186 protein-coding genes and 5 pseudogenes (1 of these 191 cut by a window edge) are annotated in these 230,686 nt (G+C 73.1%); 70 read left to right on the top strand and 121 right to left on the bottom strand.

Features of this window, described 5'->3' with window-relative positions; genetic code table 11:
* The first annotated feature begins 111 nt into the window (after positions 1 to 111).
* Positions 112 to 561 carry a GNAT family N-acetyltransferase gene (locus AB0M79_RS04460; RefSeq protein ID WP_364207745.1) on the top strand — a complete coding sequence of 150 codons (450 nt, stop codon included), beginning with the start codon at positions 112 to 114 and terminating at the stop codon, positions 559 to 561.
* A gap of 159 nt (positions 562 to 720) precedes the next feature.
* Here AB0M79_RS04460 and hemQ read toward each other — a convergent pair whose 3' ends face one another.
* Genes hemQ through hemE form a run of 3 tightly spaced genes read right to left on the bottom strand, consistent with a single transcriptional unit; the run spans position 721 to position 3,948 of the window.
* Entirely contained in the window at positions 721 to 1,425 is a 705-nt protein-coding gene (gene hemQ / locus AB0M79_RS04465; protein ID WP_364207747.1) for a hydrogen peroxide-dependent heme synthase, read from the bottom strand.
* Positions 1,422 to 2,849, bottom strand: coding sequence for a protoporphyrinogen oxidase (gene hemG / locus AB0M79_RS04470; RefSeq protein ID WP_364207749.1), 1,428 nt, complete (start codon positions 2,847 to 2,849; stop codon positions 1,422 to 1,424). The genes hemQ and hemG overlap by 4 nt, the downstream gene beginning before the upstream one ends.
* A 1-nt stretch (position 2,850) precedes the next feature.
* On the bottom strand, positions 2,851 to 3,948 hold the full coding sequence (gene hemE, locus AB0M79_RS04475) for a uroporphyrinogen decarboxylase (RefSeq protein ID WP_364208769.1): 1,098 nt from the start codon (positions 3,946 to 3,948) through the stop codon (positions 2,851 to 2,853).
* Between the two features lie 182 nt (positions 3,949 to 4,130).
* On the opposite strand from hemE, the gene AB0M79_RS04480 reads away from it, so the two are divergent.
* Positions 4,131 to 4,703, top strand: coding sequence for a DUF3000 domain-containing protein (locus tag AB0M79_RS04480; RefSeq protein ID WP_364207751.1), 573 nt, complete (start codon positions 4,131 to 4,133; stop codon positions 4,701 to 4,703).
* A gap of 43 nt (positions 4,704 to 4,746) precedes the next feature.
* Here AB0M79_RS04480 and AB0M79_RS04485 read toward each other — a convergent pair whose 3' ends face one another.
* Both AB0M79_RS04485 and AB0M79_RS04490 read right to left on the bottom strand, forming a co-directional pair.
* Positions 4,747 to 5,442, bottom strand: a complete 696-nt coding sequence (locus AB0M79_RS04485) for a hypothetical protein (protein WP_364207753.1) — start codon at positions 5,440 to 5,442, stop codon at positions 4,747 to 4,749.
* Between the two features lie 83 nt (positions 5,443 to 5,525).
* On the bottom strand, positions 5,526 to 6,638 hold the full coding sequence (locus tag AB0M79_RS04490) for a trypsin-like peptidase domain-containing protein (protein WP_364207755.1): 1,113 nt from the start codon (positions 6,636 to 6,638) through the stop codon (positions 5,526 to 5,528).
* Positions 6,639 to 6,917: 279 nt separating this feature from the next.
* Here AB0M79_RS04490 and AB0M79_RS04495 point away from each other — a divergent pair, with 279 nt between their 5' ends.
* On the top strand, positions 6,918 to 8,276 hold the full coding sequence (locus tag AB0M79_RS04495) for a ribonuclease D (protein ID WP_364207757.1): 1,359 nt from the start codon (positions 6,918 to 6,920) through the stop codon (positions 8,274 to 8,276).
* Positions 8,277 to 8,371: 95 nt separating this feature from the next.
* On the opposite strand, the gene galE is transcribed toward AB0M79_RS04495, so the two are convergent.
* Complete coding sequence (gene galE, locus AB0M79_RS04500; protein WP_364207759.1) at positions 8,372 to 9,376, bottom strand: UDP-glucose 4-epimerase GalE; 1,005 nt, start codon at positions 9,374 to 9,376, stop codon at positions 8,372 to 8,374.
* Positions 9,377 to 9,527: 151 nt separating this feature from the next.
* Between galE and AB0M79_RS04505 the strand changes: the two genes are divergently transcribed.
* From AB0M79_RS04505 to AB0M79_RS04515, 3 genes are all read left to right on the top strand, one after another.
* Positions 9,528 to 10,724, top strand: a complete 1,197-nt coding sequence (locus AB0M79_RS04505) for an acetyl-CoA C-acyltransferase (RefSeq protein WP_364207761.1) — start codon at positions 9,528 to 9,530, stop codon at positions 10,722 to 10,724.
* Positions 10,721 to 12,787 (top strand): 3-hydroxyacyl-CoA dehydrogenase NAD-binding domain-containing protein, encoded by a 2,067-nt coding sequence (locus AB0M79_RS04510; RefSeq protein WP_364207763.1) that lies wholly within the window; start codon positions 10,721 to 10,723, stop codon positions 12,785 to 12,787. Before AB0M79_RS04505 ends, AB0M79_RS04510 begins: the two co-directional genes overlap by 4 nt.
* Before the next feature lie 548 nt (positions 12,788 to 13,335).
* Entirely contained in the window at positions 13,336 to 14,385 is a 1,050-nt protein-coding gene (locus AB0M79_RS04515) for a ricin-type beta-trefoil lectin domain protein (protein WP_364207765.1), read from the top strand.
* Positions 14,386 to 14,475: 90 nt separating this feature from the next.
* Here AB0M79_RS04515 and AB0M79_RS04520 read toward each other — a convergent pair whose 3' ends face one another.
* The 3 genes from AB0M79_RS04520 to AB0M79_RS04530 all read right to left on the bottom strand — a co-directional run bounded on the left by AB0M79_RS04520 (position 14,476) and on the right by AB0M79_RS04530 (position 19,310).
* On the bottom strand, positions 14,476 to 16,959 hold the full coding sequence (locus AB0M79_RS04520; protein ID WP_364207767.1) for a M14 family metallopeptidase: 2,484 nt from the start codon (positions 16,957 to 16,959) through the stop codon (positions 14,476 to 14,478).
* Between the two features lie 355 nt (positions 16,960 to 17,314).
* Positions 17,315 to 18,541, bottom strand: coding sequence for a HAMP domain-containing sensor histidine kinase (locus AB0M79_RS04525; RefSeq protein ID WP_357536119.1), 1,227 nt, complete (start codon positions 18,539 to 18,541; stop codon positions 17,315 to 17,317).
* A gap of 97 nt (positions 18,542 to 18,638) precedes the next feature.
* A complete protein-coding gene (locus AB0M79_RS04530) occupies positions 18,639 to 19,310 on the bottom strand; it encodes a response regulator transcription factor (RefSeq protein ID WP_357536430.1) in 672 nt (223 codons plus the stop codon).
* A gap of 143 nt (positions 19,311 to 19,453) precedes the next feature.
* On the opposite strand from AB0M79_RS04530, the gene AB0M79_RS04535 reads away from it, so the two are divergent.
* Positions 19,454 to 20,812, top strand: coding sequence for a C39 family peptidase (locus AB0M79_RS04535; RefSeq protein WP_364207769.1), 1,359 nt, complete (start codon positions 19,454 to 19,456; stop codon positions 20,810 to 20,812).
* Between the two features lie 3 nt (positions 20,813 to 20,815).
* On the opposite strand, the gene AB0M79_RS04540 is transcribed toward AB0M79_RS04535, so the two are convergent.
* The 3 genes from AB0M79_RS04540 to AB0M79_RS04550 all read right to left on the bottom strand — a co-directional run bounded on the left by AB0M79_RS04540 (position 20,816) and on the right by AB0M79_RS04550 (position 26,586).
* Positions 20,816 to 22,477 carry a hypothetical protein gene (locus tag AB0M79_RS04540; RefSeq protein ID WP_364208772.1) on the bottom strand — a complete coding sequence of 554 codons (1,662 nt, stop codon included), beginning with the start codon at positions 22,475 to 22,477 and terminating at the stop codon, positions 20,816 to 20,818.
* A gap of 282 nt (positions 22,478 to 22,759) precedes the next feature.
* The gene (locus tag AB0M79_RS04545; protein WP_364207771.1) at positions 22,760 to 24,634 is read right to left on the bottom strand and encodes a hypothetical protein; all 1,875 of its coding nucleotides are present in this window, start codon (positions 24,632 to 24,634) and stop codon (positions 22,760 to 22,762) included.
* 80 nt (positions 24,635 to 24,714) lie between these two features.
* Positions 24,715 to 26,586: a hypothetical protein gene (locus tag AB0M79_RS04550; RefSeq protein ID WP_364207773.1), complete on the bottom strand. Its 1,872-nt coding sequence runs from the start codon at positions 26,584 to 26,586 to the stop codon at positions 24,715 to 24,717.
* Between the two features lie 212 nt (positions 26,587 to 26,798).
* On the opposite strand from AB0M79_RS04550, the gene AB0M79_RS04555 reads away from it, so the two are divergent.
* Positions 26,799 to 27,986, top strand: coding sequence for a hypothetical protein (locus AB0M79_RS04555; protein WP_364207775.1), 1,188 nt, complete (start codon positions 26,799 to 26,801; stop codon positions 27,984 to 27,986).
* 51 nt (positions 27,987 to 28,037) lie between these two features.
* On the opposite strand, the gene dxs is transcribed toward AB0M79_RS04555, so the two are convergent.
* Positions 28,038 to 29,990 (bottom strand): 1-deoxy-D-xylulose-5-phosphate synthase, encoded by a 1,953-nt coding sequence (gene dxs, locus AB0M79_RS04560; RefSeq protein WP_364207776.1) that lies wholly within the window; start codon positions 29,988 to 29,990, stop codon positions 28,038 to 28,040.
* Positions 29,991 to 30,210: 220 nt separating this feature from the next.
* On the opposite strand from dxs, the gene AB0M79_RS04565 reads away from it, so the two are divergent.
* Positions 30,211 to 30,429: a hypothetical protein gene (locus AB0M79_RS04565; protein ID WP_364207778.1), complete on the top strand. Its 219-nt coding sequence runs from the start codon at positions 30,211 to 30,213 to the stop codon at positions 30,427 to 30,429.
* Between the two features lie 175 nt (positions 30,430 to 30,604).
* Here the strand turns inward: AB0M79_RS04565 and AB0M79_RS04570 are convergent, their stop codons facing one another.
* From AB0M79_RS04570 to AB0M79_RS04580, 3 genes are all read right to left on the bottom strand, one after another.
* Positions 30,605 to 31,231 (bottom strand): PT domain-containing protein, encoded by a 627-nt coding sequence (locus tag AB0M79_RS04570; protein WP_364207780.1) that lies wholly within the window; start codon positions 31,229 to 31,231, stop codon positions 30,605 to 30,607.
* A 303-nt stretch (positions 31,232 to 31,534) separates the two neighbouring features.
* The gene (locus AB0M79_RS04575; protein ID WP_364207782.1) at positions 31,535 to 32,782 is read right to left on the bottom strand and encodes a TRAM domain-containing protein; all 1,248 of its coding nucleotides are present in this window, start codon (positions 32,780 to 32,782) and stop codon (positions 31,535 to 31,537) included.
* A 2-nt stretch (positions 32,783 to 32,784) separates the two neighbouring features.
* Complete coding sequence (locus AB0M79_RS04580; protein WP_364207784.1) at positions 32,785 to 34,866, bottom strand: APC family permease; 2,082 nt, start codon at positions 34,864 to 34,866, stop codon at positions 32,785 to 32,787.
* 179 nt (positions 34,867 to 35,045) lie between these two features.
* Here AB0M79_RS04580 and AB0M79_RS04585 point away from each other — a divergent pair, with 179 nt between their 5' ends.
* Both AB0M79_RS04585 and AB0M79_RS04590 read left to right on the top strand, forming a co-directional pair.
* Positions 35,046 to 35,708: a TrkA family potassium uptake protein gene (locus AB0M79_RS04585; RefSeq protein ID WP_364207786.1), complete on the top strand. Its 663-nt coding sequence runs from the start codon at positions 35,046 to 35,048 to the stop codon at positions 35,706 to 35,708.
* Entirely contained in the window at positions 35,705 to 36,400 is a 696-nt protein-coding gene (locus AB0M79_RS04590) for a TrkA family potassium uptake protein (protein WP_357536102.1), read from the top strand. The genes AB0M79_RS04585 and AB0M79_RS04590 overlap by 4 nt, the downstream gene beginning before the upstream one ends.
* 9 nt (positions 36,401 to 36,409) lie before the next feature.
* Here AB0M79_RS04590 and AB0M79_RS04595 read toward each other — a convergent pair whose 3' ends face one another.
* The 4 genes from AB0M79_RS04595 to dut form a co-directional block, all read right to left on the bottom strand.
* A complete protein-coding gene (locus tag AB0M79_RS04595) occupies positions 36,410 to 37,093 on the bottom strand; it encodes a DUF3159 domain-containing protein (RefSeq protein ID WP_364207788.1) in 684 nt (227 codons plus the stop codon).
* Between the two features lie 78 nt (positions 37,094 to 37,171).
* Entirely contained in the window at positions 37,172 to 37,549 is a 378-nt protein-coding gene (locus AB0M79_RS04600) for an OB-fold nucleic acid binding domain-containing protein (protein WP_357536098.1), read from the bottom strand.
* A 125-nt stretch (positions 37,550 to 37,674) separates the two neighbouring features.
* On the bottom strand, positions 37,675 to 38,442 hold the full coding sequence (locus AB0M79_RS04605) for a DUF3710 domain-containing protein (RefSeq protein ID WP_364207790.1): 768 nt from the start codon (positions 38,440 to 38,442) through the stop codon (positions 37,675 to 37,677).
* Entirely contained in the window at positions 38,439 to 38,912 is a 474-nt protein-coding gene (gene dut / locus AB0M79_RS04610) for a dUTP diphosphatase (protein ID WP_364208775.1), read from the bottom strand. The genes AB0M79_RS04605 and dut overlap by 4 nt, the downstream gene beginning before the upstream one ends.
* Before the next feature lie 181 nt (positions 38,913 to 39,093).
* Here dut and AB0M79_RS04615 point away from each other — a divergent pair, with 181 nt between their 5' ends.
* A complete protein-coding gene (locus AB0M79_RS04615; RefSeq protein WP_364208778.1) occupies positions 39,094 to 39,582 on the top strand; it encodes a DUF3093 domain-containing protein in 489 nt (162 codons plus the stop codon).
* Between the two features lie 10 nt (positions 39,583 to 39,592).
* Here AB0M79_RS04615 and AB0M79_RS04620 read toward each other — a convergent pair whose 3' ends face one another.
* Entirely contained in the window at positions 39,593 to 40,375 is a 783-nt protein-coding gene (locus AB0M79_RS04620) for a hypothetical protein (RefSeq protein ID WP_364208781.1), read from the bottom strand.
* Positions 40,376 to 40,674: 299 nt separating this feature from the next.
* Positions 40,675 to 40,971 carry a DUF4193 domain-containing protein gene (locus AB0M79_RS04625; RefSeq protein ID WP_121159124.1) on the bottom strand — a complete coding sequence of 99 codons (297 nt, stop codon included), beginning with the start codon at positions 40,969 to 40,971 and terminating at the stop codon, positions 40,675 to 40,677.
* Between the two features lie 405 nt (positions 40,972 to 41,376).
* Between AB0M79_RS04625 and AB0M79_RS04630 the strand changes: the two genes are divergently transcribed.
* On the top strand, positions 41,377 to 41,904 hold the full coding sequence (locus AB0M79_RS04630) for a LytR C-terminal domain-containing protein (RefSeq protein ID WP_357536420.1): 528 nt from the start codon (positions 41,377 to 41,379) through the stop codon (positions 41,902 to 41,904).
* 97 nt (positions 41,905 to 42,001) lie between these two features.
* On the opposite strand, the gene AB0M79_RS04635 is transcribed toward AB0M79_RS04630, so the two are convergent.
* Positions 42,002 to 42,823 (bottom strand): inositol monophosphatase family protein, encoded by an 822-nt coding sequence (locus AB0M79_RS04635; protein WP_364207792.1) that lies wholly within the window; start codon positions 42,821 to 42,823, stop codon positions 42,002 to 42,004.
* 261 nt (positions 42,824 to 43,084) lie between these two features.
* Between AB0M79_RS04635 and AB0M79_RS04640 the strand changes: the two genes are divergently transcribed.
* Complete coding sequence (locus AB0M79_RS04640; protein WP_364207794.1) at positions 43,085 to 44,716, top strand: RNA polymerase sigma factor; 1,632 nt, start codon at positions 43,085 to 43,087, stop codon at positions 44,714 to 44,716.
* A gap of 247 nt (positions 44,717 to 44,963) precedes the next feature.
* Positions 44,964 to 45,197 carry a hypothetical protein gene (locus tag AB0M79_RS04645; RefSeq protein WP_344141869.1) on the top strand — a complete coding sequence of 78 codons (234 nt, stop codon included), beginning with the start codon at positions 44,964 to 44,966 and terminating at the stop codon, positions 45,195 to 45,197.
* Positions 45,198 to 45,393: 196 nt separating this feature from the next.
* On the opposite strand, the gene AB0M79_RS04650 is transcribed toward AB0M79_RS04645, so the two are convergent.
* The 3 genes from AB0M79_RS04650 to AB0M79_RS04660 form a co-directional block, all read right to left on the bottom strand.
* Entirely contained in the window at positions 45,394 to 47,112 is a 1,719-nt protein-coding gene (locus AB0M79_RS04650) for a DEAD/DEAH box helicase family protein (RefSeq protein WP_364207796.1), read from the bottom strand.
* 294 nt (positions 47,113 to 47,406) lie between these two features.
* A complete protein-coding gene (locus AB0M79_RS04655) occupies positions 47,407 to 48,135 on the bottom strand; it encodes a trimeric intracellular cation channel family protein (protein WP_364207798.1) in 729 nt (242 codons plus the stop codon).
* Between the two features lie 31 nt (positions 48,136 to 48,166).
* Positions 48,167 to 48,385, bottom strand: coding sequence for a DUF3039 domain-containing protein (locus AB0M79_RS04660; RefSeq protein ID WP_364207800.1), 219 nt, complete (start codon positions 48,383 to 48,385; stop codon positions 48,167 to 48,169).
* Positions 48,386 to 48,525: 140 nt separating this feature from the next.
* Between AB0M79_RS04660 and AB0M79_RS04665 the strand changes: the two are divergent.
* Both AB0M79_RS04665 and AB0M79_RS04670 read left to right on the top strand, forming a co-directional pair.
* A pseudogene (locus AB0M79_RS04665) lies at positions 48,526 to 49,416 on the top strand (pseudouridine-5'-phosphate glycosidase); the annotation flags it as partial.
* Between the two features lie 92 nt (positions 49,417 to 49,508).
* Positions 49,509 to 50,477 (top strand): PfkB family carbohydrate kinase, encoded by a 969-nt coding sequence (locus AB0M79_RS04670; RefSeq protein WP_364207802.1) that lies wholly within the window; start codon positions 49,509 to 49,511, stop codon positions 50,475 to 50,477.
* A 70-nt stretch (positions 50,478 to 50,547) separates the two neighbouring features.
* Here the strand turns inward: AB0M79_RS04670 and AB0M79_RS04675 are convergent, their stop codons facing one another.
* Positions 50,548 to 50,901, bottom strand: a complete 354-nt coding sequence (locus AB0M79_RS04675) for a DUF3099 domain-containing protein (RefSeq protein ID WP_364207804.1) — start codon at positions 50,899 to 50,901, stop codon at positions 50,548 to 50,550.
* A 123-nt stretch (positions 50,902 to 51,024) separates the two neighbouring features.
* Here AB0M79_RS04675 and AB0M79_RS04680 point away from each other — a divergent pair, with 123 nt between their 5' ends.
* Both AB0M79_RS04680 and AB0M79_RS04685 read left to right on the top strand, forming a co-directional pair.
* Entirely contained in the window at positions 51,025 to 51,324 is a 300-nt protein-coding gene (locus AB0M79_RS04680) for a hypothetical protein (RefSeq protein ID WP_357536080.1), read from the top strand.
* A gap of 1 nt (position 51,325) precedes the next feature.
* Positions 51,326 to 51,637: a hypothetical protein gene (locus AB0M79_RS04685; RefSeq protein WP_357536078.1), complete on the top strand. Its 312-nt coding sequence runs from the start codon at positions 51,326 to 51,328 to the stop codon at positions 51,635 to 51,637.
* Between the two features lie 63 nt (positions 51,638 to 51,700).
* Here the strand turns inward: AB0M79_RS04685 and rfbB are convergent, their stop codons facing one another.
* The 3 genes from rfbB to AB0M79_RS04700 all read right to left on the bottom strand — a co-directional run bounded on the left by rfbB (position 51,701) and on the right by AB0M79_RS04700 (position 53,780).
* Complete coding sequence (gene rfbB, locus AB0M79_RS04690) at positions 51,701 to 52,696, bottom strand: dTDP-glucose 4,6-dehydratase (RefSeq protein WP_364207806.1); 996 nt, start codon at positions 52,694 to 52,696, stop codon at positions 51,701 to 51,703.
* Positions 52,697 to 52,826: 130 nt separating this feature from the next.
* Complete coding sequence (locus AB0M79_RS04695; protein WP_212816535.1) at positions 52,827 to 52,991, bottom strand: hypothetical protein; 165 nt, start codon at positions 52,989 to 52,991, stop codon at positions 52,827 to 52,829.
* Between the two features lie 48 nt (positions 52,992 to 53,039).
* Positions 53,040 to 53,780: an HhH-GPD-type base excision DNA repair protein gene (locus AB0M79_RS04700; protein ID WP_364207808.1), complete on the bottom strand. Its 741-nt coding sequence runs from the start codon at positions 53,778 to 53,780 to the stop codon at positions 53,040 to 53,042.
* Here AB0M79_RS04700 and AB0M79_RS04705 point away from each other — a divergent pair.
* The 5 genes from AB0M79_RS04705 to AB0M79_RS04725 all read left to right on the top strand — a co-directional run bounded on the left by AB0M79_RS04705 (position 53,779) and on the right by AB0M79_RS04725 (position 59,137).
* Positions 53,779 to 54,264 carry a BlaI/MecI/CopY family transcriptional regulator gene (locus tag AB0M79_RS04705; protein ID WP_364207810.1) on the top strand — a complete coding sequence of 162 codons (486 nt, stop codon included), beginning with the start codon at positions 53,779 to 53,781 and terminating at the stop codon, positions 54,262 to 54,264. The two genes, AB0M79_RS04700 and AB0M79_RS04705, sit on opposite strands and share 2 nt — an antisense overlap.
* Positions 54,261 to 55,160 carry a M48 family metalloprotease gene (locus AB0M79_RS04710; RefSeq protein ID WP_364207812.1) on the top strand — a complete coding sequence of 300 codons (900 nt, stop codon included), beginning with the start codon at positions 54,261 to 54,263 and terminating at the stop codon, positions 55,158 to 55,160. Before AB0M79_RS04705 ends, AB0M79_RS04710 begins: the two co-directional genes overlap by 4 nt.
* Before the next feature lie 109 nt (positions 55,161 to 55,269).
* On the top strand, positions 55,270 to 56,331 hold the full coding sequence (locus AB0M79_RS04715; RefSeq protein ID WP_357536071.1) for an iron ABC transporter substrate-binding protein: 1,062 nt from the start codon (positions 55,270 to 55,272) through the stop codon (positions 56,329 to 56,331).
* Between the two features lie 107 nt (positions 56,332 to 56,438).
* Positions 56,439 to 57,989, top strand: coding sequence for an iron ABC transporter permease (locus AB0M79_RS04720; protein WP_364207815.1), 1,551 nt, complete (start codon positions 56,439 to 56,441; stop codon positions 57,987 to 57,989).
* Positions 57,986 to 59,137 (top strand): ABC transporter ATP-binding protein, encoded by a 1,152-nt coding sequence (locus AB0M79_RS04725; RefSeq protein WP_364207817.1) that lies wholly within the window; start codon positions 57,986 to 57,988, stop codon positions 59,135 to 59,137. Before AB0M79_RS04720 ends, AB0M79_RS04725 begins: the two co-directional genes overlap by 4 nt.
* A gap of 279 nt (positions 59,138 to 59,416) precedes the next feature.
* On the opposite strand, the gene AB0M79_RS04730 is transcribed toward AB0M79_RS04725, so the two are convergent.
* From AB0M79_RS04730 to AB0M79_RS04755, 6 genes are all read right to left on the bottom strand, one after another.
* Positions 59,417 to 60,043: a response regulator transcription factor gene (locus tag AB0M79_RS04730; RefSeq protein WP_357536065.1), complete on the bottom strand. Its 627-nt coding sequence runs from the start codon at positions 60,041 to 60,043 to the stop codon at positions 59,417 to 59,419.
* 65 nt (positions 60,044 to 60,108) lie between these two features.
* Positions 60,109 to 61,317 carry a histidine kinase gene (locus AB0M79_RS04735; RefSeq protein ID WP_364207818.1) on the bottom strand — a complete coding sequence of 403 codons (1,209 nt, stop codon included), beginning with the start codon at positions 61,315 to 61,317 and terminating at the stop codon, positions 60,109 to 60,111.
* 118 nt (positions 61,318 to 61,435) lie between these two features.
* A complete protein-coding gene (locus AB0M79_RS04740; RefSeq protein ID WP_364207820.1) occupies positions 61,436 to 62,218 on the bottom strand; it encodes an ABC transporter permease in 783 nt (260 codons plus the stop codon).
* Positions 62,215 to 63,225 carry an ABC transporter ATP-binding protein gene (locus AB0M79_RS04745; RefSeq protein ID WP_364207822.1) on the bottom strand — a complete coding sequence of 337 codons (1,011 nt, stop codon included), beginning with the start codon at positions 63,223 to 63,225 and terminating at the stop codon, positions 62,215 to 62,217. Before AB0M79_RS04745 ends, AB0M79_RS04740 begins: the two co-directional genes overlap by 4 nt.
* A gap of 204 nt (positions 63,226 to 63,429) precedes the next feature.
* Complete coding sequence (locus tag AB0M79_RS04750; RefSeq protein ID WP_364207824.1) at positions 63,430 to 64,650, bottom strand: putative sulfate exporter family transporter; 1,221 nt, start codon at positions 64,648 to 64,650, stop codon at positions 63,430 to 63,432.
* Positions 64,650 to 64,799, bottom strand: a complete 150-nt coding sequence (locus AB0M79_RS04755) for a hypothetical protein (RefSeq protein WP_357536032.1) — start codon at positions 64,797 to 64,799, stop codon at positions 64,650 to 64,652. The genes AB0M79_RS04750 and AB0M79_RS04755 overlap by 1 nt, the downstream gene beginning before the upstream one ends.
* 245 nt (positions 64,800 to 65,044) lie before the next feature.
* Here AB0M79_RS04755 and AB0M79_RS04760 point away from each other — a divergent pair.
* Positions 65,045 to 66,544, top strand: a pseudogene (locus AB0M79_RS04760) (methyltransferase); the annotation flags it as partial.
* 74 nt (positions 66,545 to 66,618) lie between these two features.
* A complete protein-coding gene (dtd, locus tag AB0M79_RS04765; protein ID WP_364207826.1) occupies positions 66,619 to 67,041 on the top strand; it encodes a D-aminoacyl-tRNA deacylase in 423 nt (140 codons plus the stop codon).
* 103 nt (positions 67,042 to 67,144) lie between these two features.
* Here dtd and AB0M79_RS04770 read toward each other — a convergent pair whose 3' ends face one another.
* The gene (locus tag AB0M79_RS04770; protein WP_357536026.1) at positions 67,145 to 67,933 is read right to left on the bottom strand and encodes a sporulation protein; all 789 of its coding nucleotides are present in this window, start codon (positions 67,931 to 67,933) and stop codon (positions 67,145 to 67,147) included.
* Positions 67,934 to 68,230: 297 nt separating this feature from the next.
* Between AB0M79_RS04770 and sigB the strand changes: the two genes are divergently transcribed.
* Positions 68,231 to 69,253 carry an RNA polymerase sigma factor SigB gene (gene sigB / locus AB0M79_RS04775; RefSeq protein ID WP_364207828.1) on the top strand — a complete coding sequence of 341 codons (1,023 nt, stop codon included), beginning with the start codon at positions 68,231 to 68,233 and terminating at the stop codon, positions 69,251 to 69,253.
* A gap of 359 nt (positions 69,254 to 69,612) precedes the next feature.
* Here the strand turns inward: sigB and AB0M79_RS04780 are convergent, their stop codons facing one another.
* The 3 genes from AB0M79_RS04780 to AB0M79_RS04790 form a co-directional block, all read right to left on the bottom strand.
* Positions 69,613 to 72,210 (bottom strand): GNAT family N-acetyltransferase, encoded by a 2,598-nt coding sequence (locus AB0M79_RS04780; RefSeq protein ID WP_364207830.1) that lies wholly within the window; start codon positions 72,208 to 72,210, stop codon positions 69,613 to 69,615.
* 3 nt (positions 72,211 to 72,213) lie between these two features.
* Positions 72,214 to 73,431: an acetoin utilization protein AcuC gene (locus AB0M79_RS04785; protein ID WP_364207832.1), complete on the bottom strand. Its 1,218-nt coding sequence runs from the start codon at positions 73,429 to 73,431 to the stop codon at positions 72,214 to 72,216.
* 221 nt (positions 73,432 to 73,652) lie between these two features.
* Positions 73,653 to 74,492, bottom strand: coding sequence for a sulfurtransferase (locus AB0M79_RS04790; RefSeq protein WP_364208785.1), 840 nt, complete (start codon positions 74,490 to 74,492; stop codon positions 73,653 to 73,655).
* A 111-nt stretch (positions 74,493 to 74,603) separates the two neighbouring features.
* On the opposite strand from AB0M79_RS04790, the gene AB0M79_RS04795 reads away from it, so the two are divergent.
* Positions 74,604 to 75,296, top strand: coding sequence for a metal-dependent transcriptional regulator (locus AB0M79_RS04795; protein WP_357536016.1), 693 nt, complete (start codon positions 74,604 to 74,606; stop codon positions 75,294 to 75,296).
* A gap of 53 nt (positions 75,297 to 75,349) precedes the next feature.
* On the opposite strand, the gene AB0M79_RS04800 is transcribed toward AB0M79_RS04795, so the two are convergent.
* The 4 genes from AB0M79_RS04800 to AB0M79_RS04815 form a co-directional block, all read right to left on the bottom strand.
* Positions 75,350 to 75,913 (bottom strand): hypothetical protein, encoded by a 564-nt coding sequence (locus tag AB0M79_RS04800; protein WP_364207834.1) that lies wholly within the window; start codon positions 75,911 to 75,913, stop codon positions 75,350 to 75,352.
* Positions 75,914 to 76,014: 101 nt separating this feature from the next.
* A complete protein-coding gene (gene lhgO / locus AB0M79_RS04805) occupies positions 76,015 to 77,211 on the bottom strand; it encodes an L-2-hydroxyglutarate oxidase (RefSeq protein ID WP_364207836.1) in 1,197 nt (398 codons plus the stop codon).
* A gap of 9 nt (positions 77,212 to 77,220) precedes the next feature.
* On the bottom strand, positions 77,221 to 77,508 hold the full coding sequence (locus AB0M79_RS04810) for a DUF5522 domain-containing protein (protein WP_364207838.1): 288 nt from the start codon (positions 77,506 to 77,508) through the stop codon (positions 77,221 to 77,223).
* A gap of 76 nt (positions 77,509 to 77,584) precedes the next feature.
* Positions 77,585 to 78,451, bottom strand: a complete 867-nt coding sequence (locus tag AB0M79_RS04815) for a PP2C family protein-serine/threonine phosphatase (protein WP_357536008.1) — start codon at positions 78,449 to 78,451, stop codon at positions 77,585 to 77,587.
* Positions 78,452 to 78,684: 233 nt separating this feature from the next.
* Here AB0M79_RS04815 and AB0M79_RS04820 point away from each other — a divergent pair, with 233 nt between their 5' ends.
* Together AB0M79_RS04820 and AB0M79_RS04825 are read left to right on the top strand one after the other, a co-directional pair.
* A complete protein-coding gene (locus tag AB0M79_RS04820; protein WP_364207841.1) occupies positions 78,685 to 79,347 on the top strand; it encodes a TetR/AcrR family transcriptional regulator in 663 nt (220 codons plus the stop codon).
* 92 nt (positions 79,348 to 79,439) lie between these two features.
* On the top strand, positions 79,440 to 81,032 hold the full coding sequence (locus AB0M79_RS04825; RefSeq protein ID WP_364207843.1) for an MDR family MFS transporter: 1,593 nt from the start codon (positions 79,440 to 79,442) through the stop codon (positions 81,030 to 81,032).
* Positions 81,033 to 81,103: 71 nt separating this feature from the next.
* Here AB0M79_RS04825 and AB0M79_RS04830 read toward each other — a convergent pair whose 3' ends face one another.
* From AB0M79_RS04830 to AB0M79_RS04845, 4 genes are all read right to left on the bottom strand, one after another.
* Entirely contained in the window at positions 81,104 to 81,766 is a 663-nt protein-coding gene (locus AB0M79_RS04830; protein WP_364207845.1) for a class I SAM-dependent methyltransferase, read from the bottom strand.
* 164 nt (positions 81,767 to 81,930) lie between these two features.
* Entirely contained in the window at positions 81,931 to 84,801 is a 2,871-nt protein-coding gene (locus AB0M79_RS04835) for a vitamin B12-dependent ribonucleotide reductase (protein ID WP_364207847.1), read from the bottom strand.
* A gap of 54 nt (positions 84,802 to 84,855) precedes the next feature.
* Positions 84,856 to 85,371, bottom strand: coding sequence for a transcriptional regulator NrdR (gene nrdR, locus AB0M79_RS04840; protein WP_357535999.1), 516 nt, complete (start codon positions 85,369 to 85,371; stop codon positions 84,856 to 84,858).
* Positions 85,372 to 85,677: 306 nt separating this feature from the next.
* Entirely contained in the window at positions 85,678 to 85,884 is a 207-nt protein-coding gene (locus tag AB0M79_RS04845; RefSeq protein ID WP_364207849.1) for a hypothetical protein, read from the bottom strand.
* Between the two features lie 292 nt (positions 85,885 to 86,176).
* On the opposite strand from AB0M79_RS04845, the gene lexA reads away from it, so the two are divergent.
* Positions 86,177 to 86,965, top strand: coding sequence for a transcriptional repressor LexA (gene lexA / locus AB0M79_RS04850; protein ID WP_357535995.1), 789 nt, complete (start codon positions 86,177 to 86,179; stop codon positions 86,963 to 86,965).
* A gap of 52 nt (positions 86,966 to 87,017) precedes the next feature.
* Here the strand turns inward: lexA and AB0M79_RS04855 are convergent, their stop codons facing one another.
* On the bottom strand, positions 87,018 to 88,604 hold the full coding sequence (locus AB0M79_RS04855; protein WP_364207851.1) for a hypothetical protein: 1,587 nt from the start codon (positions 88,602 to 88,604) through the stop codon (positions 87,018 to 87,020).
* Between the two features lie 144 nt (positions 88,605 to 88,748).
* A complete protein-coding gene (gene hflX / locus AB0M79_RS04860; RefSeq protein WP_364207853.1) occupies positions 88,749 to 90,197 on the bottom strand; it encodes a GTPase HflX in 1,449 nt (482 codons plus the stop codon).
* Positions 90,198 to 90,458: 261 nt separating this feature from the next.
* On the opposite strand from hflX, the gene AB0M79_RS04865 reads away from it, so the two are divergent.
* Positions 90,459 to 91,931: an NAD-dependent malic enzyme gene (locus AB0M79_RS04865; protein WP_364207855.1), complete on the top strand. Its 1,473-nt coding sequence runs from the start codon at positions 90,459 to 90,461 to the stop codon at positions 91,929 to 91,931.
* A gap of 964 nt (positions 91,932 to 92,895) precedes the next feature.
* Here AB0M79_RS04865 and dapF read toward each other — a convergent pair.
* From dapF to AB0M79_RS04880, 3 genes are read right to left on the bottom strand one after another with little or no spacing between them, the layout of a single operon-like run.
* Positions 92,896 to 93,741, bottom strand: a complete 846-nt coding sequence (gene dapF / locus AB0M79_RS04870; protein WP_364207857.1) for a diaminopimelate epimerase — start codon at positions 93,739 to 93,741, stop codon at positions 92,896 to 92,898.
* A gap of 7 nt (positions 93,742 to 93,748) precedes the next feature.
* Positions 93,749 to 94,690 carry a tRNA (adenosine(37)-N6)-dimethylallyltransferase MiaA gene (gene miaA / locus AB0M79_RS04875; RefSeq protein ID WP_364207859.1) on the bottom strand — a complete coding sequence of 314 codons (942 nt, stop codon included), beginning with the start codon at positions 94,688 to 94,690 and terminating at the stop codon, positions 93,749 to 93,751.
* A complete protein-coding gene (locus AB0M79_RS04880) occupies positions 94,687 to 95,499 on the bottom strand; it encodes a class III extradiol dioxygenase subunit B-like domain-containing protein (RefSeq protein WP_364207861.1) in 813 nt (270 codons plus the stop codon). Before AB0M79_RS04880 ends, miaA begins: the two co-directional genes overlap by 4 nt.
* A gap of 177 nt (positions 95,500 to 95,676) precedes the next feature.
* Here AB0M79_RS04880 and AB0M79_RS04885 point away from each other — a divergent pair, with 177 nt between their 5' ends.
* Positions 95,677 to 96,885, top strand: coding sequence for a DUF349 domain-containing protein (locus tag AB0M79_RS04885; RefSeq protein WP_364207863.1), 1,209 nt, complete (start codon positions 95,677 to 95,679; stop codon positions 96,883 to 96,885).
* A gap of 60 nt (positions 96,886 to 96,945) precedes the next feature.
* Here the strand turns inward: AB0M79_RS04885 and miaB are convergent, their stop codons facing one another.
* Positions 96,946 to 98,442, bottom strand: a complete 1,497-nt coding sequence (miaB, locus tag AB0M79_RS04890; protein ID WP_364207865.1) for a tRNA (N6-isopentenyl adenosine(37)-C2)-methylthiotransferase MiaB — start codon at positions 98,440 to 98,442, stop codon at positions 96,946 to 96,948.
* A gap of 61 nt (positions 98,443 to 98,503) precedes the next feature.
* The gene (locus AB0M79_RS04895; RefSeq protein WP_357535979.1) at positions 98,504 to 99,004 is read right to left on the bottom strand and encodes a hypothetical protein; all 501 of its coding nucleotides are present in this window, start codon (positions 99,002 to 99,004) and stop codon (positions 98,504 to 98,506) included.
* Positions 99,005 to 99,151: 147 nt separating this feature from the next.
* Here AB0M79_RS04895 and AB0M79_RS04900 point away from each other — a divergent pair, with 147 nt between their 5' ends.
* The 4 genes from AB0M79_RS04900 to AB0M79_RS04915 all read left to right on the top strand — a co-directional run bounded on the left by AB0M79_RS04900 (position 99,152) and on the right by AB0M79_RS04915 (position 102,579).
* Positions 99,152 to 99,904 carry an amino acid ABC transporter ATP-binding protein gene (locus AB0M79_RS04900; RefSeq protein ID WP_364207868.1) on the top strand — a complete coding sequence of 251 codons (753 nt, stop codon included), beginning with the start codon at positions 99,152 to 99,154 and terminating at the stop codon, positions 99,902 to 99,904.
* Positions 99,905 to 99,968: 64 nt separating this feature from the next.
* Positions 99,969 to 100,856: a glutamate ABC transporter substrate-binding protein gene (locus AB0M79_RS04905; RefSeq protein WP_364207870.1), complete on the top strand. Its 888-nt coding sequence runs from the start codon at positions 99,969 to 99,971 to the stop codon at positions 100,854 to 100,856.
* Positions 100,857 to 100,900: 44 nt separating this feature from the next.
* Positions 100,901 to 101,611, top strand: a complete 711-nt coding sequence (locus tag AB0M79_RS04910) for an amino acid ABC transporter permease (protein WP_364207872.1) — start codon at positions 100,901 to 100,903, stop codon at positions 101,609 to 101,611.
* Positions 101,608 to 102,579 carry an amino acid ABC transporter permease gene (locus AB0M79_RS04915; RefSeq protein WP_364207874.1) on the top strand — a complete coding sequence of 324 codons (972 nt, stop codon included), beginning with the start codon at positions 101,608 to 101,610 and terminating at the stop codon, positions 102,577 to 102,579. Before AB0M79_RS04910 ends, AB0M79_RS04915 begins: the two co-directional genes overlap by 4 nt.
* A gap of 109 nt (positions 102,580 to 102,688) precedes the next feature.
* Here the strand turns inward: AB0M79_RS04915 and AB0M79_RS04920 are convergent, their stop codons facing one another.
* From AB0M79_RS04920 to AB0M79_RS04955, 8 genes are all read right to left on the bottom strand, one after another.
* Positions 102,689 to 103,333, bottom strand: a complete 645-nt coding sequence (locus AB0M79_RS04920) for a LysE family translocator (RefSeq protein ID WP_364207876.1) — start codon at positions 103,331 to 103,333, stop codon at positions 102,689 to 102,691.
* 88 nt (positions 103,334 to 103,421) lie between these two features.
* The gene (gene rny, locus AB0M79_RS04925) at positions 103,422 to 105,191 is read right to left on the bottom strand and encodes a ribonuclease Y (protein ID WP_364207878.1); all 1,770 of its coding nucleotides are present in this window, start codon (positions 105,189 to 105,191) and stop codon (positions 103,422 to 103,424) included.
* Between the two features lie 644 nt (positions 105,192 to 105,835).
* Positions 105,836 to 106,567, bottom strand: coding sequence for a regulatory protein RecX (locus AB0M79_RS04930; RefSeq protein WP_364207879.1), 732 nt, complete (start codon positions 106,565 to 106,567; stop codon positions 105,836 to 105,838).
* 23 nt (positions 106,568 to 106,590) lie between these two features.
* Positions 106,591 to 107,637, bottom strand: coding sequence for a recombinase RecA (gene recA, locus AB0M79_RS04935; RefSeq protein WP_212816493.1), 1,047 nt, complete (start codon positions 107,635 to 107,637; stop codon positions 106,591 to 106,593).
* Between the two features lie 180 nt (positions 107,638 to 107,817).
* A complete protein-coding gene (locus AB0M79_RS04940; protein WP_364207882.1) occupies positions 107,818 to 108,018 on the bottom strand; it encodes a DUF3046 domain-containing protein in 201 nt (66 codons plus the stop codon).
* A gap of 2 nt (positions 108,019 to 108,020) precedes the next feature.
* Positions 108,021 to 109,373 carry an MFS transporter gene (locus AB0M79_RS04945; protein ID WP_364207883.1) on the bottom strand — a complete coding sequence of 451 codons (1,353 nt, stop codon included), beginning with the start codon at positions 109,371 to 109,373 and terminating at the stop codon, positions 108,021 to 108,023.
* A gap of 160 nt (positions 109,374 to 109,533) precedes the next feature.
* The gene (locus tag AB0M79_RS04950) at positions 109,534 to 110,199 is read right to left on the bottom strand and encodes a UdgX family uracil-DNA binding protein (protein WP_364207885.1); all 666 of its coding nucleotides are present in this window, start codon (positions 110,197 to 110,199) and stop codon (positions 109,534 to 109,536) included.
* Between the two features lie 29 nt (positions 110,200 to 110,228).
* Complete coding sequence (locus tag AB0M79_RS04955) at positions 110,229 to 111,551, bottom strand: aminotransferase class I/II-fold pyridoxal phosphate-dependent enzyme (RefSeq protein WP_364207887.1); 1,323 nt, start codon at positions 111,549 to 111,551, stop codon at positions 110,229 to 110,231.
* Between the two features lie 52 nt (positions 111,552 to 111,603).
* Here AB0M79_RS04955 and AB0M79_RS04960 point away from each other — a divergent pair, with 52 nt between their 5' ends.
* Positions 111,604 to 112,854, top strand: a complete 1,251-nt coding sequence (locus tag AB0M79_RS04960; protein ID WP_364207889.1) for a bifunctional pyridoxamine 5'-phosphate oxidase family protein/GNAT family N-acetyltransferase — start codon at positions 111,604 to 111,606, stop codon at positions 112,852 to 112,854.
* A 10-nt stretch (positions 112,855 to 112,864) separates the two neighbouring features.
* The gene (leuE, locus tag AB0M79_RS04965) at positions 112,865 to 113,524 is read left to right on the top strand and encodes a leucine efflux protein LeuE (RefSeq protein WP_357535951.1); all 660 of its coding nucleotides are present in this window, start codon (positions 112,865 to 112,867) and stop codon (positions 113,522 to 113,524) included.
* A 161-nt stretch (positions 113,525 to 113,685) separates the two neighbouring features.
* Here the strand turns inward: leuE and AB0M79_RS04970 are convergent, their stop codons facing one another.
* From AB0M79_RS04970 to AB0M79_RS05025, 12 genes are all read right to left on the bottom strand, one after another.
* Positions 113,686 to 114,699, bottom strand: coding sequence for a sporulation protein (locus tag AB0M79_RS04970; protein WP_364207891.1), 1,014 nt, complete (start codon positions 114,697 to 114,699; stop codon positions 113,686 to 113,688).
* A gap of 11 nt (positions 114,700 to 114,710) precedes the next feature.
* Positions 114,711 to 115,775 carry a hemolysin family protein gene (locus AB0M79_RS04975; protein WP_364207893.1) on the bottom strand — a complete coding sequence of 355 codons (1,065 nt, stop codon included), beginning with the start codon at positions 115,773 to 115,775 and terminating at the stop codon, positions 114,711 to 114,713.
* Positions 115,776 to 115,901: 126 nt separating this feature from the next.
* Entirely contained in the window at positions 115,902 to 117,227 is a 1,326-nt protein-coding gene (locus AB0M79_RS04980; protein WP_364207895.1) for a hemolysin family protein, read from the bottom strand.
* A 191-nt stretch (positions 117,228 to 117,418) separates the two neighbouring features.
* Positions 117,419 to 117,805 (bottom strand): monovalent cation/H(+) antiporter subunit G, encoded by a 387-nt coding sequence (gene mnhG / locus AB0M79_RS04985; protein ID WP_357535944.1) that lies wholly within the window; start codon positions 117,803 to 117,805, stop codon positions 117,419 to 117,421.
* Positions 117,802 to 118,065, bottom strand: a complete 264-nt coding sequence (locus tag AB0M79_RS04990; protein ID WP_357535942.1) for a monovalent cation/H+ antiporter complex subunit F — start codon at positions 118,063 to 118,065, stop codon at positions 117,802 to 117,804. Before AB0M79_RS04990 ends, mnhG begins: the two co-directional genes overlap by 4 nt.
* Positions 118,062 to 118,814, bottom strand: coding sequence for a Na+/H+ antiporter subunit E (locus tag AB0M79_RS04995; protein ID WP_364207897.1), 753 nt, complete (start codon positions 118,812 to 118,814; stop codon positions 118,062 to 118,064). Before AB0M79_RS04995 ends, AB0M79_RS04990 begins: the two co-directional genes overlap by 4 nt.
* Positions 118,811 to 120,316 (bottom strand): Na+/H+ antiporter subunit D, encoded by a 1,506-nt coding sequence (locus tag AB0M79_RS05000; RefSeq protein WP_357535938.1) that lies wholly within the window; start codon positions 120,314 to 120,316, stop codon positions 118,811 to 118,813. The genes AB0M79_RS04995 and AB0M79_RS05000 overlap by 4 nt, the downstream gene beginning before the upstream one ends.
* 139 nt (positions 120,317 to 120,455) lie before the next feature.
* Positions 120,456 to 121,004, bottom strand: coding sequence for a Na(+)/H(+) antiporter subunit C (locus tag AB0M79_RS05005; protein WP_357535936.1), 549 nt, complete (start codon positions 121,002 to 121,004; stop codon positions 120,456 to 120,458).
* Positions 121,001 to 121,153: a hypothetical protein gene (locus AB0M79_RS05010; RefSeq protein ID WP_364207900.1), complete on the bottom strand. Its 153-nt coding sequence runs from the start codon at positions 121,151 to 121,153 to the stop codon at positions 121,001 to 121,003. The genes AB0M79_RS05005 and AB0M79_RS05010 overlap by 4 nt, the downstream gene beginning before the upstream one ends.
* Positions 121,150 to 123,972 (bottom strand): Na+/H+ antiporter subunit A, encoded by a 2,823-nt coding sequence (locus tag AB0M79_RS05015; RefSeq protein WP_364207902.1) that lies wholly within the window; start codon positions 123,970 to 123,972, stop codon positions 121,150 to 121,152. The genes AB0M79_RS05010 and AB0M79_RS05015 overlap by 4 nt, the downstream gene beginning before the upstream one ends.
* A 312-nt stretch (positions 123,973 to 124,284) precedes the next feature.
* Complete coding sequence (locus tag AB0M79_RS05020; protein WP_364207904.1) at positions 124,285 to 124,689, bottom strand: hypothetical protein; 405 nt, start codon at positions 124,687 to 124,689, stop codon at positions 124,285 to 124,287.
* 226 nt (positions 124,690 to 124,915) lie between these two features.
* The gene (locus tag AB0M79_RS05025; protein ID WP_364207906.1) at positions 124,916 to 125,275 is read right to left on the bottom strand and encodes a hypothetical protein; all 360 of its coding nucleotides are present in this window, start codon (positions 125,273 to 125,275) and stop codon (positions 124,916 to 124,918) included.
* Between the two features lie 226 nt (positions 125,276 to 125,501).
* On the opposite strand from AB0M79_RS05025, the gene AB0M79_RS05030 reads away from it, so the two are divergent.
* The 15 genes from AB0M79_RS05030 to AB0M79_RS05100 all read left to right on the top strand — a co-directional run bounded on the left by AB0M79_RS05030 (position 125,502) and on the right by AB0M79_RS05100 (position 155,934).
* Positions 125,502 to 130,079 (top strand): ATP-dependent helicase, encoded by a 4,578-nt coding sequence (locus AB0M79_RS05030; protein WP_364207908.1) that lies wholly within the window; start codon positions 125,502 to 125,504, stop codon positions 130,077 to 130,079.
* A gap of 106 nt (positions 130,080 to 130,185) precedes the next feature.
* Entirely contained in the window at positions 130,186 to 130,971 is a 786-nt protein-coding gene (locus AB0M79_RS05035; protein ID WP_364207910.1) for an SAM-dependent chlorinase/fluorinase, read from the top strand.
* A gap of 48 nt (positions 130,972 to 131,019) precedes the next feature.
* The gene (locus AB0M79_RS05040) at positions 131,020 to 131,259 is read left to right on the top strand and encodes a CPCC family cysteine-rich protein (protein WP_364207911.1); all 240 of its coding nucleotides are present in this window, start codon (positions 131,020 to 131,022) and stop codon (positions 131,257 to 131,259) included.
* Between the two features lie 247 nt (positions 131,260 to 131,506).
* A complete protein-coding gene (locus AB0M79_RS05045; protein WP_357536062.1) occupies positions 131,507 to 131,716 on the top strand; it encodes an MbtH family NRPS accessory protein in 210 nt (69 codons plus the stop codon).
* Positions 131,717 to 132,405: 689 nt separating this feature from the next.
* Entirely contained in the window at positions 132,406 to 138,426 is a 6,021-nt protein-coding gene (locus AB0M79_RS05050; protein ID WP_364207913.1) for an amino acid adenylation domain-containing protein, read from the top strand.
* Positions 138,423 to 141,713 carry an amino acid adenylation domain-containing protein gene (locus tag AB0M79_RS05055; RefSeq protein WP_364207915.1) on the top strand — a complete coding sequence of 1,097 codons (3,291 nt, stop codon included), beginning with the start codon at positions 138,423 to 138,425 and terminating at the stop codon, positions 141,711 to 141,713. Before AB0M79_RS05050 ends, AB0M79_RS05055 begins: the two co-directional genes overlap by 4 nt.
* Positions 141,710 to 143,089: an NAD(P)/FAD-dependent oxidoreductase gene (locus AB0M79_RS05060; RefSeq protein ID WP_364207917.1), complete on the top strand. Its 1,380-nt coding sequence runs from the start codon at positions 141,710 to 141,712 to the stop codon at positions 143,087 to 143,089. The genes AB0M79_RS05055 and AB0M79_RS05060 overlap by 4 nt, the downstream gene beginning before the upstream one ends.
* A gap of 5 nt (positions 143,090 to 143,094) precedes the next feature.
* Positions 143,095 to 143,841 (top strand): DUF6875 domain-containing protein, encoded by a 747-nt coding sequence (locus tag AB0M79_RS05065; protein ID WP_364207919.1) that lies wholly within the window; start codon positions 143,095 to 143,097, stop codon positions 143,839 to 143,841.
* Positions 143,838 to 147,140, top strand: a complete 3,303-nt coding sequence (locus AB0M79_RS05070; RefSeq protein WP_364207921.1) for an amino acid adenylation domain-containing protein — start codon at positions 143,838 to 143,840, stop codon at positions 147,138 to 147,140. The genes AB0M79_RS05065 and AB0M79_RS05070 overlap by 4 nt, the downstream gene beginning before the upstream one ends.
* Positions 147,141 to 147,225: 85 nt before the next feature.
* Positions 147,226 to 151,701 (top strand): amino acid adenylation domain-containing protein, encoded by a 4,476-nt coding sequence (locus AB0M79_RS05075; protein ID WP_364208789.1) that lies wholly within the window; start codon positions 147,226 to 147,228, stop codon positions 151,699 to 151,701.
* Positions 151,694 to 153,163, top strand: coding sequence for an MFS transporter (locus tag AB0M79_RS05080; RefSeq protein WP_364207923.1), 1,470 nt, complete (start codon positions 151,694 to 151,696; stop codon positions 153,161 to 153,163). Before AB0M79_RS05075 ends, AB0M79_RS05080 begins: the two co-directional genes overlap by 8 nt.
* A 26-nt stretch (positions 153,164 to 153,189) precedes the next feature.
* Positions 153,190 to 154,251 (top strand): methyltransferase, encoded by a 1,062-nt coding sequence (locus AB0M79_RS05085; RefSeq protein WP_364207925.1) that lies wholly within the window; start codon positions 153,190 to 153,192, stop codon positions 154,249 to 154,251.
* Positions 154,252 to 154,432: 181 nt separating this feature from the next.
* A complete protein-coding gene (locus AB0M79_RS05090; protein WP_364208792.1) occupies positions 154,433 to 154,678 on the top strand; it encodes a type II toxin-antitoxin system RelE/ParE family toxin in 246 nt (81 codons plus the stop codon).
* Positions 154,679 to 154,755: 77 nt separating this feature from the next.
* Entirely contained in the window at positions 154,756 to 155,070 is a 315-nt protein-coding gene (locus AB0M79_RS05095; protein WP_364207927.1) for a helix-turn-helix transcriptional regulator, read from the top strand.
* A 42-nt stretch (positions 155,071 to 155,112) separates the two neighbouring features.
* Positions 155,113 to 155,934: a DNA-formamidopyrimidine glycosylase family protein gene (locus tag AB0M79_RS05100; RefSeq protein ID WP_364207929.1), complete on the top strand. Its 822-nt coding sequence runs from the start codon at positions 155,113 to 155,115 to the stop codon at positions 155,932 to 155,934.
* Here the strand turns inward: AB0M79_RS05100 and AB0M79_RS05105 are convergent.
* The 12 genes and pseudogenes from AB0M79_RS05105 to AB0M79_RS05160 all read right to left on the bottom strand — a co-directional run bounded on the left by AB0M79_RS05105 (position 155,927) and on the right by AB0M79_RS05160 (position 175,379).
* A complete protein-coding gene (locus AB0M79_RS05105) occupies positions 155,927 to 156,163 on the bottom strand; it encodes a hypothetical protein (RefSeq protein ID WP_364207931.1) in 237 nt (78 codons plus the stop codon). The genes AB0M79_RS05100 and AB0M79_RS05105 overlap by 8 nt on opposite strands.
* Positions 156,164 to 156,291: 128 nt before the next feature.
* Positions 156,292 to 158,025, bottom strand: coding sequence for a BCCT family transporter (locus AB0M79_RS05110; RefSeq protein WP_364207932.1), 1,734 nt, complete (start codon positions 158,023 to 158,025; stop codon positions 156,292 to 156,294).
* A 164-nt stretch (positions 158,026 to 158,189) separates the two neighbouring features.
* On the bottom strand, positions 158,190 to 160,337 hold the full coding sequence (locus AB0M79_RS05115; protein ID WP_364207934.1) for a fibronectin type III domain-containing protein: 2,148 nt from the start codon (positions 160,335 to 160,337) through the stop codon (positions 158,190 to 158,192).
* 163 nt (positions 160,338 to 160,500) lie between these two features.
* Positions 160,501 to 161,031 carry a hypothetical protein gene (locus AB0M79_RS05120; RefSeq protein ID WP_364207936.1) on the bottom strand — a complete coding sequence of 177 codons (531 nt, stop codon included), beginning with the start codon at positions 161,029 to 161,031 and terminating at the stop codon, positions 160,501 to 160,503.
* A 215-nt stretch (positions 161,032 to 161,246) separates the two neighbouring features.
* Positions 161,247 to 167,063, bottom strand: coding sequence for a ThuA domain-containing protein (locus AB0M79_RS05125; RefSeq protein WP_364207938.1), 5,817 nt, complete (start codon positions 167,061 to 167,063; stop codon positions 161,247 to 161,249).
* Between the two features lie 313 nt (positions 167,064 to 167,376).
* Positions 167,377 to 168,162 (bottom strand): hypothetical protein, encoded by a 786-nt coding sequence (locus AB0M79_RS05130; RefSeq protein ID WP_357535893.1) that lies wholly within the window; start codon positions 168,160 to 168,162, stop codon positions 167,377 to 167,379.
* 28 nt (positions 168,163 to 168,190) lie between these two features.
* Positions 168,191 to 169,057, bottom strand: a complete 867-nt coding sequence (locus AB0M79_RS05135) for a PspA/IM30 family protein (protein ID WP_364207940.1) — start codon at positions 169,055 to 169,057, stop codon at positions 168,191 to 168,193.
* A gap of 231 nt (positions 169,058 to 169,288) precedes the next feature.
* Complete coding sequence (locus AB0M79_RS05140) at positions 169,289 to 169,846, bottom strand: helix-turn-helix transcriptional regulator (protein WP_364207942.1); 558 nt, start codon at positions 169,844 to 169,846, stop codon at positions 169,289 to 169,291.
* Between the two features lie 354 nt (positions 169,847 to 170,200).
* Positions 170,201 to 170,698 (bottom strand): annotated as a pseudogene (locus tag AB0M79_RS05145) (CinA family protein); the annotation flags it as partial.
* Positions 170,695 to 171,294, bottom strand: coding sequence for a CDP-diacylglycerol--glycerol-3-phosphate 3-phosphatidyltransferase (gene pgsA / locus AB0M79_RS05150; protein ID WP_357535888.1), 600 nt, complete (start codon positions 171,292 to 171,294; stop codon positions 170,695 to 170,697). The gene pgsA and the pseudogene AB0M79_RS05145, both read right to left, overlap by 4 nt.
* A gap of 52 nt (positions 171,295 to 171,346) precedes the next feature.
* Positions 171,347 to 172,813, bottom strand: coding sequence for a 30S ribosomal protein S12 methylthiotransferase RimO (gene rimO, locus AB0M79_RS05155; protein ID WP_364207944.1), 1,467 nt, complete (start codon positions 172,811 to 172,813; stop codon positions 171,347 to 171,349).
* Between the two features lie 55 nt (positions 172,814 to 172,868).
* Entirely contained in the window at positions 172,869 to 175,379 is a 2,511-nt protein-coding gene (locus AB0M79_RS05160) for a DNA translocase FtsK 4TM domain-containing protein (RefSeq protein ID WP_364207946.1), read from the bottom strand.
* 242 nt (positions 175,380 to 175,621) lie between these two features.
* Here AB0M79_RS05160 and AB0M79_RS05165 point away from each other — a divergent pair, with 242 nt between their 5' ends.
* From AB0M79_RS05165 to AB0M79_RS05175, 3 genes are read left to right on the top strand one after another with little or no spacing between them, the layout of a single operon-like run.
* Positions 175,622 to 176,092 (top strand): YbjN domain-containing protein, encoded by a 471-nt coding sequence (locus tag AB0M79_RS05165; RefSeq protein ID WP_364207948.1) that lies wholly within the window; start codon positions 175,622 to 175,624, stop codon positions 176,090 to 176,092.
* A gap of 15 nt (positions 176,093 to 176,107) precedes the next feature.
* Positions 176,108 to 177,940 (top strand): HSP90 family protein, encoded by a 1,833-nt coding sequence (locus AB0M79_RS05170; RefSeq protein WP_364207950.1) that lies wholly within the window; start codon positions 176,108 to 176,110, stop codon positions 177,938 to 177,940.
* Positions 177,937 to 179,511 carry a YbjN domain-containing protein gene (locus tag AB0M79_RS05175; RefSeq protein WP_364207952.1) on the top strand — a complete coding sequence of 525 codons (1,575 nt, stop codon included), beginning with the start codon at positions 177,937 to 177,939 and terminating at the stop codon, positions 179,509 to 179,511. Before AB0M79_RS05170 ends, AB0M79_RS05175 begins: the two co-directional genes overlap by 4 nt.
* A 310-nt stretch (positions 179,512 to 179,821) precedes the next feature.
* Here the strand turns inward: AB0M79_RS05175 and AB0M79_RS05180 are convergent, their stop codons facing one another.
* The 4 genes from AB0M79_RS05180 to thyX form a co-directional block, all read right to left on the bottom strand.
* On the bottom strand, positions 179,822 to 180,202 hold the full coding sequence (locus tag AB0M79_RS05180) for a DUF2784 domain-containing protein (RefSeq protein ID WP_364207954.1): 381 nt from the start codon (positions 180,200 to 180,202) through the stop codon (positions 179,822 to 179,824).
* 102 nt (positions 180,203 to 180,304) lie between these two features.
* Complete coding sequence (locus AB0M79_RS05185) at positions 180,305 to 181,993, bottom strand: ribonuclease J (RefSeq protein ID WP_364207956.1); 1,689 nt, start codon at positions 181,991 to 181,993, stop codon at positions 180,305 to 180,307.
* Positions 181,990 to 182,910: a 4-hydroxy-tetrahydrodipicolinate synthase gene (gene dapA / locus AB0M79_RS05190; protein ID WP_364207958.1), complete on the bottom strand. Its 921-nt coding sequence runs from the start codon at positions 182,908 to 182,910 to the stop codon at positions 181,990 to 181,992. The genes AB0M79_RS05185 and dapA overlap by 4 nt, the downstream gene beginning before the upstream one ends.
* Before the next feature lie 52 nt (positions 182,911 to 182,962).
* Positions 182,963 to 183,706, bottom strand: coding sequence for an FAD-dependent thymidylate synthase (thyX, locus tag AB0M79_RS05195; protein ID WP_364208795.1), 744 nt, complete (start codon positions 183,704 to 183,706; stop codon positions 182,963 to 182,965).
* 156 nt (positions 183,707 to 183,862) lie between these two features.
* Here thyX and AB0M79_RS05200 point away from each other — a divergent pair, with 156 nt between their 5' ends.
* Together AB0M79_RS05200 and AB0M79_RS05205 are read left to right on the top strand one after the other, a co-directional pair.
* Positions 183,863 to 184,354, top strand: coding sequence for a toxin-antitoxin system HicB family antitoxin (locus tag AB0M79_RS05200; RefSeq protein WP_364207960.1), 492 nt, complete (start codon positions 183,863 to 183,865; stop codon positions 184,352 to 184,354).
* A gap of 48 nt (positions 184,355 to 184,402) precedes the next feature.
* Positions 184,403 to 185,206 (top strand): DUF4097 family beta strand repeat-containing protein, encoded by an 804-nt coding sequence (locus AB0M79_RS05205; protein ID WP_364207962.1) that lies wholly within the window; start codon positions 184,403 to 184,405, stop codon positions 185,204 to 185,206.
* Positions 185,207 to 185,233: 27 nt separating this feature from the next.
* Here the strand turns inward: AB0M79_RS05205 and AB0M79_RS05210 are convergent, their stop codons facing one another.
* Together AB0M79_RS05210 and AB0M79_RS05215 are read right to left on the bottom strand one after the other, a co-directional pair.
* Positions 185,234 to 185,902: a DUF2752 domain-containing protein gene (locus AB0M79_RS05210; protein ID WP_364207964.1), complete on the bottom strand. Its 669-nt coding sequence runs from the start codon at positions 185,900 to 185,902 to the stop codon at positions 185,234 to 185,236.
* A 59-nt stretch (positions 185,903 to 185,961) separates the two neighbouring features.
* Positions 185,962 to 187,191 carry a crosslink repair DNA glycosylase YcaQ family protein gene (locus AB0M79_RS05215; RefSeq protein ID WP_364207966.1) on the bottom strand — a complete coding sequence of 410 codons (1,230 nt, stop codon included), beginning with the start codon at positions 187,189 to 187,191 and terminating at the stop codon, positions 185,962 to 185,964.
* Between the two features lie 94 nt (positions 187,192 to 187,285).
* Between AB0M79_RS05215 and AB0M79_RS05220 the strand changes: the two genes are divergently transcribed.
* The gene (locus AB0M79_RS05220; protein ID WP_364207968.1) at positions 187,286 to 187,840 is read left to right on the top strand and encodes a GNAT family N-acetyltransferase; all 555 of its coding nucleotides are present in this window, start codon (positions 187,286 to 187,288) and stop codon (positions 187,838 to 187,840) included.
* Here AB0M79_RS05220 and AB0M79_RS05225 read toward each other — a convergent pair.
* The gene (locus tag AB0M79_RS05225) at positions 187,733 to 189,004 is read right to left on the bottom strand and encodes a glycosyltransferase 87 family protein (protein WP_364207970.1); all 1,272 of its coding nucleotides are present in this window, start codon (positions 189,002 to 189,004) and stop codon (positions 187,733 to 187,735) included. The two genes, AB0M79_RS05220 and AB0M79_RS05225, sit on opposite strands and share 108 nt — an antisense overlap.
* A gap of 32 nt (positions 189,005 to 189,036) precedes the next feature.
* On the opposite strand from AB0M79_RS05225, the gene AB0M79_RS05230 reads away from it, so the two are divergent.
* Complete coding sequence (locus AB0M79_RS05230) at positions 189,037 to 189,681, top strand: GNAT family N-acetyltransferase (RefSeq protein ID WP_357535864.1); 645 nt, start codon at positions 189,037 to 189,039, stop codon at positions 189,679 to 189,681.
* A 6-nt stretch (positions 189,682 to 189,687) separates the two neighbouring features.
* Here AB0M79_RS05230 and AB0M79_RS05235 read toward each other — a convergent pair whose 3' ends face one another.
* From AB0M79_RS05235 to AB0M79_RS05250, 4 genes are all read right to left on the bottom strand, one after another.
* Positions 189,688 to 190,599: a carbohydrate ABC transporter permease gene (locus tag AB0M79_RS05235; protein WP_364207972.1), complete on the bottom strand. Its 912-nt coding sequence runs from the start codon at positions 190,597 to 190,599 to the stop codon at positions 189,688 to 189,690.
* Between the two features lies 1 nt (position 190,600).
* The gene (locus AB0M79_RS05240) at positions 190,601 to 191,701 is read right to left on the bottom strand and encodes a sugar ABC transporter permease (RefSeq protein WP_364207974.1); all 1,101 of its coding nucleotides are present in this window, start codon (positions 191,699 to 191,701) and stop codon (positions 190,601 to 190,603) included.
* Between the two features lie 66 nt (positions 191,702 to 191,767).
* On the bottom strand, positions 191,768 to 193,012 hold the full coding sequence (locus tag AB0M79_RS05245) for an extracellular solute-binding protein (RefSeq protein ID WP_364207976.1): 1,245 nt from the start codon (positions 193,010 to 193,012) through the stop codon (positions 191,768 to 191,770).
* Positions 193,013 to 193,038: 26 nt separating this feature from the next.
* On the bottom strand, positions 193,039 to 194,031 hold the full coding sequence (locus AB0M79_RS05250) for a substrate-binding domain-containing protein (RefSeq protein ID WP_364207978.1): 993 nt from the start codon (positions 194,029 to 194,031) through the stop codon (positions 193,039 to 193,041).
* 163 nt (positions 194,032 to 194,194) lie between these two features.
* On the opposite strand from AB0M79_RS05250, the gene AB0M79_RS05255 reads away from it, so the two are divergent.
* Entirely contained in the window at positions 194,195 to 196,297 is a 2,103-nt protein-coding gene (locus tag AB0M79_RS05255; RefSeq protein WP_364207980.1) for a glycogen debranching N-terminal domain-containing protein, read from the top strand.
* A 162-nt stretch (positions 196,298 to 196,459) separates the two neighbouring features.
* On the opposite strand, the gene dapB is transcribed toward AB0M79_RS05255, so the two are convergent.
* The 19 genes and pseudogenes from dapB to rimP form a co-directional block, all read right to left on the bottom strand.
* Positions 196,460 to 197,239 carry a 4-hydroxy-tetrahydrodipicolinate reductase gene (dapB, locus tag AB0M79_RS05260; RefSeq protein WP_364207982.1) on the bottom strand — a complete coding sequence of 260 codons (780 nt, stop codon included), beginning with the start codon at positions 197,237 to 197,239 and terminating at the stop codon, positions 196,460 to 196,462.
* Positions 197,240 to 197,290: 51 nt separating this feature from the next.
* Positions 197,291 to 198,565, bottom strand: a complete 1,275-nt coding sequence (locus tag AB0M79_RS05265; protein WP_364208798.1) for a pitrilysin family protein — start codon at positions 198,563 to 198,565, stop codon at positions 197,291 to 197,293.
* Between the two features lie 155 nt (positions 198,566 to 198,720).
* On the bottom strand, positions 198,721 to 201,093 hold the full coding sequence (locus AB0M79_RS05270; protein WP_364207984.1) for a polyribonucleotide nucleotidyltransferase: 2,373 nt from the start codon (positions 201,091 to 201,093) through the stop codon (positions 198,721 to 198,723).
* 313 nt (positions 201,094 to 201,406) lie between these two features.
* On the bottom strand, positions 201,407 to 201,676 hold the full coding sequence (gene rpsO / locus AB0M79_RS05275) for a 30S ribosomal protein S15 (protein WP_364207986.1): 270 nt from the start codon (positions 201,674 to 201,676) through the stop codon (positions 201,407 to 201,409).
* Positions 201,677 to 201,852: 176 nt separating this feature from the next.
* Positions 201,853 to 202,782, bottom strand: coding sequence for a bifunctional riboflavin kinase/FAD synthetase (locus AB0M79_RS05280; RefSeq protein ID WP_357535847.1), 930 nt, complete (start codon positions 202,780 to 202,782; stop codon positions 201,853 to 201,855).
* A 43-nt stretch (positions 202,783 to 202,825) separates the two neighbouring features.
* Positions 202,826 to 203,710 (bottom strand): tRNA pseudouridine(55) synthase TruB, encoded by an 885-nt coding sequence (gene truB, locus AB0M79_RS05285; protein ID WP_364207988.1) that lies wholly within the window; start codon positions 203,708 to 203,710, stop codon positions 202,826 to 202,828.
* Positions 203,711 to 203,901: 191 nt separating this feature from the next.
* Positions 203,902 to 205,230 carry an MATE family efflux transporter gene (locus AB0M79_RS05290; RefSeq protein WP_364207990.1) on the bottom strand — a complete coding sequence of 443 codons (1,329 nt, stop codon included), beginning with the start codon at positions 205,228 to 205,230 and terminating at the stop codon, positions 203,902 to 203,904.
* A gap of 50 nt (positions 205,231 to 205,280) precedes the next feature.
* Positions 205,281 to 205,808: an adenylate kinase gene (locus tag AB0M79_RS05295; RefSeq protein ID WP_364207992.1), complete on the bottom strand. Its 528-nt coding sequence runs from the start codon at positions 205,806 to 205,808 to the stop codon at positions 205,281 to 205,283.
* Positions 205,809 to 206,318: 510 nt separating this feature from the next.
* Positions 206,319 to 206,537, bottom strand: coding sequence for a DUF6186 family protein (locus AB0M79_RS05300; protein WP_364207994.1), 219 nt, complete (start codon positions 206,535 to 206,537; stop codon positions 206,319 to 206,321).
* Entirely contained in the window at positions 206,534 to 206,941 is a 408-nt protein-coding gene (locus AB0M79_RS05305; RefSeq protein WP_357535837.1) for a hypothetical protein, read from the bottom strand. The genes AB0M79_RS05300 and AB0M79_RS05305 overlap by 4 nt, the downstream gene beginning before the upstream one ends.
* A 42-nt stretch (positions 206,942 to 206,983) precedes the next feature.
* Entirely contained in the window at positions 206,984 to 208,036 is a 1,053-nt protein-coding gene (locus AB0M79_RS05310) for a bifunctional oligoribonuclease/PAP phosphatase NrnA (RefSeq protein WP_364208801.1), read from the bottom strand.
* Between the two features lie 32 nt (positions 208,037 to 208,068).
* Positions 208,069 to 208,569 carry a 30S ribosome-binding factor RbfA gene (rbfA, locus tag AB0M79_RS05315; RefSeq protein WP_364207996.1) on the bottom strand — a complete coding sequence of 167 codons (501 nt, stop codon included), beginning with the start codon at positions 208,567 to 208,569 and terminating at the stop codon, positions 208,069 to 208,071.
* Between the two features lie 192 nt (positions 208,570 to 208,761).
* Positions 208,762 to 209,055: a DUF503 domain-containing protein gene (locus AB0M79_RS05320; RefSeq protein WP_357535835.1), complete on the bottom strand. Its 294-nt coding sequence runs from the start codon at positions 209,053 to 209,055 to the stop codon at positions 208,762 to 208,764.
* Positions 209,056 to 209,105: 50 nt separating this feature from the next.
* Complete coding sequence (locus AB0M79_RS05325) at positions 209,106 to 210,143, bottom strand: SAM-dependent methyltransferase (protein ID WP_364207998.1); 1,038 nt, start codon at positions 210,141 to 210,143, stop codon at positions 209,106 to 209,108.
* Between the two features lie 97 nt (positions 210,144 to 210,240).
* Positions 210,241 to 212,973 carry a translation initiation factor IF-2 gene (infB, locus tag AB0M79_RS05330; protein WP_364208804.1) on the bottom strand — a complete coding sequence of 911 codons (2,733 nt, stop codon included), beginning with the start codon at positions 212,971 to 212,973 and terminating at the stop codon, positions 210,241 to 210,243.
* Positions 212,962 to 213,216 (bottom strand): annotated as a pseudogene (locus tag AB0M79_RS05335) (translation initiation factor IF-2 N-terminal domain-containing protein); the annotation flags it as partial. The gene infB and the pseudogene AB0M79_RS05335, both read right to left, overlap by 12 nt.
* A gap of 93 nt (positions 213,217 to 213,309) precedes the next feature.
* Positions 213,310 to 213,641: pseudogene (locus tag AB0M79_RS05340) on the bottom strand (YlxR family protein).
* 14 nt (positions 213,642 to 213,655) lie between these two features.
* Positions 213,656 to 214,699: a transcription termination factor NusA gene (gene nusA, locus AB0M79_RS05345; RefSeq protein WP_357535830.1), complete on the bottom strand. Its 1,044-nt coding sequence runs from the start codon at positions 214,697 to 214,699 to the stop codon at positions 213,656 to 213,658.
* Positions 214,696 to 215,349 (bottom strand): ribosome maturation factor RimP, encoded by a 654-nt coding sequence (rimP, locus tag AB0M79_RS05350; protein WP_364208000.1) that lies wholly within the window; start codon positions 215,347 to 215,349, stop codon positions 214,696 to 214,698. The genes nusA and rimP overlap by 4 nt, the downstream gene beginning before the upstream one ends.
* Positions 215,350 to 215,617: 268 nt before the next feature.
* On the opposite strand from rimP, the gene AB0M79_RS05355 reads away from it, so the two are divergent.
* The 7 genes from AB0M79_RS05355 to AB0M79_RS05385 all read left to right on the top strand — a co-directional run bounded on the left by AB0M79_RS05355 (position 215,618) and on the right by AB0M79_RS05385 (position 222,174).
* A complete protein-coding gene (locus AB0M79_RS05355) occupies positions 215,618 to 216,061 on the top strand; it encodes a hypothetical protein (RefSeq protein WP_364208807.1) in 444 nt (147 codons plus the stop codon).
* 93 nt (positions 216,062 to 216,154) lie between these two features.
* Entirely contained in the window at positions 216,155 to 216,577 is a 423-nt protein-coding gene (locus AB0M79_RS05360) for a ferritin-like domain-containing protein (RefSeq protein WP_364208002.1), read from the top strand.
* Positions 216,578 to 216,679: 102 nt separating this feature from the next.
* Positions 216,680 to 217,306: a PadR family transcriptional regulator gene (locus AB0M79_RS05365; RefSeq protein ID WP_364208004.1), complete on the top strand. Its 627-nt coding sequence runs from the start codon at positions 216,680 to 216,682 to the stop codon at positions 217,304 to 217,306.
* Entirely contained in the window at positions 217,303 to 218,019 is a 717-nt protein-coding gene (locus tag AB0M79_RS05370) for an ABC transporter ATP-binding protein (RefSeq protein WP_357535823.1), read from the top strand. The genes AB0M79_RS05365 and AB0M79_RS05370 overlap by 4 nt, the downstream gene beginning before the upstream one ends.
* Entirely contained in the window at positions 218,016 to 220,706 is a 2,691-nt protein-coding gene (locus AB0M79_RS05375; protein ID WP_364208006.1) for an FtsX-like permease family protein, read from the top strand. Before AB0M79_RS05370 ends, AB0M79_RS05375 begins: the two co-directional genes overlap by 4 nt.
* 50 nt (positions 220,707 to 220,756) lie before the next feature.
* A complete protein-coding gene (locus AB0M79_RS05380; protein ID WP_364208008.1) occupies positions 220,757 to 221,224 on the top strand; it encodes a nitroreductase/quinone reductase family protein in 468 nt (155 codons plus the stop codon).
* A gap of 236 nt (positions 221,225 to 221,460) precedes the next feature.
* Positions 221,461 to 222,174, top strand: a complete 714-nt coding sequence (locus AB0M79_RS05385; RefSeq protein WP_364208010.1) for a nucleotidyltransferase domain-containing protein — start codon at positions 221,461 to 221,463, stop codon at positions 222,172 to 222,174.
* An 18-nt stretch (positions 222,175 to 222,192) separates the two neighbouring features.
* Here the strand turns inward: AB0M79_RS05385 and map are convergent, their stop codons facing one another.
* Entirely contained in the window at positions 222,193 to 223,050 is an 858-nt protein-coding gene (gene map / locus AB0M79_RS05390) for a type I methionyl aminopeptidase (protein WP_364208012.1), read from the bottom strand.
* A 118-nt stretch (positions 223,051 to 223,168) separates the two neighbouring features.
* Here map and AB0M79_RS05395 point away from each other — a divergent pair, with 118 nt between their 5' ends.
* A complete protein-coding gene (locus AB0M79_RS05395; protein ID WP_357535815.1) occupies positions 223,169 to 223,480 on the top strand; it encodes an STAS domain-containing protein in 312 nt (103 codons plus the stop codon).
* A gap of 30 nt (positions 223,481 to 223,510) precedes the next feature.
* Here AB0M79_RS05395 and AB0M79_RS05400 read toward each other — a convergent pair whose 3' ends face one another.
* The 3 genes from AB0M79_RS05400 to AB0M79_RS05410 all read right to left on the bottom strand — a co-directional run.
* Entirely contained in the window at positions 223,511 to 227,260 is a 3,750-nt protein-coding gene (locus AB0M79_RS05400) for a SpoIIE family protein phosphatase (protein ID WP_364208014.1), read from the bottom strand.
* A gap of 125 nt (positions 227,261 to 227,385) precedes the next feature.
* Complete coding sequence (locus tag AB0M79_RS05405; protein WP_364208016.1) at positions 227,386 to 227,937, bottom strand: pyridoxamine 5'-phosphate oxidase family protein; 552 nt, start codon at positions 227,935 to 227,937, stop codon at positions 227,386 to 227,388.
* 163 nt (positions 227,938 to 228,100) lie between these two features.
* Positions 228,101 to 230,686 carry the 3' portion of a hypothetical protein gene (locus AB0M79_RS05410; protein WP_364208018.1) on the bottom strand. Its footprint extends 504 nt past the window's final position, so the window shows 2,586 of its 3,090 coding nt (coding positions 505–3,090); its start codon lies off the right edge, out of view; its stop codon occupies positions 228,101 to 228,103.

Raw genomic sequence — 230,686 nt, forward strand, 5'->3', positions numbered from 1 at the left:
CAGCAGACGATCATGGTGCGGCCGGCGACAGCCAGACGCCGCACCGGCCCCGGCCCGCGCCGGCGCCCACCGGCCGGCGGGAGCCGGCGCGGGCGTGCCTACGATCGCGGAATGCAGCCGCAGACGACCGAGACGCGCGTGGCGTCCTTCGCCGACCTGGACACCCGTACCCTCCACGACCTGCTGCGCCTGCGGATCGACGTGTTCGTGGTCGAGCAGGAGTGCGCGTATCCCGAGATCGACGGGCGGGACACCGAACCCGGCACCCGGCACCTGTGGCTGGCCCGGGCCGGCACCCCCGTCGCGTACCTGCGGATCCTCGCCGACCCGGACGGTGTCGAGCGGATCGGCCGGGTCCTGGTCGCCCGCGCGGCCCGGGGCGACGGCCTCGCCGGCCGGCTCATGACCGAGGCGCTGCGGGTGGTCGGCAACCGGCCGTCGGTGCTCGACGCGCAGGCCCACCTGGCCGGCTTCTACGCCCGCTTCGGCTACACCCCGACCGGCCCCGAGTACGTCGAGGACGGCATCCCTCACATCCCCATGCGCCGCGACCCCCGGTAGACCGAGACCGGAGTCGCGAGTCGACCGAGCGCCGCCGCACCGTCTGGAGCCCGAGGACATGCGGCGAAGCCGTCATGCCCGCAGGGTGAAGACGGCGCATTCAGGCGGCGCGAAGCGGAGCGAGCCAGCCGAGCCGAAGGCGAGGCCAGCCAACTCAGCTCACGGCAGGGCGGTGACGAGTTCGGCCACGGAACGCCGGCGGCCGGTGTAGAAAGGGATCTCCTCGCGCACGTGCCGGCGGGCCGTCGACGCCCGCAGGTCACGCATCAGGTCGACGATGCGGTGCAGCTCGTCGGCCTCGAAGGCCAGCATCCACTCGTAGTCGCCGAGGCCGAACGACGGGACGGTGTTGGCGCGTACGTCCGGGTAGGGGCGGGCCATCCGGCCGTGTTCGGCCAGCATCTCGCGGCGCTCGGCGTCGGGGAGCAGATACCACTCGTACGAGCGGACGAACGGGTAGACGCACACGTAGGCGCGGGCCTCCTCGCCGGCGAGGAACGCGGGTACGTGGCTCTTGTTGAACTCGGCCGGCCGGTGCAGCGCCATCTGCGACCACACCGGGGTCAGCGCGCGGCCGAGGGCGGTGCGGCGCAGCAGGCCGTACGCCTCCTGGAGCGCGTCCGGCGAGCCGGAGTGCCACCAGACCATGATGTCGGCGTCGGCGCGCAGGCCGGAGACGTCGTAGGTGCCGCGTACGGTGACGTCCTTGGCGGCGAGGCCGTCGACGAGCGACTCGACCTCGGCGGTGACGCCGTCGCGCAGGGCGGGCAGTTGACCGCTGTACCGGAACACCGACCACATGGTGTAGCGGATGGTCGCGTTGATCTCGCGGAGCCGCGCGGCGTTGGTCTGCTCGCTGGTCATGCCGACCTTCCTTCCAGGGACTTGATGATCTCTTCGGCCGCCGTCTCGCCGGAGCGGACGCAGACCGGGATGCCGACCCCGTCGTAGCCGGCGCCGGCCAGGGCGAGGGTGGGGTGGGTGGCGCGCAGCCGGGTCCGGGCCGCCGCGATCCGGTCCAGGTGGCCGGGGGCGTACTGCGGCAGGGCGCCGCCCCACCGCTGGACCCGGCTGTCGACCGGGGCCGGTACGGCCGCCCGCAGCACGGTGGACAGGTCCCGGTGTACGGCGGCGACCAGTTCGTCGTCGGGGCGCTGGAGCAGGTGTTCGTCGCCGTGCCGGCCGACCGAGGCGCGGACGACCGCGAGCCCGTCGGCGCGGCGCTGGTGGGCCCACTTGGTGGTGAAGAAGGTGGCCGCCTTGATCAGGGTGCCCTCGGTGGCCGGTACGAGGAAGCCGGACAGGTCGGGCAGTGGCGGGTCGGGCAGGGCGAGGCTGACCAGGGCCACGCTCGCGTAGTCGAGTATGCCGACGAGGCGGGCCGCGTGGGCGTCGACGGCGGCGAGCAGCCGGGCGGCGGGCCGGGCCGGCAGGGCGAGCACGACCGCGTCGACGTCGACGGTCTCCGGGGCGGGGGTGGGGCCGACGACGAGCCGCCACCCGTTCGGGGTCGGGGCGAGTTCGCGTACGGTCGCGTCGAGCCGCAGTTCGGCGCCGCTGTGCGCGGCGGCGGCGGCGACCAGGGTGCCGAGCCCGGTGTCGACGGTGCCGAAGACCGGGGCGCCGGTCGGTCGGGGGGCGGCCGCCTGCGCGGCGCGTACGGCGCCGACCAGGGTGCCCTCGTGGCGGGCGGCGCGGGCCAGGCCGGGCATGGTGGCGGCGAGCGACAGGGTGTCGGCCCGGCCGGCGTAGACGCCGCCGAGCATCGGGTCGACGATCCGGTCGACGACCTCGTCGCCGAGCCGCCGTCGGACCAGGGCGCCGACGGCGACGTCCTCGTCGGGGTCGAGCAGCGGGCGGCCGGCGTCGTGGTCGAGGTCGGCGGCCGGGTGGGCGATCCCGGCGACGGCGGCCAGGTCGCCGGGTACGCCGATCAGGGTGCCCTTCGGCATCGGCCGCAACCGCCCGCCGACGGCGATGGCGGCCTGCCCGACCGCCGGATGGGTGATCCGGTCGGCCAGCCCGAGCCGGCGGGCCAGGGCGACGGCGGCGGAGTCGCCCCCGGCGGGATCGCGCATCAGGAACGTCTCGGCGCCGGCCTCGGTGGCCGATCCGGCGAGCTCGCCGGTTCGCAGCTTGCCGCCGAGCGCGCCGGACCGTTCGAAGACGGTGATCCGGGTGTCGCGGGGGGCGCGGTCGCGCAGCCGTACGGCGGCGGCCAGTCCGGCGATGCCGCCGCCGACGACCGCGACGTGCCAGCCGCGTCCGTCGCCTCCCGGTGTGCCCATGTCAGCGGGCGGATGCCTGGTGCACCAGGTCGACGACCCGGGTGAGCACGTCGGGGTCGGTCTCGGGCAGCACGCCGTGGCCGAGGTTGAAGACGTGGCCGGGGGCGGCCCGCCCCTCGGCGAGGATCCGCCGGACCTCGGTCTCGACGACCGGCCACGGCGCGAAGAGCACGCACGGGTCGAGGTTGCCCTGTACGGCCTTGTCGGCGCCGATCCGGCCGGTGGCGACGTCGAGCGGGGTGCGCCAGTCGACGCCGACCACGTCGGCGCCGGCCTCGGCCATCGCGGGCAGCAGTTCGGCGGTGCCGACGCCGAAGTGGATGCGGGGTACGCCGGCGTCGGCGAGCCCGCCGAGGACCCGGGTGGAGTGCGGCTGGACGTAGGTGCGGTAGTCGGCGGCGGACAGCGCGCCGGCCCAGGAGTCGAAGAGCTGCACGGCGCGGACGCCGGCGGCGATCTGGACGCGCAGGAACTCCAGGGTGATGTCGGCGAGCCGGCCGCACAGCGCGTGCCACAGGTCGGGGTCGCCGTACATCAGGGCCTTGGTCTTGGCGTGGGTGCGCGACGGCCCGCCCTCGACGAGGTAGCTGGCCAGGGTGAAGGGTGCGCCGGCGAAGCCGATGAGCGGCGTGGTGCCGAGTTCGGCGACGAGCAGGCGGACGGCGTCGGCGACGTACGACACGTCGTCGGCGGTGATCCGCCGGATGCGTTCGACGTCGGCGTGGGTGCGTACCGGCTCGGCCACGACGGGGCCGGTGCCGGGGACGATGTCGAGGTCGACACCGGCGGCGGCGACGGGGACCACGATGTCGCTGAAGAGGATGGCGGCGTCGACGCCGTGCCGGCGGACCGGCTGGAGGGTGATCTCGGTGACCAGGTCGGGCCGGCGGCACGACTCCAGCATCGGGATGCCGGCCCGGATCTCGCGGTATTCCGGCAGCGACCGGCCGGCCTGGCGCATGAACCAGACCGGGGTGTGCGGCACCGGCTCGCGGCGGCAGGCCCGCAGGAACGCCGGCTCGTCGGTGGTGTCCTGGTCGTGGGCGGTGCCGCGGTCGGGGGCCGCGTTGCCCGGCATCGTCGTCGTCATCCCCGCCATCGTGCCACGCGCCCCGGCGGGGGTACCGGGCCGTCCGGCCCTGGCGAGCCGGGTCACCCGGACCGGGTCGCGCACCTTATGTCGGGCTTGTCGTGAAAGCGGGGTCCGGTTCCCGGTCCGGCGGCAGGGATGATCGGCGCGCCGATCATCCGGCCCGGGGCCTGCCGGCTTAGGCTGCGGACATGGCAGCCCCCACCGCGGTTCCCGAGGTGTTCGCGAACGCGGTGGCCGGCCTGCGCGCGGCATCGCCCCGGCGGGAGATCGTGCTCAAGGAGATCGGGCCGCCGCAGCGGCTGGCGCCGTACGCTTTCGCGCTCGCCGCGACCGTCCTGCGCGGCGGCGAGGAGGTGGCCACCGGCCGGCTGATCCTGCTGCACGACCCGGCCGGCCACGACGCGTGGGACGGCACGCTGCGCCTGGTCACGTACGTGTCGGCGGATCTCGAACTGGAACTGGCCGCCGACCCGCTGCTGCCGTCGGTGGGCTGGAGTTGGCTCGTCGACGGGCTCGACGCCCACCACGCCGGCCACCGGGCGATGGGCGGCACGGTGACGCAGACCATGTCGACCAGGTTCGGTGACCTGGCCGGCGAGCCGGCCGCCGCCGACATCGAGATCAGGGCGTCGTGGACGCCGGCCACCGACGACTTCGCCGCCCACCTGCACGGCTGGTGCGCGCTGCTGGCCTCCACCGCGGGGCTGCCGCCGCCCGGGGTCACCGCGCTGCCCGACCGCCGGTCGACGGCCGGCCGCTGACCGCCAGCCGGGGCGCCCGTCGCAGGACGCCCCGCCGGATGGTTCAGAGGTACTTGTTGGCCTCGTCGCAGGTCTTGTCGAGGTCCTTCACCGCCGCGTCGTACGCGGACTGGTTACCGGCCGCCGCGGCGGTCAGCGCGGTGCTGAGCAGTTCGAGGCACTTGGAGATGATCTGCTTCTGCCGGACCTGCTCGTCGCGGTCGTTCTGGGTGCCGGTCAGGTTCTGCTCGGCGGTGTCGGCCCGCTTGGTCGCCGCCGACAGGTCGGTCTTCAGCTTCTCCAGCTCGGTGTTCTTGGTGGTGATCGTGGTGTCCCGCTCCTTCACCTGGGCGGTCAGCGTGCCCCTGGTCTCGGAGAGCTCGTTGGACTTGGCGACGTAGAGGCCGGTCATCACCCCGCCGAGCACGAAGAGCAGGCCGGCGACGATCCCGAGGATCAGCACCGTCTGGCTCTTCTTCGGCGCGGCGGCCGGCGCCGGGCTGGCCGACACCGGCGGGCCGGACATCTGCTCGCCGAACGGCGGGCCGGACATCTGCGCCCCCGGGTACGGCTGCTGGGCCGGCGGCTGCTGCTGGTAGCCCGGGTCGTAGGCGACCGGCGACCCGAACCCGCCCTGCGGCGGCGGGGAGCCCTGGTACGGCTGGTAGGGGCCGCCCTGGTCACCGGCGGGAGGCCCGTACGCGTTCGGGTCGTAGCCCTGCTGCGGTGGCCCGTCGGGGCCGGTCGGCGGGTAGGACATTGCTTCCTCCAGAAGGGTGGCCGCCGCCCGGCGGGGTCGGAAAGCGGCGGGGCGGTCGAGCGGGTGGTGGGCGGTCGAGCGGGTCAGCAGATCTGGAATCCGTCGCAGGCGGTGGCGATCGGGATGGCGAGTCCGACCCCCTCGGCATCGGCGACCTTGGCGGTGGCGATACCGACCACCTGCTTGGCGCCGTTGATCACCGGTCCGCCGGAGTTGCCGGGGTTGATCGGGGCGTCGAACTGGATCATTGATGGGCCACCGCCCGGCATCGTGCGGAACGCGCTGACCACGCCGGTGGTGACGCTGTCCTCCAGGCCGAGCGGAGCGCCGACCACCACGACCTGCTGGCCCGACTTGACCGGCTCGGTGGCGGTCACCAGGCCGGTGAACGCGCCGGTGGTCACGAGCTGGGCGACGTCGTTGCGCTCGTCGACCCGCACGATCATGGCCGGGAAGCGCTGGTCGCGGCGCTCGATGAAGACCTCGCGGCCACCGCTGGTCCACACCGACTCGACCACGTGGTAGTTGGTGAGGAGGTTGGTGCCGCCGCCCTCGGCCGGCTTGCCGACGGCGAAGGCGGTGCCGCCGGAGTTGCCGGCGCTGACCCGGAAGACGCTGGGCAGCGCCACGGTCGAGATGGCCTCCGGGTTGAAGACGTCGCCGGCCTGCTTCTCCAGCTCGCCGGTCCGGCCCTCCAGGCCCTCGAACCGGCTGCCGTCACTGGCCTGCGCGTCGGCGAGCCGGTCGTCGGCGGCGGCCAACTGGTCGGCCAGGTTGTTGATCTGGACCGCCTGCAACCCGGCCACCACAGCGAGGAAGAGCGCCAGGACGAGCGCGACCACGCCCGGCCAGGAGACGCGCCGGCGGGCGGCGGGCGGCGGTGCGGCGCCGGGGAAGCCCGCCGGCGGATGCATCGGCGGCGCCGACCTCGGCTGCGGCGCGGCCACCACCGGTGAGCCCGGGGTGGGCCACGACTGGGTGGCCGGTGATCCGGGGCCGGACCATGGCTGGGCCGCCGCCGGCGGCGGTGCCAGTTGCGGCGGCTCCATCTTGGGCGGCAGCGGTCCCGGCCGGGCCGGGGCGCCGGCCTCCGGGGCGGGCGGCTGTCCGGTTTCCGACCCATCTGCCGGGGGCGGGCTCGGCGCGGGCTGCTGGTTGCCCGGCTGTCCGGCGTACGGGTCGTAGCCAGCGGTCATCGTTACACGCCTCCCAGGGACGCTGTCTCATGTCTTTTGTCTGCGTCGGCGGCGCACGACCGACTCCACTGTCCAACGGTCGCACGACCGGACAACCCCACCGACTCGATCTCGCGGCAGGGTGGACCGTACCTGCATGAAAGGGGTTTGTCTGCCCTGATGTCCGGGCCGTGACAAACCACGCTCACCTCAGCGTGGAAGGTACCGGCGGGCGGATCACGGTCGACTCGCCGGGCCGGCTGTTCGATGCGGCGAGCGCGCGCCGACTAGGGTTGCCAGGTGACCGACGAACCACCCCTGCGCCGTCGGGCCCACGAACGCCAAGCGGGGGACGAGCCACACAGCCGCCCGGCGGGTTCGCCGGCGTCAGATGGAGCCGCCACGTCGGCGTCAGATGCAGTGGGGCCCGACCCGAAGCCTGGTGGGCCCGTTCCGCTCATCGCCCCCCGCGACGGCACCCCCGTCCCGGTCGAGACACCCGACGAGTTGGCCGAACTGGTGGCCCGCTTCGCCGCCGGTACCGGACCGGTGGCGATCGACGCCGAACGCGCCTCCGGCTACCGCTACAGCCAGCGGGCCTACCTGGTCCAACTGCGCCGGGCCGGCGCCGGGACCGTGCTCATCGACCCGTTGCCCCTGGGTGACCTGCGTACCCTCGACTCGGCGATCGCCGACGCCGAGTGGGTGCTGCACGCCGCCAGCCAGGACCTGCCGTGCCTGGCCGACCTGGGGCTGCGGCCGCGGCGGCTGTTCGACACCGAACTCGCCGCCCGGCTCGCCGGATTCGAGCGGGTCGGCCTGGCCGCGCTGACCGAGTCGCTGCTCGGCTACACGCTCGAGAAGCACCATTCGGCGGCGGACTGGTCGAGCCGCCCGCTGCCGGAGTCCTGGCTGACCTACGCGGCCCTCGACGTGGAGATGCTCACCGACCTGCGCGACGCGCTCGCCGCCGAGCTGGTGACCCAGGGCAAGGACGGCTGGGCCGCGGAGGAGTTCGCCGCGGTGGTCGCGTGGGGCCTCGTGCCGCCCCGGCAGCGACCGGACCCGTGGCGGCGCACCTCCGGCATCCACCGGGTCCGGGGGGCGCGGGCCCAGGCCCGCGTACGCGCCATGTGGTACGCCCGGGACCAGATCGCCGCCCGGCGCGACTCGGCGCCCGGCCGGGTGCTGCCCGACGCGGCGATCATCGCGGCGGCCGAGACCGATCCGCGCGACGAGCGCACGCTGCTGACCCTGCCCGGCTTCGGCGGCCGGTCGGTGCGCCGGCTGGCCCGGGTCTGGCTGGAGGCGCTCGGTGAGGCGCGGGGCCTGGCCGACAGCGAACTGCCGGTCAACCCGCCGGTCGACGGCCCGCCGCCGCCGCACCGCTGGGCCGAGCGCGACCCGGCCGCCGCGGCCCGGCTGGTCCGGTGCCGCGAGGCGGTGACCCGGATCGCGGCGGAGCACCGGCTCCCGCCGGAGAACCTGATCACCCCGGATTCGGTACGCCGGCTGGCCTGGACCCCGCCCGAGGAGGTCACGGTCGAGACGGTGACCCAGACCCTGCGCGGGTACGGCGCCCGCTCCTGGCAACTCGGCCTGGTCGGCGAGGACCTGACCACCGCCCTGCAGGACCCGCCGCCACCGCCACCGTCCTGACGCCGTGCCCGATCGCCCGCGATCTTGCGGTTGTCTCCCCCTTTCGTACCGGTTCGGGGGGCGACAAATGCAAGATCGCGGGATAAGGGGTGCGGTCAGGAGGCGGCGAGCCGCTCGTCGCGGATCTCGGCCCACTGCAGCGAGTGGCGGATGCCCTCGGCGACGGTGAACTCCGGCTTCCAGTCCAGCAGCCGGCCGGCCTTGTCGATCCGGGTGTAGGTGCCGGCCGAGTCGCCCGGCCGGGGGCCGGTCTCGCCCACCCGCAACGGCCGGCCGGCCACCGACTGGAAGGCGGCCACCAGCTCACGCACGGTGGTGCCGTCCCCGGTCCCGAGGTTGACCACCTCGTGGGAGCGGTCGCCGCCGGCCGGCAGGATCGCGTCGAACCGGCGCAGCGCCTGCACGTGCGCCCGGGCGAGGTCCCAGACGTGGATGTAGTCGCGGATGCCGGAGCCGTCCCGGGTCGGCCAGTCGACGCCGGTGATCAGGAACTCGTCGTCGTTCTCGTGCGCGGTAATGATCTTGCCGAGGGCGTGCGACGGCTGGCGGAGCTGCAGGCCGCTACGCAGCTTCGGGTCGGCACCGATCGGGTTGAAGTAGCGCAGGGACAGCACCCGCAGGTCGGTGGCGACCGCCGCGTCGGCGAGGATCGCCTCCATCATCGCCTTGGTGCGCGCGTACGGGCTCAGCGGGTCGAGGCCCGACGTCTCGTCGACGGAGAAGTCGTCGCTGGGCCGGTAGATCGCCGCCGACGAGCTGAAGAGCAGGCGCTGGCAGCCGTTGCGCACCACGTGCTCGACCAGGTCGACCGACTTGGCGACGTTCTCCCGGTAGTAGCGCAGCGGCTGCTCGACCGACTCCGGGACCACGATCAGCGCGGCGGCGTGCACGACGGCCTCGATGTCGGGGTGCTCGGCGAAGATCCGGTCGATCAGGGCACCGTCGGCGATGTCGCCCTGGTAGAAGATCCGGTCGCGGGTGAACTCGATCCGCCCGGTGCACAGGTTGTCGAGCACGACGGGAACGATGCCGTCGTCGAGGCAGGCCGAGACGATCGTGCTGCCGATGAAGCCCGCGCCGCCCGCGACGAGTACCTTCACGCGTCCACCCTCCGGGTTGTCCGATTACGTCCGTGCTCAACGTACCGGAAACGGGCATCTGTGGTCCGCGCCACAACCCCGGCGCTGACGCCGATAGTTACCGACGAGTAGCATCCGGGGTACACCACCGCGCCGGCAAGGAGGCTCACAAGTGCCCCGTGAAGTCCGCGATGTCGTCTTCGTCGACGGCGTCCGCACCCCGTTCGGCAAGGCGGGCGGCATGTACGCCAACACCCGCGCCGACGACCTGGTGATCCGCTGCATCCGCGAACTCCTGCGACGTAACCCGCAACTCCCGCCGGACCGGGTCGAGGAGGTGGCCATCGCCGCCACCACCCAGATCGGCGACCAGGGGCTGACCCTCGGACGGACCGCCGCGCTGCTCGCCGGCCTGCCCAAGACGGTTCCCGGCTACGCGATCGACCGGATGTGCGCCGGTGCGATGACCGCGGTGACCACGGTCGCCGGCGGCATCGCGATGGGTGCGTACGACGTCGCCGTCGCCGGCGGCGTCGAGCACATGGGCCGGCACCCGATGGGCGAGGGCGTCGACCCCAACCCGCGCATCCTCGCCGAGAAGCTCGTCGACCCGTCCGCCCTGGTCATGGGCGCCACCGCGGAGAACCTGCACGACCGGGTACCGCACGTCACCAAGGAGCGCACCGACGCGTACGCGCTCGCCTCGCAGCTCAAGACCGCCAAGGCGTACGCCAACGGCAAGCTCCAGGACGACCTGGTGCCGGTCGCCGTACGCGACCCGGAGACCGGCTGGGGGCTGGCCACCGTCGACGAGGCGCCCCGCGACACCTCGCTGGAGAAGCTCGGCACGCTGAAGACCCCGTTCCGCCCGCACGGCAAGGTGACCGCGGGCAACGCGGCCGGGCTCAACGACGGCGCCACCGCCAGCCTGATCGCCGCCGAGGAGGTGGCCCGCGAACTGGGCCTGCCGATCGGCATGCGGCTGGTGTCGTACGCCTTCGTCGGCGTCGAGCCGGAGGTGATGGGCGTCGGCCCGATCCCGTCCACGGAGAAGGCGCTGCGGATCGCCGGACTGTCCATCGGCGACATCGGCCTGTTCGAACTCAACGAGGCGTTCGCCGTGCAGGTGCTCGCCTTCCTCGACCACTTCGGCATCGCCGACGACGACCCGCGGGTCAACCAGTGGGGTGGGGCGATCGCCGTCGGGCACCCGCTCGCCTCGTCCGGCGTACGGCTGATGACCCAGCTCAGCCGGCAGTTCGCCGAGCACCCCGAGGTGCGCTACGGCATCACCGCCATGTGTGTCGGCATCGGCATGGGCGGGACCGTCATCTGGGAGAACCCCAACTGGGAAGGTGCGCAGAAGTGACCCTGAACAACCCGAACGAGGTGGTCACCAGGGCGCTGCTGCGGCAGGTCGCCGTACCCGGCCTGGAGAAGCCGGCCGCGCTGATCACCCTCGACAACGGCCACGACCACACCAAGCCGAACAGCTTCGGCCCGGCCGGACTGGCCAGCCTCGACGAGGCGATCACCGCCGCGCTCGCCGCCGAGCCGGCGTTCATCGCGGTCACCGGCAAGCCGTACATCTTCTGCGTCGGCGCGGACATCACCGGCGTACCGCTGATCCAGAACCGGGAGCAGGCGGTCGAACTGGGCCGGCTCGGCCACCGGATCTTCGCCCGGCTGCGGGACTGCGCCGTGCCGACGTTCGCGTTCGTCAACGGGGCGGCGATGGGTGGTGGCCTGGAGCTGGCGCTGCACTGCCACTACCGCACCGTCTCCGGCGGCGCCGCCGCGCTGGCCCTGCCCGAGGTCGGCATCGGCCTGGTGCCCGGGTGGGGCGGCACCCAGCTGCTGCCCAACCTGATCGGCATCGCCGGCGCCGCCCAGGTCATCCTGCAGAACCCGCTGACCCAGAAGACGCTCAGGCCGGCCCAGGCCCGCGAGCTGGGCATCGCCGACGAGCTCTTCGAGCCGGCCGACTTCCTGGAGCGGTCGCTGGAGTGGGCGGCCGGCGTGGTCCGCGGCACCGTCGCGGTGGAGCGCCCGGAGGTCGACCGGGAGATGTGGGACGGCGTGCTGTTCTTCGCCAAACACACCCTCGACGAGAAGCTGCACGGCGCGGTCCCCGCGGCCAACAAGGCGCTCGAACTGCTCGCCCTGGCCAAGGAGACCGACTTCGCCGCCGGCACCGCCGCCGAGGACGAGGCGCTCGCCGATCTGATCATGGGTGAGGAACTGCGCAGCAGCCTCTACTCGTTCGACCTTGTGCAGCGGCGGGCCAAGCGACCGGCCGGCGCGCCGGACCCGGCGCTGGCCCGCGAGGTCACCAAGGTCGGCATCGTCGGCGCCGGCCTGATGGCGTCGCAGCTCGCGCTGCTCTTCCTGCGCCGGTTGCAGGTCCCGGTGGTCCTCACCGACCTCGACCAGGCCCGCGTCGACAAGGGCGTGGCCTACGTCCACGCCCAGGTGGACAAGCTGGTCGGCAAGGGCCGGCTTCCCGAGGGTACGGCCGCCAAGCTGCGCGGCCTGATCTCCGGCTCGGTCGACAAGTCGGTCTTCGCCGACGCGGACTTCGTCATCGAGGCGGTCTTCGAGAACCTGGAGATCAAGAAGCAGGTCTGGGCCGAGCTGGAGAAGATCGTCTCGCCGGAGGCGATCCTGGCCACCAACACCTCGTCGCTGTCGGTCACCGCGATGGCCGCCGACCTGGAGCACCCGCAGCGGGTCGTCGGCGTGCACTTCTTCAACCCGGTGTCGGTGATGCCGCTGGTCGAGATCGTACGGGCGGAGCGCACCGACGACGTGGCGCTGGCCACCGCGTTCGCGGTCGGCAAGAAGCTGCGCAAGTCGTGCGTGCTGGTCAAGGACGCACCGTCGTTCGTGGTCAACCGGCTGCTGACCCGGTTCCTCGGCGAGACGTTCGCCGCCGTCGACGCCGGCACCCCGCTCGACGTGGCCAACACCGCGCTCGATCCGCTGGGCCTGCCGATGCGGCCGCTGACGCTGCTCACCATGGTCGGCCCGGCGGTCGCGCTGCACGTCGCCGAGACGCTGCACGCGGCGTTCCCGGACCGGTTCGCGGTCAGCCCCAACCTGGCCCGGATCGTGCGGGCGGGCAAGCCGCTCACCGACCGGGACGGCGACATCGACCCCGAGGTCGCCGCACTGCTCGAGGTCGGGTCGGCGCCGCTGACCGCGCAGGAGGTACGCCAGCGGGCGCTGGACGCGCTGGCGCAGGAGGTCCGGCTGATGCTCGACGAGGGTGTGGTCGCGCAGCCGCAGGACATCGACCTGTGCATGATCCTGGGTGCCGGCTGGCCGTTCCACCTCGGCGGCGTGACCCCGTACCTGGACCGCACCGGCACCTCCGAGTCCGTGACCGGCACCCGCTTCCTCCCGAGGGGCGCGGCCAGCCTCCCCGCCTGACCGCCCCCTCCCCCACCCCATGATCCGCGTGATCAGGGACCAAAACGCGCGTGTCGCCGGCGCGCCACGCGACGAGGTCCCTGATCACGCGGATCTTGCTATTCCCCCGGCAGCCGCCGAGCCGGCTGATCGGCCGAACGGTAGGCGGCTCCCAACCGGACGCCGATGCCCGAACGTCGCCGACTGTGGCAGGGTCGGTCGGGCTCGGACCTGACAGCCCGGCAGACCTCGTCGGATCAGGCACGTCCGGCACGTACAGGTAGGACGGCCGGCACCGGCGCGGACCTGGCAGGCGACGGCGCAACCCCGGACGGACCGCCGGCAGGCAGCGGCGCACCGTCGGCACGGCACCTGGCCGGCGGGCAGCGGCACGGCGCCGACGGGACGCCGGCGCCGCCCCGGCCGGCCGACGGCACCACGGCACGAAGCGGATGGCACAAGGCACGGTCGGGACCGGACGCTGCGAAGCGGGGGCATGGAACGGGTGTGGCGGCGATGACGGCGGTTGTGACGCGCACTGGTGTGGCCGGACCCGGACGGGGTCGAGGATGAGCGACAGCCGCCGATGCCGGGCCTGCGACGAGCCGTCGGCCCAGCCGACCTGCGGCAGATGCACCGCCGGCAGCGACCCGCTGTTGGTCCGGCCCTACGTCGACCGGGCGGCCACCGTGGCCGGACCGCCGAAGCCCGTCGACAGCATGACCATGACGTGGGAGTTCCCGGCCGCGGCCGTACCCGCGCTCGACCCGGTCCCGCCGGGCCACCCGCGACCGGTCGCGGGCGACGGATCCGGCGCCGGACCGGGAAACACCCCGGGTACGGCCACCGGCGGGTTGGCCGGGCGAATCCGCGGCCGGATGACCCGGCTCCGCACCCGCGACCGGATGGTGCTGATCGGCGCCGCACTGGTCCTCGTGGTGGCCGCACCGGTCGCGCTGGCCCGGGGCGGCGGCCAGGATGCCCCGGAGCACGGGCCGACGATCGACGCCGGGCCGGTCTGGGTGCCCCCGACCACCGCCGACCTCCCGACCGGCGAACCGTCGGCGCTGCCCGACCCGGCCCGTACGGCCGGCCCGCGCGCCACCTCGTCGGCGATCGCCGCCACCCCACCCGGACGCAGCGCCGCGCCGGGCCCGTCGGCGACCGCCGGCAGCGCCGGTCCGACGACGCCGGCCCCGCCCACGCCCTCCGTGCCGTTCACGGCCCCACGCACCGGACGGATCATCGGTACGTCCGGCTTGTGCGTCGACAACATGTACGACAACCGCGACCACGGCAATCCGATCACCATGGCGTCCTGCAACGGCTCCGGCGCGCAGCGTTGGACCTTCCGGGAGGACGGCTCGCTGCAGATGCACCGCATGTGCATGGGCCCGGCCGGCCACGGTGCGAGCAGTCCGGTTCAGCTCAGGCGGTGCGGGCGGGGCTCGCGACCGGCCTGGCAGTTCCGGTCCGACGGGACAATCCTGCACGTGGCGTCCCGGCTGTGCCTGCACGACCGCGGTGGTACGGGTGGACCGACGGCACCCAACGGCGCACCACAGCTGAGCATCACCTCGTGCTCGGGTGCCCCCGGTCAGCGCTGGACGTTCCGCTAGGACCGGGGTCGGCGAGCACGGTCCACCGAGTACACGTCATCGCCTCGTCAGCGCGGGCGAACCCGTGCTGACGAGGCGATGCGCGCCGGGCTACTTCTTGCCGACCGTGATCGTCGCCGATCGGTAGTTGTTGCGGTTGCCGTTCTCCGGGTCGTAGTTCTTCTCGACGTTGCCGGCGGTGTCGACCGAGAACCAGCGGAACGTGGTGGTCTCGGTCACGTGGAACACCTGCCCCGGCTCACGGAAGTCGGTCGACTCGTAGCGCGGCGACTGGAGCGTGGGCCGGCTGCCGTCCGTCGTGTAGTAGATGGTCGCCGGCTCGCTCGTCTCGAAGCGCACGTCGACCGGCCCGGAGTACTTCCCGCCGCCGGGAACGAGTTCGGACGTCGGCTTCTTCTTGTCCTTGCCCCACTCCGCCGCGATCCGGAACATTTCCATGATCCCGTTGGCGTACTCCATCGTCTCCGAGTGGCCGCTGACGAGCGCCGGATCACCCACCCACGGCGGCTGGAAGGAGCCGCCCTGCCAGTTGCCGGTGGCCGGGTTGTAGATGGAGCCACCGACCTCCCAGCCGAAGGCGTAGATCCCGTAGGTGTGGTACAGGTCCTCGCGCACGTTGCCCGCGGAGGAGTAGAGGACGTCCGACGAGCCGCCGACGTTCTCCGGCGTGACGACGGTCTCCCGGTACGCCTTGACCTGCGACAGGATCCGGCCGGCCGACTGCCAGTAGAACGCCTCGTCGCCCATCGGCGGGCGCGGCGTGGTGACCCGCCCGTCCGCGATGTAGGCGCCCGGCTGCCAGAACAACTGGCCGCCGTTGGAGTGCACCGACATCATGAACTTGATGTTCGAGTACGTCTCGACCAGCCAGACGATGTTCGCCGCCTCCGGCTCGGACAGCTTCTCCGGCCCCTGGTAGGTGCCGCTGACGCAGCTGAACGAGCCGCCCGCGTAGCCGTCGTGGGCCGACCCGACCCGGTAGTTCCGGTTCAGGTCGACGCCCCAGGAGTTGCGCCGGGCCGGATCGGCGTCCTCGTCCGGGCAGTGGTTCGTCAGGTTCTTACGCTGCGAGGCGAAGTTGTAGAAGCTGTAGTTCGCCCCGTCGGGGTTGTTCGACAGGATGAGGAAGATGTCGGTGTCGTTGACGATCTTCTTCGTGTCCTTGTCGGTCTTGTAGTTGCGCACCAGGCGCTCGGCGGTCTCCAGTGTGGTCGTCGCCGGCACCCACTCGCGGGCGTGGTCCTGCGCCTGGATCAGGACGCCGGGGTTCCGGCCGTCGCGGTGCTTGCCGATGCGCAGGACGGGGACCGTGGCCGGGCCGCGGGGCACCTCGCCCTCCGGCGCGCCGACCCGCTTCTCGTCGAGGAAGTCGGTCAGCGCGACCGGGCCGGCCGTCGGCGCGACGATGCCGGTGCCGGCGTTGGTGCGGTACGGGTGCGCCCGGTCGATGAGGCCCTGGGACCGGGTCTCCACCGCCGCCGCCACCTCCGCGGCGGTGCTCGCGAGCGCGCCCGCGGCATCCTTCGCGAGGAGGACGCGGACCGCCTTGCCCGCCACCTCGACGGTGAGCGGGAGGTTGGCCCCCGGCCGCTCCACGAACTCGACGGTGACGTCGTTGCCGCCCTCGTGGCCCCATGCCGCCGAGCTGACGACGACCGCGGCCTGCCCGGTGCCGCCGATCGTGGCCTGCGCCTTGCGCTGGTAGCCGTTCGTCTTGTTCGGCAGGTAGATGATCTGGGCGATGTCCGGGTACTGCCGGGCGATCTCCTCGGCACGGCTGTAGAGCTGCTGCGGGTGCTTGTAGCCGTCGATGAAGTCGTACTTGTAGCCCGGGTTGTCCGTCAGCGGCGGCGGAGCGTCCTCGAGCCAGTTGGAGACGCTGCCGGTGGTGACGCCCCCGGTCGAGCTCGTGACCTTGATCTGGCTCGGGCGGGTGTCGAGTTTGAACAGGTTCCGGTGGAACATGTACTGCCCGGAGTCGACGAAGCGGCTCATCGTCCGCGCGAAGCCGAACGAACTGCCCCGGCCCGAGTCGTTCTCGAGCTGCATCATGACGACCGGGTTGGCCTGCTGCCCTTCGGTGGTCCGCGCCTCGACGTAGAGGAAGCCCTGGCCCTTCGTGGTGAACCAGTCGGCGCGGACCACCCGTACGGTCTGCGCGTGGCTGAGCGGCTGGACGGTCCGGGCCGCCGCGGCGGCGGCGCCGAGGCCGCCGTCGGCCTCTTCGGACCATTCGAAGCCCTCGTCGTCGGCGAGGATCTTGACGCCCATCGCCTCGAGTTCGGTGATCTGCTCGGCGGTCACCACCGCCTCGCCCTCGATGCCGTTCGGCACCCGCTTGAGGCCGTGATCGATGTCGAAGCCGGCGTCGACCACCTTGTCCAGCATGTCGGACCCGGTCAGCTCGATGCGTACGAGCTGTGCCGACTCGTCGTGCTCGTGGTGGGATCGCTCCGAGCCGGCCGGGACCGTGGCCTCCACAGGATCCGCGCCCGCGGGCGGGGGACCTATGAGGACGCTCCCCAGCAGGGCGGGTAGCGCGAGAAATGCGATCCGCATTCGTCTGCGTCGCATGCCCTCTCCTTCTGTGTGTGGCATGTGGTGGATACCGTGGCCGGCCCGGTCGCGGGCTGTGGGCAGCGGTGCGGCGAGCGTATGCGCATCCATCGCATCGAAGATCGTGCGATCCGGGGGACTTGAGCGAACCTTGAGTTTGCTGGTCGCGGCCACGAGGAACGCGCCGGCACAGGGGCTCGGCACGTCCGGATGGGTCGAAGAGACCGGCAGCGGATCCCGGCGACGCCGGGCCGCGGGTCAACCGCGAGCGGGTCGCCCGGGCTGCCCCGTCACCGTCCCGGTCGCGCCCGCCGAACGCGGGCCGGCCACGCCCGACCGGCCGCCCTGAACGGTCGCCGGGAAGCCGGTCGGGTCAGACCGGGTCGGCGGGCGAGGTGGTCGGTGGGCTCACCACCGCGGAGGCGGTGACGACCGGGGTGGTGTCGGCGGCCGGCAGCGTCACCGTCACCTCCAGGCCGCCGCCGGGCTGCGCTACCGCGCCGACCGTGCCGCGGTGCGCGTCGCAGACCGCCCGTACGATCGACAGCCCCAGCCCGGACCCCCGCGCGCCGGTGCGTTCCCGGCCGCCCCGCCGGAACGGTTCGAACAGCCCGGGTACGTCGGCGGGGTCGACCTCGAAACCGGTGTTGCCGACCACCAGGTAGACGTGCCCGTCGGCGGACCCGGTCCGGACCCACAGCTCGCCGTGCAGGTGGTTGTACCGTACGGCGTTCTCGACGAGGTTGCCGGCGAGCCGCTCCAGCAGGCTGGGGTCGCCGACCACCTGGGCCGGCCCGAGCGTGGCGGTGACCCGCAGCTTGAGCCGTTGCGCCTCGGCGCTGGTCGCCGACAGCGCGGCGCTGACCCCGCAGGCCAGGTCGGTCGGCACCTTCCGGCTGAGCCGGCGACCTGACTGCGCCTCGCTGCGGGCCAGCACCAGCAGCGCGTCGACCAGTCCGTTCGCGCGTTCGGAGGCGTCGCGGACCACGGTTGCCATGCGCCGGAACTCGGCGACGTCGGCCTCGTCGTCGGCCAGCGTCACGTCGATCTCGGTACGCATCACCGCGAGCGGCGTACGCAACTCGTGGGAGGCGTTGGCGACGAACCTCTTCTGCGCCTCGAACGCCTCGCCGATCCGGTCCAGCATCGCGTCGAACGTGGCGGCGAGTTCGGCGACCTCGTCGTCGGCGCCGGTGTAGCGGATCCGTTCCTCGAGGGTCTCCTCCCGCAGCCGCTGGGCGGTGGCGGTGACCTGGTGCAGGGGGCGCAGCGCCCGGCCGGCGACCACGTACGCCCCGGCGACGCCGACGATGCTGATGGCCAGCAGCGCCACCAGCCCCTTGGCGAGCAGTTCGCCGGAGACGGCGTCGACGACGTGCTCCTGCCAGACCCGGGCGTCGAGGGTCTGCCCGTCGGCGAGTACGACCGTGGTGCCGGGCAGGAGCTGGTCGGCGGGGTGCAGCGCGTCGTCGACCAGCAGCCAGGCGAGCACCATCAGCACGGCACCGGCCCCGACCAGCAGGACGCCGTTGAGCAGGGTGAGCCGCAGCCGCAGGGTGGGCCGCAGCCGGGACCGGCGCCCGGTGAGATAAACGGTCATACGTCCACCTCGCTCCGCTCGGCGGCCGCACGACTCAAACCGAACCAACCGATGCCCTCGCTCCGCTCGGTCATGCGCCCACCTTCCCACGCCCGGGTCAGGGCAGGTAGGGGTCGGGCATCCGGTAGCCGGCGCCGACGACGGTCTCGATCAGCGGTGGGTCGCCGAGCTTCTTGCGCAGGGTCATGACGGTCACCCGTACGGTCGTGGTGAACGGGTCGGTGTTGGCGTCCCAGACCCGCTCGAGCAGTTCCTCGCTGGAGACGACGGCGCCGCGGGCCTTGAGCAGTTCTTCCAGCACACCGAACTCCTTGCGGGTGAGGTCGACCGGGATGCCACCGCGGCTGGCGACCCGCCGGGCCGGGTCGACGACCAGGTCGGCGAGGGTGAGCACGGGCGGGGCCGGTGGGGTGGCCCGCCGGCCGAGGGCCTGCACGCGGGCGACGAGTTCGTCGAAGGCGAACGGTTTGGGCAGGTAGTCGTCGGCGCCCAGGGACAGGCCCTCGACCCGGTCGGCGACCGTGCCGCTGGCGGTGAGCATGAGCACCCGGGTCAGCGCACCGGAGGCGGCGAGGTCGGCGCAGATCTGGTCGCCGTGCACGCCGGGCAGGTCGCGGTCGAGGACGATCACGTCGTAGCGGGTCACGAACGCCATCTCGTGGCCGGTGTTGCCGTCGTGGGCGACGTCGACGGCCATGCCCCGGCGGCGCAGGCCGCGGGCGATCGCGTCGGCGAGGTTGTGCTCGTCCTCGACCACCAGCACCCGCATCAGCGCCTCCTTCCGGAACGCCGCCATCCGGCGGATTCAACCTACTGCCGCGGGACAACATGTGGCGGTACCGCGGGCGTTGCAAAGAACCTTCCGGTACGACAGACTTTCCGGCAAGGATCTTCACCGCTCAGGAGTCGTTCGTGCAGCAGACCGGCCCGGACATCGCCTACCGGGGCTTCCGCGGTGCGGCGCGGCTGGCCACCGGCACCATGACCGGAGCGGTTCCCCGGGGCGACGGGATCGCCTTCGACTCCCCGGCCGGCACGCTGACCCACACCGATCCGCACACCGGGGTCACCGCGGCCTACGAGCTGGCCACCTGGACCTCTCCCCTGGTCGAGCCCGGGTTCCCGGTCGCCGAACTGGTGCCGTCGTGGACCGCCGACACCCCGGCCGGGAGCTGGATCCGGGTCGAGATGCGCGGCGCCGACCGGTCCGGCCGGCCGACCCGCTGGTACGACCTGGGCAGTTGGGCCGCCGACGACGAGGGCGTACGGCCCACCTCCCGGCCGGACCAGGCGGACCCGGACGCGCGGGTCGACGCCGACGTGCTCACCGCCGCCTCCGGCCGGGAGTGGACCGGCTGGTGGCTGCGGGTGACCCTGCTGCGGCCGGCCGGTGGCGACGCCACCCCGGCGCTGCGGTCGGCCGGCGCGGTCGCCACCGCGCCGGCTCCGGCCGCGCCCCGACCGCACGGCCCCGCACCGCACGGCGCCACACCGCCCGCCGCACCACACCGCCCGGCGCCGCACGGCTCCTCCGCCCCGCACCCCGCGGCGGCGGCCGCCCCGGCACCGGCCGCCCCGCACCCTGAGGCGGCCGCCCCGGCACCGCCCGCGCCGGCGCGGCCGGCCGCCCCACCGCGCCGGTCCGGCACGTCCCCGGCGTGGGGCGTCGTGCTGGACGTACCCCGCTTCTCGCAACGGCTGCACCGCGACCACCACCCGCACCTCGACGGTGGCGGCCTGACCTGGTGCAGTCCCACCTCGACGGCGATGGTCCTGGCCTTCTGGGGAGCCGGCCCGGCGGCGGCCGACCACGCGTGGGTGGGACCCGACGACCCGGCACCGTGGGTCGACCACGCCGCCCGGCGCTGCTACGACCACGCTTACCGGGGCACCGGAAACTGGCCGTTCAACACCGCGTACGCCGGCACCTTCGGGCTGGACGCGTTCGTCACCCGGCTGCGCGGCCTGGCCGAGGCGGAACTCTTCGTCGCCGCCGGGATCCCGCTGGTGATCTCGGTGTCGTTCGCGGCCGGGCAGGTGCCCGGCCTCGACTACGGCACCCGCGGGCACCTGCTGGTGCTGGCCGGTTTCACCGCCGGCGGCGACCCGGTGCTCAACGACCCCAACTGGCCGACCGACGAGGCGGTCCGCCGGCCGGTGCCCCGGGCCGCGCTGGAGGCCGCCTGGCGCGGCGGCAGCGGCGGCCTGACGTACGTGATCCGGCCCGCCGACCGGCCGCTGCCGGCGGCACCGCCGCAGGCGAACTGGTGACGGTCAGCGGGTGGTGAGCGGGCGTACGTCCCACAGCCAGACGTCGTCGACCCGCTGCGCCGGGCCGAGGATCTCCTCCACCGTGGTGCGCAGGGGGTCCGCCCGCCGGTGCTCGACCGGCAGCACGATGATCGCCGCGTTCCAGTAGCGCAGGTCGTCCTCGACCCGCCGCTTGGTCTCCTCACCGACCGACCTGGGCTGGCCGGACGAGGCGACCCGGTTCAGCAGGGTGGAGGTGACGGTCGGCGGCGCGCCGAAGCCGCCGGGGTCGCCGTCGACACCGTTTCGCGGGCCGAGGAAGTAGCCGCGCGGGATGGCGAACTCCAGGTTCTGCGACGCCGCCCAGCGCAGGCCGTCGGAACTGCCGAGGTCGGGCAACGGCAGCGGGACCAGGGTCTGCCCCGGCGCGACGTACGGCCGCCACTGGCCGGAGGTGATGAACGCCGGGACCGGTGGCCGGCCGACCTCGCGGTAGGGCAGCGGGGTGAGCGGGACCAGCGCGATCAGCAGCGCCGCGACCCAGGCCCGGCGGCGCAGCCGGCGCTGCGGTTCGGCCACCCGGTCGGTCAGTGCCCGGTCGGTGGCCACCGCGAGCAGTACGCCGACGACGGCCGACGTGATGAGCCCGAAGCGGGTGGGCACGACCGAGTCGAGCAGCGGTACGTGCACCAGCAGCGCCCACGGGCCGGGGAAGAGGTCGTGCCCGCGCCACCGCAGTTCCTCACCGAGCGACAGCACCGCGAAGATCAGCCCGGTCGCGGCGAGCGAGCGCACCAGCACGTCCCGGCGCAGCCAGGCCACGGTGACCACGAGCAGGACGACCAGCGGCCAGCCGAAGAACGCGTTCTCCTCGGAGTAGTTGGGCGCGAGCCCCTTGTTGGCCTCGGCGTCGCCGCCCAGCGTGGTCGAGCCGGCGTTGAAGTACGCGGCGATGTCGTTGCCGTGGTCCGGCACCGCCTCCTTCAGCCCGCTGTAGCTCTGCGGCCCGGAGAACTGGACGTAGAGCGGGTAGGCCAGCAGCGCGCCGGCGACGACGGCGCACACCGCCAGGCCGGCGAGCAGCGGCTTCCAGGCCGGGCGCAGCAGCTCCCGCCGCTGCGCCACGTAGATCGCCAGGAAGACGCCGCTGGCCAGGGCGGCGAAGAGCAGGATCTCCTCGTTGATGAACACCTGGTAGACCACCAGGGCGGCGAGGATGAGCCCGTCGCGTACCGGGCGGGTGCCGGGCCGGCACATGACCAGGACCCGCCACACGATGAACGGCACCAGGAACTGCGAGACGATGTTCGGGTGCCAGTTGCCGTGGCCGAGCATCGCCGGGCAGAAGCCGCAGAAGGCGCCCCCGACGGCCGCCGCCAACCGCGACGGCACGATGTGCCGGGAGAGGACGAAATACCAGGCGGTCGCGGTGCCGGCCAACCCGACGGTGATCATGACGGCGAACGAGACCGGCGGCCCGAGGAGCATGGTCACCGGCACCATCGGCACGGTCAACCCGTACATCGACGTGTTGGCCATCAGGTTGACGCCGTCGGGATAGTTCATCAGGTCGGTGAAGAACGGGTAGCGGCCCTCGGTGACGACGCGTACGGCGTGGGCGAGGAAGAACTGCCCCTGGGCCGGGTCGCTGGCGTGCTCCGGCCCGACCCGGCCGGCCGGGTCCATCCAGAGCCGGCCGGTCACCCACACCGCGGTGGCCAGGTAGACGCCGACGACGAGCAGGTCGGCGTACCGGCGGGCGTAGGTGGTCAGGAGGCGGCCCAGCGGCCCGCCGGTCACCGGGCCGGAGCGCGATCCCGGCGTGGACCCGCCGGCCCGGCCCGCGCCCTCGGCGTCCGGCGAGGCATCGACGTCCACGGCGGCGCGGGCAGGATCGTTCGGGGAGGCCATGATGGCTCGAATCGTAGTCGAGAAGGGGATTAGTCCGGATTACTTAGCTCTAGTCGATCATCGGACTGTTTCGTCCCGGCGCGGCGTGGCGAGTTCCCGGACGTCCCAGACCCAGACGTCGTCCACCCGCTGCCCGGGTCCGAGCAGGTCCTCGACGGTGTGCCGGAGCGCCGGCGCCTGGTCGTGCCGGACCGGGAGCACCACGATCGCCGCGTTCCAGTAACGCAGGTCGTCGCGGAACAGCCGGCGCTGGCGGTCGTCGACCTCGACGGGCACCCCGGACGACGCCACCCGGGCGAGCAGTCCGGCGCCGTGGCTCGGCGGGGCGCCGAACGCGGCCAGGTCGCCGTCCTGGGCGTTGCGCGGTCCGAGGAAGTAGCCGCGCGGCACCGACATGTCGAGCCGGGTCGCGGCGGCCCAGCGCAGCCCGTCGGCGTTGCCGTTCTCGGTGACCGGGACCGGGACGACCGTCTGCCCCTCGGCGACGTACGACCGCCAGGTGCCGGAGGTGACGAAGTCCGGCACCGGCGGGCGGTTGTGGGCCGGCAGGGCGACCGGGATCAGCGGCACCAGCGCCATCGCGAGGCCGAGCGCCCACGCCTGCCGGTTGATCCGTGGTACGCCGACCGCCTGGCCGCGCAGCACCCGGTCGGTGGCGATCGCCAGCATGACGCCGACCACGGCCGACGCGATCATGCCGAACCGGGTGGGTACGACGAAGTGCAGCAGCGGCAGGTGCACGAAGACGGCCCACGGCCCGGGGCCGATCTCGGTCCCCTTGTACGACACGACGGTGCCCAGCGACAGCAGGGCGAAGAAGAGGCCGGTGAAGGCGAGTGCCCGGACGACCGCGTCCCGCCACAGCCAGACGGTGGTGACGACGAGCAGCAGGACCAGCGGCCAGCCGAAGAACGAGTTCTCCTCCGACGGGTTGGGGGCGAGGTTCTGGTTGGTCAGCTCGTTGCCGCCCAGCGTCGGCGTGCCGAAGCTGGTGAAGGCGGCCAGGTCGTTGCCGAAGTGGGCGACCTCGATCCCCTGGTAGTTCTGCGGCCCGGAGAACTGCACGTAGAGCGGGTAGGCGAGCAGCGCTCCGGCGATGACCGCGCAGACGGCGAGCCCGCCGAGCAGGCGGCGCCACGCCCCGGCCCACAGGTCCCGCCGTTGCAGGACGTACGCCAGCAGGAAGACCCCGCAGGCGATCGCGGTGAAGAGCAGGATCTCCTCGTTGATGAAGGCCTGGTAGGTGACCAGCAGGGCGAGGATGATCCCGTCGCGGACCGGTCGGGCGCCGGGCCGGCACAGCACCAGCACCCGCCACACGATGAACGGGACCAGGACCTGGCCGATGATGTTCGGGTGCCAGTTGGCGTGCGCCAGCATCGCCGGGCAGAAGCCGCAGAACCAGCCGCCGACCGCGGCGGCGACCCGGGACGAGACCAGGTGCCGCGACAGCACGTAGTACCAGGCCGCCGCGGTCAGCGACAGCATCAGCGTCACCAGCGCGACGAACGAGACGGCCGGCCCGAAGAGCATGGTGACCGGCACCATCGGCACGCTCAGCCCGAGCATCGGCGTGTTGGCCATCAGGTTGACCCCGTCGGGCACGTTCATCCGCTCGGTGAAGAGCGGGTTCTCGCCGTGGGTCACCACCCGCACCGCGTGGGCCAGGAACCACTGCATCAGCGACGGGTCGCTCTCCAGCGTCGGGGCGACCCGGCCGGGCGGGTAGGCCCACAGCCGGCTGGTCACCCACACCGCGGTGAGCAGGTAGAACCCGACGACCACGAAGTCGGCGCGCCGGCTCGACCACCGCCGCAGTCGCGCTGTCACCGACCTGACCCGGCCGGGTGCGGTGCGGTCGGAGACGTCGTCCGCCGGGGGTGACTTCGGCCGGTCGAGCAGGAATTCAGGTGAACTGTCCGCGACGGTCATAGTGCCTCGGATCGTACTCATCGGCGGGGCGACGATCTGGACCAGCCGCCCATTCCATACCCCTGGCGCAGGATCTGTCATCAATCGCGCGGCGGAACCGGCAGGTCGCGTACGTCCCACAGCCACACGTCGTCGACCCGCTGCGGCGGTTCGCCCATGAGTTCGGTCATCGCCGTCCGCAGCGCGTCGACCCGGCGCTGCTCGCCGAGGACCACGACGGCCGCCCGCCAGTAGATCAGGTCTTCGCGGGCCGCCTGCCGTTCCGCCTCGCCGATCGGCGGGACCACGCCGTTGCGGTAGACGTCCTGCAACAGCGCCGAGGTGGGCCGCTGTGCCTGCCCCCAGGATCCGTCGATGTTCCCCGGCGGGTCGGCGGGGCCCATGAAGTAGCCACGCGGCGCCTGGAACTCCAGGTCGGACAGTGCCGACCAGCGCATGCCCAGCCTTCCGCGGGTGACGTCGGCCAGCGGCACCGGCACCAGGGTGCGGCCCTCGGGGACGTACTGCCGCCACTGCCCGGAGGCGATGAAGTCGGGCAGCGGCTCCACCCCGCGTACCGGGGCGGGCAGCGGGGCGACCGGGACGAACGCGGCGACCAGGGCCACCCACCACGCGATCCTCGCCGGCCGGGCGACGCGGTGCCCGGCGACGGTGGTGTCCGGCGCGAGGCTCATGATCCGGTCGGCGGCCAGCGCGAGGACCACGCCCGCGGCGAACGTGGCGACGATCGCGAACCGGGTCACGCTGACCAGGTCGATCACCGGCACGTTGCTGATCAGCCAGAACGGCAGCTTGATCCCGGTGTCCTCGCCCTTGTAGACCAGCGTCGGGCCGAGCGAGATCACCGCGAAGAACAGGCCGGTGATCAGCAGCGCGCGGGCCGCCACCGAGCGCCAGAGCAGCGGTACGGCGACCGCCAGCAGGATCAGCACGGGCCAGCCGAAGAACGAGTTGTCCTCGGTCGGGCTGTTGCTGAGCACCTCGACGGTCGCCGGGTCGCCGGCGAGCGACTGGCGGGCGAACGCCGGGTAGGCCGCCAGGTCGGTGACGAAGGCGTCCGGGTCGTACGGCAGGCCGCGGTAGTGCCCGGGGCCGAAGAACTGCCACCACAGCGGGTAGGCCAGCACCACGAACGACAGCGCGGCGGCGACGCCGAGCCCGGAGAGCATCGGCCGGAGCGCCGCCTTCGCCTCCGCCGGCCGCATCGCGGCGTACGCCACCACGAAGACGCCCAGCGCCATCGCGGCGAACAGCAGCGCCTCCTCGTTGATGAAGATCTGGAGCACGATGAAGACGGCGAGGATCGCCCCGTTGCGCACCGTCCGGCCGGGTTCGCGTAGCTTCAGCGCACGCCAGACGATGAACGGGATGAGGAAGTGCGCGACGAAGTTGATGTGCCCGTTGGCGTGCGAGATCATCGTCGGCGCGAACCCGCACCACAGACCGCCGATGTAGGCCGCCGCGCGGGACCGGACGAAGTGCCGGCTCAGCACCCAGTACCAGGCGGCCGCGGTGCCGGCCAGGCTGAGGGTGAGCAGCAGGACGACCGAAACCGCCGCGCCGAAGAAATGGGTGATCGGCGAAACGGGGATACCGAGTGCCATCATCGACGTGTTGGACATCATGTTCACGCCGTCGGGCACGCCGAGCCGTTCGGACCACAACGGATTCTCGAAGTGGAAGACCACCCGCTCGGAGTGCGCGATCAGGAACATGTGCAGCCCGTGGTCGTCCTCGTTACCGGTCAGCACCCGGTTGTACGGGTCGAGCCACAGCCGGCCCATCACGAGCACGCCGAGCGCGAGATAGGTGCCGTACGCGACCAGGTCGACGAGCCGTTCGCGGCTGATCCGCAGGAGCTGGAGGAAACGACGGGAATGGTCCGGGCTGTGGGACGCGGTGCCGCCATTGCGGCCGGCAGCGGCGTCCACGTTGGGTTCCGCGGAGGTCATGATGGCTGGCATGTTAGCCGATCCGATCGGTCGCCGAGCCGGGCGGGAAGATATCCGCCGGCCACCGTCCTGACCCGCAGTTATACCCGTCGAGACAACGGAACAACGCGAAACGAATTGATGAACGCCTTATTCAGATGTGCCGCCTCGGCCCCCCTTCCGGGTCCCGTACGATGTGGCACCGGGCATCAGGGTCGACAGGGGGACCTCACATGATCTCGCTCCGGCGCGGTCTGCTGGGCATCGGCCTGGCGGCCGTCATGGTGGGCGGCGCCGCCTGCGGCGGCACCGAAGAGGTGCCGCCGGAGCGGGCGCTGCCGGTGGGTCACTACACACTCGACGGTGGGCTCCAGGTCTGGCCCGCGCGCGGAGGGCTGTCCGGCGACGAGGAGGCCCACCGGGCGGTGGCGCGGGCCGTCGACGCCTGGCGCACCCCCGCCGGTGACCGGCCCCGGCTGGAGACCTCCGGCATCCTCTGGCTCGGCGAGACCGACGGGCGGACCCTCGCCGTGGTCGCCGCCGACGTACCGGTCTACGGCGCGTCGTGGCTGCTCCAGCTCGACGGCGCCGGCGACGGGCTGGCGGTGACCAGCGCGGCGCAGTACACCGACCCGGGCTACCTGGTCTATTCCGACCTGCTCCCGGTCCGGCTGGGCAGCACCACCCGCTACCTGGCGTCGGCCCGGGTCGAGCAGGTCACCGGCCCGAACGGGCGCCCGGTGCGGGTGAGCGAAGGGCTGACCGACCCGGTCGACGTGGCGCGGTGTACGGCGAGCCCGATCGCCGTGCGGCTGCGGGCCACCGAGTCGCAGCCCCGCGGCACCGCCAACGACGAACTGCTCGACCTCGGCACCGCCGTCGAGCAGCCCCGCTACCCGGTCGTCCCGGACCAGGACGGGCGCGGCGCGACCGCGCTGGAGGACCTCGACACATGCGCGCTGGCCGGCGAGGACATCGCCTTCGGCAGCATCGACCCGAGCCCGGCCGACGGCCGCTCCTACCCCCAGGTGCCGACCTCGTGGCCGATCGAGTCGATCTACCAGGTCAACCTGGGCGAGGTCGGGTCCGGCCCGCTCGCCGGGCGGTTCGACCGGCTCACCTGGCGCAGCCAGGAGGGCACCACCTACGCGGCGGTGTTCCGGCCGGACAACGGCACGCCCGCGGTCTCGAAGGCCGACCGGGTGGCCGCGGTGCAGGCGTACGAGATCGACATCCAGGGCCGCGAGTACGTGGTGCTGAGCTGGGACGACGAGGACGACGACGCCGTGCTGCAACTGCCCGAGGGGGTCCAGCCGGTGCTGGAGCAGCGGGGGCTGGCGGTGGTGCCGAAGGCCGACCGGTCGCAGATTTACCGGGTGAGCGTCGGCGGCCGGCTGGAGACCCGTACCGTCGAGAAGTAGACCGCGCGCGAGAGCCCCGGACCCTGCGGTCCGGGGCTCTCGGCTACGAGGTCACTTCGCCTTCACGCCCCACGCGTCGGGCACCGGCAGCTCCCGGTCGCCGGCGTCGTCGAGCCGGGACACCCAGCCGGTCACCTGGCGGGCCACGTCCTGGGCGGTCAGCCCGATGTCGGCGAGGATCTGGGCGCGGGTGCCGTGCGGATGCCACTGGGCCGGCACGCCGAGGTCGCGCAGCGGCACCCGGACGTCCGCGTCGCGCAGCTCCTTGGCCAGCGCGTCGCCGACGCCGCCGTTGCGTACGCCGTCCTCGACGGTGACCACCAGCCGGTGGCCGGCGGCCAGGGTGACCAGCTCGGCCGGCACCGGCCGCACCCAGCGCGGGTCGACCACGGTCACGCCGTAGCCGTGCTCGGCGACCCGGGCGGCGACCTGCGTGCCGAGCTGCCCGAAGGCACCGACCGCGACGAGCAGGACGTCCTTGCGCTCGGCCTCGGCGAGCACGTCGACCGGCCCGACCCGGCGCACGGCCGGCAGGTCGGCGGCGACCGAACCGGTCGGGAAGCGCAGGATGGTCGGGCCGTCGTCGACGGCGACCGCCTCGCGTAGTTCCTCGCGCAGGGTGGCGGCGTCACGGGGGGCGGCGATACGCAGGCCCGGCACCACCCCGAAGACCGACATGTCCCAGATGCCGTAGTGGCTCGGCCCGTCCGGTCCGGTGATGCCGGCCCGGTCGAGCACGAAGGTGACCGGCAGCTTGTGCATGGCGACGTCGAGCAGCACCTGGTCGAAGGCCCGGTTGAGGAAGGTGGCGTAGACGGCCACGACCGGGTGCAGGCCGCCGAGCGCCAGCCCGGCCGCCGAGGTGGCGGCGTGCTGCTCGGCGATGCCGACGTCGTACGTGCGCTCGGGATACTTGCGGGCCAGCGCGGCGATCCCGGTCGGCTCGGCCATCGCGGCCGTGATGCCGACGACGTCGGGGCGCTCGTCGGCGATGGCGACCAGTTCCTCGGCGAAGACGTGGGTCCACTTGACGCTCGGCTTCGCCAGCAGCTTGCCCGTCTCCGCGTCGAAGGCACCCGGGCCGTGCAGGCAGTCGGCCTCGTCCTCCTCCGCCGGCCGGTAGCCGTAGCCCTTGCGGGTGACCGCGTGCACGATCACCGGGCCGCCGAAGCCCTTGGCCTTGCGCAGCGCCGACTCGACGGCGGCGACGTCGTGGCCGTCGATCGGGCCGACGTACTTCAGGCCGAGGTCCTCGAACATGGTCTGCGGGGAGACCGCGTCCTTGATCCCCTTCTTGACCGCGTGCAGCACCTCGTACATCGGCTTGCCGACCAGCGGCGTCGAGCCGAGCGACTCCCGGACCAGGTCGAGGACCTTCTCGTAGCCGGGGTTGAGCCGCAGCGCCGACAGGTGGTCGGCCAGCCCGCCGATGGTCGGCGCGTAGGAGCGGCCGTTGTCGTTGACGACGATGACCAGCGGGTTGCGGGCGCCGGCGATGTTGTTCAGCGCCTCCCAGCACATGCCGCCGGTCAGTGCGCCGTCGCCGACCACCGCCACGACGCTGCGCTGCTCGCCGCGCAGGGCGAACGCCTTGGCGAGCCCGTCGGCGTAGGACAGCGCGGTCGAGGCGTGCGAGTTCTCGATCAGGTCGTGCTCGCTCTCGGCCTGGCTCGGGTAGCCGGACAGGCCACCGCGCTGACGGAGCTGGTCGAAGCCCTCCTGCCGGCCGGTCAGCATCTTGTGCACGTATGCCTGGTGGCCGGTGTCGAACAGGAACTTGTCGCGGGGCGAGTCGAAGACCCGGTGCATCGCGATGGTCAGCTCGACGACGCCGAGGTTGGGTCCGAGATGGCCGCCGGTGCGCGAGACCTTCGCCACCAGGAAGTCCCGGATCTCCGCGGCGAGGATCTCCAACTCCTCGGCCGACATGCGTTTGACGTCCTGCGGGCCGTGGACCGTGCTCACCAGACGACCGTCGCCGGCCGGACCTTCTTCAACGCTCATGACCGGACAGTCTATCGGTGCCGGCCACGCACGCGGCCTGAGACAAGATCGACCGATGGCCCCCCGGCCGGGCCCGGCACCGCCGGGCGCCAGTTTCGACAAGGCTGTCGTTCCGGGGTGATTCCACCCACGGGCCGTCACCCGATCGGTCAACAAAAGCGGCGGAATGCCGCGACCGCCGTACGCTGAGGGTAACTACGCCCTTCCCGAAGGTAACGCCATGTCGTCGCTGCCGTCCGTCCCCCGGCACCCCGTCCGTCCCGGCGCCGCCGCCGCCGGCCAGGTGCTCGCGCTGGCCCTCGTGGCCCTGGTCGCCCTGCCCCTGCTGCCCGTGGTCCTGCTGGTCGCCGCCTGGATCAGGCTGCGGGACCGGTTCGACCGCCCGGCACCCGCCGCCCGGCCGGTCTCCGCCCCGCCCTCCGCGGCCCACGCCGCCTGACCGCCGCCGCGCGGCCCCGCGGACCGGTTCGCCGCCGGCCACTGACTGCCCGGCCCCGCGGACCGGCCCGCCGCCGGCGCTGTCGGTCCGCCGTCACCGGTTCAAGGTCCGCCGCCAGACGCCGCGGGTCCCGCGGGCGCGTCGCCCGCGGGACCCGGAAACGCCCGGCTACGGGTCACTCCACCCGGCGCCGGAAACGGCCGAGGAGCAGGACGACAGCGCCCGCCCCGAGCAGGGACAGCCCGACACCCGCCACGGTCGCGGTCGAGTCACCGGTCTTCGGCAGCTCGTCCTTGTGCGTCGGCGTGGCGGTCGGCTTGTGCGTCGGCTTGTGGGTGGGCGTGTGGGTCGGCTTGTGCGTCGGCTTGTGGGTCGGTTTGTGGGTCGGCTTGTGCGTGGGCCGGTGGGTCGGCTTGTGGGTCGGCTTGTGGCCCAGCGTCTCGCTGTACTTGAAGCCGGCGATCCACAGCGTCCAGGTCGTGCCGGGCTCCCACTTGACCCGCTGGTAGTCGTAGTCGTCGGCCCGGACGTAGCCCTCGATCTTCTTGTCCTTGTCCTTGTCGCTGGACAGGACGTAGCGTTCGCCCTTCTCCGATCCGTTGCGGATCCGCAGGACGGCGTACTCGTCACCCTTGTCGTGCTTGACCGACAGGCCGTAGTCCTTGCGGTCGGGCCGGCAGCGCTCCCGCTCCTCGCCGCCGGTGGTGCTGTTCTCGCCTCCCTCCCACGGCCTGCACGTGGGCGTCGACGCGACGTTCACCTCGGCCCCGTATGCGGCCGGCGCGGCAGCCAGCCCCATCATCCCGATGGCTCCCAACAGACCCGCCGTGACGGCGGCTGACAACGTACGAAGCACAACGTCCTCCAAGGAAGTTGCAAAAAGGACCCCATTGTCGATGGGCTTCACCGGCGGACGGTGGGCACGATGTGCGTCCCGACCAGCTAACGAGGCATCCATCAACGGGGCGCGCCCACGGGACACAACTACGTCCGGTGGGCCTGGCGATGACACCGGGTAGTCGCGAATGGCCGGCCGATCGGACCACCCCGGGCGCTGTCCGGCCGAACCGGACATCGATAGATCCGCCGCGACGGCGGGCGGCGGTCAGCCCGGGAGGAGCAGGCCGACGCACTCCACGTGCTGCGTCATCGGGAACAGGTCGTACGCCCGCAGGGCCGCCAGCCGCCAGCCGGCGGACCGGAACGTCGCCACGTCACGCGCGAAGGCCGCCGGGTCGCAGGCGACGTACGCGACCGCCCGCGGCGCCGCCCCGACCAGGGCGCGCACCACCCCGGCCCCGGCACCGGCCCGGGGCGGATCGAGCACCACCAGGTCGACCGGGCCGGTGATCCGGCGCCGGGCCAGCGCCGTCTCGACCCGGGCCGCGACGATCTCGACCCCGGGCAGGTCGCGCAGGTTGTCCCGGGCCGCCGCCACACCCACCGGCGCCGCCTCGACCAGGGTGATCCGGGCCGCCGGCCCGACCCGGTCGGCCAGCGCCGCGGCGAAGAGCCCGGCACCGCCGTACAGGTCCCACGCCGACTCCCCCGGCGCCGGGTCGAGCAGGTCGACCACGGCCCCGGCCAGCGTGTCGGCCGCCGCCGGGTGCACCTGCCAGAACGCCTCCGCCGGCAGCCGCCAGTCCCGGCCGACGGCCCGTTCGGTCACCGTCGCCGGACCGTCCACGACGGTCGCGGCGCCGTCGGCGAGGGCGCGGACGGTCACGTCGCCGCCGGACGACGCGACCGTCTCCACCACCTCGGCCGCCGGCCAGCGTCGGCCACCGGCCGCCAGCACCGGCAGGTCCCGTACGCCGGGGTGCGCGATCAGGCAGCGGTCGACGGGTACGACCTGGTGGGTGCGGTGGCGCAACAGTCCGGCCCGGCCGGCCGCGTCGACGGCGTACCGCACCCGGGACCGCCAGCCGAGCGGCCCGCCCGGCAGCGCCTCGACGGTCACCCCCAGGTCGGCGACCTCGTCGGGGGTCAGCCCGCCGAGCCGGTGCAGTTGCTCGCGTACGACGTCGGCCTTCCACACCAGCTGCGCGGCCGGTGCGACGTGCTGCAGGTCGCAGCCGCCGCACAGCTCCGGCCGGGCGTACGGGCACGGCGGCGCGACCCGGTCCGGCGCCGGGTCGAGCACCGCCACCGCGTCGGCGCGCAGGTAGCCGCGGTGCAGTTCGGTGATCTGCGCGACCACCCGCTCGCCGGGCAGGGCGTGCCGCACGAAGACCACCCGGCCGTCGAGCCTCGCCACGCAGTGGCCGCCGTGCGCGACCGCACCGACCACGAGTTCGACCCGGTCGCCCTCGACCGGGTCACCGGCCGCCGCCGTGGTGTCGACCGTCTCCACGTTCACCCCTCCCCCCGGGCCGGGGCGGCGCCGCCCCGGTCCGCCACAGTTTCACCGGCCGGGTCCCCGTCCACCGACGGGTAGGGGTCGCGACGGGCGGCCCGCGGCCCGCGCGCCGGCCCGAGGGTCAGCGTCGCGTCGTACCGCTCCAGGTTCTTGTTGGCGGTCGACGCGAGTTGCCAGGGAACGCTGGTCACCATGACGCCCGGCTCGAAGAGCAGCCGGCCCTTGAGCCGCAACGCGCTCTGGTTGTGCAACAGGTTCTCCCACCAGTGGCCTACGACGTACTCGGGGATGAAGACGGTGACGACGTCGCGGGGCGCGTTCCGGCGCGCGGACTTGACGAAGTCGATGACCGGCCGGGTGATCTCCCGGTAGGGCGAGTCGATGACGGTCAGCGGCACCGGCACCCCGTGCCGTTCCCAGTCGCGCTGCAGCTTCTGGGTGTCGGTGTCGTCGACGTTGACGGTCACCGCGGTCAGCGTGTCGGGCCGGGTCGCCTGCGCGTACGCGACCGCCCGCAGCGTCGGCCGGTGCAGCTTGCTGACCAGTACGACCGCGTGGTTGCGGGCCGGCAGGACCGGCCGGCCCTCGTCGGGTTCGAGTTCGGCGGCGACCCGGTCGTAGTGCCGCCGGATGGTCAGCATCAGCAGGTAGATGACCGCCATCGCGGCGATGGCGATCCAGGCGCCCAGCAGGAACTTGGTGATCAGGACGATGACCAGGACGGTGCCGGTCAGGCCCATGCCGAAGCCGTTGATCGCCCGCGAGCGGAGCATCCGCCGCCGGGCCTGCGGGTCGCGTTCGGTCCGCAGCCGCCGGTTCCAGTGCCGGATCATGCCGGCCTGCGACAGGGTGAACGAGACGAAGACCCCGACGATGTAGAGCTGGATCAGCCGGGTCACCTCGGCCTGGAACCCGACGATCAGCACGATCGCGAAGACGGCCAGGAAGACGATGCCGTTGGAGAACGCCAGCCGGTCGCCGCGGGTGTGCAGTTGGCGGGGCAGGTAGCGGTCCTGGGCGAGGATCGAGCCGAGCACCGGGAAGCCGTTGAACGCGGTGTTGGCGGCCAGGAAGAGGATCATCGCGGTCGCGGCGACGACCAGGAAGAGCAGCACCGACCCGGAGCCGAAGATCGTCTCACCGAGCTGGGCGGTGACCGTCTTCTGCACGTAGCCGGCCGGCCCCGACTCGATCTGCTGGGCCGGGTCCTCGACGAACTGCAGGCCGGTCAGCCGGGCCAGCCAGATGATCCCGACGATCAGGCCGACCGCGACCGAACCGAGCAGCAGCAGCGTCGTCGCCGCGTTGCGGCTCTTCGGCGGCTTGAACGCGGGTACGCCGTTGGAGATCGCCTCGACGCCGGTCAGCGCCGCACAGCCGGACGAGAACGCCCGCAGCAGCAGGAACACCATGGCCACACCGGTCAGGTCGTGCCACTCCGCGCTGATCACCAGGTCGGCGCTCGGCGCCCGCAGGTCGTGGCCGAGCACCACCACCCGGACCAGACCGGTCAGGATCATGCCGCCCACGACGATGATGAAGCCGTACGTCGGGATGGCGAGCGCGGTGCCGGACTCGCGCAGGCCGCGCAGGTTGATCGCGGTGAGCAGGACGACGGCGCCGACCGCGATACCGACCTTGTGGGTGGCGACGAACGGCAGCACCGAGCCCAGGTTGGCGACCCCGGAGGAGACCGACACGGCGACGGTCAGCACGTAGTCGACCATCAGCGCGCTGGCCACCCCGACCCCGGCCTTCTGGCCGAGGTTGACGGTGGCCACCTCGTAGTCGCCGCCCCCGGACGGGTAGGCGTGCACGGTCTGCCGGTAGCTGGCGACCACGGTCAGCATCACCACGACGACGGCCAGCCCGACCCAGGGCGAGAAGATGAACGCGGACGCGCCGGCGATCGACAGGGTCAGCAGGATCTCGTCCGGGGCGTACGCGACGCTGGACAGCGCGTCGGAGGCGAACACCGGCAGCGCGACGCGCTTCGGTAACAGGGTGTGTTTGAGCCGGTCCGACCGGAACGGTCGGCCCAGCAGCAGCCGCTTCATCAGGGCGGTCGGACGGGCCACAAGGGCTAAGCGTACGGCCGGCCGACCCGGTCGCACGTCGCGGAGGGTGATCACGCCCGGCGCGCCGTACGGCCGGTCCGCCCGCGCCGGGCGTGCCGGGGCGTGGCACGCTCTTGGATGACGCGGGCGGCCCGGCCAACGGGGCGGGCGGGGCGCGGCACGGTAGCGGGAGGACCGGCGTGCACATCGTGATCATGGGCTGTGGCCGGGTCGGCTCGACCCTCGCCCAGCGGCTGGAGGCCCTGGGACACTCCGTCGCGGTCATCGACCAGAACGCGGACGCGTTCCGGCGGCTCGGACCGGACTTCGGCGGGGTCACGGTCACCGGCATCGGCTTCGACGGCGAGGTGCTGCGGGCGGCCGGCGTCGAGCGCGCCGACGCGTTCGCCGCGGTCTCCAGCGGCGACAACTCCAACATCATCTCGGCCCGGCTGGCCCGCGAGACGTTCGGTGTCAACCGGGTGGTCGCCCGGATCTACGACCAGAAGCGGGCCGAGGTCTACGAGCGGCTCGGCATCCCGACGGTGGCGTCGGTGCGCTGGACCGCCGACCGGATCCTGCACCATGTCGTACCCGAGGGCATGGAGATCTTCCGCGACCCGACGAGCACCGTGTCGATCATCGAGGTCCCGACCCACCGGGACTGGGTCGGCCGGCCGCTGCGCGGCCTGGAGGAGGCGACCGGGGCCCGGGCCGCCTACCTGATCCGGTTCGGGATCGGCACGCTGCCCACCGCCTCCACCGTCGTACAGGAGGGAGACCAGATCTTCATGCTGGTCACCGACGACATCGCCGAGACCGTGACGGCGGTCGCCGTCGGCGCGCCGGAAGGGGGGCGGTGACCGTGCGGGTCGCCATCGCGGGAGCCGGCAACGTCGGCCGCTCGATCGCCCAGGAGCTGATCGAAAACGGCCACCAGGTGATGCTGATCGAACGGCAGCCGAGGATGCTGCGCCCCGAGCGGGTGCCGCAGGCCGAGTGGATTCTCGCCGACGCCTGCGAACTGGCCAGCCTCGAGGAGGCCGACGTCGCGAGCTGCGACGTGGTCGTCGCGGCGACCGGCGACGACAAGGTCAACCTGGTGGTGTCGCTGCTGGCCAAGACCGAGTTCGCGGTCGCCCGGGTGGTGGCCCGGGTCAACCGGGCCGAGAACGAGTGGCTGTTCACCGAACAGTGGGGCGTCGACGTGGCGGTGAGCAAGCCGCGGGTGATGGCCGCCCTCGTCGAGGAGGCGGTCACCGTCGGCGACCTGGTGCGGTTGATGACGTTCCGGCAGGGCGAGGCGAACCTGGTCGAGATCACCCTGCCGGCCACCGCGCCGTACGTCGGGCAGCCGATCCGCGACGTGCCGCTGCCCCGCGACGCCGCCCTGGTCGCCATCCTGCGCGGGCGGCGGGTGCTGGTGCCGACCCCGGACGACCCGCTGGAGGCCGGCGACGAGCTGATCTTCGTCTGCACGGCCGACATGGAGGACGCCGTACGCCAGGTCGTGCTGGGCGCCGACAGCGTCGAGCGGACCCGCAACGGGTCCTGACGCGCCCGGTCAGGCGGAGGCGGGCGTGGCCACCTCGGTACGGGTGACCCGGCGCACCACCCAGATGGTGATCGCCAGCAGCAGCGCGTACGGCGGGTAGCCCAGCGCCAGCCGGGCGACGCCCAGCGCCGTCTCCATGTCGGCCAGGTAGAGGGCGGCCTGCACACCCACCTTGGTCAACCACACCACGCCCCACAGGATGGTCAGCCAGTTGAAGGTGCGGACCAGCACTGGGTTGTGCCGCCAGTCCGACTTGCCGCCGCCGACGATCACCGACCACAGCCAGCCGACCAGCGGCTGCCGGATCGCCACCGAGGCGAGCAGCGCCACCCCGTACGCCACGCCGTAGAGGATGCCGGGCAGGTAGAAGTCCCGGGCCTCGCCGGAACGCAGGGCGATGAAGGCGCCGATCCCGACGCCGAACAGGCCGTTGACCGCGTGCCGGACCGGCTTGCGCTGGGTCAGCCGGAAGACGGCGATCGCCACCGCCACGCCGACCGCCGCGATGATCGCCGGACGCAGCTCGAAGATGACGTTCACCAGCACGAAGACGAGCACCGGGATGCCCGACTCGACCAGCCCGCGCCAGCCGCCGAGCTGTTCGGCCATCTGCTCGGCGAAGGTCGGCATCCGCTCCTCGTCGGGCGTGCCGGCCGCGTCGGTCTTGGCCGTCGGGGGCTGTCCACTCGTCATCTGGGGCCGTCTTTCACTCGCGGTCACACCGGCGGTGGCACCTGGGCCGTCGTCTGCGGCCGGTTCCACCCCGGTCGGTCACCTGGGCGGTTCCAGCTCGTAGTAAGGGTTGTAGATGACTTTACGGTCATCGCGTACGGCTACACGACCCCGCGCGGTCAACTGCCGGCCCGGCTCGATGCCGGTGATCTGCCGCCGGCCCAGCCAGACCAGGGTCACCACGTCGGTGCCGTCGAAGAGGTCCGCCTCCAGGGTCGGCAGGTTGGTGCGCGGCGTGTAGACGACCGTACGCAGCCGACCGGACACCGAAGCCAGCTCGCCCCGCCGGCACTGCCGGGCCGGCACGCAACCGGACTCGGCGCTCTCCCGTTGCAGCTCCTGCGCGTCGAGTTCCGCCTCGCTGGCGGTCAGCCGCTGGAAGAAGCGGCGCAGCGACGGCCGCTCGTCGGTCGCCATGACCTGGTGTCATCCTCCTCGGCGGGCCCCCGCTGGACCCGCCCGGCCCGGTGCGGGCCGTGCTGCCAGCGTACGCCGGCCGGCCCGGTCGCCGGGTCGGCAACCGGACCGGCCGGGTCGCCTGGTCAGTCCGCGCGGCGCGGGCGGGGCGACGGCTTGCGCTTGTGCGGCTGCTGGTCGCCCGGCGCGGCACCGTTGGTCGCGGGGGCGGCCGGCTGCTGCTGGGCGGCCTGCTGTTGGGCGGCCTCCTGCTGGGCGGCCTGCTGCTCGGCGACCTCGCGCGGCAGGCGCAGCGGCAGCGGCTCGCGCACCGGCTTGGCCTCGCCGCCCCGGTCGACGACCAGCCCTTCGAACGCCCGCGTCAACCGGTCGCTCACGCCGGGATCGGCGGCGACCGGCCCCTGGAAGATGCCGCGCACCATCCACCGCGGCCCGTCGACGCCGACGAAGCGCAGGTCGGTCAGGCCCTCCGGGGTACGGACCCGGGCCCGCAGCTCGACGCCGTGCTCGCCGTCGCTTTCCTGCGCCGCGACGCCGTCGTTGAACAGCGAGGTCCGGATCTCCTCCCGGAACTCGGCCCAGATGCCCTCGCTACGCGGCGCGGCGAACACGGCGAGCTGCAGCGCGTTCCCGCCGTCGACGAGCACGACCTGCTGCACGCTGCCGTCGGGGTTGGCCTGCACCCGGACCTCGACGCCCTCGACCGCCGGGATGTGAAGGCTGCCCAGGTCGAGCCGCTGCACCCCCTCCGGCGCCTCCGAGCTGTCGTACGGGCCGCGCTCGGGAGCCGCGTTCTCCTCGGCCGGGCTGTCGCGCGCGACGTCGGCCGGACCGCCGGGCCGCTCGTCGCGGGCGTGCCGTCCGGAGCCGCCGCGTCGCCGGGAAAAGATCACTGGCTCAACCTCTCGTCCACAAGATCCGCCTTGACAACCTGCTCGACCAGGCCGGCGTGGCCGCCGGTGGAACCGTGCCCGCCAACCCCGCGACTGGAGTCGGGCAGCTCGTCGACGAGCAGGAAGTCTGCCCGCTCCACACGCTGCACCACAAGCTGCGCGATCCGGTCGCCGCGGGAGATTTTTGCCGGGTGCACCGGATCATGGTTGATCAGGTTGACCAGGATCTCCCCCCGGTAGCCGGCGTCGACCGTACCGGGCGCGTTCAGCACCGTGACCCCCAGCTTGGCGGCCAGCCCGGAACGGGGGTGCACCAGGCCCACGTAGCCGTCCGGCAGGGCCAGCGCGACCCCGGTACGGACCAGCGCCCGGGCGCCCGGGGCCAGCTCCACGTCCTGCGCCGACACCAGGTCCGCACCGGCGTCGCCCGGGTGGGCGTACGTCGGCGGCGGCAGGTCCGGGTCGAGCATGCGCAGCGGTACGGGCACGGCGTGGGTCACGGTCTCACTCTTCCGCTCGGGGCGTCGATTCGGGGCGATCGGTCGGTCCGGTCCGCCGGCCGCCGGCCGGCGCCCTCCATCCTGCCGTGTGCCGCCGGCGCCGCGCGCCGTACCCTCGGACAACGTGGAACCATCACCATCTGGACAGAAGGTGGCGCCGGACCCGACCGGACCGGGTGGCGCCGCCGACGGGTACGCCGAGCGGCTGAGCCTGCCCTGGTGGCTGTGGCTGGCCGGGATCGCGGCCGGCGGGCTGTTCGCGGCCGAGATCTGGATGGGGGCCGGCGGGGTACGCGCCTGGCTGCCGTTCGTGGTGATACCGCCGCTGGTGCTCGGCACGCTGTGGTGGCTGGGCCGGATCCGGGTCGCGGTGACCGACGGCGAACTGCGGGTCGACGACGCCCGGCTGCCGGTGCGCTTCGTCGCCGACGCGATCGCCCTGGACGCGGCCGGCCGCCGGGAGGTGCTCGGGGTGGGTGCCGACCCGCTGGCGTTCGTCGTACAGCGGCCGTGGGTGCCCGGCGCGGTGCAGGTGGTCCTCGACGACCCCGACGACCCGACGCCGTTCTGGGTGGTCAGCTCCCGGGACCCGGTCCGGCTGGCCGAGGCGATCCTCGCCGCGCGCGACGCCCGCGCCTGACCGGTCCGGCTCAGGAGCGGGGCAGGCCGGGACCACCGAGTGCCTTGCGCCCACCGCGCAGGTCGTCGCGGATCCGGTCGCCGAGGCTGCGGGTCGCCCGCCGGTTGAGCAGGCTGGCCACGGCGGCACCGGTGAGCATCGGGCCGAGCGTGGTGAGGTTGCGGCCGAACCTGCGCAGCAGCATGTCGCGCAGCTCCTTGCGGGCCGCGGTGCCGAGGATCGCGGCCATCCCGCCGCCGGGCAGCAGCGGGTTCACGCCCCGCCCGCTCGACCAGGCCTGCAGCAGCGCCACGGCGCGTTCGGCGCCGCCGCCCTCGACCGGCACGCCGTACACCTCGTGGAGTTCACCGATCAGCTTGACCTCGACGGCGACCACCGCGATCGTCTCGGCGGCCAGCAGCACGGGCGCCGAGAGCAGGGTCGGCGCGGCGACCCACTGGATCGAGCCGACGCTGCCGCCGGCGGCGCCGATGCCGGCGGTCGTCCGCGAGGCGTTGCGGACCAGGCGCTCGGCAAGGACCTCGCCCTCGATCCCGCCGTAGTGCCGGCGCAGGGTCTCCAGATCGCGGATCGGGACGTGCGGGGCGATGTCGCCGATCGCGTCGGCCATCCAGCGGATGGCGGCCCTCGGCTTGAACAGGTCGCCGACGCCGCGACCGCGGAACTGGTTGATCATCCGGCCGAGCAGCCGCTTGCGCTGGGCCGGTTCGAGGTCGTCGGCGGTCAGCTCGACGACGGTGCCGCTCAGGTCCTCGACGGTGCCCGGCTCTTCGACGGTGCCGGCCTCGACCATCGCGGCGTCGCCGGAGGTCCCGGGCTTCCCGGCGGCCGGCTTCAGCTCGCCTGTCGAGCCGGCGGTACGGCCGGACTCGGCAATCGGCGCCGGCACATCCGACGGGACGTCCGGCGCCGGGTCTGGGCGGCTCATGGTCTGCCCTCCAGCACTTCGTTGGTCCAGTTCGCTCGGCCGGGGACGCGGGCACCGCACCACCGGGCGCTACGAGTCAAGCAGGGCCCCGCCACCCGCGCACGTCGAACTGAACGCGGCGACCCCGGTCCGAGGCCGCCGCCTCCCCCCTCGTGCGTCGGAACTCAGGCGCACTCCCGGCAGATCAGCTCGCCGTTGCGTTCCACGGCCAACTGGCTCCGGTGGTGCACAAGGAAGCAGCGCGCGCAGCGGAACTCGTCCGACTGCATCGGCAGCACCTTGACCGTGAGTTCCTCGTCAGCCAGATCGGCACCGGGCAGCTCGAAGCTCTCGGCCACCTCGGCCTCGTCGACATCCACCGCGCCGGACTGCGAGTCGACGCGTCGTGCCTTGAGCTCTTCCAGGCTGTCCTCGCCGAGGTCAACCTCGTCGCGACGCGGAGCGTCGTAGTCGGTGGCCATCGGTTCACTCTCCCGTATCGATGAGTCGTTGCCGGTTTGTAACGCCGGACGACAGTGTTTCGGTACCCACGGTCGCCGGGATGCCGCCCTTCTCGAAAGAACTGCCCCGGCGAGCGGGGTACCTTACCCCCTCACAAGCGAGGCATGTATACCGCCCTCGTCGGATGGATGTACGCCTGGACGCGAGAAGTTGTTCCCAATGTGACTCAGGCGACACGAAGATAGGGGCCCGGGTCGACTGATCATCGTCGCCGCGCCGGCAGGTCCCCCCTTGTTTCCGCGCACCGGCCGGACAACCGCTAACCTCGGCGGCATACTCGGTAGCCACGGGGCCGACCACGGGTCGGCCGACCGGTCACCGGCCCTCACTCAGTCACCGGGAGCAGTCTCATGAGCTTTGCGCGGGTGCGGGCACTCGTCGTCGTCGGCGCGCTGGTCGTGTTCGCACTGATCTTCGTGGTCTTCGCCCTCGTCCGGGACACCCAGGGTGGCCAGAACACGGCCAACTCCTGCCCCGAGGGCTGGGCACTGGCGAACCTGACGCTCCGCGAGCCCAAGGACGTCAAGATCAATGTCTACAATGCGACAGATTCGGTCGGGCTGGCCACGAGCGTCGCGGGCGACTTCTCCAACCGTAAGTTCCAGGTCGACAAGACCGGCAACGATCCGCTGAAGAAGGGCGTCGACGGGGTCGCCGTCCTGCGCTACGGCCCGAAGGCCGTCGGATCGGCACACCTGCTGCGGGCCTACTTCCTCGACGAGGCCCGCCCCGAGTACGACCCCGCCCGCGAGGACGACGTCGTCGACGTGGTCATCGGCACCGGCTTCAAGCAACTCGCCACGACCACCGAGGTCAACCAGTCGCTGGTCGAGCTCGGCGGCCGGCCGGAGCTGCCGCCGCAGACCTGCGCGGCCCCGACCGACCAGACCTGACCGGTCCGGTTTCGGGGCACCCCGGGACCGGTCACGACACCACCGCCGCCACCGGCCGTCCCGGCCCCACCGAGGGTCGCCGGGGCGGCCGGTGGCGTCACGGGCCGCCGGCGGCGTCCAGTTCGACGAGCAGGTCGTGCAGCGGGCCGAAGAGCGCCGGCGGGGCCGCCACGACCAGGTCGGGACCGGCCGGCTGCCCCTTGAGACCGCCGAGCACCAGGCCGGCCTCGGTGGCGACCAGCCCGCCCGCCGCCTGGTCCCAGGCGTTGAGCCCCTTCTCGTAGTACGCGTCGATGGCCCCCTCGGCGGCCAGGCACAGGTCGATGGCGGCGGCGCCGGCCCGCCGGATGTCGCGCACCCGCGCGATCAGGCCGAGCAGCACCCTGGCCTGGTGCAGGCGCCGGGCCGGGTCGTAGCCGAACCCGGTGCCGACCAGCGCCTGGGCGAGGTCGGTCTCGGCCGAGCCGTGCAGCCGGTGGCCGTCGCGGTAGGCGCCGCCACCGAGGGTGGCCGTCCACTCGGTGCCGGTGGCGATGTTGCGCACCACCCCGGCGACCACCACCCCGTCGACCTCGGCGGCCAGTGAGACCGCGTAGTTGGGCAGCCCGTACAGGTAGTTCACGGTGCCGTCGATCGGATCGAGGATCCACCGTACGGCCGCACCGGCCGCCGGCCGGTCGCCGGAGACGCCGTACTCCTCGCCCAGCACGGTGTCACCGGGACGGGCGACTCGCAGGTCGGCGATGACCTGACGCTCCACCGCCCGGTCGGCGGCGGTGACCACGTCGGTCGCCGTGCTCTTGGTCGCCACCGCGCTGACGCCCTCGGCGCGCATCCGACGGGCCGTCGCGGCGCCGTCGCGGGCCACCCGTACCGCGATTTCCAGCAGATCCTGCGGCTTCGGTGCCGTGTCCTTCACTCCTACCTCCCTCACCACCGCTATCATCCTTACAAACTCCACGTTCGCTCCCATTCGGCGGCCCTGTGCCGCCGTTGCGGCGTGCGACGCGGGATGATCGCTGCCGGCGGAGTTACAATTCACGCCTACCCTCGTGCAACGGCCCGCCCGCCAGCGGCCGGGCCGGGACTCGGGGGTCACCCACCACACCGCCCGGCAGGTCGCTCCGCGCTGCGCTGGACGGTCCGGCCGTGCTCGCTCATCGCCTCCGGAAGGTCATTCGTGACAGAACCCCGCCACGTCGGCGCTGACGTCCGCTCGCTCACCGACACCCTGATCGCCCACGCCGAGCGCGCGGGTGGACAGCTAACGTCGGCGGAGGTCGCGCGCACGGTCGAGTCCGCCGAGGTGACTCCGGCCCAGGCCAAGAAGATCCTGCGTGCCCTTTCCGACGCCGGGATCACCGTGGTGGTGGACGGCTCGGCGAGCACTCGCCGCCGGGTCGCCGCCGCCCGGTCGGTCACGCCCGCATCGCGGGCGACGACCGCCAAGGCGACCAAGAAGCCGGCGCCACCCGCGCCGGCGCCGAAGCAGGCTCCCGCGCCCGAGGAGGCGGCCGCGCCGGCCAAGAAGGCCGTGCCGCGCAAGGCCGCCGCCGGTGGCGAGGCCGCGCCGGCGCCCACCAAGGTGGCAGCGAAGGCCGCCCGGACGGTGAAGGCGGCCGGCGGCACCGGCCCGGCGAAGGCGACCGGTCCCGCCAAGGCCACCAAGGCGACCAAGGCCACGGCCAAGGCCGAGGGCGAGCCGGGCGCCGACGGCGAGATCGATCCGGAGGAACTGGCCGCGATCGAGGACGTCGTCGTCGAGGAGCGCGCCGAGCTGACCAAGGCGGCCGAGGCGGACGCGTCCGCGTCGGCGTCCGACAACGACTTCGAGTGGGACGACGAGGAGTCCGAGGCGCTCAAGCAGGCGCGCCGGGACGCCGAGCTGACGGCGTCGGCCGACTCGGTCCGCGCCTACCTCAAGCAGATCGGCAAGGTTCCGCTGCTCAACGCCGAGCAGGAGGTCGAGCTGGCCAAGCGGATCGAGGCCGGCCTCTACGCCGCCGAGCGGCTGCGGGCGGCCGACGAGGGCGAGGAAAAGCTCGTCATCCAGCTCTCACGGGACCTCGGCTGGATCTCGCGCGACGGCGAGCGGGCCAAGAACCACCTGCTCGAGGCCAACCTCCGGCTCGTGGTGTCGCTGGCCAAGCGCTACACCGGGCGGGGCATGGCCTTCCTCGACCTGATCCAGGAGGGCAACCTCGGCCTGATCCGCGCCGTCGAGAAGTTCGACTACACCAAGGGCTACAAGTTCTCCACCTACGCCACCTGGTGGATCCGCCAGGCCATCACCCGCGCCATGGCCGACCAGGCCCGCACCATCCGCATCCCGGTGCACATGGTCGAGGTCATCAACAAGCTCGGCCGTATACAGCGCGAACTGCTCCAGGACCTGGGTCGTGAGCCCACTCCGGAAGAGCTGGCGAAAGAGATGGACATCACACCTGAGAAGGTGTTGGAGATCCAGCAGTACGCCCGCGAACCGATCTCGCTCGATCAGACCATCGGTGACGAGGGCGACAGCCAGCTCGGCGACTTCATCGAAGACTCCGAGGCCGTGGTCGCGGTCGACGCCGTGTCGTTCTCGCTGCTGCAGGACCAGCTCCAGCAGGTGCTGCAAACGCTCTCCGAGCGCGAGGCGGGCGTCGTACGGCTGCGCTTCGGGCTCACCGACGGCCAGCCGCGCACCCTTGACGAAATCGGTCAGGTCTACGGCGTGACCCGGGAGCGGATCCGCCAGATCGAGTCGAAGACGATGTCCAAACTGCGGCACCCGTCGCGGTCGCAGGTGCTCCGCGACTACCTGGACTGACCCCGCCACGTCAACTGATCGTGTCGCTTTGATCACCAGTCGTATATCCGACTGTGGTAATTGGTCGGTTACGCGATTGTGATCGTTGACGTGGCACCCTTGGTACACGGCAAACTGTCCCAACGATGTGTGACCTCGGTCCCCCGAGGGCACGTTGGGAAGGCCGCACCCACCATGGGTGTTGCACGATAGGTGAGAGCAACGACCGAAGAACGTGTTCATCGGTGACGACCCGAGGAGGAAGGCGATGACCCCGACCCTCACGCCGCCGCCCGAGACGGTGGCTCCCCCAGCCGCCGATGAACGGTGCGACCGCTGCAACGCCGCCGGCAAGCTCCGGATCACCCTGTCGGGTGGCAGTGAGCTGGTGTTCTGTGGACACCACGCGAACAAGTACGCCGAGGATCTTGTCAAGATCACCGTACGGTTCGTGGCCGACCCGGAGTTCAACTGGCGTGGCGCCGACCTGATGGCGAACTGAGACGTTCCGGTTCCGCCCGGCAACCACCGGGCGGGACCGGACGTCCGATCCACCGAGACGCGAAAGCGGCCGGAGTTTCCCCTGGCGGGAGCCTCCGGCCGCTTCGTGTATCCGGCGGCATGTCGCCGCCGTCCGGTATGGCGGTGCCGGGCCGCCGCTGTCCGGAGTGTCCCCGCCGTCCGGCGCGGCGCCGGGCTCAGAGCGACTGCATCGTCGCGATCCGCTCCTCGAGCTGCTCGATCGTGGCCTGGGCGCTGGGCGGCCCACCACACAACCGGCGCAGCTCGGCATGGATCTTGCCGTGCGGCAGCCCGGTGCGGTGGTGCCGGGCGGCCACCAGGGCGTTGAGCTGCCGGCGCAGCCGGATCCGCCGCTCGGCGGCCGTCGGTGGCGCGACCACCGGCTCCCGGGGTTCCGGTGCCGGATCCGCCTTCCGGCGGCGCTGGGCGGCCAACTGCTCCGCCTGGCGCTTGTTCAGCAGCAGCGCCACCTGGTCGGCGGTGAGCAGGCCGGGCAGGCCGAGATAGTCCTCCTCCTCGGGGGTGCCGGCCTGGGCACCGGTGCCGAAGGACGCGCCATCGAAGATCACCTGGTCGAGTTCGGCGGTCGCGGACAGCGCCTCGAACCGCTTCTCCAGCTCGCCGCCGGCCTTCTCGTCGCGCTGGGCCCGCTCCAGCAGCTCGTCGTCGAAGCCCTCCTTCTTCGGCCCGCCGAGGATGTGGTCGCGTTCGGCCTCCATCTCGCTCGCCAGCCCGAGCAGGTGCGGCACGCTCGGCACGAAGACCGAGGCGGTCTCCCCCGGCCGGCGGGCCCGGACGAACCGGCCGATCGCCTGGGCGAAGAACAGCGGCGTCGACGCGCTGGTGGCGTACACGCCGACCGCCAGCCGGGGGATGTCGACCCCTTCCGACACCATCCGCACCGCCACCAGCCACCGGTCCTCGGAGGCGGCGAACGCCGCGATCCGGGCCGACGCCCCCACGTCGTCGGAAAGCACCACGACGGCCTTCTGGCCGGTCAGCCGCTCGATCAACCGGGCGTACGCCCGCGCCGACTGCTGGTCGCTGGCGATCACCAGCCCGCCCGCGTCGGCCATCCCACCCTCGCGCAACACCTGCAGGCGGGCGTCGGCGGCCCGCAGCACCTGTGGCATCCAGTCACCGGCCGGATCGAGTGCCGTACGCCACGCCTGCGCGATCAGGTCCTGCGTCATCGGCTCGCCCAGCCGGGCCGCCAGCTCGTCACCGGCACTGGTCCGCCACCGGGTCTCCCCGGAGTAGGCCAGGAAGATCACCGGCCGTACGACGCCGTCGCGCAGCGCGTCGGCGTAGCCGTAGACCGAGTCGGCACGGGACCGTTGCAGGCCGTCCCCGCCACGCTCGTACGTCACGAACGGGATCGGGTTGTCGTCGGACCGGAACGGGGTGCCGGTGAGCATCAACCGCCGTACGGCCGGCTCGAAGGCGGCCTTGACCCCGTCGCCCCACGAGCGGGAGTCACCGGCGTGGTGCACCTCGTCGAGGATGACCATGGTCCGCCGGGTCATCGTGCGCCGCCGGTGCACCTGGGGCGCGATCCCCACCTGCGCGTACGTCACCACCGCCCCGTGGAAGTCCCGGGACGAGTGCACGTCGGCGTTGCGGAACGACGCGTCGAGTTGGATGCCGACCCGGGCCGCCGCCTGCGCCCACTGTGTCTTCAGGTGCTCGGTCGGGGCGACGACGGTGACCGCCTCGACGGTGCCGTCGGCGATCAGCTCGGCGGCGATCCGCAGCGCGAACGTCGTCTTGCCGGCGCCGGGCGTGGCGACCGCCATGAAGTCCGGGGACCGGCGACGCAGGTACTCCACCAGCGCCTTGCGCTGCCAGGAGCGCAGCGCCGGAAAGGACTGCGTCGAGACCGGTTGGCTGACCACGCGGAGGCCCCCTTCCGATGGTTACGGCCACGGGCGTCGCACCGCCACGAGCCCCATGGAAACGCCTCCGCGACCGGTGGCCGGCGAAGGCCGTCCCAGCATAACCACGACCGTTCCCGCCCGCCCCGGACGACACCGCCACCCCCGGACACCCACCGGTCACACCACCCCGTCGGGCCCCGCCCACGCCATCCACACCCGCACCCGCGCCGTCGCCGCGCCCGTTGATCGCGGTCGTTGATCAAGGAGAAACCGTGGGCGTTTCGCCGGAAGTCGCCGGCAACTACTCCTCGATCAACGCGGCGGGTCGGACGGGGACGGCGGGGTGGGCGGGGGCGAGGGGGGCGGGGGCGAGGGGGGCGGGGCAGGCGGGGAGGGGGGTGGGGCAGGTGGGGTGGGCGGGAAAGGGCGGGCGGGGGCGATCGGGGCGGACCACTTGCGGCGCAGGGCGATCAGACGTACCGCGAAGATGAACGCCGCGGCGGCGACCAGCGGGACCGGGCCGGTGAGCCCGGCCGCGTCGACCGCGACCACGGCGACCGCGCCGCCCAGCGCGGCCACCGCGTAGATCTCGCGCCGCAGGACGACCGGGATCTCCCCGGTGAGCAGGTCACGCCCGAGCCCGCCGCCGATGGCGGTGAGCATGCCGATCACGCACGCGCCGACCGGCGGCACCTGGGCGTCGAGGGCCTTCACGGTGCCGGTGACGGTGAACAGGCCCAGCCCGGCGGCGTCGAGGACGAGCACCGTACGGCGCAGCCGGGCGAGTCGCGGATGCAGGTAGAAGACGAAGCCGGCGGTGACCGCGGCGACGGCCACGTAGCGCCAGTTGGCGAAGGCCAGCGGCGGCACCTCGCCGATCACCACGTCACGGATGATGCCGCCGCCGAGGGCGGCCACGAAGCCGACGAAGACGACGCCGAAGAGGTCGAGGCGTTTGACGATCGCGGCCGACGCCCCGGACGCGGCGAAGACTGCCACCCCGACCAGGTCGGCCAGGAGCAGCACGGTCGAGGTGTTCACCGCGCCGAGGCTACGGGTGCCAGCTCAGGGCTCAGCCCCGCATCGACTCGTAGATCTCCTTGCAGCGGGGGCACACCGGCGAGCCGGGCTTCGGGCTCTTGGTGACCGGGAACGTCTCACCGCAAAGGGCGATCACGAAGGTGCCCATCACGGCACTCTCGGCGATCTTCTCTTTCCGGACGTAGTGGAACATGTCCGGCCCGGTGTCGGCGTCCTTCAGCTCCGGACGCTCGAGAACCTGTGTGCTCACGCGACAACACCTCCGACAAACCAGTTTGACAGGTCACCATCCCACGGTCCAACGCGGCCGGCGCGGGCGCGGGCCGTACCGTGGTGATCGTGACCGATCCTGCCAACCGCCCCGGCCTGCCCGAACACCCGACCCATCCGATCCGGTACGGCGAACACGTCGCCGAGGCGCGGCGCACCGGTCGGCCGATCGTGGCCCTGGAGAGCACGATCGTCTCGCACGGCCTGCCCCGACCGGACAACCTGCGGGTGGCCCGCGAGATCGAGGCGACCGTACGCGAGGCGGGCGCGGTGCCGGCCACCATCGGCATGGTCGGCGGGCAGCTCGTCGTCGGCCTCGACGACGCCCAGCTCACCCACCTGGCCGGCGCCGACGGCGTCACCAAGCTGTCCGTACGCGACCTCGCGGTGGCCGCCGCGACCGGCGCGGACGGGGCCACCACGGTCGCCGCGACCAGCGCGGTCGCCGCGGCCGCCGGGATCGGGGTGTTCGCCACCGGCGGACTGGGCGGGGTGCACCGGGAGGCGGTGCAGACCTTCGACGAGTCGGCCGACCTGACCACCCTGGCCCGTACCCCGATCGCGGTCGTCTGCGCCGGCGTGAAGTCGATCCTCGACGTCGGCGCCACCCTGGAACGGCTGGAGACGCTGGGGGTGGCCGTCGTCGGCTACCGCACCCGCCGGTTCCCCGGCTTCTTCATCACCGACGGCGGCTTCGACCTGGACTGGTCGGTCGACACCCCGGAGCAGGTGGCGGCCGTCCTGGCCGCCCGGGCGGCGCAGGATGTGCACCACGGCGGGCTGATCGTCGCCAACCCGCTGCCGGTCGACGAGCAGCTCGACCCGGCGCTGCACGACCATACGCTGGCCGAGGGCCTGGCGCTGCTGGCCCGCGACGGGATCACCGGCAAGGCGGTCACCCCGTTCCTGCTCTCGCACTTCCACTCCGCGACGCAGGGCGCGAGCCTGGCGGTCAACGTACGGATCATCCTGAACAACGCCCGGCTGGCGGCCCGGATCGCCGCCGCCGCGCCGCCCGGCGCCGACCGGACCGGGGCGGGCCCGATCGGTGCCGGCGGCCTGACCGGCGCCGGACCGGGCGGTAGCGTGCCGACCGTGGCCGGATGACCGGCGAGCCGTCGCCCGCCGGTGCCGGCGGCGACCGACCCCGGATCGTCGTGCTCGGTGACGTGGTCACCGACGTGCTCGCCGTGCTCGGCGGCCCGCTGGCCATCGGATCGGACGCCCGGGCCGGGATCAGCGTCACCGGCGGCGGCCAGGCGGCCAACACCGCCGCCTGGCTGGCGGCCGGCGGTACGCCGGTCACCCTGGTCGCCGCGGTCGGCGCCGACGACGCCGGCCGGGCCCGGGTCGCCGAACTCGCCGGCCTCGGCGTCGACACGGCGGTCCACGAGAGCCCGGACGCGCCGACCGGCACCGTGATCGTGCTGGTCCACGACGGCGACCGGACGATGGTCACCGACCGGGGCGCCAACCTGCGCCTTCCTCCCGGGCACGTCGATGCCGCGCTGGCCGCCCGGCCCGGGGCACGGCACCTGCACCTGTCGGCGTACCCGCTGCTGGACGCCGGGTCGCGCGACGCCGGGCTGCGGGCGCTGGCCGCGGCGCGCGGACGCGGCATGTCGACCAGCGTCGACGCGGCGTCCGCCGAGCCGCTGCGGCAGGTGGGCGCGGCGGCGTTCCTGGACTGGGTACGCGACGTCGACCTGCTGCTGGCCAACGCCGACGAGGCGGCGGTGCTGGCCGGTGACCGGAGCCCGGCCGAACAGGCGCGGGCGCTGTCGGCGGGGATCCGGCACGCGGTGGTCAAACGTGGCGGGGCCGGGGCGGTGTGGGCGCGACCGGACGGCGGGGTGGTCAGCGAGGCCGGCCGGCCGGTGCCGGTGGTCGACGCGACCGGTGCCGGTGACGCGTTCGCGGCCGGCCTGCTCGGGGCGTGGGTCGCCGGTGGCGACCCGGCCGCCGCGCTGCGCGCCGGGGCGGCGCTGGGCGCGGTGGCCGTGGCGACGGTCGGCGCCCGGCCGGCGACCGCCCGGTCGCGGGCCGCCTCCGCCGCCGGTCCGGTCGGCTGACGCCCCCGCCGCCGGCCCCGCCTGCTGACACCCCACTGCCGGGCCGGCCGGCTGACGGCCGGCGGCGTCGTCAGTCGGCGTCGATGATCCGGGGCTGCTCGGCGGCGGTGAGGGTGCGTGGCGGGGGCTCCTCCCGCGACCGGTGCCGCATCCGGTTGACGAAGCGGTGCTCGTCCTTGGGCGGCCGGTCGTTGGCCAGCAGGACGGCCAGCCACGGTACGAGGACCATGCCGATACCGCACAGCGGCAGCCAGATCCACAGCAGTGGCACGTCGAGAGTGATCAGGACACCACCGGCGATCAGGCAGGCGACCCGGATCAGCATCATCACGATGTAACGCACCTGGCGGCTGTGCAACTGGTCGTTCTGGCTGCGCGGGGCGTCGGTGATCAGGATCGGCCGGTGGCCCGTCTGCTTGACCATGGCACTCCTCACTTGACCATGGTTCTCCTGGTGGGTCCGATCCCATCCTGCCACCTCCCGCGCCGGCCGTTCGGGCAACCTCTGTCGATCTTGGACGTACCACGCGCGTGGTACGCTCCTGCGGTGGGCAACCGGTTCAGCTTCACCGATGAAGCGCTCGGCAACCTGGAGGTCTACGCGGTCAGCCCCACCGAGGTCTGGCAGGCCCTGCGGGCCCCGCACCGGGTCATCCGGCACCTCGGCGACGACGCGATGGTGGTCTACTCGACCACCCGCCGGGGCCGGCGACTGGCCATCCTGCTCGCCGAGGCCGACCACACCGACAACGACTGGGACATCCTCTCCGCCCGCGAACTCAGCGACAGCGAGGCGAAACGCTACGACGAGGCGGTGGGGCGATGGCGAACGCGAGGGGGCGGATGAGATGAGCCGGCACGACGCGATCAAGCGGTTCCACGACGGCGGCGACGGGCTCGCCGACCTGATCGGTGAAAGCCAACCGGTCGGACTGCCGACGCCGGACACCGACGAGCCGATGGTCAGCCGGTCGATCCGGCTGCCGGTCGAGACCTACGAACGGATCCGGGCCGCGGCGGACGCGCGCGGCATGGGCGTGACGACCCTGATGCGGCAGTGGATCGAGGCCGGCCTGGCCGACCTCGACGACTCGGCGACGGTGTCGCTGGCCGACGTACGCCGGGCCCTGGCCGCCCTGGCCCAGCCGAACGCCGCCTGAACCGCCCGGCGCCCGGCGGCTACACCGGCCCGGCGGCCGGGTTTTCTCGGGTGCCGGGCGGTGTCAGCGGCCCAGTTCGGCGTAGCGGCGCTCGGTCTGCTCCTTCTTCGGCCGCCACCAGGCCTCGTTCGCCCGGTACCAGGCGACGGTCTGCGCCAGCCCGTCCCGGAAGCTGGTGTAGACCGGCTTCCAGTCGAGTTCGGCGCGCAGCTTGCCCGGGTCGATCGCATAGCGCAGGTCGTGGCCGGGCCGGTCGTCGACCAGATCGAACCAGTCGCGCGGGCGGTCGAGGAGTTCGAGCAGCTCGGCGACGACGGTCAGGTTGTCGACCTCACACTCCGCGCCGATCAGGTAGGTCTCGCCGATCCGGCCGCGTTCGAGGATCGCGAGCACCGCGCTGTTGTGGTCGTCGACGTGGATCCAGTCGCGCACGTTCTGCCCGGTGCCGTAGATCTTCGGCCGTACGCCGTCGATGATGTTGGTGATCTGCCGGGGGATGAACTTCTCGACGTGGTGGAACGGCCCGTAGTTGTTCGAGCAGTTCGAGATCGTCGCCCGGACGCCGTAGGACCGGACCCACGCCCGGACCAGCAGGTCGGCGCCGGCCTTGGTCGACGAGTAGGGGCTCGACGGGTGGTAGGCGGTGTGCTCGGTGAACCGGGCCGGGTCGTCGAGTTCGAGATCGCCGAAGACCTCGTCGGTCGAGATGTGGTGCAGCCGTACGTCGTGCCGGCGCACACTCTCCAGCAGGTGGTAGGTGCCGATGATGTTGGTCTCCACGAACGGCCACGGCTGCGCGACGGAGTTGTCGTTGTGCGACTCGGCGGCGAAGTGGACCACGGTGTCGACCCGGGAGACGAGGTCGTCGACCAGGGCGGCGTCGGTGACGCTGCCGGGCACGAACGTGATCTGGTCCTCGACGGCCGCGAGGCTGGTCCGGTCACCGGCGTAGGTCAGCGCATCGAGCACCGTCAGATCGACGCCGGGCAGGCGCTCGAGGGTCTGGTGTACGAAGTTCGCTCCGATGAAACCGGCTCCGCCGGTCACGAGCATCCGCATCGCGTCACGATAACACCGGCGCCGGAACGCCCGGTGTCTCGAACAGCCCTGCCCGGCCCTTGTGACAGCTATCGGCGCAACGCTTGACGACGGGTCGGCCGGGCGCCTCGACGGCGCCCCGGCCGGTGGCTCAGTCGGGTCCCTTGACGACCGCCGACGGTCCCGAACAGGTCGGGCAGGTCGTCCACACCTCCCGGGTCCGCCCGTCCATCACCGCCCAGCGCAACACCCGGCCGGCACCCAGACAGGTGTGGCACGGAGTGCGGCCCGACTCACCCCGCTCCCGCTCCGCCATGGCGAGAGCCTAGCGCCGTCCGCCGCACCGGGGTGCGGTCGCGCCGCGTCACCGCGCCGGGCCGGACGCCTTCGCCGCCGCCTTCATCTGCTTCTTGTACTCCCGCACCTTGACCAGGCTCGCCGCGTCGACGATGTCGGCCACCGACCGCAGCGAGCCCTCCTCGCCGTAGACGCCGGCCGCCTCGCGCCAGCCGGCCGGCCGTACGCCGAACTGCTTGCCGAGCAGGGCGGTGAAGATCTGCGCCTTCTGCTTGCCGAAACCGGGCAGCGCGCCGAGCCGGCGCAGCAGATCGGCACCGTCCGCCGCCCCGGTCCAGATCGCCGCCGCGTCACCGTCGTAGTCGTCGACGACGGCCCGGGCCAGCTTGCGGCTGCGTTCGGCCATCGATCCGGGGAACCGGTGGATCGCGATCGGGGTGGCGAAGATCCGGGCCAGGTCGTCGGCGTCGTGGTCGGCGATCGCCGCCGGGTCGAGCCGGGTCACCGCCAGCCGCTCCGCCAGCCGGTACGGCCCGATGAACGCCTTCTCAAGCGGGATCTGCTGGTCGAGGAGCATGCCGAGCAGCAGGGCGAACGGGTCGGCGGCGAGCATCTCGTCGGCGGCGGGCTCCTGCGCCAGATAGAGCTGCGACATGCGTACAGCCTGCCAGAACCGCCGGGCGGGCGGTGCGGTACGGCCGTCGGGACCGTCGATCCGGTGCCGGCGTACCGTCGGCCACCCGCGGCCGGCGGCGCCGGTCGCGGCCGGGAACCCGGGGGTGCCCGCCGGTCGATATTGTCGGCCCATGCCTGCGGGTTCAGACGACAACACCGTGGACCACCCCGGAACCGGCACCGACGACGACCGCCGGCGACGGCGGGCGCCGGGCTCGCTGGAGGGCGAGATCCTGGCGGTCCTGCACGACTCCGGCACGCCGCTGTCCCCCGGCGAGGTACGCGAACGGCTGGCCGCGCGCGACGACCACGAACTGTCGTACAGCGCGGTCGTGACGACCCTGTCCCGGTTGCACGCCAAGGGTGTGGTGACCCGCGGCCGCAGCGGCCGGGCCTACCGCTACGCCGCGCCGTCCGACCCGTCCGGGCTCGTCGCCTGGCGGATGAGCCGGCTGCTGGACGCCGAGGCCGACCACGCCCCGGCGCTGACCCACTTCATCTCGGGGTTGTCGGCCCGCGACGAGGAACTGGTCCGCCGGCTGCTGCTCGGCGACACCATCGGGGACGGGACGCCAAAGGGCGGACTACGAACAGGCGGCCCCGGGGCCGACGGGTGATCGGGCACCTGCTGCTGTCGGCGGGGCTGGCCCCGCTGGTCGGCGTCGCGGTGACGTACCTGCTCGTCGACAGGCTGCGACCGGCGGTCGCGACGGTCGCGTTCACCGTCGCGGCGGTGCTGCTGGCCCTGTCGAGCACGGTGACCGTGCTGACCGCCGCCGCGCACGCGGCGACCCGGTTGAGCGGAGGGCATCCGGTCGGCTGGGCGTCGTGGCTGGCGCTGGCCCTGCTGGTGGCGGGTGCCGGTGCCGTGGCGGTCGCGGCCCGCCGGGAGGCGGCGGGGCTGCGTTCGGCCCGGCGGGAGGCGGCGGGGCTGCCCGGCGACGACCGTCTGGTGGTGGTCGAGGACGACCGGCCGGCCGCGTTCACGTTGCCCGGCCGGCCCGGTCGCATCGTCGTGACCGACGGCATGCTGTCCGCGCTCGGCCCCGCCGAGCGGGCCGCGGTGCTGGCCCACGAGCAGGCGCATTTGACCGGCGCGCACCACCGCTGGCTGCTCGGCGTACGGCTGGCGGCGGCGGCCAATCCGCTGTTGCGCCCGGTCACGGCGCTGGTGGCGTACACGGTGGAGCGGTGGGCCGACGAGCGTGCCGCGGACGAGGCCGGCGGGCGGTCGGTGGTGGCCCGGGCGATCGGCCGGGTCGCGCTGGCCGGGCCGGCGGTGCCGGGCCGGGCCACGGGCCGGCTGCACCTGTCGGTCGCCGGCTGGCCGGTGCCCCGGCCGGGGCCGGTGCCGCGCCGGATCGCCGCGCTGCTGCGGCCGGTGCCGGCCGGGCGGCACCTCACCCTGCTGGCCGCGCCGGCGCTCGTCGTGGCCGGATCGTGCTTCTGGACCGGTGAGGCGGTCGTCGATCTCGGGGAGTTCGTCCGGCTGTCGCGGGCCCGGGGCCGCTAGCGAGGGCACCCACCCCTGTTGCCTGAGGTTAGGCTCTGCTAACTTCTACATCGTTGTAAATGAGCCGGGCCCGGCTTTTCGCTTGCCGTGACGTTCTAAGGAGCACGCTGTGCCCACCTCTCCCCGGAAGGCCGCGCTCGCACTGGCGGCCGCCAGCCTCCTCGTGCTCGGGCTCGCCGCCTGCGGCGCCGAGGATGACGCTCCGGCGCAGGCCGAGACCCCGACCTCCGACAAGAAGATCACCGTCTACAGCGGCCGCAGCGAGTCGCTGGTCAAGCCGCTGCTGGAGCAGTTCACCCAGGCGACCGGGATCGCCGTCGAGACCCGGTACGGCAACACCGCCGCGATGGCCACCCAGCTTCTCGAAGAGGGCGACAAGTCCCCCGCCGACGTCTTCCTCGCCCAGGACGCCGGAGCGCTCGGTGCCGTCGCCAAGCAGGGCCTCTTCGCCACGCTGGACGGTGCGGTCACCGACAAGGTGCCGGCCGCCTACCGGGCCCGCAGCGGCCAGTGGGTCGGCGTCACCGCCCGCGCCCGGGTACTGGTCTACAACCCCGACCTGGTGCCCGAGGCCGACCTGCCCGCGTCGGTGTTCGACCTGACCGGGCCGGCGTGGAAGGGCAAGGTCGGCGTCGCCCCGACCAACGCCTCCTTCCAGACCTTCGTCACCGCGATCAAGGTGCAGCACGGCGAGGCGAAGGCCAAGGAATTCCTGGCCGGGCTCAAGGCCAACGACCCGCAGGTCCGCGACGGCAACGGCCCGATCCTCGACGAGGTCAACAGCGGCAAGCTCCCGGCCGGCCTGCTCAACCACTACTACCTCGGCGAACTGGCCAAGGAGCAGGGCACCACGCCGGACGGCCTGAAGGCCAAGCTGCACTTCTTCCCCGGCGGCGACAGCGGCGGCCTGGTCAACGTCTCCGGCGTCGGCGTGCTCACCAAGGCCGCGCAGGACCCGGACGTCAAGGTGTTCGTCGACTACCTGCTCGGCGCCGACGCGCAGAAGTACTTCGCCGAGCAGACCTACGAGTACCCGGTCGTGGCCGGCGTCGAGGGACCGGCCGGCGTACCGGCGCTGAGCAGCCTCGCCGTGCCGGACATCGACCTCAACGACCTCGACGCGCTGGAAGCGACCATCGCGCTGATCAAGGAATCGGGACTCGTCCCCTGAGTACGACACTTCCGCCGACGGGGCGGGCGCGCGACAGCGCGCCCGCCCCGTCGGGCCTGCCCACGGCACCGGCCCCGCAGCCGCCGTACCGGCCCGTCCACCACCGCGTGGCCGCCGCCGTACGGCGGCTGGTGCCGCGTCCGGTCCTGTTCGGCACCGCCGTCCTCGCCGTCGCCGTCGCCCTGATCCCGGTCGTCTACCTCGGGGTACGCACCGCCGAGGCGGGCGGCGAACGGATCGCCGAGGAACTGTTCACCGCCCGGGTCGGGCTGCTCGCCCTGCGTACGCTCGGGCTCGCCGCCGTGGTCACCGCCGGCTGCCTGCTGCTCGGCGTCGGCTCGGCGTTCCTGGTCACCCGCACCGACCTGCCGCTGCGCCGGTTCTTCGGGGTGCTCGCCGCGCTGCCGCTGGCCGTGCCGACCTACATCGCCGGGTTCGCCTGGATCTCCACCGTGGACCGCTTCGAGGGGTTCTGGCCCGGCGCGCTGGTGCTGACCCTCTGCTCCTACCCGTACGTCTTCCTGCCGGTCGCCGCCGCGCTGACCGGCGCCGACCCGGCACAGGAGGAGGTGTCCCGGTCACTGGGGCGGGGCGCCTGGCGGACCTTCACCGACGTCACCCTGCGCCAGATCCGCCCCGCCCTGACCGGCGGCGGCCTGCTGGTCGCCCTCTACGTGCTCTCCGACTTCGGCGCCGCCTCGATCCTGCGCGTCGACACCTTCACCCGGGCCATCTTCATCGCCTTCGACCTCGGCTTCGACCGCACCGCCGCGCTCGTGCTGTCGACCGTGCTCGTCGTGCTCACCGTGCTGCTGCTCGCCGGGGAGAGCGCCACCCGGCGGCGCGGCGAACGCTACGCCCGGGTCGGCTCCGGCGCCCGCCGGCCACCGGTCCGGCTGCGGCTCGGCCGGGCCCGCTGGCCGGCCGTCGCCGTGCTGGCCGGCGTCGCCGCCCTCGCCCTCGGCGTACCCGCCGTCAGCCTCGCCCAGCGGATGGCCGCCGGCGTCTCCCGGCCCGGCTCGCTCGGCGAGATCGCCGTCGCCGCCGGCAACTCACTGTGGCTCTCGCTGGCCGGCGCCGCCCTCACCATGCTGCTCGCCCTGCCGATCGGCCTGCTCAGCGCCCGCGCCCCCGGCCCGCTGACCGGGCTGCTGGAACGGCTGAGCTATCTCACCCACGCCCTGCCGGGCGTCGTCATCGGCCTGTCGCTGGTGTTCTTCGGCATCAACGTCGCGTACCCGCTCTACCAGACCACCTGGCTGCTGGCCCTCGGCTACGCCGCGCTGTTCCTGCCACTGGCGGTCGCCGCCGTGGCCGGCGCCGCCGCGCAGGCACCGCCGATCCTCGAGGAGGTCGCCCGGTCGCTGGGTCGCGGGCCGGTGGCCGTACTGCGCACCGTCACGCTGCCGCTCACCCTGCCCGGCATCGGTGCCGGCGCCGCGCTGGTCTTCCTCACCTGCATGAAGGAACTGCCGGCCACCCTGCTGCTGCGCCCCACCGGCACCGACACCCTGGCCACCGAACTGTGGACCCACACGACCGTCAACGCGTACGCCGCGGCCACCCCGTACGCGGCCCTGCTGGTGCTGCTCTCCTCGGTGCCGACCTGGCTGCTCGCCGCCCGTAGCGGAATCCTCGAATCCGAAGGTGGGAGATGAAAGAGGCGCTGACCCTACGCGGGGTGGCCAAGAACTACGGCCCGGTCGCCGCGCTCGCCGGCGTCGACCTGACCGTGCCGGCCGGCACGCTGACCGCCGTACTCGGCCCGTCCGGCTGTGGCAAGACGACGCTGCTGCGCTGCGTCGCCGGCTTCGAACGGGTCGACACCGGCGAGATCCGGATCGACGGCACGGTGATCGCCGGCCCCGGCGCCCACCTGCCGCCGCAGCGCCGCCGGGTCGCCGTCGTCCCGCAGGAGGGCGCGCTGTTCCCGCACCTCTCGGTCGCCGGCAACATCGGGTACGGCCTCGACCGGGCCACCCGCCGCGGCGGCCGGATCGAGGAGGTGCTGGCCCTCGTCGGGCTCGCCGGCCACGGCGACCGGATGCCGCACCAGCTCTCCGGCGGGCAGCAGCAGCGGGTCGCGGTCGCCCGCGCCCTCGCCCCCCGGCCCTCGCTGGTGCTGCTCGACGAGCCGTTCAGCGCGCTCGACGCCGGACTGCGGGCCGAGCTGCGGCACGACGTACGCGAGGCGCTGCGCGCCGACCGGGCAACCGGCATCCTGGTCACCCACGACCAGGGCGAGGCGCTGTCGACCGCCGACCAGGTCGCGGTGATGCGCGGCGGCCTGGTCGTCCAGTGCGCCGCCCCGGCGGCGGTCTACCGCGAACCGGCCGACCCCTGGGTGGCGGCCTTCGTCGGCGACGCCGTCCTGCTGCCGGCGGTCGTCGAATCCGGTGCCGCCCACACCGTGCTCGGCCCCGTGCCGCTCGCCGGCACCTTCGGGTCCGGCGCGGTGACCGTGCTGGTCCGCCCCGAGCAGGTACGCATCACCGCCCGCCCGGCCGCTTCCGTCCGCGACAGCTCCCCCGCAACCGGCACGGCGGCCGACGGTCCGCCGGCCGGCGGCGTGGCGGCCGGCGGCTCCGTGGGCGACCGTCCGGGAACGAATGGTTCGGTGCCCGGCGGTCCGGTGCCGGCGACGGTGCTGCGGCACGAGTTCCACGGTCACGACGCGCTGGTGGCGCTGCGGCTCGCCGACGGGACCCGGATCACGGCCCGGATCCTCGACGCCGGGACGCCGGTCGCGGTCGGCACCGATGTCACCGTGCACGTCGACGGCACCGCCCGCGCCTGGCCCGCCTGACTCCCCACGCCCGCCGGTCTTGGGCACCGGCCGGGGTCGGGGTTCGGGGTGATGCTGTTTCGGTTGACAGCGAATTCGGCGTATCCACAGCGAATTCGCTGTGGGCTCCGACAGTGAACCTGCCGCGCGGCGGTCGGGGAACCCGGCCGGGGATCCCGATGATCGTCTGCTGTCCGGCCACACGACACGCCGGGTGGCGAGTGCGGAACAGCAGACGATCACGACGGCGCGCCACACGGCCGCGCGGCGTACAACCGCACGACGGCACCGGGCCGGTGGTCAGATCCAGCCGTAGCGGCGGGCGATCTTCGCGGCCTCGTGCCGGTTCGCCGCACCGACCTTGGTCGCCGCCGACGACAGGTAGTTGCGGACCGTGCCGGGTGACAGGGCGGCCCGGCGGGCGATCTCGTCGACCGGGGCACCGTCGGCCGCCAGCTCCAGCACGTCGGCCTCGCGCGGGGTCAGCGGGCTGTCACCGGCGCTGATCGCATCGGCGGCCAGCGCCGGGTCGACGTACCGGCCGCCGCCGTGGACCGTACGCACCACCTCGGCGAGCACCTCCGCGGAGACGGTCTTGGGCAGGAAGCCGCGTACTCCGGAGGCCAGGGCCCGCTTCAGGTGGCCGGGCCGCCCGTGGCTGGTGACGATCATCGACCGGCAGTCGGGCAGCTCGGTGAGCAGGGTGGCGGCGACGGTCACCCCGTCGATGTCGGGCAGTTGCAGGTCGAGCACGGCCACGTCGGGCCGCAGCGCCCGGGCCATCGACAGCGCCTCGCGGCCGGTCGCCGCCTCGCCGACGACGGTGAGATCGTCCTCCAGGCCCAGCAGAGCGACCATCGCGCCGCGGATCAGATGCTCGTCGTCGGCGAGCAGCACCCGGATCGGCCCGGCACCCGAACCGCCCACCGGACCGCCCAGCGCCGAACCGGCCGAACCGCCTACCGGACCGCCGTCGACGGCCGGACGGGGGCTCACGGCGCCACCGCCGCGCCGAGCGGCAGCCGGGCGGTCAGCCGGAACCGGCCGGGCGCCGCCGGGCCGGCGGACATCGTGCCGCCGACGGCGGCGAGCCGTTCGGCGAGCCCCTGCAACCCGCTGCCGAACTCGGCCGGCCGGCCGGCCGGCACCCCGTCGTTGTCCATGGTCAGCGTCACCGTCCCGGTTTTCCGCCCGTCGGTACGCAACGAGATCACGCACTCGTTCGCGTCGGTGTGCCGTAACACGTTCGTGGTGCCCTCGCGGACCACCCAGCCGAGCGTCGCCTGCGCGTCCGGCGGCAGGCCGGTCCCGTCGACCAGCACCTGGCAGTCGACGCCGGCCGCCGCGAGGACCGACCGGGCACCGGCCAGCTCCGCCTCCAGATCCGGGCTGCGGTACCCGCGTACGACCTCGCGCACCTCGGTCAGCGACTCCTGCGCGATCCGGCGTACCTCGAGCATCTCGGTCACGGCCTCGGCCCGGCCGCGCTCGGCGAACTTCGCGGCCAGCTCGCTCTTCAGCGCCACCACCGACAGGTTGCGGCCGAGCACGTCGTGCAGGTCGCGGGCGAACCGCAGCCGCTCCTCGGCGACCGCGAGCCGGGCCTGGACCTGGCGGGACTGGTCGAGTTGCCACACGACGCCGAGCATCCACGCCGACAGCCGGAAGCTGACGTATCCGGCGACGAAGACGGCGACCAGGGCGATCGTGATTCCCACCGCCCGCTGTGGGGTGAGGCCGTCGGCCCGCCCGACGACAAAGGTGCACGGCACCCCGGCCAGCAGTGCGAGCAGGCTCACCCGGGGCGGCACGGCCGTCGACAGCGCCGCGTAGAAGTATCCGGCGAAGACCAGGAACGCCGCCGTCTTCGCCGGGCTCTCCGCCAACGTCGGCAGGAGCAGCAGCGCGAGCCCGGTGCCGGCCAGGGTGAGGACGCCGCCCGCGACGGCCAGCCCGACCGGACGCGGCCGGCGGCCCAGGTAACTGTCGAGCCCGGCCCGGGTCAGCAGCAGGCAGACGACGGCGTGCGCGACGCTCAGCACCAGGATCGGCAGGATCCGCCCGGCGTCGCGGACCGGGGACAGCACGGCGAGGACGACCAGCGGCTCGAAGCAGACGACGCTGTACATCGACAGGCGGGTGTAGAGGTCGAACCGCTCGGGCTGGCCGCGTCCCCGCCACCATCCGGTCAGGCTGCGCACCGGTATCCTCCCGTCCCACCCGCGTGGCCGGCGGCGGCGTCCACCGACCACGTCCGAATCGTATGCGCCGGCCAGGGGCGCACCGCCCCGCGCCGGCGCGCCCCGGGACCGCCCCCGATCAGCGGCGCGGTTCCCAGCGGAACCAGCGACGCATGCCGACCACGCCGAGCGCCGTCCAGCCGAGCAGGATCAGCAGCGGTACGACAGCCGGCCCGAACACCCCGGTGAAGCCCGTCGGGTCGGCGCCGGTCGTGGTTCCCAGCCAGCCCAGCCGGACGAGTTCGACGACCGGGGTGAGCGGCAGGAACGCGGCCACGTCGGCGAGCAGGTCCGGCATGCTCTGCAGGGGCAGGACCAGCCCGGAGCCGATCATGCAGACGACCAGGACCGGCATGGTGCTGATCTGGGCCATCTCCACGTTGCGGGTGAACGTCGACGACACGACCGCCAGCAGGACGAACAGCACGATGCCGCCCGCCAGGCCGACCAGCAGGACCGGCAGGTTCACCGGTACGGCCAGGTCGAGCAGCGCCGCGCCGGCGACGACCGCGAGCACCGCCTGCACCAGGGTGACGACCACCGCCGGCACGGCGGTGCCGGCGAGGATCTGCGCGTCGGTCATCTCCCCGGTGCGCAGCCGCTTGAGCACGAGTTCCTCACGCCGGGCCACGTACGTGGTGACCAGGTTGTAGTAGACGACGTACAGCAGTACGAAGCCGAGCAGGCCGGTCACCGCGAACGCCCCGGCGGACAGCCCGCCGGCGTCGATACCGAGGGAGGCCAGGAACCAGACGGTACCGATCGGCAGCAGAACCGCGGTGACGACGGCGGTGCGGTTGCGCCAGAGCAGGAGCATCTCCGTACGGCCGAGTCGGGTGATCCGGCGCAGGGCCCCGGTCATACCGCCACCTCCGGTGTGCGGGCCGCCGTACCGGCGGTCGTGGTGTTTGCCGTGGGGTCGGTGCGGTCGTCGGCGACCGCGAGGAACGCCTCCTCCAGCGACGCCGAGCGGGCGTCGAGGTTGGGCAGTTCGAGGTCGCGGGCGGCGGCCCAGCCGAGCAGGTCGGTCAGCGCCGCCTGGAGGGTGTCCGTCTGGAGGGTGACCCGCTGCCCGGTACGGCCGGTGGTCACCTTCGCGGCGTCGAGGTCGGGCCGCCGGCCGGACAGTGGCGGCAACTGCCGTACGTCGAGTCCGGCGGGCAGGTCGAAGCTGATCCGCGCCGGGCGGCTGGCCACCACGTCCGCGACGGTGCCGGTGGTGACGATCTCGCCCCGGTGCATGATCGCGAGCCGGTCGGCGAGTTCCTCGGCCTCTTCGAGGTAGTGGGTGGTCAGCACGACGGTGGTGCCGTCGACCAGCAGGGCCCGGACCAGCCGCCAGGTGTTGCGGCGGCTCTCGGGGTCCAGCCCGGTGGTCGGCTCGTCGAGGAAGAGCACCTCGGGCCGGCCGAGCAGGGCCAGCGCCAGGTCGAGCCGGCGGCGCTCGCCGCCGGACAGCTGCTTGACGACGGTCTTCTCCCGGTGCCGCAGGTTGACCATGTCGAGCGCCTCGCCGACGGGGCGGGGTCGGGTCAGCGTGCCGGCCCACATCTGGGCGGTCTCGGTCACCGTCAGGTCGGACGGGAAGCCGCCCTCCTGGAGCATGACGCCGATCCGGGGCCGGACCCGGGCCCGGTGCCGGACCGGGTCCAGGCCGAGGACGCGGACGCTGCCCGCGGTGGGCCGGTCGAGCCCTTCGACGAGTTCGAGGGTGGACGTCTTGCCGGCGCCGTTGGTGCCGAGCAGGGCGAACAGTTCGCCGGAGTCGACGGTGAAGGAGATGCCCCGGACCGCTTCGTAGCCCTTCGGGCCGCCATACCGGCGGCGCAGGTCGCGTACCTCGACCGCGGGGGATGTTGGCTTTTCCATGCGGTCCAGTCTTCGGCGTACGGCCCGCCGGGGGCAGTGCGCCGGCACACCGGTCCGGATGGATCGCGCACCGCTGCCCCATGACAAATCTCATGGGTCGGTGCCGCCCGCCGACGCGGGAGGCCGGGCCGGACCGCCCCGACAGCGGTCCGGCCCGGCCGGTCCTTCCCGCACCCGCCGCCCGGTCGGCGGCGGATCGCCCGGCTAACCGGCGAAGTCGCGGAACAGCAGCGAGGCCAGGGCCAGCGCCACCACCAGGTTGAAGACCGTGGCGCTGGCGAAGACGGCGATCGGCCGCCAGCCGGCCTCGCGCAGCGAGGAGACCCGGAACTCCAGGCCGATGCTGACGAACGCCAGGATCAGGAACCAGGTACGCAGGTCGTTCACGACCCCGATGACCGCCCGGCCGTCGCTGCCGGCGTTCCGCAGGTAGATCGTCGCGATCACCGAGGCGGCGATGAAGCCGAGCACGAACTTCGGGAACCGCCGCCACAGTTCGCCGGCGCCGGGCCGGGCCGAGCCGGCGGTCCGGTCCACCTTGTACGCGAAGTAGGCGGTGAGCGCGACCGCGACGACACCCATCAGGGCGTTCTGGGTGACCTTGACGATGCTGGCGATCTGGAGCGTCTCCTCGCCGGCGAGGGCGCCGGCCGCGGTGACCGCGGCGGTGGTGTCGATGTTGCCGCCGATCCAGGCGCCGGCCACCGCCGGACTCAGCCCGAACACGCCGGCCAGCCACGGCAGGACGAAGATGGACGGCAGGGCGAAGAGGATGACCAGGCTGGCGGTGTACGCGAGCTGTTCCCGGCGGGCGCGGACCGCGCCGGCGGCGGCGATGGCGGCGCTGACGCCGCAGATCGACACCGCCGAGGCGAGCAGCGCGCGCAGCCGGTCGTCGAGCCCGAACCGGCCGGCGAGCCACCAGGTGAAGAGGAACACGGCGCTGATCAGCAGGATCGCCTGGGCGATGGCCGGGCCGGCCGCGCTGACGATGACCGACAGGTTGATCGACGCGCCGAGCAGCACCAGGCCGGTCTTGATGAAGAACTCGGTGCGGAACGCGGCGGCGATCCGGTCCCGGATGCCGGTCACCGTGACGACGACGTTGCCGAGCAGGCCGAGCAGGATCGCGTAGACGGGGTATTCGACGGCGGCCGCCAGGTCCTCGACCGAGGTGCCCGCGAACCATTCGGGTACGCCCTGTTCGAGGTAGCGGGTGAGCGCGGCGAGCGCGAAGACCACCACCAGGCCGACGGCGGTCCAGGCCCAGAAGGCGCCGTCGCGTACGCCCCGGCCGGTCTTCGCCGTGGTCGGCAGGCCGGTTTCCGGCGCGGTGGTTTCCGGCGCGGTGGTCGGGGTGGTGACATCGGGGTCGGCCGGGCGGGTCGCGCCGGGGTCGGCGGGGCGGGTGGCGTCGGCGGTCATCAGGGCACCAGCCCGGTCGGGATGACGCCGAGCAGGACCAGGGCGAGCAGGACGAGCCCGAGGACCGTCGCCGCCCAGTCCTCGTTGAAGGCCAGCGTGCTCTCGGGTTGCGTCGGTGCCGGCTCGGGGGTGGGTCTGTCGTCACTCATTCGGGGGTCCTTCTTCGGGGTGGGCCACGGCCGTCCCACGGCGGTACGGGGGTGGGGCGAGGCGGGGTGGCGTCGCCGGCACGCGGCGGGGGTCGCCACGGGGAGGAGCGCTGCCTATATTCCTACTTTCCCGATAGGAATATCAAGAGACTGTTCGCTATCTGGGACATGCCACCGGTTCGATCCCGCGCCCCGTTGGCCGGGTTGCCGCCCGCCACGCCGGGGCGAGCCGGCAGGATGGCAGGGTGACAGTCAACGACGCGCATCCCGTACCTCCGGCCCTGCTTTCTCCGGCCGGGATCGACCAACTACGCGACGCACTGACCACAGCCGGCTTCACCGCCGCCGGCATCGCCGAACGGCTGGGCCCACAGGCCGCGGCGGCGGCCGGGCGCAACGACCTGCGGGCCGCGCTGCGGCTGACCGGCGACCGCGACCCGCTGAGCACCCTGATCCGGCTCTTCGTGTGTGGGCAGACCGAACCCGAGGCCGCCGTCGAGGCCGCCCTCGCCCCGCTGCCGCTCGCCGAGGCGCGGGCCGCCGGCCTCGTCGAACGCTGGGGCGACGGGTTGCGGCAGGCCGTCGACCTGGAGCCGTACGGCTCCGACTGGTGGGTGCTGTCCGACGTGCCGGCGACGGCCCGACCCGGCCAGCCGCTGCCCGCCGACCACGTGCTCGGCATCGGCGGGGCGTCGACCACGCTCGCCGGTGCCACCGTCCGCCGCCCGGTCGGCACCGCCCTCGACCTCGGCACCGGCTGCGGCGTGCAGGCGCTGCACCTGGCCGGGCACGCCGACACGGTGACCGCCACCGACCTGTCCGTACGCGCGCTGCGGTTCGCCGCGACCACCGCGGCCCTCAACGGGCAGAAGTGGGAACTGCTCCAGGGCGACCTCGTCTCCCCCGTGGCCGGCCGGCGCTTCGACCTGGTGGTCAGCAACCCGCCGTTCGTGGTCGGGCCGGGCACCGCCACGCACATCTACCGCGACTCCGGCCGGGCCGGCGACGGCGTCTGCGCCGAACTGGCCGCCGCCGCACCCGGCCTGCTCGCCGAGGGCGGCACGATGCAGTACCTGGCCAACTGGGTGCACGTCGGCGGCGAGGACTGGACCGAACGGGTCGCCGGCTGGTTCGCCGGCACCGGCCTGGACGCCTGGGTCGTGCAGCGCGAGGTCGCCGACCCGATGGCGTACGTCAGCCTGTGGCTCGCCGACGCCAGCGAGGACGCCGACCCGCACCGGGCCGCCGCGTGGCTGGACTGGTTCGACGCGCACAAGGTGGAGGCGGTCGGCTTCGGGCTGATCACCCTGCGCCGCAGCGGCCGCACCGATCCCGTCGTACGCGTCGAAGACCTGCGCCAGCAGGTCGAGCAGCCGCTGGGCGAGCAGGTCGCGGCCTGGTTCGGCCGGCAGGACTGGCTGCGCGACCGCGACGCCGAGCGGCTGTTGTCGACCCGCTACCGGGCGGCGGACGGCCTGGTGCTGCGTCAGGAGGCGACGATGGGCGACGAGGGCTGGGCGGTGGACCGGCAGGTGCTGACCATGCGCGACGGCCTGCGCTGGAGCGAGGAGGTCGACCCGCTGGTGCTCGCGCTGGTCGGCGGCTGCGACGGTTCGGTGCCACTGCGCGACCAGCTCGCGCTGCTGGCGCTGGCGCACGAGGTCACCGAGGACGACCTCGCCGAGGCGGCCCTGCCGATCGTCGCCCACCTGGTCGAGCGCGGTGTCGTGGCACCGGCCAGCGACGGGGCCGGACCGGTCGGCGGCGTGATCGGTGGCACGGCCGGTGGCGTGACCGCGCCGGTGCGGGGCTGACCGCCGTGCGGGCACTGGTGCAGACGGTGAGCCGGGCCAGCGTGACGGTCGACGGCGAGGTGGTCGGCGCGGTCGACGACGGGCTGCTGGTGCTGCTCGGGGTCACCCACGGCGACACCGCGGCGACCGCGGACACGATGGCGCGCAAGGTGTGGGAGCTGCGGATCCTCGACGACGAGCGGTCGGCCGCCGACGTCGGCGCGCCGGTGCTGGTGGTCAGCCAGTTCACCCTCTACGGCGACGCGCGCAAGGGGCGGCGGCCGAGTTGGACGGCGGCGGCACCGGCCGGGGTCGCCGAGCCGCTGGTGACCGCGTTCGCCGAGGCGTTGCGGCAGCGCGGCGCCAAGGTGGAGACCGGCCGGTTCCGGACGCACATGCTGGTCGAGAGCGTCAACGTCGGCCCCCGTACGGTCCTCCTGGAACTCTGACCACCCATGATCGCCGTGATCGGGGAGTACGTCGCGCGGGTCGCCGGTGTGTCGACCCGCACGGTCCCTGATCACGGCGATCTCGGCGCCGGACCGGCGTGGGTCAGAAGAACAGGCCGCGCTTCTGGGCCGACTGGCGCAGCCAGGCGTCGAGCTGCGCGACCCAGTCGGTGTGCTCGGCCTGCGCGTAGTCGACGGTGAACCGACCGAACGCGTCCTGGCCCTCGGTGAACAGGCCGCCACGCTTGTCGATCTCCAGCACCACCTGGAGGAAGTGCGGGGTGGCGAGGAACGTCACCTCGAGCTGGTTGAGGGCGCTGGCGTACTGCGGCGCCGGGTAGAACTCGATCTCCTGGTAGAACGGCAGCGTCTGCTCGACACCGTAGATCCGGCCGCTCTCCACGTCCGCCCGGGAGAACCGGAAGCCGAGCCGGGCGATCGCCTCCAGGATCCGCTCCTGCGCGGGCAGCGGGTGGATCGCCACCGGGTCCAGGTCGCCCTTGTCGACGGCGCGGGCCACCTCGAGCTCGGTACGCAGGCCCATCGTCATCCCGTGCAGCCGCTGCCCGTAGATGTCGGTGATCGGGGTCTCGAACGGGACGTCGAACCGGAACGGGATGTCGAAGCGCTGCCCGCTCTCCAGCCGGAACGGGCCGGTCAGCCGCTGCCGGTGGAACTCCTTGGTCGTCTCGTACTCGCTGTCGCCGCTCTCGACCTCGACGCGGGTGGACAGCGCGAGGGTGACGGCCTCGATGTCGGTGGCGTGGTCACCGCCGACGACGTGCACCTGACCCTCCAGGTATCCGCCGGGACGGGCGTTGGGGTTGCCGAGAACCGTCTCGACGGAGGGTCCGCCCACGCCGAACGCCTGCATCATCCGCTTGAAGACCACGACGTCCTCCGTTGCCTTTCGTCCATTGGCCGCAGGGGTGTCTGACTGGCCGCTGGATGGCACACTAACCGCCGCCGGCAAGACGCGACTGTCGGGTGACCGGCTCACATTCCTCCCAAACCGACGCTAACCACCACCGGGGTCCCCTAGTGGTCTACCGGATTCATGCCACCTGCGTCCCGCCTCACCCCCGCTTCACGCCTCGACGACCAAGCTGTTCCTCACCAGCGCGATCCCGCCGCTGGGAAAACCGCACCACATGTCGACGCGGGGAGGCGACTGAAGGTGGTTCTGGACATGACGAAAACCGAGATCGACCCGGCCGCGACGGCCCGTCCCACTCTTGACACGACCGCCGACGACGCCCCCGGCGACACCCTGACCGACCTCGACGCCATCGACGAACGCGGCGTCTCCGCCGACCTCGTCCGCGCCTACCTCAACGGCATCGGCCGGACCAAGCTGCTCACCGCGGTGCAGGAGGTCGAACTCTCCAAGCGGATCGAGGCCGGCCTCTACGCCGACGAGAAGCTCGGCGGCACGTCCGTCCCGGCCGACCTGCGCGCCGAGTTGGAGATCATCGTCGCCGAGGGCCAGGCGGCCAAGAACCACCTGCTCGAGGCCAACCTCCGGCTGGTGGTCAGCATCGCCAAGCGCTACACCGGGCGGGGCATGGCCTTCCTCGACCTGATCCAGGAGGGCAACCTCGGCCTGATCCGCGCCGTCGAGAAGTTCGACTACACCAAGGGCTACAAGTTCTCCACCTACGCCACCTGGTGGATCCGCCAGGCCATCACCCGCGCCATGGCCGACCAGGCCCGCACCATCCGCATCCCGGTGCACATGGTCGAGCAGGTCAACCGGATGGTCCGGGCCCGCCGCGACCTGTCGACCACCCTCGGCCGGGAACCCACCGTCGGCGAGGTCGCCAAGGCGATGGGCGTGCCGGAGTTCCAGGTGATCGAACTGATCTCCTACGACCGCGAGCCGGTCAGCCTCGACCAGGCCGTCGGCGAGGACGGCGAGAGCGCGCTCGGCGACTTCGTCGCCGCCGTCGACCCGCGCGAGGAGCCCGGCGACGCGGTCTCCCGGGGCATGCTGCGCAACGAGGTCGACGTCGTGCTCGCCACCCTGTCGCAGCGCGAGCAGGCGGTGATCCGGCTGCGGTTCGGCCTCGACGACGGCCGCCAGCGCACCCTCGACGAGGTCGGCCGCGAGTTCGGGCTCTCCCGGGAGCGGATCCGCCAGATCGAGAAGGTGACGCTGCTCAAGCTGCGCCACCCGTCGCGCGCCGAACGACTCGAGGCGTACGCGAGCTGAGACGCCGCCACGGCCGGCCGTGTCCATCACGGCCGGCCGTACGCGCGTTCGGGCTACTGCCAGATGCGCCGGCACTGCACGGCGAGCCGTTCCGTCGCCACCCCGTACACGTCGACGACGCTCACCGAGATCGCGTAGAACTGGCCGACCTGAGCACGGCACCGGCGAACAGGGTGCCGAGGAAGCCGCCGGTCCGCCTGGCGGTGTGTGACGAGCGCATTCGATCTCCTCTTCGGACGGCCGACCGGAACCCGGAGATATTGATCGATAGTTGTCGATGTAGATCGTCTCGATGCCGCATCCACACCGGGACGGGCAAGCTGTGCCGTGCCCGAATCGGCGGTCCCCGCGCAACCGGTCTACAGCCGGCGGGGGCCGGTGTCGGGGCGTACGGCGGACGGGGCGATCCGCACCTGCGCGTCCAGGACCGACAGTCCCGACGTACGCGCCAGCACCGGGTTGAGCCGCAGCGACCGGATCCGCGGATGGTCGTCGACCAGCCGGCCCACCCGTTGCAGCAGCTCGGCGAGGGCGGCCCGGTCGACCGGTTCGGTGCCCCGGTAGCCGTGCAGCAGCGGCGCCGCCCGTGGCTCGTCGACCAGGGCCAGCGCGTCGGTGTCGGTCAGCGGCGCGGCCCGCCAGGCCCGGTCGCCGAGCAGCTCGGTCGCCACCCCGCCGAGCCCGAAGCCGACCACCGGCCCGAACGCCGGGTCTTCGACCGTCTCCACAACGCACGCCACCCCGGGCGGCACCATCGGCTGGACCAGCACCTCGGCACCGAACCGGCCGGCCATCTCGACGTAGGCACGCCGGACCGCGTCGGCGTCGGGAAGATCGAGCCGTACCGCCCCGAGATCGAGCCGGTGCCGCAGCCCACCGCCGGCCGCCTTCAGGACCACCGGGAAGCCGATCCCCTCGGCGACCCGTACGGCCGCGTCGGCGGACGCGGCCAGCTCGACGCGGACCAGTTCGATCCCGTACGCCGCGAGCAGGTCGGGCACCGCTCCCCCGGCGTCGAGCACCGCCGCCGCCCGCCGCCGGTCGATGCCGTCGAGAGCGGACAGCGCCCCGGGCGGCTGCCGCAGCCAGTCGGCGTAGGCGACCACCCGGGCCAGCGCCCGGACGGCCTCCTCGACCGACGGGTAGGACGGCACCCCGTCCGGCAACCGACCGGCGAGGAACGTCGCGACGGTCGGCCGGTCGCCGGCCAGCGCCACGCTGGCCAGCGCGGAGGCGAAGTCGGTGTCCTCGTCGGGCAGTTGGCCGGGCAGCGGCGGGGCGAAGACCACCACCAGGGCGTCGACGTCCGGGGCGACCGCGGCGTCGGCGAGCGCGTCGGCGAAGTCGTGTGCGCTCGCCCGCGGCCCGACGTCGGCCGGGTAGCCCTCGGCGACGGTGAGCCCGAGCGCCCGGCACGCCGTCGCGGCGAGCCCGGCCAGTGCCGAGGAGTTGGTGACGATGCCGACCCGGCGACCGGCCGGCAGCGGCTGCTTGGCCAGCAGGACGCCGACGTCGAACAGTTCGGCGACGGTGTCGACCCGGATCACGCCGGACCGGGCGAACAGCTCGGTCACCGCCGCACCGTCCGGCCCGGCGGGACCGACGCCGACGTCGATGGCCGGGTCGGCAGGACCGGCGCCGACGCCGGTGGCCGGGCCGCGGGCCGGGGAGGCGAGGGCGACGATCGGCTTCGTCCGGCCGATCCGCCGGGTCAGCCGGGCGAACTTGCGCGGGTTTCCGAACGTCTCCAGGTAGAGCAGGATCACGTCGGTGCCGGGATCGTCCTGCCAGTACTGGAGCAGGTCGTTGCCGGAGACGTCGGCACGGTTGCCGGCCGACACGAAGCTCGACAGGCCCAGCGCCCGCCGGTCGGCCTCGGCCAGCAGCGCCACCCCGAACGCGCCGGACTGGCTGAAGAAGCCGGTGCGCCCCGCCACCGGCAGCCGCGGGGCGAGCGTGGCGTTGAGGCGTATCCGCTCGTCGGTGTTGGCGATCCCCAGACAGTTCGGGCCGACCACCCGCATGCCGGCCGCGTATGCCGAACGGGTCAGCTCGCGCTGCGCGGCCGCGCCGTCCGGGCCGGCCTCGGCGAAACCGGCCGAGAGGACGACCAGCCCGTGCACGCCGGCCGTGGCCGCGTCGGCGACGGCGGACGGCACCACGTCCGGCGGCACCGCCACGACGGCGATGTCGACACGGACGCCCGCCGTGACGGCCGACGGGTGCGCCGGCAGCCCGCCGACGGTGGCCGCCGACGGGTGCACCGGCACCACCGCACCGGTGAAGCCGCCGTCGCGCAGGTGCCCGAGTACGGCCGCCCCGATGCCCTGACCGGTCGCGCTGGCGCCGTAGACCACGACACCGCGCGGGGCGAGCAGCCGGGCGATCGACCGCGCCTCGGTGCTGTGCTCGCGCCCCCACTGCACCTCCAGCGACTGCTCGGTGGGAGCGATCGGGAAACTGAGATGCACCACACCGTCGGCGTATTCGCGCTGGATCTGGTAGCCGGCGTCGGAGAAGACCCGCAGCATCGCGGCGTTGACCGGCAGCACCTCGGCGACGAACCGGCGCATCCCGGCCTCCCGCGCGGCGGCGGCGAGATGCTCCAGCAGCACCGACCCGATGCCCCGACCCTGGTGGGCGTCCTCCACCACGAACGCGACCTCGGCGTCGCCGGCCGCCGGCCCCAACCGCTCGTAGCGGCCGACCGCCACGATCCGGTCGCCGGACACCACCACGAACGCCTCCCGGTCGTGGTGGTCGACGTGGACGAACCGGTGCAGGTCACGCTCGGGGATGCGGGGATAGGGCGAGAAGTAGCGCAGGTAGCGGGTGCGCTCGGAGAACCGCGAGTGCATGGCCACGATCGCGGCGGCGTCGTCGGGCGTGATCGGGCGCAGGTGCGCGGTCGTGCCGTCACTGAGCAGCACGTCCGCGGAACGGTCGGTGCCGGCCACCGGTCAGTCCCTCGGGTCGTGCGGATCCAGGCCGTGCAACGGGAACACGGCCCGGCGGGTGGCCATCACGGCCCGGTCGACGGCATCGGGCTCGCCGGTCGGCTGCCACGGCTCGAACCGCACGTCGGCATCGTCGGTCATCCGGATCGGCACGTCGCTGCCCGGCCGGCGGGTCAGCGCCAGCGTCCGCCAGCTGGCCGGGGTCAGCGTGGCCGGGTCGATCGGCTCGCCGGTGGCCGTCGCCAGCAGGTGCGTCCACGTCCGTGGCACCACCTCGACGAGCGCGTATCCGCCGCCGCCGGTCGCCACCCAGCGGCCGTCGCACAGCTCGTCGGCCAGGGCCCGCATCGCCAGCTGGGCGGCCCGCTGCCCGTCGACGGACAGCCGCAGATCGGCCAGCGGATCGGCCCGGTGGCTGTCGGCGCCGCACTGGCTCACCAGGATCTGTGGCCGGAACGCGCGCAGCACCGAGGGCACCACCGCGTCGAAGGCGCGCAGCCACGCCACGTCACCGGTGCCCGGCGGCAGGGCCAGGTTGACCGCGCTGCCCTCGGCGCCCGGCCCGCCGGTCTCGTCGGGGAAGCCGGTGCCCGGGAACAGCGCCAGCGGGGTCTCGTGCACGCTGACGGTGAGCACCCGCGGGTCACGGTAGAAGATCTCCTGCACCCCGTCGCCGTGGTGCACGTCGATGTCGACGTAGGCCACCCGCTCGGCGCCGAGGTCGAGCAGGCGGGCGATGGCGACCGCCGGGTCGTTGTAGACGCAGAAGCCGGCGGCGCGACCGGGCATGGCGTGGTGCAGCCCGCCGGCGACGCTGACCGCGCGGCGGGCCCGGCCGAGCCAGACCGCCTCGGCGGCGGTGAGGGTGGCGCCGGCGATCAGCGCGCTCGCCTCGTGCATCCCCTCGAAGACCGGGTTGTCGCTGGTGCCCAGGCCGTAGCCGGAGAAGAAGGGGTCGTGCGGCGCGGCGCGCACGGCGTGCAGGTAGTCGGCGCGGTGCACCCGGGTCAGCGCGGCGTCGTCGGCCGGTTTCGGCGCCGCCACCGTCACCCCGGGACGGTCGAGCACGCCGAGGTCACGGGCCAGTGCCATGGTCAGCTCGACCCGCACCGGGTCGAGCGGATGGTCACCGAGGTCGTAGGACAGCAGGGCGTCGTCCCAGACCACCAACGTCTCGCACCGGTCGGCCGTCGCCCGGCCGGCCGACGTGCCACCACTCACCGACGTGCCACCACTCACCGACGTGCCACCACTCACCGACGTGCCGCCATTCGCCGACCTGCCGCCATTCGCCGACGTGCCCTCTCCGACATGCCGCCATCGTCGCACGCCGGCCGGCGGCCGGCCGGTCGCCCGGCGTCGATCAAGGCCGCCCGGTCCCGGCATTGGCCAAGGCGGCCGGTCCCGGTGGCGACCGGGGCGGCCGCGGCCCGGCCGCCGGCTCAGTCCGGTCCGTCGCCCGTCGCGACCGGGCGGGCCGGGTCGGTCACCCACCCGCTCCACGACCCGACGTAGAGCGCGGCGTCCGTCCGGCCGGCCCGGTGCAGCGCCAGCACGGTGTGGGCGGCGGTCACCCCGGACCCGCAGTACGCGCCGACGCGTACCCCGTCGGTGACGCCGACCCGCGCGAACCCGGCCCGCAGCGCGTCGGCGGGCCGTACCCGGCCGTCGGCGCCGACGTGCTCGGTCGTCGGGAGGTTGACGGCACCGGGGATGTGCCCGGCCACCGGGTCGACCGGCTCGGTCTCGCCCCGGTAGCGCGCCGGCACCCGGACGTCGATCAGCACGCCGTCACCGGCGAGCCGGGCCGCCGCCGACGCGTCGAGGACCGGCAGGCCACCCGGACGGACGGTGAAGTCGCCCGGCTCCGGCTCGGGCACCGCCGTCGTCACCGGCTCACCGGCCGCGACCCACGCCGCGAACCCGCCGTCGAGCACGCGTACGTCCTCGTGACCGGCCCACCGCAGCGTCCACCAGGCCCGGGCCGCGGCCTGGCCCTCCCCGCCGTCGTAGACCACGACCGGCCGCCCCGCCCCGATCCCGGCCGCGCGCAGCACCCCGGTCAGGGCCGCCGGGTCCGGCAGCGGGTGCCGACCGCCCGCGCCGGGCGGCCCGCACAGTTGCGTGTCGAGGTCGACGAAGACGGCACCGGGCAGGTGGCCGGCGGCGTAGTCGTCGCGGCCGGGCGGGCCGGCGAGCCGCCAGCGGACGTCGAGGACGACGGGCGGCCGGGCCGACCGGAGCGACGCGGCGAGGGCAGCCACGCCGACCAGGGGATCGATGGGTACGGACACGTCGAACAGTCAACACCATCAGGACCGCCGGCGCCCGTTCCGCAAGAGGCTGACGTCCTGTTTATCGGGGTAGGATCGAGGCTTGGGAGGACACCTGCTGTGAACGACCTCGTCGACACCACCGAGATGTATCTACGCACCATCCTCGAGTTGGAGGAGGAGGGTGTGCCGCCGTTGCGCGCGCGCATCGCCGAACGGCTCCGTCAGAGCGGCCCCACGGTGAGCCAGACCGTGGCCCGGATGGAACGCGACGGGCTGCTCACCGTCGAGGGCGACCGCCATCTGCAACTCACCGAACTCGGCCGGGCGAACGCGGTCTCGGTCATGCGCAAGCACCGGCTCGCCGAGCTGCTGCTGGTCAACGTGATCGGGATGCCCTACGAGGAGGCGCACGAAGAGGCCTGCCGGTGGGAGCACGTGATGAGCGACGCGGTCGAGAAGAAGGTCTACGACCTGCTGAACCGGCCGACCCGCTCCCCGTACGGCAACCCGATCCCGGGTCTGGAGGCGTTCGGCGCGGCCGAGCCCGGGCCGGCCGGCGCACCCCCCGCGCCCGACGGCGAACGCAACCTCGCCTTCCCGGGGCTGACCGGGCAGGTCGTCGTCCGGCGGATCTGCGAGAGCGTGCAGACCGACGCCGAGGTGCTGCGCCAGCTGCACTCCGCCGGTGTCGACCCCGGCGTCACGGTGACCGTCGCCCAGGAACGGGACGGGGTGACGATCGACCGCTCCGGTGACAAGATCCGGCTGCCGCGCGAGGTGGCCTCGCGGGTCTTCGTCGCCGCGCACTGAGCCACGCCGCCGACGCGGCCCCGGGCAACCGCCCGGGGCCGCGTCGGTTGTGGCTACTTGGGAAAGTCCGCGACCTTCGGCGCGACCTGCCGGGCCAGCTCGACCAGTTTCGGCGCGAGTTCGTCGGCGGCGGACCGCTCCGGCCCGACCGGGAACGTGTACCGCAGGGTGACCAGCCGTCCCTCCCCGGTGAGCCAGCCGACCTCGGCGGCGGCACCGTCGTCGCCGGCCGGCGCGGTCGTCGACCGGTACGCGCCCTTGCCCAGTTCCTTGACGGTGGTCGCCCCCTTGGGGACCATCTCGCTGGTGAAGACCCCCTGGTCGGCGCCGGTGGCGGTCAGCGACAGCACGAGATCGGGCCGGCTGGCCGCCTCGTCCTGCACCACACAGGTACGGGTCTTCTGGTGCTCCATCGCCGCCGCGACGGTGAACCTGGTGCCGGTGGTCTCCTCGATGACGGCGTAGTCGAGCAGTACGCACGCGCCGCCGGCGACCGATGCCGGCAGGGCGGTGACCACGGGCGGCGGTGCCGGTGGCGGCGGTACGGCCGCGGCGTCGGATCCGCACCCGGCCAGCAGAAAGAGACCCATGCCGATCATGCCGGTGCGTGCGCGCACTGGCCACCTCCAGACGTACGGCCGCCGGCGCGGCGGTCCGTCGGACACCGTACGCACTCCGGCGCCGTCACGAAAGTCCGGTACCGCCCGGCGTGTCCGCTCTAGCCGGCGGCCGGTGCCGGCAGGCCGGCGACGATGTGCCGTGCGATCTCCAGCGAGCTGGTCGCGGCCGGCGATGGCGCGTTGAGCACGTGCACCTGGCGGTCGCGGTGGAGGATCAGGAAGTCGTCGACGAGCCCGCCGTCGGGCGCGATCGCCTGGGCGCGTACGCCGGCGGCACTGGGCACCAGGTCCGCGGCGGTCACCTCCGGCACCAGCCGGGCCAGGCTGTGCGCGAACCGGCGGCGGGACAGCGAGCGGCGTACCTCGGTCAGGCCGTACCCGAGGTGCCCGCGTGCCAGCCGCCACAGCCCCGGATAGCCGGCCAGGTCGGCGACGTCGCGCACGTCGAACCGTCGCCACGAGTAGCCCTCGCGGGCGGTGGCCAGTACGGCGTTGGGCCCGGCGTGCACCGAGCCGTCGATCATCCGGGTCAGGTGTACGCCGAGGAACGGGAACCGCGGGTCGGGCACCGGATAGATCAGCCCACGGACCAGGTCCCGCCGGTCCGGCCGCAGCTCGAAGTACTCGCCGCGGAACGGCACGATGCGCGCGGGCGGGACGACGCCCGCCAGCCGGGCGATCCGGTCGGCGTACAGGCCGGCGCAGTTGACCACGACGTCGGCGACCACGTCACCGTCGGTGGTGCCGACGACCTGCTCCGCGCCCCGGGTGGTCAGCGCGGTGACCCGGGTGCCGAGGCGGACCCACGCGCCGGCCTTCTCGACGAGTGCGGCGAGCGCCGTGCAGACCGCGGTGAAGTCGACGATGCCGGTCGACGCCACGTGCAGGGCGGCGACGCCGCGCACGTGCGGCTCGTACTCCCGGGCCTGCTCGCCGCTGATCAGCCGGACCGGCAGGTCGTTGGCGACGGCCCGCTCGTGCAGGGCGCGCAGCCGGGGCACCTCGGACTCGTCGGTGGCCACGATCAGCTTGCCGCACACCTCGACCGGGATGCCGTGCTCGGCGCAGAACCGCACCATCGAGGCGCTGCCGGCCCGGCACAGCCTGGCCTTGAGGCTGCCCGGTTTGTAGTAGACGCCGGCGTGGATCACCCCGGAGTTGTGGCCGGTCTGGTGGGCCGCCACCCGCGGTTCCTTCTCCAGCACGGTCACCTGGGCGTCGGGATGTTCCTCGGTGAGCCGGTGGGCGGTCGCCAGCCCGACGATGCCGGCACCGATCACCACGTATCTCGCCATGGGCGCACGCTACCGGGTGGGCGTGGGGTCGGGGGCCGGTCCACCGGGCGGCTCGTCGTCGACGTACGGGCAGTGCCGGCACCCCCGTCCGCAGCAGGTCCCCCGCCTGACCAGGAAGGCCGCGGTCAGCACGAACAGTCCGGTGTCGGGATCCCGATAGCCGGCGTCGCCGCTATGGAGGGCGGCGGTGTGGGCGGCGAGGATCCGGTCCCGGGCCGGATGGTCGGGGGCCAGCCGTGCCGGATGCGGTTCGGTCAACGGCCGGCCGGCCAGTGGCAACCGCCGCTCCCCCCGCACCCCCCGACCCTACGCCCGACCGGCTGCCGGGCCGGCTGCCGGGCCGCCGCGGGCGGGCATTGCCGGGTACGACCCGTCAGGCGGGCACGCTCACGACCAGGGCGGCGGCGTCGTCCGGTACGTCGACGGCGGCGGCGGTCAGCAGTCCCTCGAGCCGGTGCACGACGGCCGGCGCGGTCGGCCGGGCCGAGCTGCGCAGGAGCCGGCAGAGGCCTTCCACCTCCAGCCGGCCGCCGCCAAGCTTGGCGTCGGTGACCCCGTCGGAGTAGAAGACCAGCGCGTCGCCGGGCTCCAGCCGGATCTCGACGACCCGGTAGACGGCACCGGGCAGGCAGCCGGCGATCAACCCCGTGCAGTCCACCGGCCGGGCGTGGCCACGGCGGGTGACGATGGGCGCGGGGTGGCCGGCGCTGGCGACGACGACCGAGGCGGGCCCGCCGGCGCGGGTGGGTGGCCGCAGCCGGGCGACGGTGGCGGTGCACAGCAGGACGTCGTCGCGCAGTTTGTCGGTCAGGATCGCGTTGAGGCGGGCGAGCGCGTCGGCGGGGCCCAGGTCGAGGGTGGTGGCCGTACGCAGGGTGTAGCGGGTGAGCGCGGTGAGCGCGGCGGCGCCGGAGCCCTTGCCGACGACGTCGCCGAGGAACATCCCCCAGCTGCCGTCACCGAGCGGGAAGACGTCGTAGAAGTCGCCACCGACCGGTTCGCCGTGCGCCGGGCGGTAGTAGGCCGCGGCCTGCATGCCGGGCACCTCGGGTACGGGTGGTGGCACCAGCCGGTCCTGGAGTGTCTCGCCGAGCCGGGTGAGTCGCTGCCGTTCGGATCCCCGTCGGTCGGCGACGGGCCGTGGGTCGACCTCGTCGGCGACGAGCGCGGCGATGGCACGCAGGCCGGCCAGGTCGTCGACGGGGCGTTCCCGTTCGGCGATTGCCGTCGAGCGAGTCACGAACCGCCCCTTTCTACCGCATTTCAGCTACCCAGGGTGCACGTTGAGTAGCGGTTAGTACATCCAACGTAGCCGCGCTACGCCGAGCCGCCAGGGTGATCCGCGAGTTGGCACCCTTCTTCCGAGCCCCGCTCCACCGGACGGCCCATGCGATCCCGACCGACCGGCCCCCGTGTTTCCTTTCACACCGTGAAACTTTGCGGGGAATGAACCAAGCTCCCTACGCTGTTGCCATGACCAGTCCCGGCACGGCCCCCACCGGCCGTCGCGACCGCAAGAAGCGGGAGACCCGGGACGCGCTCATCAACGCGGCGCTCCGACTCGCCGCCGAGCGGGGCGTCGAGCAGGTGACCGTCGAGGAGATCAGCGACGCGGCCGACGTGTCGTCGCGCACCTTCTTCAACTACTTCTCCAGCAAGGACGAGGCGATCACCGGCCGTGACCGGCTGGCCGGGCAACGCCTGCGGGACCGGGTCCAGGACGCACCGGCGCACCTGAGCCCGCTCCAGGCGCTGCGGCTCGCGGTCCACGAGGAACTGGCCAGGCTGGAGGACGACAAGGAGGGCTGGCGACTGCGGATGTCGGTCATCGGCAGCAGCCCGCAACTCCTCGCCCGGCTGACCAGTCTCGGCCAGGTCGAAGAGAGAGAACTCACCAACGCGATCGCCGAAAAACTCGGCGCGGATGTCGGCCGGTCCGCGTACCCTCACCTGGTTGCGGCCGCCGTCGGCACGGCGGTACGCGTCGCCCTGGCCCGCTGGTGCGCCGAAGGCGAGTCCAGGCCACTGCCCGCCCTGGTCGACGAAGCCTTCGACCTGCTCGCCGCCGGCCTGGCGGCCCCCGCCACCGACCCGGCCGGTCCGACCGGCCACCCGACACCGCGCACGCCGGTCTGACCGGCACCACCACCGCGCGACCGGTCCCCGTGGGGCCGGTCACCGACCTGTTCGACCCGCGCCCCGACGCGCCGCTTGAGAGAGACGACCGTATGACTGCGACAGCCTCAGCGCCACCAACCGCTGCGGACAGCGGGAAGATGAACCGCCGGGAGGTGCTGGAAGCCCTGTCCGGGCTGATGATGGGCATGTTCGTGGGCATCCTGGCCAGCACCGTGGTGGCCAACGCCCTGCCGCGCATCATCTCCGACCTCGGCGGCAGCCAGTCCGTCTACACCTGGGTCGTCACGTCCGAACTGCTCGCCATGACGGTCACCGTGCCGCTGTGGGGCAAGATGGCCGACCTCTACAGCAAGAAACTGCTGATCCAGATCTCGCTCGGGCTGTTCGTCGTCGGGTCGCTGATCGCCGGCTTCACCCCCAACGTCGAGGTTCTGATCTTCAGCCGGGTCGTGCAGGGCATCGGCGCCGGTGGCCTCACCGCCCTTGCCATGATCATCATGGCCGCGATGATCTCCCCGCGCGAACTGGGCCGCTACGCCGGCCTGTTCGGCGCCGTGTTCGGCGTCGGCACCATCGCCGGCCCGCTGATCGGCGGCGTACTGGTGGACACGTCGTGGCTCGGCTGGCGCTGGTGCTTCTTCATCGGCGTGCCGATCGCCCTCGGCGCGATCCTGCTGCTCCAGCGGACCCTCAAGCTTCCGGTCGTGAAGCGCCAGGTCAAGATCGACTACTTGGGCGCGCTGCTGATCACCGCCGGCGTGTCGACCCTGCTGATCTGGTCGACCCTGGCCGGCAACCAGTTCGACTGGCTCTCCGGTTGGACTGCCGGACTGGTCACCGCCGGCGTCGTCCTGCTCGCCCTCGCGGTGCTGGTCGAGTCGCGGGCCGAGGAGCCGATCATCCCGCTGGACATCTTCCGCAACCGCACCGTCGCCCTCGCCATCGTCGCCAGCATCCTGGTCGGCGTGGCCATGTTCGGTGGCACCGTCTTCCTGTCCCAGTACTTCCAGCTCTCGCTGGGTAAGTCGCCGACCGTCGCCGGCCTGATGAGCCTGCCGATGATCTTCGGCCTGCTGGTGTCGTCGACCGTCGCCGGCGGCCTGATCACCAAGTACGGCCGCTGGAAGGGATACCTGGTCGCCGGCAGCGCAATCATGGTCGTCAGCCTGGTGCTGTTGTCCACCCTCGACGCGCAGACCTCGATCCTGGTGCTGTCGATCTACATGGCCCTGCTCGGCATCGGGGTCGGCATGATCATGCAGAACCTGGTGCTCGCCGCGCAGAACGACGTGCCCGCGGCCGAACTCGGCGCGGTCACCTCCGCGCTGACGTTCTTCCGCAGCATGGGCGGCACGGTCGGGGTCAGCGCCCTGGGCGCCGTACTGGCCAACCGGGTCAACAGCCTGATGACCGAACAGCTCGGCGACGCTGCGGGCGGCGGCACCGAGGGTGGCGGCCACGCTGTACCCGACCTCTCCATGCTGCCCGAACCGGTGCTGCGCATCGTGCAGGACGTCTACGGCACCGCCACCGGTGACCTCTTCCTGGTCGCCGCACCGTTCGCGGTGCTCGCCCTGGTCGCGGTGCTGTTCATCAAGGAGAAGCCGCTGAAGACCAAGACCGGCGCGGAACGCCTCGAGGAAGAGGAGCGCGCCGCCGCCGTGGGCGCCGGCATGCACTGACGCCGTACGGCACGACACGAGGGGGAGGCGACGGCTGTCGCCTCCCCCTCGTCGTGTTCCGAACCACCGGGTCAACCCGGGCTGCCCGCACCCCGCTTGTGCGCGATCACCAGGCCCTGCGGGGTCTTCTCCGTCCCCTCACGCTGCTTCACCGTCGTGACCCACAGCTCGAACCCGGCTTCCCGCAGCAGGTCGGCGATCTCCTCCGGCCGCTGCCGGTGGAAGGTCAGGTCGACCGGCCGGCCGAACGCCTCGGTGTGACGGGTCCGGTCGTCGCCGACCTGGAAGGCCAGCATCAGGTGCCCGCCGGGGACCAGCACCCGGTGGAACTCGGCGAAGACGGCGGGCCGCAGCTCCCACGGGACGTGGATGACCGAGTAGTAGGCGAGCAGCCCGCCGAGCGAGGCGTCCGGCAGGTCCAGGGCCAGCATCGACCCGACCTCGAACCGCAACCCCGGATACGTACGGCGGGCCAGCGCGATCATTCCCGGCGAAAGATCGATACCGGACGCGTCCAGCCCCAGCCGGTCCAGCAGGACCGTGACCCGACCCGGACCACAGCCCACATCGGCGACGGACAGGTTGCCGGTGGCGCGTACCCGCTCCGCGAAGGTGGCCAGCAGAGCCCGGTCGAGGGGGCGCTCGTCCAGGTCGGAACGAAGCCACTCGGCGTAGTCGACGGCCATGGAGTCGTACGAGTCACGGGTGGTGGCGAGGAACGCATGATCAGACACCCGGGCAGGCTAGTCGGTGTGGCAGCCGCGACCCGACCCCGCCAAGGTCAGAAGGTGGACCCGTGGCTGACCGACGGCCGACGGCCGACGGCCGGCTCCGGGACCGTACGTGGTCCCGGAGCCGGCCGTCGTCGAACGGTTCGACCGCCAGCGGCGTCAGGCGCTCAGCTGCAGCCGGAGGTGGAGCCGCAGCCCTCGCAGACGTAGCAGCTACCGGCCGGGCGCATCTTGGTGCCGCAGGTGAAGCAGAGCGGCGCGTCGGCCGCCTTGCTGGTCACCGCCTCCAGCAGTTCGGTGGTCGAGCCGACCGCCGCGACCGGCTTCGCCACCGTCTCGGCCGGCGCCGCGGGGGCGGCGTCGGTGTCGCTCTTCGTCTCGATCGGCGCCGACGCCGCCATTCCGGTCAGGTCGACGCTCGCCGCGGCCTCCGCCTCGGCCTCGGCCCGCAGCTGCGCGGCCCGCTCCTTGGCGGTGAAGATGCCGAGTTCGGCGCGGCGCTCGTACGGCAGGAAGTCCAGCGCCAGCCGGCGGAAGATGTAGTCCATCACCGAGGCGGCCATCCGGATGTCCGGGTCGTCGGTCATGCCGGCCGGCTCGAAGCGCATGTTGGTGAACTTGCTGACGTACGTCTCCAGCGGCACGCCGTACTGGAGGCCGATCGAGATGGCGACCGAGAAGGCGTCCATCACGCCGGCGAGGGTCGAGCCCTGCTTCGACATCTTGAGGAAGACCTCGCCGAGGCCGTCGTCGGGGTACGACGACGCGGTGAGGTAGCCCTCGGCACCGCCGACCGAGAAGGAGACCGTCTCCGACGGACGCTTCTTCGGCAGCCGCTTGCGGACCGGCCGGTATTCGATGACCTTCTCCGGCTCCGCGACCGCGGTGACGGCCGGTGCCGCCTCGGCGGCGGCCTTGGCCGGCTTGGCGGCCGACAGCGGCTGCCCGACCTTGCAGTTGTCGCGGTAGATCGCCAGCGCCTTGAGGCCGAGCTTCCAGCCCTCGAAGTAGATCTTCTCGACGTCCTCGACGGTGGCCGCCTCCGGCATGTTGACCGTCTTGGAGATCGCGCCGGAGATGAACGGCTGCACCGCCGCCATCATCCGCACGTGACCCATCGGGGCGATCGACCGCTCGCCCATGGCGCAGTCGAAGACCGCGTAGTGCTCGGGCTTGAGGCCGGGGGCGTCGACCACGTGGCCGTTGTCGGCGATGTGCTCGACGATCGCCTCGACCTGCTCCTCGGGGTAGCCGAGGCTGCGCAGGGCGCGCGGCACGGTCTGGTTGACGATCTGCATCGAGCCGCCGCCGACCAGCTTCTTGAACTTGACCAGGGCCAGGTCGGGCTCGACGCCGGTGGTGTCGCAGTCCATCATCAGGCCGATGGTGCCGGTGGGGGCGAGCACCGACGCCTGGGCGTTGCGCCAGCCGGACTTGTCACCGATCTTGTTGCCGACGGTCCACTGCTTGGTGGCCTCGCGGACGATCGCGGTGGCGACGGTGCCGGTCGGCTTGATCTCGTCGTTGGCGGCGGCGTGCTTGCGCATGACCCGCTTGTGCGGCTCGGCGTTGCGGGCGTAGCCGTCGTACGCGCCGACGATGCCGGCCAGTTCGGCGGAGCGGCGGTAGGCGGTGCCGTGCATCAACGAGGTGATGGCGGCGGCCAGCGACCGGCCGCTGTCGGAGTCGTACGGCAGGCCGGAGGCCATCAGCAGGGCGCCGAGGTTCGCGTAGCCGATGCCGAGCTGCCGGTAGGCGCGGGTGGTGTCACCGATCTTCTCGGTCGGGAAGTCGGCGAAGCAGATCGAGATGTCCATCGCGGTGATGACGAACTCGACCGACCTGACGAAGCGCTCGACCTCGAAGCCGCCGTCGGCGCGGAGGAACTTCATCAGGTTGAGCGAGGCCAGGTTGCACGACGAGTTGTCCAGGTGCAGGTATTCCGAGCACGGGTTGGACGCGGTGATCCGGCCGGTCTCCGGGCAGGTGTGCCAGTCGTTGATCGTGTCGTCGTACTGCAGGCCCGGGTCGGCGCACTCCCAGGCCGCCAGGGCGATCTTGCGGAAGAGATCCTTGGCGTCGATGGTCTCGATGACCTCGCCGTTCAGCCGGCCCCGCAGGTCGAACGTGCCCCCGGTCTCGACGGCGCGCATGAACTCGTCGGAGACCCGGACCGAGTTGTTGGCGTTCTGGTACTGCACGCTGACGATGTCGGCGCCGCCGAGGTCCATGTCGAAACCGGCGTCCCGCAGCGCGCGGATCTTGTCTTCCTCGCGGGCCTTGGTGACGACGAACTCCTCGATGTCGGGGTGGTCGACGTCGAGGATGACCATCTTGGCGGCCCGCCGGGTGGCGCCGCCGGACTTGATCGTGCCGGCCGAGGCGTCGGCGCCGCGCATGAAGCTGACCGGGCCGGAGGCGGTGCCACCGCTGGAGAGCAGCTCCCGGGAGGACCGGATCCGCGACAGGTTGACCCCGGAGCCGGAACCGCCCTTGAAGATCAGCCCCTCCTCCTTGTACCAGTCGAGGATCGAGTCCATCGAGTCGTCGACAGCGAGGATGAAGCAGGCGCTGACCTGCTGGGGCGACTGGGTGCCGACGTTGAACCAGACCGGCGAGTTGAAGCTGAAGACCTGGTTGAGCAGCATCGAGGTCAGCTCGTGCTCGAAGATCTCGGCGTCCTTCGGCGAGGCGAAGTAGCCGTGCTCCTCACCCGCCTTCCGGTAGGTCTTGACGACCCGGTCGATGAGCTGGCGCAGCGACCACTCCCGCTCGGGGGTGCCGACCGCGCCCCGGAAGTACTTGGTGGTGACGATGTTGGCGGCGTTGACGCTCCACGAGGTCGGGTATTCCACGCCCCGCTGCTCGAAGTTGACCGAGCCGTCCCGCCAGTTGGTCATGACGACGTCGCGCCGCTCCCAGGTCACCTCGTCGTACGGGTGAACCCCCTCGGTCGTCCAGACCCGTTCGACCTTGAGCCCCGCCGTGCTCGCGGTCCGTGTGCGCCCTTTGCTCGTCGTCACGCTCTCCCCCGACATCTCATAGCCCCCTTGACACACGCGGCACCCGCCGCGCAACGATCGGGATGAAAATCAGCTGGTCCGGTCAGCGGCCGGCGCCACGCCGGCGGCTCCCGCCCCGTTCGCGGTCCGGAACCGTTCGGCCGCGGCGACCCGCAGCGCCTCGATCTCGCGTTCGAAGTCGTCGAGCGACTCGAACGAGCGGTAGACGCTGGCGAACCGCAGGTAGGCCACCTCGTCCAGTTCGCGCAGCGGCCCGAGGATGGCCAGGCCGACCTCGTGGCTGGGCAGCTCGGCCGCGCCCTTGGCCCGTACGGTCTCCTCGACCTTCTGGGCGAGCAGGGCGATCGCGTCGTCGTCGACCGGCCGGCCCTGGCACGCCTTACGGACACCGCCGATGATCTTCAGGCGGCTGAACGGCTCGGTGACCCCGCTGCGCTTGACCACGGCCAGCACCGCCTCCTCGTGGGTGGTGAACCGCTTGCCGCACTCGGGGCAGGACCGCCGCCGGCGGATGAGCTGGCCGTCGTCGGCCTCGCGTGAGTCGACGACCCGCGAGTCGGCGTGCCGGCAGTACGGGCACCGCATCGCCGAGTCTCCCTTCCGCCGGCGGGCCGCGCCGCCCCACCGAGGTCCGCGCACGCCACGGGACAGCGGCCGGCCGCCGGGCGGCGGACGTCGCTGTCGGTGGTGCGTGCGGAGGTGCGGTGGGCCGTCGGGCCGACCTGTGCTCAGCGCCAACCGGAGCTTCCGATGACACCTTGGAAGATCCCGGTGACAGTCTGGAAACCCAACCTGTGGCTGACTTACATCCCTGTGACTACTACATCTAGGGGTCGACCGTATGCCGCCGAGGGGCGCCGGTCAAGTTGACGGGCCGGTCGCGGCGCGTCGTCACCCATCCAACAGATGAGGTCGCTCTGCGGTTACCGGCACGCCGGCCACGGACGCGGCCGAGGCCCGCGCCGGCGGCGTCCCCAGGGCCGCGACCGCGGCCGCCACCAATACGAAGAACAGCACCACCACAACCCGACCGCGACGGGTGAGCCTCAGCCGCGGCGCCTTCCGGGCCGGCGCGACCTGCACCGACACCATGGCCACCTCCAAGATCCTACGACCATCGTTCGAACGCGCGTACGATGGGTCTATCAGAACACGTGTACTGATGTCGAGCATTCGCAAGCGACACGCCGACGCCACGTCGTACAGATGTTTGAAACTGGCCGATCCCACCGATACGGTCATGAGCGACCGGAGCCCACCGATTCCGCGACAGGGCGATCCGATCACCCCAGCGAAACCGACCGGCCCCACGAACACAACCGCTCAGCACCACCCCCCGATACGCACCACGAGCCGACAAGGCACCCGACGCCGACCAGGGAGGACGGACGTGTCGACCGACGACCGGACGAGCCGGCAGCAGCAACCGCAGAAGGATCTCGCTCCGGCACCGGCGACCACCCGCCGCAAGGGTCCGGCCCGGGCCCGCGCCAGCGCGCCCAACCTACGGGCGGTGACCCCGGTGGTGAGCACCTTCCCCGACCTCGCCACCCCGGACCTCACCGCCCGGCAACGACGCATCCTGGAGTTCATCCGCGACTGGGTGGAGCGCTACGGCTACCCGCCGAGCGTGCGTGAGATCGGCGAGGCCGTCGGCCTGGTCTCCCCGTCCAGCGTCGCCTACCAGCTCAAGGAACTGGAACGCAAGGGCTTCCTGCGCCGCGACCCCAACCGCCCGCGGGCGGTCGACGTACGCCCGCCGAACGACCTGGTCGACGACGAGGCCGCCCGGGCGCAGCGGCCCAAGCCGGCGTACGTGCCGATGCTGGGCCGGATCGCCGCCGGTGGGCCGATCCTCGCCGAGCAGGCGGTCGAGGACGTCTTCCCGCTCCCCCGCGAACTCGTCGGCGAGGGCGAGGTCTTCATGCTCCAGGTCAAGGGCGACTCGATGCTCGACGCGGCGATCTGCGACGGGGACTGGGTGGTCGTACGCCAGCAGCCGAACGCCAACTCGGGCGAGATCGTCGCGGCGATGCTCGACGGCGAAGCCACGGTGAAGACCTACCGGCTGCGCGACGGGCACGTCTGGCTGATGCCGCAGAACCCGGCCTTCGACCCGATCCCCGGCGACGACGCCACCATCATGGGCCGGGTCGTGGCGGTGCTCCGCCGCATCTGAGGCACGGTGCCGTCGGTGGTCGGGGCCGCCCGGACCACCGACGGCCTGAAGGTCAGTGCGGGTGGTGGCCCTGCGCCGGCCCGTACGCTCCGGCGTGGTCGTCGTAGCCGGCCGGCGGATAGTCGCCCGGGCGGGCCCGGCCGGGCCGGCTCCCGCCGGCGGGGCGCCGCCGCGGGTCGCCATACGGCTCGGGATCGTCCCGGCGGTCCCAGCCACCGCGGGAATCGCCGCCGTCCTGGTAGTCGCGGCCGCCGCCGTAGACACCGCCACCGCCACCGCGGCCGCCCGACGGACCGCCGTCCCGGGTGCCGCCGCCGTAGACGCCACCACCACCGGCCGAACGCCCGCCGTAGACGCCGCCACCACCGGCCGAGCCGCCGGTCGCGCCGCCGGATCCGGACCGGCCGCCGTAGACGCCGCCACCACCGGCCGAACGCCCGCCACCGCCGCCCGACCGGCCACCATAGACACCGCCGGCCGCCCGGTCGTCGACCGGGCCGGAGCGGTCGAAGTCGTCGCCCCGCCGGCGGTCCGGTGGCGGCGCGACAGCCCCCTTCACCGGCTGCCGGCCGACCTTCTTCGGCGGCTCGGCGGCGGTCTTGCCGCCGCGCCGGCGGGCCTGGACGATGCCGAAGATGCCGGCACCGACCATCAGCGCGCCGACCACGCCGACCGCGGCGATCAGGTAGGTGATGTCCTGGAGGCTCAGCGTGTCGAACCACGACTGCTCGTTGCCGCCGGCCGGGTCGTCCCCGGCCGGCGTGGCCTCCACCTTGGTCGGGGTGTAGCTCATGATGATCACGTCGGAGTCGTCGCCGAGGGTGCCGACGTCGGAGACCGTCACGTACTTCGAGCCGTCGGCGCTGAAGCTGATCCCCTCGCCGAACGCGTCGGCGAGCGGGGTGACCCGGGGCGTACCGGTGGTCAGCGCCTTGACGATGTCGCCGTCGGGCACGTCCCACTCGAAGGCGTCCGCGTACGTACGCAGCACGACCTTGCGGCCGTCGGCCGAGCGGGCCGCGCCGGTGACCGTGAGCCGGCCGGCCGCGAGCAGCGGGTTCTCGGTCTGGGTCCGGGGCAGGGTGAGCTCGCCGGCCTTGCGCATCGACACCGGCTCTTCGTTGTTGGCCTGCAACGGCCCCTCGGGTACGAAGATCTCGGCCTTGCCGGTCGTCTTGGAGACGATGACCGGTGTGCCGTCGGCGGCGATCAGCAGCGCCTCGGCGTCCCGCGGCTCGCGCTCGGGGTAGGCGACCCGGTGGATCACCGGCCGGGTCGACCCGTCGACCGGCATGCTCCACAGCGCGACGTGCGGCCGGCGCTCGTCGTTGGTGGCGTTGTCGCCGATGTCGGCGATCCAGACGGTGTTGCCGTCCGGCGACAACGCCAGGTCCTCGGGGTCGCGCGGACTGCTCGGGAACGAGACGTCCTTGACGACCTTGCACTTGTCGTCGAGGAAGAAGACCCGTTTGCGGGACTGGATGTCAGTGCCGTCGTTGACGACGATGTAGCCGCTCTCGGTGGCGATGATGCCGGAGAGCTCCCGCGTGCGGTTGTCGGTGACCGTGCAGACCTCTTCGCCGGACGCCTTCGGCACCTCGGGAGCCCCGGACGGACTGGGTGTCGGTGCGGCCGCCACCGGTCCTCCGGTGAGCGCCAAGCCGATCCCGACCAGGCCGCAGGCAACCACGACCCCTGACATGACACGCCGCATTCGCCCAGTGTCGCACGTTGCGCGCGACCCCTGTGTTACGCCGTGATCAATCACGCTGGGTGCAACAACTCAGCGCTTTCCGTCGGCCCGGAAGGGGTCCAGCTCGGCGGCGAGGGCCTCGTCGACGCGTACGTGCAACAGCGTGCCCTCCGGCAGGTGGGAGGTGCCGAGCACCTCGCCCCGGCGGTGCACCCGGGCGACCAGATCACCCCGGTCGTACGGCAGCACCGCCCGGACCTCGACGGCCGGCCGCGGCAGCCGGCTCTCGATCACCGACCGGAGTTCGCCGATGCCCCGGTTGGCCCGGGCGGAGACGAGGACGGCGTCCGGCCACTCCCGCTTGAGCCGCAGCAGGGTCTCCTCGTCGGCGGCGTCGGTCTTGTTGACGACCAGCAGCTCGGGCAGCCGGTCGGCGCCGACCTCGGCGAGCACCTCGCGTACGGCGCGGACCTGCTCCTCGGGGTCGGGATGTGCCCCGTCGACGACGTGCACGACCAGGTCGGCGTCGGCGACCTCCTCCAGCGTCGAGCGGAACGCCTCGACGATCTGGTGCGGCAGGTGCCGGACGAAGCCGACCGTGTCCGACAGGGTGTAGACCCGGCCGTCGCCGGTCTGCGCCCGGCGGGTGGTCGGGTCGAGGGTGGCGAACAGCGCGTCCTCGACCAGCACCCCGGCACCGGTCAGCCGGTTGAGCAGGCTGGACTTGCCGGCGTTGGTGTAGCCTGCGATGGCCACGGCCGGTACCTCGTTGCGCGACCGGCGGGCCCGCTTGGTCTGGCGTACGGTCCGCATGCCCTTGATCTCCCGGCGCAGCCGGGCGATGCGGGTACGGATCCGCCGGCGGTCGGTCTCCAGCTTCGTCTCACCGGGACCGCGCAGGCCGACGCCGCCGCCGGCACCGCCGCCGCGGGCGCTACCGCCGCTCTGCCGCGACAGCGTCTCACCCCAACCACGCAGCCGGGGCAGCAGGTATTCGAGCTGGGCCAGCTCCACCTGCGCCTTGCCCTCCTTGCTCTTGGCGTGCTGGGCGAAGATGTCGAGGATCAGGGCCGTACGGTCGATGACCTTGACCCTGACCTGCTGCTCCAGGTTGCGGAGCTGGGACGGGGAGAGTTCCCCGTCGCAGATGACGGTGTCGGCGCCGCTGGACACGACGACGTCGCCCAGGCTGCCGACCTTGCCCCGGCCGATGTAGGTGGCCGGATCGGGTCGGCCCCGGCGCTGGATGAGCCCCTCCAGCACCTGGGAGCCGGCGGTCTCGGCGAGTGCGGCCAGTTCGGTGAGGGAGTTCTCCGCATCGGTGACCGAACCATCGGTCCAGACCCCGACCAGGACGACCCGCTCCAGCCGCAACTGCCGGTATTCGACCTCGGTGACGTCGGTGAGCTCGGTGGACAAACCGGCTACGCGGCGCAGCGCGTTACGGTCCTCCAGCTCGAGTTCACCCGTCGTGGCCTCGGTGTCGTCGTCGAGGTCGAAGGTGGGGACGGCCGACTCGTCGGCCCGGTATGTACGCAAAAGTTGCCTCCTCAGGCTTCGATCGTGACACGCCGACGCGCCCACCGCATCCATAAATGCCGGCGCGGCGCCGCCATCCCGGCCACCGGCGGCGGTCCCGGAAATGAGGTGACTCACCGGTAACCCGGGGGCCGGCGACGCCCCGACCGCGTCGCGCGACAATGCCATGTGGCGGCCGCTGGCCGCCCGCCCGCGGCCCGCGCCGGCCGCGTGACATTCCCCGCGGCCCGCCGGCCGCATCCAACGACGGAGGGAACCCCCGTGGCGACGACCCGCCTGCCCAGCGCCGGCTTCTCGATCACGATCCGGATCGGCGTCACCGCCGACGCCTCGGCGATCGGCCGGCTCACCACCTGCGTCGGTGAGGCGGGCGCCATCGTCACCGCCCTGGACGTCGTCGACTCCGACCCGACCACCGTCGTGGTCGACCTGACCTGCGACACCGCCGACTCCGCCCACGCCGACCAGGTCGTCAAGGCACTGGTCGACCTGCCCGGGGTCGACGTCCGCAAGGTGTCCGACCGGACGTTCCTGCTGCACCTCGGCGGCAAGATCGAAGTGTCCCCGAAGGTGGCGCTACGCACCCGTGACGAACTGTCCCGGGCGTACACCCCCGGTGTCGCGCGGGTCTGCCTGGCCATCGCCGAGAACCCGGACGACGCCCGCCGGCTGACCATCAAACGCAACACGGTCGCCGTCGTCACCGACGGATCCGCGGTCCTCGGACTGGGCAACATCGGCCCGGCCGCCTCTCTTCCCGTCATGGAGGGCAAGGCCGCCCTCTTCAAGCGCTTCGGCGGCGTCGACGCCTGGCCGGTCGTGCTCGACACCCAGGACCCCGACGAGATCGTCGCCATCGTGCGGGCGATCGCGCCGGCGTACGGCGGCATCAACCTGGAGGACATCGCCGCGCCGCGCTGCTTCGAGATCGAGGCCCGGCTGCGTGACCTGCTGGACATCCCGGTCTTCCACGACGACCAGCACGGCACCGCCATCTGCGTGCTCGCCGCGCTGACCAACGCGCTGCGCGTCGTCGGTAAACAACTGGCCGACGTCCGCGTCGTCGTCTCCGGTGCCGGCGCGGCCGGCACCGCGATCATGAAGCTGCTGCTGCGCCAGGGCGTCGGCGACATCATCGCGTACGACCGCCAGGGCGCCCTCCACCCCGGCCTGCCCGACCTCAACCCGGCCTGGCAGTGGCTGGCCGAGAACACCAACCGCGACGGGTACGCCGGCGACCTGCGCGGCGCCATCCGCGGCGCCGACGTCTTCATCGGGGTCAGCGCCCCCAACCTGCTCACCGGCGACGACATCGCCACGATGGCCCCCGACTCGATCGTCTTCGCGCTGGCCAACCCCGACCCCGAGGTCGACCCGCGGGAGGCCCGCAAGCACGCCGCGGTCGTCGCCACCGGCCGCTCCGACCAGCCCAACCAGATCAACAACGTGCTCGCCTTCCCCGGGGTGTTCCGCGGCATGCTCGACGCGCACGCCGAGCAGTTCACCGAGGAGATGGCGATCGCCGCGGCCCGGGCCATCGCGGACGTGGTCGGCGAAGACAAGATCAACCCGACCGTGATCGTGCCGAGTGTCTTCGACGCCCGGGTCGCGCCCGCCGTGGCCGCCGCCGTACGGGCCGCCGCCCAGGCACCGGCGGTCGCCAGTTCCGGCCCGACCGACCTGCCCGAGATGGCCGCCGAAGCCGCCGCCCCCACCCCGCCCCTGGCCAACTGACCCCCGCCCCCCTCGCCGCCCAGCCTTCCCGCACAGCACCGCCCACCGTCCGTCGATCTCGGGGTAATCGGGGTCTGAGCCGGGCGAAGCGCCACGACTGCTCCTCGATCGGCGGGTGGGCTGGGTTTCTCTCTCCCCCCGGTGGGGCTGGATTCCTCCTGCCGGTGGAGCGGCGTTCCGCCGGTGGGGTGGCGGGAGGCGGGGTCACGGTGCAGTGGCGGCCGTCGGCGGGTGGCCGGTCGTGGGGCCGTTACTACCCTGCCGTGATCGTCCCTCGGTCTGTCGTGATCGTCTGCTGGTCTGCCGTTGCCGCAGGGGGTGTCGACCGGCGGACCAGCAGACGATCGACGGGTTTCCGCGATCACGCCACGCTCCGCTCCTATGAATTGGTGCGGTGGTGGCAGGGCAAGGTTGCTGCTGAGCTCCACAGCGAATTCGCTGTGGTTACGCCGAATTCGCTGTGGGCCCGAACAGCGATACCCCGCCTCCGGCCGGTCGGCGTCGATGGTCTCGATCATCTGCGGTTCAGACACCCGACACGCCGGTCTCGGAGTGTCTGAACGACAGACGATCAAGGCGCCCCGTCGATCACGGAGTTGTTGCGCGACAGCCATGACACAGCGGGCACGCTTTGTCCTTGATCAGCGCACCCGAGCGGCGGCCGGGGCGGCGCACACCAGAAGCCGGGCGGCCGCGAGCAACGCACCTTCAGCAAACCACCCCTCGCGGCGCACACCCCGAGCAGCGCGCCGCCAAGCGAAGCACCCCCCAACCAACGCATCCCGAGCAGCGCGCCGCCGAGCGGCGCACACCCCGCGCGGCCCGCCCCGAGCAGCACGCCGCCAAGCGGCGCAGCCCAAGCAACGCACACCAGGAGCGGCACGCCGCCGAGCGGAACACGCCAGCGCAGGGCGAGGGCCCCGAAGAGCGGGAACATACCCGGGTGCGGGCCCGCAGCGGCGGGTCAGCTCCGCAGGGCCGTCTCGTCGACCTCGCCCCCGGCGACCAGGACGGCGGGCCCGGCCAGCCAGCAGGTGCGCTCGTCGATGGTGACGGTCAGCCGGCCGCCCGGCACGTCGACCGCCACCACTCCGGTGTCCAGCCCGGCGTCGCGCAGCGCCACCGCTCCGACGGCGCAGGCGCCCGACCCGCACGACAGGGTCTCGGCGGAGCCGCGTTCGTACACCCGCATCAGGGTGTGCAGGTCGGTGCCGTCGAGCGGTTCGCCGGGCGTCACGAACTCGACGTTGACGCCGGTCGGGAACAGCGCCCGGTCGAACTCGGGTGCCCGGGTGAGGTCGAGGGCCGCCAACTCGACGCCGGCGGGCAGGGCGCAGACCAGGTGCGGGTTGCCGCAGTCGACGGCGGCGCCGGGCAGGACCAGCCCGTCGAGGGTCGCGGTGCTGCGGTCGTACACCCGGGGGTGGCCCATGTCGACGGCGATCTCGTCGGGTCCGACGAGCGCGCGCACGACGCCGGCCCGGGTCGCCACCGGCAGGCCGGTGTCGGGCGAGCCGGTCACGCCGATCGAGGACAGGTAGCGGGTGAAGACGCGTACGCCGTTGCCGCACATCTCGGCCAGCGAGCCGTCGGAGTTCCAGTAGTCCATGAACCATTCGGCCCGGTCGGCGTAGCCGGCCGCCGCCGGGTGGTTGGCGGCCCGCACGACCCGCAGTACGCCGTCACCGCCGATGCCCCGGCGCCGGTCACAGAGCGCGGCGGCGAGTTCCGGCGTGAGCGGGAGGCGGCCCTCGGGGTCGTCGAGGATCACGAAGTCGTTGCCGGTGCCGTGGCCTTTGGTGAACTGCACGGTCCCATCATTCCCGATCCGCCCGGACCGCCGTCAGGGCGGCCGGCAGCAGGTCGGGGCGGGTCGGGTCGAGCCAGTGGACGCCGGGGTCGCGGCGGAACCAGGACCGCTGCCGGCGGACGAACCGGCGGGTGAGCCGTACCGTCTCGTCGTGCGCGTCCGCCTCGGTTCCCACCCCGTCGAGGAAGCGTAGGACCTGCTGGTATCCGAGCGCGCGGCCGGCCGTACGGCCGTCGCGCAGGCCGACCTCGGCGAGCCGCCGGGTCTCGTCGACGAGGCCGGCCGCCCACATCGCGTCGACCCGGCGGGCGATCCGCTCGTCGAGTACGGCGGTGTCGAGGTCGACGCCGAGCTGCACGCTGTCGTAGTACGGCTTCGGTTCGGGCAGGGCGGCGGTGAACGGGCGGCCGGTCAGCTCGATCACCTCCAGGGCGCGCACGATCCGCCGGCCGTTGCCGGGCAGGATCTTCTCGGCGGCGGCCGGGTCGGCGGCGCTCAGCCGGGCGTACAGCGGTGCCGGGCCGGTCGCGGCGAGTTCGTCCTCCAGCCGTTGCCGCAGGGCCGGGTCGGTGCCGGGGAACTCGAACTCCTCGAGTACGGCGCGTACGTAGAGTCCCGAGCCGCCGACCAGCAGCGGGACCCGGCCCCGGGCCCGGATGTCGTCGACGGCGGCGCGGGCCAGGCGCTGGTATTCGGCGACGCTGGCCGGCTCGGTGACGTCCCAGATGTCGAGGACGTGGTGCGGCACGCCGTCGCGTTCGGCGGGGGTGAGCTTGGCGGTGCCGATGTCCATGCCCCGGTAGAGCTGCATCGAGTCGGCGTTGACCACCTCGCCGTCCAGTTCGTGGGCCAGCGCGATGCTCAGCGCCGACTTTCCGGCGGCGGTCGGCCCGACGACCGCCACGACCGGGCCGGGCCGGCCCGCCGGCCGGTCCGGGGTGGCGGTCACGCCGGGGCCCAGGTGGCGACGAGGTAGGTGACGCCGTACGGAGCGTCGTGGTAGGACAACCGGCCGTGCCACGGCCGGCCGGTTGTGGCCACGGCACCGGCGAGCACCTGCCACGGCGCGCGCCCGGCGACCAGCAGCTCGGCCGACAGCGCCGGGTCGAGGTGGAGCAGGGCGTCGACGTCCGCGCCGGCCAGGGCCGCGGCGACCGCCTCGTCGTACGCCCGCGCGCGCGGGTCGTCGTATCCGGGTGACTTCTGGCCCCGGCAGGCCGACGCGTCGCCCATCACCAGCAGTGCCCACGGTTCGTCGCCGGCGTCGGCGGCGAGCCGGGCGCCGAGGGCGGCGCAGTCCGCGGGCGCCTGTCCGGCGGCCACCGTCTCCATCGCGATCGCGGGTGCCGCGCCGGTGGACGGCCGGCCGGCCCGGTCGAGGAGCCAGGTGCCGACAAGCAGGCTGAGCGGCAGCGGCCGGCCGGCGGGGGCGGCAACACCGTCCGTAGGGGTGGCAGCACCGACCGCGGCGGCCGCGCCGACGGTCACCGTCATCGGCGCTCCCCACGGAGCGAAAGAACCGATGAAAGGGGATACATACGTCTTTTGCTCATCATCTGCCCCGACGACCACGATCGTACGGGCGCCGGAATCGACGAGTCGCGCGACCGCCGCGTCACACTCCGTACGGAGATCGTCGAGTTCGGAGGCCGCCCGACCGGCGATGTCGGGGACGATGACCGGCGGGTGTGGGCAGACGGCTGCGGCGACCAGGGACACGCGACAACCGTAGCGGGCGGCGACTGTACACCGGCTCATACACCCGTCGGGGCCGACTAGGACACCGTATGGTCACGGTCGCCCTCAGGCGCTCGACGCGGACCGGGGCGGACCTGTGAGAATGCCCCTGGGAAACTTCGCTGCAATCTCACTGCGCTGTGGCGGCCATCGCCGGGCTGAACCGCCCGGCGGCGCCGGGAGAACGAGGATGGGCACATGAGCGACTGGACGACCTTCGGACGGGTTGACGCGGACGGCACGGTTTACGTCAAGACCGCCGAAGGCGAGCGCGTCGTCGGTTCCTGGCAGGCGGGCGCACCCGAGGAAGGTCTGGCCCACTTCGCGCGCCGCTTTGCCGACCTGGTGACCGAGGTGGATCTGACCGAGACGCGGCTCAACTCGGGTGCGGCCGACGCGGCCCACTCGTTGACCACCGTCAAGAGGCTGCGGGCCTCGCTCGCCGAGGCACACGTCGTCGGCGACATCGACGGGCTCACCGAGCGGCTCGACAAGCTCGCCGCCGCCGCCGAGCAGAAGGCGGGCGAGGCGCGGGCCGCCCGGGACGCGGCCCGGACCGAGGCGGTGGCCCGCAAGACCGCCCTGGTCGAGGAGGCCGAGAAGCTGGCCGCCGAGTCGACCGGCTGGAAGTCCGCCGGCGACCGGCTCAAGGAGATCCTCGACGAGTGGAAGACCGTCCGGGGCGTCGACAAGAAGACCGACGGCGAGTTGTGGAAGCGGTTCGCCGCCGCCCGGGACGGTTTCACCCGGCGGCGCGGGGCGCACTTCGCCACCCTCGACGCCCAGCGCAAGCAGGCCCAGGGCGCCAAGGACGACCTCGTCCGGGAGGCCGAGTCGCTGGCCGAGTCGACCGACTGGGCGGCCACCGCCAACCGGCTCAAGGAGCTGATGAGCGAGTGGAAGGCCGCGCCGCGGGCGTCCAAGGAGGCCGAGCAGCGGCTGTGGGAGAGGTTCCGCGCCGCGCAGGACAGCTTCTTCTCCCGGCGCAGCGAGGTCTTCTCGGCCCGTGACGCCGAGCAGCGCGGCAACCTGGAGCGCAAGCAGGCGCTGCTGGCCGAGGCGGAGGCGCTAGACGTCGACGCCGACCCGCGCGCGGCGCAGGCCAAGCTGCGCGAGATCCAGGGCCAGTGGCACGAGGCGGGCCGGGTGCCCCGGGAGGCGGCGGCCGGTCTCGACCGCCGGCTGCGGGCGGTCGACGAGAAGGTACGCGTCGCGATGGACTCCGCCTGGCGGCGCACCGAGCCGTCGGCGAACCCGCTGCTGGTTCAGATGCGCGAGCAGGTGGCCGAGGCCGAGCAGCGGCTGGCCCGGGCCCAGGCCGCCGGCGACGCGAAGCGGATCAAGGAGGCCGAGCGGGCCCTCGCGTCGAAGAAGCAGTTCCTGGCCCTCGCCGAGCAGGCGAGCTGACGTACCGGGAAAAAAGGGGGCACCGTCCGCGCGGACGGTGCCCCTTTTCGGTGTCCGGGGTCAGCGGTCGCAGGCGCTGGCCGCGACCGGCGCCGCGGGTGGCGCGCCGACCGTCGGGAGTCCGAGCAGGACCCCGGGGGTACGCGGCGCGCGGCCGGCCTCGAAGGCGTCGCCGGCCCGGGTCCGGCGGTGCGACAGCGGCGCCCCGTCGGCGTTGAGGTGGTGCGGGGCGGCGTAGGTGACGGTGGTGTGCACGATGTCGCCGGGCCGGATCCGCCCGGTGAGTTCGCCGGTGCCGAAGTGGACCAGCCGGCCGTCCCGGGCCCGGCCGGACATCCGGCCGGTGGCCTGGTCCTTGCGGCCCTCACCGACCGCGACCAGCACCTCGACGGTCTCCCCCACCAGTTTGCGGTTCTCCGCCCAGGTGATCTCCTCGACGCAGGCGATCAGCCGGTCGTACCGCTCCCGCACGACCTGCTTGGGCAGTTGCCCGTCCATGGTGGCCGCCGGCGTGCCGGGCCGCTTGGAGTACTGGAAGGTGAACGCCGACGAGAACCGGGCGGCGCGGACCACGTCGAGGGTCCGTTCGAAGTCGGCGTCGGTCTCGCCGGGGAAGCCGACGATGATGTCGGTGGTGATCGCCGCGTCGGGCATCGCCGTCCGGACCTTGTCGATGATGCCGAGGTAGCGCTCGGCCCGGTAGGACCGGCGCATCGCCTTCAGCACGTCGTCCGAGCCGGACTGCAACGGCATGTGCAGCGAGTGGCAGACGTTGGGCGTCTCGGCCATCGCCGCGATCACGTCGTCGGTGAAGTCCTTCGGGTGCGGGCTGGTGAACCGGACCCGCTCCAGCCCCTCGACGTCGCCGCAGGCGCGCAGCAGCTTGCCGAAGGCGAGCCGGTCGCCGAACTCGACCCCGTACGAGTTGACGTTCTGGCCGAGCAGGGTCACCTCGAGCACGCCCTCGGCGACCAGGGCGCGTACCTCGGCGAGCACGTCGCCGGGCCGGCGGTCCTTCTCCTTGCCGCGCAGCGACGGCACGATGCAGAAGGTGCACGTGTTGTTGCAGCCGACGGAGATCGACACCCAACCGGCGTACGTCGACTCGCGGCGGGCCGGCAGCGTCGACGGGAACACCTCGAGGGATTCGAGGATCTCGACCTCGGCAGCGGCGTTGTGCCGGGCGCGTTCGAGCAGCGCCGGCAGCGAGCCGATGTTGTGGGTGCCGAAGACGACGTCGACCCACGGCGCCTTGCGCACGATCTCGCCGCGGTCCTTCTGGGCCAGGCAGCCACCGACCGCGATCTGCATGTCGGGCCGGCGGAGCTTGGTCGGACGTAGGTGGCCGAGGTTGCCGTAGAGCCGGTTGTCGGCGTTCTCCCGTACGGCACAGGTGTTGAAGATGACGACGTCGGGGTCGGTCGACCCGTCGGCGGGGGTGTAGCCCGCCGCCTCCAGCAGCCCGGAGATCCGCTCGGAGTCGTGGACGTTCATCTGGCAGCCGTAGGTCCGCACCTGGTAGGTGCGCGGGACGCTGCTCTTCGGCGCGGTAGTCATAGCAGAAACAGAGTATCGGGCGCTGCCCGGCACCGTCCGGGCCGGCGGGCGGGCGGCGCGGTCAGGCTGCGGCGCGGGTGGTGATCACCGCGCCGGGCGCCCAGCGGGACGGGCCGTACCGGGCCCAGTCCCGGCACCACGGGTCGGTGGGCGTGCACAGCCGGAGTTGTGAGTAGTCGTCGCCGTCCTCACCCTCAGTGATCTTCACATGGACCGGCCTGATCGTCGCGTCCGGCTGGGCGAGCAGGTGCCGGCCCGGGTCGAGGGTGTCGTCGGGCAGGAGGCAGGCGCGTCCGAGCCGCCGGGCGAACGCCGCCGCGACCGCCGACTCGGCCGGTTCGACCGGTGCGGCGTAGCAGTCGACGCGGACGGGGAAGTCGCCGCCGCCGACCCAGACGTCGCAGTGGACCGTACCGGTGGGCAGCTCACCGGGGTTGCCGACACCGAACGCCGCCACCGGACGGCCGAGCACCGCCGCCAGGGCCGCCCGGATCTCGCGCGCCGGTACGGGCGCGTCGATCAACCAGTTCCAGAGGGCGGATGAGGCCGACGGGTAAGCCATACGATCATGTTGCCGGCCTCGGAGGCACCTTGTGGCGTGTGTTATCGCTCCGTGACCATCCGAGTTGCTTTCTGACACACCGTGCCGCCTACAGTGGCTCAATCCAGGACTGATGTCCTCGATCAAATACCGGACAGGGCGGTTGGAATGACGGTGACGAAGGCTGAACCACTCATCGTGCTCGACAAGGTCGACAAGTGGTTCGGTCCGCTGCACGTGCTCCAGAAGGTAGACCTCTCCGTCAAGCGGGGCGAGGTCGTCGTGGTGATCGGCCCCTCGGGTTCGGGCAAGTCCACCCTGTGCCGGGCGATCAACCGGCTGGAGCCGATCAACAGCGGCACCATCACTTTCGACGGCAAGCCCCTGCCGGCCGAGGGCAAGGCGCTGGCCAAGCTGCGCAGCGAGGTCGGCATGGTGTTCCAGTCGTTCAACCTGTTCGCGCACAAGACCATCGTCGACAACGTCTCGCTCGGACCGATCAAGGTCCGGGGCGAGAAGCCGGCCGCCGCCCGCGACCGGGCGATGAAGCTGCTCGACCGGGTCGGCATCGCCAACCAGGCCGGCAAGTTCCCCGCCCAGCTCTCCGGCGGCCAGCAGCAGCGGGCCGCCATCGCGCGGGCGCTCGCCATGCAGCCCAAGGCGATGCTCTTCGACGAGCCGACCAGCGCGCTGGACCCGGAGATGGTCGGTGAGGTGCTCGACGTCATGGCGTCGCTGGCAAGCGAGGGCATGACGATGGTGGTGGTCACCCACGAGATGGGGTTCGCCCGCCACGTCGCCAACCGGGTCATCTTCATGGCCGACGGCCAACTGGTCGAAGACGCTCCCCCGGACGAGTTCTTCGCCAACCCCCGCAGCGACCGGGCCAAGGACTTCCTGTCGAAGATCCTGACGCACTGAGGCGTCATCACCAGAGGCAGGCACGCCCCCCGGGCCGCCGGCTCTTTCGAGGAGGAGAAACACAATGCGCGTAACCCGTATCGCGACACTGGCTACGGTGGCGGCACTGTCACTGACCGTGGCCGCCTGTGGCGGCGGTGACGGCGACGGTGACGGTGGCGACACCGGCGCCGGCAGCAAGGAGTTCGCGGCCGGCAGCACGATGGAGCGCCTCAACAAGGCGCAGAAGATCATCGTCGGCACGAAGTTCGACCAGCCCGGCTTCGGCCTGAAGGGTCTGGACGGCAAGCCCGCCGGCTTCGACGTCGAGATCGGCAAGGCGATCGCCAACGAACTCGGCATCCCCGAGGACAAGATCGAGTACATCGAGACGCCGTCGGCGGTCCGCGAGGAATACATCGAGCAGAACAAGGCCGACATCGTGATCGCGACCTACACGATCAACGACAAGCGCAAGGAGCGGATCGACTTCGCCGGCCCGTACTACGTCGCGGGCCAGCACATCATGGTGCGCGCCGACGACACCTCGATCACCGGCCCGGACTCGTTCAAGGCCGGCGACAAGAAGGTCTGCTCGGCACAGGGCTCGACCCCGGCCGAGACCATCAAGAAGTACCTGGCCAACGAGGGCCAGCAGCTCGTCGTCTTCGACGTCTACCAGAAGTGCGCGGACGCGCTGGCCAGCGGCCAGGTTGACGCGGTCACCACGGACAACGTCATCCTGCTCGGCTTCATCGCCCGCAACGAGGGCAAGTTCAAGCTGGCCGGTGAGAAGTTCACCGAGGAGCCGTACGGCATCGGCCTGAAGAAGGGCGACACCGCCTTCCGTACCTTCATCAACGACGCGCTGGAGAAGTTCTACGGCGACGGCACCTACGAGAAGGCCTGGAAGGACACCGCCGGCAAGTTCGACGAGAACACCCCGACCGGCCCGGCCGTCAACCGCTACTGATCCAAAGACGGAGTCTGGAAGGTGAGTAAGACGGGAGTGTGTACGTGAGTGTGCTCGTCGAACACTTCGACGTGTTCGTCGGAGGGTTCTGGCTCACCTTCCAGCTCTGTGTGCTCGCCGCGATCGGTGCCCTGATCCTGGGCACCATCGTGGCGGTCATGCGGATCTCGCCGGTGCCGCCGCTGCGCTGGATCGGCACCGCCTACGTGACGGTGTTCCGGAACTGTCCGCTGACCATCGTGTTCTTCTTCGCCGCGTTCGGTCTGCCGGCGCTCGGCTCCAACGCCGACTTCCTACGGATCCCCGGCCTGTCGAGCATCTTCAGCCGGCTCGGCATCGACCTGCCGTACTTCCGCTTCGCGATCATCGCGTTGAGTGTCTACACGGCGGCGTTCGTCTGCGAGGCGATCCGCTCCGGCATCAACGCCGTACCGCCCGGACAGGCTGAGGCGGCCCGGGCGATCGGGCTCACCTTCTCGCAGAACCTGCGGCTGGTCGTACTGCCGCAGGCCTGGAAGTCGGCGATCGTGCCGCTGGGCAGCGTCCTCATCGCGATGATCAAGAACTCTGCACTGGCCGGCTTCTTCGGTCTGACGGGTGACCTGTCCAACTCCGCGCAGAACCTGACCAGCGCGGGCGGCGAGCCCATCATCCCCGTTTTCATCGGTATCGGGATCGGCTACCTCATCATGACCGTACCGTTCGGTTTGTTCCTCGACCGGGTCGAGCGGCGGCGGGCGGTGGCCGCCCGATGAGCCAGCAGAGTGTCCTGTATGACGCACCGGGTCCCCGCGCCAAGCGGACCACCCTGATCGTCAGCGTGGTCGTGGGGGCGCTGGTCGCCGTCGGCGCGTATTTCCTCGTCTACCGCCCGCTCGACGAGCAGGGCCAGTTCGACATGGAACTGTGGGGTCCGCTGGTCGACCCTTCCAACGAGGTCTTCGCCCAGGTCTGGAAGCTGCTCGGGCAGGGATTCCAGGCGACCCTCACCGCGGCTGCGCTGGCGATCGTCGCCTCGCTCGTGGTCGGCACCGCACTGGCCGTCCTGCGGGTACAGCTCAAGGCGACGATGAAGCGCCGGTTCGTGCACAACAGCCGGCCCGCCGCGATCGCCCTGCGCACGCTGACCCTGGTCCTGAACGGGATCACCCGGTTCTGCGTCGAGGTCTTCCGTGGCCTGCCCGTGGTCATCACGATCTTCTTCGTCGCCAGCGCGCTGCCCGACCTCGGGGTCGACCTCGGCCGGATCCTCTGGTACCTGGTCATCGGCCTGACTCTCTACAACAGCGTGGTCATCGCCGAGATCCTGCGTTCCGGCATGGAAGGGCTGCCCGGTGGCCAGCGGGAGGCGGCCGAGGCTATCGGCCTGAGCAGCTTCGCCACCATCCGGCTGATCCTGCTGCCGCAGGCCTTCCGGATCATGCTGCCGGCCCTGATCAGCCAACTGGTCGTGGTCCTCAAGGACACGTCACTCGGCTTCATCATCAGCTACGAGGAAGTGCTGAAGCTGAGCCAGACCGTCATCCTCAACCTGGACAATCCGATCCAGGTCTACACCGTGGTCGCGGTCATTTACATCCTGGTCAACTACGCGCTGTCCAAGCTCGCCGAGTACGTCCAGGGCCGCATGTCGCGGGGCCGCAAGACCGGCACCCTGCGCCGGGCCAAGGACACGCCGCCGGCCGCCCTGGCCGCCGATCTCACCCCACCAGCCAAGCTCTGAACTGGCTCCACCCCGCCACCAGCGGAGGTGTCCAGCGAACGGCAGAACGGAACGGACCCGCCCACCGGCGGGTCCGTTCCGTTTCGTGGCCTGTCATGCCACCCGGCGGTCAGGTCTGCTCGGCGGCCAACCGGACGCCGAAGCCGAGCAGGAGCGTGCCGGTCACCGCGTCCAGCGCCCGCCGGAACCGTCGCCGGCCGAGAACCCCACGAACCCGGTGCAGCCCGGTCACGACCACCAGCAGGTACGTCAGCGACAGCAGCGCGTGACTCAACCCGAACACCAGCAGGACCGGCAGCGGCGTCGACGGGCCGACGAACTGCGGCAGGACCGCCAGGTAGAAGACCAGCACCTTCGGGTTGGTGATGTTGGACAGGAAGCCCTGCCGCCAGCCGGCCCGGGCCTGCGCCGCCCGGCTCGGACCCCGGGCCGGGCCGGGGTCGTCCGGAACGACCGCATACCGGCCCGCCCACGCCGACCGGAACGTCTGGATCGCCAGGTACACCAGGTAGGCGATACCGGCCCACTTGATCGCCTGGAAGAGCGGCTGGTAGTGCACGATCACCGCGCCGAGGCCGGCGATCGCGGCCAGTCCCTGGACGGCGTTGGAACTGGCCACCCCGGCGGCGCTCCAGCGTCCCCGGCGGGCGCCACCGGCCAGCGTGTTCTTGACGATCACCGCGAAGTCCGCCCCCGGCACCAGGACGAGAACGGCGGCGAAGGCGACGTACGAGAGGTAGGAAGACCAGGTCACCGCCTGACGGTAACGACCGTCCCGCCCACCCTCGACGTGTTTCCCGTCGCAGGAACCGGCCGGCCGGGTCCCGTCGCGAGCCGGTGACTCAGCGGGCGATCTCGGTGACCCGGGACTCGCGGACCACGGTCACCCGGATCTGCCCCGGATAGGTCAGCTCCTCCTCGATCTGCTTCGCCACGTCGCGGGCGAGCACCGCCGCCCCGATGTCGTCGATGTCGTCCGGCTTGACCATCACCCGGATCTCCCGGCCGGCCTGCATCGCGAAGACCTTCTCCACCCCGGACTTGCCGCCGGCGATCTCCTCGATCCGCTCCAGCCGCTTGACGTACGACTCCAGGCTCTCCCGCCGCGCGCCCGGCCGGCCGCCCGAGCAGGCGTCCGACGCCTGGGTCAGCACCGCCTCGATCGTCTGCGGCAGCACCTCGTTGTGGTGCGCCTCGATCGCGTGGACCACCTCTTCGGACTCGCCGTACTTGCGGGCCACGTCGGCACCGATCAGCGCGTGGCTGCCCTCGACCTCGTGGGTGAGCGCCTTGCCGATGTCGTGCAGGAACGCGCACCGCTTGATGGTCGGGATGTCGAGCCGCAACTCGGCGGCCATCACCCCGGCGATGTGCGCGGTCTCGACGAGGTGCTTGAGCACGTTCTGCCCGTACGACGTGCGGTAGCGCAGCCGGCCCAGCAACGTCACCAGCTCCGGGTGTATCTCGGTGATGCCGACCTCGACCAGCGCGTCCTCGGCGGCCCGCTGGCACAGGCGTTCGACCTCGTGCTTCGCGGTGTCGAAGACCTCCTCGATACGGTGCGGGTGGATCCGCCCGTCGAGCACCAGCTTCTCCAGCGTCAGCCGGCCGATCTCCCGGCGTACCGGGTCGAAGCAGGAGAGCAGCACCGCCTCGGGGGTGTCGTCGATGATCAGGTTGACGCCGGTCACCGACTCGAACGCGCGGATGTTGCGGCCCTCGCGGCCGATGATCCGGCCCTTCATCTCGTCGCCGGGCAGGTGCAGCACGCTGACCACGCTCTCCGCGGTCTGGTCGCTGGCGACCCGCTGGATCGCGTCGACGACGATGTGCCGGGCCCGCTGCTCGGCCGTGCTGCGGGCGTCGGTCTCGATGTCGCGTACGAGGAGCGCGGCCTCCCGCTTCGCCTGACCCTCGATCGCGTCGATCAGTTCGGTCCGGGCGACCTCCGCGGTCAGGCCGGCGATCCGCTCCAGCTCCCGCCGCTGTCGCTCCTCGGCCTCGGCCAGCGCGGCCTCCCGGGTGGCGAGCCCGGCCTCCCGGGCGACCAGCTCCGCGTCCGCGGCCGCCAGCCGGCGTTCCCGCTCGGTGAGCCGGTCGACCTCCTCGCTGTGCAGGCGCTCGCGCTCGTCCATCCGCAGGGCCCGCCGCTCGACCTCGGCCGCCTGCTCCTTGGTCGTCGTGGCCAGCAGGGCGATCTCGCGTTCGCCGCTGCGCCGGGCCGCGGCGCGTACCTGCTCCGCGTCGGCCTCGGCCTGCCGGTGGGCCCGCTCGAGCACGGTGTCGGCTTCGGCCCGGGCGGCGTCGAGCACCCGGCGCGCCTCCGCCCGCGCCGAGTTGGCCTCCGCCTTGGCCGCGGCCGCCTCGGCGCGGGCAGCCGCCGCGGCCGACTTGGCCTCGTCGACGGTGGAAGTCGCCTCGTCGGCGGCGGACCGCAGCGCCGCCAGCGACTGCTGCTGGCGGTCCTTCTCGGCGACGTACGCCGGGTCGTCGGTGGGCGGCAGGGTGGGCTGGGCGACACGGAGCTGGCGCAGGGCGCGGGCACCGAGGACGAGCCCGACGACCACGATGGCGGCGAGAAGGACGATCGCGACAAGCAGCACCCAGGTCATGCGGCCGCCTCGCTTCGCTCGGCACCCACACGACGCATACCGAGCCGACCGCTGCCCGCAGGACGCACACCGAGCCGATCGCTGTCCTCGCTACGCCCGGTCATGCGCCATGTCCGGCTCGCCGCGAGCACGTCGCGCCGCACCCACAGCGATGCCCTGTGGGGCATCTCTGTGGGGCCTGACCCGTCTTCCGCCTCGCTCATGTGGGCCGCCTCCCCTCCACCGTCCGGCGCCGGAAGGTCAACCCCTCCCGTTGCCGCTTCCTCGGCTGAGACGCCCGACCTAGGCGGCTGAGGGTGCGACCCTTCGAGCGGTGCCGGAAAGGCACCGCCTGAGGCCACTGGTATATCTTGCCGCCTACGGACCGGCCTGTCCGCTAACGGGTTGTCTGGCCACCATGTTGACCAAAAGTGATGCCGTACTGTTACGCGATCTATGTTGTGCGCTTAGCCTGCAAGGGTCGGTTATCTCGCTTGTACGCGAGGCTAGGGTGCCGGGGGCCGTTCGGTCAAGAACCCATGATCGAGCAGGGACGCAAACAGAGGGCACACGGGTCCTTACCCGCAGCTCATCGCCTTGAACCCTACCGATCCAGGGCACATCACCCTTCAAACCGGACAGAGATCACCAATCAGCCTTATCGTCTAGTGCTCCGACCCCTCGGCATCAGCGAGGGCATCGGCGTCGATGTGCTCGGCGAACTCGGCGGCCTCGGCGCTCTGCGCGGCCAGCGCCTCCTTGACGGCCCGGATCGCCACCCCGGGCGGGTAGCCCTTGCGGGCCAGCATCCCGACCAGGCGACGGAACACCGCGTCCGGATCGCCCCGGACCGTACGCAGCTTGCGGTCGACCAGCACCCGGGCCGTCTGCGCCTCGGTCGTCTCGTCCAGTTCGCCCAGCGCCTCGCTGGCCGTGTCGGAGTCGACGCCACGCTGCCGCAACTCGTTGGCCAGGGCCCGGCGGGCCAGCCCGCGCCCGTGGTGGCGGCTCGCCACCCACGCCCGGGCGAACGCCGCATCGTCGATCATGCCGACCTCGTCGTAGCGGTCGAGGACGGCGTCGGTCGTCTGCTCGGAGATGCCCCGCCGAGCCAGCGCCGCCGCCAGCTCGGCCCGGGTGCGTGGGCGGGTGGCGAGTTGTCGCAGGCAGATCTCGCGGGCCACCTCGGCCTCGTCACGGGGCGGCTTGGCCGGCTCGACGACCGGCGGGGTCGTCGTGGCGCCCTCCGGCCAGCCGTCCTCGTCGAGCGGCGGCCCGGAGTCGTCGGTGGGGCGGGCCCGGCCACGCCGGGGCCGCCGGGCGGAGGGCGCGTCCGTCCGGGGCGGGGCGGCATCCCAACCCCGTCCCGAACGGGCGCCTCGCCGTCGTCCAGCCATCGGTCAGGACGTCCGGCGGCCGGTCAGAAGTCGACCGGCGGCAGCTCCGGGCCGCTCGCCGCGTCGATGGCACCCGCGCCGACACCGAGCTTCTCGAGGATCTTCTTCTCGATCTCGGCGGCGACGTCGGGGTTCTCGCGCAGGAACTCGCGGGCCTTCTCCTTGCCCTGGCCGAGCTGGTCGCCGTCGTACGTGTACCACGCACCGGACTTGCGGATGATGCTCTGCTCCACACCGACGTCGATCAGGGAGCCCTCGCGGGAGATGCCCTTGCCGTACATGATGTCGAACTCGGCCTGCTTGAACGGGGCGGCCACCTTGTTCTTGACGACCTTGACCCGGGTGCGGTTGCCGACGACGTCGGTGCCGTCCTTGAGGCTCTCGATGCGCCGCACGTCGAGCCGGACCGAGGCGTAGAACTTCAGCGCCCGGCCACCGGTGGTGGTCTCGGGGCTGCCGAACATGACGCCGATCTTCTCGCGGAGCTGGTTGATGAAGATCGCGGTCGTGCCGGTGCTGTTGAGCACCCCGGTGATCTTCCGCAGCGCCTGGCTCATCAGCCGGGCCTGGAGGCCGACGTGGCTGTCGCCCATCTCACCCTCGATCTCGGCGCGCGGCACCAGGGCGGCGACCGAGTCGATGACGATGATGTCCAGCGCACCGGAGCGGATCAGCATGTCGGCGATCTCCAGCGCCTGCTCACCGGTGTCGGGCTGGGAGACCAGCATCGCGTCGGTGTCGACGCCGAGCGCCTTGGCGTATTCCGGGTCGAGCGCGTGCTCGGCGTCGATGAAGGCGGCGATGCCGCCGGCCCGCTGGGCGTTGGCCACCGCGTGCAGCGCCACGGTCGTCTTACCGCTGGACTCCGGCCCGTAGACCTCGACGACCCGGCCCCGGGGCAGGCCGCCCACGCCCAGCGCCACGTCGAGCGCGATCGACCCGGTCGGGATCACCGCCGTCTGGACGACCGGCCGCTCCCCCAGCCGCATCACCGAGCCCTTGCCGAACTGCTTGTCGATCTGCGCGAGAGCGAGGTCTAGCGCCTTCTCCCGGTCAGGTCCTGCCGCCATCGTTGCCACCCCTGCCTTCGCCGGCATCTTTCCACCCTTAGTCACGCGGACACGCTAAGCGCTGGGTCCGACAGAAAACAGCCGCCAGGCCGTGGCCTGTGGACAAGCACCGCGCTGTGGACAATAGCCGAACAGGTGTACGACGCAACCGCGACACGCCAGAACAGGCGTACGAGCAGCTCAGCGTAGTCGCGCGGGCACCCGATCGGGATACGTGGCGCACACCGCCCGCCACACCCGCAGCGTCTCCACGCCCTCGGCGAGCGCCTGGTCGATGGTCCGGCCGCCGAGCTGTGTCAGCACCTGGTCGGCGGCGATGCTGCGGGCGTAGGCCGGCCCGAACGTCTCCTCCAGCCGGGCCCAGAACTCGGTCAGCCGCACGGTCAGCTCCCCTTCACCGCAGCACCCCGGACGCGTAGCGCCAGCGCCGTCAACGGGACGGTGGCGATCGCGGCGAGCAGATTGAGCACCGGGTATCCGGCGGCCTCCACGATAAACCCGCTCAGCGCGCCGGCCGACGCGCCCGCCAGTCCCATCAACAGGTCGGACAACCCCTGGGTGGCGGGCCGCGCCTCGACCGGCACCGACTCCGACAGCAGCGTCGAGCCGGCGACCATCGTCGCCGACCAGCCGAGACCGAGCAGGACCAGGCCGGCCACCAGCCGTACGGTGTCGTGCCCGGCCGTGCCGGCCACCGCGCACGCGGCGAGCAGCAGGCCGACGCCGCCGAGGATGACCGGCCGGCGGCCGAGCCGGTCGGTCAGCCAGCCGACCACCGGCGCGAGCGCGTACATGCCGGCGATGTGGGCGCTGAGCACGATCCCGACCACCCGTAGCACGTCGGCGTCGCCGTGCGACTCGCCGAGGTGCACCGGGGTCATCGCCATCACACCGACCATGACCAGGTGGCCGACCGCGACCGCGGTGACCCCGAGCCGGGCCGCCGGGCGCGCCGCGACCACCCGCCACGCCGCACGCATGCCGCCGGTGCCGGCCGGCGCGGATGACGCACCGGCGGCCGGCGGGGATCCGGCCGGCGCGGAGCCCACGGCCGCGGTGGCGCCGGCCGGCTCGGGTCCGACGGTGGGCGGGATCGTGGCGGTCGCGATCCGGCGGGCGGTGAGCAGCGGGTCCGGCCGCAGGAGGACCAGCAGTACGCCGGCGGCGAGGGCGAAGGCGACCGCGCTGAAGACGAACGGCCCCGACAGCGGCGGCAGCCCGAACCCGCTGACGGCGCGGTCGGCGAGCGCGGCGAAGTTGGGCGCGGTGACCGCGCCGATCGTGGTCGCCCAGACGATCACCGACAGTTGCCGCCCCCGGCGGGCCGGCTCGGCGAGGTCGACGGCGGTGTAGCGGGCCTGGAGGTTGGCCGCCGACCCGCCGCCGAAGAGCAGCATGCCCAGGAACAGCAGGGGCACCCAGTTGGTGACCGCCGCCGCCACCACGAGCAGGGCACCGGCGGCACCGGCGGCGTACGCCGTCACCAGGCCCGGCCGCCGCCCGTGGCCGGTCATGATCCGGGTGACCGGTACGGCGAGCAGTGCCCCGCCGACCACGCTGGCGCTGGCGGCCAGCCCGGAGACGCTGGTGCCGGCCAGCCGGGCGGCGAGCAGCGCGCCGACCGAGATGCCGATGGTGGTGCCGATGCCGCCGATGATCTGGGTGCCGAACAGCAGCCGGAGCGTGCGGCGCTGGACCCGGGGAACGTCCACCGCCGGGTCGCCGATCATGGACATCGGGCCAGCCTACGGTCGCCGGGGTGACCGCGTCGCCCGGCAGCGTGGTGATCTTCTGCGGTTCAGGCGTTGCCGGCACGGCGTGTCGACGGTCTGCGCCGCAGACGATCAGGGAGCGCCCGGGCCGCCGCGACACAGCGCGCGGCAGCCGGCGGCGGGTTCAGGCGGCGAGGGCCCGGGCCACCACCTTCAGGTCGGCGACCAGGCCGTCGAAGGCGATCTCCTGGTTGTCGGCGCGCAGCACCGCCGACGGGTGGATGGTGGCCACCAGCCGGGCCGGCTCGACCGGGAAGTCCCCGGGGTTCGGCGCCGACGCCGGCCAGGGCAGCAGTTCGCCGCGTGAGCGGGTGACCCGGAACGACGGCCCCAGCAGCGCCTTGGCCGCCGTCGCGCCGAGCACCACGACGATCTCCGGCCGGAGCCGGGCGAACTCGGCGACCAGCCAGGGCCGGCAGGCCACGATGTGCGTCTGGTCGGGGGTCTGGTGGATCCGCCGCTTGCCGCGCATCTGGAAGCGGAAGTGCTTGACGGCATTGGTGATATAGAGGTGCGCCGGGTCGATGCCGGCCGCGTCGACCGCCCGGCGCAGCAGGTGCCCGGCCGGCCCGACGAACGGCAGGCCGCGCTGGTCCTCGACGTCGCCGGGCTGCTCGCCGACGAACACCACCCGGGCGTGCGCGTCGCCGCGGCCGAAGACGACCTGGGTGGCGCCCTCGTAGAGTTCGCAGCCGCGGCAGTTCGGGGCGGCGGCGCGTACGTCGTCGAGGCTGGCGGAGGCGGGCGGGACGTACGGTTGCGCGCCAGAGGCGGTTTCGGTGCGGGGCATGACGGAGTTTGTACCCGGTGCCACCGACATCACGCGCTGAAGGTCGGTGGGGTCGGCGAGTCGACCGCCGCGGCGACCGCGGCGGCGAGCCCGGGGACGTCGGCGTCGTCGAGCGGGGTGACGGTGATCCGGATTCCGGGGGCGCTGGCGAGGCGGTAGAGCGAGCCGGGGGCGACGGCGTACCCACTGTCGCGCAGCGTGGTCACCGCCCGGGTCTCGTCGGGCACCGGGACCCAGACGTTGATGCCGGTGTGGCCGGTGGCCGGCACGCCACGGGCGGCCAGCGCGGTGACGAGGGCGGTACGGCGCCGGTCGTAGCTCTCCCGGGCGGCCGTGATCCGGCGGCCGGTCGCCGGGTCACGCCACAGCCGCACGACCGTACGTTGCAGCAGCGTCGACACCCAGCCGGCGCCGATCCGCATCCGGCCGGCGACCCGGGCGACGGTCGCCTCGTCGCCGGCGAGCACGGCCAGCCGCAGGTCGGGGCCGTACGGCTTGCTCACCGACCGCAGGAACGCCCAGGTCCGGGTCGCCCCGGCGAGCGGTGCCAGGGGTACCGACGCGAGTTCGCCGGCGTGGTCGTCCTCGATGAGCAGCAGGTCGGGGTGGCCGGCGAGGACGTCGCGCAGGGCGGCGGCCCGGGCCGCGGTGACGGCGGCCCCGGTCGGGTTGTGGGCGCGGGTGGTGACGACCAGGGCGCGTATCCCGTTGGCCAGTGCCCGGCGCAGCCCGGCGACGGTCGGGCCGTCGCCGTCGACCGGGACCGGGACGGGTTCGAGGCCGAGAGCGGCGACCAGGTCGAGCAGGTTGCCCCAGCCGGGGTCCTCGACGCCGACCCGGTCGCCGGGGCGCAGGTGGCCGGTGAGCAGCCGGTCGATGCCGTCGAGGGCGCCGTTGGTCAGGGTGAGCGCGGTGGCGTCGACGCCGTCGGCGGCGAGCCGGGCACGGGCCAGGTCGGCGAGTTCCGGCAGTACGCCGCCGGCCGCGTAGCCGACCGGGTCGGCCGGTGGCACGGCCGGCAGCGGGGGCAGCAGCCGTCGGTCGGGGTCGCCGGCGGACAGGTCGAGGACCCCGGCCGGTACGGCGGGACGCAGCGCCGAGCGGGTGGTGGCGACCGGTGGCCGGGGCCGGATGCGGGTGCCGCCCCGGCCGGCGGTCTCGACGACGCCGCGCTGGCGCAGGGTGCGGTAGGCGCTGGCGACGGTGGCCGGGCTGACCCCGAGGTCGGCGGCGAGGGCGCGGACGGCGGGTAGCGGGGCGCCCGGGGGCAGGTCGCCGCCGCGGACGCCGGCCTCGATGCTGGCCGAAATCCCGGCGGCCGTCGTGCCGGTCGGCTGATATTGTGCTGTCACAGTTTGAACATTGTACTAGAACAATGCTCCCAACAGGACGAAGGAGTCGGCGATGGGCGACTACCCGCAGACCCCGAGAACCACCGCCAGCCGCATCCGGGACCGGATCGCGTACGAGCGCGCCACCGCGCACGCGATCCTCGACGAGGCCCACCACTGCACCTTCGCCTTCACCGTCGACGGCGAACCACGGGCGCTGCCCACCCTGCACGTACGCGTCGACGACACGCTCTACCTGCACGGCTCCACCGGCAGCCGGCCACTGCTCGCCGCCCGGGGCCCCGCCGGACTGCCCGTCTGCGTCACCGTCACCCTCCTCGACGGCCTCGTCTACGCCCGCTCCCAGTTCCACCACAGCGCCAACTACCGCTCCGTCGTCGCGCACGGCACCGCCCACCTGGTCACCGACGAGACCGAGAAGCGGGCCGCGATGACCGCGCTGGTCGACAAGCTGGGCGCCGGCCGGGCCGCCGACAGCCGCCCGCCGACCCGCCGGGAACTCGCCGAGACGGCCGTGATCGCCCTGCCACTGAGCGAGGTGTCGGTCAAGGCCCGCCTCGGTGGCGTCGCCGACGACCCCGAAGACCTCGACCTGCCGCACTGGGCCGGCGTGGTGCCGCTGCGCCACGTGCCCGGCGTGCCCGAGCCCGACGCCCGGGTCACCGCACCGCTCCCCGGCTACCTGCGGACGCCCCGGTCGCAGTGGCTGACCCCGGCCGTGCTGCGCGGCGCGCACGTCGTACTCGAACCGCTCGACCACTCGCACGTCGACGGGCTGCTCGCCGCCGGCGCCGACCCCGAGGTGTGGCGTCACCTGAGCAAACGGCAGCCGACCGACCGGGCCGGCATGGCCGCGATCGTCACCGACGCGCTGCGCGCCCACGAGCGCGGCGACCGGGTGCCGTGGGTGCAGCGCTGCGCGCGGACCGGCGAGATCGCCGGCACCACGTCGTACTACGAGGTCGACGAGGTCAACCGGTCCGTCGCCATCGGTCACACCTGGCTCGGCCGCGAACACTGGCGTACCGGCGTCAACACCGAGGCCAAGCTGCTGCTGCTCGAACGGGCCTTCGACGTACTCGGGGCCCGGCGGGTGGTCTGGCACACCGACCTGCGCAACGAGCGCTCGCAGGCGGCCATCGGCCGGCTCGGCGCCCGCCGCGAAGGGGTGCTGCGCAACCACCGGCGCCGGCCCGACGGAACGTGGCGGGACACCGTCCAGTTCGCCATGATCGACGACGAGTGGCCAAACGCACAGGTCAGGCTGCGGGAATCGCTTCGCCCCGCGCCCCCGCCGGGGTGAGGATCCAGCCATGCTCGGCACCATCGACCTGGGGACCTACGTCCTGGGCACCATCGCGATCATCCTGCTGCCCGGTCCCAACTCGCTCTTCGTCCTGTCCACCGCCGCCCGCCGTGGCGTACCCGCCGGCTACAAGGCCGCCGCCGGGGTGTTCCTCGGCGACACCGTGCTCATGGTGCTGTCGGCCGCCGGGGTCGCGTCGCTGCTGCGGGCGTACCCGCCGATCTTCCTGGTGATCAAGTACGCCGGCGCGGCGTACCTGGCCTATGTCGGGCTGACGATGTTCCGGGCCGCCTGGCGGCGCTTCCGGACCCGCAACGACCCGGACACCACCCCGCTCATCCACGCCGCCGAGCCGGCCGCGGTCCGGCACCCCTTCCGCCGCGCCGCGGTGATCAGCGTTCTGAACCCGAAGGCGATCCTGTTCTTCGTCTCGTTCTTCATCCAGTTCGTCGACCCGTCGTACGCCCATCCGGCGCTGTCGTTCCTGCTGCTCGGCGCGATCGCGCAGCTCGGCAGCGTGCTCTACCTGAGCGTGCTGATCTTCACCGGCACGTTCCTGGCCGCCCGGTTCCGGGAACGGCGGCGCCTCGCCGCCGGCGCCACCACCGGCATCGGCGCCCTCTTCCTCGGCTTCAGCCTCAAACTCGCCACCGCCACCACGGTCTAGCCACTGCGCCCCGCGCACGGCGCGGGACGCCGGGGCGCGGGGCGCAGCGTCGATCATGGAGTAATCGTGGGGATCGGCGTCCGTTTTGCGAATGACATCCCCTTGATCGACGCGGTCGGGGACCGGCGGGGGCCGGCGGCGGCCGCCGGGGGCCGGGCCGGTCAGCTCGTGCCGTCGGGGGCGCCGCCGCTGTGGCCGGGCTGGTCGTAGCCGCCCGGGCCGGCGGTCTCGTCCACCGGCCGGGCCCGGCGCCGCCACCAGGCCCGCTTCGCCGCGCCCGACCGGCCCGCCGCCGACCGGCCCGTCCCCCGACGGCCCGTCTCCGAACGGCCCGCCCCAGAACGACCCGGCGGCGAGTGGGCCGGCGCCGACGAACCGCCGGCCGTCCCTGCCCGCCCGGCCGGGTCGCCGTCCGGGCCCGCGAGCATCTCCCGCAGCCAGCCGTCGAGCACCGCCGGCCAGTCCGGCCCGTCGGTGTGCCGGACCCGGAACCGTCCGACCCGGCCCCGACCGCGGCCGCCGAGCCGCCCGGCCAGCCCGAGAACCACGTCGGCGCCGGTCGGGTCCGCGACGATCGCCACACCGACCTCGGACAACCAACCCGGGTACGACTCCGGCGGCCGGAACGCCACCTCCTGGTGGAACGGCAGCCGCTGGTCGACCCCGTCGAGCCGGCCGTCGCGGATCCGCGCGTCCCGGTAGGAGAATCCGAGCCGGGTGAACGCCACCAGGATCCGCTCGTGCACGGCGGCCGGCGCGACCCGGATCGCGTTCATCCCGGTCTCGTCTACGGCCCGCACGACCACCAGCCGGGTGTGTACGCCCACCGCCATGCCGGGCAGCGGCCGGCCCCGTACCTCGGTCACCGGGGTCTCCCACGGCACCTCGACCTCGAACGGCAACGCGTGACGGACGCCGGCGCGCAACGTGAACGCGTCGGCGACGGTGCCCCGGTGGAACTCCACCGAGGCGCCGTCGTCGGGATCGGCCGCGGACACGTCGACCCGGCAGACGAGGCCGACCGCCACCTGGTCGACGGTGACGTCGATGTCGCCGCCGACCACCCGGACCTCGCCGCGCAGGCGGCCGCCGGGCCGGACCACCGGCTCGGCGAGCACCGTGTCGACGGCCGGGCCGCCGGCACCGAACCTGCTCAGGATCCTCGTCCGGACCACCTCCGCCCGTGCTAGCGCATCCGCCGGCCGCGCGGCACCGGGTCGGTCTCGTCGTCGAACTCGCCGATGACCTCCTCCAGCAGGTCCTCCAGCGCGACGAAACCGACCGGCCGGCCGGTGCCCGCCCCGTTGGTGACCAGAGCCAACTGCGCCCGGTCGGCCCGCATCGCGGCGACCGCCTCGGTGACCGTCGCCCCGGCGCCGAGGCTGAAGGTCTCCCCCATCAGCTCCCCGGCCGTCGCCTTACGGCCCGCCGTCACCGCCCGCACCGCCTCGCGTACGTGCACGATGCCGACCACCCGCTCCGGCCCGTCGAGCACGATCAGCCGGGACCGGCCGCTGTCGCGGCAGATCTCCTCGATCCGCTCCGCGCTGTCGGCCTTGTCGACCTTGACGATCCGGTCGAACGGCTCCATCACGTCGGCGACCCGGGTGGCCTGCAGCTCCAGCATGCTGGTCAGCATCTCGTGCTGGTCGGCGGCGAGCAGCCCGTGCTCGCGCGACTGCTCGAGCAGCAGCCGCAGTTCCTCCGGCCCGTGCACCTGGGCGAGCTGGTCCTGCGGGTTGACCTTGACCAGCCGCAGGGTCGCGTTGGCCATCTCGTTGAGCACCGACAGGATCGGCCGCGACACCCGGGCGAAGGCCCGGAACGGCAGCCCCAGCAGCAGCGCCGACCGCTCCGGGTCGGTGATCGCCCACGACTTCGGGGCCATCTCGCCGACCACCAGGTGCAGGAAGGTGACCAGGGACAGCGCGAAGACCAACGCGATCACGTGGCTGGCCGCGTCGGGCAGGCCCACCGTGTGCAGCAGCGGTGCGACCAGCCGCTCGATCGCCGGCTCGGCCAGCGCACCGAGCCCCAGGGTGCAGACGGTGATGCCGAACTGCGCGCCGGCCAGCATCAGGGACAGCTCGCGTACGCCGTCGAGGGCGGCCTTGGCCGCCCGGCCGCCGGTGGCGGCGGCCTGCTCCAGCCGGTAACGCTTGCTCGCCACCAGCGCGAACTCGGCGGCCACGAAGAACCCGTTGAGCGCCAGCAGGACCACCGAAATCAGCAGCGCCACTCCAGGAGTCACGCTGTCACCTCGCTCCGCTCGGCGACACCGTGCCAACCACCGAGCCAGCCGGTTCGCTCACTCACAGCGTCACCTCGCTCCGCTCGGCGACACCGTGCCAACCACCGAGCCAGCCCGTTCGCTCACTCACGGTGCCACCCCCAGGCGTACGGAGTCGGCGACGTGCCGGTCGACGGCCAGCACCTCTACGGCGGCGCTCGCCCGGGGCTGGTCGGCCTCGGCGACCAGCTCGATCTCCAGCCGGTCGCCGACCTGCGGCACCCGGCCGAGTTCGCGCATGACCAGGCCGGAGACGGTGTCGTATTCGGGGCCTTCGGGCAACCGGATGCCGGTGGCGTCGGCCACCTCGTCGATCCGCCAGCGCGCCGGCACCACCCAGGAGCCGTCCGGCTGCCGGATCGGGGTCGGCTCGGGCGGGTCGTCCTCGTCGCGGATCGGGCCGACCAGTTCCTCGGCGATGTCCTCCAGGGTGATCACGCCGGCGAAGCCGCCGTACTCGTCGACCACGCAGGCGAGCTGGCGGTGTCCGCCCCGCAGCCGGTCCAGCACGGTCGGCAGCGGCAGGGTGTCGGGCACCAGCAGCGGCGGTACGAGCACCGCCGAGATCGGGGTGGTGTCGCGCTTCCCCGGTTCGATGGTGAGTACGTCGGCGATCCCGACCACACCGACGACGTCGTCGACGCCGTCGGTGCCGCGTACGGGGAAACGGGAGTGCCCGGTGTCGACCATCTCGACGATCCGGCGGACCGGCTCGTCGGCGCGTACGGTGTGCACGTCGACGCGGGGCACCATCGCCTCGCCGGCGGTCAGTTGACGGAAGTCGAGACCCCGGTCGAGCAGGTCGGACATCTCGGCGTCGAGGTGCCCCTCCTCACGCGACTCGGCGATGATCTGCTCCAGGTCCTCCGGGGTGGCGCCGGTGGGCAGTTCCTCGATCGGCTCGATGCCGACCCGGCGCAGCAGCCGGGTCGCGGAGGCGTCGAAGAGCCGGATCAGCGGCCCGGCGACCGCCATGTAGATCAGGGTGGAGCGGCTCAGTGCCCGGGCCAGCGTCTCCGGCCGGGCGATGGCGAGGTTCTTCGGGGCCAGTTCGCCGAGCACCATCTGGATCACGGTGGCGATGACCAGCGCGAGCGCGATGGCCAGCGGCAGGGTGACCGACTGCGGCACCCCGGCGCCGCCGAACAACTGGGCGAGGCCGTCACCGAGGAAGGGTTCGGCGACGTAGCCGACCAGCAGTGCGGTGACCGTGATGCCGAGCTGCGCACCGGAGAGCATGAACGACAGCCGGCTGGTGACCTTCAGCGCCCGCTCGGCGGCGCCGTCGCCGCCGGCCGCGAGCTGTCGCAGCTTGCCCCGGTCGACGGCGACGTAGCCGAACTCCTGGGCGACGAAGTATCCGGTGGCCGCGGTGAGAACGATGATCAGCACGAGGCCGACGAGGATCAACACGGGTGGCTCAGCGCCCCCGGGCCGGACGCCGCGTGCTGGTTGTGCCGGGCGTTACCCGGCCAGCTATAGCTGCCCTCCTGGGCAGTCGGTTCGGTCATCCGGTCAGTTTATAAGCCTCGACCGGCCCTCCGGGTCACGGAACGGAGGGCCGGGCCGGGACCGTCCCGCCCGGCCCGACCCGGCGTCGTGGGTCAGCCGCGGCGCCGCCGCCGGTTGCCGCCACCGCCGCCGCTGTCGACGGCCCCGGTCGGCGCCCGATCGGCGAGTTCGTCGACGACCAGGTCCGGTTCGGGACGCTTCAACCGGTACGCGGCCCGGCCCACCATGTGCGCGGCCACCGGCGCCGTCACCAGTTGGAAGAGGCCGACCAGCAGCAGCATCGTCAGGTCGGACCGGGACCGGATCCGCAGCGCGACGCCGGCCAGGATCAGCAGCAGTCCGAGCACCTGCGGCTTGGTGGCCGCGTGCATGCGGGCCAGCACGTTGGGGAACCGCACCAGGCCCACACCGGCGGCCAGGCTGAGCAGCGCGCCGGCGATCAGGAAGATGGCCGACAGCGTGTCGGCGGCGGTGTTCACGAGTCGTCCCGGGCGGCGAAGCGGACCACGCTGACCGAGCCGACGAACCCGAGGATCGACAGCACGACGAGGATCGGCAGGGTGGTCGCGTGGCGGTTGAAGGCCGCCTCCGCGCCGATCGCCCCCACGAGCACGGCGAGCAGGACGTCGGTGGCCACCACCCGGTCCAGCAGGGTCGGGCCGCGCACGATCCGGACGATCGCCAGTACGGCGGCGGTCGACAGCAGTGCGGTGACGGCCACGACGACGGCGATGGTCATCGGGATGCTCCTTCGTCATCGGAGTTGGCGGCCTTGCCGGCCTGATCGGCTTTCCCGGTCTCCCCGGTGGATTCGCCGGTCTTCCCAGTGGATTCGCCGGTCTTCCGGGTGGATTCGGCCGGGCCGGCCTTGCCGGTGGCGGTGGCCTCCCCGGCCATGTCGGTCTTCCGCGCGCTGTCGCCCGGGCCGGTGGCTCCGGACTCCAGGAGACGCAGCTCGGCGTCGGACCCGGTCGCCCGGATGATCCGCGCCTCGAGTTCGAGGATCTCCTGACGCATCCGCTCCACGGCCTCGGGTCCCGCCAGGTCGAGCACGTGCACGTAGAGGGTGCCGGTGGACCGGTCGGCCTCGACGATCAGGCTGCCCGGCACCAGCGACAGCGCCTCGGCGGTCAGCGTCAGGTTGAGGTCGGAGTGCACCCGCAACCGCACCGCGATGATGGCGCTGCTCGGTTGGTAGCCGGGCCGCAGCGCCACCCCGGCCACCTCGATGCTCGCCGTGATCAGGTCGGCCAGGAAGCGCAGCACGAAGCGGAGCAGGGCGAACGGCCGGATTCGGCCGCCGAACGTCACCCGGGGCAGCGGGAAGAAGACGAGCACGACGACCGCGACGACCAGACCGCCGATCACGTTGCCGACGGTGAAGTCGCCCCACAGCAGGTTCCAGACCACGACCAGCCAGACGACCGCGACCATCTGGTCACGCCAGCGCCGGGGGGTGGCGCGTGGTGGGGGTGATGTCGTCGTCATCGGGTTCCTTCCGGGAAGACCGCCTCGACGTACGGGGTGCGGGCCCGCAGGTCCTCGGCGGCGTCGGAGCTGACGTCGAACAGCGGCCCGGCGACCACGGTCAGCGCCAGCCCGAAGATCACCAGCCCGAGGGTGGCGCCGACCATCAGCGGCGGCAGCGACGTCTGCGCCCCCTCCGACACCTGCTTCGGGCTGCGCCAGAACGCCAGGTTCCAGACCTTCATGGTGGCGTACAGGGTGAGCAGGCTGGTCGCCGTACCACCGGCCACCAGCAGCCAGGGCAGCAGGCCGCCGGCCTCGACGCCGGCCTGGAGCAGGCCGAGCTTGCCGAGGAACCCGGAGAAGGGCGGTATGCCGGCCAGGTTCAGCGCCGGCAGGAAGAAGATCACGCCGAGTAACGGTGCCATCTTCGCCAGCCCGCCGAGCTTGTCCAGGTTGGTGCTGCCGGTACGGCGTTCGACCAGACCGGTGGCGAGGAACAACGTGGTCTGGATGGTGATGTGGTGGACCACGTAGAAGATCGCCCCGGACAGGCCGGCCACCGACATCAGCGCCACCCCGAAGATCATGTAGCCGATATGGCTGACCAGGGTGAACGACAACAGACGTTTTATGTCGGACTGGGCGACCGCGCCGAAGATGCCGACCACCATGGTCAGCAACGCCACGATCATCAGCAGGTCGGCGGTGCGCCCGCCGGGGAACAGCAGCGTCTCGGTACGGATGATCGCGTACACGCCGACCTTGGTGAGCAGGCCGGCGAACACGGCCGTGACCGGAGCCGGCGCCGTCGGATAACTGTCCGGCAACCAGGCCGACAGCGGGAACACCGCCGCCTTGATGCCGAAGGCGAGCAGCAGCATCAGTTGCAGCACCAGCCGCAGGTTGTCCGGCAACGCGTCGAGCCGGTCGACGAGCTGGGCCATGTTCAGGGTGCCCGTGGCCGAGTAGATCAGCCCGATCGCCGACAGGAAGATCAGCGACGAGAGCAGGCTCACCACGACGTACGTCGTACCGGCCCGGATCCGTACCTCGGTCCCGCCCAGGGTCAGCAGCACGTAACTCGCGGCGAGCAGGATCTCGAACCCGACGAAGAGATTGAACAGGTCGCCGGAGAGGAACGCGTTGGTGACGCCGGCGGTCAGCACCAGATAGGTCGGGTGGTAGATGGCGACCGGTGTGCCCTCGTCCCCGTCGGCCCGGCCCTCGCCGATCGAGTAGAGCAGCACGCACAGCGTGACCGCCGCCGAGACGACCAGCATCAGCGCCGACAACTGGTCGGCGACGAGCACGATGCCGACCGGCGCCGGCCAGCCGCCGACGTTGACCACCAGCGGGCCGTCGCGGTGGGCGACGACCAGCAGCACGCAGGCCACCGCCAGGGTCGCCGTGAGCACGACCACGCTGACCGCCCGCTGGCTGCGGGGATGCCGGGCGAGCACCAGGGTCAGCGCCGCCCCCAGCAGCGGCATGACCACGGGCAGGGGCACCAAATTGGTCATGCCACGCCTCGCTCCGCTCGGCGCCGCATGACTGCGACGTGCTGACTGATTCCCTCGCTCCGCTCGGTCATGCGACACCTCGCTCCGCTCGGCGATCGCCTGACTGCCCTGCGCTGGCTGATTCCCTCGCTCCGCTCGGTCATCGCTTGCCGTCCTTGTCGTTCTTGTCGACGGTGGTCTGCGCGGCGTCCACGGCGATCTCCTCCGGCCGGTCGGCGGGCGCGCCCTCGGCGGGCGCCTCGTCACCGACCGGTTCGGGATCGACCTGTTCCGGGTCGACACCGTCGTCGTCGGTCCCGTCGGTGCTGTCGTCGGTGCCCGAGACCTCGTCACGCTCGGCGAGCTGGACGATGCGGCGGTCCTCCAGGTCGTCCTGGACCTCGTCGTGCCCGATCACCTGCCAGCTCCGGTACGCCATCGCGAGCAGGAAGGCGGTCATGCCGAGCGTGATGACGATGGCGGTCAGCACCATCGCCTGCGGCAGCGGATCGCTCATGTCGGCCTCGTCGGTGACGCCGACGATGGGCGCGCCACCGGCCCGGCCGCCGACCAGGATCAGCAGGTTGGCGCCGTTTCCGAGCAGGATCACCCCGAGCAGGATCCGGGTCAGGCTCCGCTCCAGCAGCAGCGTGACACCGCAGGCGAAGAGCACCCCGATGACCACCACCAGAACCAGATTGGGGCTCATGCCGTCACCTCGCTGCGCTCGGCACCGGCATGACCAACACCGAGCCCGATGATTCGCACGCTGCGCGCGCTCATGCCCGTCACCTCGCTGCGCTCGGCACCGGCACGACCAACACCGAGCCCGATGATTCGCACGCTGCGCGCGCTCATGCCAGTTCCTCCTCTCGGCGGGCCGGGGGCTCGGCCTCGCCGTCGGCCTCCATCTGCCGGTCGACCTGCGCGCCGAGGCTACGCAGGATGTCCAGGACCAGGCCGACGACGATCAGGTAGACCCCGATGTCGAAGAAGATCGACGTCACCAGGTGCACGTCACCGATGAGCGGTGGATGGAGGTCGACCACCGTGCTCTGCAGGAAGTCGCCGCCGAACAGCAGGGCTGCCAGGCCGGTGCCGACCGAGACGAACAGTCCGGAACCGAGCACGAGTCCGGCGTCGACCGGGGCGGCCTCGTCCAGTTCGTACCGGCCACCGGCGAGATACCGCACGACGAGGGCGAGACCGGCGACCAGACCGCCGGCGAAGCCGCCGCCGGGCGCGTTGTGCCCGGAGATCATCAGGTAGATCGAGAAGAGCACGATGGTGTGGAAGATCAGCCGGGTGACCACCTCGAAGACGATGGACCGCTGCCGGCTGTGCACCGTCGGACCGGCCCGCAGCCACACCGGTTCGCGGCGTCGTTTCGGCAGGTCGCGGCGGCGCGGGCCGGGGCCGCCCCGGGGCCGCAGGAAGATCAGGCTGGCCACCCCGGTCGCGGCCACCACCAGTACGGCGATCTCGCCCATGGTGTCCCAGGCACGGATGTCGACGAGTGTGACGTTGACGACGTTGCGGCCGTGGCCGTACGAGACGGCGAGCTCGGGGAAGTCGACGGAGATCGGTACCGCGTCCCGCCCGCCGGCGGCGGCCAGCGCCAGCCCGGACATGGTCACGCCGACGGCGACCCCGATGACGATCCGGGTCCACCGGCTGCTGCGCAGCGGCCGGGCCGAGAAGTGGGCCGGCAGCCGGCGCAGCACCAGCACGAACACCACGATCGTGACGGTCTCCACCAGGAACTGGGTCAGCGCCAGGTCGGGTGCGCCGTGCAGGACGAACATCATCGCGGTGCCGTAGCCGGTGACCCCGACCAGCACCATCGCGGTGAGCCGGCGCTGGGTGCGTACGGCGAGGATCGCGGCGGCGGCGAGGACCACCCCGACGACGAGTTGCAGCGGGGTGTCCCACAGCGACACCTGCTCCGGCCAGGGCCGGCCGATCAGCAGCGCGCCGCCGGGCACGGCGACCAGCACCACCAGGATCGTGCCCAGGTACTGCGGCAGCGCACCGCGCTGGGTGGCACCGGTCAGTTCGACGGCACCCCGGTCGAGCCAGTGGGTCAGCTTCGAATAGACCTCGGCGCCCTCGATCGGGACACCGATCCGTCCGACGGCGCGGCCGCCGCGGCCGTACCGCTGGAAGAAGAGCAGGCCGACGACCACGGCGAGGACCGACAGGCCGAGCGGCAGGGTGAGGCCGTGCCACAGGGCGAGGTGGTAGCGGCCCTCGCCGGCCAGCCGGGCGTACGGGCTCAGGTAGCTGTCGACGACCGGGGCGAGCGGTCCGAGCACCAGCCCGGCCAGGGCCAGCACCCCGACCGGGGCGAAGAACGCGCCGCCGACCTTGCGGACCGGGGTGGGTTCCATCCCGGGCTTGTCGGCGAAGGTGCCCCACACGAACCGGGCGCTGTAGGCGACGGTCAGCGTGGCGCCGACGACGAGCACGGCGAGGACCAGCGGCTCGTCCAGGAACGCCTCGAAGATCGCCTCCTTGCCGACGAAGCCGAGCAGGGGCGGGATGCCGGCCATCGACGCGGCGGCGAGCAGGGCGGCGGCGAAGACGGCCGGCATCCGGCGCCACAGCCCGGACAGTTCACCGAGCTGGCGGGTGCCGGCGTTGTGGTCGACGATGCCGACGACGAGGAACAGGGTGGCCTTGAACAGGGCGTGTGCCAGGAGCATCGTGGCACCGGCGAGGGCGGCGTTGTAGGTGCCGGCGCCGGTGACCGCGACGAGGAAACCGAGCTGGCTGACGGTGCCGTACGCCAGCAGCAGCTTCAGGTCGGTCTGTCGCAGGGCCGCCCAGCCGGCCATGGCCATGGTGAGCCCGCCGAGGGCGTACACGATCAGGTGCCACGGCCCGGCGTACGCGAACAGCGGCGCGATGGTCGCCACCAGGTAGATGCCGGCCTTGACCATGGCCGCGGCGTGCAGGTAGGCGCTGACCGGGGTGGGTGCGGCCATGGCCGCCGGGAGCCAGAAGCTGAACGGGAAGATCGCCGACTTCGACAGCGCGCCGGCCAGGATGAGCACCAGCGCGACACCCAGGTACGCCCCGGACGGCTTCGCCCCGTCGACGATCTCCGACCAGCGGTAGGTGCCGGCGTGCTGGCCGAGCATGATGAAGCCGATCAGCATCGCCAGGCCGCCGACGGTGGTCACGATCAGCGCCTGCGCCGCCGCCCGCCGGCTCGCCCGCTTCTCCGGGTTGTGCCCGATGAGGAGGTAGGAGAAGACCGTGGTCAGTTCCCAGAAGACGTAGAGCAGGATCAGGTCGTCGGCGACGACCAGGCCGAGCATCGCCCCGGCGAAGCCGACGAAGACCCCGGCGAACCGGCCGAGGCCGGGCTCGCTGTCGGAGAAGTAGCGGGCGCAGTAGATCAGCACCAGCGCGCCGACCCCGCCGACGAGCAGGACCATCAGCCACGACAGGGTGGTCACCCGGAACGACAGGTCGAGCCCGAGCTGCGGAACCCAGGGGTACGTCTCGACGACCGCCCGACCGTCGCGGACGCCGGCGGTCTGGGCGACGGCCCAGCCCAGTGCGGCGGCGGGGGCGACGGCCAGCGGGTAGAAGGCATGCCGGCCCCACCACCGGACGAACAGCGGCGCACAGAGCGCCATCACGAGGTGGAGGGCCAGCAGCACCAGCATGCGTACTCCAGATAGGTGTCATCGCAGGCCCTGGGGCAGGGTCTGCGGCTGCTATACGGATCAGACGGCACCGGCCCCGCGTGACGGACCTGTATGGCCGAATTGCGCGCGGGTTGGTGCCGTTCCCGGTAGATGGCAGGCCGTCCGGGGGTTGCGGACAGCTCAGTGTGCCTGGTGGCGACCCGTCCGCCCGATCCCGGTCAGCCGGGGGGGGTGTGCCGACCGGACCGCGCCGGCTCGGGGCCGGTGGACCGACCGGGGTGGGTCGCCCGCCACGTGGCCGGCCCGCGCACGCGGACCTTCCGTGGGCGGCTAGCCGACCGGTGGTGCCCGGCCGGGCTGGGCGCCGACCGGGCTCTCCGGTAACCGGGCCCCGGGCGGTGCGGCGCGGGACAGGTCCAGCGGCTCCGGCTCCGGTTCGGGAGGGACGGTGGGGTTGCCCAGCTGCACCTGTTCCACGGCCGGCCGGCGCAGTTCCTCGTAGGTCCACTGCCGGTTGGTGGCGCGTCCGGCGCCGGCATCACTGTCGGTGCCGGCGCCCGTGCTCGATGCGAGCGGGAAGAGCGCGGCGCCGATCGAGGCGTGCGCCTGCGCGATGGCGCCGGCCGGCACGGCGGCGGAGGCCGCGCCATGCACGAAGGTGATTGCGAGTACGGTGAACAGAACGGCCGCGAGCAGCCGATCGATCGGTTGGAGTGCCTGGGTTCGTCCCCGCATGTCACCTCCCACCGATCGTCCGGCGGTAAGTGTAGCGGCTCCCAATGGTCGTTACTTGAACGAAACATTGCAATCCGAGGGCCCCGGGCAACGCCACGGTCGGCCGGCGTCCGGCTGCCGCTTCCCGGCGGCGTGGCCGTTTCCCGGCGGCGGCGGCCGGTATCCGGGAGCGGCGGACGGTGCCGGTGGCCGTGGATGGTGCCGGTGACGGCGGGTGGCGCCCGGGTCAGGCGGCCCGGGCGGGTCCGGCGAGCGGGGTGACGCCATCCACCACCAGGTCGGGCCGGCCGAGCGCCAGCGCGATCTCGTTGATGACCCGCTGGTCGGCGGTCAGCGAGCGGATCGACCGCCCGCGGTGGCGGCCCTCCCGGCGCAGTACGAAGTAGTGCACGGCGGCCCGCACCCAGGCCCGGTCGGCGGCGCTGGCCCGGGTGGTGCTCACCACAAGGTCGCGCAGTGACGCGGCGAGCCGCTCGGCGAGGCCGAGGTCGCCCGCGTCCGCGGTCCGGAGCACGGCGAGGTGGTTGTCGACCTGGCGGATGAGAACGTCGGTGTCGTGCTGAAAATTACGCTGAATCCCGGTCATTCCGGCCCCCCCGACTGACCTTTGGCGTTGCCGGCGAAGTTACTGCATTCCTCGCAATACCGGCAAGTGTTTCCATCAATTGCCGGTATCAACGTTCGTCCCGCCCATCGGTTTCGTGACCTGGACAACTTCCGGTCCCGCTTCGGTGCGGCGAGCGCCGGCGACCGGTCGTCGCCAGCGACCGGGGTGGCAGGGTTGTGTCGTACCGGGCGGGCAGGATGGGGACGTGGTGGAGGTACTCGCGGGGTTCACGGCGGCGACCCGGGACTGGTTCGCCGCCGCGTTCGCCGCGCCCACCGAGGCCCAGGCGGGGGCGTGGCGGGCGATCGGCGCGGGGCGTAACGCGCTGGTCGTCGCGCCCACCGGGTCCGGCAAGACGCTGGCCGCGTTCCTGTGGTCGCTGGACCGGCTGGCCCGCGAACCCGCCCCGGCCGACGCCCGGCACCGGTGCCGGGTGATCTACGTCAGTCCGCTCAAGGCCCTCGCCGTCGACGTCGAGCGCAACCTGCGCGCCCCGCTGGCCGGCATCCGGCAGGCCGCCGCCCGGCTCGGGACACCGCCGCCGGACATCACCGTCGGGATGCGGACCGGTGACACCCCGGCCGACGAGCGGCGGGCGTTCGCCCGCACCCCGCCGGACATCCTGATCACCACGCCGGAGTCGCTGTTCCTGCTGCTCACCTCGGCGGCCCGGGAGTCGCTGCGCGGAGTGGAGACGGTGATCGTCGACGAGGTGCACGCGGTCGCGGCGACCAAGCGCGGCGCCCACCTGGCGCTGTCGCTGGAACGCCTCGACGAGCTGCTGCCCCGCCCGGCCCAGCGGATCGGCCTGTCGGCGACCGTACGGCCGGTCGACGAGACGGCCCGCTTCCTCGGTGGCGCCCGCCCGGTCGAGGTCGTCGCGCCGCGCACCGCCAAGACCATCGAGGTCAGCGTCGAGGTGCCGGTCGAGGACATGACCCGCCTCGACGAGGTCGAGCAGCCCGGCGACCCGGACGGCCCGCGCCGGGCGTCGATCTGGCCGGCGGTCGAGGAGCGGGTCTTCGACCTGATCGCCGGGCACCGGTCGACGATCGTGTTCACCAACTCCCGGCGTGGCGCCGAACGGCTGTGCGCCCGGCTCAACGAACTGGCCGCCGAGCGCGCCGCCGGCGGACCCGTCCCGGACGGTGCCGGCCCCGGCCCCGACGGTGGGGCGGGGCGGGCGGCCGGGCCGGCCCGGCCGCCCGCGCAGATCATGGCCCAGTCCGGGGCGGCCGTCGGCGCTCCACCGGTGATCGCCCGCGCCCACCACGGCAGCGTGTCGCGCGAGGAACGGCGGCAGATCGAGGAGGCGCTCAAGTCCGGCCGGCTGCCGGCCGTGGTCGCCACCTCCAGCCTCGAACTCGGCATCGACATGGGCGCCGTCGACCTGGTCGTGCAGATCGAGGCGCCGCCCAGTGTCGCCGCCGGCCTGCAACGCGTCGGCCGGGCCGGGCACCAGGTCGGCGCGGTGTCGCGGGGGGTCGTGTTTCCCAAGCACCGCGGTGACCTGCTCGCCTGCGCGGTGGTGGCCGAGCGGATGGCCGACGGGGCCATCGAGGAGCTGCGCCATCCACGCAACCCGCTCGACGTGCTCGCCCAGCAGATCGTGGCGATGGTGGCGCTCGACCCGTGGCCGGTGGCCGAACTGGCCGCGGTCGTCCGCCGGGCGGCGCCGTACGCCGAACTGCCCGACTCGGCGCTGCACGCGGTGCTCGACATGCTCTCCGGGCGCTATCCGTCGACGGCGTTCGCGGAGCTGCGGCCGCGGCTGGTCTGGGACCGGGTCACCGACCTGCTGACCGGGCGGCCGGGGGCGCAGCGGCTGGCGGTGACCAGCGGCGGCACGATCCCGGACCGGGGCCTGTTCGGGGTCTTCCTCGCCGGGGCGGAGCGGGCGGCCCGGGTCGGTGAGCTGGACGAGGAGATGGTCTACGAGTCGCGGATCGGCGACGTCTTCCTGCTCGGCTCGTCGTCGTGGCGGATCGAGGACATCACCCCCGACCGGGTGCTGGTCTCGCCGGCCCCCGGGCAGGCCGCCCGGATGCCGTTCTGGAAGGGCGACTCGATGGGGCGCCCGCTGGAGCTGGGGCGGGCGCTGGGCGCCCGGCTGCGCGGGCTGGTCCGTGGCGGCGACGCGGCGGCCGACACGCTGCGGGCCGGTGGCCTCGACGAGTGGGCGGCCGGCAACCTGCTCGCCTACCTGCGTGACCAGCGCGACGCCACCCGGTCGGTGCCGGACGACCGGACGGTGGTGGTCGAGCGCTTCCGCGACGAACTGGGCGACTGGCGACTCGCCGTCCACTGTGTGCTCGGCGCCCGGGTCAACGGCCCGTGGGCGCTGGCGGTCGGGCGGCGGCTGGCCGAACGCTACGGCGTCGACGCCCAGGTGCTGCCCTCCGACGACGGCATCGTGGTCCGGCTGCCGGACACCGCCGACGAACCGCCCGGTGCCGACCTGGTCGCGTTCGACCCCGACGAGATCAGCGCGATCGTGGAGGAGTCGGTCGGCTCGTCGGCGCTGTTCGCCGCCCGGTTCCGCGAGTGCGCCGCCCGCGCCCTGCTGCTGCCGCGCCGCGATCCGCGCCGCCGGCAGCCGCTGTGGCAGCAACGGCAGCGGGCCGCCCAACTGCTCGACGTCGCCCGCGAGTACGCCGACTTCCCGGTCACGCTGGAGGCCGCCCGGGAGTGCCTGCGCGACGTGTTCGACCTGCCCGGGCTGGTCGGTCTGATGCGCGACCTCGCCGGCCGGCGGGTGCGGCTGGTCGAGGTCGAGACGTCGCGCCCGTCGCCGTTCGCCCGGTCGCTGCTGTTCGGATACGTCGGCGCCTTCCTCTACGAGGGTGACGCACCGCTGGCCGAGCGCCGGGCCGCCGCCCTCGCCCTGGACTCCGCCCTGCTCGGCGAACTGCTCGGCCGGGTCGACCTGCGCGAGTTGCTGGATCCGTCGGTGGTCGCCGAGTCCGAGCGGCAACTGCGCTGGCTGACCGAGCAACGCCGGCCCCGCGACGCCGAGGACGTCGCCGAGATGCTGCGGGTGCTCGGCGACCTCACCGGGGCGGAACTGGTCGAGCGCGGCGCCGACCCGGGATGGCTGACCGACCTGGAGTCGGCGCGCCGGGCGCTGCGCATCCGGGTCGCCGGCGAGGAGCGCTGGATCGGGGTCGAGGACGCCGGCCGGTTCCGTGACGCGCTCGGCGTGGCGCTGCCGGTCGGGGTCGCCGACGCGTACGTCGAACCGGTCCCCGATCCGCTCGGCGACCTGGTCGCGCGCTATGCCCGTACCCACGGTCCGTTCGCCGCGGCGACCTGTGCGGCCCGGTTCGGGCTCGGGGTGTTCGTGGTCGAGCAGGCGCTCAAGCGGCTCGGCGCGACCGGCCGGGTGGTGTCCGGCGAGTTCTCCCCCGGCGGGGTCGGCACCCAGTGGTGCGACGCCGAGGTGTTGCGGCTGCTGCGCCGCCGGTCGCTGGCCGCGCTGCGCCGCGAGATCGAGCCGGTGCCGCCCCGGGCGCTGGCCACGTTCCTGCCCCGCTGGCAGCAGGTCGGCTCCTCGGCGCGCGGGGTCGACGGGGTCGCCGCCGTGGTCGAGCAGCTCCAGGCGGCGGCGGTGCCCGCGTCGGCGCTCGAACGGCTGGTGCTGCCCGCCCGGGTCGCCGACTACTCCCCCGCCCACCTCGACGAGCTGTGCGCCAGCGGCGAGGTGCTGTGGGCCGGCGCGGGGGCCATCGCCGGCGGCGACGGCTGGGTGAGCCTGGTCTACGCCGACAGCGCCCCGCTGCTGCTGGCACCGCCCGACGAGTCGCTGGCCCGTACACCGTTGCACGACGCGGTGCTCGACGCCCTGGCCGACGGTCAGGCACTGTTCTTCCGGGCCCTTTCCGAGCGGGTCGGCGGCGGTGACGAACCGGCGCTGGTGGCGGCGGTGTGGGATCTGGTCTGGGCCGGCTGGCTGACCAACGACACGCTGGCACCGCTGCGGGCCAGCCTCGGCGCCGGCGGCACCCACCGGGCGCGGGCGTCGGCGCCGCGCGCCCGGCAGCGGCGGCCGGGACGGGTGGCGCTCGGGTCGCGCGGCGGGCCGCCGACGGTCGCCGGCCGGTGGTCCCGGCTGCCCGACCGCGACCTCGACCCGACCCGCCGGGCGGCGGCGCTCGGCGACCTGTTGCTGGAGCGGCACGGCGTGGTGACCCGCGGCGCGGTCGGCGCGGAGGGGATCACCGGTGGGTTCGCCGGGGTCTATCCGGTGCTGGCCGCGATGGAGGAGCGGGGCGCGGCCCGGCGTGGCTACTTCGTCGAAGGGCTCGGGGCGGCCCAGTTCGCGGTTCCCGGCGCCGTCGACCGGCTGCGGGCGCGGGCCGAACCGGACGGACCGGGGCAGCGGTCCGGCGGGCCGGCGCTGGTGCTGGCGGCGACCGACCCGGCCAACCCGTACGGCGCGGCACTGCCGTGGCCGGACCGGGTGGTCGACGCCGGCGACGGCGAGCCGGCCACGGCCACCGGGCACCGGGCCGGCCGCAAGGCGGGTGCCCTCGTCGTGCTGGTCGACGGTGAACTGGTCCTCTACGTCGAGCGTGGCGGTCGCACAATTCTGTCCTTCATGGACGATTCGGGCGCACTGGCCCGGTCGGCGCGGGCGCTGGCCGGCGCGGTCCGTTCCGGCGCGCTCGGCGCGATGTCGGTCGAGCGTGCCGACGGCGCGGCGGTCCGCGCCTCCCCGCTGCACGACGCGCTCACCGAGGCCGGCTTCCGGGCCACCCCGCGTGGCCTGCGCCTTCGCGGCTGACGATCGGTGCCGCCGACGGGCGGAACGGGACCGCCGACGGCGGGTGGGCCGGACCGCCGGCGGGCAGGGGGCGACGGGCGGGCGCGGGCGCGATAACGTTCCGGTCATGGTCGACTACCCCGTGATCAGCCTCACTACCGACTTTGGACTGTCCGACGGATTCGTCGCCGCCTGCCACGGGGTGATCGCCGGCCTGGCGCCGGCCGTACGGGTGATCGACGTCACCCATCTCGTCGATCCGGGTGACATCACCCGGGGCGCCGTGGTGCTCGCCCAGACCGTGCCGTTCCTGCCGCCGGCGGTGCACGTGGCGGTCGTCGACCCGGGCGTCGGCACGGCGCGGCGACCGGTGGCCGTACAGACCCCGGGCGGGCTGCTGGTCGGGCCGGACAACGGCCTGCTGCCGTGGGCCGCCGACGCGCTCGGCGGGCCGACCGCCGCGGTCGAAGTGTCCAATTCGGACTGGTTCGTGGGCGTGTCGCGGACCTTCCACGGCCGGGACGTCTTCGCGCCGGTCGCCGCCCGGCTCGCCACCGGGGCGTCCCTGGCCGACGCCGGTCCGGCCATCGACCCGGCCGGCCTGGTGCGGCTGCCGGAGCCGGCGGTGTCGGCCGGCGAGGGCTGGCTGGAGTCGCAGGTGCTGACCGTCGACCGGTACGGCAACGTGCAGCTGGCCGCGTCCGGTGCGGCACTCGACGCCCTGGGGTCGCGACTGCGGGTCGGCGGCATCCGGGCCGTCCGGGGCGGGACGTTCGGCGACACCCACCCGGGTGGCCTGGTGGTCTACGTCGACTCCGCCGGCCGGGCCGCGGTGGCGGTCAACGGCGGGCGGGCGGCGGCGGTGCTCGCGGTCCGCCCCGGCCACGTCGTACGACTGGTGACGGTGCACTGACCGGAGGTGCGCTGCGCGCCCGATCGCTTACTGTGAAAGGCTTGTGAGGTGGATACGACTCCGATCACCAAGTGTCCATGTTGCAGCTACCGGACCGGCTGCCTGACCTGTCCGGTGTGTTTCTGGACCGACGACGGCCAGGGTGACCATGATGCCGACGTGGTCCGCGGCGGCCCCAACGGCGATCTGAGCCTCGCCCACGCCCGGCTCAACTTCGCCATCTACGGCGCGAGCCACGAGCGCTACCGGGAGACCGTCCGGCCGCCCCGGATCGACGAGTACCCGTGACCGGCCCGGTGCGCCCGCGGGCGCACCGGCCGCTTCTCCACCCCGCCCCCGAGGTTTGCCCGGCCCTCGCCCGCCGCCCTGCGGCAGGCGGGGGCCGGCGGTCGCGTGGCAGGTCGACGGTGGTCGCCCGACAGCCCGGGGCACGCCGATCCGGGCGACCGTCCGTCGGGTACAGACAATCGCGAATTCGTCGATGTACAGTCTCGGATATCGCTTCACCGTTTCAGCGAAGAATCCCGGAGACATGATGGAAGAACTCGAAGACCGCCGCCTTTACCACGTGGTCGTCAATGACGAGGAGCAGTACTCGATCTGGGCCGACGGATCCGAGATCCCGGCCGGCTGGCGCACCACCGGATTCAGCGGCGACCGCGCTGCCTGCCTTGCCCACATCGAAGAGGTCTGGACCGACCTGCGTCCGCGCAGCCTTCGGGAATGGGCCGCGAGCAACATCTGAACGCGGCGCCCACCAGCTCGGATCGACCGCGACACAACCGTCCGTCCGCTCCTTTCCGGAGCCGGACAACCGTCGACCGGCCACCTCGACCGACGTTTCGTCGCACCGGTGACCGGTTGAACCGCAATCTGCCCCCAAAATGCAGTTCCCGTAACCGTAGTCCATGCGCGCAAAGCCGTCGCGCCAACCCCGCGGGTCCGCCACCCCTCGCCGGACCCGCGGGCCGGGGCCCCTCTGTCTCAGCTCGTTCACCAGGTGTAACAGCAAGATCGGACATCCCACCCCTAGCCGACAAGATCAGGACAGCCGGGTTGACCGGTCAGCCCTCCCGTCGGGAACCGTACGGCCGCCGCATCGCCGCCGAATGGCCGACGCAGGACAGGACAAACGGTCAAACGCACAAAGCGGGATAGCTCAGGCACCTAAGTGAATTTCCTGACTCTTAGCTCAGTTCTCGCCACATCGGCAGATGTCCACATTTCAGCAACACATCACAACATCGACGGAACCAATGTCACCCGCTAGAACAGTGGTTGACACAGGTGAATGGTTCTCGTAATTTCTTGTCAGGCCCGCCGTGGGCCTATCAATCGTTCGGCAATGCCGCAGCCCGGCCGCAAGATTTAACAATCTTCCGCGCCGGTTCAACGGGGTGTTCGGCAAGCAGTCATCAGATAGGGATCCAAACTGTGCGAAGCACGCCCCTCGACACCGTCGTCGACGATCGGTACAACACCGTCACGCTCCAGCCCGGCATGTTATTCGCGCACAGTTACGAACCCCGGTCCGGCATCGACATCATCCAGGTGGTCGTCGACTGGCCGCTGCCGCTGGACGGCGCGGCGATGCGGACCGCGTGGCAGCACGCCGTAGATCGCCACCCCGTCCTGCGCACCGCGTTCACCTGGCCCGACGACGGCGAGCCGGTGCAGGAGGTGCTGCCCCGGGTGACGCTGCCGGTCGCCGCACTCGACTGGACCGGCCACGCCCCCGACGGCGCCGACGAGCGGCTGGCGGCGTTCCTCGCCGACGACCGCGCCGCCGGGGTCGACCTCGCCACCGCACCGCTGGCCAGGCTCGCGCTGATCACGCACGGCCCGGGCCGGCACAGCATCGTCGTCACCTTCCACCACGCGATCCTCGACGGCCGCTCGCTGCACATGCTGCTCGACGAGGTCGTCGCCGAATACGACGCGACGACCGCCGGGCAGGCGTACGAGGCCCCGACCCGGCCCGCCTTCCGCGACTTCGCCACCTGGGCCGGCACCCGCGCCACCGACGCCGACCGGGAGTTCTGGACCGGCCGGCTGGCCGGCGTACCCCTGCCGACCGCGCTGCCGCTGGCCAACGCGCCGGTCGGCCCGTCGGCCCGGCCCGACCCGTCCCGCGAGACGACGCTGACCCTGACCGCCGCCGAGACGGCCGCGCTCAACGAGGCCGGCGCGGCGGCCGGGGTGCCGCTGAGCACCCTGGTCAACGCCGCCTGGGCGGTGCTGCTGCACCGCTACAGCGGCAGCGACGACGTGGTCTTCGGCGGCACCCGCACCTGCCGCCGGGGCACGGTCGACGGCGCCGAGCTGATGATGGGCCTGCTGATCAACACGGTGCCGCTGCTGATCCGGGTCGCCCCGGACCGCACGGTCCGCGACTGGCTGGCCGACGTACGGCGGCAGATCGACGCCGTACGCCCGCACCAGGTCGCCCCGCTGCCGCAGATCCAGCGCTGGACCGGGCTGCCCGCCAACACCCCGCTCTTCGACAACCTGCTCATGTACGAGCACCGCGACCTGCAGGCGGCGCTGCGCCGGACCATCCCCGACTGGGGCGACCGGTCGGCGCGGGTGCACCGGCGACCCGCCCCGCCGATCACGGTCTGCGTCTTCGGCGAGCCGACCGTACGGGTCCTGCTCTACCACGACCGGCGCCGGCTCACCGACGGCGCCGCCGACGCGATGCTGCGGCAGTTCCACACCATCCTCGTCGGGTTCGCGGCCGGGCTCGACCGCCCGGTCGCCGACCTGCCGCTCCAGGACGCCACCGACCGCGCGCTGCTGACCGGCGCCTGGGCCGGCCTGCCCGCGCCGTCCACCTCGGACACCCACGACGCCGACCACCCGGTCGCCGCCACCGTCCCCGATCTCGTCGCCGCGCAGGCCGGCTGGCGCCCCGACGCCGTGGCGGTCAGCGCGCCCGACGGCGAGCTGACCTACCGGGAGCTGGACGAGCGGGCCAACCGGCTCGCCCACCTGCTGCGCGCCCACGGCGTACGCGTCGACGAGCCGGTCGCGGTCGCCCTGCCCCGGTCGCTCGACCTGATCGTGGCCCTGCTCGCCGTCCTCAAGGCCGGCGGCGCCTATCTCCCGCTGGACCCCGACGACCCGCCGGCCCGGACCGGTCGGTTGCTCGCCGGCAGCGGCCAGCCGCCGGTGCTGGCCGCCGGCCCGGTACCCGGCGCCGACCGGGTGCTGCGCCTCGACGAACTCGCCCCGGCCCTGGCCGACCAGCCGGCCACCGCGCCGGCCACCCGGCCCCGGCCGACGAGCCTGGCGTACATCAGCCACACCTCCGGCTCGACCGGGCGGCCGAAGGGCGTCGCCGTACCGCACGCCGCCGTGGTCCGCCTCGTCCACGAGCCGGGCTACCTGCGGCTCGGTCCCGAGGAGACGGTGCTGCACCTGGCCCCGGTCGCGTTCGACGCGGCCACCCTGGAGATCTGGGGGGCGCTGGGCAACGGCGCCCGGCTGGTGGTCGCCCCGCCCGGCCCGTTCGGCGTCACCGACCTGGCCAAGCTGCTGCGCGGCGAGAAGATCAGCGTGCTGTGGCTGACCGCCGGCCTGTTCCACCAGGTCGTGGAGTTCGACCCGGAGTCCCTCGCCGGGGTCGGCCAGCTGCTGGCCGGCGGCGACGTGCTCGCCGCCAGCGCGGTCCGCCGCGCCCTGCGGGTCCGCGGCGGGGCACCGCTGGTCAACGGGTACGGCCCCACCGAGAACACCACGTTCACCTGCACCCACGTGCTGACCGACCCGGCGGCGGTGCCCGACCCGGTGCCGATCGGCCGGCCGGTGCCCCGGACCACCGTCTACGTGCTCGACGACCAGCTCCGCCCGGTGCCGGTCGGGATGCCCGGCGACCTCTACACCGGCGGCGACGGGCTGGCCCGCGGCTACGTCGGCCAGGCCGCGGCCACCGCCGCGGTGTTCCTGCCCGACCCGTTCGACCCGCGCCCCGGCTCGCGGATGTACCGCACCGGCGACCGGGTGCGCTGGCGGCCGGACGGCACGCTGGACTTCCTCGGCCGGGCCGACGAGCAGGTCAAGATCCGCGGGTTCCGGGTCGAGCCGGGCGAGGTCGCCGCCGTACTGCGCGACCACCCGGGCGTCGGTGACGCCGCGGTCGTCGTCGACGGCACCGGCGAGCAGCGCCGGCTGCTCGCGTACGTCACCCCGCGCCCCGGCGCCGCCGCCCCCACCCCGGACGACCTCGCCCGGCACACCGCCGACCGGCTGCCCGGGCCGCTGCGGCCGGCCGCCCACGTGGTGCTGAGCGCCCTGCCGCTCAACCGCAACGGCAAGATCGACAGGAGGGCGCTGCCCGCGCCGGCGGCACCGGCCGCCGACCGCCCGGACTGCGCGACGCCGCCCACCGACCCGACCCAGGCCGGGCTGGCCGCCACCTGGGCGCAACTGCTGGGCACCGCGCCGGGAAGCGCCGACGACGACTTCTTCGCCCTCGGCGGCAACTCGCTGCTGGCCACCCGGCTGACCTTCGCCATCGCCGACCGGTTCGGCGTCGAGGTGCCGGTCCGGGTGGTCTACGAGCGGCCGAGCCTGGCCGCCCTGTCTACCGCGATCGACGAGCACCTGGCCCGGCCGGCCACCCCGGTCGAGGGCGTGGTCCGGCGCGACCGCGACCGCTACCGGATGCCCGTCCCGGCCGCGGCCACCGCCGCGCCGACCGCGACCGCCCCGGCCGCCGCCGGGCCCATCCCGACCGCCGCGCCCACCCCGACCGTCCCGGCCACCGCCGGGCCCGCCCCGACCGCGCCCGCCGCGGCCACCGCCGTACCGGGCCCGACCGCCATGGCGGCGCGGCGGACCGGCCCCGGGTCCCCGGCACCCGACGGCGTCCCCGGCCACCTGGTCAAGCCGACCCCCGGACCGTGGGCGATGTGGCGGTGGGTCGGGCTGCGCGCCGCCGGCTTCCCGCTCGACCTGCTCACCGCGCTCGGCGACGTCGACCTGGTCGCCGCCGCCGACGCGGTGCTCGCCGCCGAGGACCACCTCGACACCGCCCGCCGCGACCTCGCCGACCGGCTGCGCCGGGTCCGCGCCGCCGCGCCGGCCGACGAGCGCGCCCGCTGGAACCGGGCGATCCGGCAGGGCCGGCGCGACGCCGCACCCGATCCGCTGCCCGACGGCGCCGAGGAGGTCGACGGCGGTGCCCTGGTCCGCGCCCACACGACGGTGGTGGCCGCGTACGCCGGGCTCGACGCCGCCCGCGACCGGTTCGACGCCGCCCACCGGCGGGCCGCCGCCGGCCGCTCCGAGGCGCTGCGCGCCGCCGCCGCCGACCCGCTCTTCCGGGAGGCGGTGACCTGGCAGAACCGGCACGCGCTGCGGACCGGGATCGACGCGGTCCGCACCGCCGACGGCGGCACCGGCTCCAAGCACCGGCAGCACGAGGCGCTGGTCGCCACCTACCTCCAGCGCTACTGCGTCAAGAACGACACGATCGGCTTCTTCGGTCCGGTCGGCTGGGCCCGCGTCGACGAGCAGGATGAACCGGTACGTGTCCGGCACGGCGCCGCGCCGCTGGCGAAGCGTACGGTCTACTTCGAGAACTGGGCGGTGGCCGAGGCCGCGGCGGCGCTGGTCGCCCGCGAACCCCGGCTCGGCCCCTGGCTGATCCCCCGCCGGCTGCCCTACCTGACCGTGGTCGACGGGCAGTTCGCCATGCCCCTGACGCCGCCCACGCCGCTGCCGCCGGGTGTGGCCGAGCTGCTGCTCGCCTGCGACGGCAGCCGTACGGCCCACGAGATCGCCACCGCGCTGCTGGCCGCCGGAACCCCGGGGCTGACCGGCCCGGAGCAGGTCTACCGGCTGCTGGGCGAGCTGCGCGACACCAAACGGATCACCTGGTCGCTGGAGGTGCCCAAGGAGGACCTCTTCGCCGAACGGGTGGTACGCGCCCGGCTCGCGGCGGTCCCCGACCCGGCGCTGCGCGAGCCCGCGCTGGCCGACCTCGACGACCTGATCGCCGCCCGCGACGCGGTCGCCGGCGCGGCCGGTGACCCGGAGGCCCTCGGCGCCGCGCTGGCCGACCTCGAGGAGCGGTTCACCACTTTGACCGGCAGCGCCGCGACCCGGCGGGCCGGCAAAGTCTACGCCGGCCGCACGCTGGTCTACGAGGACTGCCGGTCCGGTACGCAGGTCAGCCTCTCCCCCGAGCTGGCCGGCACGCTGTGGCCGACGCTGAGCCTGCTGCTGGAGAGCGCCCGGTGGTTCACGTTCGCCGGGGCGGCCCTGTTCCGGCGGGCCTGCACCGAGCGCTACCAGGAGCTGGTGAAGCGGACCGGGTCGACGTCGGTCCCGTTCGGCGACTTCTGGCTGTGGGCCAACGACCTGCTCTTCGACCTGCCGGAGAAGCTGATCGCCCCGGTCACCCGGGCGCTGCAGGACCGCTGGGCGCGGATCCTGCCGGCGGCGGTCGACCACCGGATCACCACCACCAGCGCCGAGATCCACGACCGGGCGATGGCCGAGTTCGCCGCGCCGCGCCCCGGCTGGATGGGCGCCTACCAGCACAGCCCGGACGTGATGCTGGCCGCCGACGGTCCGGACGCGATCGCCCGGGGTGACTTCCGCTGGGTGGTCGGCGAGGTGCACCCGGGCGTCAACACGCTGCGCTCGGCGCTGTTCGTGGCCCAGCATCCCGACCCGGAGCAGTTGCGCGCGGCGATGGCCGCCGACCTGCCCGACCAGCGGCTGGTGCTGGCCGCCACCGGCGAGGAGGGCGGCGCGCCGGCCCGGATCACCGACAAGCTGATCATCGGTCGGGACGTCCGGCTGGTCTTCGGGCACGACAGCGGCGGCCTCGACCCGGCCACCGCCGTGGCGGTCGCCGACTGCGTGCTGGAGCCGGTCGACGGGGTGCTGACCGTACGCAGCCGCGACGGCCGCTACCGCCTGCCGCTGACCGAGGTGATCGGTGAGCCGCTGATGCTCCAGATGATCCAGCGGTTCGACATCCTGCGCCCGGCCGACCACCAGCCCCGGGTCACCGTCGACCGGGTGGTGCTGGCCCGGGAGAGCTGGCGGTTCACCGCCGCCGACCTCGACTTCGCCCGGGTCGCCGACGAGGGCGAGCGGTTCCGCGCGATCCGCCGCTGGCAGGCCCGCGTCGGGCTGCCCCGGCACGTGTTCGTCAAGACCCCGGTGGAGAAGAAGCCGTTCCACCTCGACCTCGCCAGCCTCGCCTCGGTCGACGTCTTCTGCCGGGCGGTCCGCCGGACCGTCGACGGGGCGGGCGACACCGCGACCCTGCGGCTGAGCGAGATGCTGCCCGGCCCGGAGCAGTCCTGGCTGACCGACGCCGAGGGCCGGCGCCGGACCGCCGAGCTGCGCCTGGTCGCGGTCGACACCCGTACGCCCGCCGCACCGACCACCACCGCCGCACCATCCGGTCACCCCGGGGAGAGGCCGCCCGCATGAGCGCCGCCGAGACGTTCGTCCTGCCCTCGTCGTTCACCCAGCGTCGACTGTGGGTCATCGACCAGATGGAGCCGGGCACCGCCACGTACAACATCGCCTGGGCGGTCGACCTGACCGGCCCGCTCGACGTGGCGGCGCTGTCGTCGGCGCTGGGCTGGCTGGTCGACCGGCACGAGGCGCTGCGTACCCGTTTCACCGCCGTCGACGGCGAGCCGGCCCAGGTGGTCGGCCCGCCGTGGCCGGTCGAGCTGACCGTGGTCGACGCCGCCACCGCCGGCCCGGACGGTGCGGCGGACCCGGTACGCGAACTGGTCGACGCCGCCGGCCGTGAGCCGTTCGACCTGGCGGCCGGCCCGCTGACCCGGTTCGGGCTGATCCGGCGCGGCCCGGACGACCACGTGCTGACCGTGGTCATCCACCACTCGGTCGCCGACGGCTGGTCGTTCGGCATCCTGTTCGGCGAGTTGGCCGCCGGCTACCGGGCGGCCGTCGGTGGCGGCGTGCCGGACCTGCCCCCGCCGCCGGTGCAGTACGGCGATTTCGCCGTCTGGCAGCGCGAACAGTCCGAGCGTGGCGCGTTCGACGCCGACCTGGACTTCTGGCACGAGGCGCTGGCCGGCGCGCCGACCCTGCTCGACCTGCCCGCCGACCGGCCCCGCCCGGCCGAGCAGACCGCGCACGGACGGGAGCTGTCCTACCCGGTGCCGGCGGCGCTCGCCGGGCGGCTGCGCGAGCGCGCCGACAGCACCCTGTTCGCCGTGCTGCTGGCCGGGTTCCAGAGCCTGCTGCACCGGCTGACCGGCCAGGACGACCTGCTGGTGGCGGTGCCGGTGGCGGGGCGTACCCGGCCGGAGACCCGCGACGTCGTCGGCTTCTTCGCCAACACCCTGGCGCTGCGGGCCCGGTTCGACGGCGCGACGAGCTTCGCCGACGTACTCGATGCGGCGCGGGCGAGCGCCACCGCCGCGCAGACCCGGCAGGACGTGCCGTTCGACCGGATCGTGGACCGGTTGTCGCCCGAGCGCAGCCTGGCGTACGCCCCGGCGGTGCAGGTGATGTTCGCGGTCGACGAGCCGCCGCCGGTGGTGTCCTCGGCCGGCCTGCGGATCGCGCCGCAGCAGTGGCACAACGGGACCGTCAAGTTCGACCTGACGCTGACCGTCGACGTACGGCCCGAGGGACTCACCGTCCGGATCGCCTACCGGACCGACCTCTACGACGAGGTCCGGATCGACCGGGTCGCCGGCCAGTACCTGACCCTGCTCGGGGCCGCGCTGGAGCGGCCCGGCTCGCCGGTCGGCACGCTGCCGCTGCTGGCCGACGCCGAACGCGAGCGGATCCTGCACGGCTGGAACGACAGCGACCTGGCGTTGCCCGACGTCGCCTCGGTACCGGAACTGCTCGACCGGCACCCGGCGACCGACCCGGACGCCGTGGCGGTCGCCGGCCCCGACGGCACCCTGACCCACCGGCAGCTCGCCGAGCGCGCCAACCGGATCGCGCACCTGCTGCGGGCGCACGGGGTCGGACCGGACGTACCGGTCGGGTTGTCGCTGCGGCGCGGCACCGACCTGGTCGCGGCGATCCTCGGCGTGTGGCGGGCCGGCGGCGGCTACCTGCCGCTCGACCCGGCGCTGCCGGCGGCCCGGCTGGCGACGATGCTGCGCGAGGCCGCGCCGCCGGTGCTGCTGACCGACGCGTCCACCGCCGAACGGGCCGCCGAGGCGGTCGCCGGTGCCGGTGACCCGGTGCCGGTCGTGCTGCGGCTGGACACCGCCGACCTGGCCGGGCTGCCCAACACCCCGCCGGCCGTGGCCGGGCACCGCGACAGCCTGGCCTACCTGCTCTACACGTCCGGCTCGACCGGCACCCCGAAGGGCGTCGCCGTCACCCAGGGGTCGGTGGTCAACCTGCTGGCCGGCTTCGACCGGCTGCTCTGCCTCACCGCCGCCGACCGGGTCGCGGCGATCACCACTCCGGCGTTCGACATCTCGGTCGTCGAACTCGTCCTGCCGCTGCTGGCCGGCGCCCGGATCGAGCTGGTCGACGCGGCGACCGCGCTGGACGCGGCGGCGCTGCGCGACGCGCTCGCCGCCCGCGGGATCACCGCCGCGCAGGGTACGCCGGCCACCTGGCGGATGCTGGTCACCGCCGGGGGCGTGCCGGCCGGGGTGCGGCTGCGGATCAGCGGCGGCGAGGCGCTGCCGCGCGACCTCGCCGACGCCCTGCGCGCCGACGGCGCCACCCTGATCAACGGGTACGGCCCGTCGGAGACCACGATCTACTCGACGGCCGGCGCGGTCGGTGCCGACGGCCCGGTCGACCTCGGCCGGCCGACCGCCAACACCCGGATCTACCTGCTCGACGAGGCCGGCCAGCCGGTGCCGGAGGGCACCGTCGGCGAGGTCCACATCGGAGGGCTCGGGGTGGCGCGCGGCTACCACCGGCGGCCCGCGCTGACCGCCGACCGGTTCCGCCCCGACCCGTTCGGGCCACGGCCGGGCGGCCGCCTCTACGCCACCGGCGACCTGGCCCGCTGGGGGCCGGGCGGCCGGCTGGAATACCTCGGCCGGTCTGACCACCAGGTCAAGGTGCGCGGGTTCCGGATCGAACTCGGCGAGATCGAGGCGGTGCTGCGCGACCACCCGGCCGTCGCCGAGGCGGTCGTGACGACCTGGCGCGGCGACGCCGACGACGTCCGGCTGGCCGCGTACGTCCTCACCACCGCCCCCGGCACCGACAGCGCCGCGCTGTGGCCGGACGTACGGGCCGCGCTGGCCGGCCGGCTGCCGGACTACATGGTGCCGGCGACCCTGGTCGTGCTCGACGCGCTGCCGCGCACCGGCAGCGGCAAGATCGACCGCCGGGCGCTGCCGGAGCCGTCCTGGCGGGAGACGACCGCCGACGGGCCGGCCGGGGCGTCCAACCCGGTCGAGGAGAAGCTCGCCGAACTGTGGCGCGAGGTGCTCGGCCTGACCGAGGTCGGGGTGCACGACAACTTCTTCGCCCTCGGCGGGCACTCGCTGACCGGAACCCGGCTGATCGCCCGGATCCGGACCGCGTTCGGTGTCGAGCTGCCGCTGCGCAGCCTGTTCGCGGCACCGACGATCGCCGGGCTGGCGCCACTGCTCGACACCGCCGGCGGGCCGGGCCGGCCCGAACCGGTCACCGACCACATCGGATCGGCCAGCCGGGCCCCGGAGGACCTGCTCGCATCGCTCGACGACCTCTCCGACCGGGAGATCGACGAGCTGCTGGACACCCTGATCGCCGAGGAGGGCAAATGACGGACGGGCAGAACCCGTTCAGTCGCCAGGAACGGGTAGTCGTCATCGGTGCGGGCCTGTCCGGCTCGCTCGCCGCGGTCTACCTCGCCCGGCGCGGATACCAGGTCGACGTCTACGAGCGCCGGCCCGACCCCCGTACCGCGCCGGCCGGGCTCGGCGGCCGGTCGATCAACCTCGGGCTCTCCGCCCGGGGCATGCGGGCGCTGGACGAGGTGGGGCTGCTCACCGACGTACTCAAGCGCAGCGTGCCGATGCGCGGCCGGGTCGTGCACTCGCCGGACGGCGCGGTGCGGTTCCAGCCGTACGGGGTCCGCGAGCACGAGATCCTGCACTCGGTGCTGCGCGACGAGCTGATCGCGCTGCTGGTCGACGCGGCGGAGACGAGCGCCGGGGTCCGGTTCCACTTCGGCTGGCGGCTCACCCGGCTGGACCGCGACACGGCGACCGTCGAGGTGCTGCCCGAGGCCGGCGGCGACCCGGTCGAGGTGACCGCCGACCTGGTCGTCGGCGCGGACGGCATCCACTCGGTGGTCCGCCAGCACCTGCAGCGGGGCCTGCGGGCCGACTACTCGCAGGAGTTCCTGGAGTGGGGCTACAAGGAGCTGACGATCCCGGTCGGCGACGACGGCAACCCCCGGGTACGCCTCGAGGCGCTGCACGTGTGGCCGGGCGACTCCGCCATGATGGTCGCCCACCCCAATGTGGACGGTTCGCTGACCTGCTCGCTGTTCATGCCGCACGAGGGCCCGGTCAGCTTCGCGACGCTGGACACCCCGGAGGCGGTCCTCGGCTTCTTCCGGGCCAACTTCGCCGACGCCGAGGAGCTGATGCCGAACCTGGTCGAGGAGATCGCCGGGCACCCGGTCGGCCATCTGGTGACCGTACGGACCGCACCGTGGCGGCACGGCGACCGGGTGGTGCTGATCGGTGACGCGGCGCACGCCGTCGTCCCGTTCTACGGGCAGGGCATGAACTCGGCGTTCGAGGACTGCCTCGTCCTGGACGGCTGCCTGGCCCGGCACCCCGACCGGGCGGCGGCCCTGGCCGCGTTCGAGGCGGCCCGCAAGCCGCACACCGACGTGCTCGCCGACCTGTCGATCGCCAACTTCGTCGACCTGCGCGACCGGGTCCACAAGCCCGCCTACACCGCGCACGCGGTCGCCGACCGGCTGCTGTCCCGCCTGCTGCCGGACCGGTGGACCCCGCTCTACACGATGGTCGCCCACACCACGACGCCGTACGCCGACGCGCTGGCCCGGGCGAAGCGGCAGGACCGGATCCTGCGCGGTGCCACCGCGGCCGCCGGTGCCCTCGCCGCGCTCGGCGCGGTCACGACGATCGGAGCGGCGCTGCGGCGTCGTTCCCGGGGCAGGTGAGCGCGGTGCTGACCCATCCCGACCGGCCCGGACTGGCCCTGTTCGAGGCGGCCGACCTGGTCGCCGAACCGCTGCACCCGCGCATCGACGGCATCGCCGACCGGCTGCGCGGGGTGATCCGGTGGGCGCGCGAATACCTCTGCGAACCGCATCCGGACCTCGGCCGCAAGGGGCCGGTGTGCCCGTACGCCCAGGGGTCGCTGGACCGCGGCATCTTCTACCTGGCCGTCTACCGGGGCAGCACCGTCGACCTGGTCGAACTCGACGAACTGCTCGCCGGCTACCGGGACTGGTTCCGGCGGCTCGACCCGATCTCCGGCCCGGCCGCCCAGTTCAAGACGATCCTGGTGACCCTGCCCGACCTGGCGAACGAGACCGCCCGGCCGATCATCGACGCGGCGCAGGAGCGGCTCAAGCCGGCGTACACCGAGCAGGGGCTGATGATCGGCGAGTTCCACGACGGGCCGCCGGCCAAGGGCGGGCTGTGGAACCCGGACTTCCTGCCGTTGAACAGCCCGCTGCCGCTGCTGGCCGTACGCCACATGGTGGCCAACGACTTCCCGTTCCTCGCCGACAACCCGGTGACGCTGGCCGCGTACCTGCGGCACTTCGCGCACGCGGGGTCGGTCGGGTTGCGTGAGCAGGTTGCGGCGGCGGCCGGCCGGTTCGGCCTGACGGTGCCCGAACCGCGTACCGAGCCGGCCCCGCTGCGACGGATGTCAATGAGCGAGCGAATCGAGAAGGTGTCATGACGGCGGACGTTCCGGCCCAGGGCGGCAAGCGGGCGCTGCTCGCGCGGATGCTGACCGAGCGGGCGAAGGCGCCGCGCAGCTACCCGGTGTCGTTCGGGCAGCAGCGGCTGTGGTTCCTCGACCGGTTCCAGCCCGGTGACCCGGTCTACAACATCCCGGTCGCGTTCAAGGTGGCCGGTCCGCTCGACGCCGGCGCGCTGCGGGCCGCCCTGAACGTGGTCGTCGGGCGGCACGGTGCGCTGCGCACCACGTTCGCCGAGGCCGGCGGCGAGCCGGTCCAGGTGGTCCGGCCGTCGGTCGACTTCGACCTGCCGGTGACCGACCTGTCCGGGCATCCGGCGGCGGACCGGGCGGCGGAGGCGGTCCGGCTGGCGTGGGCCGACGCGGCCGCCCCGTTCGACCTGGCCGCCGGGCCGCTGTTCCGGGCCGGGCTGATCCGGGTCGACGAGGAGGAGCACTACCTCACGCTCAACCTGCACCACATCATCTGCGACGCCTGGTCGCTGGGCGTGCTGTTCCGGGAGCTGAGCACGGCGTACGCGGCGATCCTGGCCGGCGAGAAGCCGAAGCTGCCGGAACTGCCGACGCAGTACGCCGACTTCGCCGTCTGGCAGCGCGACAGGCTCGCCGGCGACACCCTGCGCGAGCAGCTCGACTACTGGGTCGACCACCTGCGTGGGGCGCCGGCGCTGCTGTCGCTGCCCACCGACCGGCCCCGGCCGGCGGTCCGGTCCTACCGGGGCGCGCTGCACTACTTCACCCTGCCGAACACCCTGAAGCAGCGGCTGGAGACGTTCAACCAGGCGACCGGCGTCACGATGTTCATGACCCTGCTGGCCGCCTTCCAGGCGGTGCTGTCGCGGCACAGCGGCCAGGACGACATCGTGGTCGGCACCCCGGTCGCCGGTCGTAACCACCCGGACCTGGAAGGGCTGGTCGGCTTCTTCGTCAACACCATCGCGCTGCGGGTGTCGACCGCCGGTTCGCCGTCGCTGCGGGAACTGGTCGGCCGGGTACGGGAGGTGACGCTCGGCGGGCTCGGCCACGCCGACGTGTCGTTCGAGCGGCTGGTCGAGGAGTTGCAGCCGGAGCGCAGCCTCGGCCACTCGCCGGTCTTTCAGGCGCAGATGATCCTGCAGAACGCGCCGAACGACGAACTGGTCTTCGGGTCGGCCACGGCGAACTCGCTGGAGGTCGACAGCGGCAGCGCCAAGTTCGACATCTCGCTGGTCGGCGAGACGATGCCGTCGGGTGCGCTGCGGCTGGCGTTCGAGTACGACACCGACCTGTTCGACGCCGAGACGGTGGCCCGGCTCGGCCGGCACCTGACCGCGCTGCTCGACGCCGGAACGGCCGAGCCGGACCGACCGCTGAACCGGATCCCGCTGCTGACCGGGGTGGAGCGCTGGCGGGCGGTGGTGGAGTGGAACGACACCGAACGCGGCCTGCCGCCGGTCGACTCCATCCTCGACCTGCTCGACGACGAGCCGGCGCAGCCCGGCACCCCGCCGGCGCTGACCGGGCCGGACGGCGCCGTCGACCCGGCCGGGCTGGCGCGGCGGTCGGACCTGATCGCGCACCGGCTCGTCGCGGCCGGGGTCGAGCCGGGTACGCCGGTCGGGCTGTGCCTGGACCGGGGCGTCGACATGGTCGCCGCGGTGCTGGGGGTCTGGAAGGCCGGCGCCGGTTACCTCCCGCTGGACCCGAGCCTGCCCGCCGACCGGCTGCGCTACATGCTGTCCGACTCCGGCGCCCGGGTGGTGGTGACCCAGAACGCGGTCGCGAACCGGCTCGACGGGGCGCTCGACGACGTACCCACGGTCGTGCGGCTCGACGACGGCGCGGGCGGCGACGTCCCGGCCGGCCCGCCGGGCGTCGCGGTCCACCCGGAGGGGCTCGCCTACCTGATCTACACCTCGGGTTCGACGGGCCGGCCGAAGGGGGTGGCGGTGCCGCACCGGGCGGTGGTCAACCTGGTCGCGTCGTTCCACGACGACCTGGATCTCGGGCCGGAGGACGTGTTCGCGGCGGTGACCACGCTGTCGTTCGACATCTCCGTCCTCGAACTGCTGGTCCCGCTGGTGCGCGGCACCCCGCTGCTCGTCGTCGGCACCGACGAGGTCGGCGACGGCCCGGCGCTGCGCCGCCGGCTGGTCGACGCCGGCGTCACCGCGATGCAGGCCACCCCGGCGACGTGGCGGCTGCTGCTGGCCACCGGCGGGGTGCCCGTAGGGCTGCGGCTGCGGCTGTGCGGCGGCGAGGCACTGCCGCCGGACCTGGCCGCCGCCCTGACGACCGACGGCGCCACGCTGTGGAACTGCTACGGCCCGACCGAGACCACGGTCTGGTCGGCGGCGACGCCGGTCGCGCCGGTCGCCGCCATCGACCTCGGCGCCCCGATCGCCAACACCCGGCTGTACGTCCTGGACGAGGCCCTCCAGCCGGTGCCGGTCGGCGTCGTCGGCGAGGTGCACATCGGCGGCGCCGGTGTGGTGCGCGGCTACCACGGCCGGGCCGGCCTGACCGCGGAGCGGTTCCGGCCGGACCCGTTCTCCGACCAGCCCGGTGCCCGGATCTACGCCACCGGCGACCTGGCGCGGCAGCGGTCCGACGGGCGGCTGGAGTTCCTCGGCCGCATCGACCACCAGGTCAAGGTGCGCGGGTTCCGGATCGAGCTGGGCGAGATCGAGGCCGCGCTGCGCGAGCACGAACTGGTCGCGGACGCGGTCGTCGGCACCTGGGCCGGCGAGGGCGGCGACGCCCGGCTGGTCGGGTACGCCGTACCGGCGCCGGGCACCGACCCGGAGGCACTGTGGACGGCGGTCCGGCCCACCCTGGCCGGACGGCTGCCGGAGTATATGATCCCGGCTACCCTGATGCCGCTGACCGCGCTGCCGCTCAACGCCAACGGCAAGGTCGACCGCAACGCGCTTCCCGAGCCGCGGTGGGGTGACCCGGAGGCGGAGCGGGTGCCGCCGCGCGACCCGGTCGAGCGGGTCCTCGCCGAGATCTGGCAGGAGGTGCTGCGGGTCGACGGGGTCGGGGCGTTCGACGACTTCTTCCGGCTCGGCGGGCATTCGCTGCTGGGGGCGCAGGCGCTGAGCCGGATCGGCGCGACGTTCGAGATGGAGGTGCCGATCCGGGTGCTGTTCGAGGCTCCGACGGTGGCCACCATGGCCGGGGCGCTGCGCGACCGCGAGCCGGCCGCCGGGCACGTCGACACGATCGCCGCCCTGCGGCAGGAGGTGGCCGGGCTGTCCACCGAGGAGTTGCGCGCGCTGCTGGGCGAGCAGTCGTGACCGGGGTCAGCGAGGTAGGCATGTCCGGTCCCGGCGAGGTGACGGCGTGACCGACGTCGATCGGGAGCGGCTGATCCGGGAGCTGATGGCCCGGCGCGGGCTGGCGACGGCGGTCCGGCCGGCCGGCATCCCGCGCCGGCCGGCGGATGCCCCGATCCCGCTGTCGCCGATGCAGGAGGGCCTGTGGTTCCTCGACCGGCTGGAGCCGGGCAACCCGGCGTACGTCCTCAGCCAGGCGGCCCGGCTCGGCGGCCCGTTGCGCCACGGGGACGTACAGGCGGCCGTCGACGACGTGGTGGCCCGGCACGAGGCGCTGCGGACGTACTTCACCGAGCGGGACGGCCGGGTCGAACAGGTGGTGCTGCCGGCCGGTGACCCGCGGACCCGGTCGGCCGTCTGCTACGAGGACGTGTCGGATCAGGCCGACCTGGAGGCGGCGATCGTCGCGGCGGCCAGCGCGGAGACCGAGACCGGGTTCGACCTGGGCCGGCCACCGCTGCTGCGGGTACGGCTGTCCCGGCTCGGCGCCGACGACCATCTGCTGGTGGTCAGCCTGCACCACATCGTCGCCGACGACCGCTCGGTCAGTGTGGTGATGACCGAGATCCTCGACGGCCAGCACCGGCACCGCACCGGGGAGGGGGCGGCGGAGCCGCCGGCGGTGCAGTTTCCCGACCATGTGGTGTGGCAGCACGGCCGGATGGCGGCCGGGGCGGCGCGGCAGCAGCGGGAGTTCTGGACGGGGCAACTCGCCGGGGCGACCGGGATGCTGGAGCTGCCCACCGACCGGCCGCGGCCGGCGAAGCAGACGTTCGCCGGAAAGACCCGCTCGTTCCCGATTCCCGACGAGCTGGCCGCCGCGGTCGACGCGCTGGCCAAGCGGACCGGCTCGACCAGGTTCATGGTGTTCCTGGCCGCGACGCAGATCCTGCTGTGCCGGCTCAGCGGCCAGGACGACGTGATCGTCGGCTCGCCGGTGTCGATCCGGCGCGGGCCGGAGCAGGAGTCGATCGTCGGCCTGATGGTCAACAGCCTGCCGCTGCGCACCGACCTGTCCGGCGACCCGACGCTGGCCGAGGCGCTGGGCCGGGTACGGCGGACCTGTGTCGAGTCGCTCGACCACGCCGAGCTGCCGTTCGAGCAGGTGGTCGAGCTGGCGAAGCTGCCCCGCGACCTGAGCCGCAACCCGCTTTTCCAGGTCATGGCCCTGATCAACCCCGGTGGGGTGACCCGGCCGTGGAAGGACCTGACGCTGCGGCCGGTCGGGCTGGCCCGCGACACCGCCCGGATGGACCTGACCGTGGCGGCGTACGAGTTCGCCGGCCGGCTCGCCGGGGTGATGGACTACAACACCGACCTGTTCGACGCGGCGACCATCGACCGTCTCGTCGCCCGGTTCCTGGCGGTGCTGTCGGCGCTGGCCACCGAGCCCGACCGACGACTGTCCACACTGGATCTGACCGGGCCGGCAGAGCTGGCCGACCTGGCCCGCTGGAACGACACCGGCCGCGACTACCAGTCCGGTGCCGGCCTGTACGACCTCTTCGCCGCGCAGGCGGCCCTGGCCCCGGAGGCCCCGGCGCTGCTCGACGCCAGCCCCGACGCGGACGCCGGGACGCGGTCGGCCACCGCCCGCCCGGACGGGTCGGCACCGCCGCCGGCCGTCTCCGACACCCCCGTGGTGACGTACGGCGAACTCGACCACCGGGCCGGCGTGCTCGCCGCCCGGCTGCGGGCCGCCGGGGCACGCCCGGACCGGCCGGTCGCCGTCGCGCTGCCGGCCGGCGTCGCCGCCGTCACCGGCATCCTCGGCGTGCTCCGGGCCGGCGCCGGCTACCTGCCGCTCGACCCGACCCACCCGCCGGCCCGGCTGCGGGCACTGCTCGACGACGCCGGGGTGACCGTGACGGTCACCGGTGCCGCCGGGGCGGCCGCGTTCGCCGGCTGGCCCGGCACCCTGGTCGTGCTCGACGCCGACGGACACCCGACCGGCGACGGGCCGGCGGCCGACCCCGTCCCGGCCGGCGGTCACCCGGACCGGCTCGCGTACGTCATCTACACGTCCGGCTCGACCGGCACCCCCAAGGGCGTCATGGTCGGCCACCGGACCGCCGCCAACCTCGCGCTCGCCTTCGCCGACCTGCACGACATCGGCCCCGGCGACCGGCTGCTGATGCTGCCGCCGCTGAGCTTCGACGCCTCGGTCGGCGACCTCTTCCCCGCCCTGGTCAGCGGGGCCGCCGTGGTCCTGCACCGGGAACCGGCCGCGCTGACCGGTCCGGGCGTGCTCGACCTGTGCCACCGGCACGGCATCACCCTGGTGGACACCGCCGCTCCACTGTGGATTCGCTGGGTGGGTGACCTGGCCACGGCCGGCGACACCGTCGACACCGGGCCGCTGCGGGCGGTCATGGTCGGCGGCGAGGGAGTGCCGCTGTCCGCCGTACGGGATTTCGCCGCCCGCACCAACGGCAAGATCTCGCTGTACAACCATTACGGGCCGACCGAGGCGACGGTCTGCGCCACCACGTACGCCACCGTCGACGGCGCGGAGCTGCCCGGCCTGACCCGGCTGCCGATCGGCCGTCCGGTGCCCAACGTACGGGTGCACGTGCTCGGCCCCGATCTGCGCCCGGTGCCGATCGGCACCCCCGGCGAGGTGTACGTCGGCGGCACCGCACCGGCCCGCGGCTACCTCGGCGCGCCCGGGGTGACCGCCACCCGCTTCGTACCCGACCCGTTCGGCGCTCCCGGCGACCGTCTCTACCGCACCGGCGACCTGGCCCGGCACCGGTCCGACGGCACCCTGGAGTTCCTCGGCCGCACCGACCGGCAGGTCAAGATCCGCGGCCACCGGATCGAGATCGGCGAGGTCGAGGCGGCCTGTGCCGACCTTCCCGGGGTGGCCCGGGCCGCGGTCGTGGTCGCCGACGGCACCGCCGGGCCCCGGCTGGTCGCCTACCTGGTGCCCGGTGCCGGCGACGTCGACGTACCGGCGGCCCGGGCCGCGCTGCGCCGGCGGATGCCGGACCACCTGGTGCCGTCGGCGTTCGTCGTCCTGCCCGACCTGCCGGTCAACCGGCACGGCAAGCTCGACCTGGCCGCCCTGCCCGACCCCGGCGAGGCCGACCGGCCGCCGTACGTGCCGCCGCGCACCGACACCGAACGCGCCGTCGCCGCCGTCTGGTCCGAACTGCTCGACGGCGCGCGGGTCGGCGCGCACGACAACTTCTTCGACCTCGGCGGCCACTCGCTGCTCGCCGCGCCGTTCGTCGCCGCGCTGCGGGCCCGGCTCGGCGTCGACGTCTCGATGCGGGCACTGTTCGACACCGCCGACCTCGCCGGCCTCGCCGCCCTGGTCGACGGCGGTGGCACCGACCGGGCCGCCGCCGGCGTGGAGCTGCTGCGGGCCGAGGCCCGGCTCGGCGACGACCTGCCGGTGCCCGCCGGCGAACCGGCCGCCGTACCGGCCGAGGTGCTCTTCACCGGCGCCACCGGCTTCCTCGGCGCCTACCTGCTCGCCGACTGGCTCGACCACACCGCGGCCACCGTGCACTGCCTGGTCCGGGCCGCGACCCCGGCCGCCGCCACCGAGCGGGTACGCGCCAACCTGCGCAAGTACGGCAAGTGGCGGGACGGGTACGCCGAGCGGATCGTCGGCGTGCCCGGCGACCTCGGCGAACCCCGGCTCGGGCTGACCCCGGCCGGGTTCGACGATCTCGCCGGCCGGCTCGACGCCGTCGTGCACAACGGCGGCGTGGTCAACTTCCTCCAGGCGTATCCGGCGCTGCGGCCGGCGAACGTCGGCGGCACCCTGGAGGTGCTGCGGCTGGCCGGGACCGGCCGGCCGGCCGCCGTCCACTTCGTCTCCACCCTCGGTGTCTTCCTCACCCCGTCGAACACCCTCGGGCTGGTCCGCGAGGGCGACCGGCCGGACGACTGCGAAGGGATCGGCGAGGGCTACAACGCCACCAAGTGGGTCGCCGACGCGCTGGTCCGCGCCGCGCGCGACCGGGGGATGCGGGTCGGTGTGCACCGGCCGGCCCGGATCACCGGCGACGCCGTCTCCGGCACCGGCAACGTCGACGACTACTTCAGCCGGCTGCTGAAGACCTGCGTGCAGCTCGGTGGCGTACCCGACATCGACGACGCCGTCGACCTCGCCCCGGTCGACTACGTCGGTGCCGGCATCGGGCACCTGACCCGGAGCGGGTCGACCGGCGACCACCACTTCTACAACAACCGGACGATCAGCTTCGGCGGCCTCGCCGAGGCGCTGACCAGCTTCGGCTACCCCGCCGAGCTGATGCCGTACGGGACGTGGCGGGCCGCCCTGCTCGACCGGCCGGACGCCGCGCTGGCCGGTTTCGCCCCGATGTTCGGCACGCAGACGCCGGTACGTACCCAGCCGACCTTCGACTGCTCGGCCACCGAGGCCACGCTCGCCGCCGCCGGCATCGTCTGCCCGCCGGCGGACGCGGCCCTGGTGCACACCTACCTGTCGGCGTTCGTCCGGGCCGGCTTCCTCGACCCACCATCTACCGGGAGCAGCAATGGCTGACCTCGCCATCCCCGCCCGCCGGCTGGTCGCCATCTGGCTCGCCCAGCTCCTCTCGCTGATCGGATCCAGCCTCACCGCGTTCGTGCTGGGCGTCTGGGTCTACCAGGAGACCGGGTCGGTCACCCAGTTCGCGATGATCTTCCTGTCCGCGACGCTGCCGGCCGTGCTGGTCGCCCCGTTCGCCGGAGTGCTCGCCGACGGCCGGGACCGGCGCAAGCTGATGCTGGTCAGCGACACCGTCGCCGCGCTCGGCACCGCCGCCCTCGCCCTGCTGGTGGCCAGCGACAACCTGGCGGTCTGGCACATCTACGTCGCCGGTGCGGTCACCGCCGCCGCGTCGACCGTGCAGGGGGTCGCCTACCAGTCGATGACCCCGTCGCTGGTCGGCAAGAAGCACCTCGGCCGGTTCAACGGCCTGATGCAGGTCTCCCGGGCCGTGCAGATCGCCGCCCCGCTGCTCGCCGGCGTACTCGTGGTCACCATCGGTGTCGCCGGCGTGATGGCCATCGACCTGGTCACCTTCGTCATCGCGGCGACCACCCTGATGCTGGTCAGGATCCCGTCCTCGATCACCCGCCCGCCGAAGAGCGGCGACGCGGCCGAACCGCTGCTGCGCCGGGCCGCCGCCGGCTGGCGGCACCTGCGCGACCGGCCCGGACTGCTCCAGCTCATGGTCGTCTTCGCCGTCTACAACTTCCTCTTCGGCATCGCCGGGGTGCTGGTCCAGCCGCTGATCCTGTCGTTCGCCGACGCCGACACCCTCGGCGTGCTGATGTTCGCCGGCGGCGCCGGCCTCTTCGCCGGCAGCCTGGTCATGGGTGCCTGGGGTGGCCCGAAGCGCCGGATCAACGCGGTCTGCGGCGGCCTCGCCGGCGGCGGTGTCGCCCTGGTGCTGCACTCGCTGTCGCCGTCGGCGTGGCTGATCGGCATCGTCGCGCCGCTGTTCCTGTTCATGCTGCCGATCATCAACAGCTCCACGATGACGCTGATCCAGACCAAGACCGAGCCGTCGGTGCTCGGCCGGGTGCTCGCCACCGCCCGGGTGCTCGGCGACGCGAGCGTGCCGCTGGCGTACGTCATCGCCGGCCCGCTCGTCGACGGCTTCTTCGAGCCGCTGCTGCAGCCCGGCGGCGCGCTGGCGGACTCGGTCGGCTCGGTGATCGGCACCGGGCCGGGCCGGGGCATCGCGCTGCTGTTCGTGATCACCGGCTCGGTGATGGTGGTGCTGGCCGCGGTCGCCTGGGCCACCCCCGGCGTACGGCGGGTCGACGACCTTCCCGACGCCCTGCCGGACGAACCGGCGGCCGCTTCCGCCGAGGCCGCCGAACCCGCCGGGGATGTCGTCGGCGCGGCCGCGCCGAAGGCCACCGCACCGGCCGGCCCCGTACCGGACACCGAGCCGGCGCCCGTGCCGAAGCCGGCCGGCGAACCGGAGCCGGACGCCGCACCCGCCACCCGCTGACCAGAACCGCCCGAAGGAGCCCAGCCATGCCGGTGCCGATCCAACCCGACGAACTCAAGCAGTTCGTCGAAACCGACGAGGCGCCCGCCGCGTACCTCGACCTGCTCAACGCGGTGTCGTTCCGGACCGCCGGCGCCGGCCTGCGGCTGGGCGTCTTCGAGGCGCTCGCCGACGGGCCGCTGCCTCTCGACGCGCTCGCCGAGCGCACCGGCACCGACCGGCTCGGCCTGCGCCTGCTGGTCGAGGCCCTGGCCGGGTACGGCTACCTGGAGCGCACCGACGCCGGCTACGCCAACAGCGCCAACACGACCCGCTGGCTGCTGCGCTCCGCGCCGGGCACCTTCGCCCCGGTGCTGTCGTTCTGGTCGGCGCTGGTCACGCACTGGTGGCACGACCTGGAGGAGTCGGTGCGGCGCGGCGGTCCGACCGGTGACTTCTACGCCTGGCTGGAGACCCGCCCGGACACCCTGGCCGACTTCCAGACCATGCTGCGCCGGCTCGCCGACTGGCTCGGCGAGGAGATCGTCCCGCTGGTCCCGCTCGGCGCCGGCGCGACCAGCCTCGTCGACCTCGGCGGCGGCCACGCCAGCTACTCGGTCGCTTTCCTGCGCGCCAACCCGGGACTGCGGGCCACCGTCGTCGACCTGGAGGGCGCGTTGCGCCAGGGCGCCCAGACGGTGGCGACCGCCGGCGTCGCCGAGCGGGTCGACCTGCGCCCCGGCGACCTCTTCGGCACCGAGATCGGCACCGGCCACGACCTGGTGCTGCTGTTCAACATCGTGCACGGCTACCAGCGCGACGACGTGCTCACCCTGCTGCGCCGCGCCGCCGCCGCGCTGCGCCCCGGTGGCCGGGTGGCACTGCTCGAACCGCTCGCCGACGTACCGGAGCGCCCGCCGGGGGTCGGCGAGTCGTTCGTGCGGATGTTCAGCCTCAACCTGTTCCACACCCAGGGCGGCCGGGCGTACGGCCTCGACGAGCTGACCGACCTGCTGGCCGAGGCCGGCTTCACCGACGTACGGCAGACCCTGCTGACCCGCTCCGACACCGACCACCTGGTCGTCGCCACCCTCCCGGCCGGCGACTGACGACCTGAGCGTGAGTGGGGTCATGCCGCGCGAATAACCCCGCTCACGTTCAGTTCGCCGCCGTCCCTTCCAGCTCTCCCTGTTGATGTTTAGGCAGAGCTATAGTCTGGTCGTGGTGAAGCACACCTCCCGGCGGTGGACGATCAAGACGACGGCCGAGGTGCGCCAATGACTGCGCTCCCTGCGTCAGACCGACCCCGAGACATACCACTCGGTCAGCGTCGCGATCGACATGCTCGCCGAGGTCGGTCCCGGACTCGGTCGGCCGCTCGTCGATTCGCTCCGGGAATCGAGGATCGGCAACCTGAAGGAGCTACGGCCCAGGTCCGGCCGTGAAATCGCGATCCGGGTGCTCTTCGTGTTCGACCCTTGGTCGCAAGCGGTGCTGCCGGTGGGCGGCAACAAGGCCGGCAACTGGGCACGGTGATACAAGACCGCGATCCCGGCCGCGGAGATCGCCTACGAAACCTGGCTGGCGTTCGAACGGAAGCGGAGGGAGGAATCGTGACAGAGTTTTACGACTGGGAGGACATCCGGGCCGAGTTGGACGACGGAGACAGCGACGCGCTTGACACGGAGCGCGCCCGCACCGAGGCCTGGGTCAGCGCGTTCCACCTCGCGGAAGAGCGCAAACGACTCGGACTCACCCAACGGGAGGTCGCCGACCTCATGGGCGTCACCCCGGGTCGGGTCAGCCAGATCGAGAACGGGGATCTCGACGCCAACGAGGTTGCCACCCTGAGCCGGTACGCACGGGCGCTGGGCGCCCGGATGCGGATCATCTTCGACTACGGGAACGACCTCCGCCAGATCGCGTGACGGATCAGCGGGGGTGTGGCTGATGTGCGGCAGGATTGACGGGTGCCCGAAGGCGACACCGTCTGGAACACGGCCCGCGTGCTGGAACGCGCGCTGGCCGGCCGGCCCCTGACCGGGTCGGACTTCCGGGTGCCGCGACTGGCGGCCACCGACCTGACCGGGTGGGCGGTGCTGGAGTCCGCCAGCCGGGGCAAGCATCTGTTGCTGCGGCTGCGCCACCCCGACTCCGACCGCCGGCTCACCCTGCACTCGCATCTGCGGATGGACGGGACCTGGCGGACGTACGCCCCCGGCCAGCGCTGGACGGCCCGGCCGGCGCACCTGATCCGGGTGGTGCTGCGGACCACGGACGCGGTCGCGGTCGGATACCACCTGCACGACATCGCCGTGGTACCGACGGGTCAGGAGTCGAGCCTCGTCGGCCATCTCGGGCCGGACCTGCTCGGCGCCGACTGGGACGCGGCCGAGGCTGCCCGCCGGCTGGCCGCCGCCCCGGCGGTCGAGATCGCCGACGCGCTGCTCGACCAGCGCAACCTCGCCGGCATCGGCAACCTCTACAAGGCCGAGGCGCTGTTCCTGCGGGGGCTGTGGCCGTGGACCCCGGTCGGCGAGGTGCCGGACCTGCCGGCCCTGGTCGGGCTGGCGCAGCGCCTGCTCGCCTCGAACCGGGGCCGCTGGCTGCAGACCACCACCGGCTCGCTGCGCCGCGACGAGGCCAACTACGTGTACGGCCGGGCCGGCCGGCCCTGCCACCGCTGCGGCGCCCTGGTCCGCCGTGCCGACCAGGGCGAACGGATCACGTTCTGGTGCCCCACCTGCCAGCCCGGACCCGGCACCGGGCCGAGCCGGTCCGGGATCAGGTGAGGGTGGCGTAGTACCAGCCGGGGATGGGGTCGTTGCGGTACTGGCAGTCGATGGTCCGGGGGACGGGGGCGCCGCTGGTCATGAGGTCGTTGTACGCGGCCTCGCACTCGTAGTAGCCGTACGGCCCGTACCAGGTCGTCACGTAGGCCTGGGCGGGAACGGCGGTGACGGCCACGGTGGCGGCGGTGGCGGTGGCCAGGGCCAGGATGCGGCGGATCGACGGGCGCATGGCGGCCTCCGGGGCGTCGCACGATCATGTATCGATCATCATATATTCAATGGAGTCGGTCGTTACAGAGTGGGCACGCGGGCGTCGGTCGCCCCGAGCACGTACGGCGGGCCGCCCACGGGGCCGGATCATGGTCGCGGGCGCTCGGGGTTCTCCCGGTCGTCGGGTTCCTCCGGCCGGCGCAGGACATACCAGCGGCGTACCGGGCGGGTCCGCGGTATCCGCTCCTCCTGGTAGGAACGGGCGGTACGGACCGCCTCGGCCAGGCCGTGCGGGCGGGTCCGCCGTGGTCCGCCGCCGGCCATCGGGTCGGCCGCCATCTCCTTGAGCAGCGCGACCGCCAGCCCGAGCATCACCACGACGAACGGCAGCGCGACCATGATGGTCGCCTGCTGGAGTCCGCCCAGGCCGCCGGCGACCAGCAGCACGGCGGCGACGGCGCCGATCATGACCCCCCAGAGCACGGTCAGCGCCCGGTGCGGATACAGCGCGCCCCGGGAGGAGAGCGAGCCGAGCACCAGGGAGGCGGAGTCGGCGCTGGTGACGAAGAAGATCCCGATCAGCACCATGGCCACCACGCTGGTGACGGCGGCCAGCGGCAGCGTGTCGAGCAGTCCGAAGAGGGCCTGTTCCGTGCCTGCCTCGACGTCGGCGACGAGGTCACGCGACCCGGTGGTCTGGGCCCGCAGGGCGCTTCCGCCCATCACCGCGAACCAGACCGCGCTGGCGCCGCTGGGCACCAGCAGCACGCCGACCAGGAACTGCCGTACGGTCCGGCCCCGGGAGATCCGGGCGATGAAGGTGCCGACGAACGGTGCCCAGGAGATCCACCACGCCCAGTAGAAGATGGTCCACACGCCGAGCCATTCCGAGCCGGCGAACGCCCCGGTACGGGTCGAGATCTCGACCAGGCCGGCGAGGTAGTTGCCGACCGCGGCGGGGAGTACGTCGAGGATGTAGACGGTGGGCCCGACCACGAAGACGAAGAACATCAGCGCCACCGCCAGCACCACGTTGGTGGTGGAGAGCCACTTGATCCCCTTGTGCAGCCCGGAGAAGGCGGAGACGACGAAGGCCAGGGTGAGCGCGCCGATGACGATCAACTCGACCGAGACGGCCTCTTCGACACCGGCGACGATGTGCAGGCCGGCGGCGATCTGCAACGCTCCCAGGCCGAGGCTGGTCGCGGTGCCGAAGACCGTGGCGAAGATCGCCAGCAGGTCGATGGCCTGCCCGGCGACACCGTCGGCGCGCTTGCCGATCAGCGGGTGGAAGGCGGCGGAGATCCGGTTGCCGCGCCCCTTGCGGAAGGTGGCGTAGGCCAGCGCCAGCCCGGCGACGGCGTAGATGGCCCACGGGTGCAGGGTCCAGTGGAAGAGCGTGTACTGCATCGCGACCGAGGCGGCCGCGCCCGTCTCGGGCGCCACCCCACTGGCCGGGGGCGGGACCCGGAAGTGGTCGATCGGCTCGGCGACCGCGTAGAAGACCAGGCCAATCCCCATTCCGGCGCTGAACATCATGGCGATCCAGGCCAGGTTGCTGAACTCCGGCTCGTCGTCGTCGCGGCCGAGCCGGATCCGCCCGAACCGGCTGAGCGCGATCACGATGGCGAGCACCAGGAAGGCGTTGGCGGCGATGACGAAGAACCAGCCGAAGGTGGCGATGGTCCAGTCGAGTCCGCGCGCGCCGAATGCGCCGAGCGACTCCTGGGAGAAGATCCCCCACAGCACCACCGCCAGCACCCCGAGCAGGCCGACCCCGACGACCACCGGGTCCGGGGTACGCCGTTCGCCCGCCGCCTGACGTACCGCTTCCTCGGCCGGCTCCACTCGCTCGTCGGGAGTCGCCGGTTCGCCGCTCATGCCGGGTTCACCGCTGCGTCCACCATAAGAGCGTTATATCGGGCAAATGGCAGGCAAGACAATGGAACGGACATTTGCCCGATAGTGGCGAGTCGGAACAGCGCGGCCGGTGGGACCACGCGTACGCGGTCCCGCCGGCCCGGGTTGCCGGTCAGGCGGTCGGATCAGCCGCCGGCCCGCTGGTCGAGGTGGCCTTCCTTGTGGCCGAGCACGATCGTCGGGTAGTTGAAGGCGACCCGCCTGGTGTTCGGATCGATCACCTGAATACGGGCCAGGGTGCAGTGCTCCGGCCGGATGAGGGTCCGGCCGCCGGAGGGCACGTCGGCGATCTTCTTGATCGGGTTGCCCTGAAGGTCGAAGTACCAGGCCTCCAGCTGGTACCAGCCGGTGTTGGTGAACTCGAGCGCACCGAGCAACGGGTACTGGCTGACCCGCTGCACGCCGACGGTCGCCGTGGTCGTACGGCCGTCCGGGCCGTACGCGGTCAGCGTGTAGGCGACGTTGCCGTCGTGGGTGCCGCCGGCGACCTCACCCGTCCAGCTGGCGACCGTGTTCTGGGTCTTGTCGTACAGGGTGGCGTCACCGCGCTTGACCACCACCCGGTTCGCCCCCGTGGTCCGCCAGCTCAGGGTGATCTTCGCGTTGACGCAGGCCTGCACCGCCGCCGGCGACGAGGTGAAGCTCTCGACCTTCGGGGCGCCCTTGGTCCACGCGGTGCCGTTGAGGCTCTCCCCGGCGTCGTGGCCGGCCCTGCGCGGCAGCACACCGAACTCGTAGTGGGTCGACGACGTCAGGCCCTTGATGGTGTACGTCATCACGCCGGCGCCCGGGTTGGCCGGGATGGTGACGTTCTTCCAGGTCTCCTCGCCGACCGGGCGCCATCCGACGACGTAGTTGTCCTCGCCCTCGGCGTTGTCGTTCCACCGGATCTGCAGCGACGCCTCCCCCTCGGCGACCACGGTCAGGCCGCTCGGTTTCGGCAGCGCCGGGTGGAGGGTGGTGGCACAGGTCTCCGACGCGGCCTGGGACGCCTCGTTGAACGCGATCACCCGGTAGCAGTAGCGGGTGGCCGGGGTGACGTCGCGGTCGGTCAGCCAGCGGATGTCGGCGCGCCCACGGTAGATCTCCTGCCACGCGCCACCGGTCGACCTCTCGACCCGGTAGCCCGTCACACCGGTGGTGTTGCCGGCCCACCTCAGGGCGATCGAGGTGGAGTAGATGGACCACTGCCCGAACGGCTCGATCACCGGCGTGGGGACCGGCACCGGGACCGTGTAGTCGCGGCAACCCAACTGGACCCGGTCGTTTCCGCCGTGCGAGCGGTTGACGGCCTGGACACAGATGGTGTGCGCTCCCGGCCGCATCGTCGCCGGCAGGTCCGTCACGTCGAACCCGTGTGCCGGGCCGTACTCCGGGCCGAGTTCCGGCCGGTGGGCACTCGCGGTCACCGTACGCACCAGGGCGCCGTCTTCGTAGATCTCGACCTGCACCGGGGCGCGGGGTTCGTCGGGGTCGACTGCCCAGCCCCGGACCCGGACGGTGCCGCCGACGCGGGTGACCTCGTCGACGGTGCCGATCGGGTCGTGCCGCACCGTGTACGTACGGCAGCCGAGCTGGGTGTTGACGCTGCCCGCGCCGACGTTGACGGCCCGGACACAGACGGTGTGCTCCCCGTCGGACGGGTGTTCGGGCAGTTGGACGGTGAAGCCGTGGGCGGTGCCGTAGGCGGCGTACCCGGCCGGCGCGGTGGCCAGCGCCCGGTTCGCCCGGGTGGTGGCGACCAGCGAGCCGTTCTGGAGAACCTGCACGTCGACCGCACCGGCGGTGTCCGGGTCGAGGGCCCAGCCGTGCAGCGTGACGGTGGTTCCGGACCGGTCGATCCGGTCGAACGAGCCGACCGGGTCGACCCCGACGGCCAGCGGTACGCAGCCGATCCCCACGTCGTGGCCGGGCCCGTTGTTGATCGCCGTGGCGCAGACGTTGCCGCCGACGACCGCCGGCACCGTGCCGGAGAACCGGCCGTCGGCACCGGCCGTCACCGAACCGGCCTTCTTACCGCCGATGGTGATGTCGACCCGGACGTTGCCGCCGTCCGGGTCCTCGGCCTGACCCGTCACGGCGACGCCGGCCGGCACCCGGGTCGCGGTGCCGAGCTTCCCTCTCGGGGGCAGCCCGGGTCCGCCGGTGTCGCAGGCCGGCGGGGGTTTCGGCCGGTCGCACATGGGACTGGCGTGGGCCGGGGCCACCTGCGCCAGCATCCCCCCGGCCGCGGCCACCGCCGCGACGACCGCGGCTTGGATGAGTCTTCTCACGTCGTCCCTCTCTCGTGGAGAGGGCGGTGCCCCCCGGTCCGCCCGAAACCGCTCCGTCCACTTCAGACGGTGTGTCGGTTCCAGTCCAGCGTGACAGGGGTGTGGCCAGGACACTCGTAACTATCGACTGGCCGACAGGTGACCGGTGCCACTGACCGGCGGCTCAGCGACGGGCACGCACCGGTACGAGACGGCGCCGGTTCACCACGGCCAGGCCCACGGCGCCGACGACCACCACCGCCGCTCCCCCGACAAGCCACCATCGCATCCCGGACCCCTCCCCGGCGTCCGCGGCGGCCGGCCCGGCCGCGCCGGGCGGAGCCTCCTGCGGTACGCGGGCCCGCACCGACGTGGTGACCCGGGTCGGGTTCGGCGGCGGCGTGTCGACCGTGATCTCCCAGTCGCCGGGCGAGAGCAGCGATCCGACCCGGTAGAAACCGAGCCCCTCGTTCGACGGGCCGACCTGCACCGGCCCGACCATCCGACCGCCCTCGCCGGTGCCGTTAAGGACCAGCCGCATGCCGTTGTCGACCGGGTGGCCGTCCTCGTACCGGGCCTGGATGGTCACCCCGGCACCACCGTCACCGGCCACCTCGAGCGTGACCTTGCCACCGTGCGCGGCGGCCGGCTGGCCACCCACCGCGACGAGCGGGGCGGCCAGCAGGGTGACGAGGACGATTCTGAGCAGTCGCATCTGACCAAACCTCCAGTGGCGCCGGGTGGCGCCGTGGCCGGGATGCGGGGCGGCCGTCCGGCGACCGCCCCGCACCTCCTTGCTCTTGCAGGCCGCCTGCCGGCGACCGAACTTCCCCTTGCAAGCCGCCTGCCGGCGACCGAACTTCCCCTTGCAAGCCGCCTGCCGGCGACCGAACTTCCCCTTGCAAGCCGCCTACCGGCGACCGGTGGTTCCTAGAGCTTGCCGCCGGGGGCGATCCGGGTCGGGTCCTCGGCCACCCGGCCGGCCCCCTTCACGGACTTCCCGTCGTTGGCCCTGACGCCGGCCGTACTGGCCGAACCGCCCAGCCGGACGATCATCGCGTCGGTGTCGCGGACGAGCACCGCGCGCACCTCGGCGTCGGTCACCAGCGCGGTGTCCGACGCCAGCCCCCGGAACGCGGTGAGCTGCTGGATCGCCCGGTTGTCACGCCCCTCGGCCTCGGACAGCCGGGCGTTGGCCAGCTTGTTCGTGAGCTGCCGGTGGGCCTTGTTCGACAACCGCCCGGTGGCCTTGAACCGGTCGATCAGGTTCTGCATGTCGCGGAACGAGGTGGTGACGAAGAACCGTACGGTCGAGGTCGTCTCGTTGCCGGCCTTGTCCGTGGCGGTGACGGTCAGCTCGTGCATGCCGAGGGTCAGCTCGTACATGGCCTGGAGCGTCCCGCTGTGGTACGTCACCCCGTCGAGCTTCCCGACGGTGGCCTCGATGCCGCTGGTGGGGTCGACGGCCGCGAAGGTGACCCGGACGTCCTGGCTGTCCCCGTAGAGCTGGCCGTCGGCGAGCCCCGCGACGATGACGGTCGGCTTCGTACCGTCGATCTTGATGATCGCGGACTTGAGCGTCTCGACGTTGCCGGCGGCGTCGGTGGCCCGGTACAGCAACTCGTGCTGTCCGTCGCCGCTGACGTCGACCGGTTCGGTGTACGGCGTCCAGTCACCGCCGTCGAGCGCGTACTCGACCTTGGTGACGCCCGAGCCGGTCTCGGTCGTGGTGAGGGTGACCGGGACGGTGCCGGCGTGCCAGCCGTTGTCGTTCGACGGGGCGAACTCGGCCGCCGTCACCGGCGCGGTGGTGTCGATCCGGACCTCGACGGTCTTCGTCTCCTCCACGTTGCCGGCCTCGTCGGTCGACCGGAAGCGCAGCTCGTGGCTGCCGTCCCCACTGATCACCACCGGTTCGGTGTACGCCGTCCAGCCGGTCTCGTCGTCGAGCTGGTACTCGGTCGACGCGACGCCGCTGCCGCCGGCCTCGTCGGTGGCGGTGAGGGTGACGGTGGCCGGGCCGGTGTACCAGCCGGCGGTCACCGGCCCGTCGACGGTGCCGGTGGTGACCGGCGCGGTGCCGTCGGCGGTTTCCGTGGTCAGCCGGAAGTAGTCGAACGACGCGGTCTTCGACGCCGTCTGGTTGGCGCCGAGGGTGAACAGACCGACGTTCGGGGTGGCCCCGACGGCGGCGTTCGTCAACGGCTCGAAACTCGTCCACTCCTGCCCGTCGAGCGAGTACGACGCGGTGTAGACGTTCCCGGTCCGGCTCAGCCGCAGGTGCCACACCGAATCGGTGAGGTTCGTGACCTGGGGCTGCGGGTTCTGGACCACCGACCCGATCTCGCTGCGGAACTCGATCCGGCGCGAGACCGGCTGACCGGGGGTGTTGTCGACGATGTAGTCGAGCTTCAGGTAGTTGTCGTCGTCGGCGTGCACGATGAGGCCGGCCTGCTGGTACTGCTCGTTCAGCAGGCTGCCGTCGACCTTCGTCTCCAGGGTCCAGTCACCTTCCGGCGCGCCCTGCATGATGAAGTTCGTCGGCCCGGTGTTGCTGCCGGTGTAGATGTCACCGTTCGGTACGTCGATCCGCAGCGACCCGCCCTCGAGCCGGTAGGCGGTCGCGTCCTCGCGCAGGATCGCGTCCCACCGGCACTTGTCCAGTGCGGTGCCGTCGAACTCGTCGGACGGCTCGACCGGTCCGGCCGGCTCGTCCGGGGTGATCTGGAACCAGTCGAAGTGGGCTTCGACCACCGGCGCGGTGGTGCCGCCGTTGAGCGCGAACAGGCCGATCTTCGGGTTCTCGATGCCGGCGAGCGCGGCCGACCGGCCCACCGGGGTGAAGTTCTGCCCGTCGCCGGACGCCTCGGCGGTCAGCGTCGTACCGTCGCTGATGATCCGCAGGTACACGGTGTCACCGGCCGGCGCCGGCGCGGCGTCGGCCCCCTCGTTGCGCGGGGTGCCGGCGGTCTGCCGGATGAACTCGATCTTCCGGGAATCGCCGAAGAGCAGGTCGAGCTTCGCCCAGTTGGCGTCGTCGCCGTAGACGATGAGGCCGGCCTGCTGGTAGTTGGCGGTGACCGGCACCGTCACCTTCGTCGTCGCCTGCCAGGCCCCGCCGGGCGCCGGCTGGAGCACGATGTTGGTGGCGTCGGTCCGGGCGCCGTACAGGTCGCCGACCGAGGTCGGCAGCTTCAGCACGCCGTCCGCGACCGAGTAGAGCTGGTTCTCCCGTACGACGGTGGTCCACCGGGTCTTGTCGAGCGAGTTGCCCGCGAAGTCGTCCGAACGCGCCCCGAAGCAGGACGTGTTGGGCGCCTCGGCGCGGACGGTGGTGCTGGCGTACGCCTTGGCGCCCCGCGCGTCGGTGACGGTGAGGGTGGCGGTGAACGTGCCCGGCACGGTGTAGGTGTGGGTGGCGTTCGCCGTGGTGGCCGAGCCGCCGTCGCCGAAGTCCCACTGGTACGTCAGCGGGGATTCGCCCTCGGGGTCGGTCGCCGTCCCGGTGAAGTTCACGGTCAGCGGGGCGGTGCCGGTGGTCGGGTCGGCGGTGACGGTCACCGTCGGCGGGGCGTTCTCGGTGACGCCGCGGCCGAGGAAGTCGACCCAGTTGACGTTGAACAGCGAGTTGGCGCCGCCGCTCGGATGCTTGGCGACGAAGAACAGCGGTGCGCTGCCCGCCGGCGGGTCGGTCAGGTCGACCGTGACGTCGGTGTACGTCTGCCAGGCGCCGGTCCCGGGCACCGTGGCGGTGACCAGCAGCGGACCGTCGACGGCGCCGCTGCGGACCTGGATCAGGCCGCCCTGTTCGGCGGACGCGACCCGGAACCGGAGCTGGTCGATGCTGTACAGGCTGGCGGGCGCGACCGACCACCAGTCGCCGTCCTCGATGAAGCCGATGTTCTGGAAGCCGCCGGCGGTGTCGCCGGTGGTCTCCTTCTGCACGCCCGGGTCGCCGCCTCCGGTGCCGTCGGCGGTCCGGCCGGTGGCGGTGAAGTACTCGGCCTGCTTGCGCTTGGGCTGCAACCGCTCGATGGACCGGCCGGTCAGCGGGCTGGCACCGCCGACGCCGCCGTTGTCGGTGTAGCTGGCCTCGAAGACCGCGAACACGTTGGCCTCGGCACCGTGCCCGGCGGCCAGCGACGTCTGCACCGTGCCGGTGCAGCCGTGGTAGGTGTCCAGCGGGTGGGAGTGCTCGTCGTGCCCGAGGAACGACTGCAGGACGACCCGGTCGCAGTCGATCTCGCCGTCCTCGGGGTCGGTGACCCGCACGGTGTATTCGACCTGGTCGCCCCAGTCGAAGAAGCCGCCGTCCGGCGGGAACTCGATGGTCACCGTCGGCGCGGTGTTGCCGACCGTGACGGGCACGTTCGCGACCGCGTCGCGGCCCTTCTCGTTGGTGACGGTGAGCTGGGCGGTGTAGTTGCCCGGCTCGGCGTACGTGTGTGCCGGGTTGGCGGCGGTCGAGGTGCCGCCGTCGCCGAACGTCCAGGCGAAGGTGATCTGGCCGCCGTCCGGGTCGCGGGAGCCGGCGCTGGAGAACTGTACGGCCAGCGGCGCCTGCCCGGACGTGGGCTCGGCGCTGGCGACCGCGATCGGGGCCCGGTCACCGGCGATGTAGTCGATCCGGTAGACGCCGGAGTTGTCGTTGTTCCCGCCGAACCCGCTGCCCCACTCGATCATGTAGAGGGCGCCGTCGGGGCCGAACTCGAAGTCCATCGGGCGGATGAACTCCATGCCGGTCAGCAGGTTGTTGATGTCGACCAGTTCGGTCGCGTCGGCACTGACCTGGAACGTGTACATCTTGGACTGGTTCCACTCGCCGAACAGCGCCTTGCCGTCGAAGTACGCCGGCCACTTGGTGTCGGAGGCCAGTTCGGGGTCGTACCGGTAGACCGGGCCGCCCATCGGCGCGCCGCCGCCACCGATCTCCGGGTAACGCGGGTCGGGGCTGTAGCCGTAGTCGACGGTGGCCGGGATCGCCGGCGGCAGGTTGGTCAGGCCGGTGTTGTTCGGCGAGTTGTTCACCGGCGCCGCGCAGTCGAACTTCGCCCCGCTCGGTCCGGACGGGAACGTGAAGTCGTTGTACGCCAGGTTGCTGCCGTGACAGTACGGCCAGCCGAAGTTGCCGGGCGCGTCGACGACGTTCCACTCGACCCGGCCCTCGGGTCCCCGGTTGGGGTTGGCGGTGCCGGCGTCGGGGCCGTAGTCGGCGACGTAGAGCACGCCGGTCTGCTGGTCGATGCCGATCCGGAACGGGTTGCGGAAGCCCATCGCGTAGATCTCCGGGCGGGTCTGCGCGGTGCCGGCCGGGAACAGGTTGCCGGTCGGCACGGTGTAGCCGCCGGCGTCCTCCGGGTGGATCCGCAGCACCTTGCCACGCAGGTCGTTGGTGTTGCCGGAGCTGCGCTGGGCGTCGTAGTCCTGCCGGCCCGGCCGCTCGTCGATCGGGGTGTAGGCGCTGGACTCGAACGGGTTGGTGTTGTCGCCGGTGGCCAGGTAGAGGTTGCCGTCGGCGTCGAAGACCATGCTGCCGCCGGCGTGGCAGCAGGTGTTGCGCTGGGTGTCGACCTGGATGACGACGCTCTCGCTGGCCGGGTCGATGGTGGTGCCGGTGACCGTGAAGCGGGAGAGCAGGTTGCGCGGGCCGCCGCCGGCCGGCGCGTAGTAGAGGTAGATCCAGCCGTTGGTGTCGAAGCCGGGGTCGAGCCGCAGCCCGATCAGGCCGTCCTCGTTGCCGGTGAAGACCGGCAGGGTCATCGCGGTGCTGGTCAGCCCGGTCTCGGGGTCGATCACCTGGACCCGGCCGTCCCGCTCGGCGTAGAAGACCCGGCCGTCGCCGGCGACGTCGAGTTCCATCGGGTTGTTGGTGTTGCTGTCCAGACTGATCTTCTCGAAGCTGTCGTCCAGCGTGGCCCGGCAGTCGGCGTCGACGGCACCGGCGGCGGTCTGGATGCCGCCGAGCAGGTGCGCGACGAACTCCGGTTCGGTGTACGACTCGTTGGTGTGGCCGCCGCCGGTGTACCAGGCCCGGCCGCCGTCGTAGTCGTGGCACCAGGCGATCGGGTGGTCGGCGCCCATCGCCCCGGCCCCCGGGGTGTACGTCCGCTCGTCGAGGCTGGCGAGCACGTGTACGTCGCCGCGCGGGTTGGTCTGGAAGTTGTACCACTCGTCGTAGCGGGACCAGTTCGCCGGCAGCGCCGCCGTGGACGGGTGCGCCGGGTCCTCGACCTTGATGGTGGCCTGCTGGTTGGCCGGGTGGGCGGAGAAGTACGCGCCGACGAGGCCGCCGTACCACTCCCAGCTGTATTCGGTGTCGGAGGCGGCGTGCACGCCGACGTAGCCGCCGCCGGCCCGCACGTACCGCTCGAACGCGGCCTGCTGGTCGGGGTCGAGGACGTCGCCGGTGGTGGACAGCCAGATCACCGCGGCGTACCGGGCGAGGTTGGCGTCGGTGAACGCGGCACCGTCCTCTGTGGTGTCGACGGTGAACCCGTTGTCGGCGCCGAGTTGCTGGATCGCGGCGATGCCGGCCGGGATCGAGTCGTGGCGGAACCCGGCCGTCTTGGAGAAGACCAGGACCGAGTACGGGTCGACCGCCGTCACGGCGCGCGTGGGTACGGGCGCGGCGGAGGCGGGTGCCGGGCCGGCCACCACGCCGGTCGCGGCGAGCGCGAGGGCGACGGTGCCGGTGAGCAGGAGGCGGGTCAGGGCGCGCGGTGATCGCGATCGGCGCGTTGGGGACACGGGGATCTCCATCATCTGTCGAGGACAGGGATGAGTCCCGTCGCCAGCTCGCCGAAGGGCCGGAGTCGGGTGGTGGGGTTCAGGCGCGCGCGACCCGCCGAGGTCGCCCGCTCCATTTTGTAGGGTGGTTGAACAAATTAGCCCCGGTACGCCCCGACGGCGCAAGACATAGACAAGCCAACATTGGTAACGGTTACGTAAACACAAGATCGGCTTGATCGATTCGCCGGATTGATCCGCAATCCAGAACCCGCGTGGGCGAGGGGCGACGCCGGTCGGGACCGCCGGCCGGGCACCCGGTGCCCGGCCGCCGTCAGTGCTGCTGCTGGGCCCGCATCGGGTCGGCGAACTTGCGCAACTCGGCCAGGTCCGAGGCGACCCCGCGCAGCCGCTCGCTCGCGTCGGCCAACTGCGACACCGCCGGATGCTCCACGGCACCCCGGCCGTCCTCGGCCACATACCCCGCCGCCGCCGCGACCAGCCGCTCGTAGGCGGTCACGCCCCCGGTCAACTGGTCGACCAGGTTGCGGTGCGCCTCGTCCAGACCGTCACGGGAGTCGGCGGGCGCGACCCGCAGCGCCCGCTCCACGCCGGCCACCCGCTGGGCGAGTTCGCGCAAAGACCGCTCGGCCACCGCCGCGTCCAGCACCGCCGCGTCGGCCGAGCCGGTCAGGTCGCCCGCCAGCCCGGCCATCGCCGCCGACGCCCGGTCCAGTCGCGCCGACGGCTCGGCCGCCGAGGAGCCGCGCAGGGCCATCCGGGACCGCTGCCGGCGGACCTCCTCCATCGCGGTCTTGCCGACGGGCAGCCGCTCGACCGCCGCGACCAGCCGGGCCCGGGCCTGCTCGGGGCTCACCGGCTCGGGCGGGGGCGGCGCCGGCTGGGCGGCCAGCGCCCGCAGGTCGATCCACCGCCACGCGGCGAGCGCGATCGAACCACCCGCGGCGGCGGCCCAGGCGGCGTCGGGCAGCCCGATCCCGGCGTACGGGATCAGGATGGCGGCGGCCCCACCGAAGCCGCCACCGAGCACGGTCCAGCGCCGGGCGGACCGGCGCAGCTTGCGGAGCCGGCGGAAGTAGCGCGCCCGCTGGTCGGCCACGTGAAGCTCCTCCCCCGCCCCGGCCGGGTCAGCCGGCGGCGCTCTGATCGCCGGTGTTGCGCTCCTTGGACAGGCTGGCCCGGATCTCGTCCAGCCGGGCCACGCTCGCCGGGTCACCGGTCGCGGCCTGGCCGACGGAGGGCTGCCCGGCGGCCTGCTGGCCACCCAACTGCTCACCGGCCATGCTGGCCCGGATCTGCTCCAGCCGCGACGAGCCGGCCATGTCCAGCGTCGTCTTCTGCACCTCGAGCATCCGGCCCTCGACGGAGTTGCTGGCCAGTTCGGCCCGGCCCATCGCGTTGGCGTAACGGCGCTCGATCTTGTCGCGGACCTCGTCGAGCGACGGGGTGTTGGCCGGTGCGGCCAGCGACGACATCGACTCCAGCGACCGGGCCACGGTCTCCTGCATCTTGGCCTGCTCGAGCTGGCTCAGCAGCTTGGTGCGCTCGGCCAGCCGCTGCTGCAGGACCATCGCGTTGTTCTCCACCGCCCGGCGGGCCTGGGCGGCAGCGGCCAGCGCCTGGTCGTGCAGCGCCTTGAGGTCCTCCATCGACTGCTCGGCGGAGACCAGCTGGGTCGCCAGCGTCTGCGCCGTCTGCTCGTACTTGCCGGCCTCGGCCTCGTCACCGGAGGCCCGCGACCGGTCGGCGAGCACCAGCGACTGCCGGGCCATCGACTGGAGCTTCTCGACCTCGGACATCTGGCGGGACAGCTTCATCTCCAGCTGCCGCTGGTTGCCGATCACCGCGGCCGCCTGCTGGACGAGCGCCTGATGCTGGCGCTGGGACTCCTCGACGGCCTGCTGGATCTGCACCTTCGGATCGGCATGTTCGTCGATCTTGGCGCCGAAGAGCGCCATCACGTAGCGCCAGCCCTTGACGAACGGGTTCGCCATATTCGCGTGTCCCCTCAGTGTCATCAGTGCGGTGTCCCGCCCGGGTCGACCCGACCCGGGCGACCGTACGGCACGTCTCCATCGTCCCAGCCCGGCGCCAGCGCGTCACCCGGCCTCAGGGGGATATCCGGGGATACGGTCCGGTCAGGAGATCAACCTTACCCAGGCTCAGCCAGCATTGCCGAGCCGGCGCGTGCCCGTACGGACACAATGGGTAGCGCGGGCGATTGATCAGGCGGCGTAGACGACGTCGAGGTCGTGCTTCTTGCCGGAGCGCACCGTGCGGGTGGTCCGCAGGGTCGCCTTCAGCGGCCCCTCCTGGCGCACCGACACCGAAACCTTGCCGTCGGAGGTGACCTGGCGCACCTTGGCCTCACCGACCGGCAGCCGGCCGGCGTCGGCGGTGGGCCGCACCTCGGCGGCCCGGGCGGCACGCGCGTCCGCGCCGACCGCGGTCCGGGCCGGACGGGCGGCGCCGGCGGGCCGCACCTCGCGCCCGACGGCCGGATCGGCACCCGGCGCGTCCTGCACCGGCACCAGCACGCCCTGCATCTGCTCGGCCAGCGCGACCGTGTGGCTGACCTCGCGCAGCAGGTCGGACAGGTGGGCGCCGAGCGCGTCGCAGATCGACGCGAGCAGCTCGCTGGACGCTTCCTTCTGACCCCGCTCGATCTCGGACAGATAGCCGAGACTGACGTTGGCGGCGGTGGAGACCTCGCGTAGGGTGCGGTGCTGTCCCTGCCGGCGCGCGCGCAATGCGTCACCGATCACCCGGCGTAGCAGGACCATGGCACCTCCTCCTCACGCGGGGCCAACCGGCGTCTGCCGGAGGCTTCCCGCAACCGTACCCGCTGCGGAGCCCTTAAGACATCCTGCCCCGCCGGGGCATTCGTCCACCATCCCCCCGCGGTGATCAGTCCGCCGCGGGGGCCCAGAATCCCACCCATCGGGCACATCTCGCTGGTTTCAGCCAGATTCCGGCGGCTCGTCACCCCGCCCGGCGCTGGTGGCGGGGGCCGCTTTTGCGACGCCGGTAGCGGCGGCCGCTCCTCCGACGCCGGTAGCGGCGGCCGCTCCTCCGACGCCGGTAGCGGCGGCCGCTCCTCCGACGCCGGTAGCGGCGGCCGCTCCTCCGACGCCGGTGGCGGCGTCGATTTGTTCGGCCAGCAGGCGCAGCGCGGCGACGACCGTACCCGCCCGGACGGCGGTCCGGTCGCCGTCGAGGGTCAGCCGGCGGACCGCCGGCCCCGGCGGACCGGCCACCGCGACGTAGACCAGCCCCACCGGCTTGCCGTCCTGCGGCTCCGGGCCGGCCACCCCGGTCGTCGCCAGCCCCCAGTCGGCCCCGCAGGCGGCCCGCGCGCCGTCCGCCAGCGCCACCGCCACGTCCGGGTCGACCGGACCGCGCTCGGCCAACAGACCGGCCGGTACGCCGGCCAGCGACCCCTTCAGTTCGGTGGCGTAGACCACCAGCCCGCCCCGGAAGACCGCGCTGACCCCGGGCACCTCGACCAGGGTGGCCGCCAGCAGGCCACCGGTCAGCGACTCGGCGGTCGCCAGGGTCGATCCCCGCGCCTTGAGCCGGTCCACCAGCCCGGTCAGCCCCGCCGGGTCGACGCCGGCCGGCCGGCCGGCGGTCATCCGGCCCGGCCGCGCAGCCGCAGGGCGCGCAGCACGTAGTCGAGCCCGGTGAGCACGGTCACCAGCACCGCCGCGGCCATGATCCACGGACCGACACCGGCCAGGGCCGCCGGCACCGGCCACAGGTACCAGACGATGGCGAGGGTCTGCAGCGCCGTCTTCAGCTTGCCGCCCCGGCTGGCCGCGATCACCCCGTAGCGGATGACCCAGAACCGGATCAGCGTCACCCCGAACTCGCGGACCAGGATCAGCCCGGTCACCCACCAGGGCAACTGGTCGTACCAGGAGAGCAGGACCAGGGCGGTCCCGGTCAACGCCTTGTCGGCGATCGGGTCGGCGACCTTGCCGAACGCCGTGACCAGCCCGAACCGGCGGGCGATCCAGCCGTCGACGAGATCGGTCGCCGAGGCGACCGCGAAGGTCACGCAGGCCGCGATCCGGGTGCTGGAGTGCGTCATCGCCGAGGTGACGACCAGCACCGCGAAGACCGGGATGAGCACCATGCGCAGGGCGGTCAGCGCGTTGGCGGCGTTGAGCAGTGGCACCTGGCCGGCGACGGAGGACGAACTGGACGGCGGGTGACTCGTCGTCTCCATCAGCACGTCCCCGCCCGGTCGCGCCGCGGCCGGACCCGGTGGGCCGCCCCGGTCACGCCGCTGCCGAGATCATTTCGACCGGCACCGCGAGGAGGTCGACCCCCTCCGTGCCGGTCACGGTCGCCCGCACCAGGTCGCCGGGGCGCAGGACGGCGAGGTCCACTCCGCCCGTCGGTGGCGCCACCAGGGTCGTCGAACCGTCGACCTCGGGCGCCTGGTGGGCGGCCCGCCCCTCGACCAGCCCGTCTTCGACCGAGTCGACGAGCACCTCGACCGTCGTCCCGATCCGCTCCTCGGCACGCTGCGAGCACAGCTCGTCGGCCAGGGCGGCGAGCTTGTCGTAGCGCCGCTTCACGGTCGCCGCCGACACCTTGCCGGGCAGCGAGGCGGCCTCGGTGCCGTCCTCGTCGCTGTAGTCGAAGACGCCGATGGCGTCGAGCCGGGCGTCGGTCAGGAAGCGGATCAACTCGTCGACGTCGGCCCGGGTCTCACCGGGGAAGCCGACGATGAAGTTGCTGCGCGCGCCGGCCTCCGGGGCGAGCGCCCGGGCCGACTCCAGCAGCTCCAGGAAGCGGGCCGTCGACCCGAACCGCCGCATCCGGCGCAGCACCGGCTCGCTGGAGTGCTGGAACGACAGGTCGAAGTACGGCGCGACACCGGGCGTGGTGGCGATCGCCTCCACCAGGCCGGGCCGGGTCTCGGCCGGCTGGAGGTAGCTGGCCCGGACCCGCACGATGCCGGTGACCGCGGCCAGCTGGGGCAGCAGTTTCTCCAGCAGCCGCGGGTCGCCGAGGTCCTTGCCGTACGACGTGGAGTTCTCGCTGACCAGGACCAGTTCGCGGACCCCGGTCTTGGCCAGCCACTCGGCCTCGGCCAGCAGTTCGTCGGGCGTACGGGAGACGAACGCGCCGCGGAAGGCGGGGATGGCGCAGAACGAGCACCGGCGGTCGCAGCCGCTGGCGAGCTTGAGCGAGGCGACCGGCCCGGCGTCGAGCCGCCGGCGCAGCACCGGCCGCAGGTGGGCCGGGGTGTGCGCGTCGACGGTCGCGTGGCCGGGCACCACGACCGCGCTGTCGCGGCGGGACACCGGGGTCAGCGGCAGCAGTTCGCGCCGGTCGCGCGGGACGTGCGCGTCGAGCCGCTCCCCGGCCAGCACCGACCGGAGCCGGGCGGAGATGTCGGGGTAGTCGTCGAAGCCGAGCACCGCCTGGGCCTCGGGCAGGCTGCCGGCCAGCTCGCGGCCGTAGCGCTCGGCCATACAGCCGGCCGCGACCACCTTGGCACCGGTGTCGGCGGCGTCGAGAAGGGTCTGGATGGAGTCCTGCTTGGCCTTCTCGACGAAGCCGCAGGTGTTGACCAGCACCACGTCGGCGCCCTCGCCGTCGGTGCTGACCTGCCATCCGTCCGCGTGCAGGCGGGCGGCCAACTCCTCCGAGTCGACCTCGTTACGAGCGCAGCCCAGGGTCAGCAGCGCCACCCGGCGGCCGTCGGGAGGTGGGGAGGAGGAGGTCACAGACACCTCCCGAGGGTACCGGGCCGGGCTGACAGCCCGGCCCCCCGGCACCCGTACGGCGTCAGTCGTCGGCCCGCAGCGCGGCGAGCGCCTCCTCGAGTTCGTCGGGTTTGACCAGCACGTCGCGGGCCTTGGAGCCCTCGGAGGGGCCGACGATCCCGCGGGTCTCCATCAGGTCCATCAGCCGGCCGGCCTTGGCGAACCCGACCCGCAGCTTGCGCTGGAGCATCGACGTCGACCCGAACTGCGAGGTCACCACCAGCTCGATCGCCTGGATCAGCACGTCCAGGTCGTCGCCGATGTCCTCGTCGATCTTCTTCTTGTTGTCCTGCGCCGGGGCGAGCACGTCCGGCCGGAACTCCGGCTCGCGCTGGTCCTTGCAGAACTTGACGATGTCGTTGATCTCGGACTCGCCGACCCAGGCACCCTGGATCCGGACCGGCTTGGAGGCGCCCATCGGCAGGAAGAGTCCGTCGCCGCGACCGATGAGCTTCTCGGCACCGGGCTGGTCGAGGATGACCCGGGAGTCGGCGAGCGAGCTGGTGGCGAACGCCAGCCGGGAGGGCACGTTGGCCTTGATCAGGCCGGTGACGACGTCGACCGAGGGCCGCTGGGTGGCCAGCACCAGGTGGATGCCGGCGGCCCGGGCGAGCTGGGTGATCCGGACCACGGAGTCCTCGACGTCGCGCGGGGCGACCATCATCAGGTCGGCCAGCTCGTCGACGATCACCAGCAGGTAGGGGTAGGGGCGGATCTCCCGTTCGCTGCCCGGCGGCGGCTTGACCTGCCCGGCGCGCACCTTGCGGTTGTAGTCGTCGATGTGGCGGACCCCGGCGGCGGCCAGGTCGTCGTAGCGCATGTCCATCTCGCGCACGACCCAGTCCAGCGAGTCGGCCGCCTTCTTGGGGTTGGTGATGATCGGGGTCACCAGGTGCGGGATCCCCTCGTACGCGCTCATCTCGACCCGCTTGGGGTCGATCAGCACCAGCCGTACCTCGTCGGGGGTGGCCCGGCTCAGCAGCGAGACCAGCAGGGAGTTGAGGCAGGAGGACTTGCCGGCACCGGTCGCGCCGGCGATCAGGATGTGCGGCATCTTCGCCAGGTTGGCCACCACGTAGCCGCCCTCGATGTCCTTGCCGAGGGCGACCACCATCGGGTGGTGGTCGCTGGTCGCCGCCCGTGAGCGCAGGACGTCACCGAGTGCCACGTCCTCGCGGTCGGAGTTGGGGATCTCCACGCCGACCGCGCTCTTGCCCGGGATCGGGCTGAGGATGCGTACGTCGGGCGATTTGACCGCGTAGGCGATGTTGCGGGAGAGCTGGGTGATCCGTTCGACCTTGACGCCGTGGCCCAGCTCGACCTCGTAGCGGGTGACGGTCGGGCCGCGGGTGAAACCGGTCACCGCCGCGTCGACGCCGAACTGGTCGAAGACGCCCTCGAGGGCGGCCATGACGTCGTCGTTGGCCTTGCTGCGGGTCTTGGGCGCGCTGCCGCCCTTGAGCAGGTTGGCGGGGGGCAGCCGGTAGTCGCCGGCCATCCCGGAGATGGCCAACTGCTCGGCCCGGGTCGGGGCCGGGGAGTGCTCGGGCGGCGGGGCGGGCTTGCGGGCGGCGCCCTTGCCGGCCGGCTTGCGCGGCAGCACCACGGTGTCGTGGACGACCTCCTGGTCGTCGTATCCGGGCTCGGCGGGTTCCGGCTCGGCGGCGGTGGCGACCCGGCGGCGGGCCGGGCGGCGCTTGGCCGGCGGTGGTTCCTCGTCCTCCCCGTCGGGACCGTCGGCGTCGTCGATGTCGTCGTCGGGGTCGTACGGACCCGACGGGCGGCCGAGCAGCGAGCCGACGAGCATGCCGACCCGTTCCGGCACCTTGTTGATCGGGGTGGCGGTGATGACCAGGAGCCCGAAGAGCATCAGCAGCACGAGCAGGGGTACGGCGACCCAGCCGGTCACCGCCTTGACCAGCAACTGCCCGACGCCGGCCCCGATCAGGCCGCCGGCGTAGTCGCGCTGGGCGTTGTCGACCGGGTCCTGCCCGATGTGCAGCAGCCCGGCGGTCGACACGATCAGCGCGGTCCAGCCGACGAGGGTGCGGCCCCGGTGTGCGGGGTCGCCGGGTTCGCGCATGAGCTTGACCGCGCTGACGAGCAGCAGCAGCGGGACGGCGGCGGCGATCGCGCCGAGGAAGAGCCGCACGGTGTCGGCGACCCGGGCGCCGACCGGCCCGGCGCCGGAGAACCAGACCGCGACGCCGGTCAGGATGGCCAGCCCGAGCAGGAACAGGCCGGCGCCGTCGCGGCGGTGGCCCGGGTCGAGGTCGCGGGCGGGGGCGACCTGGCGGCCGACGGCGCGCACCGCCCAGCCGACGGAGTGGGCCAGTCCCATCCACACGGCACGGACGCCGCGACCGAGGTGGACGGCGGGGCTGGCCCGGCCGCGGGTCGGGGTGCGGGCCGGCCGCTTGCGGGGGGTGGCCGCGGCCCGGGTCTTCGCCGGTTGGCGGGCGCGCGGCGTCGCGGCGCCGCGCGCCGGTGACGCGCTCCGACGCCGGTTAGCCGAAGAGGTCCGCCCCGCCATAGAGTCACACGGTAGCCGCGCGGTCCGACTAATCCTCGCTTTTGACTGCCGTGTCCCGCCGTCTGTCGCCGGTGGCGGTGCCGGCTGTCACACCCGCCTAGCATCATGGGCGGACCAACCGGCACAAGCCACACAACACGCGGGGTGGCGGCGCGGCCTTACCGTGCTGTCTGCCGGACCGCGATCCACTCGGGCCCGTGGTCCGTCACCCCCGCCCCCGCACGTCAGGAAGGACGCCGCACATGCCACCGCCGGGTTTCCAGGACACTTCAGACGAACCCACCAGCGGTGGTCAGTTGCAGACACTTCAACCGCTCAGCCACGAACTGATCGCCTCGGTGCTCGACGCGCGGGACTACTCGTTCCACACCGACGAGGACGGCGACATCTTCGGCAAGTGGGACGACAACCTCATCTACTTCTTCCGGCTCGGCAACGCGGGCGAACTGCTCCAGATCCGCACGATGGCGGCCAGCACGTTCGGGATCGACGACGTGCCGCGGCTCTACGCCTTCTGCAACGAGTGGAACCACGACCGGCTGTGGCCCAAGGCCTTCGTGCACGTCAACGACGACGGCAGCGTCCGGGTCTGCGGCGAGGTCATCACCGACCTCGAACAGGGCGTGACCACGGCCCAGCTCGACCAGCTCCTCAACTGCGGTATCTCCACCGGTTGCCAGATGGCCGACGCCGTCGCCGAACTGCGGGACTGACCGCGAGTGTCCACCATGGAGCATCGCTTCCAGGTCGACCTGCGCGGCATCGTCGACCTGCTCAGCCACCACCTCTACGCCAGTCCCCGGGTCTACGCCCGGGAGCTGCTGCAGAACGCCACCGACGCGATCACCGCCCGGCGGGAGTTCGACGCCGCCGCCGGACCCGGCCGCATCGTCGTCGAACCGCTGCCCGACGGCGCGCTGCGGGTGCACGACAACGGCATCGGCCTGACCGAGCCCGAGGTGCACCTCTTCCTCGCCAGCGTCGGCCGCACCTCCAAGCGCGACGACCTCGGCTTCGCCCGGCAGGACTTCCTGGGGCAGTTCGGCATCGGCCTGCTGTCGTGCTTCATGGTCGCCGACGCCGTCGAGGTCGTCTCCCGCTCGGCCAAGGGCGGGCCGGCCGTACGCTGGACCGGCCACGCCGACGGCCGCTACACCACCGAGACCGACGACACCGCCCGCGCGGAGATCGGCACCACGGTCACCCTGCGACCGCGGACCGACACCCGGCACTGGCTGGTCCCCGACCGGGTCGGCGAACTCGTCCGGTTCTACGCCCACCTGCTCGACGTCGACGTCGAACTGGTCGCCCCCGACGCGGCCCCGGTCCGGCTCACCGACGAGCGGGCCCCGTGGGAGATCGACCACCCGAGCCCGGAGGAGCGGCACGCCGCCCTGATCGACTACGGCCGGCAACTGCTCGGCACCCGGCCGATGGACGTCATCGACCTGCGGGTGCCCGAGGCGGGCCTGGTCGGCGTCGGGTTCGTGCTCCCCTCGGCGTCGGCGGTCGGCCAGGGCGGCCACCGCGTCTACCTCAAGCGGATGCTGCTCAGCGAGGACGCGAGCAAGGTCGTACCGGAGTGGGCGTTCTTCATCCGCTGCGTGGTCGACACCGCCGTGCTGCGGCCGACCGCCAGCCGGGAGGCGCTCTACGAGGACGATCTGCTGTCGTCGGTACGCCAGTCGCTCGGCGAACAGATCCGCGGCTGGCTTCTCGACCTGTCGGTCAACCACCCCGACCGGCTGTCCGCCTTCCTGCGCGTCCACCACCTCGGCGTCAAGGCCCTCGCCGTACGCGACGACGAGATGCTGCGCCTGGTCGACGCCTGGCTGCCCTTCGAGACCAGCCGGGGCGCGATGCCGCTGCGGGTGTTCCGCCGCGGCCTGTCGATGGTCCGTTACGTCGAGACGGTCGACGAGTTCCGCTCGCTGGCCGCGATCGCCAGCGCCGCCGGCACGCCGCTGGTCAACGCCGGCTACGCCTACGACAGCGAGATCCTGCAACGGCTGCACCGGGTCGACCCGACGATCCAGGTACGTCGCCTCGACCCCGGTGAGCTGGCCGCCCGGCTCGACCCGCTACCGCCGGGCCAGGAGGCGGCCGCCGCCGGCTTCCTGGAGACCGCCCGCACGGTGCTGGCCGACCTGGACTGCAAGCCGCTGCTGCGCCAGTTCGACCCGGTGACGGTGCCCGCGCTCTACATCGTCGGTCAGCAGGCGGCGAACCAGGACTCGCTGCGGCGCAGCATCGAGGCCTCCGACGAGTTGTGGTCCGACGTGCTGTCGGCGTTCGACGACGTCGAGGTCGACCACCGGCCGGAACTCGTCTTCAACTGGCGCCATCCGCTGGTCCGCCGGATCGCCGCCGACCCGTCCGGCCCGGCGGTACGGCACGCCGTGGAGGCGCTCTACGGTCAGGCGCTGCTCGCCGGCCACCATCCGCTCCGGGCGGTCGACACGGCGGCGCTGAACCGCTCGTTCCTCGCCCTGCTCGACCGGGCGTTCACCGGTCCCCCCAACCGCTGGACCGGCGACGGTCCCACCGAGGAGAAGTCGTGACCAGCAAGGAAGAACTGACCGAGGCCCTGGAGGACGCCCAGGACCTCCCCGACGGCGACGGCAAGATCGCCGAACTGGAACGCATCGTGGCGCACGCCGACGCCCTCGCCGACGTACGGCTCGGCTTCGACGCGCGGTACGCGCTGATCGACGCGTACAACAACCACACCGAGCGGTGGCGGATGCTGCCGGCGTTCGGCTGGTGCCTGGCCGCGTTCGACCGCGACCCGTCGATGTTCGACGACTGGGACGCCGAGATGCTGCGCTGGTACCACAAGTGGGCGGTGGCGACGCTGCGCAGTACGCCCCGGGTCGGGCTGGCCCAGACCCGGGCCGCGCTCGACGACATGGAGCGGCGGTTCCGCGAGGGCGGCCAGAGCCTGCAGACCATCTACAACCTGCGCTGCAAGGTCGCCGACCACCTCGGCGACGAGGCGGAGGCGCGGGAGTGGCTGGCGAAGTGGCGTACGACGCCCCGCGACGAGAACAGCGACTGTGCCGGCTGCGACCCGTCCCGGCAGGCCGAACTGCTCGCCGGCTGGGGCGAGTGGGAGGAGGCCCTGAAGATCGCCGAGCCGGTGCTCAGCGGTGTGCTCGGCTGCACCGAGCAGCCGGAGAAGGCGCTCGTCGCGGTGATGGTCCCCTACCTGCATCTCGGCCGGTTCGAGGAGGCCGCGCAGGCGCACGTACGCGCCTACCGCCGGCACCGGTACGAGCGGGACTCGTTCGCGTTCCTTCCCGAGCACCTGCGGTTCTGCGCGCTGACCGGGCACCACGAGCGGGGTCTGACCATCCTCGAGGAGCACCTGGGTTGGCTGGACCGGCCCTACGACGAGGCGTCCGCGATGGAGTTCGCCGCGGCCGGCGCGCTGGTCTGCCGGCTCGCCGACGAGGCCGGCCTCGGCCGGCGGACGATCCACCGCCCGGAGCACGACGACCGGGCGGCCGCCGACGTCACGGTCACCGCGCTGGCGTCCGATCTCGTCGCGACCGCGCAGGATCTGGCCGGCCGGTTCGACGCCCGCAACGGCACCGCGCACCAGTCGGGCCGGATCGCGGCGTGGCTGGCCGCCCGCCCGCTCACCGAGCCGTTCGAGCTGCCGCCGGACGAGCCGCCGCGGGCCGCCGTACCGGCCGGGCTGCCGGTGGAGGGCCGCGACGACGTGGTGGCGCCGCTGACGGTCGAGGCGATCGTCGCGGCGCTGGAAGAGCGCGGTGACCACTACTTCGTCGACGAGGACGGCACGGTCGGCGGCCGGTGGGGCGACGCGCTGGTCCACTTCGAGCGGCTGGGCGAGCGCCGGGAGATCCTGCACGCCCGGGTGGTGGCGCAGCGGCGCCTGTCGGTCGACCGGCTCGCCGAGGCGTACGAGTTCTGCAACGCCTGGAACCACGACCGGCTGCTGCCGAAGGCGTACGTGCACGACACCGGCGAGGGCGAGCTGATCCTGGCCGGCGACGTCACCACCGACCTTGAGCACGGGGTCGCGGCGCCGCAGCTCGCGGTGCTGGTCAACGCCACGCTGGCGACGGGTTCGGCGTTCGCCACCGCGGTCGACGAGCTGCCGTAGCGGCCGCCGGCGCGAGACGAGCGGCGGCGGGGCCTGCCGGGTGGACACCCGGCGGGCCCCGCCGTCACGGCCCGGGCGGTCAGAGCGGAAGGTCCGGCAGGCCACCGGGAACGAGGCCGCCGATGACGCCGAGCAGGCCGGTGATGAAGTCGGTGACGACGCCGATCAGATCGTTGGCCATTGGAATTACCTCCTTGGGTCGATGACTTGCCTACCTCGACCCACTACCCAACGCATACATGTTAATACTCACCGTGACCAACTTTTTCCGGCGCCCACCCGCACCGGCCACATCGTCCGGTGCGGCCGGCTACCTACGCTGGTCGGCCCGGAGTCTCGAGGCGGCCCGGCGACGCAGGAGCAGCACCGCCCACGAGCCCAGCACCGCGACCGCCACCAGGGCCTGGACCAGCGGGGTGAAGCGCTCCGGATAGAGCACACCCTCGATGTAGCGGTCGATGAATCCCCCGGTGTAGCCCGATTCACCCGCCTGCCGCCGCGACCACGCCTCGGCGGTCGTGAGCGGACAGGTCAACCCGGCGGCCACCACGATCAGCCCCCACGACGCGGCGACAGCGTGCGCCCAGAACGTCCGCGGCCAGCGCCACGCGATGAAGCCGCCCAGCACGACGTACGCCACGAAGGCGAAGTGCAGCACCAGGATCACGGTCGTCAGCAGTTCGTAGCCCATCGGTCCTCCCGCCGGCCAGCCTATGGCGGCCGGCGGGACGTGCCATACGCATCGGACCCGGGCGGTACTGAGTACGCGTACGGAGTTGCCGGTGGCGGCCGCTCAGACCTCGACGACCGTCGGCACGATCATCGGCCGGCGCCGGTAGGCGTCGTTGACCCAGCGGCCGACCGTGCGCCGGACCAGTTGGCCGAGCTGGTGCGGATCGGTGATGCCCTCCGAGGCGGCCCGGTTGAGGGCCTCGGTGATCAACGGGATGACCGGGTTGAACGCCGCCGGGTCGTCGGAGAAGCCCTTCGCCGACACCGTCGGCCCGCCGACCACCTTGCCGGTGACCGAGTCGACCACCACGGTCGCCGCGATGAAGCCGCCGTCGCCGAGGATGCGACGCTCGGTGAGCAGCGACTCGCCGACGTCACCGACGGCGAGCCCGTCGACGTAGACGTATCTGCTCTTGACGTGCCCGACCAGCGACGCCCGCCCCTCGACCAGGTCGACGACGTCGCCGTCCTCGCACAGCACGACCCGGTCCGGCGCCACGCCCGACTCGATGCCGAGCCGCGCGTGGGCCCGCAGGTGCCGCCACTCGCCGTGCACCGGCAGCAGGTTGCTCGGCCGTACGACGTTGAGCAGGTAGAGCAGCTCACCGGCGGGCGCGTGCCCGGAGACGTGCACCTTGGCGACGTCCTTGTGGATCACGGTCGCGCCGGCCCGGGAGAGCTGGTTGATCACCCGGTAGACCGAGGTCTCGTTGCCCGGCACCAGCGAGCTGGCCAGCACCACGGTGTCCCCGGGGGCGATCGTGATGTGCCTGTGGTCGCCGGTGGACATCCGGCCCAGCGCGCTCATCGGCTCGCCCTGCGAACCGGTCGACATCAGCACGATCCGGTCCGGGGGCAGCGCGGTCGCCTCGTCGAGGCCGACCACCAGACCCGGCGGGATCTGCAGCAGCCCCAGGTCACGGGCGATGCCCATGTTGCGCACCATCGAGCGGCCGATCAGGGCGACCTTGCGGCCGTGCTCGCCGGCCGAGTCGAGCACCTGCTGGACCCGGTGCACGTGCGAGGCGAACGAGGCCACGATGATCCGGCCACGGGCCTTGGCGAAGATCGAGTCCAGGACCGGGCCGATCTCCCGCTCGGGGGTGACGAAGCCGGGGATCTCCGCGTTGGTCGAGTCGGACAGCAGCAGGTCGACGCCCTCGGCACCGAGGCGGGCGAAGCCGGCCAGATCGGTGACCCGGCCGTCGAGCGGCAACTGGTCCATCTTGAAGTCGCCGGTGTGCAGCACCAGACCGGCCGGGGTCCGGATCGCGACCGCGAGCGCGTCCGGGATCGAGTGGTTGACCGCGAAGAACTCGCACTCGAAGGGGCCCAGCCGCTCGCGGCCGCCCTCCTGGACGGTCAGCGTGTAGGGCTCGATCCGCCGCTCGGCGAGCTTGGCCTCGACCAGGGCGAGGGTGAACTGCGAGCCGACCAGCGGGATGTCGGCCTTGTGCGCGAGCAGGTAGGGCACCGCTCCGATGTGGTCCTCGTGCCCGTGGGTGAGCACGATCGCCTGGACGTCGTCGAGCCGGTCCAGGATCGGCGCGAAGTCGGGCAGGATCAGGTCGACGCCCGGCTGCTCGACGTCCGGGAAGAGCACGCCGCAGTCGACGATCAGCAGCTTGCCGCCGAACTCGAAGACGGTCATGTTGCGGCCGATGGCACCGAGCCCGCCCAGCGGGATCACCCGCAGCCCGCCCTCGGGCAGCGGCGGGGGCAGCTCCATCTCGACGTGCGCCTGACTCACCGCAGCTCCAGTCCGGCGTCGGCGCAGTCGCTGCGCAACTGGTCGATCTCGGCCTCGGTCGCGTCGACCAGGGGTGGCCGTACCGGTCCGGCCGGCAGGCCGCGTTGTGCCAGACCGGCCTTGACGAGGATCGTCCCCTGGGTCCGGAAGATGCCGGTGAACAGCGGCAGCAGCCGCCGGTGCAGGGCCAGCGCCTCTTCGGTGTCACCCCGGTCGTACGCCTCGATCATGCGCTTGGCCAGCGCACCCGTGAAGTGCGTGGAGGTGCCGACCAGGCCGACCGCGCCGATCGACAGCGCCGGGAGGGCGAGCGCGTCGTCGCCGCAGTAGTAGGCGAGCCCGGTGCGGCTGAGCACCCAGGAGGTGGCGGTGAGGTCGGCCTTGGCGTCCTTGACCGCGACGATCCGCTCGTGGTCGGCGAGCCGGACCAGGGTCTCGGTCGCGATCGGCACCCCGGCGCGGTGCGGGATGTCGTAGACCATCACCGGCAGGTCGGTCGCGTCGGCGACCGCGGTGAAGTGGCGCAGCAGGCCGGCCTGCGGCGGCTTGTTGTAGTACGGCGTCACGACGAGCAGCCCGTGCGCACCGGCCTTCTGCGCGGTCGCGGCCAACTCGGCCGTGTGCCGGGTGTCGTTGGTGCCGACGCCCGCGACCACCAGCGCCCGGTCGCCGACCGCCTCGACCACCGCGCGGATCAGGGCCTCCTTCTCCGCGTCGGTCGTGGTCGGCGACTCACCGGTGGTGCCGTTGACCACGACCGCGTCGGCGCCCTGCTCGTCGACCAGGTGGCCGGCGAGCTTCCCGGCACCGTCGAGGTCGAGCGCCCCGTCGGCGGAGAACGGCGTGACCATGGCCGTGAGCAGCCGCCCGAACGGGCGTGGTGCGCTCGCGCGCGTGGCGGATGGGTCCTGCGTCATGCACACAACCTAGCGGACGCCGGCAGCGGGTTTTCCACGCTCCCGCACCGTGTCAGGACAGCTCGGCGTACGGGCTCGTCGCCACCTCGGTGCCGTCGGGCAGCCGGGTGACGACGAAGTCGGCGAACACGTTCGGCGCGACCCGCTGGAGTTGGCGCAGGCACTCCACGGCCAGCTCGCGGATCTCGACGTCGGCCTGTTCGGTGGCGCGCATGCCGATGAAGTGCCGCCAGGCGCGGTAGTTGCCGGTGACGACGATCCGGGTCTCGGTGGCGTTGGGCAGCACCGCCCGCGCCGCCTGCCGGGCCTGCTTGCGGCGCAGGGTGGCGTGCTCGACGTCGGCGAACCGGGCCTCCAGCCCCTCGAGCAGCTCGGTGTAGGCGCGCACGCTCGCCTCGGTCGCCTCGACGAACTTCTTGTGCAGCTCCGGGTCCTCGGCGATCACCCGGGGTTCGACCATGGCGGCGTCGCGCTCGGGTACGTAGCGCTGGGAGAGCTGGGAGTACGAGAAGTGCCGGTGCCGGATCAGCTCGTGGGTGAACGAGCGCGACACGCCGGTGAAGTAGAACGTGACGCTGCCGTGCTCCAGCACCGACAGGTGGCCGACCTCCAGGATGTGCGCGAGGTAGCCGGCGTTGGTGGCGGTGGCCGGATTGGGCTTCTTCCACGACTGGTAGCAGGCCCGGCCGGCGAACTCCGCGAGGGCCTGACCGCCTTCGGCGTCGGTCGACCACGCGACGTCCTCCGGCGCCTCGAAGTGGGTCCACCCGATGAGCCTGACCTGCGGCTCGATGATCTCCGGCACGGTGATCCCCCTATGTCATGGCTGGTGTCCCAGGACTGTAACCGCCAACGGCGGGGCCGGGTGACGGCCCCCCGCGACGCCACGCGCGCACCATGAAGACAGCACACACGGCTTGCTATGACGTCACAGCGATGTCATAGTGACGTCATGGACCTCACGCCGTACCTGGACAACCTGCGTCGCGACCTCGCCGCGACCGCGGCACCCGGCGGTGCCGAGATCAGCCGGGCCGCCGAACTGCTCGCCGGCTCGCTGGAACCGAGCGCCCGGCTCTGCCTGCTGGACGCGCTGTCCGACGCCGCCGACGAGATCACCACGCAACTGTCCGGCGCCGGCGTGGAGGTGCGTCTGCGTGGCCGGCAGGCCGAGTTCGTGGTGACCGAGACCCAGCCGGCGTCCGCGCCGGCCCCCCAACCGCCGCCCGTCGACACCGGGGGTGACGTGTCGCGCATCACCCTGCGCCTGCCCGAGGCACTCAAGGACGCCGTCGAGCGGACCGCCGCCGCCGAGGGCGTCTCGGTCAACGCCTGGCTGGTCCGGGCCGTCGCCGGCGCCGTCCAGACCGGACACACCGGACACACCGGCCCGCCGTCCAGCCACCGGTCGGGCCGCCGGATCACCGGCTTCGCCCAGGCCTGAACCCCGCCGCCGGACCAGTGCCGGCGGCACCGACCCCAGGAGGACGTCATGAACGAGTTCCCGCGCGACACCCCGGTCACCGTCGTCGTCAAGCTGAGTGCCGGCGCACTCGACATCGTCGCCGAAGAGCGGACCACCGCCACCGTCGACGTGCGGCCGTACGCCGACAACGAGCAGTCCCGGACGCTCGCCGAACGCACCAGCGTCGAACTGCGCGGCGACACGCTCACCGTCACCACGCCCCACGGCGCCGGCCTGTTCCGCCGCTCCGGCGGCGTACGCGTCGAGATCCGGGTGCCCCACCACAGCGCCGTGCGGGTCAAGGCGGCCTCCGCCGACGTCGACTGCCGGGGCCGCTACGCCGCCGCCTCCGTCGACACGGCGTCCGGTGAGATCCACGTCGAGCACGTCACCGGCGACGCCACCCTGCACAGCTCCAGCGGCGACGTGACCGCGGCGCGGGTCGACGGCCGGCTCACCCTGACCTGCTCGTCCGGCGACCTGAACGCCGGGTACGTCGGCGGCGAGGTCGTCGCCAAGGCGGCCAGCGGCGACATCGACATCCGGGAGGCAATGGCCGGGGTGCACGCCCGCAACGCCTCCGGTGACGTCCGCATCGGCGCGGCCCGCAGCGGCACCGTCGATGTCGGCACCACGTCCGGTGACATCGGCGTCGGCGTCACCGCCGGCACCGGGGTATGGCTCGACGTGAGCACCTTGTCCGGCACCGCCCGCAACGGGCTCGACATGGGCGCCCCCGTGCCGCCGAACGGTCACCAGCTCAGCCTGGCGCTGCGCAGCGCCAGCGGCGACATCGAGGTGTACCGGGTCGCCCCGGCCAAGACGCTGTGACGCGGCCCCGGTCAGACGTGGAACCGGTCAGACGTAGAACCAGTCGAACGGCGCCCACGGCAGATTGCGCAGCGCCGAGAAGGTGAACCAGACGGCGAGGACCACGCCGATCGTCTTCGGGGTGATCCGAAGTTGCGGCAGCCGGCGACCGAACATGTGCTGCGCCGCCCAGGCCACGTAGAGATAGACCAGGAACGGTACGACGAACACGAACACCAGGTGGTGGCGGGCGGCGGCGCCGAGGTCGCCGTGCATCAGGTACCAGACGGCACGGGTGCCGCCACACCCCGGACAGTCCAGCCCGGTGGTCATCTTCAGCAGGCAGGACGGCATCGCGTCGGGCGAGCTGCGGGTCGGGTCCATCACCAGCACGGTGCCGAGCGCCGCCGCGACGCAGCCGAGCGCGGCCACCGGCGCCGCCCAGCGGGGCGCCCGGTTCCACAGCTTGGTCATGAAGCGGGTGAAGCGGTCGGGTTCGGCGGGCACGAAGGCCGGCGCCGGCTGCCACTGCCCGTCGGGGCCCGGCTGCCAGCCCTCCGGGGCGGCCTGCCACTGCCCGTCCGGGCCGGGCTGCCAGCCGGCGGGCGGCATCATGGTCGGCTGGCCGGCGGGCACGGGTGGCGGGCCCTGCTCGGGGACGTCCGGCGCCGGCGCGCCCGTCGTCAGGCCGGCCTTCGGGTCAACCACGATCGCCATCCCACCCCGTCTCGGACCCACCGGCACGCCGGGCATCTCCCGCCCGGCACGCGCTCGTCTCACCGTACACCGGCGGGGCTCGACAGCACGGCCGCGAGCGGACCGCGCAGGTCGCCCGCGACGGGCGGCGCGACGTCGGACAGGCCGAGCCAACCGGCGAGCCGGCGCAACTCGTCGGCGAGCGCCAGCGCGGTGCCGGCGACGTCGGCGCCCGGCTCGACCCAGGCCGCCGGCACCCGCAGCACCCCGGCCCTGCGGTCGGCCTTCAGGTCGACCCGGGCGGTGAACCGGTCGCCCTGCAGGAACGGCAGCACATAGTAGCCGTACACCCGCTGCGGCGCCGGCACGTAGATCTCGATGCGGTAGTTGAATCCGAAGAGCCGCTCGGTGCGGGCCCGCTCCCAGATCAGCGGGTCGAACGGGCTGACCAGGGTGTTGGCCCGGATCCAGCGGGGCAGCCGGGCCTGCGCGTGCAGGTAGGCCGGCCGGCGCCAGCCGGCCACCTGCACCGGGGTCAGCACACCGGCCTCGACCAGCTCGGCCACCGCCGTGCGGGCGGCGTCGACCGGCAGCCGGAAGTAGTCACGCAGCTCCGGTTCGGCGGCCACCCCGAGCGCGCGGGCGGCGACCGCGACCAGCTCACGGTAGGCGTCGGCGGGGGCCGGCGTCGGGGTGTCGAGCACCGCCTTCGGCAGCACCCGCTCCGGTACGTCGTAGAGCCGGGCGAAGGCGGTGTTGCGGGACGCGGCGGTCACCTCGCCGGCCCAGAACAGGAACTCTAGCGCCCGCTTGACCGCCGACCAGTTCCAACCCCAGTTGTCCTTCGCCTTCGGGGTGTCGTGCTCGATGTCGGCGGCGGTCAGCGGCCCGTTGGCGCGCACCTCGTCGAGGACCCAGCGCACCAGTTCCGGCTGCTCGGCGGCGATCCGCCGCATGCCGCCCCACGACTCGACCCGGGCCGCCGCCATCCGGAAGCGCAGTGCCGGCTGGAGCGCGACCGGGATCAGCGACGCCTCGTGCCCCCAGTATTCGAACAGCTCGCGCGGGCGCTGGTAGGCGGCCCGGTCGAGCAACGCCGTCGGGTAGGGCCCGAGCCGGCTGTAGAGCGGCAGGTAGTGGGCGCGTTGCAGGACGTTGACCGAGTCCATCTGGAGCAGCCCGATCCGGCCCAGGACGCGGCGCAGGTGCCGCAGGTCGGGAACACCGCCGGGCACCGGGTCGGCGAAGCCCTGCGCGGCGAGTGTGATCCGCCGGGCCTGGGCGAGGGAGAGCGATTCGGGTACGGCCACCGCACGCACGCTAGCCGATGCCCCCGACACTCCACCGTCCCGCGCGGCGGCGTTTCGGGTTGCCCGGCCGGCGGGCAGGCGGTAGACCGGAGCGGTGCTGACGATCCGGCGCGAGCGGCCCGACGACGCGGCGGCGGCCGCCCTGGTGCACGTACGGGGCTGGCGGGCCGGCTACGCCGGCATCCTGCCCGACGAGGTGCTGGCCCGGCTCGACGTGGGCACCTGGGCACGGCGCCGGCGGGAGGTCGGCACCAGCGACCCGGACCAGCCGTTCACCACCCTGGTCGCCGAGGGGCCGGCCGGCATCGTCGGTCACGTCCGCTTCGGGCCGTACCGCAACGAGCAGGACGAGGACGACCTCGATCCGGCGTACGGCGAGATCCTCGGCCTCTACGTCGACCCGGACCACTGGGGCACCGGCGTCGGCGGGCGGCTGCTCGCGGCGGCCCGTGAGTCGCTGGCCGAGCGGGGCTGGACCGAACTGCGGCTCTGGGTGCTGATCGACAACGTCCGGGCCCGCCGCTTCTACGAGCGGGCCGGGCTAGCTCCGGACGGGGCGCGCAGCGTCTACCGGATCGCCCGCCCCGGCGGTCTCGCCCCGTACGTCTTCCCCGAGATCCGCTACCGCGGTCCGGTCGACGCCGCCTGACCGGTCCCGGATCGGCAGGGCGAAGAGCAGGACGAGGCTGATCCAGGCGTACGCGTTGCTGCCGAGGAACCCGTCGACGCCGGAGAAGTCGACCTGCCACTGCCAGACCAGCCGGCTGACCAGCAATCCGTAGCTGACGGCGGCCAGCCCCAGCAGGGCGCGCCGGCGCCGGCTCCCGGCCGGTGCCGCCAGCCCGTTGTCGACCAGCAGCAGCAGGGCCGGGATGAGCCAGACCAGGTGGTGCACCCAGGTGACCGGGCTGACCAGGCAGGTGACGATGCCGGTCAGCGCCAGCCCGGTCATCTCGTCGCCGCGGGCGACGGCGGCCCGGACCCGCCACACCCAGTACGCGACCACGACGGCCACCAGCACCAGCCACAGCGCCCGGCTCGGGTGGACCGGGTCGAGCCGGGCCACGATGCCCTGCAACGACTGGTTGGAGACGAACGACAGCACCCCGACCCGGTCGGTGTTCCACAGCGCCTGGGTCCAGAACTCCCGCGACGCGTCGGGGAAGAGCGCGGCCGCGACCAGGGTGACCAGGGTGGCCGTGCCGCTGGCCGTGAGCGCGGCCCGCCACCTGCCGGTGACCAGCAGGTAGACGATGAACAGGCCGGGGGTGAGCTTGATCGCGGTGGCCAGGCCGATACCGACCCCGGCCCACCGGCTGCCCCGGGACGTGAACAGCACCAGGTCGGCGGCGACCAGGATCAGCAGGAGCATGTTGACCTGGCCGAAGTTGACCGTCTCGCGCAACGGCTCGAACGCGGCGGCGAGGCAGGCGACGACGGCCAGCGCGAACCAGCGGGTCCAGCCCTGCCGGCGGGCGACCGGGTCGACCAGCCACCACAGCAGCAGCAGGGTCGCCGCCGCCGAGGCGGTGACGCTGACCACGATCGCGACCGGCCAGCTCACCAGCGCCATCGGCAGCATGACCAGTGCCGCGAACGGCGGGTAGGTGAACCCGTACAGGGTGTTGACGCGGATCCAGTCGTAGAGGTGCCCGCCGTCGTTGGCCCAGTAGTTGATCGCCCCGTAGTAGACCTGGAGGTCGAAGAAGCCGTGCCGTTCGGCGGCGACGGCGAGGAACGCGGCGACCGCGACGGCGAGTACGACAACCACCAGCACCCGGCGCGCGGTGCCGGAACCCGCCCCCTTCGCCATCACGTCTCCCCTGGTCCGTAGGCTCACCGGTCATGGCGCTCGGGTACGTCCGTCCAGCGCGTCCACAGGACGCCGGCGAGATCGCACGCATCCAACTCGCGACCTGGCGGGTAGCGTATCGCCGGCTGTTGCCGCGACACGTGCTGGACCGGCTCGACGAGGCGTTCCTGGCCCGGCAGTGGAGTGCGGCGGTCGAGTCGCCGCCGTCGCCACGGCACCGGGTACTGGTCGCGATCGAGCAGGCCGAGCAGTCGGTCCTGGTCGGCTTCGCCGCGTCCGGGCCGGCCGACGAGCAGGCCCTGGCCCCGGAGGAGCCGGCGCTGCCGCCGCACACGGCCGCGGTCACCGACCTGCTCGTCGAGCCGCGCTGGGGCCGGCGCGGGCACGGCAGCCGGCTGCTCGCCGCCACCGTCGACCTGTGGCGCGAGGACGGCTTCGCCACGGCGGTGGCCTGGGCGTTCGACGGCGACGACGCGACCCGGAAGTTCCTGACCTCGACCGGCTGGGAGCCGGACGGGGCGGCCCGGGCGCTCGACGTGGACGACATGCTCGTCCCCCAGTTCCGGCTGCACGTCCGGGTGCCGGACGAGCCGGTGCCGGCACCGTCGGCCGAGACCGGGCCGGCCGGGGCACCGCCGGCCGAGGCGGGACCGGCTCAGGCGGGACCGGCGGCGTAGCGCCGGTCAGCCCTTGTCGCTGCCCTCGTTGGCGCCGCGGATGAAGTAGCGCTGGAAGATCACGAAGATCACCGCCACCGGGATGGTCGCCAGCAGGGCCGCGCCGAGCTTGAGCGGATACTGCGAACCGGCCCCGAGCGAGCCGCTGACCAGGTCGGCCAGCCCGCGCGGCAGGGTGAACAGCGCCGGGTCCTGCACGGCGACCAGGGTGTGCGGGAACTCGTTCCACGAGCCCTGGAACGACAGGATGGTCAGCGTGATCAGCGCCGGCCGGGCCATCGGCAGCACCACCGACCAGAACGTACGGAACACGCCGGCCCCGTCGATGCGGGCCGCCTCCTCGACGCTGACCGGGATCGACTCGAAGAACTGCTTCATGATGAAGACGCCGGCCGCGTCGACGAGCAGGGGCAGGATCAGCGCGGTGTAGGTGTCGTAGATGCCGAGCTGGTTGAGGACCAGGAACTTCGGGATCAGCAGCACCACGCCGGGCACCGCCATCACCGCGATCACCGCCGCGAAGATCGCGCCCCGGCCGCGGAAGCGCAGCCGGGCCAGGGCGTAGCCGGCCAGCGAGTCGAGCAGGATCCGGCCGATCGTCACCACGACGGTGACGACCAGCGAGTTCGTCATCCACAGTGGGAAGTTGGTGCCCTCGAAGATCCGCTGGAAGCTGGCGAGGTCCACCGGGTCGGGCACCGGGGACAGCGGGTTGGCGGCGGCATCCGGCTCGGTCTTGAACGACCCGGCGATCTGGATCACGAACGGGTAGAGGAAGACCAGGGCGAAGAAGACCAGGATCGCGTACCCGACGAGGTTGCTCACCAGGCCGCGCGGCCCGGCGGGCCGGCCCATGGCACGCGGGGGGCGTTTCGCCGCGCCGCCGGTACGCCGTCCCGGGTCGGTGGTCACGGCCATGTCAGGACCTCCGCTCGGCGCGGCGCCGGAACCGTCGGGGCCGGTCGCCGTCGCGCTCGCGCAGGACCCGCCGCTGGACCAGCGTCAGGACGATGATGATCAGGAACAGGACGAACGAGATCGCCGCGCCGGAGCCGTACTCGAAGTCGCGGAACGCGGTCCGGTAGGACAGGTACGCCGGGGTGAGCGTCGTCTTCGCCGGATTGCCCTGGCTCATCACGTAGATCTGGTCGAAGACCTGCCAGGTGCCGATCAGCCCGAGGGTCAGCACCAGGAAGAGGGTCGGCCGGATCATCGGCAGGGTCACGTACCGCAGCCGCTGCCACCGGCCGGCGCCGTCGAGGGTGCTGGCCTCCTCCAGTGCCTCCGGCACGTTCTGCAGCGCGGCCAGGAACATCAGCATGAAGGTGCCGGACGTGGTCCAGACGACCAGGGCGATGATCGCGCACATCGCCACGCTCGGCCCGGACAGCCAGTCCCACCAGGTCAGCCCGAACGGCCCGCCGCCGGCCAGCGCGGCCGGCGCGCTGTCGACGCCGAACACGCCGAACACGATGTGCAGTACGCCGCGGGCGTCGGAGAACCAGGCCGGCCCGTCGATGCCGAGGAGGGCGAGCAGGCCGTTGACCGCGCCGGAGTTGGCGAACAGGAAGAGGAAGACCACGCTGATCGCGACCGAACTGGTCACCGACGGGAAGTAGAACGCGGTACGGAAGAACGACCGCCCCTTCAGCATCCGCCGGTTGACCACCAGGGCGAGGAAGAGCGCGAGCACGGTCTGCACCGGCACCACGATCGCCACGTAGTAGAGGTTGTTGCGGATCGCGGTCATGAAGTCGCGCCGGGCCAGGCCGTCCTCGGCGAACAGCCGGGTGTAGTTGTCGACGCCGACGAACGGCACGCCGGCCCGGAACGGGCTGCCCTGGCCGTTCCAGCCGGTGAGGCTCACCCACAGCGCCATCAGGATCGGCAGCAGGAGGAACAGCCCGAGGATCACCACCACCGGGGCGACGAACAACCAGCCGGCGACGGCCTCGTTGCCCCGGATGCCGGAGCCCGGCCGCCGGCCCGCCTTCGCTCGCGTACCGGAGACGTCAGGCATCTTCCCCTCCCCCACGAATCGGTCACCGCGCCGGGGGCGGCCGGTCCGGCCGCCCCCGGTCGCGGGTCAGCCGCCGAGCACCGCCTCGGTGTTGCGTTGCAGGTTCTGCAGGATCGCCTTCGGGTCGCCGCTGGCCAGGCCACCGAGCTGGGCGTCGAAGTCGACCAGGACGCTGTCCATCTTCGGGGCGTTCACCGGGCCCTGGGCGTACTCGGCGCCGTCGATGAACGGCTTGTCGCCGGGGAACTGCTGGAGGTACCGGTCCCGGGCGGACTCCCGCGACGGCATGACGCCGAACGCCGAGGCGAACGTCAGCTGCTGGTCGACGGTGGTCATCGCCTCGACGAAGCTGATCGCCTGTTCCTTGTACTTGCTCTTGGCCGAGATGCCCCAGCAGTTGGTGAAGGACAGGGTGCCGGTGCCGGCGGGTCCGGCGGGCAGCGGGTGGACGGCGTACTTCACGTCCGGGAAGTCGTTCTGCAGGGCGCCCTTGATCCAGTTGCCCTCGATCGTCATGGCCGCCTGGCCCTTGCCGAACGCCTCGCCGGCCCAGCCCGCGTCGAGCTGCTTCGGGTACGCGGCGAGCCCGCCGGCGACGAGCGTCTTGACGTACTCCAGGGCCCGCAGGTTCTCCGGGGTGTCGGCGGTGGCCTTGGTGCCGTCGGGGCTGGTGATCCAGCCGCCGGACTGGACCATGAAGGCACCGACGCGGTCGCGGGTGTCGGCGACGGTCAGCGGCATGATCCCGGCCGCCTTGATCTTCTCGGCGGCGGCGGTCAGCTGCTCCCAGGTGGTGGGGACGTCCGCCTCGGTCAGGCCCGCCCGCGTCCACAGGTCGGTGTTGATCTGGAGGGCGAGGGTGGAGAAGTCCTTCGGCGCGCAGTAGAGCTGGCCGTCGCGGGTGAAGGCGGTGCGCAGGCTCTCGTAGAAGTCACCGGACTCACTGATCTTGTCGCCGTACGGCTCCAGCGCGCCGACGGCGGCGTAGTCGGCGAACCGGCCGGCCTCGACGTAGAACACGTCCGGCGGGTTGTCGCCGGCGAACGCCTGGCCGAGCTGCTGGGTGAGGTCCTGGGCGGGGGTGACCGTCGCGGTGTTGCCGGACGCGGTCGCCCACGCCGCGGCGGCGTCCTGCACCGCCTTGGTCTCGGCGTCGCCGGACGAACCGATCAGGATCTGCAGCGCGGCCGGACCGTCCTGCTGGGCCGGGCCGCTGTCGTCGTCGAACCCGCTGCCGCAGGCGGCCGTGCCGAGCAGCGCGATGGCGGTGACACCCGCGAGGGCGGCCCGCCGGAGTGGCCGGTTGGTCATGTCGTCTCCAGGTGGTTCCGGTGGGATCACGCCGTCTGGCGGAGCACCAGCGACGGGTGCAGCAGCAGGGGGGTCGGGGGTACGGGCGGGCCGTCGAGCATCGCGACCATGAGGTCGACGCAGCCGGCGGCCGCCTGGCGCAGTGGCTGGCTGACGCTGGTCAGCCCCATCGCGGCGGCCACCGGCGTGTCGTCGAAGCCGATGACGGCCAGCGACCCGGCCGGGTCGGGGTCGGCGCGCAGCGCGCCGAGCGCGAGCGAGTCGCTGACGCAGACCAGCGCGGTCGGCGGGTCGTCGAGGTCGAGCAGCTCGCGGGCCGTCGCCTCGCCCTCGGCGATCCCGTCGACGGTCTCCCGGGCCAGCCCGTGCGGGTCGAGGCCGACCTCGGCGAGAGTGGACTCCCAGCCCGAGCGGCGGTCGTCGCCGACCGCGGAGCCGGCCGGCCAGCCGATGAAGCCGATCCGCCGGTGTCCGGTGGCGAGCAGCCGGCGGGTCGCCTGGGCGACGCCGTCGGCGCCGTCCACGTCGACCCAGAGGTGCAGGTCGGGGGTGTCCCAGGGGCGGCCGAACGTCACGAACGGCACGTCGCGCCGGGCCAGCCAGGAGGTACGGGGGTCGCCGTGCCCGGTCCCGGTGAGCACGAACCCGTCGAGGTCGTACGCCCGGAGCAGGTCGTCGTAGGTGGCGATCTCGTCGTTGTCGTCGCGGGCGGTGTAGAGCATCACCCGGTAGCCGGCCGCGCCGGCGGCGTCGGTCAGCCCGTGCAGGAACCGGTCGGCGACCGACCCGTTGACGCCGTCACCGGCCGGCTCGATGCGTACGGCGAGGAGGCGGGACCGGCCGGTACGCATCTGGCGCGCGGCCTGGTTGGCGCGGTAGCCGAGGGCGGCGATGGCCGCGCGCACCCGCTCCCGGGTTTCCGGTCGCACGATGTCGGGGCTGTTGATGACGTTCGAAACAGTCTGCCGGGACACCTGGGCATACGCGGCAACAGTCGCGATAGTTACCTTCTGCGACATTCACCACCTCCTGACCTGCTTGAACGTTCCAATTCGGATAGTGCATGATTAGATCGTTCAAGTTTCTGGAATGTTTCGCACTTTGACACTGCGGACACGGTTCTGTCAACTCCCCGACAACGCGTCCGCGACCCTGTCCTCCACCCTGCGAACAGGAGCGCCCATGGAAGACCGCCGCCTGCAACCGCTGCTGCACGATCTCGTCGGCCTCGTCCTGGCCCCGACCAGCGCGCTGGCCGGACCGGACGGCCAGATCCGCGCCGCCGGGGTCCAGGGGGTCTTCCACGCCGACGCCCGGGTGCTCTCCCAGGCCCTGCTACGCGTCGACGACCGCGAGCCGGAGCCGCTCACCCACGCCCCCGACGGCCCGTACGGCGCCCGCTTCGTGGCGCTCGCCCGCTGGCTGGGTGACCCCACCCCCGACCCGACCGTCCGCCTCGACCGGGTACGGCGGATGACGCCGGCCGGCCTCACCGAGGAGATCCGGGTGACCTCGACCGCCGGGCTGCCGGTGACCGCCACCGTCACCGTCGACCTGGCCTGCGACCTCGCCCCGATCGAGGTGGTCAAGTCCGGCGGCCACGGCGAACCGCTGACCGCCAAGACCGGCCGGCCCGGCGAACTGGTCTGGGCGGCCGACGGCACCACCGTCACGGTCACCGCCGAAGCCGGCGAGGTGAGCGGTCCGGTCCGGCCCGCGACGGTCGGCACCGCCACCGCCGCCGACCCGACCGGCGCGTACCGGATCACCTGGCCGGTCCGGCTCGCCCCCGGCGCCCGGACCACGCTGCGCTGGCGGCTCGCGGTCGACGACCCGCGCGCCGTCGTCGTCCGCCCGGTCGGCGACACCGCCTGGTCGCGGCCCACCGTGACCGCCGACGACCACCGGCTGCGCCGCCTGGTCGACCGGTCCGTCGACGACCTGGCCGCACTGCGGCTGGCCACCGCCGACACCCCGCACGACGTCTTCCTCGGCGCCGGCGTGCCCTGGTTCCTCACCCTCTTCGGCCGGGACAGCATCTGGGCCGCCCGGATGCTCCTGCCGCTGGGCACCGAACTGGCCGGCGGCACCCTGCGCACGCTGGCCCGCCGCCAGGGCACCCGGGTCGACGGCGAGTCCGGCGAGGCCCCCGGCAAGATCATGCACGAGCTGCGCCGGCACGAGTTCCACCTGCGCGGCGACCGTCTCACCCTGCCCGCCGCCTACTACGGCACCGTCGACGCCACCCTGCTGTGGATCTCGCTGCTGCACGACGCCTGGCGCTGGGGCCTGCCCGAAGCCGAGGTCGCCGGCCTGCTGCCGCACCTCGAGGCGGCACTGGGCTGGCTGGCCGACCACGCCGACGCCGACGGCGACGGCTTCGTCGAGTACGTCGACACGAGCGGGCACGGCCTGGCCAACCAGGGCTGGAAGGACTCCTTCGACGCGGTCCGGTTCCACGACGGCCGGTTCGCCGAGGCACCCGTCGCCCTCGCCGAGGTGCAGGGGTACGCGTACGAGGCGGCCGTCGCCGGGGCCGCCCTCCTCGACGCCTTCGGCCGCCCCGGCAGCGACCGCTGGCGCGGCTACGCCGCCGGACTCGCCGAACGCTTCCGCACCCGGTTCTGGGTCGACGGGCCGCTCGGCCCCCAGCCGGCACTCGCCCTCGACGGCCGCAAACGCCCGGTCGACTCACTGACCAGCAACATCGGCCACCTGCTCGGCACCGGCCTGCTCACCGGCGCCGAGTCGACCACCGTCGCCGAACTGCTCTCCTCGGTCGCGCTGTCCGGCGGCTTCGGCCTGCGTACGATGTCCGACCTGGACGCGGCGTTCAGCCCGCTGTCGTACCACTGCGGTTCGGTCTGGGCCCACGACACCGCGATCGTGCTCGCCGGCCTCGCCCGCGGCGGATTCAGCGTGCCGGCGGCCCGGCTCGCCGACGGCCTGCTCGCCGCCGGTGAGGCGTTCGACTACCGGCTGCCGGAACTCTTCGGCGGCGACGACCGGACGGTCGGCCGCCCGGTGCCGTACCCCGCGGCCTGCCGGCCGCAGGCATGGTCCGCGGCGGTCGCCGTCGTGCTGCTGCAGGCCGCGACCGGCCTCGACCCCGACGTGCCGGCCGGCCGGGTGCGCCTGCGTCCGCTGCGTCCCGGCCCGTTCGGCGCGCTGAGCGTCAGCGGGCTGCGGGTGGCCGGCAGCCCGGTCGACGTCGCCGTGGACCGGGACGGGACGGCCCGGATCAGCGGCCTGCCCGCCGGCCTGACCGTCGACGTCGAGCCCTGACCGGCGCAGCCCGGAGTGCGGCCCCTGCCGGCACGGCCCGGCTCACGGTCGTGGTGATCGTCTGCTGCTCAGGCACTCCCGCACCGGCGTGTCGAGTGCCCGGACGACAGACGATCGAGGCCGGACGGCCGGGGACGGCCGGTGACGGCGGACCGACGGGGGTCAGTCCAGGAGCGCGTCGAGGCCGAGGGTGAGACCGGGCCGGCGCGACACCTCGCGGACGGCCAGCAGCACGCCGGGCATGAACGAGGCCCGGTCGAGGGAGTCGTGCCGGATCGTCAGCGTCTCGCCGGCCGTACCGAGCAGCACCTCCTGGTGCGCGACCAGGCCGGCGGCGCGCACCGAGTGCACGCGTACGCCCTCGACCAGGGTGCCCCGCGCGCCGGCCATCTCGTCGGCGGTGGCGTCGGGCATCGGCGCCGATCCGGCGGCCGCCCTGGCCTGCGCGATCACGCGGGCGGTGTGGAGGGCGGTGCCGCTCGGCGCGTCGACCTTCTTCGGGTGGTGCTGCTCGATGATCTCGACGGAGTCGAAGAAGCGGGCGGCGCGGGCGGCGAACTGCATCATCAGCACCGCGCCGATGCCGAAGTTGGGCGCGATGACGACGCCGACGTCCGGCCGGTCCGCGAGCCAGCCGCGTACCCGGTCCAGCCGCTCGTTGGTGAACCCGCTGGTGCCGACCACCACGTGGATGCCCTGGTCGACGGCCCAGCTCAGGTGGTCCATGACCACGTCGGGCGTGGTGAAGTCGACGATCACCCGCGCGCCGGCGTCGGCGGCGGCGGTCAGCGAATCGTCCTGGTCGATGGCCGCCACGAGCTCGACGTCGGCGGCCGCGTCGACCGCCCGGCACACCTCGAGGCCCATCCGTCCCCGGGCGCCCAGCACGCCGACCCGGATCGGTCCACCCGTCCGGTCCTTGGGTTCACGCTCGTCAGTCACGGGGCACAACCTATCCCACCGGCCCGGTCCGGGTACGACGTGCGGGCCGGTTCAGGCGGTGGTGAAATCGCCGTCGTCGAACGGGCCGACGACGGCCAGCGACATCGGGCGGGACAGCAGGTCGGCGGCGACCGCGTTGACGTCGGCGGTGGTGACCGCCTCGACCCGGGCCAGCAACTCCTCGACGGTCATCAGGTCGCCGAAAAGCAGCTCGCCCTTGGCGATCCGGCTCATCCGCGACCCGGTGTCCTCCAGGCCGAGCACGTAGCCGCCGCGCGTCATGCCCTTGCCGCGGGCCAGTTCCGCCTCGGTGACGCCGTGGGCGGCCATCTCGGCCAACTCGGCCCGGACCAGCTCCAGCACCTCGTCGACCTTGCCCGGGGCGCAGCCGGCGTAGACGCCGAAGATGCCGGCGTCGGCGTACTGGCTGAAGTAGGAGTAGACCGAGTAGGCCAGCCCGCGCTTCTCGCGAATCTCCTGGAACAGGCGGCTGGACATGCCGCCGCCGAGGATGTTGTTGAGGACGTCGAGCGCGAACCGCCGCTCGTCGAGCCGCCCGAAGCCGGCGCAGCCGAGCACCAGGTGGGCCTGCTCGGTGTCCTTGTGCTCGACGACGGTGGCGGCCCGCCGGGTGCGTACCGGGCGGATCGCCGACCGGCGCGGTGCCGGCGCGGCCGGTCCGGTGTCCAGCGGCCCGCCGCGCAGCGCGGCACGCACCAGCCGGACCACCTCGGTGTGTTCGAGGTTCCCGGCGGCGGCGACCACGATGGACGGTGCGGTGTAGCGGCGCCGGTAGAAGCCCTGGATCTGGGCCCGGCTCATCGGCGAGATGGTGTCCTCGGTGCCGGAGATGAGCCGGCCGAGCGGGTGGTCGCCGAAGACCGCCCGGGCGAGCAGGTCGTGCACCTCGTCGCCGGGCTCGTCGTCGTGCATGGCGATCTCTTCGAGGATCACGCCCCGCTCGGTCTCGACGTCGGCCGGGGTGAGGATCGAGTCGGCGACCGCGTCGACCACGACGTCGATCGCCAGCGGCAGGTCCTCGTCGAGCACCCGCGCGTAGTAGCAGGTGTATTCCTTGGTGGTGTAGGCGTTCGTCTCGCCGCCCACCGCCTCGATCTCCGCGGAGATCTGCAACGCGTCGCGCTTGTGGGTGCCCTTGAAAAGCAGGTGTTCGAGGAAGTGCGAGACGCCGCACTGCGGCCTGGTCTCGTCGCGCGAGCCGACCGCGACCCACACCCCGAACGAGACGCTGCGGGTCGTCGGGATCGCCTCGGTGAGGATCCGCAGCCCGCTGGGCAGCACGGTACGGCGTACCGTGCCGCCCAGGGTGCGGGTGACCGCCCGGCCGCCGCCGCCCGACCTGGATCGGGCGGCCGCGCGGCCATCGGATCGACCGCCGGTGCGCTGAGCTGGGAGCAATGTGGGTCGCACCGCCCGGTTCAAGTGACCATTGCTCCTAGCTCGACGTACGGCCCGACGGGTCAGCTGTGCCGGTTGCGGCGCCGGCGCGGCTGCTCGCCGCCGCCCTCGCCACCCTCGCCCCGGTCACCACGGCTCGGGCCGCGGTCGCCGCGGTCCCGGTCACCACGGTCGCGCGGGCCGCGGTCGGACCGGTCCCGGGCCGGCGGACGCTCGCCACCGGCCTCGGCCTCGGCCGCCTCCGGAGCCTCCTCGCCCTCGGGACGGACCTTGTCCAGGTAGATCTTGCCGCGGGCGTCGATGTCGGCGATCTGCACCTCGACCTTGTCGCCGACGTTGAGGAAGTCCTCGACCCGCTCGACCCGCTTGCCGTCGCCGACCTTGGAGATGTGCAGCAGGCCGTCCCGGCCGGGCAGCAGCGACACGAACGCGCCGAACGCGGCGGTCTTGACCACCGTGCCGAGGAACTTGTCGCCGACCTTGGGCAGGGTCGGGTTGGCGATCGCGTTGATCCGCTCGACCGCCGCCTCGGCGGCCGGCCCGTTGGTCGCGCCGACGTAGATCGTGCCGTCGTCCTCGATCGAGATGTCGGCGCCGGTCTCGTCCTGGATCGCGTTGATGGTCTGGCCCTTCGGGCCGATCACCATGCCGATCTTGTCGACCGGGATCTTCACCGTGGTCACCCGCGGCGCGTAGTCGGACATCGTGGCCGGGCCCTCGATCGCCTGGCGCATCACGTCGAGGATGGTCTGCCGGGCCTCGTACGCCTGCTGCAGCGCGGCGGCCAGCACGTCGGACGGGATGCCGTCGAGCTTGGTGTCGAGCTGGAGCGCGGTGACGAACTCGGGAGTGCCGGCGACCTTGAAGTCCATGTCGCCGAACGCGTCCTCGGCACCGAGGATGTCGGTCAGCGTCACGTAGCGGGTCTTGCCGTCGACCTCGTCGGAGATCAGGCCCATCGCGATGCCGGCGACCGGTGCCTTCAGCGGCACACCGGCCGAGAGCAGGCCGAGGGTCGAGGCGCAGACCGAGCCCATGCTGGTCGAGCCGTTGGAGCCGAGCGCCTCGGAGACCTGCCGGATGGCGTACGGGAACTCCTCGCGGCTGGGCAGCACCGGGATGAGGGCCCGCTCGGCGAGCGCGCCGTGCCCGATCTCGCGCCGCTTCGGCGCACCGACCCGGCCGGTCTCGCCGACCGAGTACGGCGGGAAGTTGTAGTTGTGCATGTAGCGCTTGGACTTCTCCGGCGACAGGGTGTCCAGCGTCTGCTCCAGGCGGAGCATGTTGAGCGTGGTGACGCCCATGATCTGGGTCTCGCCGCGCTCGAACAGGGCGCTGCCGTGCACCCGGGGCAGCACGCCGACCTCGGCGGTCAGCGGGCGGATGTCGCGCAGGCCCCGGCCGTCGATGCGGATCTCGTCGCGCAGTACACGGGCCCGCACCTCGGACTTGGTCAGCGAGCGGAAGGCCGCGCCGACCTCCTTCTCGCGCCCCTCGAAGGTGGCGGCGAGCTGCTCGTAAGCCTTGTCCTTGATCCGGTCGAGGGCGTCCTCGCGCTCGGCCTTCGGGGCGATCTTGAGGGCCTCGGCGACCTCGCCGCGGACCGCCGCGGCGACGGCCTCGTAGACGTCGTCGGAGTAGTCGAGGAAGACCGGGAACTCCGCGACCGGCTTGGCGGCCACCTCGGCCAGCTCGCTCTGCGCCCGGCACAGCTCGCGGATGGCCGGCTTGGAAGCCTCCAGGCCGGCGGCGACGACCTCCTCGGTCGGGGCGGGCGCGCCACCGGCGACCAGGGCCACGGTGTGCTCGGTCGCCTCGGCCTCGACCATCATGATCGCCACGTCGCCGTCGGGCAGCGCCCGGCCGGCGACCACCATGTCGAAGGTGGCCCGGGCCAGTTCCTCGTGGGTCGGGAAGGCGACCCACTGGCCGTCGACGTGCGCGACCCGGGTCGCCCCGATCGGGCCGGAGAACGGCAGGCCGGACAGCTTGGTCGACATCGACGCCGCGTTGATCGCGACCACGTCGTAGGGGTGCGCCGGGTCGAGGGCGAGCACCGTCGCCACGACCTGGACCTCGTTGCGCAGGCCCTTGACGAACGAGGGGCGCAGCGGGCGGTCGATCAGGCGGCAGGTGAGGATCGCGTCCTCGCTCGGCCGGCCCTCGCGACGGAAGAACGAGCCGGGGATGCGGCCCGCGGCGTACATCCGCTCCTCGACGTCGACGGTCAGCGGGAAGAAGTCGAAGTGCTCCTTCGGCTGCTTGCTGGCGCTGGTCGCGGAGAGGACGACGGTCTCGCCGAGCTGGGCGAGCACCGATCCGGCGGCCTGCCGGGCGAGCCGGCCGGTCGAGAAGACGATCTCACGGGTGCCGAACGCACCGTTGTCGATGACGGCCCTGCTGTGCTGGTTGCCGAGATTGGTCTGCTCGGTCATAGGTGTTTCGTGCTCCTTCGATCGTGGGCCCACGACCCCGCCGGAGCTGTTCAGACAGCCGGTCTTCGATCGAAGCGCCCGGGGGAGCCGGCTCGGAACGGCCGGCTGGCCCGGGGGCCACTACCGAGGACCGGTGCGCTGACCGGCTCACGATGGCAAGGGCGCTGGTGCCCTGTCGTGCCGTCGCCGGTGGCGACGGTGGTCTCGAGTGTCGCCTCGGCGGCGACGGGTGGTCTCGATCGTCGCCGGGTCGGCGACGTGTTCCGTGGTGACGGACTCGGGGGGAGCGGCACCGGCCGCTCCCCCCGACAAGTCACCTACGCAGGCCGAGCCGCTCGATGAGCGACCGGTAGCGGTTGATTTCCTTCTTCTGGAGGTAGTTGAGCAGCCGGCGGCGGCGACCGACCAGCAGCAGCAGACCACGACGGCTGTGGTGGTCGTGCTTGTGCACCTTCAGGTGCTCGGTCAGCTCCGCGATCCGCTTGGTCAGCACCGCGACCTGCACCTCGGGCGAACCGGTGTCACCCTCGACGGTCGCGTACTCCTGGCGGATCTTAGCCTTGGACTCTTGGTCGAGCGCCATTTTCTCCCTGTTTCCGTGGGTTTGGATCGCAAACCTCGCACCCGCGGCGTCGTGCAGGCACGCGAGGCCCACCGTCGGTAACCCGACGTCCCGCCCAGGTTACCAGCCCGCAACCGCGCCTTCGCGCTACCGCCCACCGGGCACGTCCTGCCTGGCCGGTGGGCCGCCGGTCGCCGTCACCCGTCGGTGAGCACCGCACGGGTCCGCTCGACGTCCAGGGCCATCTGCCGGACCAGCGGTTCCACGCCGTCGTACCGGCGCATCTCCCGCAGATGCGCCACGAAGTCCAGCGCCAGCCGCTCACCGTAGAGGTCGCCGTCGAAGTCCAGCACGTACGCCTCGACCCGCCGTTCCCGGCCGCTGAAGGTCGGGTTGGTGCCGATCGACACCGCCGCCCGGTGCCGCTGTCCCCGGCACACCAGCCACGCCGCGTAGATCCCGTCGGCGGGCACCGCCGCGTAGCGGTGGCACAGCAGGTTGGCGGTCGGGAAGCCGATCTCCCGGCCGCGCTGGTCACCGCGTACGACGACCCCCTCCAGCCGGTGCGGGCGCCCCAGGGCGCGGGCCGCCGCCTCGACGTCGCCGGCGTCGACCCCGGCCCGGATGTACGTCGACGAGAACACCGTGCCGTCCTGCGACACCAGCGGCGCCCCCTCGACCGCGAAGCCGAACGTGCGCCCGAGCCGACCGAGCAGCTCGACGTCACCGGCCGCCCGGTGCCCGAACCGGAAGTTGTCCCCCACCACGACCAGCGCGGCGTGCAGGTGCTCGACCAGCACGTCGTGCACGAACCCCTCCGGGGGCAGCCGGGAGAAGGCGGCCGTGAACGGCAGGACGCACAGCACGTCGACGCCGAGTGCCTCGATCAGCTCGGCCTTGCGGGCCGGCTCGGTCAGCACCGCGGGGTGCGATCCGGGCCGGACCACCTCCGCCGGGTGCGGGTCGAACGTCACCACCACCGACTTCACGCCGAGGTCGCCGGCCCGTTTCACGGCGTGCGTGATGGTCGCCTGATGGCCCTTGTGGACGCCGTCGAACACCCCGATCGTCACCACCGCGCGACCCCAGCCGCCCGGTGCCGCGTCATACCCCCGCCAGCGCTGCATCAGCCTTCCTTCCCCCCGTCGTGCCCCGCGCCCGCCTGTCGCGTCATGCCGGGGCGAGCACGATCTCGGCCCGGGCCCGCCCCTCCCGTTCGCTGACGATAGCGAGCAGGCCGCCGTCCGGGCCGAAGACCGCGTACGGGCCGACGATGCCGGCCGGCTTCAGCGGGCCGCCGTGCGACAGCACCTTCGCCTCGGCGGCGTCGGCCTCGCGCTGCGGGAAGTAGCGGCGGGCAGCCTGCGTGAGCGGCAGGTTCACCACGTCCGGCGCCCGCCGCTCCAGTTCCTCGAGGGTGGCCGCCTCGGCCAGGGTGAACCCGCCGACGGACGTACGGCGCAGTGCCGTCAGGTGTCCGCCGACCCGCAGCGACGTGCCGAGATCCCGGGCGATGGCACGCACGTAGGTGCCGGACGACACCGCGAGGTCGACGTCCACGTCGACGACGCCGGGCTGGTCGCGGCGGATCGCGAGCACGTCGAGGCGGGCCACGGTGACCCGGCGGGCGGCGAGTTCGACCTGCTCGCCGTCGCGTACCCGCTTGTAGGCCCGCTGCCCGTCGATCTTGATCGCGCTGACCGCGCTGGGCACCTGGTCGATCTCGCCGGTGAGCGCGGCGAGCCCGGCCCGGATCGCGTCGTCGGTGACCGTGTCGGCGGCCGTGGTGGCGATCACCTCGCCCTCGGCGTCGTCGGTCACCGTCGACTGTCCGAGCCGGATCGTGGCGGTGTAGCCCTTGTCGGACCCGATCACGTACGTCAGCAACCGGGTGGCCCGGCCGACGCCGACGACCAGTACGCCGGTGGCCATCGGGTCGAGGGTGCCGCCGTGTCCCACCCGCCGCGTCCTGGCCAGTCGCCGGATGCGGGCGACGACGTCGTGGGATGTCATCCCGCCGGCCTTGTCAACCACGATGAGCCCGTCACTATGCACGGTCGTCCACCCTGCCAGACCCCCGTCTCCCCTTCCCCGCGGCCCACCCGTGATCCTCGTGATCAGGGACCAGGTCGGGCGTGTCGCCGGCGCGCCGGCCTCCCCGCTCCCTGATCACCGGGATCAAGGAGCTGGACCGGGGGGCCGGGACGGGTCGGCCGGGGGCGCCGGGTGGGTGCGCGGGGGCGGCGTCAGCGGACCGCGCCGACGACCGCCCAGCGGCCGGAACGCGTCCGCAGCAGCAGGCCGACCAGCCGGATGACGACCATCAGCACCAGTCCGGCCCAGATCCCGCCCAGCCCGAGGTCGAGGGCGTACGCCGCCCAGATGGCGGGCAGGAACCCGCCCAGTGTCGCCACCAGGGTGAGGTTGCGCAGGTAGCGGACGTCGCCGGCCCCGATCAGCACCCCGTCGAGGGCGAACACGACCCCGGCCAGCGGCTGCATCGCCACGAACCACGGCCAGGCCAGCATCGCCTGGTCGCGTACTGCCGGGTCCGGGCTGAACCACCCCGGCACGACGCCGGAGCCGACGGCGATGAGCACCGCGAACACCAGCCCGCAGGCGACGCCGAGCAGGGCGATCCGGCGGGCCAGCCAGCGGGCGCCGTCGGCGTCGCCGCCGCCGAGGGCGGCGCCGACCAGCGACTGGGCGGCGATCGCGACGGCGTCGAGGGCCAGCGCGGTGAAGAAGAACAGTTGTACGGCGATCTGGTGGGCGGCGACCGAGGCGGCGCCGAAGCGGGCCGCGACGGCGGTGGCGGACAGGAAGCAGATCTGGAACGCGGCGCCCCGCGTCAGCAGGTCCCGGCTGACCGCGAGCTGGCGACGGATGACGGAGGGGTCGGGGCGCAGGGCGGCCCGCTCGACGAGCAGGGCGCGGGCGAAGAGCAGCCCACCGAGGCTCTGGGCGACGACGTTGGCGATGGCGGAGCCGGGCAGCCCGAGGCCGACGGGATAGACCAGCACCGGGCAGAGCATCGCGGACAGGACGTTGGCCGCCAGTACGTAGACCACCGGCCGGCGGGTCTCCTGCACGCCCCGCATCCAGCCGTTGCCGGCGGCGGCCAGGAGCAGGCCGGGGGCGCCCAGCGCGGCGATCCGCATCCACTGCGCGGCGGCGTCGGCCACCTCGGTGCCGCCGCCGGCGAGGGTACGCGCCAGCGGCCCGGCCACGACCTGCATGCCGAGCGCGACGGCGACGCCGACGGCGAACGCGAGCCAGGACGCCTGGACGCCCTCGGCGACGGCGGCGGCCCGGTCGCCGGCGCCGTAGCGGCGGGCGGCCCGCCCGGTGGTCCCGTACGCCATGACCGTGCCGAGCCAGGCGATCAGGGTCAGTACGGTTCCGCCGACGGCCAGCGCGGCGAGCGGCACCCGACCGAGGTGACCGACGACGGCGGTGTCGACGAGCACGTAGACGGGCTCGGCGGCGAGCACGACGAGGGCGGGCAGGGCGAGGCCGGCGATCCGGCGCAGCGTGGCGCGGGATGTCGCGGGTAGGGCCGTGGGGTGACTCATCGTCCCGCATCCTCACACGGGCCGGTAATGGGTCACAACCTCCTGACCACTTACCCGGGCGGTCGCCCGTACGCCATGCCGCCGGCGAGCCAGCGGCGCACCTCGCGCCGGCTGCGCAGCCGTACGACGGCGAGTCGTGGCGTGTGGGCGGCGACCGCCGCGAGAAGGTGGGTCCGGGGCCGACCGGGATAGCTCCAGATCCAGCGCAGGAACGCCGGCGTGAGCCGTTCGGGGCAGCCGGGGTGCAGGTCCGGGCGGCCGGTGGCGCGGAACCGCCAGCGACGCCGGATCACCGCCCACAGGCAGACCGGTCGGGGCAGGTCACACAGGACGAGCAGGTCGGCGCGGGGCAGCCGCAGGTCGAGGGTGGAGCCGTAGTTGCCGTCCATCACCCAGGCGTCGGCGGCGGCCAGCCGGCCGACGGTGGCCCGCCAGCGGTCCGGTTCGGTCGCCACCCAGCCCGGCTGCCAGTAGTGCCGGTCGAGGTGCACGACGGGCAACTCGAGCCGCTCGCCGAGTTGCCGCGCGAGGGTGGACTTGCCCGCGCCGCCGCTGCCGACGACGAGGATCCGGCGCACGGCCCGATCGTATCGCCGGGGCGTGCGTCCGGCGGCCGTACGGCGACGGTGGGCCGCCGGCGCCCCGGGTGTCCGGGACGGCCCGGCCGCGATGGACGCCGGCGCTACTGGCGGGTGTCCATCGAGGTCTGCAGGGCGCGGCGGGCCTGCTCGCGGGCCTCGTCGCTGGTCTCGGGCTTCGGCTTGCTCGCCATGGGAGGTTCCTTCCAGGGTGCGCCGGGAGGTCCGGCCGGCGGCGGACACGCGGGGGTGTCGGGCGCGGGCCGGACCGGCGGTGGGCGGTGGTGCTGGTCGCCGGCGGCGGCCGTCCGGGATCACCGGAAGCGGACTGCCGGGGCAGCGTGCCGGCCCGGGTCTGGTCGACCCTGGAGGTCGGGACGTGGTGGGCCTCGCCCGGAACGCCGCCCACGGGGGCAGCGCGGTGACGGGCACGGCGCGCACCGTCACCCAAGCTATCGTTCAGGTCCACATCCTGCGCACCATTCCCGTGATGCGAGAATGATCACCAGGTCAGCGGGCGAAGAAATGCCACCCCAGCCACCACCAGAAGCCGAACACCCCGATCCGGCCGACCGGCACCCGGCCGACCTCGTACTGCATCACGTAGGCACAGACGTCGCCGAGCGTCGGAATCCTCGAACCCTCCCGGCGCGCCGCCCACTCCATCACCAGGAACAGCACGATGGCCACGGCGAAGCCGCCGATCGCCAGCAGACGGGTGCCGCTCATCGCCGGACCAGTCCCCAGAACGCCGCGAGCCAGGCGAAGTAGGCCGCCGAACGGATCAGCGGCTCCTCGAGCAGCGGGTCGGCGAGCTTGGAGAAGGTGGGGAACTCCTCGGACGACCCGAGGAAGAACGTCGCCCCCTCGAAGACGGCGAAGATCACCGCCGGCAGCACCCACCAGACGGCGGGCCGGCCGAACGAGCGGGGCGCCGGCCGGCGCGGCAACCGGTTGGACAGCCCCAACCAGACCAGCGTGCCGCCGGTGCCGATCGCGTAAAGGTTCGCCTGGGTGGAGAACGACGGGAACTGACCCCCGATCACCGACAGCAACGCCAGCACCGGAACCGTGACCAGTGGTCTGTCCCAGGCCCGGGGCACCGACGCGGTGAGTTCCTGCGGCTGTTCCATCAACCGATTGTCACCTGCTGTCCGGTGCGACGGAAACCCGGATCAGACTCCGGCTTGTCCCGGAACCTCCGGATCGATCAGTGCCGTGTCCAACTCGTCCCGGATCGCCGCCGCCACCTCGTGGGCGGTGCCACGCCCGGTGAACCCCGCGGCGAGCCGGTGCCCGCCGCCGCCGAGCGCCACCGCGACGCGGCTGACGTCGACCGCGCCCTTGCTTCGCATCGACACCGCCCACTCCCGGGTGCCGGTCTGCTTGACCACGCAGCTCACGTCCGCCTCGGCGGCGCACCGGACCGAGTCGATCAACGGCTCCAGGACGTACGGCCGCTGTCCGTGCCGGGCCAGGTCGTCCTGGGTCGCGTACGTCCACACCATGCCGTGACCACCGGCCGCGGCCGGATCGAGCGTCGTCCGGCTCAGCACCTCGCCGTACAACCGGATCGCACCGAACGGGCGGGTGTCGAAGATCCGCCGGGAGATCTCGCCCGGCCGGATGCCGGTGGCGAGCAGGCGGGCCGCCATCTCGTGCACCGCCGGGGTGGTCATGTCGAACCGGAACGAGCCGGTGTCGGTGGCCAACGCCACGTAGAGACACTCGGCGATCTCCTGGTCGAGCGGCACCCCGAGCCGGGTGAGCAGCCGCTCGGCGACCACCGAGGTCGCGGCGGCGGCCGGGTCGACCAGGTGGATCCCGCCGAAGCGGGTGTTGGACGCGTGGTGGTCGAGCACGATCGCCGGCGCCCGGTCGAGCCGGTCGACCAGGTCGCCGAGCCGCGACTCACTGGCCGCGTCGAAGCACAGCACCAGGTCGGGATCGGCGATCGCCTGCGCGGCGGGCACCAGCAGGTCGAGGCCGGGCAGCGCCCGGAATGGTTCCGGCACCTCGGGCGGGCCGGGGAACGTGGCCTGGAGCTGGCGTACGCCGAGCCGGCACAGCCCCAGCCCGAACCCCAGCATGCTGCCCAGCGCGTCCCCGTCGGGGTTGACGTGGCAGATCAGCAGCACCCGCCCGCCGGCCGGCAACGACCGGACGGCGGCCACCGCCGCCGCCCAGTCCTCCTCCGTCGGCCCGCCGGGTGCGGGCGGCTCGGCCAGAGCCGCCCCGTTGCCGCCGCCCGAGGCGTCGGTCACCGCCGGTGCTCCGCGGCGTCGGCCGGTCCCGTGCCGCCGACCCGGTCCTCGTCGCCCTCGCCGTCGCTGTCGTCGTCGGTGTCCTCCACCCGGTAGGGCTGCGCCTCACCGGCGTACTGGGCCCGGGCGGCGAGCCGCTGCACCTCGGCGTCGGCGTTACGGGCCGCGGCGAGCAACTCGTCGATGTGCTTCACCTGGTCCTGCACGTTGTCCAGGACGAACGTCAGGGTCGGCGAGTGGCGCAGCCCCAGGGCCTTGCCGACGGTGCTGCGCAGCATGCCCTTGGCGCTCTCCAGCGCGGCCGCGGTGCCGGCCTGGGCCGCCGCGTCGCCGAGCACCGTGTAGTAGACCGTCGCGTCCCGCAGGTCGGCGGTTATCCGGGCGTCGGTGATCGTGATCATGCCGAGCCGGGGGTCCTTGATCTGGGTACGCACCACCGAAGCCACCAGTTCGCGTACCCGCTCCGCGTGCCGACGTACCTTGGCCGGGTCCGACATCTCGCCACCTCCACGGCATCCTGCGTTCCAGGACAGTGCTCAACCGTCAACGGACATTCCGTACCTGCGGGCCGGCGGCCGACCGGATCGTCGTGCCGCCGGTGACCGGGCCGGTGCCCATGACTGGAACATTACCTTCGCCGCGGCCGGCCACACCTGCCGGCGCAACCCCGGTCACACCGGCCCGGGCGGTCAGTCGTCGGGGCCGTGCAGCCGGCGCCGGACCGACAGCAGTTCGGTCTCGGGGCGGCCGGCCACCAGCCGCTCACAGGAGTCGAGCACGGTGCGGACGTGGGCCGCCTCGGCGGCCACCACGGCCACCGCTATCTCGGCGCGGCCGTGCAGGTCGAGGGCGCCCACCTCGGCCGCCGACACCTCGAACCGGCGCAGGGCGGCGACGATGGGGCGTACGTAGGAGCGTTTCGCCTTCAGCGACCGGGAGTCGCCGGGCAGGAGCAGGTCGAAGACCGCGGTTCCGGTGAACATCGCCGGTCAGCGTAGCGAACCGGTCCCCGGGGTTCACCCGGGTTTCCCGCTCACCCGGGTTTGCGGGCCACCAGGACGTCACGTTCGATGGCCTGGTCGACCCGGTGCGAGAAGTCGAGGTAGCCCGGCCCGTCCACGGGCACCAGGCCGGCGTCGGCGAGCACGGCGGCGGCCTCGTCGCGCCGGGCGACGTGGGTGTTCCACGAGATGCCTACCGCGCCGCCGGGGCGGAGCAGTTCGGCCCAGACCGGCACCGCCGCCGCCAGCAGGTCCAACGGCCGGCGGGACAACCCCTGTTCGGTACGGCTGCCGTGGGCGACCCCGTACGGGGCGTCGGCGACCACCACGTCGGCACAGCCGGCCCGCAGGAACTCCCGGGCCCGGACGGTGTCGCCGTGCAGCACCGTGACCCGCTGGGTGGCTCCGGACCGGTAGTCGTCCTTCGAGCCGGCGAGGACCGCCTCGAACCGCCGCGCGACGAGTCGCCGGTCCCGGCGTACCGGGGTGGTCTCCGCGGTGTGCTTGAGCCGCTTGCGCTTGAGCCAGGTACGCAGGAACGCCGAGTACGCGTCGACGTCCTTGCCGTCCAGTTCGACCCCGATCGCGTCGTAGCCGTACATGAGGGCCTGGTTGAGGGTGGTGCCCCGGCCGCACAGCGGGTCGAGCACGACGAGCTGCCGGTCGAGCATGCCGGGCGCGGACGCCGACGCCAGCAGGGTGACGTTGAGCAGCAGCCGGGTGAACTGCTCGTTGGTCTTGCCGGCGTACTTCGGGATGGTGATCAGGTCGTCGTCGAAGCGCGCCAGCGGGTGCAGCGGTACGGGGCGCAGCAGGTCGTCGCCGACCCGCTCGAACAGCGCGTACGCCGCCGACAGGTTCGCCAGCCGGTCGACGTCGCGCCGGCTCGGGGTCGCCTCGAAGGTGACGTAGCCGACGCCGGCGATCTCCCGCTCGGCGATGTCGCCGACCGGCCCGTCGAGGACCCCGGCCGCGGCCAGCACGGCCAGCTCGGCCCGGGTCATCCGGCCGGCCGCGTCGGCGTAGACGCGGTTGGCCGACGGGGCCAGCAGCAGGGCGTACTCGGTCATCGTGGGGTTCTTCCGTTTCGGTGCTGCAGGGGCCGGGGCAGGACGCGATCCGGGGAGGGACCCCGTACGGGTCCCTCCCCGGATCAACGCGGATCGGTCAGGAGCGCGGCTTCTCCCGCATCTCGAAGGTCTCGATGAGGTCGCCGACCTGGACGTTGTTGTAACCGCTCAGGGTCAGACCGCACTCGAAGCCCTCGCGCACCTCGGTCGCGTCGTCCTTGAAGCGCTTGAGCGAGCTGATCGTGAGGTTGTCCGCCACGACCGCGCCGTCCCGCAGGAGACGTGCCTTGGCGTTACGCCGGATGACACCCGACCGCACGATGCAGCCGGAGATGTTGCCGACCTTGGACGAGCGGAAGACGTCGCGGATCTCCGCGCTGCCCAGCTCGACCTCTTCGTATTCGGGCTTGAGAAGGCCCTTGAGCGCGGCGTCGATCTCCTCGATGGCCTGGTAGATGACGGTGTAGTACCGGATCTCCACGCCCTCGCGGTCGGCGATCTCCCGGACCTTGTTGGAGGCCCGGACGTTGAAGCCGATGATCGTGACCGCCTCGGACGAGGCGCTCGCCAGCATGACGTCGCTCTCGGTGATCGCACCGACGCCCCGGTGGATGATCCGCAGTTGGACCTCTTCCGGGATGTCCAGCTTGAACAGCGCGTCCTCGAGCGCCTCCACGGAACCGGAGACGTCGCCCTTGAGCACCAGGTTGAGCGAGGTCTTCTCGCCCTCCTTGAGCTGCTCCATGAGCGTCTCGAGGGTGGCCCGCCCACGGCTGTTGGCGAAGCTCGCCGCCCGCCGCCGGGCCTGCCGCTGCTCGGCGATCTGACGCACCGTGCGGTCGTCCTCGGCCGCGAGGAACGTGTCGCCGGCGCCCGGGACCGCGGTCAGACCGAGGACCAGGACCGGACGCGCCGGACCGGCCTCGCTGACCGGCTTGCCGTTCTCGTCGAGCATCGCCCGGACCCGGCCGTGCGCCCCACCGGCGACGATCGAGTCGCCCGCCCGCAGGGTGCCCTTCTGGACCAGGACGGTCGCCACCGCACCACGACCCTTGTCGAGGTGGGCCTCGATCGCGACACCCTGGGCCGGCCCGTCGATCGGAGCGGTCAGCTCCAGCGACGCGTCGGCGGTCAGCAGCACCGCCTCGAGCAGCTCGTCGATGCCGATGCCCGGCTTGGCGGCCACGTTGACGAACATGGTGTCGCCGCCGTACTCCTCGGCGACCAGCCCGTATTCGGTGAGCTGCTGGCGGACCTTGTCGGGGTTCGCCTCCGGCTTGTCGACCTTGTTGACCGCGACCACGATCGGCACGTCGGCCGCCTTGGCGTGGTTGAGCGCCTCGATCGTCTGCGGCATGACGCCGTCGTCGGCCGCGACGACCAGGACCACGATGTCGGTGACCTGGGCACCACGGGCACGCATGGCGGTGAACGCCTCGTGACCCGGGGTGTCGATGAAGGTCAGCGCGCGGTCGACGCCGTCGTGCGGTACGTGCACCTGGTAGGCACCGATGTGCTGGGTGATGCCACCGGCCTCGCCCGCGACGACGTTGGCCTTGCGGATCGCGTCGAGCAGCTTGGTCTTACCGTGGTCGACGTGACCCATGACGGTCACCACCGGCGGCCGGCTGACCAGGCGGTCCTCGGCGACCTCGGCGTCGAGGTCGATGTTGAACTGGGCCAGCAGCTCGCGGTCCTCGTCCTCCGGGCTGACGATCTGCACGTCGAAGCCGAGGTGCTCGCCGAGCAGCAGGAGGGTGTCGTCGGAGCACGACTGGGTCGCGGTGACCATCTCGCCCAGGTTGAACATCTCCTGGACCAGCGAACCCGGGTTGGCGTTGATCTTGTCGGCGAAGTCGGACAGCGAGGCGCCGCGCGACAACCGTACGACCTGACCCTGACCCCGGGGGGCACCCGAGCTCATGGTCGGTGCGGACAGGTTGTCGAACTCTTGTCTGCGCTGCTTCTTCGACTTGCGACCACGGGTCGGCTTGCCACCCGGACGCCCGAAGGCGCCCGCGGCACCGCCGCCACGGCCACGACCGCCACCGCCGGGGCGACCCGCGCCACCGGCCGGAGCGCCGCCACCGGGACGGAAGCCACCACCGGCACCGCCACCGCCGCCACCACCGGGGCCACCGCGGAAGCCACCGCCACCGCCGCCACCACCGGGACCGCCACGGAAGCCACCGCCACCGCCGCCACCACCGGGACGGAAGCCGCCGCCGCCACCACCGGGACGACCGGCACCGCCGCCGGGACGACCGGCACCGCCACCGGGGCCGCCACCCGGGCGACCCGGACGCTGCGAGGGCATCGACGCGGGGCTCGGCCGCGGCGGCATGGAAGCCGGGCTCGGCCGCGGCGGCATGGAGGCCGGGTTGGGCCGCGGGCCGCCACCGGTCTGCGGTGCCGGACGCTGACCACCCGGGGTGATGCCGAACGGGTTGTTGCCGCCGCTACGCGCGGGCGGCCGGCCACCGGGACGACCCGGCGCCGGAGCCGGCGTGCCGGGCGCGCTCGGCCGGTTCGCGGCCGGCGAACCCGGACGCGGGGGAACCGAGGTCGGACCCGGCTTCGGTCGCGGCGCGCCACCGTCGGCCGGCGGCTCCCGCCGGGCCGGCGCCTCGCGCTGCTGCTGCCGGGCAGCCTGCGCCGCCTTGACGGCGGCCTCCTGCTCGGCCTTGAGGGCCGCGGCGCGCGCCTCGGCGGCCGCCACCTCGATGTCGTGGGCACTCGCCGGCTTGGCCACCGGTGCTGCCGGCGGCTGCGGCGGGCCGGGAACCGGCCCCTTCGGCCGGACCGGCGGAGCCGGTCGGCGGGGCGGCATGGGCTTGGCCGAGATCCTGGCGGGGCTGCCGGGACTCGGTGCTGCGGGCGTCGGGGCGGCGGGGGCCGAGGGCTGCTCCGACGATGCGACGAACGCGCCACGCAGCCGCCGGGCGACGGGTGCCTCCACGGTGCTCGACGCGGACTTGACGAACTCGCCCATCTCCTTCAACTTGGCGAGAACGGTCTTGCTTTCGACCCCGAGCTCTTTTGCCAGCTCGTGTACGCGGGCCTTGCCTGCCACTGCACTCCTCACTCCGAGGTCGTGCGGGCAGATCCCGCAGCGACCTCACTCGTGCACTTGAAGCCTGGTCATTTCAGGGACTTCATCGTGTGCTCATGTCGGTCGTCCTACCTTGCTTGCGACCCTCGTCCGGTCGGATGACCGGACGTAGTGGTTGACGCGCGGAGGTACTCGGCCAGCTCACCGGTGTCAGGTGCCCCGGTGATGCGCAACGCCCGCCCGAAGGCGCGGCGTCGCTGCGCCAGCGTGAAGCAAGCCGGATCAGGATGCAGGTGCGCGCCCCGACCCGGCCGGCTGCGGCGCGGATCGGGACAGAGGCTGTGACCAGCACCGATCTCGATCGCGACGATCCGCAACAGTTCGGCGGCCGGCGCACGACGCCGGCAACCCACACAGGTGCGGACCGGCAACGCACGACGAACCACGAGAAAGTCTACCCCTACGCGCCGGCAACCGCTCCGCCCGGCTCGGCGGCGTGATCACGTACGCCCCGGTCGCCGGGAGCCGACTGCTCGGTATCGGGCCGGATGTCGATCCGCCAACCGGTCAACCGGGCCGCAAGTCGGGCGTTCTGCCCCTCGCGGCCGATCGCGAGCGAGAGCTGGAAATCGGGCACCGTGACCCGGGCGGTACGCGTCGCGGCGTCTACGACCTCGACCCGCAGCGCCTTGGCCGGCGACAACGCGAACCCGACGAACGCCGCCGGGTCGTCGGACCAGTCGATGATGTCGATTTTCTCACCGTGCAGCTCGCTCATCACCGCCCGGACCCGCTGCCCCATCGGGCCGATGCAGGCGCCCTTCGGGTTGACCCCGGGCGCCGTCGAGCGCACCGCGATCTTCGTACGGTGACCTGCCTCACGTGCGATGGCGGCGATCTCGACGGTGCCGTCGGCGATCTCCGGCACCTCCAGCGCGAAGAGTTTCTTGACCAGGTTGGGGTGCGACCGGGAGAGCGTGATCTGCGGGCCGCGGAAGCCCTTGGCCACGTGGACCACCACGCACCGGATCCGCTGGCCGTGCTCGTAGACCTCGCCGGGCACCTGCTCGGACTGCGGCAGCACCGCCTCGAGCTTGCCCAGGTCGACGGTGACGATGCCCTTCTCGGCCCGCGCCTCGTGCGCCTGCACGACCCCGGTCACCAGGTCGCCGTCGCGGCCGACGTACTCGCCGAAGTGCACCTCGTCGGTGGCCTCCCGCAGCCGCTGGAGGATCACCTGCTTGGCGGTCATCGCCGCGATCCGGCCGAAGTCGTGCGGGGTGTCGTCCCACTCCCGTACGACGGTGCCGTCGGGGTCCGTCTCCTGGGCGTAGACCAGCGCCGCCCCGTTCTTGCGGTCGATCTCCACCCGGGCGTGGGGCTCCGCGCCCTCGGTGTGCCGGTAGGCCGTGAGCAGCGCGGTCTCGATCGCCGCGAGAATCGTGTCGAACGGGATCTCCCGCTCGCGTTCCAGTGCGCGCAACGCCGCGAGGTCGATGTTCACCTCTGCTCGCCCTCCACTTCGTCGTCGTCGGGTTCGTCGGCGTCGTCGATCTCGTCGAGATCGTCGTCGGCCACCTCGTCGAGCCGGGTGAACTCCACCTGGACGCGGCCGGGGCCGAGGTCGACGTGCTTCCATTCGTGGGTGACACCGTCGACGTCGAGGGCCACCCCGGCGTCGTCGGCGGCGACCACCCGTCCGGTCACCTGCCGCTCGCCCGCGGTGACCTTGACCAGCCGGCCGACGCTGCGCCGCCAGTGCCGGGGCAGGGTCAGCGGGCGGTCGACGCCGGGCGAGCTGACCTCGAGCTGGTATTCGCCGACGAGCAACTCGGTGCCGTCCTCCTCGGCGGCGTCGAGCGCCGCCGAGACGGCCCGCGAGACGTCGGCGACGGCGTCCAGGCCGATGCCCGCCTCACCGTCGACGATCACCCGTACGACGTGCCGGCGGCCGGCCCGGGAGACCGAGACGTCCTCCAGGAAGTAGCCGGCGGCGGTGACGACCGGTTCGATCACCGCGCGCAGCCGGGCGCGGCGGGCCGAGAGGTCGGCGCGGGGCCGGTCGGCGGGACGGGGGCGCTCGCCGCCGCGCGGCCGGGCCTCGCCGCGCGATCCGGGCGCCGGCCTGCCGGAGGCGCGGCCACGCTGCGTCATCTGGCGGACCCCTTCACCATCGTCGGCCCCGGCGGGCAATGCCGCTGGGTAACCATGCCAGTACGCCACCGGGCGTTCGCGCCCGGCGGCTGCGCAGAGCGTAACGCGCGAACGGCTCTTCCGATCGGCCGGCGCACCGACCCGGCGGGCCGGAGACGGCGGGGGCGCCCCACGGGCGGCGCGGATGGTGTTGACTTGGCCGGTGCGGAGCGGGAACACCTACATCCACGACATCGGACCGGGACGCTCCCGGCGATGGCTGCTGCGGATGGCGGGCGCCACGGCCGGTCTGGCGGCCACCGGCGTGCTGTCGGCCTGCGGCCTCTTCGACGGCGACGACCCACCACCGGCCCCGGACCCGCTCGCCCCGCTGCTGGCCGACGCGCGTGGCCTCGCGGCCCGGCACGAGGCCGCGGCCGCGGCCCATCCCGCCCTGGCCGACCGGCTGACGCCGATCGCGCAGGCACACCGCGCGCACGAGGCGGAGCTGGTCCGGGTGACCCGGGAGTCACCGTCCCCGTCGCCGTCCGGGGTCACCGGGATGGCGCCGCAGGTGCCGGCGGAAGCCGACGCCGCCCTGGCGGAGCTGCGTACGGCCGAGGAGGCGGGCCACAAGCTGGCCCAGGACGCCTGCCTGGCCGCCCCGGCGGAGCGGGCGGCGCTGCTCGGCTCGATCACGGCCGCCCGGGCGACCCACCTGGAGGTGCTGTGAGCAAGCGGAGTATGACGGCGTGAGCGAGCGCAGCGAACGAACCATCAGGCAACACGATGAACATGGCGGCGCCGAGCGAAGCGAGGTGACGCCGTGAGTACGGGACTGGCGGCGGCGCTGACCGCCGAATACGCGGCGATCCACGCGTACGGGGTGATCGGGGTGCGGCTGGCGGACGCCGCCGCGGCCGACGCGCGGGCCGCCGAGGCGGCCCACCGGACCCGCCGGGACGCGCTGACGGTCCTGCTGAACGAGACGTCGGTCACGCCACCGCCGGCGGAACCGTCGTATGCGTTGCCGTACCCGGTCACCGACGTCGCCTCGGCACTCCGGCTGGCGGTCGAGATCGAGGAGCGTACGGCCGCGGTGTGGCGGGCGGCGCTGCCGGTCACCACCGGCGACCAGCGTGGTCAGGCGCTCGCGGCGCTGACCGACTGCGCGGTACGGGCGACCCGGTGGCGCCGTACGGCCGGCGGCGTCCCGCTCACGGTCGCGTTTCCCGGCAAGGTGAGCTGACCCGGCGGTTCCGGGTCCGCGCCGTCCCGTTCACCGGTGGCCCGGACGGGGCGCCGGTGACACCGGGAACCCTTGCATACCCAGTACGTATACTGGTTGAGTATGACGATCCGCCACGGTCTTCTCGCCCTGCTCGAGCGCCAGCCGATGTACGGCTACCAGCTCCGGGCCGCCTTCGAGGAGTCCACCGGCGCGACCTGGCCGCTCAACATCGGGCAGGTCTACACCACGCTGGCCCGGCTGGAACGGGACGGTCTCGTACGGCCCCTGCCGGAAAACGACGGGGGGCAGCGGCCGTACGAGATCACCGACACCGGCCGGGCCGAACTCGCCGCCTGGTTCGGCACTCCGATCAGCCGGAACGACCGTCCCCGTGACGAACTGGCGATCAAACTGGCGCTGGCGCTGACCACCCCGGGCGTCGACGTGCGGGCCGTCGTGCAGACCCAACGCACCGCGACGATGCGTACCCTCCAGGAACTCACCCGGCTGAAGGTGCGCGACGACCGGCCGGGCGACCTGTCCTGGCGGTTGGTGCTGGACTCGATGCTCTTCCAGGCCGAGGCCGAGATCCGCTGGCTGGACCATTGCGAGGTCAGCCTGGTCCGGCACCGGCCCGCCGCACCCGGCGGCGCCGCGCCGACCGACCGGTCTCCCGGGCGCCCGTACCCCGCCGGTCCCGCCGTCGGCGCGGACGCGCCGGACGCCCCCGCGCGGGCGGAACGGTGAACCTGCTCGAACTTCGCGACGTGCACCGGACGCACGGTTGCGGCGCGGGCGCGGTACACGCGTTGCGCGGGGTCGACCTGACCGTCCGGCCGGGTGAGCTGGTCGCGGTGATGGGGCCGTCCGGCTCGGGCAAGTCGACGCTGCTCAACCTGGCCGGCGGGCTCGACCGGCCGACCCGGGGCCGGGTATCGGTGGCCGGCGCCGATCTCGGCACCCTCGACCGGCGCGGGCTGGCCCGGCTGCGCCGCCGCTCGGTCGGCTACGTCTTCCAGGACCTCAACCTGCTGCCCAGCCTCACCGCGGTGGAGAACGTCGCGCTGCCGCTCGAACTCGACGGCCGGGGCGTACGGCACTCCCGGCGGCTCGCGGTCGCGGCGCTGGCCGAGGTCGGTCTCACCGACCTCGGCGACCGGTTCCCCGACGACATGTCCGGCGGCCAGCAGCAGCGGGTGGCGATCGCCCGCGCGCTGGTCGGCGAACGGCGGCTGGTGCTCGCCGACGAACCCACCGGCGCGCTCGACTCCCAGACCGGCGAAGCGGTCCTGCGGCTGCTGCGCGGCCGGGTCGACGCCGGCGCGGCCGCCGTGCTGGTGACCCACGAGGCCCGGCACGCCGCGTGGGCCGACCGGGTGGTGTTCCTGCGGGACGGGCTCGCCGTCGACACGTCCGGGCCGCTCGACGGGCCGGAGCACCTGCTCCAGGACATCGGGTGAGGTCCTGGCGGGCCGCGCTGCGGATCGCCGCCCGGGAGGCCCGCCGGGCGCGGGCGCGTACGGCGCTGGTGGTGGCGATGATCGCGCTGCCGGTGCTGGCGCTGTCGTACGTGGCGGTCAACTACGACATGTTCCGGCTGACTCCCGCCGAGCGGGCCGAACGCCGGCTCGGCACTGCCGACGCGTCGCTGACCTGGCTGGTCGACGGGCCGCTGACCCAGAACCTGCGGGGCGGCGGATGGGTGATCCCCGGTGATCCGCCCACCACGGCGCCGACGCTCGACGAGGTACGGGCCGTGCTGCCGCCGGGCAGCCGGGTCGTCCCGCTCGGCGAGACCAGGCTGGCGCTGCGTACCACCACCGGCGTCGGCGAGCTGCCGGCCACCGTGGTCGACCTCGCCGACCCGATGGTCCGCGGGATCGCGTCGGTGGTCGAGGGCCGCGCGCCGGCCGGCGACCGCGAGATGGCGGTCAGCGCCGAGGCGCTGCGCCGGCTCGGCGTCGGGCTCGGCGACGACGTGACGAGCGCCGACGGCGTGCGCGTCTACCGGGTGACCGGGGTGGTGGAGTTCCCGGCGGACCTGGGCGAGATGGTGGCGCTGCCGCCGGACGCGGGCCCGGCGGCGCAGCGGTGGCTGGTCGACGCCCCGGAACCGGTGACCTGGGAGCAGGTCGAGCAACTCAACCAGCGCGGATTCCTGGTCGAGTTACGGACGGTGCTGCTCGACCCGGCGGCCGATCCCCGCTACGACCCGTCCGTCGCCGACGCGGACGCGACGGTCGTCGGGACGGGCGTGCTGGTCGCCGGGTTGGGCGTGCTGGAGGTGGTCCTGCTCGCCGGGCCGGCGTTCGCGGTCGGCGCCCGCCGCCGGCGACGCGATCTCGCCCTGGTCGCCGCGAACGGCGGCACCCCCGCCCACCTGCGCCGCATCGTGCTGGCCGACGGCGTGGTGCTCGGGGTCGTCGGGGCGGCCGTCGGCATCGTCCTCGGCATCGCCGCCGCGTTCGCCGGCCGCCCGCTCGTCGAGGAGTACGTGGCCCAGGCCCGGGCCGGCGGATACCGGGTCCTGCCGCCGGCGCTGCTCGCCGTCGCCGGGCTGGCCGTCGCCACCGGGGTGCTCGCCGCGATGGTGCCGGCGTTCACCGCGGCTCGGCAGGACGTCGTCACCGCGCTCAGCGGCCGGCGCGGCGCGGTCCGGTCCCGCCGGCGGTGGCTGGTCGTCGGCCTGGTCGCGGCCGCCACCGGCACGGCCCTGGCGGCCGCCGGCGCGGCGTGGGTGAGTGAAACGGTCATGCTGGCCGGGTTGGCGCTCGCCGAACTCGGCCTGGTGTTGTGCACACCGAGCCTGATCGGGCTGCTCGCGAGGTTCGGCCGGCTGCTGCCGCTGGCGCCCCGGATCGCGCTGCGCGACACCGCCCGCAACCGGGCCGCGGCCGCGCCGGCGATCGCCGCCGTGATGGCCGCGGTGGCCGGCAGCGTGATGATCGGCGTGTACCTGGCCAGCGATCGGGCCCGTAGCGTCGAGGGGTATCAGCCGGCCCTTCCGCACGGTTACGTCACCGCCTGGTACGACGGCTTCGCGCCACCGTCGGATCCGGCACCGGTCGAGCGGGTCGCCGCCGCCGCCCGCGACGCCGGTATCGAGGTCGGCGCGGTGGCCCGGTTGCACCAGCCGACCTGCCCGCCCGGCACCGCCGAACGGATCTCCTGCGGCCTGACCGTCGCGGTCCCCGCCGGGCGGGCGTGCCCGTACGACCCGTCCGGCGCCCTGGAGGCGCGGGACCGCCGCCGGGCGGCCGAGGATCCGCGCTGCGCCGTCGGGTACCACACGATCTCGGGGGTGCTCGCCGACGCCGTCGTCGACGACGGGTCGGCGCTACCGGTGCTGACCGGCGCGGACCCGGACGACCTGCGCCGGGCCACCGAGATGCTACGGGCCGGCGGGGTGGTGGTCACCGAGCCCGGTCTGGTCGTCGACGGGCAGGTGGCCGTGGAGGTCCGTCGCTACGACCCGGCGCTGCCACCGGATCCCGATGGCGGGCTCGCCGTCGTCGACACGGTCCGGCTGCCCGGCTACGCCCTCACGTCCGGCCTCTCCGCCGAGCGGGTCGTCTACTCGCCGGCGGCGGTCGACCGGCTCGGCCTGGCCGCCGCCCACACCGGTTTCGTCCTGGCGACCGCCACCGAGCCGACGACCGGGCAGGAGGACCGGCTACGCGACGGCCTGCGCGCACTGCCCGGCAGCCCGGTGCCGGCCGTCGAGCGCGGCCCGGGTGGCTACGGCGACCTGGACGCGATCCTGCTGGCGATCGCCGCCGGTGTGGTCACCCTCGGTGCCGCCGGTATCGCCACCGGGCTCGCGGCCGCCGACGGCCGGGCGGACCTGTCGACCCTCGCCGCGGTCGGGGCCAGTCCGCGGGTACGCCGGCTGCTGTCGCTCTGCCAGTCGGGCATGATCGCCGGGCTCGGTTCGCTCCTCGGGGTGGTCGCCGGGCTGACCGGTGCCGTCGTCGTCATGTTCGCCCTCAACGAGGCCGGCCGGGCGGACTGGCCGGGTGGGGGCACCTACCCGGTGACGGTGCCGTGGTCGATGCTGGCGGTCGTGCTCGCGGTACCGGTCGTGGCGATGCTCGGCGCGGGCCTGCTGACCCGGTCCCGCCTGCCGGTCGAGCGACGGATCGTCTGACCCGTCCGCCGGGGCTGTCCTCCGGCGGCGCGGGGCGGCAGACTGTGCCGGTGCCGGCCCTGCGAAACGTGACCCGTCGCCTCGGACACCGCCGGTGGTTCGCCGCCGCCGCCCGCGTCCTGGTGCCCGCCGACCGGTTGGTCAGCCGGCTGACCAGGGGCCGGGTGGTGGCGCTCGGCCTGGTGCCGTCACTGCTGATCACCACGACCGGACGGCGGTCCGGGCAGCCGCGCGGCAACCCCCTGCTGTACGTCCGCGACGGCGACGCCTTCGTGGTCGCCGGCTCCAACTGGGGGCAGGCCCGCCCGCCGGCCTGGGCGCTGAACCTGCTCGCCGATCCGGCCGCCACGGTCACCGTCGCCGGTCGGCGGGTCCCGGTCCGCGCCCACCTCGCCACCGGTGCCGAACGGGACCGGTTGTGGGGCCTGCTGGTCCGGGAGTGGCCGGCGTACGACACCTATGTGGACCGGGCCGGCGGCCGGCCGGTACACGTGTTCCGGCTCACGCCGGCCGGCTGATCACGGCCTCTCCCCCCTTGGTGCCAGACCCGCCGCGCGGACCGCTCGGGGCCGCCGGCCGCGCCCATCCTGGTATCGGCGCACCCCACCTCCGGGGCCGCCGACGGGGAGGACGAGATGAACACGCGATTCTGGGCCGGGCCGACCTGACGGATTCCCCCACCAGCACCGGCCACGCAGGCCGGCCGACACCGCCGAACTCGCCGCGAGCCCGCTCATGGCGCACAATTGCGGCCGTGCCGCAGGACAATCCGTACCTCGCGAATCCGCGGTGGGCCGTCGCCGAACGGGTCGCCGAGACGGCCCGGCGACGTTTCCCCGCCGACGTCCTGGCCATCGGGGCGTACGGCCGGCTGGCCCACGGCGACGACGACGAGACCACCGGGATCGACCTGGTGGTGGTGACCTACCGGGAGTCCGGCGGGCCGCGCCCGACCCGGCGACGGATCGACGGGGTGCTGGTCAAACTCGACGTCGTCGACGCCGACCGCTGCCTGCGCCGCGCCCGCACCCTCGACACGTCCTGGCCGCTGGCCGCCGACCGGTATGTGACGACCAGACCGCTCTACGATCCGACCGGCTGGCTGGACCAGCTCCGCGACGCGCACCTCGGCCGGCTCGCGCAGGCCCGGGCCCCCGAGTTCAGCACGCTCGCCCGGGAGGCGTGGTGCGAGGCGGCGTCGGCGCACGCGCTGGCGGGCCGGCTCGCCGCCTGGTACGACACCGACGGCGCCCTGGTCGGCCTCGGTGTGGCCCGGCTGGCCGCGGCCAACGTGGTGGGGCTGCTCACCCGCACCTATTTCCGGGACGGCGCCGACGCGGTACGGCGGGCCGGGCTCGCCGGCGCCGACCTGACCGAACTGGGCGAGGTGCTGCGTGCCCAGGCCGGTGAGCTGGCCGCCCGGGGCCGGCCGGTCGACGGCACGGTCGCCGACCTCTTCGACGCCTGAGCGGGCGGTCAGGCCCGGTCAGGGCAGGGTGAGGATCTCGACGCCGTCCTCGGTCACCACGACGGTGTGCTCGAACTGGGCGGTCCACCGCCGGTCCTTCGTCACGACCGTCCAGCCGTCGGACCAGAGGTCGTACTCGTACGTGCCGAGTGTGATCATGGGCTCGATCGTGAAGGTCATGCCGGGTTCCATCACGTCGGTCGGCCGGGGACTGTCGTAGTGCGGGATGTAGAGCCCGCTGTGGAACGCCTCACCGATGCCGTGGCCGGTGAAGTCGCGCACCACGCCGTAGCCGAACCGCTTCGCGTACGACTCGATGACCCGGCCGACGACATTGATCTGGCGGCCCGGCGCGACCGCGCGGATGCCGCGCATCATCGCCTCGTGGGTGCGTTCGACCAGCAGGCGGGCCTCCTCGGAGACCTCACCGACGCAGAAGGTCGCGTCGGTGTCGCCGTGTACGCCGTCGATGTACGCGGTCACGTCGACGTTGACGATGTCGCCGTCCTCGAGCACCGTCGAGTCCGGAATGCCGTGGCAGATCACCTCGTTGAGGCTGGTGCAGCACGACTTGGGGAAGCCCTTGTAGCCCAGCGTCGACGGATAGGCGTCGTGGTCGACCAGGAACTCGTGCACCACCCGGTCGATCTCGTCGGTGGTGACCCCGGGCTTGCAGTGCTCACCGGCGAGCTGGGTGGCCTGCGCCGCGATCCGCCCGGCGACCCGCATCTTCTCGATCGTCTCGGGCGTCTGGACGTGCGACCCGGTCCACGGCTTCGGCCGCTTCTTGCCGACGTATTCCGGACGGGGGATGTGAGCGGGCACCTGTCGCCACGGGGAGCGCGTGCCAGGGGTCAACGGCGCACGGACGGTCATGCGGTAAGCCTATCGCCGCCGTCGGCGGGGGCCGACGGATCGCCCGCCGGTGCCGGGAACCACGGAGCCGGGGGGGCGCTTGTTGCCGTACGGCAACCACTGTGCCAAGGTACTTGCCGTGGATCAACAGGGTGCGGATTCCAACTTCTCCGCCGCCGCCCAGGCAGATGGTGACCACGTGACGGTGAATGTCACCGGCGAGGTCGACATGGCCACCGCCGACACGATGTACGCGGCGGCGACACCGTCCGGCGCCGCCCGGCTGACCCTCGACCTGCGGGCGGTCACGTTCTTCGACTCGGCCGCCATCCATGCCCTGGTCCGGCTCGGCGCCCGGTACGCCGACGCGCTGACGGTGCTGCCGTCCCCACAGGTGCGCCGGGTGCTCGACATCTCCGGCCTCGGCGACCAGCCCTGGCTCGCCGACTGACGGCGGCACCCACCGACCTGCCGGCGGCGCTCACCCGCCCAGCCGGCGGCGTACGGTCACCGTCGTGCCGCTGTCGGACCGGTGCACCGTCAGCTCGGCGAGCGCGCCGATGAGCGCCAGGCCCCGACCCCGGAACCCGGCGCCGTCGGATTCCCGCCACCGGCCGCTGTCCCGGACGACGGCGGCGACCTCGTCACGGCCGATGGTCACCTCGATGCTGATCGTTTCCTCGGCCGGCCCGACCGGGTGCTCCATCGCGTTGGCGGCCGCCTCGGAGACCGCCACGACCAGGTCGAACACGTCGTTCTCCGGCACCCCGTGCCCGGTCAGGAAATTCTCCAGCCGCCGGCGCAGCACGCTGAGCCGGGCCGGGTCGGCCGCCAGGCGCAGCACCAGCCGGTCGGGCTCGGCGGCCTCCAGGGCCAGCACCGCGACGTCGTCGCGTCGGGGCCGGCCGGCCACCCGCCCGACCATCGCGTTCACCAGGTCGTCGACGTGGTCGGTCGGGCGGGCCGCGTCGGTGAGGAGCTGCGCGAGACTGTCGTCGATGCCCTGCCGCCGGTCCTCGACCAGGCCGTCGGTGTAGAGCAGGATCCGGGCGCCCGGATCGAGCTGCCCGTCGACGGTGGCGTACTCGGCGTCGGGCAGCGCGCCGACCGGCGGGCCGAGCGCCCTGGTGTAGAGGAATCGGGCCGTGCCGTCGGGCTCGATCAGCGCCGGCGGCGGATGCCCGGCGCTGGCATACCGGAGCCGGCCGGTGACGGGGTCGAAGCGTACGCACACCACGGTGGCGAAGGAGCGCCGGCCGACCGTGCCGACCAGCCGGTTCAGCCGGGTCAGCGCCGCGCCCGGGTCGAACCCCTCCAGCATGTACGCGCGCAGCGCGTTGCGGAGCTGCCCCATGGCGGCGGCCGCCCCCACCCCCTTGCCGACGACGTCGCCGATGACCAGCACGAGCCGGCCGTCGTCGACCGGTATCGCGTCGTACCAGTCGCCGCCGACCTCGACCTCGCTGTTGCCGGCCAGGTAGCGGCTGGCGACGATCGCACCGGGTAGTTGCGGCAGCGACTGCGGCAGCAGGCTGTGCTGGAGGGTCATCGCGATCCGGTGCTCGGCCTCGAAGAGGCGGGCGTTGTCGAGCCGTACGCCGACGAGCCGGGCGAGCTGGGCGAGCACCTCCTCCTCGGCGTCGGTGACCGGGCCGCGGTACGGCCAGGCCCGCAGTTCGCCGAACGGTTCGCCGGTCATGCCGGACAGCGGCACCACCAGCGGCGGGTCCGTGGGCAGTTCGCCGCCGCCGTCCGCCTCGAAGCGGGCGCCGGGGACGCTGACCACGACCCGGGCGGCGCGGACGGCCAGCTGCGCGTGCTCGGCCGCGGCCTTCGTCACCTCGGCCGTCGACTGGGCGGTGTTGACCGCCACCGCCGCGTCGGTGAGGGCCCGCAACTGCCGGATGATCTGGCCCCGGAGCTGTCCCAGCTCCACGTTGGACCGGACCCGGGCGATCAGCTCCTGCCCGGAGAACGGCTTGACCAGGTAGTCGTCGGCGCCCGCGGACAGGCCCTCGACAGCCGCCACCTCACCGGCACGGGCGGAGAGCATCACGATCGGCAGGTGCCGGGTGCGCGGATCCGCGCGCAACGCCGCCAACAGCTCGAACCCGTCCATTCGTGGCATCATCACGTCGGTGATGACAAGGTCGAACGCGCTGTCGGCGGCGGCCTGGGCGGCGGCCACGCCGTCGGCGACCGCCACCACCTCGAAGGCCGGCGACAGCAGCCGGGTCAGATGGTCACGCAGGTCGGCGTTGTCGTCGGCGACGAGGATCCGGCCGCCACGCCCGGCCGTACGGTCGTCGCCGCCCACCGGACGGGAACCCCCGGCCGGGGCCACCGCGGGGGCCGGGACGACCTCCCCGCCCGCCCACCGCACCGCTTCGGCGAGGTAGAGCCGGGCGGTGTCGCTCTCGTCCACCGGGGTGTCGCCGGTGCCCACCTGGTCGGCGGGCAGGTGCCCGGCACCGAACGGCAGCGTGACCGTGAACGTGCTGCCGACGTCGGGCCGGCTACGCACCGCGACCCGGCCGCCGTGCAGTTCGGTGAGTTCGCGGACCACGGCCAGGCCGATGCCGGTGCCCTCGTGGCTGCGGGCCCGCCGGCCGACGACCCGCTGGAACCGCTCGAAGACCAGCGGCAGGTCGGCCTCGGGGATACCGACGCCGGTGTCCGAGACCTCGAGCACCGCCGACCCACCGGACGCGAGGGTCCGTACGGTGATCCGGCCGGCGAAGGTGAACTTGAGCGCGTTGGACAGCAGGTTGAGGACGATCTTCTCCCACATCTCCCGGTCGACGTGCACCGGACCGGGCAGCGGCGGGCAGTCGACGTCGAGCCGCAGCCCGGCCCGCTCGGCCGCGGACCGGAAGTTGCCGGCCAGCCGGGCGGTGTAGTCCGACAGGTCGGTCGGCCGGTAGCTGGCGTCGATCCGGCCCGAGCCGATGCGGGAGAAGTCGAGGACGGTGTTGACGAGCTTGAGCAGCCGCAGGGCGTTGCGGTGCATCAGCTCCAGTGCCTCGCGGTCGGCGACGGACAGGTCGGGGGCGGCCAGCGCCTCCTCCAGCGGCCCCAGGATCAGGGTCAGCGGGGTGCGGAACTCGTGGCTGACGTTGGAGAAGAAGTTGGTCTTCGCCTGGTCGAGGGCGGCTAGCTGCGCGGTCCGGGCCCGCTCCTGCTCGTACGCCCGCTGGTTGGTCACGGCCGCCGACACCTGGGCGGCCAGCAGCCGGAAGAAGTCGCGGTAACGCTGGTCGACGGCGAGCCGGCGGCTGGCGCCGAGCACCAGCGCGCCGACGGTACGCCCGCCACCGGTGACCGGCAGCACGAGCACCTCGTCGGCGGTGTGGTCGGGCACCGACGACAGGAACGCCGACACCGGGGCCTCGGCCGGCCGCCCCCGCGCCACCACCTGGCGCAGCAGGGCCGCTCCGGCCCCCCGGGTGTGTGGGCCGACCGTGGTGACGCGGACCGTCGGTGCGGGCACGCCGGCCGCTGACACCAGCGCCACCGCCGGCTCGTTGGCGGCCGGCTCCGGGGCGTCGGCGGCGGGCTGCGGTGCGGGACCGGCGGGCGGAGCCGTCCCGGCGTCGTCGAGGTAGAGCAGGGCGAACGGCACGTCGTTCGGGTGCTCACCCAGCACGGCCGCGACGCGGTCCCCCAGGTCGGCCTGCCCGGAGGCGTCCGCCAGCCGGACGCCGAGCGCGCTCAGCGCGCCGACCCGGCGCTCGCCGAGGACCCGGCCGGTGGTGTCGCTGACGATGCAGAAGACCCCGACCACCGAACCGTCGTCGGCGCGGATCGGGTCGTAGGAGATGTCGAAGTACGTCTCTTCGAGGAACCCGTGCCGGTGCAGCATGAACGGGTGGTCGGTGGCCCAGAACGACCGGCCGGTGGCGGCCACCTCGGCGAAGAGCTGGCCGAGCACCTCCCACGCCTCGCTCCACATCTCCCGCCCCGGGCACCCGAGCCAGTCCGGGTGCTTGTCGCCCATCGTCGGCACGTAGGCGTCGTTGTAGAGCGCGACGTGCTCCGGCCCCCAGAAGATGACGATCTGGGCACGGGAGGCGAGCATGCGTATGGTCGCGTGGCGCAGCGGGGCCGGCCAGTCGGCGAGGTCACACCCGATCGGCGTCGCCGCCCAGTCCAGGTCACGGATCCGGGCGCCCATCTCACCGCCCGCGTCGAGCGCGGCAGCCAGATCGGCGGGAAGCGGATCCGGTCCCATGGCACCTCCAACCGACGGCAGCACGAACCGACGGACCCTCAGGCCCGTCGGCTGCGGCTTCTACCCTGGCCGCCCGGGAAAGTAACACGGCACGCCGGCGCGGGAACCGCCCCGACCGCGCGGGGTCAGGAGAAGGTGGGCAGCCCGTCGATGCTCGCCGCGTTGCGGGTGGCCCGGTATTCGACCAGATCGGCCCCGGTGCGCCGGGAGTGCGCCCGGACCAGCAGGTCGCGGTCGCCCTCGTACGCCATCAGCGGCACCGCGTAGCCGCAGGAGTCGCTGATCCGGTGTACGTCGACGGTGATCACCGCCCGCAGCCCGTGCAGGTCGGGTGGGTCCGGAAAGAGCGCGAGCAGGTCGGCGCAGGCCGGATCGTCGACCGCGACGAAGGTGCCCCGGCCGTAGAGCCGGACGATGTTCGGCGGGCCCTGGAAGGCACAGAACATGATCGTGATGCGGCCGTTGTCGCGCAGGTGGGCGATCGTCTCGGCGCCGCTGCCGTGGTAGTCGAGGTAGGCGACCCGATGCGCGTCGAGCACCACGAAGGTGCCGGTCATGCCCTTCGGTGACACGTTGACGTGGCCGTCGGCACCGCTGGGCGCGGTGGCCACGAAGAACATCACCTGCGCCTCGATGAAGTCCCGCAGCCGGCCGCCGATCTCCTCGTGCAACTTCACGGCATCCACTCCCCGGTCGCGGCGGTCGTGGCCCCGCCACGGCCGCCCCCTGACCCGATCCTGTCACGACCCCGGCCGGCCCGCCCTCCCCTGACCGGCCGCGACCGGGCACACGACGCGGATCGGGGACCCGGTGTCCCGGGTCCCCGATCGGGCGGCCACGTCAGTTCGTGGCGGCGTGCACGTGTTCGTTCGTCGCCCGCAACAGGTCGACGACGGTCGTCACCGCCGGCAACCCCTCCCGGTGCGTGCCGGCACCGACCCGGCCCGACCAGTACCGGTACTGCGCCGCCAGGGTGTCCGTCCCGGTCCGCGCGGCCTGGAAGACACAGGAGCCGAGCGGGTCGATCGGCCGGTCGGCCGCGGTCGAGAGCGCGCAGGCCGGACCGAACCGCTCCTGGTCGTACCGGGGGTCGTGCCCGGTCAGGTCGCCCTGGCACGGATCCCAGTCCAGATACTGCTGGCAGGGGGCGTAGTTGGCCACCGCCCGGTGGAACGCGTTGCGCAGGTACTGCGAACCCGGGTCGTGGCTGTTCTGGCTGGGCGGCAGGCCGAAGTCCGCCGGCAGCGGCCGGTCACCGAAGAGCTGGGCGTTCATGACGTCGTCCCGCTCCAGGGCCGAGGCCCAGCCGAGTTCGGTGAAGATCTGCAGCATCCGTACCGCGTCGCTGACCTTGTGTCCGGCGTCCCAGAGCTGCTGGGACGGCGACCAACTGCCGGCCGGCGGCCGTTCGGTGCCGGTGCCGAGGGCGGCGACCCGGTAGAAGTACTTCTGCTTGCCGGTGAGCATCGCCCGGACCTTGACCCGGGCCTCCTCGAGGACGGCCGGGTCGTCGACGACGGTCCCCACCGCCTCCATCTTCGACCGGTACGTCGACGCCCAGTTCTTGGTCACGTAGTGGTCCGGTTCGTTGCAGTAGCCGGTCGGGATCGGGTCCCGGACGGTCCACGTGCAGATGTCGCTCAGCCCGGTCCGCCAGGTGACGGCGCGGACGTCCCGCCACTGCCCGCCGACCCACTTCGCCTGCTGTCGGGCGACGAGCTTCAGCGTCCCGGACGTGATCTCGGACCGGGGTCCGGTGGTGGTCCGGAGGTTCTCGTAGCTGGCCTCGAGGCAGCTGCGCAGCTCGGGCCGGTGCCCGGGCGGCATGCCGTAGTTGCCGAGGTGGTAGACGTTCGGCAGGGCCGAGCGGTTCACGTTGGTCGGCGTGGACACGGCCCGGCCGTTGTTTTCGCAGTACGGCATCGTCGCCACGTCCGCCACCCGACCGCCGGCCGGGATGGCCTGGTCGGGGCTGCCCCACATGTCGTACTCGCGGTCGGTCTCGACCCAGCGGACCGCCCGGCCCACCTCGGCCAGCGCCACCGACCAGCCGGTCATGGCCGAGTCGTAGTCGGCGAGCAGGGTCTTGAACAGCGCGTTGGTGTCGCCACCGGCGGCCGGGGCGCTGAACTGCCGGACCCGCCGGTTGATCGCCTCGCCGGCCGAGATCGTGGTGCCGGTCTCGGTCGCCGGAAGCTGCCCGGCGTAGACCGGGTTCTGCAGGGCGATGACCAGGTTCGCCCGGGCGCCGAGCAGCCACGCGGCCGGGTTGGCCACCTCCGCCGCCGGCTGGTCGCCGGGCGCCGGGGTCAGCGCGATCCCGCGCTGGCCGGCCCACCGGGCCAGGTAGTCGATCGAACCGCTGGGCAGGTGCAGGTCGACGGTCGCGACCGGGTCGGCGAACGACGCGCCGACCGGCACCACGTACGGCGCCCGCCGGGCGTCGTCGACGGCGAACGTACGGGTCGGCGAGTCGGCCTCGTCGAAGTAGATCTCGTACGAGCCGATCGCCGGCACGCCGCGCGCCTGCCGGTGCACGTACCGGTCGATGGTGGTCTTCAGCGGCTTCTGCGCCACCTCCTCGAACGCGGCCTGGCTGGCCAGGGCGAGCGCGTCGACCCGCTGGTCGAGGACGAGCAGTTGGCCGGCGATGACGGTCAGCTGGGCCCGTACCTCGGCGGCGCTCCGGGACAGGGCGGTGAGCTGGGCGGACAGCGCGTCGTACATGGCGCCGAGCATCTTCTCGATCCGGTCGAACCGCTTGTCGAGCCCGGCGGCGAGCCGGGTCACCTGGTCCCGCAGCTGCGCGATCTGCTGGCTGACCGCCGAGTCGGTGCCGCCGCCGGTGAACAGCGGCAGCAGCAGCATCGCGGCACCGACCAGTCCGCCGACCAGGGTGATCGAGGCCAGCGCCAGGCTGGCCGCGGTCATCGTCGCGGCGGAGATCGTCGTCACGTACGTGCTGATCGCGCTGACCGCGCCGACGACGGCCTTGCCGATGATCTCGATCTGCTTGCCGAACGGCTTGTCGACCAGGCCGGCCAGGAAGGACAGCACGGAGACCGCCTGCCCCAGGCCCTCCAGGGCCTTCTTGTTCGCCTCGGCCGCGGCCTTCGCTGCCGCCTCGTCGGTGCTGGTCGGCTTGTTCGGGCCGTCGACGGGGAACCTGTCCGACGCGGCGACCACGCTCGTGACCGTCGCCTCGGCCCGCGCCTTCAGGGCCGCGAGGGCCGCGTCGAGCTGGGCCCGGACGACCGCGTCGTACGCTTCCTTGTCGCCACGCTCGGCGGTGATCGCCGCCAGGTCGAGGTGCCCGGCCAGCTCCGGCAGGGCCGCCAGTTCGGTGGCGCTGGCGCCCAGCGCGACGCCGAGCCGGTCGCCGTACGCGCCGTTCCAGACGGCGGCGAGGTCGGCGTCGGTGGCACC

The organism is Polymorphospora sp. NPDC051019, assembly GCF_040683055.1.
GTDB lineage: Bacteria > Actinomycetota > Actinomycetes > Mycobacteriales > Micromonosporaceae > Polymorphospora > Polymorphospora lycopeni.

Bases quoted from the DNA above. Each gene is read 5' to 3' on its own strand.
- AB0M79_RS05205 (WP_364207962.1), top strand. From the start codon at position 184,403: ATGAACGAGTTCCCGCGCGACACCCCGGTCACCGTCGTCGTCAAGCTG.
- AB0M79_RS04600 (WP_357536098.1), bottom strand. From the start codon at position 37,549: ATGGCGACCGACGAGCGGCCGTCGCTGCGCCGCTTCTTCCAGCGGCTG.
- AB0M79_RS05290 (WP_364207990.1), bottom strand. From the start codon at position 205,230: ATGAGTCACCCCACGGCCCTACCCGCGACATCCCGCGCCACGCTGCGC.
- nrdR (WP_357535999.1), bottom strand. From the start codon at position 85,371: ATGCGGTGCCCGTACTGCCGGCACGCCGACTCGCGGGTCGTCGACTCA.
- AB0M79_RS05105 (WP_364207931.1), bottom strand. From the start codon at position 156,163: ATGCGCCCGTCGATCCGCCGCATCCTGGCCCTGGCCACCGCCACCGCC.
- AB0M79_RS04825 (WP_364207843.1), top strand. From the start codon at position 79,440: ATGACTGCGACAGCCTCAGCGCCACCAACCGCTGCGGACAGCGGGAAG.
- AB0M79_RS05250 (WP_364207978.1), bottom strand. From the start codon at position 194,031: ATGTCGCAGAAGGTAACTATCGCGACTGTTGCCGCGTATGCCCAGGTG.
- rfbB (WP_364207806.1), bottom strand. From the start codon at position 52,696: ATGCGGATGCTCGTGACCGGCGGAGCCGGTTTCATCGGAGCGAACTTC.
- hemG (WP_364207749.1), bottom strand. From the start codon at position 2,849: ATGGGCACACCGGGAGGCGACGGACGCGGCTGGCACGTCGCGGTCGTC.
- AB0M79_RS04530 (WP_357536430.1), bottom strand. From the start codon at position 19,310: ATGCGGGTGCTGGTGGTCGAGGACGAGCACAACCTCGCCGACGCGATC.
- AB0M79_RS04740 (WP_364207820.1), bottom strand. From the start codon at position 62,218: ATGACCGGGGCCCTGCGCCGGATCACCCGACTCGGCCGTACGGAGATG.
- rpsO (WP_364207986.1), bottom strand. From the start codon at position 201,676: ATGGCGCTCGACCAAGAGTCCAAGGCTAAGATCCGCCAGGAGTACGCG.
- AB0M79_RS04525 (WP_357536119.1), bottom strand. From the start codon at position 18,541: ATGACCGTTTATCTCACCGGGCGCCGGTCCCGGCTGCGGCCCACCCTG.
- AB0M79_RS05055 (WP_364207915.1), top strand. From the start codon at position 138,423: ATGAGCGCCGCCGAGACGTTCGTCCTGCCCTCGTCGTTCACCCAGCGT.
- AB0M79_RS05140 (WP_364207942.1), bottom strand. From the start codon at position 169,846: ATGGTCCTGCTACGCCGGGTGATCGGTGACGCATTGCGCGCGCGCCGG.
- map (WP_364208012.1), bottom strand. From the start codon at position 223,050: ATGACCGTCCGTGCGCCGTTGACCCCTGGCACGCGCTCCCCGTGGCGA.
- AB0M79_RS04705 (WP_364207810.1), top strand. From the start codon at position 53,779: ATGCCTGCGGGTTCAGACGACAACACCGTGGACCACCCCGGAACCGGC.
- AB0M79_RS04515 (WP_364207765.1), top strand. From the start codon at position 13,336: ATGAGCGACAGCCGCCGATGCCGGGCCTGCGACGAGCCGTCGGCCCAG.
- AB0M79_RS04595 (WP_364207788.1), bottom strand. From the start codon at position 37,093: ATGACGAGTGGACAGCCCCCGACGGCCAAGACCGACGCGGCCGGCACG.
- AB0M79_RS04675 (WP_364207804.1), bottom strand. From the start codon at position 50,901: ATGGTCAAGCAGACGGGCCACCGGCCGATCCTGATCACCGACGCCCCG.
- AB0M79_RS04620 (WP_364208781.1), bottom strand. From the start codon at position 40,375: ATGGTCGAGGCCGGCACCGTCGAAGAGCCGGGCACCGTCGAGGACCTG.
- AB0M79_RS05060 (WP_364207917.1), top strand. From the start codon at position 141,710: ATGACGGACGGGCAGAACCCGTTCAGTCGCCAGGAACGGGTAGTCGTC.
- AB0M79_RS04480 (WP_364207751.1), top strand. From the start codon at position 4,131: ATGGCAGCCCCCACCGCGGTTCCCGAGGTGTTCGCGAACGCGGTGGCC.
- AB0M79_RS05010 (WP_364207900.1), bottom strand. From the start codon at position 121,153: ATGAGCGCGCGCAGCGTGCGAATCATCGGGCTCGGTGTTGGTCGTGCC.
- AB0M79_RS04570 (WP_364207780.1), bottom strand. From the start codon at position 31,231: ATGATGGGGCTGGCTGCCGCGCCGGCCGCATACGGGGCCGAGGTGAAC.
- AB0M79_RS05120 (WP_364207936.1), bottom strand. From the start codon at position 161,031: ATGCGACTGCTCAGAATCGTCCTCGTCACCCTGCTGGCCGCCCCGCTC.
- AB0M79_RS04895 (WP_357535979.1), bottom strand. From the start codon at position 99,004: ATGGCTTACCCGTCGGCCTCATCCGCCCTCTGGAACTGGTTGATCGAC.
- AB0M79_RS04950 (WP_364207885.1), bottom strand. From the start codon at position 110,199: ATGCCCCGCACCGAAACCGCCTCTGGCGCGCAACCGTACGTCCCGCCC.
- AB0M79_RS04750 (WP_364207824.1), bottom strand. From the start codon at position 64,650: ATGACCGCCGACGCCACCCGCCCCGCCGACCCCGGCGCGACCCGCCCG.
- AB0M79_RS05000 (WP_357535938.1), bottom strand. From the start codon at position 120,316: ATGACCAATTTGGTGCCCCTGCCCGTGGTCATGCCGCTGCTGGGGGCG.
- AB0M79_RS05280 (WP_357535847.1), bottom strand. From the start codon at position 202,782: ATGCAGCGCTGGCGGGGGTATGACGCGGCACCGGGCGGCTGGGGTCGC.
- AB0M79_RS04835 (WP_364207847.1), bottom strand. From the start codon at position 84,801: ATGTCGGGGGAGAGCGTGACGACGAGCAAAGGGCGCACACGGACCGCG.
- AB0M79_RS05355 (WP_364208807.1), top strand. From the start codon at position 215,618: ATGGCGGGCGCCACGGCCGGTCTGGCGGCCACCGGCGTGCTGTCGGCC.
- AB0M79_RS04490 (WP_364207755.1), bottom strand. From the start codon at position 6,638: ATGACCGCTGGCTACGACCCGTACGCCGGACAGCCGGGCAACCAGCAG.
- dapA (WP_364207958.1), bottom strand. From the start codon at position 182,910: ATGACGCAGGACCCATCCGCCACGCGCGCGAGCGCACCACGCCCGTTC.
- AB0M79_RS05325 (WP_364207998.1), bottom strand. From the start codon at position 210,143: ATGACCGAGTACGCCCTGCTGCTGGCCCCGTCGGCCAACCGCGTCTAC.
- AB0M79_RS04485 (WP_364207753.1), bottom strand. From the start codon at position 5,442: ATGTCCTACCCGCCGACCGGCCCCGACGGGCCACCGCAGCAGGGCTAC.
- AB0M79_RS04460 (WP_364207745.1), top strand. From the start codon at position 112: ATGCAGCCGCAGACGACCGAGACGCGCGTGGCGTCCTTCGCCGACCTG.
- AB0M79_RS04670 (WP_364207802.1), top strand. From the start codon at position 49,509: ATGACCGGCGAGCCGTCGCCCGCCGGTGCCGGCGGCGACCGACCCCGG.
- dxs (WP_364207776.1), bottom strand. From the start codon at position 29,990: ATGAGCGTTGAAGAAGGTCCGGCCGGCGACGGTCGTCTGGTGAGCACG.
- AB0M79_RS05070 (WP_364207921.1), top strand. From the start codon at position 143,838: ATGACGGCGGACGTTCCGGCCCAGGGCGGCAAGCGGGCGCTGCTCGCG.
- AB0M79_RS04550 (WP_364207773.1), bottom strand. From the start codon at position 26,586: ATGACCTCCGCGGAACCCAACGTGGACGCCGCTGCCGGCCGCAATGGC.
- AB0M79_RS04820 (WP_364207841.1), top strand. From the start codon at position 78,685: ATGACCAGTCCCGGCACGGCCCCCACCGGCCGTCGCGACCGCAAGAAG.
- rny (WP_364207878.1), bottom strand. From the start codon at position 105,191: ATGACCTGGGTGCTGCTTGTCGCGATCGTCCTTCTCGCCGCCATCGTG.
- AB0M79_RS04685 (WP_357536078.1), top strand. From the start codon at position 51,326: ATGAGCCGGCACGACGCGATCAAGCGGTTCCACGACGGCGGCGACGGG.
- AB0M79_RS05110 (WP_364207932.1), bottom strand. From the start codon at position 158,025: ATGAGCGGCGAACCGGCGACTCCCGACGAGCGAGTGGAGCCGGCCGAG.
- AB0M79_RS05300 (WP_364207994.1), bottom strand. From the start codon at position 206,537: ATGAGCGGCACCCGTCTGCTGGCGATCGGCGGCTTCGCCGTGGCCATC.
- AB0M79_RS04880 (WP_364207861.1), bottom strand. From the start codon at position 95,499: ATGAGCCGGTGTACAGTCGCCGCCCGCTACGGTTGTCGCGTGTCCCTG.
- rimP (WP_364208000.1), bottom strand. From the start codon at position 215,349: ATGACGCAGCGTGGCCGCGCCTCCGGCAGGCCGGCGCCCGGATCGCGC.
- AB0M79_RS04625 (WP_121159124.1), bottom strand. From the start codon at position 40,971: ATGGCCACCGACTACGACGCTCCGCGTCGCGACGAGGTTGACCTCGGC.
- lhgO (WP_364207836.1), bottom strand. From the start codon at position 77,211: ATGGCGAGATACGTGGTGATCGGTGCCGGCATCGTCGGGCTGGCGACC.
- AB0M79_RS05365 (WP_364208004.1), top strand. From the start codon at position 216,680: ATGACGATCCGCCACGGTCTTCTCGCCCTGCTCGAGCGCCAGCCGATG.
- AB0M79_RS04700 (WP_364207808.1), bottom strand. From the start codon at position 53,780: ATGGGCCGACAATATCGACCGGCGGGCACCCCCGGGTTCCCGGCCGCG.
- AB0M79_RS05015 (WP_364207902.1), bottom strand. From the start codon at position 123,972: ATGCTGGTGCTGCTGGCCCTCCACCTCGTGATGGCGCTCTGTGCGCCG.
- AB0M79_RS04540 (WP_364208772.1), bottom strand. From the start codon at position 22,477: ATGGACCCGGCCGGCCGGGTCGGGCCGGAGCACGCCAGCGACCCGGCC.
- AB0M79_RS04725 (WP_364207817.1), top strand. From the start codon at position 57,986: ATGAAAGAGGCGCTGACCCTACGCGGGGTGGCCAAGAACTACGGCCCG.
- AB0M79_RS04915 (WP_364207874.1), top strand. From the start codon at position 101,608: ATGAGCCAGCAGAGTGTCCTGTATGACGCACCGGGTCCCCGCGCCAAG.
- AB0M79_RS05240 (WP_364207974.1), bottom strand. From the start codon at position 191,701: ATGCCTGACGTCTCCGGTACGCGAGCGAAGGCGGGCCGGCGGCCGGGC.
- AB0M79_RS05305 (WP_357535837.1), bottom strand. From the start codon at position 206,941: ATGGAACAGCCGCAGGAACTCACCGCGTCGGTGCCCCGGGCCTGGGAC.
- AB0M79_RS04990 (WP_357535942.1), bottom strand. From the start codon at position 118,065: ATGACCATCGCCGTCGTCGTGGCCGTCACCGCACTGCTGTCGACCGCC.
- AB0M79_RS04545 (WP_364207771.1), bottom strand. From the start codon at position 24,634: ATGACCGTCGCGGACAGTTCACCTGAATTCCTGCTCGACCGGCCGAAG.
- AB0M79_RS04905 (WP_364207870.1), top strand. From the start codon at position 99,969: ATGCGCGTAACCCGTATCGCGACACTGGCTACGGTGGCGGCACTGTCA.
- AB0M79_RS04930 (WP_364207879.1), bottom strand. From the start codon at position 106,567: ATGGCTGGACGACGGCGAGGCGCCCGTTCGGGACGGGGTTGGGATGCC.
- hemQ (WP_364207747.1), bottom strand. From the start codon at position 1,425: ATGACCAGCGAGCAGACCAACGCCGCGCGGCTCCGCGAGATCAACGCG.
- AB0M79_RS04900 (WP_364207868.1), top strand. From the start codon at position 99,152: ATGACGGTGACGAAGGCTGAACCACTCATCGTGCTCGACAAGGTCGAC.
- AB0M79_RS05170 (WP_364207950.1), top strand. From the start codon at position 176,108: ATGGAGCATCGCTTCCAGGTCGACCTGCGCGGCATCGTCGACCTGCTC.
- AB0M79_RS05320 (WP_357535835.1), bottom strand. From the start codon at position 209,055: ATGTTCACCGGAACCGCGGTCTTCGACCTGCTCCTGCCCGGCGACTCC.
- AB0M79_RS05035 (WP_364207910.1), top strand. From the start codon at position 130,186: ATGGTCGACTACCCCGTGATCAGCCTCACTACCGACTTTGGACTGTCC.
- AB0M79_RS05270 (WP_364207984.1), bottom strand. From the start codon at position 201,093: ATGACCGAGCAGACCAATCTCGGCAACCAGCACAGCAGGGCCGTCATC.
- AB0M79_RS04745 (WP_364207822.1), bottom strand. From the start codon at position 63,225: ATGGAAAAGCCAACATCCCCCGCGGTCGAGGTACGCGACCTGCGCCGC.
- AB0M79_RS05045 (WP_357536062.1), top strand. From the start codon at position 131,507: ATGGAAGAACTCGAAGACCGCCGCCTTTACCACGTGGTCGTCAATGAC.
- AB0M79_RS05025 (WP_364207906.1), bottom strand. From the start codon at position 125,275: ATGACCGGGATTCAGCGTAATTTTCAGCACGACACCGACGTTCTCATC.
- AB0M79_RS04755 (WP_357536032.1), bottom strand. From the start codon at position 64,799: ATGAGTGACGACAGACCCACCCCCGAGCCGGCACCGACGCAACCCGAG.
- AB0M79_RS04945 (WP_364207883.1), bottom strand. From the start codon at position 109,373: ATGTCCATGATCGGCGACCCGGCGGTGGACGTTCCCCGGGTCCAGCGC.
- sigB (WP_364207828.1), top strand. From the start codon at position 68,231: ATGACGAAAACCGAGATCGACCCGGCCGCGACGGCCCGTCCCACTCTT.
- AB0M79_RS05180 (WP_364207954.1), bottom strand. From the start codon at position 180,202: ATGGGCTACGAACTGCTGACGACCGTGATCCTGGTGCTGCACTTCGCC.
- AB0M79_RS05230 (WP_357535864.1), top strand. From the start codon at position 189,037: ATGGCGCTCGGGTACGTCCGTCCAGCGCGTCCACAGGACGCCGGCGAG.
- AB0M79_RS04555 (WP_364207775.1), top strand. From the start codon at position 26,799: ATGATCTCGCTCCGGCGCGGTCTGCTGGGCATCGGCCTGGCGGCCGTC.
- AB0M79_RS05245 (WP_364207976.1), bottom strand. From the start codon at position 193,012: ATGACCAACCGGCCACTCCGGCGGGCCGCCCTCGCGGGTGTCACCGCC.
- AB0M79_RS04565 (WP_364207778.1), top strand. From the start codon at position 30,211: ATGTCGTCGCTGCCGTCCGTCCCCCGGCACCCCGTCCGTCCCGGCGCC.
- dut (WP_364208775.1), bottom strand. From the start codon at position 38,912: ATGCTCGACCCGGACCTGCCGCCGCCGACGTACGCCCACCCGGGCGAC.
- AB0M79_RS05135 (WP_364207940.1), bottom strand. From the start codon at position 169,057: ATGGCGAACCCGTTCGTCAAGGGCTGGCGCTACGTGATGGCGCTCTTC.
- leuE (WP_357535951.1), top strand. From the start codon at position 112,865: ATGCTCGGCACCATCGACCTGGGGACCTACGTCCTGGGCACCATCGCG.
- AB0M79_RS04520 (WP_364207767.1), bottom strand. From the start codon at position 16,959: ATGCGACGCAGACGAATGCGGATCGCATTTCTCGCGCTACCCGCCCTG.
- miaB (WP_364207865.1), bottom strand. From the start codon at position 98,442: ATGACTACCGCGCCGAAGAGCAGCGTCCCGCGCACCTACCAGGTGCGG.
- AB0M79_RS05085 (WP_364207925.1), top strand. From the start codon at position 153,190: ATGCCGGTGCCGATCCAACCCGACGAACTCAAGCAGTTCGTCGAAACC.
- AB0M79_RS04960 (WP_364207889.1), top strand. From the start codon at position 111,604: ATGGGCGACTACCCGCAGACCCCGAGAACCACCGCCAGCCGCATCCGG.
- AB0M79_RS05165 (WP_364207948.1), top strand. From the start codon at position 175,622: ATGCCACCGCCGGGTTTCCAGGACACTTCAGACGAACCCACCAGCGGT.
- AB0M79_RS05400 (WP_364208014.1), bottom strand. From the start codon at position 227,260: ATGGGACCGGATCCGCTTCCCGCCGATCTGGCTGCCGCGCTCGACGCG.
- infB (WP_364208804.1), bottom strand. From the start codon at position 212,973: ATGCCGCCCCGCCGACCGGCTCCGCCGGTCCGGCCGAAGGGGCCGGTT.
- AB0M79_RS05200 (WP_364207960.1), top strand. From the start codon at position 183,863: ATGGACCTCACGCCGTACCTGGACAACCTGCGTCGCGACCTCGCCGCG.
- AB0M79_RS04645 (WP_344141869.1), top strand. From the start codon at position 44,964: ATGACCCCGACCCTCACGCCGCCGCCCGAGACGGTGGCTCCCCCAGCC.
- recA (WP_212816493.1), bottom strand. From the start codon at position 107,637: ATGGCGGCAGGACCTGACCGGGAGAAGGCGCTAGACCTCGCTCTCGCG.
- pgsA (WP_357535888.1), bottom strand. From the start codon at position 171,294: ATGGAGACGACGAGTCACCCGCCGTCCAGTTCGTCCTCCGTCGCCGGC.
- hemE (WP_364208769.1), bottom strand. From the start codon at position 3,948: ATGGCGGGGATGACGACGACGATGCCGGGCAACGCGGCCCCCGACCGC.
- AB0M79_RS04995 (WP_364207897.1), bottom strand. From the start codon at position 118,814: ATGACGACGACATCACCCCCACCACGCGCCACCCCCCGGCGCTGGCGT.
- AB0M79_RS04885 (WP_364207863.1), top strand. From the start codon at position 95,677: ATGAGCGACTGGACGACCTTCGGACGGGTTGACGCGGACGGCACGGTT.
- rbfA (WP_364207996.1), bottom strand. From the start codon at position 208,569: ATGTCGGACCCGGCCAAGGTACGTCGGCACGCGGAGCGGGTACGCGAA.
- AB0M79_RS05255 (WP_364207980.1), top strand. From the start codon at position 194,195: ATGGAAGACCGCCGCCTGCAACCGCTGCTGCACGATCTCGTCGGCCTC.
- AB0M79_RS04695 (WP_212816535.1), bottom strand. From the start codon at position 52,991: ATGGCGGAGCGGGAGCGGGGTGAGTCGGGCCGCACTCCGTGCCACACC.
- AB0M79_RS05210 (WP_364207964.1), bottom strand. From the start codon at position 185,902: ATGGCGATCGTGGTTGACCCGAAGGCCGGCCTGACGACGGGCGCGCCG.
- AB0M79_RS05080 (WP_364207923.1), top strand. From the start codon at position 151,694: ATGGCTGACCTCGCCATCCCCGCCCGCCGGCTGGTCGCCATCTGGCTC.
- AB0M79_RS05160 (WP_364207946.1), bottom strand. From the start codon at position 175,379: ATGGCGGGGCGGACCTCTTCGGCTAACCGGCGTCGGAGCGCGTCACCG.
- AB0M79_RS05225 (WP_364207970.1), bottom strand. From the start codon at position 189,004: ATGGCGAAGGGGGCGGGTTCCGGCACCGCGCGCCGGGTGCTGGTGGTT.
- AB0M79_RS05075 (WP_364208789.1), top strand. From the start codon at position 147,226: ATGGCCCGGCGCGGGCTGGCGACGGCGGTCCGGCCGGCCGGCATCCCG.
- AB0M79_RS05235 (WP_364207972.1), bottom strand. From the start codon at position 190,599: ATGGCCGTGACCACCGACCCGGGACGGCGTACCGGCGGCGCGGCGAAA.
- AB0M79_RS05020 (WP_364207904.1), bottom strand. From the start codon at position 124,689: ATGCGGGGACGAACCCAGGCACTCCAACCGATCGATCGGCTGCTCGCG.
- AB0M79_RS05005 (WP_357535936.1), bottom strand. From the start codon at position 121,004: ATGAGCCCCAATCTGGTTCTGGTGGTGGTCATCGGGGTGCTCTTCGCC.